General features: G+C 43.9%; 193 protein-coding genes and 2 pseudogenes (1 of these 195 running past the window's edge). 110 read left to right on the top strand and 85 right to left on the bottom strand.

Features of this window, described 5'->3' with window-relative positions; all coding sequences use genetic code 11:
* Positions 1-429: 429 nt before the first annotated feature.
* The 6 genes from SNE26_RS16665 to SNE26_RS16640 form a co-directional block, all read right to left on the bottom strand.
* Positions 430-1,086, bottom strand: coding sequence for a DNA alkylation repair protein (locus SNE26_RS16665; protein WP_321555061.1), 657 nt, complete (start codon positions 1,084-1,086; stop codon positions 430-432).
* Positions 1,087-1,557: a YciI family protein gene (locus SNE26_RS16660; protein ID WP_321555060.1), complete on the bottom strand. Its 471-nt coding sequence runs from the start codon at positions 1,555-1,557 to the stop codon at positions 1,087-1,089.
* Between the two features lie 37 nt (positions 1,558-1,594).
* Positions 1,595-1,891 (bottom strand): type II toxin-antitoxin system RelE/ParE family toxin, encoded by a 297-nt coding sequence (locus SNE26_RS16655; RefSeq protein WP_321555059.1) that lies wholly within the window; start codon positions 1,889-1,891, stop codon positions 1,595-1,597.
* Complete coding sequence (locus tag SNE26_RS16650; RefSeq protein WP_321555058.1) at positions 1,876-2,124, bottom strand: hypothetical protein; 249 nt, start codon at positions 2,122-2,124, stop codon at positions 1,876-1,878. The genes SNE26_RS16655 and SNE26_RS16650 overlap by 16 nt, the downstream gene beginning before the upstream one ends.
* Before the next feature lie 116 nt (positions 2,125-2,240).
* On the bottom strand, positions 2,241-3,389 hold the full coding sequence (hppD, locus tag SNE26_RS16645) for a 4-hydroxyphenylpyruvate dioxygenase (protein ID WP_321555057.1): 1,149 nt from the start codon (positions 3,387-3,389) through the stop codon (positions 2,241-2,243).
* 110 nt (positions 3,390-3,499) lie between these two features.
* Entirely contained in the window at positions 3,500-4,660 is a 1,161-nt protein-coding gene (locus SNE26_RS16640) for a homogentisate 1,2-dioxygenase (protein ID WP_321555056.1), read from the bottom strand.
* Positions 4,661-5,307: 647 nt separating this feature from the next.
* Here SNE26_RS16640 and SNE26_RS29560 point away from each other — a divergent pair.
* The 3 genes and pseudogenes from SNE26_RS29560 (at position 5,308) to SNE26_RS16620 (ending at position 8,689) form a co-directional block, all read left to right on the top strand.
* Positions 5,308-6,401 (top strand): annotated as a pseudogene (locus SNE26_RS29560) (ISAs1 family transposase).
* Between the two features lie 204 nt (positions 6,402-6,605).
* Entirely contained in the window at positions 6,606-7,601 is a 996-nt protein-coding gene (locus tag SNE26_RS16625) for a fumarylacetoacetate hydrolase family protein (protein WP_321555055.1), read from the top strand.
* 197 nt (positions 7,602-7,798) lie between these two features.
* On the top strand, positions 7,799-8,689 hold the full coding sequence (locus tag SNE26_RS16620) for a flavin reductase family protein (RefSeq protein WP_321555054.1): 891 nt from the start codon (positions 7,799-7,801) through the stop codon (positions 8,687-8,689).
* A 141-nt stretch (positions 8,690-8,830) separates the two neighbouring features.
* Here the strand turns inward: SNE26_RS16620 and SNE26_RS16615 are convergent, their stop codons facing one another.
* The 8 genes from SNE26_RS16615 to SNE26_RS16580 form a co-directional block, all read right to left on the bottom strand.
* Entirely contained in the window at positions 8,831-9,874 is a 1,044-nt protein-coding gene (locus tag SNE26_RS16615) for a two-component regulator propeller domain-containing protein (RefSeq protein WP_321555053.1), read from the bottom strand.
* A gap of 991 nt (positions 9,875-10,865) precedes the next feature.
* The gene (locus SNE26_RS16610; protein WP_321555052.1) at positions 10,866-11,564 is read right to left on the bottom strand and encodes a L,D-transpeptidase family protein; all 699 of its coding nucleotides are present in this window, start codon (positions 11,562-11,564) and stop codon (positions 10,866-10,868) included.
* A 297-nt stretch (positions 11,565-11,861) separates the two neighbouring features.
* Positions 11,862-12,797 carry an IS3 family transposase gene (locus SNE26_RS16605; protein WP_321554647.1) on the bottom strand — a complete coding sequence of 312 codons (936 nt, stop codon included), beginning with the start codon at positions 12,795-12,797 and terminating at the stop codon, positions 11,862-11,864.
* Between the two features lie 8 nt (positions 12,798-12,805).
* On the bottom strand, positions 12,806-13,207 hold the full coding sequence (locus SNE26_RS16600; protein ID WP_321555051.1) for a hypothetical protein: 402 nt from the start codon (positions 13,205-13,207) through the stop codon (positions 12,806-12,808).
* A 747-nt stretch (positions 13,208-13,954) separates the two neighbouring features.
* Complete coding sequence (locus SNE26_RS16595; protein ID WP_321555050.1) at positions 13,955-14,701, bottom strand: LytTR family transcriptional regulator DNA-binding domain-containing protein; 747 nt, start codon at positions 14,699-14,701, stop codon at positions 13,955-13,957.
* Positions 14,698-15,732, bottom strand: coding sequence for a histidine kinase (locus SNE26_RS16590; RefSeq protein WP_321555049.1), 1,035 nt, complete (start codon positions 15,730-15,732; stop codon positions 14,698-14,700). Before SNE26_RS16590 ends, SNE26_RS16595 begins: the two co-directional genes overlap by 4 nt.
* Positions 15,733-15,760: 28 nt before the next feature.
* A complete protein-coding gene (locus SNE26_RS16585; protein WP_110583047.1) occupies positions 15,761-16,096 on the bottom strand; it encodes a DUF4288 domain-containing protein in 336 nt (111 codons plus the stop codon).
* A 36-nt stretch (positions 16,097-16,132) separates the two neighbouring features.
* Positions 16,133-16,990 (bottom strand): LiaF domain-containing protein, encoded by an 858-nt coding sequence (locus SNE26_RS16580; RefSeq protein ID WP_321555048.1) that lies wholly within the window; start codon positions 16,988-16,990, stop codon positions 16,133-16,135.
* A gap of 50 nt (positions 16,991-17,040) precedes the next feature.
* On the opposite strand from SNE26_RS16580, the gene SNE26_RS16575 reads away from it, so the two are divergent.
* Entirely contained in the window at positions 17,041-17,178 is a 138-nt protein-coding gene (locus SNE26_RS16575; protein ID WP_321555047.1) for a hypothetical protein, read from the top strand.
* A gap of 415 nt (positions 17,179-17,593) precedes the next feature.
* On the opposite strand, the gene SNE26_RS16570 is transcribed toward SNE26_RS16575, so the two are convergent.
* The 3 genes from SNE26_RS16570 to SNE26_RS16560 form a co-directional block, all read right to left on the bottom strand.
* A complete protein-coding gene (locus SNE26_RS16570) occupies positions 17,594-18,001 on the bottom strand; it encodes a LiaI-LiaF-like domain-containing protein (RefSeq protein WP_321555046.1) in 408 nt (135 codons plus the stop codon).
* A 434-nt stretch (positions 18,002-18,435) separates the two neighbouring features.
* On the bottom strand, positions 18,436-19,491 hold the full coding sequence (locus SNE26_RS16565) for an agmatine deiminase family protein (RefSeq protein ID WP_321555045.1): 1,056 nt from the start codon (positions 19,489-19,491) through the stop codon (positions 18,436-18,438).
* A gap of 148 nt (positions 19,492-19,639) precedes the next feature.
* Positions 19,640-20,509: a carbon-nitrogen hydrolase gene (locus SNE26_RS16560; protein WP_321555044.1), complete on the bottom strand. Its 870-nt coding sequence runs from the start codon at positions 20,507-20,509 to the stop codon at positions 19,640-19,642.
* A 257-nt stretch (positions 20,510-20,766) separates the two neighbouring features.
* Here SNE26_RS16560 and SNE26_RS16555 point away from each other — a divergent pair, with 257 nt between their 5' ends.
* The 4 genes from SNE26_RS16555 (at position 20,767) to SNE26_RS16540 (ending at position 26,043) form a co-directional block, all read left to right on the top strand.
* A complete protein-coding gene (locus SNE26_RS16555; RefSeq protein WP_321555043.1) occupies positions 20,767-21,726 on the top strand; it encodes a lysylphosphatidylglycerol synthase transmembrane domain-containing protein in 960 nt (319 codons plus the stop codon).
* A gap of 100 nt (positions 21,727-21,826) precedes the next feature.
* Positions 21,827-23,608: an aromatic amino acid hydroxylase gene (locus SNE26_RS16550; RefSeq protein WP_321555042.1), complete on the top strand. Its 1,782-nt coding sequence runs from the start codon at positions 21,827-21,829 to the stop codon at positions 23,606-23,608.
* Positions 23,609-23,838: 230 nt separating this feature from the next.
* Positions 23,839-24,543, top strand: a complete 705-nt coding sequence (locus SNE26_RS16545) for an SDR family oxidoreductase (RefSeq protein ID WP_321555041.1) — start codon at positions 23,839-23,841, stop codon at positions 24,541-24,543.
* A 48-nt stretch (positions 24,544-24,591) separates the two neighbouring features.
* Positions 24,592-26,043: a PAS domain S-box protein gene (locus SNE26_RS16540; protein WP_321555040.1), complete on the top strand. Its 1,452-nt coding sequence runs from the start codon at positions 24,592-24,594 to the stop codon at positions 26,041-26,043.
* 43 nt (positions 26,044-26,086) lie between these two features.
* On the opposite strand, the gene SNE26_RS16535 is transcribed toward SNE26_RS16540, so the two are convergent.
* Both SNE26_RS16535 and SNE26_RS16530 read right to left on the bottom strand, forming a co-directional pair.
* A complete protein-coding gene (locus SNE26_RS16535) occupies positions 26,087-26,566 on the bottom strand; it encodes a hypothetical protein (protein WP_321555039.1) in 480 nt (159 codons plus the stop codon).
* A 273-nt stretch (positions 26,567-26,839) separates the two neighbouring features.
* Entirely contained in the window at positions 26,840-27,178 is a 339-nt protein-coding gene (locus SNE26_RS16530; protein ID WP_321555038.1) for a single-stranded DNA-binding protein, read from the bottom strand.
* 149 nt (positions 27,179-27,327) lie between these two features.
* On the opposite strand from SNE26_RS16530, the gene SNE26_RS16525 reads away from it, so the two are divergent.
* The 5 genes from SNE26_RS16525 (at position 27,328) to SNE26_RS16505 (ending at position 31,780) form a co-directional block, all read left to right on the top strand.
* Positions 27,328-27,687: a hypothetical protein gene (locus SNE26_RS16525; protein WP_321555037.1), complete on the top strand. Its 360-nt coding sequence runs from the start codon at positions 27,328-27,330 to the stop codon at positions 27,685-27,687.
* Positions 27,688-28,015: 328 nt separating this feature from the next.
* Positions 28,016-29,572, top strand: a complete 1,557-nt coding sequence (locus SNE26_RS16520; RefSeq protein ID WP_321555036.1) for an amino acid permease — start codon at positions 28,016-28,018, stop codon at positions 29,570-29,572.
* Positions 29,573-29,669: 97 nt separating this feature from the next.
* On the top strand, positions 29,670-30,833 hold the full coding sequence (locus SNE26_RS16515; RefSeq protein ID WP_321555035.1) for an MFS transporter: 1,164 nt from the start codon (positions 29,670-29,672) through the stop codon (positions 30,831-30,833).
* Between the two features lie 12 nt (positions 30,834-30,845).
* A complete protein-coding gene (locus SNE26_RS16510; protein WP_321555034.1) occupies positions 30,846-31,418 on the top strand; it encodes a MarC family protein in 573 nt (190 codons plus the stop codon).
* 35 nt (positions 31,419-31,453) lie between these two features.
* Positions 31,454-31,780 (top strand): hypothetical protein, encoded by a 327-nt coding sequence (locus SNE26_RS16505; protein WP_321555033.1) that lies wholly within the window; start codon positions 31,454-31,456, stop codon positions 31,778-31,780.
* A 286-nt stretch (positions 31,781-32,066) separates the two neighbouring features.
* On the opposite strand, the gene SNE26_RS16500 is transcribed toward SNE26_RS16505, so the two are convergent.
* The 9 genes from SNE26_RS16500 to SNE26_RS16460 all read right to left on the bottom strand — a co-directional run bounded on the left by SNE26_RS16500 (position 32,067) and on the right by SNE26_RS16460 (position 39,641).
* Positions 32,067-33,236 (bottom strand): RsmB/NOP family class I SAM-dependent RNA methyltransferase, encoded by a 1,170-nt coding sequence (locus tag SNE26_RS16500; protein WP_321555032.1) that lies wholly within the window; start codon positions 33,234-33,236, stop codon positions 32,067-32,069.
* Positions 33,233-34,489 carry a hypothetical protein gene (locus SNE26_RS16495; protein ID WP_321555031.1) on the bottom strand — a complete coding sequence of 419 codons (1,257 nt, stop codon included), beginning with the start codon at positions 34,487-34,489 and terminating at the stop codon, positions 33,233-33,235. The genes SNE26_RS16500 and SNE26_RS16495 overlap by 4 nt, the downstream gene beginning before the upstream one ends.
* The gene (gene guaA, locus SNE26_RS16490) at positions 34,446-35,975 is read right to left on the bottom strand and encodes a glutamine-hydrolyzing GMP synthase (RefSeq protein WP_321555030.1); all 1,530 of its coding nucleotides are present in this window, start codon (positions 35,973-35,975) and stop codon (positions 34,446-34,448) included. Before guaA ends, SNE26_RS16495 begins: the two co-directional genes overlap by 44 nt.
* Positions 35,976-36,250: 275 nt before the next feature.
* Positions 36,251-37,219, bottom strand: a complete 969-nt coding sequence (locus SNE26_RS16485) for an SRPBCC domain-containing protein (protein WP_321555029.1) — start codon at positions 37,217-37,219, stop codon at positions 36,251-36,253.
* A complete protein-coding gene (locus tag SNE26_RS16480; RefSeq protein ID WP_091217982.1) occupies positions 37,216-37,536 on the bottom strand; it encodes a helix-turn-helix transcriptional regulator in 321 nt (106 codons plus the stop codon). The genes SNE26_RS16485 and SNE26_RS16480 overlap by 4 nt, the downstream gene beginning before the upstream one ends.
* A gap of 141 nt (positions 37,537-37,677) precedes the next feature.
* On the bottom strand, positions 37,678-38,001 hold the full coding sequence (locus tag SNE26_RS16475; protein WP_321555028.1) for a hypothetical protein: 324 nt from the start codon (positions 37,999-38,001) through the stop codon (positions 37,678-37,680).
* Between the two features lie 31 nt (positions 38,002-38,032).
* Positions 38,033-38,587, bottom strand: coding sequence for a DUF1572 family protein (locus SNE26_RS16470; protein WP_321555027.1), 555 nt, complete (start codon positions 38,585-38,587; stop codon positions 38,033-38,035).
* 111 nt (positions 38,588-38,698) lie between these two features.
* On the bottom strand, positions 38,699-39,193 hold the full coding sequence (locus tag SNE26_RS16465) for a hypothetical protein (protein WP_321555026.1): 495 nt from the start codon (positions 39,191-39,193) through the stop codon (positions 38,699-38,701).
* A complete protein-coding gene (locus SNE26_RS16460) occupies positions 39,177-39,641 on the bottom strand; it encodes a hypothetical protein (protein ID WP_321555025.1) in 465 nt (154 codons plus the stop codon). Before SNE26_RS16460 ends, SNE26_RS16465 begins: the two co-directional genes overlap by 17 nt.
* Before the next feature lie 253 nt (positions 39,642-39,894).
* Here SNE26_RS16460 and SNE26_RS16455 point away from each other — a divergent pair, with 253 nt between their 5' ends.
* Positions 39,895-41,061 carry an acyltransferase gene (locus SNE26_RS16455; protein ID WP_321555024.1) on the top strand — a complete coding sequence of 389 codons (1,167 nt, stop codon included), beginning with the start codon at positions 39,895-39,897 and terminating at the stop codon, positions 41,059-41,061.
* A gap of 306 nt (positions 41,062-41,367) precedes the next feature.
* Here SNE26_RS16455 and SNE26_RS16450 read toward each other — a convergent pair whose 3' ends face one another.
* The 4 genes from SNE26_RS16450 to SNE26_RS16435 are packed head-to-tail and all read right to left on the bottom strand — an operon-like array spanning position 41,368 to position 44,106.
* A complete protein-coding gene (locus SNE26_RS16450; protein WP_321555023.1) occupies positions 41,368-42,357 on the bottom strand; it encodes an MlaD family protein in 990 nt (329 codons plus the stop codon).
* Positions 42,358-42,385: 28 nt separating this feature from the next.
* Positions 42,386-43,159 carry an ATP-binding cassette domain-containing protein gene (locus SNE26_RS16445; protein WP_321555022.1) on the bottom strand — a complete coding sequence of 258 codons (774 nt, stop codon included), beginning with the start codon at positions 43,157-43,159 and terminating at the stop codon, positions 42,386-42,388.
* Positions 43,160-43,170: 11 nt separating this feature from the next.
* Positions 43,171-43,977, bottom strand: coding sequence for an ABC transporter permease (locus SNE26_RS16440; RefSeq protein WP_321555021.1), 807 nt, complete (start codon positions 43,975-43,977; stop codon positions 43,171-43,173).
* On the bottom strand, positions 43,978-44,106 hold the full coding sequence (locus SNE26_RS16435; protein ID WP_321555020.1) for a hypothetical protein: 129 nt from the start codon (positions 44,104-44,106) through the stop codon (positions 43,978-43,980). It lies immediately after the preceding gene.
* A 340-nt stretch (positions 44,107-44,446) separates the two neighbouring features.
* On the opposite strand from SNE26_RS16435, the gene SNE26_RS16430 reads away from it, so the two are divergent.
* The 12 genes and pseudogenes from SNE26_RS16430 (at position 44,447) to SNE26_RS16370 (ending at position 66,122) form a co-directional block, all read left to right on the top strand.
* Positions 44,447-48,598, top strand: a complete 4,152-nt coding sequence (locus tag SNE26_RS16430) for a two-component regulator propeller domain-containing protein (RefSeq protein WP_321555019.1) — start codon at positions 44,447-44,449, stop codon at positions 48,596-48,598.
* 816 nt (positions 48,599-49,414) lie between these two features.
* Positions 49,415-52,579, top strand: coding sequence for a TonB-dependent receptor (locus SNE26_RS16425; RefSeq protein ID WP_321555018.1), 3,165 nt, complete (start codon positions 49,415-49,417; stop codon positions 52,577-52,579).
* Positions 52,580-52,599: 20 nt separating this feature from the next.
* Positions 52,600-54,237, top strand: coding sequence for a RagB/SusD family nutrient uptake outer membrane protein (locus tag SNE26_RS16420; protein ID WP_321555017.1), 1,638 nt, complete (start codon positions 52,600-52,602; stop codon positions 54,235-54,237).
* An 18-nt stretch (positions 54,238-54,255) separates the two neighbouring features.
* On the top strand, positions 54,256-55,458 hold the full coding sequence (locus tag SNE26_RS16415; RefSeq protein ID WP_321555016.1) for an IPT/TIG domain-containing protein: 1,203 nt from the start codon (positions 54,256-54,258) through the stop codon (positions 55,456-55,458).
* Between the two features lie 76 nt (positions 55,459-55,534).
* Positions 55,535-56,077: a hypothetical protein gene (locus SNE26_RS16410; RefSeq protein WP_321555015.1), complete on the top strand. Its 543-nt coding sequence runs from the start codon at positions 55,535-55,537 to the stop codon at positions 56,075-56,077.
* A 101-nt stretch (positions 56,078-56,178) separates the two neighbouring features.
* Positions 56,179-57,039 (top strand): AraC family transcriptional regulator, encoded by an 861-nt coding sequence (locus tag SNE26_RS16405; RefSeq protein ID WP_321555014.1) that lies wholly within the window; start codon positions 56,179-56,181, stop codon positions 57,037-57,039.
* A gap of 247 nt (positions 57,040-57,286) precedes the next feature.
* Complete coding sequence (locus SNE26_RS16400; protein WP_321555013.1) at positions 57,287-59,119, top strand: sodium:solute symporter family protein; 1,833 nt, start codon at positions 57,287-57,289, stop codon at positions 59,117-59,119.
* An 11-nt stretch (positions 59,120-59,130) separates the two neighbouring features.
* Entirely contained in the window at positions 59,131-60,327 is a 1,197-nt protein-coding gene (locus tag SNE26_RS16395; RefSeq protein ID WP_321555012.1) for a glycosidase, read from the top strand.
* Between the two features lie 340 nt (positions 60,328-60,667).
* A pseudogene (locus SNE26_RS29555) lies at positions 60,668-61,761 on the top strand (ISAs1 family transposase).
* Positions 61,762-61,918: 157 nt separating this feature from the next.
* A complete protein-coding gene (locus tag SNE26_RS16380; protein ID WP_321555010.1) occupies positions 61,919-63,154 on the top strand; it encodes an AGE family epimerase/isomerase in 1,236 nt (411 codons plus the stop codon).
* Entirely contained in the window at positions 63,151-64,911 is a 1,761-nt protein-coding gene (locus tag SNE26_RS16375) for an alpha-L-arabinofuranosidase (protein ID WP_321555009.1), read from the top strand. The genes SNE26_RS16380 and SNE26_RS16375 overlap by 4 nt, the downstream gene beginning before the upstream one ends.
* 83 nt (positions 64,912-64,994) lie before the next feature.
* Complete coding sequence (locus SNE26_RS16370; protein WP_321555008.1) at positions 64,995-66,122, top strand: glycosyl hydrolase; 1,128 nt, start codon at positions 64,995-64,997, stop codon at positions 66,120-66,122.
* A gap of 78 nt (positions 66,123-66,200) precedes the next feature.
* Here the strand turns inward: SNE26_RS16370 and nhaA are convergent, their stop codons facing one another.
* Positions 66,201-67,529, bottom strand: coding sequence for a Na+/H+ antiporter NhaA (gene nhaA, locus SNE26_RS16365; protein WP_321555007.1), 1,329 nt, complete (start codon positions 67,527-67,529; stop codon positions 66,201-66,203).
* Between the two features lie 95 nt (positions 67,530-67,624).
* Here nhaA and SNE26_RS16360 point away from each other — a divergent pair, with 95 nt between their 5' ends.
* Entirely contained in the window at positions 67,625-67,912 is a 288-nt protein-coding gene (locus SNE26_RS16360) for a hypothetical protein (RefSeq protein WP_090528351.1), read from the top strand.
* On the opposite strand, the gene SNE26_RS16355 is transcribed toward SNE26_RS16360, so the two are convergent.
* From SNE26_RS16355 to SNE26_RS16345, 3 genes are all read right to left on the bottom strand, one after another.
* Positions 67,875-69,113 carry an MFS transporter gene (locus SNE26_RS16355; protein ID WP_321555006.1) on the bottom strand — a complete coding sequence of 413 codons (1,239 nt, stop codon included), beginning with the start codon at positions 69,111-69,113 and terminating at the stop codon, positions 67,875-67,877. The genes SNE26_RS16360 and SNE26_RS16355 overlap by 38 nt on opposite strands.
* A 189-nt stretch (positions 69,114-69,302) precedes the next feature.
* Positions 69,303-70,028 carry a hypothetical protein gene (locus tag SNE26_RS16350; protein ID WP_321555005.1) on the bottom strand — a complete coding sequence of 242 codons (726 nt, stop codon included), beginning with the start codon at positions 70,026-70,028 and terminating at the stop codon, positions 69,303-69,305.
* A gap of 121 nt (positions 70,029-70,149) precedes the next feature.
* Positions 70,150-70,860: a DsbA family oxidoreductase gene (locus tag SNE26_RS16345; RefSeq protein ID WP_321555004.1), complete on the bottom strand. Its 711-nt coding sequence runs from the start codon at positions 70,858-70,860 to the stop codon at positions 70,150-70,152.
* A gap of 136 nt (positions 70,861-70,996) precedes the next feature.
* Here SNE26_RS16345 and budA point away from each other — a divergent pair, with 136 nt between their 5' ends.
* Both budA and SNE26_RS16335 read left to right on the top strand, forming a co-directional pair.
* On the top strand, positions 70,997-71,791 hold the full coding sequence (budA, locus tag SNE26_RS16340; protein WP_321555003.1) for an acetolactate decarboxylase: 795 nt from the start codon (positions 70,997-70,999) through the stop codon (positions 71,789-71,791).
* Between the two features lie 126 nt (positions 71,792-71,917).
* The gene (locus SNE26_RS16335; protein ID WP_321555002.1) at positions 71,918-73,156 is read left to right on the top strand and encodes a DUF3179 domain-containing (seleno)protein; all 1,239 of its coding nucleotides are present in this window, start codon (positions 71,918-71,920) and stop codon (positions 73,154-73,156) included.
* Between the two features lie 12 nt (positions 73,157-73,168).
* On the opposite strand, the gene SNE26_RS16330 is transcribed toward SNE26_RS16335, so the two are convergent.
* The 8 genes from SNE26_RS16330 to SNE26_RS16295 form a co-directional block, all read right to left on the bottom strand.
* Positions 73,169-73,462 (bottom strand): hypothetical protein, encoded by a 294-nt coding sequence (locus tag SNE26_RS16330; RefSeq protein WP_321555001.1) that lies wholly within the window; start codon positions 73,460-73,462, stop codon positions 73,169-73,171.
* Between the two features lie 266 nt (positions 73,463-73,728).
* Positions 73,729-73,950, bottom strand: a complete 222-nt coding sequence (locus tag SNE26_RS16325) for a heavy metal-binding domain-containing protein (protein WP_321555000.1) — start codon at positions 73,948-73,950, stop codon at positions 73,729-73,731.
* Between the two features lie 3 nt (positions 73,951-73,953).
* Positions 73,954-75,402 (bottom strand): hypothetical protein, encoded by a 1,449-nt coding sequence (locus SNE26_RS16320; RefSeq protein WP_321554999.1) that lies wholly within the window; start codon positions 75,400-75,402, stop codon positions 73,954-73,956.
* A gap of 3 nt (positions 75,403-75,405) precedes the next feature.
* Entirely contained in the window at positions 75,406-77,763 is a 2,358-nt protein-coding gene (locus SNE26_RS16315; protein ID WP_321554998.1) for a TonB-dependent receptor, read from the bottom strand.
* Between the two features lie 335 nt (positions 77,764-78,098).
* Positions 78,099-78,470 (bottom strand): hypothetical protein, encoded by a 372-nt coding sequence (locus tag SNE26_RS16310; protein WP_090528324.1) that lies wholly within the window; start codon positions 78,468-78,470, stop codon positions 78,099-78,101.
* A 173-nt stretch (positions 78,471-78,643) separates the two neighbouring features.
* Positions 78,644-79,003 (bottom strand): hypothetical protein, encoded by a 360-nt coding sequence (locus SNE26_RS16305; protein ID WP_321554997.1) that lies wholly within the window; start codon positions 79,001-79,003, stop codon positions 78,644-78,646.
* A gap of 229 nt (positions 79,004-79,232) precedes the next feature.
* Positions 79,233-79,598, bottom strand: coding sequence for a hypothetical protein (locus tag SNE26_RS16300; RefSeq protein ID WP_321554996.1), 366 nt, complete (start codon positions 79,596-79,598; stop codon positions 79,233-79,235).
* Between the two features lie 115 nt (positions 79,599-79,713).
* Positions 79,714-80,070 (bottom strand): hypothetical protein, encoded by a 357-nt coding sequence (locus tag SNE26_RS16295; RefSeq protein WP_321554995.1) that lies wholly within the window; start codon positions 80,068-80,070, stop codon positions 79,714-79,716.
* Positions 80,071-80,363: 293 nt separating this feature from the next.
* On the opposite strand from SNE26_RS16295, the gene SNE26_RS16290 reads away from it, so the two are divergent.
* Entirely contained in the window at positions 80,364-82,580 is a 2,217-nt protein-coding gene (locus tag SNE26_RS16290) for a putative Ig domain-containing protein (RefSeq protein ID WP_321554994.1), read from the top strand.
* Positions 82,581-82,762: 182 nt separating this feature from the next.
* Here SNE26_RS16290 and SNE26_RS16285 read toward each other — a convergent pair whose 3' ends face one another.
* From SNE26_RS16285 to SNE26_RS16245, 9 genes are all read right to left on the bottom strand, one after another.
* Complete coding sequence (locus SNE26_RS16285) at positions 82,763-83,671, bottom strand: hypothetical protein (RefSeq protein ID WP_321554993.1); 909 nt, start codon at positions 83,669-83,671, stop codon at positions 82,763-82,765.
* Between the two features lie 137 nt (positions 83,672-83,808).
* Positions 83,809-84,252, bottom strand: a complete 444-nt coding sequence (locus SNE26_RS16280; protein WP_321554992.1) for a hypothetical protein — start codon at positions 84,250-84,252, stop codon at positions 83,809-83,811.
* Positions 84,253-84,881: 629 nt separating this feature from the next.
* Positions 84,882-85,919 carry a fatty acid desaturase gene (locus SNE26_RS16275; RefSeq protein WP_321554991.1) on the bottom strand — a complete coding sequence of 346 codons (1,038 nt, stop codon included), beginning with the start codon at positions 85,917-85,919 and terminating at the stop codon, positions 84,882-84,884.
* Positions 85,920-86,050: 131 nt separating this feature from the next.
* Entirely contained in the window at positions 86,051-87,052 is a 1,002-nt protein-coding gene (locus SNE26_RS16270; protein ID WP_321554990.1) for a YncE family protein, read from the bottom strand.
* A gap of 56 nt (positions 87,053-87,108) precedes the next feature.
* Entirely contained in the window at positions 87,109-90,201 is a 3,093-nt protein-coding gene (locus SNE26_RS16265) for an efflux RND transporter permease subunit (RefSeq protein WP_321554989.1), read from the bottom strand.
* Between the two features lie 143 nt (positions 90,202-90,344).
* Positions 90,345-91,280, bottom strand: coding sequence for an efflux RND transporter periplasmic adaptor subunit (locus tag SNE26_RS16260; protein ID WP_321554988.1), 936 nt, complete (start codon positions 91,278-91,280; stop codon positions 90,345-90,347).
* Between the two features lies 1 nt (position 91,281).
* A complete protein-coding gene (locus SNE26_RS16255) occupies positions 91,282-92,529 on the bottom strand; it encodes a TolC family protein (RefSeq protein ID WP_321554987.1) in 1,248 nt (415 codons plus the stop codon).
* Positions 92,530-92,607: 78 nt separating this feature from the next.
* Entirely contained in the window at positions 92,608-93,855 is a 1,248-nt protein-coding gene (locus SNE26_RS16250; protein ID WP_321554986.1) for a HAMP domain-containing sensor histidine kinase, read from the bottom strand.
* Entirely contained in the window at positions 93,855-94,532 is a 678-nt protein-coding gene (locus tag SNE26_RS16245; RefSeq protein WP_321554985.1) for a response regulator transcription factor, read from the bottom strand. The genes SNE26_RS16250 and SNE26_RS16245 overlap by 1 nt, the downstream gene beginning before the upstream one ends.
* 157 nt (positions 94,533-94,689) lie before the next feature.
* Between SNE26_RS16245 and SNE26_RS16240 the strand changes: the two genes are divergently transcribed.
* Positions 94,690-95,103 carry an EamA family transporter gene (locus SNE26_RS16240; protein WP_321554984.1) on the top strand — a complete coding sequence of 138 codons (414 nt, stop codon included), beginning with the start codon at positions 94,690-94,692 and terminating at the stop codon, positions 95,101-95,103.
* 147 nt (positions 95,104-95,250) lie between these two features.
* Complete coding sequence (locus SNE26_RS16235) at positions 95,251-97,737, top strand: TonB-dependent receptor domain-containing protein (RefSeq protein ID WP_321554983.1); 2,487 nt, start codon at positions 95,251-95,253, stop codon at positions 97,735-97,737.
* A 122-nt stretch (positions 97,738-97,859) separates the two neighbouring features.
* Here SNE26_RS16235 and SNE26_RS16230 read toward each other — a convergent pair whose 3' ends face one another.
* The gene (locus SNE26_RS16230) at positions 97,860-98,507 is read right to left on the bottom strand and encodes a DUF47 family protein (protein ID WP_321554982.1); all 648 of its coding nucleotides are present in this window, start codon (positions 98,505-98,507) and stop codon (positions 97,860-97,862) included.
* 291 nt (positions 98,508-98,798) lie between these two features.
* On the opposite strand from SNE26_RS16230, the gene SNE26_RS16225 reads away from it, so the two are divergent.
* From SNE26_RS16225 to SNE26_RS16210, 4 genes are all read left to right on the top strand, one after another.
* A complete protein-coding gene (locus tag SNE26_RS16225; RefSeq protein ID WP_090528273.1) occupies positions 98,799-99,005 on the top strand; it encodes a hypothetical protein in 207 nt (68 codons plus the stop codon).
* Between the two features lie 116 nt (positions 99,006-99,121).
* Positions 99,122-101,527, top strand: a complete 2,406-nt coding sequence (locus tag SNE26_RS16220) for a TonB-dependent receptor (RefSeq protein ID WP_321554981.1) — start codon at positions 99,122-99,124, stop codon at positions 101,525-101,527.
* 272 nt (positions 101,528-101,799) lie between these two features.
* Complete coding sequence (locus SNE26_RS16215; protein ID WP_321554980.1) at positions 101,800-102,318, top strand: DUF2911 domain-containing protein; 519 nt, start codon at positions 101,800-101,802, stop codon at positions 102,316-102,318.
* A gap of 128 nt (positions 102,319-102,446) precedes the next feature.
* Positions 102,447-103,538, top strand: coding sequence for a DUF3810 domain-containing protein (locus SNE26_RS16210; RefSeq protein WP_321554979.1), 1,092 nt, complete (start codon positions 102,447-102,449; stop codon positions 103,536-103,538).
* 98 nt (positions 103,539-103,636) lie between these two features.
* Here SNE26_RS16210 and SNE26_RS16205 read toward each other — a convergent pair whose 3' ends face one another.
* Positions 103,637-104,155 carry an IS630 family transposase gene (locus tag SNE26_RS16205; RefSeq protein ID WP_321560036.1) on the bottom strand — a complete coding sequence of 173 codons (519 nt, stop codon included), beginning with the start codon at positions 104,153-104,155 and terminating at the stop codon, positions 103,637-103,639.
* 7 nt (positions 104,156-104,162) lie between these two features.
* Positions 104,163-104,687, bottom strand: coding sequence for a helix-turn-helix domain-containing protein (locus tag SNE26_RS16200; RefSeq protein WP_321554978.1), 525 nt, complete (start codon positions 104,685-104,687; stop codon positions 104,163-104,165).
* Between the two features lie 425 nt (positions 104,688-105,112).
* Here SNE26_RS16200 and SNE26_RS16195 point away from each other — a divergent pair, with 425 nt between their 5' ends.
* The 10 genes from SNE26_RS16195 (at position 105,113) to SNE26_RS16150 (ending at position 116,520) form a co-directional block, all read left to right on the top strand.
* On the top strand, positions 105,113-107,317 hold the full coding sequence (locus SNE26_RS16195; RefSeq protein WP_321554977.1) for a penicillin acylase family protein: 2,205 nt from the start codon (positions 105,113-105,115) through the stop codon (positions 107,315-107,317).
* Positions 107,318-107,342: 25 nt separating this feature from the next.
* The gene (locus SNE26_RS16190) at positions 107,343-107,831 is read left to right on the top strand and encodes a hypothetical protein (protein WP_321554976.1); all 489 of its coding nucleotides are present in this window, start codon (positions 107,343-107,345) and stop codon (positions 107,829-107,831) included.
* A gap of 272 nt (positions 107,832-108,103) precedes the next feature.
* Complete coding sequence (locus SNE26_RS16185) at positions 108,104-108,436, top strand: L-rhamnose mutarotase (protein ID WP_321554975.1); 333 nt, start codon at positions 108,104-108,106, stop codon at positions 108,434-108,436.
* A gap of 11 nt (positions 108,437-108,447) precedes the next feature.
* Positions 108,448-109,800, top strand: a complete 1,353-nt coding sequence (locus tag SNE26_RS16180) for an alpha-L-fucosidase (RefSeq protein ID WP_321554974.1) — start codon at positions 108,448-108,450, stop codon at positions 109,798-109,800.
* A gap of 47 nt (positions 109,801-109,847) precedes the next feature.
* Positions 109,848-111,509, top strand: a complete 1,662-nt coding sequence (locus SNE26_RS16175) for a UxaA family hydrolase (RefSeq protein WP_321554973.1) — start codon at positions 109,848-109,850, stop codon at positions 111,507-111,509.
* A 302-nt stretch (positions 111,510-111,811) separates the two neighbouring features.
* A complete protein-coding gene (locus SNE26_RS16170; RefSeq protein ID WP_321554972.1) occupies positions 111,812-112,576 on the top strand; it encodes an SDR family oxidoreductase in 765 nt (254 codons plus the stop codon).
* A gap of 14 nt (positions 112,577-112,590) precedes the next feature.
* Entirely contained in the window at positions 112,591-113,880 is a 1,290-nt protein-coding gene (locus SNE26_RS16165) for an alpha-L-fucosidase (protein ID WP_321554971.1), read from the top strand.
* An 8-nt stretch (positions 113,881-113,888) separates the two neighbouring features.
* Positions 113,889-114,740 (top strand): fumarylacetoacetate hydrolase family protein, encoded by an 852-nt coding sequence (locus tag SNE26_RS16160; RefSeq protein ID WP_321554970.1) that lies wholly within the window; start codon positions 113,889-113,891, stop codon positions 114,738-114,740.
* On the top strand, positions 114,727-115,557 hold the full coding sequence (locus SNE26_RS16155) for an amidohydrolase family protein (protein ID WP_321554969.1): 831 nt from the start codon (positions 114,727-114,729) through the stop codon (positions 115,555-115,557). Before SNE26_RS16160 ends, SNE26_RS16155 begins: the two co-directional genes overlap by 14 nt.
* Positions 115,558-116,313: 756 nt before the next feature.
* On the top strand, positions 116,314-116,520 hold the full coding sequence (locus tag SNE26_RS16150; protein ID WP_090528232.1) for a hypothetical protein: 207 nt from the start codon (positions 116,314-116,316) through the stop codon (positions 116,518-116,520).
* An 83-nt stretch (positions 116,521-116,603) separates the two neighbouring features.
* On the opposite strand, the gene SNE26_RS16145 is transcribed toward SNE26_RS16150, so the two are convergent.
* Complete coding sequence (locus SNE26_RS16145; protein WP_321554968.1) at positions 116,604-117,101, bottom strand: DinB family protein; 498 nt, start codon at positions 117,099-117,101, stop codon at positions 116,604-116,606.
* Between the two features lie 637 nt (positions 117,102-117,738).
* Between SNE26_RS16145 and SNE26_RS16140 the strand changes: the two genes are divergently transcribed.
* The 7 genes from SNE26_RS16140 to SNE26_RS16110 all read left to right on the top strand — a co-directional run bounded on the left by SNE26_RS16140 (position 117,739) and on the right by SNE26_RS16110 (position 123,253).
* A complete protein-coding gene (locus SNE26_RS16140; protein ID WP_321554967.1) occupies positions 117,739-118,536 on the top strand; it encodes a HipA family kinase in 798 nt (265 codons plus the stop codon).
* Positions 118,523-118,897, top strand: a complete 375-nt coding sequence (locus SNE26_RS16135; protein WP_090528220.1) for a DUF3037 domain-containing protein — start codon at positions 118,523-118,525, stop codon at positions 118,895-118,897. Before SNE26_RS16140 ends, SNE26_RS16135 begins: the two co-directional genes overlap by 14 nt.
* Before the next feature lie 110 nt (positions 118,898-119,007).
* Positions 119,008-119,589 carry a hypothetical protein gene (locus tag SNE26_RS16130; protein ID WP_321554966.1) on the top strand — a complete coding sequence of 194 codons (582 nt, stop codon included), beginning with the start codon at positions 119,008-119,010 and terminating at the stop codon, positions 119,587-119,589.
* Between the two features lie 77 nt (positions 119,590-119,666).
* Complete coding sequence (locus SNE26_RS16125) at positions 119,667-120,272, top strand: hypothetical protein (protein WP_321554965.1); 606 nt, start codon at positions 119,667-119,669, stop codon at positions 120,270-120,272.
* 234 nt (positions 120,273-120,506) lie between these two features.
* Positions 120,507-120,962 (top strand): hypothetical protein, encoded by a 456-nt coding sequence (locus SNE26_RS16120; protein WP_321554964.1) that lies wholly within the window; start codon positions 120,507-120,509, stop codon positions 120,960-120,962.
* A gap of 388 nt (positions 120,963-121,350) precedes the next feature.
* Positions 121,351-122,196 carry a ThuA domain-containing protein gene (locus SNE26_RS16115; RefSeq protein WP_321554963.1) on the top strand — a complete coding sequence of 282 codons (846 nt, stop codon included), beginning with the start codon at positions 121,351-121,353 and terminating at the stop codon, positions 122,194-122,196.
* Between the two features lie 205 nt (positions 122,197-122,401).
* Positions 122,402-123,253: an alpha/beta hydrolase gene (locus SNE26_RS16110; protein ID WP_321554962.1), complete on the top strand. Its 852-nt coding sequence runs from the start codon at positions 122,402-122,404 to the stop codon at positions 123,251-123,253.
* On the opposite strand, the gene SNE26_RS16105 is transcribed toward SNE26_RS16110, so the two are convergent.
* The 7 genes from SNE26_RS16105 to rhaT all read right to left on the bottom strand — a co-directional run bounded on the left by SNE26_RS16105 (position 123,254) and on the right by rhaT (position 131,849).
* Positions 123,254-124,033 (bottom strand): polysaccharide deacetylase family protein, encoded by a 780-nt coding sequence (locus SNE26_RS16105; RefSeq protein WP_321554961.1) that lies wholly within the window; start codon positions 124,031-124,033, stop codon positions 123,254-123,256.
* 220 nt (positions 124,034-124,253) lie between these two features.
* Positions 124,254-125,189: an IS3 family transposase gene (locus tag SNE26_RS16100; RefSeq protein ID WP_321554647.1), complete on the bottom strand. Its 936-nt coding sequence runs from the start codon at positions 125,187-125,189 to the stop codon at positions 124,254-124,256.
* Between the two features lie 8 nt (positions 125,190-125,197).
* Positions 125,198-125,599, bottom strand: coding sequence for a hypothetical protein (locus SNE26_RS16095; RefSeq protein WP_321554648.1), 402 nt, complete (start codon positions 125,597-125,599; stop codon positions 125,198-125,200).
* A gap of 99 nt (positions 125,600-125,698) precedes the next feature.
* Positions 125,699-127,087 carry an FGGY family carbohydrate kinase gene (locus SNE26_RS16090; protein WP_321554960.1) on the bottom strand — a complete coding sequence of 463 codons (1,389 nt, stop codon included), beginning with the start codon at positions 127,085-127,087 and terminating at the stop codon, positions 125,699-125,701.
* Between the two features lie 4 nt (positions 127,088-127,091).
* The gene (locus SNE26_RS16085; RefSeq protein WP_321554959.1) at positions 127,092-128,366 is read right to left on the bottom strand and encodes a sugar isomerase; all 1,275 of its coding nucleotides are present in this window, start codon (positions 128,364-128,366) and stop codon (positions 127,092-127,094) included.
* Between the two features lie 192 nt (positions 128,367-128,558).
* Positions 128,559-130,679, bottom strand: coding sequence for a bifunctional aldolase/short-chain dehydrogenase (locus tag SNE26_RS16080; protein WP_321554958.1), 2,121 nt, complete (start codon positions 130,677-130,679; stop codon positions 128,559-128,561).
* A 33-nt stretch (positions 130,680-130,712) separates the two neighbouring features.
* Complete coding sequence (gene rhaT / locus SNE26_RS16075; protein ID WP_321554957.1) at positions 130,713-131,849, bottom strand: L-rhamnose/proton symporter RhaT; 1,137 nt, start codon at positions 131,847-131,849, stop codon at positions 130,713-130,715.
* A 306-nt stretch (positions 131,850-132,155) separates the two neighbouring features.
* On the opposite strand from rhaT, the gene SNE26_RS16070 reads away from it, so the two are divergent.
* On the top strand, positions 132,156-133,649 hold the full coding sequence (locus tag SNE26_RS16070; RefSeq protein WP_321554956.1) for a gluconokinase: 1,494 nt from the start codon (positions 132,156-132,158) through the stop codon (positions 133,647-133,649).
* A gap of 119 nt (positions 133,650-133,768) precedes the next feature.
* Here SNE26_RS16070 and SNE26_RS16065 read toward each other — a convergent pair whose 3' ends face one another.
* Positions 133,769-134,407, bottom strand: a complete 639-nt coding sequence (locus SNE26_RS16065; RefSeq protein WP_321554955.1) for a phosphatase PAP2-related protein — start codon at positions 134,405-134,407, stop codon at positions 133,769-133,771.
* Between the two features lie 144 nt (positions 134,408-134,551).
* On the opposite strand from SNE26_RS16065, the gene SNE26_RS16060 reads away from it, so the two are divergent.
* The 4 genes from SNE26_RS16060 to SNE26_RS16045 all read left to right on the top strand — a co-directional run bounded on the left by SNE26_RS16060 (position 134,552) and on the right by SNE26_RS16045 (position 137,252).
* On the top strand, positions 134,552-134,971 hold the full coding sequence (locus SNE26_RS16060; RefSeq protein WP_321554954.1) for a MerC domain-containing protein: 420 nt from the start codon (positions 134,552-134,554) through the stop codon (positions 134,969-134,971).
* Positions 134,972-135,358: 387 nt separating this feature from the next.
* On the top strand, positions 135,359-135,805 hold the full coding sequence (locus SNE26_RS16055; protein ID WP_321554953.1) for a transcriptional repressor: 447 nt from the start codon (positions 135,359-135,361) through the stop codon (positions 135,803-135,805).
* A complete protein-coding gene (locus SNE26_RS16050; RefSeq protein ID WP_321554952.1) occupies positions 135,802-136,611 on the top strand; it encodes an N-acetylmuramoyl-L-alanine amidase in 810 nt (269 codons plus the stop codon). The genes SNE26_RS16055 and SNE26_RS16050 overlap by 4 nt, the downstream gene beginning before the upstream one ends.
* 398 nt (positions 136,612-137,009) lie before the next feature.
* Positions 137,010-137,252, top strand: coding sequence for a GIY-YIG nuclease family protein (locus SNE26_RS16045; RefSeq protein ID WP_321560035.1), 243 nt, complete (start codon positions 137,010-137,012; stop codon positions 137,250-137,252).
* Positions 137,253-137,543: 291 nt separating this feature from the next.
* Here the strand turns inward: SNE26_RS16045 and SNE26_RS16040 are convergent, their stop codons facing one another.
* The 6 genes from SNE26_RS16040 to SNE26_RS16015 all read right to left on the bottom strand — a co-directional run bounded on the left by SNE26_RS16040 (position 137,544) and on the right by SNE26_RS16015 (position 148,855).
* Positions 137,544-138,338, bottom strand: coding sequence for an FHA domain-containing protein (locus tag SNE26_RS16040; RefSeq protein WP_321554951.1), 795 nt, complete (start codon positions 138,336-138,338; stop codon positions 137,544-137,546).
* Positions 138,339-138,363: 25 nt separating this feature from the next.
* Positions 138,364-142,440, bottom strand: a complete 4,077-nt coding sequence (locus SNE26_RS16035; protein ID WP_321554950.1) for an FtsW/RodA/SpoVE family cell cycle protein — start codon at positions 142,438-142,440, stop codon at positions 138,364-138,366.
* A gap of 3 nt (positions 142,441-142,443) precedes the next feature.
* Positions 142,444-143,871: a protein phosphatase 2C domain-containing protein gene (locus tag SNE26_RS16030; RefSeq protein ID WP_321554949.1), complete on the bottom strand. Its 1,428-nt coding sequence runs from the start codon at positions 143,869-143,871 to the stop codon at positions 142,444-142,446.
* A 90-nt stretch (positions 143,872-143,961) separates the two neighbouring features.
* Positions 143,962-144,927 (bottom strand): hypothetical protein, encoded by a 966-nt coding sequence (locus SNE26_RS16025; RefSeq protein ID WP_090531839.1) that lies wholly within the window; start codon positions 144,925-144,927, stop codon positions 143,962-143,964.
* Between the two features lie 18 nt (positions 144,928-144,945).
* The gene (locus tag SNE26_RS16020) at positions 144,946-146,373 is read right to left on the bottom strand and encodes a serine/threonine-protein kinase (protein WP_321554948.1); all 1,428 of its coding nucleotides are present in this window, start codon (positions 146,371-146,373) and stop codon (positions 144,946-144,948) included.
* Positions 146,374-146,605: 232 nt separating this feature from the next.
* Complete coding sequence (locus tag SNE26_RS16015) at positions 146,606-148,855, bottom strand: family 20 glycosylhydrolase (RefSeq protein WP_321554947.1); 2,250 nt, start codon at positions 148,853-148,855, stop codon at positions 146,606-146,608.
* Positions 148,856-149,509: 654 nt separating this feature from the next.
* On the opposite strand from SNE26_RS16015, the gene SNE26_RS16010 reads away from it, so the two are divergent.
* The 12 genes from SNE26_RS16010 to SNE26_RS15955 all read left to right on the top strand — a co-directional run bounded on the left by SNE26_RS16010 (position 149,510) and on the right by SNE26_RS15955 (position 168,947).
* On the top strand, positions 149,510-150,445 hold the full coding sequence (locus SNE26_RS16010) for a ring-cleaving dioxygenase (RefSeq protein WP_321554946.1): 936 nt from the start codon (positions 149,510-149,512) through the stop codon (positions 150,443-150,445).
* Positions 150,446-150,454: 9 nt separating this feature from the next.
* The gene (locus tag SNE26_RS16005) at positions 150,455-151,078 is read left to right on the top strand and encodes a dienelactone hydrolase family protein (RefSeq protein ID WP_321554945.1); all 624 of its coding nucleotides are present in this window, start codon (positions 150,455-150,457) and stop codon (positions 151,076-151,078) included.
* Between the two features lie 277 nt (positions 151,079-151,355).
* Positions 151,356-151,940, top strand: coding sequence for an RNA polymerase sigma-70 factor (locus SNE26_RS16000; RefSeq protein ID WP_321554944.1), 585 nt, complete (start codon positions 151,356-151,358; stop codon positions 151,938-151,940).
* A gap of 136 nt (positions 151,941-152,076) precedes the next feature.
* Entirely contained in the window at positions 152,077-153,120 is a 1,044-nt protein-coding gene (locus tag SNE26_RS15995; RefSeq protein WP_321554943.1) for a PDDEXK nuclease domain-containing protein, read from the top strand.
* Positions 153,121-153,249: 129 nt separating this feature from the next.
* Positions 153,250-154,410 (top strand): FecR family protein, encoded by a 1,161-nt coding sequence (locus tag SNE26_RS15990; RefSeq protein ID WP_321554942.1) that lies wholly within the window; start codon positions 153,250-153,252, stop codon positions 154,408-154,410.
* A 270-nt stretch (positions 154,411-154,680) separates the two neighbouring features.
* The gene (locus SNE26_RS15985; protein WP_321554941.1) at positions 154,681-158,004 is read left to right on the top strand and encodes a TonB-dependent receptor; all 3,324 of its coding nucleotides are present in this window, start codon (positions 154,681-154,683) and stop codon (positions 158,002-158,004) included.
* Between the two features lie 57 nt (positions 158,005-158,061).
* The gene (locus SNE26_RS15980) at positions 158,062-159,555 is read left to right on the top strand and encodes a RagB/SusD family nutrient uptake outer membrane protein (RefSeq protein WP_321554940.1); all 1,494 of its coding nucleotides are present in this window, start codon (positions 158,062-158,064) and stop codon (positions 159,553-159,555) included.
* Positions 159,556-159,731: 176 nt separating this feature from the next.
* Positions 159,732-162,503 carry a family 78 glycoside hydrolase catalytic domain gene (locus tag SNE26_RS15975; RefSeq protein WP_321554939.1) on the top strand — a complete coding sequence of 924 codons (2,772 nt, stop codon included), beginning with the start codon at positions 159,732-159,734 and terminating at the stop codon, positions 162,501-162,503.
* Positions 162,504-162,526: 23 nt separating this feature from the next.
* Entirely contained in the window at positions 162,527-163,678 is a 1,152-nt protein-coding gene (locus SNE26_RS15970) for a heparan-alpha-glucosaminide N-acetyltransferase domain-containing protein (protein ID WP_321554938.1), read from the top strand.
* Positions 163,679-163,700: 22 nt separating this feature from the next.
* Positions 163,701-165,971: a beta-N-acetylhexosaminidase gene (locus tag SNE26_RS15965; protein ID WP_321554937.1), complete on the top strand. Its 2,271-nt coding sequence runs from the start codon at positions 163,701-163,703 to the stop codon at positions 165,969-165,971.
* Between the two features lie 115 nt (positions 165,972-166,086).
* Positions 166,087-166,278, top strand: a complete 192-nt coding sequence (locus tag SNE26_RS15960; RefSeq protein WP_321554936.1) for a hypothetical protein — start codon at positions 166,087-166,089, stop codon at positions 166,276-166,278.
* A 362-nt stretch (positions 166,279-166,640) separates the two neighbouring features.
* On the top strand, positions 166,641-168,947 hold the full coding sequence (locus tag SNE26_RS15955; protein ID WP_321554935.1) for a glycoside hydrolase family 3 N-terminal domain-containing protein: 2,307 nt from the start codon (positions 166,641-166,643) through the stop codon (positions 168,945-168,947).
* A gap of 23 nt (positions 168,948-168,970) precedes the next feature.
* Here the strand turns inward: SNE26_RS15955 and SNE26_RS15950 are convergent, their stop codons facing one another.
* On the bottom strand, positions 168,971-169,771 hold the full coding sequence (locus SNE26_RS15950; protein WP_321554934.1) for an SDR family oxidoreductase: 801 nt from the start codon (positions 169,769-169,771) through the stop codon (positions 168,971-168,973).
* A 110-nt stretch (positions 169,772-169,881) separates the two neighbouring features.
* Here SNE26_RS15950 and SNE26_RS15945 point away from each other — a divergent pair, with 110 nt between their 5' ends.
* Positions 169,882-170,400: a lipocalin family protein gene (locus SNE26_RS15945; protein ID WP_321554933.1), complete on the top strand. Its 519-nt coding sequence runs from the start codon at positions 169,882-169,884 to the stop codon at positions 170,398-170,400.
* Between the two features lie 114 nt (positions 170,401-170,514).
* Here the strand turns inward: SNE26_RS15945 and SNE26_RS15940 are convergent, their stop codons facing one another.
* Positions 170,515-171,129, bottom strand: a complete 615-nt coding sequence (locus SNE26_RS15940) for a YhcH/YjgK/YiaL family protein (protein WP_321554932.1) — start codon at positions 171,127-171,129, stop codon at positions 170,515-170,517.
* Between the two features lie 268 nt (positions 171,130-171,397).
* On the opposite strand from SNE26_RS15940, the gene kduI reads away from it, so the two are divergent.
* From kduI to SNE26_RS15925, 3 genes are all read left to right on the top strand, one after another.
* Positions 171,398-172,228 carry a 5-dehydro-4-deoxy-D-glucuronate isomerase gene (kduI, locus tag SNE26_RS15935; RefSeq protein WP_321554931.1) on the top strand — a complete coding sequence of 277 codons (831 nt, stop codon included), beginning with the start codon at positions 171,398-171,400 and terminating at the stop codon, positions 172,226-172,228.
* 30 nt (positions 172,229-172,258) lie between these two features.
* Positions 172,259-173,074 (top strand): SDR family oxidoreductase, encoded by an 816-nt coding sequence (locus SNE26_RS15930; protein WP_321554930.1) that lies wholly within the window; start codon positions 172,259-172,261, stop codon positions 173,072-173,074.
* A 615-nt stretch (positions 173,075-173,689) separates the two neighbouring features.
* Positions 173,690-174,469: a DUF4350 domain-containing protein gene (locus SNE26_RS15925; protein ID WP_321554929.1), complete on the top strand. Its 780-nt coding sequence runs from the start codon at positions 173,690-173,692 to the stop codon at positions 174,467-174,469.
* A gap of 260 nt (positions 174,470-174,729) precedes the next feature.
* Here the strand turns inward: SNE26_RS15925 and SNE26_RS15920 are convergent, their stop codons facing one another.
* From SNE26_RS15920 to SNE26_RS15910, 3 genes are all read right to left on the bottom strand, one after another.
* Positions 174,730-175,605: an IS3 family transposase gene (locus SNE26_RS15920; protein WP_321554928.1), complete on the bottom strand. Its 876-nt coding sequence runs from the start codon at positions 175,603-175,605 to the stop codon at positions 174,730-174,732.
* A gap of 29 nt (positions 175,606-175,634) precedes the next feature.
* On the bottom strand, positions 175,635-176,015 hold the full coding sequence (locus tag SNE26_RS15915) for a hypothetical protein (RefSeq protein WP_321554927.1): 381 nt from the start codon (positions 176,013-176,015) through the stop codon (positions 175,635-175,637).
* Between the two features lie 256 nt (positions 176,016-176,271).
* The gene (locus tag SNE26_RS15910) at positions 176,272-178,056 is read right to left on the bottom strand and encodes a DUF885 domain-containing protein (RefSeq protein ID WP_321554926.1); all 1,785 of its coding nucleotides are present in this window, start codon (positions 178,054-178,056) and stop codon (positions 176,272-176,274) included.
* Between the two features lie 14 nt (positions 178,057-178,070).
* Between SNE26_RS15910 and SNE26_RS15905 the strand changes: the two genes are divergently transcribed.
* Positions 178,071-178,253 (top strand): hypothetical protein, encoded by a 183-nt coding sequence (locus SNE26_RS15905; protein ID WP_321554925.1) that lies wholly within the window; start codon positions 178,071-178,073, stop codon positions 178,251-178,253.
* Here the strand turns inward: SNE26_RS15905 and SNE26_RS15900 are convergent, their stop codons facing one another.
* Both SNE26_RS15900 and SNE26_RS15895 read right to left on the bottom strand, forming a co-directional pair.
* On the bottom strand, positions 178,254-179,735 hold the full coding sequence (locus SNE26_RS15900; RefSeq protein WP_321554924.1) for a hypothetical protein: 1,482 nt from the start codon (positions 179,733-179,735) through the stop codon (positions 178,254-178,256).
* Positions 179,736-179,768: 33 nt separating this feature from the next.
* Positions 179,769-180,707 carry a hypothetical protein gene (locus SNE26_RS15895; RefSeq protein WP_321554923.1) on the bottom strand — a complete coding sequence of 313 codons (939 nt, stop codon included), beginning with the start codon at positions 180,705-180,707 and terminating at the stop codon, positions 179,769-179,771.
* A 100-nt stretch (positions 180,708-180,807) separates the two neighbouring features.
* Between SNE26_RS15895 and proS the strand changes: the two genes are divergently transcribed.
* The 4 genes from proS (at position 180,808) to SNE26_RS15875 (ending at position 184,958) form a co-directional block, all read left to right on the top strand.
* A complete protein-coding gene (proS, locus tag SNE26_RS15890; RefSeq protein ID WP_321554922.1) occupies positions 180,808-182,280 on the top strand; it encodes a proline--tRNA ligase in 1,473 nt (490 codons plus the stop codon).
* Positions 182,281-182,454: 174 nt separating this feature from the next.
* A complete protein-coding gene (locus SNE26_RS15885) occupies positions 182,455-182,826 on the top strand; it encodes a four helix bundle protein (RefSeq protein WP_321554921.1) in 372 nt (123 codons plus the stop codon).
* 130 nt (positions 182,827-182,956) lie between these two features.
* Positions 182,957-184,096: a cystathionine gamma-synthase gene (locus tag SNE26_RS15880; RefSeq protein ID WP_321554920.1), complete on the top strand. Its 1,140-nt coding sequence runs from the start codon at positions 182,957-182,959 to the stop codon at positions 184,094-184,096.
* A gap of 85 nt (positions 184,097-184,181) precedes the next feature.
* A complete protein-coding gene (locus tag SNE26_RS15875) occupies positions 184,182-184,958 on the top strand; it encodes a TIGR02757 family protein (RefSeq protein WP_321554919.1) in 777 nt (258 codons plus the stop codon).
* Positions 184,959-184,993: 35 nt separating this feature from the next.
* On the opposite strand, the gene SNE26_RS15870 is transcribed toward SNE26_RS15875, so the two are convergent.
* Both SNE26_RS15870 and SNE26_RS15865 read right to left on the bottom strand, forming a co-directional pair.
* Positions 184,994-185,191 carry a hypothetical protein gene (locus tag SNE26_RS15870; protein ID WP_321554918.1) on the bottom strand — a complete coding sequence of 66 codons (198 nt, stop codon included), beginning with the start codon at positions 185,189-185,191 and terminating at the stop codon, positions 184,994-184,996.
* Between the two features lie 232 nt (positions 185,192-185,423).
* Positions 185,424-186,482, bottom strand: a complete 1,059-nt coding sequence (locus SNE26_RS15865; protein ID WP_321554917.1) for a nucleoid-associated protein — start codon at positions 186,480-186,482, stop codon at positions 185,424-185,426.
* A 203-nt stretch (positions 186,483-186,685) separates the two neighbouring features.
* On the opposite strand from SNE26_RS15865, the gene mnmE reads away from it, so the two are divergent.
* Positions 186,686-188,146, top strand: coding sequence for a tRNA uridine-5-carboxymethylaminomethyl(34) synthesis GTPase MnmE (mnmE, locus tag SNE26_RS15860; RefSeq protein ID WP_321554916.1), 1,461 nt, complete (start codon positions 186,686-186,688; stop codon positions 188,144-188,146).
* 571 nt (positions 188,147-188,717) lie between these two features.
* Positions 188,718-190,721 (top strand): alpha-L-arabinofuranosidase C-terminal domain-containing protein, encoded by a 2,004-nt coding sequence (locus SNE26_RS15855; protein ID WP_321554915.1) that lies wholly within the window; start codon positions 188,718-188,720, stop codon positions 190,719-190,721.
* Between the two features lie 258 nt (positions 190,722-190,979).
* Here the strand turns inward: SNE26_RS15855 and SNE26_RS15850 are convergent, their stop codons facing one another.
* Positions 190,980-192,971, bottom strand: a complete 1,992-nt coding sequence (locus tag SNE26_RS15850; RefSeq protein ID WP_321554914.1) for a LuxR C-terminal-related transcriptional regulator — start codon at positions 192,969-192,971, stop codon at positions 190,980-190,982.
* A gap of 159 nt (positions 192,972-193,130) precedes the next feature.
* On the opposite strand from SNE26_RS15850, the gene SNE26_RS15845 reads away from it, so the two are divergent.
* The 4 genes from SNE26_RS15845 to SNE26_RS15830 all read left to right on the top strand — a co-directional run bounded on the left by SNE26_RS15845 (position 193,131) and on the right by SNE26_RS15830 (position 196,532).
* Positions 193,131-193,463: a DUF4870 domain-containing protein gene (locus tag SNE26_RS15845; protein WP_321554913.1), complete on the top strand. Its 333-nt coding sequence runs from the start codon at positions 193,131-193,133 to the stop codon at positions 193,461-193,463.
* 138 nt (positions 193,464-193,601) lie between these two features.
* Positions 193,602-194,093 (top strand): hypothetical protein, encoded by a 492-nt coding sequence (locus SNE26_RS15840; protein WP_321554912.1) that lies wholly within the window; start codon positions 193,602-193,604, stop codon positions 194,091-194,093.
* A gap of 2 nt (positions 194,094-194,095) precedes the next feature.
* Positions 194,096-195,532, top strand: a complete 1,437-nt coding sequence (locus SNE26_RS15835; RefSeq protein WP_321554911.1) for an ankyrin repeat domain-containing protein — start codon at positions 194,096-194,098, stop codon at positions 195,530-195,532.
* A 22-nt stretch (positions 195,533-195,554) separates the two neighbouring features.
* Positions 195,555-196,532 carry an ankyrin repeat domain-containing protein gene (locus tag SNE26_RS15830; RefSeq protein WP_321554910.1) on the top strand — a complete coding sequence of 326 codons (978 nt, stop codon included), beginning with the start codon at positions 195,555-195,557 and terminating at the stop codon, positions 196,530-196,532.
* 83 nt (positions 196,533-196,615) lie between these two features.
* On the opposite strand, the gene SNE26_RS15825 is transcribed toward SNE26_RS15830, so the two are convergent.
* Both SNE26_RS15825 and SNE26_RS15820 read right to left on the bottom strand, forming a co-directional pair.
* Positions 196,616-197,755, bottom strand: a complete 1,140-nt coding sequence (locus tag SNE26_RS15825; RefSeq protein ID WP_321554909.1) for a hypothetical protein — start codon at positions 197,753-197,755, stop codon at positions 196,616-196,618.
* A 121-nt stretch (positions 197,756-197,876) separates the two neighbouring features.
* Entirely contained in the window at positions 197,877-198,770 is an 894-nt protein-coding gene (locus SNE26_RS15820; RefSeq protein WP_321554908.1) for a TssN family type VI secretion system protein, read from the bottom strand.
* A gap of 114 nt (positions 198,771-198,884) precedes the next feature.
* Here SNE26_RS15820 and SNE26_RS15815 point away from each other — a divergent pair, with 114 nt between their 5' ends.
* Entirely contained in the window at positions 198,885-199,823 is a 939-nt protein-coding gene (locus SNE26_RS15815; RefSeq protein ID WP_321554907.1) for a type VI secretion system baseplate subunit TssG, read from the top strand.
* A 570-nt stretch (positions 199,824-200,393) separates the two neighbouring features.
* Here the strand turns inward: SNE26_RS15815 and SNE26_RS15810 are convergent.
* The gene (locus SNE26_RS15810; protein WP_321554906.1) at positions 200,394-202,241 is read right to left on the bottom strand and encodes a hypothetical protein; all 1,848 of its coding nucleotides are present in this window, start codon (positions 202,239-202,241) and stop codon (positions 200,394-200,396) included.
* Between the two features lie 4 nt (positions 202,242-202,245).
* Positions 202,246-202,680, bottom strand: coding sequence for a GPW/gp25 family protein (locus SNE26_RS15805; protein ID WP_321554905.1), 435 nt, complete (start codon positions 202,678-202,680; stop codon positions 202,246-202,248).
* A gap of 221 nt (positions 202,681-202,901) precedes the next feature.
* On the opposite strand from SNE26_RS15805, the gene SNE26_RS15800 reads away from it, so the two are divergent.
* The 24 genes from SNE26_RS15800 to SNE26_RS15685 all read left to right on the top strand — a co-directional run.
* The gene (locus tag SNE26_RS15800; protein WP_321554904.1) at positions 202,902-203,420 is read left to right on the top strand and encodes a hypothetical protein; all 519 of its coding nucleotides are present in this window, start codon (positions 202,902-202,904) and stop codon (positions 203,418-203,420) included.
* A gap of 8 nt (positions 203,421-203,428) precedes the next feature.
* Positions 203,429-203,917 (top strand): type VI secretion system transmembrane protein TssO, encoded by a 489-nt coding sequence (locus SNE26_RS15795; protein ID WP_321554903.1) that lies wholly within the window; start codon positions 203,429-203,431, stop codon positions 203,915-203,917.
* A 37-nt stretch (positions 203,918-203,954) separates the two neighbouring features.
* Complete coding sequence (locus SNE26_RS15790; protein ID WP_321554902.1) at positions 203,955-204,917, top strand: PKD domain-containing protein; 963 nt, start codon at positions 203,955-203,957, stop codon at positions 204,915-204,917.
* A gap of 31 nt (positions 204,918-204,948) precedes the next feature.
* The gene (gene tssR / locus SNE26_RS15785) at positions 204,949-207,312 is read left to right on the top strand and encodes a type VI secretion system protein TssR domain-containing protein (RefSeq protein WP_321554901.1); all 2,364 of its coding nucleotides are present in this window, start codon (positions 204,949-204,951) and stop codon (positions 207,310-207,312) included.
* Between the two features lie 3 nt (positions 207,313-207,315).
* On the top strand, positions 207,316-209,793 hold the full coding sequence (locus SNE26_RS15780) for an ATP-dependent Clp protease ATP-binding subunit (RefSeq protein WP_321554900.1): 2,478 nt from the start codon (positions 207,316-207,318) through the stop codon (positions 209,791-209,793).
* 88 nt (positions 209,794-209,881) lie between these two features.
* Entirely contained in the window at positions 209,882-210,322 is a 441-nt protein-coding gene (locus tag SNE26_RS15775; RefSeq protein WP_321554899.1) for a type VI secretion system contractile sheath small subunit, read from the top strand.
* Positions 210,323-210,354: 32 nt separating this feature from the next.
* Positions 210,355-211,737, top strand: coding sequence for a DUF5458 family protein (locus SNE26_RS15770; RefSeq protein ID WP_321554898.1), 1,383 nt, complete (start codon positions 210,355-210,357; stop codon positions 211,735-211,737).
* Between the two features lie 211 nt (positions 211,738-211,948).
* Positions 211,949-212,521 (top strand): NAD(P)H-dependent oxidoreductase, encoded by a 573-nt coding sequence (locus tag SNE26_RS15765; RefSeq protein ID WP_321554897.1) that lies wholly within the window; start codon positions 211,949-211,951, stop codon positions 212,519-212,521.
* 107 nt (positions 212,522-212,628) lie between these two features.
* The gene (gene tssD / locus SNE26_RS15760; RefSeq protein ID WP_090531688.1) at positions 212,629-213,027 is read left to right on the top strand and encodes a type VI secretion system tube protein TssD; all 399 of its coding nucleotides are present in this window, start codon (positions 212,629-212,631) and stop codon (positions 213,025-213,027) included.
* A gap of 73 nt (positions 213,028-213,100) precedes the next feature.
* Complete coding sequence (gene tssD / locus SNE26_RS15755; RefSeq protein WP_090531686.1) at positions 213,101-213,493, top strand: type VI secretion system tube protein TssD; 393 nt, start codon at positions 213,101-213,103, stop codon at positions 213,491-213,493.
* Positions 213,494-213,605: 112 nt separating this feature from the next.
* Complete coding sequence (locus SNE26_RS15750) at positions 213,606-214,505, top strand: hypothetical protein (RefSeq protein WP_321554896.1); 900 nt, start codon at positions 213,606-213,608, stop codon at positions 214,503-214,505.
* Between the two features lie 9 nt (positions 214,506-214,514).
* Positions 214,515-215,120 carry a hypothetical protein gene (locus tag SNE26_RS15745; protein ID WP_321554895.1) on the top strand — a complete coding sequence of 202 codons (606 nt, stop codon included), beginning with the start codon at positions 214,515-214,517 and terminating at the stop codon, positions 215,118-215,120.
* Between the two features lie 19 nt (positions 215,121-215,139).
* Positions 215,140-216,903 carry a phage baseplate assembly protein V gene (locus SNE26_RS15740; protein ID WP_321554894.1) on the top strand — a complete coding sequence of 588 codons (1,764 nt, stop codon included), beginning with the start codon at positions 215,140-215,142 and terminating at the stop codon, positions 216,901-216,903.
* Between the two features lie 16 nt (positions 216,904-216,919).
* Positions 216,920-217,918: a hypothetical protein gene (locus SNE26_RS15735; RefSeq protein ID WP_321554893.1), complete on the top strand. Its 999-nt coding sequence runs from the start codon at positions 216,920-216,922 to the stop codon at positions 217,916-217,918.
* Entirely contained in the window at positions 217,903-219,450 is a 1,548-nt protein-coding gene (locus SNE26_RS15730) for a hypothetical protein (RefSeq protein WP_321554892.1), read from the top strand. The genes SNE26_RS15735 and SNE26_RS15730 overlap by 16 nt, the downstream gene beginning before the upstream one ends.
* A gap of 21 nt (positions 219,451-219,471) precedes the next feature.
* Positions 219,472-220,173 (top strand): hypothetical protein, encoded by a 702-nt coding sequence (locus SNE26_RS15725; protein ID WP_321554891.1) that lies wholly within the window; start codon positions 219,472-219,474, stop codon positions 220,171-220,173.
* Positions 220,174-220,274: 101 nt separating this feature from the next.
* Positions 220,275-221,051: a PoNe immunity protein domain-containing protein gene (locus tag SNE26_RS15720; RefSeq protein WP_321554890.1), complete on the top strand. Its 777-nt coding sequence runs from the start codon at positions 220,275-220,277 to the stop codon at positions 221,049-221,051.
* 233 nt (positions 221,052-221,284) lie between these two features.
* Positions 221,285-222,940: a glycoside hydrolase family 28 protein gene (locus SNE26_RS15715; protein WP_321554889.1), complete on the top strand. Its 1,656-nt coding sequence runs from the start codon at positions 221,285-221,287 to the stop codon at positions 222,938-222,940.
* Entirely contained in the window at positions 222,940-223,932 is a 993-nt protein-coding gene (locus SNE26_RS15710) for a pectinesterase family protein (protein ID WP_321554888.1), read from the top strand. The genes SNE26_RS15715 and SNE26_RS15710 overlap by 1 nt, the downstream gene beginning before the upstream one ends.
* 8 nt (positions 223,933-223,940) lie before the next feature.
* On the top strand, positions 223,941-225,842 hold the full coding sequence (locus tag SNE26_RS15705) for a glycoside hydrolase family 88 protein (RefSeq protein WP_321554887.1): 1,902 nt from the start codon (positions 223,941-223,943) through the stop codon (positions 225,840-225,842).
* A 24-nt stretch (positions 225,843-225,866) separates the two neighbouring features.
* Positions 225,867-227,360 (top strand): tagaturonate reductase, encoded by a 1,494-nt coding sequence (locus SNE26_RS15700; protein WP_321554886.1) that lies wholly within the window; start codon positions 225,867-225,869, stop codon positions 227,358-227,360.
* A gap of 12 nt (positions 227,361-227,372) precedes the next feature.
* Positions 227,373-229,025, top strand: coding sequence for an altronate dehydratase family protein (locus tag SNE26_RS15695; protein WP_321554885.1), 1,653 nt, complete (start codon positions 227,373-227,375; stop codon positions 229,023-229,025).
* 221 nt (positions 229,026-229,246) lie between these two features.
* The gene (locus SNE26_RS15690) at positions 229,247-230,260 is read left to right on the top strand and encodes a zinc-binding alcohol dehydrogenase family protein (RefSeq protein WP_321554884.1); all 1,014 of its coding nucleotides are present in this window, start codon (positions 229,247-229,249) and stop codon (positions 230,258-230,260) included.
* Between the two features lie 3 nt (positions 230,261-230,263).
* Positions 230,264-230,686 carry the 5' portion of a glycosyl hydrolase family 65 protein gene (locus tag SNE26_RS15685; protein ID WP_321554883.1) on the top strand. It continues 1,125 nt past the right edge of the window, so only the first 423 of its 1,548 coding nucleotides appear in the window; the start codon lies at positions 230,264-230,266; the stop codon falls past the right edge of the window.

Genomic DNA, 230,686 nt, shown 5'->3' with positions numbered 1-230,686 from the left:
TTTGTTTTTTGACACATGCTTATGATTAAAACATGTGCCATGATTTGAAGTTTTTAAATTTATAACCATCAGTTGTGTGGCCGTGGGTTTCTTCTCAATCATTATTCCACATTTGCCCGGCTTCAAATATAATATTTTTGATACTTTATAATGTATTCTTTTACTGGTATTTACGGTTTTAAGAATATCTGGCTATATATACTCCTAATTGAAGTAATATTTTACAAAATATGCATCAAATATACCCGGGTTTCAATTTTTTATATTAAAAAATGAAGATATCCTCAATAAAATATTTTGACGTAATTTAATTGTAAAAAATAGCGCACACTAAGTTAGTGAACATGGATGAACTATGATTGGTTATTATAATGTCCTATTTTACAGGCAATTTAGCTGTGTTTAACTTTATGGAAAAATATTAAATCTCTATTTTCTTATTAGTTCATTAAGCGCTTTTTTTGCAATCCATTTGGCTGATTTGGCGGGTTGGTTATATAAATATCGTGCAGTGTTAATAGCTTTAACTTTTAATATATTATTTCGTTTGCCTATTTGCCGTAAAGCCCAGTTAATAGCTTTTTTAACAAAGTTCCGGTTATCCCAGGCTTCCCGCTCCATAATGGGCAACAGGTTTATAAATACCTCGTCGGGCGCAGTTTTGTTATGAACTGCATATTCGGCCATTAAAACAAAACCGGCACGTTTTACAAACTCCTGCTCATGACTGCTATATTCAACAGCTTTATCAATGGCGAATGGGGTACGGTCAAAAAGATTACCGCAAACCTGGTCGCAAATGTCCCACGAATTAAAGTCGCTCGTCCAACTGTCCATTAGTTCCGGGGTAATCAGTTTGGGATCTGCTATCATGGAGGCCAATATCCGGGCCTCGTGTATTTGGGTATCCCAAAATGCTAAGGCCAGCTCATGATCTTTCTTGATGATTTTAGCCAGCTTACGGATCTCGGGTAGTTTTACGCCCAATGCCTTCGAGCTATCAATACCAAAACGGGCCATTCCTTTTAAATAATTGGCATCAGCTTTTTCTTTAAGCTCATCAATTACAAATTGTATGGCATCCATTTAATTGGTCATGCTTTTCTTTTGAAGGGTATTATGAATAGGCACAACCTGCATCAGCGCTGCGCTGCAATAAAAAGGGTGCAGTTCCATAACTAAAGCCCCTGCCTTGATAGCTGGGTCGGTTTCAGTAAGTTTTTGAGCTTCCTCTATGGTTTCAACATTAAAAATAAAAATTCCCCTTAATGGCTGATTATCCAGAAACGGGCCTGCAACAACCAGCTTACCTTCGGCGGCAAGGCGGCCAATATTTTTAAGGTGCGCCATTTGCAGCTGCATGTTAGCAGCCGAATCTTTAAGTTGTGTTGGCCCTTCTTTTAAAAAGGCCAGCACATACTTTTTCATACTATAGTCATCGGCGCCAAGCTTTTTGGCCAATGCTGCATCATACACGGGTTTGGCGGCCGGTGCATTTTGGGCTAAGCAGCCAAGGCTTAAAGCAAAGGATGCGATAATAAGTAAAGCTTTTTTCATCGATTTAAAACTTATGGTAATTGAATTTACTAACTGACTAATTTTTAGTTTTCCCGGGGCTTTGCCTGGTGTCAAAAAATGTTAACAGGATGATTTTATCTTCTTCAACCCTATAGAATAAGGTATTGTGTTTGGTTATAACAAAGCCCCTTATTTGCTTTTCTTTGTTTTCTAAAGTACCCATTTCGGGATAATTAGCTATAAGTTCAATTATTTTGTAGGTATTTATAACAAAGTTCCTTGTTACGTTTTCACCCCATTCCTGTTCTAAATATGCGATAATAGCATTGAACTTATTGCTGGCCAAACGATTCCAGATTATTGCTTTAGCCATTTTTTATGCATCTGCTTAACCTGGTCATGAGCTAAAAGGTTTGTATCATCAAAGCTTTCATCATAAGCTATTAGTAGCTCTTGTTTTTCAGTTTCGTTCAGGTTATTCCAAAGATGGCCAGTTTGATTAGCATTTAATTGCTGAATTAACTGATAGTAACTTTTTAATAGTTGCTCATCATCAATAGTATCTATCAAATGATGAAAATCCTCCTTAATGTTCATCGTATTCATTTTACAATGTCAAATTACTAATTTAATCAATAACAACAAAGCCGGGCATTCGCCCGGCTCCAAATCGTAAATTCAATATTAAAATCCGAAATCGAAATTCTCAAATCCGAAATCAATTAAAGGTTTCCCCTTGCTTCCTGCTCGCGTTCAATGGCTTCAAACAGGGCTTTAAAATTACCAGCGCCAAATGATTTTGCGCCTTTACGCTGGATGATCTCAAAGAACAGCGTAGGCCGGTCTTCAACCGGTTTGGTGAAGATCTGCAGCAGGTACCCTTCGTCGTCACGGTCTACCAGGATGCCTAAGCGTTTCAGCGGCTCAAGGTCTTCATCAATATGGCCAACGCGGTCAATCAGGTCGTCATAATAGGTTGAAGGAACCGTTAAAAATTCAACCCCACGGTTTTTTAGCTCGGTTACTGTAGCTACAATATCATGGGTAGCAAGGGCCATGTGCTGTACACCTTCGTCCTCGTAAAATTCAAGGTATTCTTCAATCTGCGACTTCTTTTTACCCTCGGCAGGCTCATTGATCGGGAATTTCACATAGCCGTTCCCGTTGCTCATCACCTTGCTCATCAAAGCCGAATACTCTGTCGAGATCATTTTATCATCAAAGGTGAGGATGTTGCGGAAACCTAAAACCTCTTCATAAAAGTTAACCCATTCGTTCATTTTATGCCAGCCTACATTGCCCACGCAATGGTCAACATACAGCAGGCCGGTATCTGCCGGATTGTAGTTATTTTCCAGCTTTTGATATCCCGGTAAAAACAGGCCCTTGTAGTTTTTACGTTCAATGAACATATGCACGGTTTCGCCATACAGCTTAATGCCGCTGGTGCGTACTTCGCCATTTTCATCGGTAAGGGTTTGAGGTTGTTGGTATGCTTCGGCGCCGCGTTTAGTGGTTTGTTCAAAAGCATCGTACGCATCATCAACCCAAAGGGCCAATACTTTTACGCCGTCGCCATGTTTTTTAACATGCTCAGCAATAGGGTGATCAGAGTGCAGGGGAGTGGTAAGCACAATCCTGATCTTGCCCTGTTGTAATACGTATGATGCCCTGTCGCGCACTCCGGTTTCGGGCCCGGCATAAGCCAGGTTTTGAAAGCCGAAGGCAGTTTTATAATAATGCGCCGCCTGTTTGGCATTGCCAACATAAAATTCAACGTAATCGGTTCCATTAAGGGGCAGGAAATCGGTAGCCCCCTCTAAATCTCCCCCGGTAGGGGAGACTTTTTTATCTAAAGTTTGTGTGTTCATTTTTAATTAGTGATTTAGCCTCACCCCGGCCCTCTCCAAAGGAGAGGGAGTTATAGGATAAGGGTGGATTGTTTTAATATTTATTCAAAGTCCTCTCCCCTGGAGAGGATTTAGGTGAGGCTCCAGCTCTTATAATAATTCTCGTCCTCAATCTTAATCGCATCCTCCGTAAGCATCAGCGGGCGAAAAGGATCGATCATTACCGCCAGTTCGTCTGTTGATTCTTTGCCTATTGATTTTTCAACCGAGCCCGGGTGCGGACCGTGCGGGATGCCACCGGGGTGTAGGGTGATCTGCCCTTTCACCACGCTTTTGCGGCTCATGAAATCGCCATCGACATAATATAAAACCTCGTCGCTGTCCACATTGCTGTGGTTGTAAGGAGCGGGGATGGATAGCGGATGATAATCAAACTTGCGGGGAACAAATGAGCAGATCACAAAGTTGTTGCCCTCGAAGGTTTGATGTACCGGAGGAGGCTGATGTAAGCGGCCGGTTATCGGTTCAAAATCATGGATGGACAGCGCCCAGGGGTAATGAAAACCGTCCCAGCCTATAAAATCAAAAGGATGAGTGCCATAGATATAAGGATAAATGAGGCCTTGCTTTTTAATCAGGATCTTAAAATCGCCATGCTCATCATAAGTTTTCAGATCGGCCGGTAGTTTGATATCACGCTCACAATAAGGCGAATGCTCCATCAATTGCCCATATTGGTTGCGGTAACGCTTTGGCGGACGGATAGGGCTAAAGCTTTCTACAATAAAAAGCCTGTTAGCCGTGCTGTCAAACTCCATTTGATAAATGGTACCGCGGGGGATCACCAAATAATCGCCATATTGAAATTTGATATTGCCGAAACCTGTTTTTAAAGTACCTGTGCCTTCGTGAATAAAAACTACCTCGTCGGCCTGGCTGTTCTTATAAAAATAATCAGTCATACTTTGGCGCGGTGCTGCCAGCGAAATATGCAGATCGCTGTTCACCAGCACTGGTTTGCGGCTTTGCAGGTAATCATCCTCCGGCTGTACGTTGAAACCTATCAGACTGGTATGCTTCAGGTGTTTTTCGCGCGCTATTTTAGGTTCCACGCTGTAGGGCTCGCCAAGGGTTTTTACAATGGTGGGCGGGTAGGCGTGGTACACCAGCGAATAAAGGCTCGAAAAACCTTCGGTTGATACCAGCTCTTCGGCATATAAACTACCATCGGGCTTACGGAATTGCGTATGCCGCTTAGGCGGAATTGATCCTAAACTATGATATAGAGGCATGAATTGGTTTAATTGGTTAACAATAAAACGTATAAAATGCTGATTTGTGTTCGGGCTTAAAAAGTCCGTAACGCATAGCCCTGACCATTAAATAAATAATGGTTAAAAAATAATAGAGGAAAGAGGAGGGGGAAATTAGTATTGCGCCAGCACGATCTTCGCGAGCATAGCATCCCTGAACGATGATGCATCACTCATAGAAGTGAGGCCGAGCGAAAACAGGAAATGCATTTGTACGCGTAGCATGATACTAAGTTAGGATGATTATGTTTAGAATGCAAATTTGGTGAGTGGTTGATTAAGTTGATTAGGTGAGTGGTTGACTATTTTTTACTCTACGCCGCCGCTCGGCTCCAGCCGAGTGGCATTTATTTCACGGCCTCTGGCCGCCGGGAAGTTGTATATACAGGCCAAAGGCCTGGCGATAATTGCCACTCGGCAGGAGCCCATAGCCGTTAACTTAAGGAAGAAAAAGCGCGGAATTGTGCGATTCCCCTCTTGAGAGGGGTGGAGGGGTGTGTTTCTGCTTTGATAAGCTTGTAGCAGAGACACCCCCCTGCCACCACTCGCTCCTCCGCGCCCCCTCTTGAGAGCAGGGCTGTTGCATTCTAAATATTATAAGTTAACTTGAGGTCAAAAAAGTTAGGATGGATAAGAGCATATTAGCGTATTTATCAGAGTTACCGGATATAAGGCGAAAGGCAGGCCAGCGCCATGACCAGACTTTCATTCTGTTGCTTGTGTTAATGAGTACAATGAGCGGTTATCATGGCTATCGTTCGATGGGTGATTTTATAAAGCGGAATGAAGTCGATCTTTTGGCCTTCTTTCAGCCTAATAAAGCCCGCCTTCCAAGCTTTTATACTATAAGACGTGTAATACAAGATTTAGACTTTAACAGCTTAAATGAGAGTTTCCATAAATGGGCCAGTCAGCATATTGATTTGTCTAAAAATGAATGGCTACATATAGATGGTAAGGCAATGAAAGGGACGATGAGCGATTATTCTCTTGACAAACAACGATTTGTAAGCCTGGTAAGCTTGTATAGTAGCAGGAGTAATCAAGTCGTTGGCCATGGTTTAGTTGACAACTCAAAACAAAGTGAAATCTCTGTAGTTCAGCAGCTTATTTCCAGTTTAGGATTACAGGGGGTAACGTTTACACTTGACGCATTACATTGTCAAAAAAAACGGTAGAGGCTATTATTGATACAGATAACAATTATATAATAGGCGTGAAGAAGAATCAAAAGAACCTTTACAAAAAGATCGAAACCATTACATCGGACGAGGCAATGGTTTGTAGTAAGTTTGTTGAGTTGTTGAAAAACAAAGGGCGAATAGAACGTAGAACAGTTTGGGTGTACCCGGGAACAGAGGAAATCAGTAACACATGGGCTGGGGTAAGCCAACTTATTAAAGTGCATCGCTGGGTAAAAGAAAAAGGACGTATCCGGGAAGAATACGCCTTTTTCATCAGTAGCTTAATCGGTAATGCGCAAATATTCTGCCATGGTATTAAAAGCCATTGGAGTATAGAAAACAGTCTTCATTGGGTAAAGGACGTGACATTTAACGAAGACGCTTCACGAATTAGAACATCCAATGCGCCTGAAAATACTTCTGTGTTCAGAAACATAGTTATTAATGTATTTAGAATAAATGATTACCCAAACCTCGCACAAGCGCAAAGGCTTGTTTGCAACGATATCAACAGGTTAAAACAACTATTAAATTAGAATGCAACAGCCCTGCTCTTGAGAGGGGATTTTTAAAACCCTTTGTTCAATTAATTGCTTAAGTTAACGGCTATGGGCAGGAGCCGAGCGGCGGCAGATATTTTATTTTTACACCCGCATAAGAAACCACTCACCTAATCAACTTAATCAACCATTCACCTAACAAAAAATCATTAGCTTTGGTTATACCAATTAAGCTACTCTATGAAATTAGTATCCTATAAAACCGAAGACCGCGAACATCTTGGCGTTTTTGTTAATGGCCACATCTACAATTTAAACTCCTGCGATAAGCTGATCCCTGATAACATGAATGAGTTTTTGTGGGGTGGGCCCGAATTGATGGAACATGCCGCGCGGGTTAACGAAGAGATCCGGTCGGGGAAGATAGAGGCTAAAGAGGAATTGTTTTTTGAACTGATGGCCCCGGTACCGCACCCAACATCATGCCGTGACGGTTATGCGTTCCGTCAGCATGTAGCTTCGGCCAGGCGTAACCGTAAGTTGGATATGATACCGGAGTTTGATCAGTACCCTATATTTTATTTCACTAATCATAATGCCATACAAGGCGCGGGCGAAATTGAATGTATGCCCGATCATTTTCAAAAGCTCGATTTTGAACTGGAAGTGGCAGTAGTGCTTAATAAAAAGGGGTGCAACATCACAGCCGCCGAAGCGGATAGCTTTATTGCCGGCTATATGATTATGAATGATATGAGTGCCCGCACCCTGCAAATGGAAGAAATGCTGCTGAACCTTGGGCCGGCAAAAGGTAAAGATTTTTCGACAGTGATTGGTCCGTGGCTGGTGACGCCTGATGAGCTGGAGCAATACAAAGCGCCTGCAAAACCCGGCCATACCGGCAACGCCTATAACCTGGAGATGAAATGCGTGGTGAACGGCAAACAGGTATCGGCAGGTAATATGGCCGACATGGACTGGACCTTCGCCGAGATCATTGAGCGTGCCGCCTACGGTTGCGATGTATTACCGGGCGATGTAATAGGCTCGGGTACTGTTGGCACGGGCTGTTTTCTTGAACTGAATGGCACCGGTGTACTTAATAATGCCGACTATGAACCGCAATGGCTACAGCCGGGAGATTTGGTTGAAATGGAGATCACCGGCTTAGGTATGCTTGGCAATATTATTAAAAAGGCCGATAGTGATTTTTCGATATTGAAGTTGAAGAAATAGAGACCGATACACATAAGATAAACATAAAAACGCGTCATTGCGAGGTACGAAGCAATCCCAAACTATGCAGAGGGACTTGCAGAGGTTCTCTACCAATCGGGGATTATTAATATTTATAATTTGATTTTATAGGTATTAATGAGCTCGCTTTGGTCGGTTGTCTTCGTACCTCGCAATGACGGCTGTGAAGAAAAGCAATGCCCACCATCAATATATCCGATCTTTCGCCAATCCAGATACAAAGTTACCTGAACTTTGCGATAGCACCGCGACCGATTTGCCTGGCCTCTACAGTTGATGCTGCGGGGAATGTAAACCTGAGCCCATTCAGTTATTTTAACATTTTCAGCGTTAATCCGCCGGTATGTATATTCTCGCCATCGCGCAGGGTGAGGGATAATACTACCAAACATACGCTCGAAAATATAAGGGAAGTGCCCGAATGTGTGATCAATATTGTTAATTATGATATGGTGCAACAAACCTCGCTGTCAAGTGTAGAGTATCCGCAGGGTGTTAACGAATTTATTAAATCAGGATTAACACCAGTGCCATCACAATTAGTAAAGCCTCCGTGCGTAGCCGAATCATATGTGCAATTAGAGTGTGTGGTGAACGAGGTGATTAGCTTAGGACAGGGGGCAGGTGCCGGTAACCTTGTGTTAGCAGAAATTAAACGGATGCATATTAACGATGCTGTTTTAGATAACGATGGCAAAATTGACCAGGCAAAAATGGATCTGGTTGCCCGGCTCGGCGGTGACTGGTATTGCCGTGTAACCAAAGAAAACCTGTTTAAGGTAGCCAAGCCAAACACTAAAATGGGTATCGGCGTTGATGCGCTACCTTATGCTATCCGCAACTCAAGGATCCTCACAGGTAACAACCTCGGGCAATTAGGCAACCTGGAAGCCATACCCGGCGATGATGCTATCGAAGCCTTTGCACTAACCCCGGAGATAAAAGAAGTACTTGATGCCACCATCGGCGACAGCCAAACCCGTGAGTTGCAATTACATCTGAAAGCGAAACAATTGCTTGAAGAAGAGAGGGTTGTAGAGGCTTTGATGGTGTTGCTGATGGAATGATAGTTGAATATGTTATTAAGCATACGGTGATAACAACAATGGCCTGCTGAATCTTCGATTGGAGGCACTGTTGTTTTTCAACCAATCGATGCGAATTAAAAGCCTCAAGTATTCTTCTACCAGCGTGGGACGGATCATCAGCTACATCCCTTTAAAGTCTTTAATGGTGTTTCCATCGTACCGATACACTCCATCCACAGCACCAAACCAAATATTTCTTTTATCATCTTCTAAAATCCCAAAAACCATTGGCTTATTAGTTATTTCGGTTACTGATGGCTTTTTATCAGACAAGGATTTCTCATCGTAACGGGAAAGCGCCCAGGCTGCGGTATTAGCGCTAAAACCAGAAAGTACCTTGTTGGGGTTATCAGCGCTTTCTGAACTTGTCCAAATGTTTCCTTTTTTATCCTCGTAGATATAACCTGTAAATTTCCGGATAAAATTGGTAAATGAGCTACCATTGCAGCGCCACAGTCCATCACTGCCTGCGAGCCAGATATTGCCCTTTTTATCTTCCATTACAGAACGAACATTGGTAAAAGGTTTACCATTACGGCTGAAAATCTTAAATATTTTTCCGTCATACACAAAGGTGTTGCCTCTTGTGGCAAACCAAAGCTTTCCCGTTCTGTCTTCAATAATTGAATTAACTTCATAAGGTGCCCTATCCGGAAATGTTTTCCCCGTTGGGTCTTCGTTCATCCCATATCCGTTTATGATATAATTCCGAAATGATATTCCATCATACCGGCTTGTTCCACCCGAAACGCCGAACCAGATGTTACCTTTTTTATCTTCATAAATACTTACAACATCATTATTGAGAAGGCCGTCCTTAATTGTAAAATTACGAAAGGATTTCCCATCGTAACGGTAAACACCTGAACCGATAGAGCCAAACCACAAGTTGCCTTTCTTATCTTCTAAAACAGAAAAAAAGCGGGCCGAACTCACTTTACTTGTGATATTGATAAAAGATTTTCCATCGTATCGAAAAATACCATCAAATGCAGCGATCCAAATGTTTCCTTTTTTATCCTGAATGAGGTTGCGGCTAATTCGGTTAGGTCCGGCGAAAGGGATTACGTTTTCAGCATGTTTTTGCTGAGCCTGTACAGGGAAATAAATTACTCCTGCCAGCAGAATGATCAGGCAGGACAAAACGTTTCTTTTATCTTTCATATCATATCAAAGTTGATTCAGCGAAATTACTTTGATACCTTTCCGTCAGAGCAATCAGGATTGTAAATAAAAATGTAAACTTTGTAAATAAAACCTCCATATTATCCCTATAGCCGAAATCTCCTCTCCGGAAAGCGCAAATACTTGTTTGGATTGACATTAAGCATGTATTATAGCCAGAAGTGTTCGGAAGAATAAAAAAAGCGAGGGATTGTGCGATTCCTTCCCCTCTCGAGCTACAGTGTGTACACATCTTTTAAATAAAAAAAAATGTCATTTCGATTGAGCAGGGGCGGGCTAAGAAGTGGGGCGAAAGAGAAATCTTCTACATCAGGCTCTACAATCATACTTATAAAAGCAGGGCGTAGAAGATTTCTCCTCACCCCCTGCGTGCGAATTCTCCCACCAGGTTCGTTCGAAATGACATTTTTTTCAATTATTGATAGAATTTAAAAGATGTGTACACACAGTAGCCCTGAGAGGGTGTAGGGAGGGGGGCATTCACAGACTTATTCGCCTGAAATGACGTATAAACCCCTCCCTGCCACCACAAAATTCAGCCGCACCCCTCCCAGGGGCTACAGTGTGTACACATCTTTTAAATAAAAGAAAATGTCATTTCGATTGAGCAGGGGCGGGCTAAGAAGTGGGGCGAAAGAGAAATCTTCTACATCAGGCTCTACAATCATACTTATAAAAGCAGGGCGTAGAAGATTTCTCCTCACCCCCTGCGCGCGAATTCTCTCACCAGGTTTGTTCGAAATGACATTTTTTTCAATTATTGATAGAATTTAAAAGATGTGTACGCACAGTAGCCCTGAGAGGGTGTAGGGAGGGGGTTCATTCACAGACTTATTCGCCTGAAATGACGTATAAACCCCTCCTCCCAGGGGAGGGAATTAAAAATCTTCCGAACACTTCTGGTGATAACCCGGCCACAAGCAAATATTTAGCTCCATCTGCGTAATCAACGTAATCAAAAAATCAACGGTCAGTAAGCGTATTCCTTCCCCTTAAGATGATAATCAACTGGCACCTGTCGTTTTTCAAATAATTCGTAAGCAGGTTTAAGGGAACGCCAAAAGGTATCTTGTTTGTAAGCCGCATAACGCTTTAAGTTTGCATCATCCATCCGGAAAGGGAAAATATCAACACGGACTTGCTTTTGGCCGGCTGCAAACGCTTCGTAAACAAGGGTATAAATTTCTTCGATCCGGGCATCGGTCATGGCATAGCAACCTATAGAAGCACAGTGCCCATGAACCATAATGGCGCTGCCGGTGTAGCCTTTAGCTTTTTCAATGGCATTGGGATATCCTACATTAATAGCCAGGTAATAGTTGCTTACCGGGTTAAGTTGTTTGGGCTCTATGGTATATAACCCTTCCGGACTTTTTCCATCGCCATTGCGGGTTTTAGTACCCAGTCCACCCGAGTAGGTACATACGTCATAAGTTTTAAAAAGCTGGTATTTATTGGCAGATTTTACCCATACTTCAAGCACGCTGATATCTTTGATAATACGTAGGTATACGGAGCCATAGGGTGCAAAGCCTTTGTCTTTAAGCTCTTTCTGAAGTTTAGGCCATACATTAAGGCGCACATCGCTGGCACGTTTGCTATCGGGGATTTCGGTTTTGTGAAGTGCTATCAATATAATTAATAGTAGCAATGTAATTGGTTTAGGCATTGGTCAGGTTGTTAACTATGATTATAGTTAACGTGGATATATGCATTAAATTATTGCGATTAAGCGAAAAATATAAGTCATCTTCATTGCGAGTATCCATTATGTCTCCTCAGGGTCTCTCGCAGATTTAGGTTTACCCATAAAATTTCTCGGCCTGAATTTCAACACGAGGCACCTACCGGAGCCGAAAAGACATTCCTTTAATTGCTATAAACACGTTGCCCCGATGGGACCGGCAGTGTTTTATAATATAATGTCTCGTCCTAAAAAAAGTTTACATTTTATGAGATAGTCCTGTTATGTATTTACAAGTGTAGTGATGTCCTGTGATACGTTTACAATGTTAGTGTTTTTGCGATAATAGTTCTTCCACAATTTTTGAGGTAGCAAGCTTTTATCATGCACATGTTGGGGCGTTAGCAGACCGATACTGAAGTGTGGCCGGTGTTTGTTATACAACTCGATAGCTCTATCCAGTAATTGTTTTGCTTGTTGCTTATTCTCAGGCCGGTGATGCTTAAGATATTCTTCTTTAAGAATGCCGTTCATTCGTTCAGCAACGGCATTCTCTAATGGGTCACCGTTCTCGGTCATACTGATCTTGATGTATCTGTCCTGTAATAGCTTTACATAGCTTTCTGTGCAATATTGCACTCCCCGGTCCGAGTGATGTATAAGTGCCTCCGGCAATTGTTCAGGCAGGTCTTTTAAAGCCATTTTCAAGGCCTGTATCGTTTCGATCGTTTCTAAGGTATCAGCCAAATGATAGCCAACTACTTTGTGCGAATAAGCGTCCGTTATCAAACTGATGTACAAATGTTCTTCTTTTACTTTCCAGTAGGTGATATCGCTTACCCACAGTTGGTTAGGCCTGACGACCTCCAGGCTGCGTATGATATTCGGCCATCTGTTGAACCGGTGACCCGACCAGGTCGTCACATGCCGCCTGCGGCGTTTCTTTACTAACAGTCCATTAGCTGACAACAGGTCGAACAGTGCATCCCGTCCCATTTTAATGCCATGATCAAGCAAAAAAGGGTGCAGCTTTTCATAAAGCTTCCTGCCACCCATTGCCCGGTGGTCTTGGCGAATGCTGACAACCTCCTGCAATATAAGTGTATCCTCTATTCCAGATGCTTCTTGTTGCCAAAAGTGCTGATAATAGGCCTGACGGGTAATACCAAGTAACCGACATAATCGTACAAGGCTGATCCTTGTATACATGTCTTTCATCTCATGGATCACTTGGTATCCGACTTTTTTCGGATAGGAATATTAAGATCACGTTCAGCAATCTCGATCATACGCTTGTACATTTCACTGCGAAGCTGCTCATCTTCAAGCTGACGTTCGAGTTCTTTGATGCGTTGTTGTTCTTGCGACAAGGCACCTGTAGGCGGATCTTTATGGGGCTTCTTTGCGGGCAAGGATAGTGGTTTTACTGATGACAAATATCTGTCTTTTTCCGAAACTTCTGCATAACCTAACTTCTGCATCCAACGCGTTATGCCACTATGTATCTTGATATCATATTTCCTCAACAACGCCTTTTGACTAACACTGCCAGCCAAATACTCTTTGATAACTGAATGCTTAAATTCAAGTGAATAATGTCCTTTTCCATCAATAATGATCTTTTCCATGTAGTTTATTTTTGTGTAAACTCATTTCAGGACAAGACATTTAAAAATATATTGGACTCCAGCGGAGTCTCGTAATCGTAAACTTGCTTTCCGGGATGTTTAGATTTTGCGGGTTAACTTAAACCATAGTGGGCCCTGAGGTTCACAGCATTCTAAACATCTATCAGGATATTCAGAACAGCGAATGTGCATGGCGTGTACATCGGGGTCCTCTACGAGAGACCCTGATGGGGCGTTAAAATATATTTTGGGGATGGTGCGCAGGCTGCGTTAGGGATTGCAGTGTAAAGCCCGGAGCGTGCATCGGGTTTGTGTGTGGGCAAAGCGAGGACTTGTAACGGAAAGCCCGGCCCGTTAGCTAACGGGAACGCCCATGTTATAAAACCGCCAAAAAAATACTTAACAATCAACAACTTACGATCACGTCATTATAAGGTACGAAGCAATCGCGAACTGTACAGAATAGCTATGCAAGCCCCTCTGTATTTAAGGGATTGCTTCGTTCCTCGCAATGACGGGTGTATATTGTATTATATATGCTGATTTTTAAGTCTATACAAATTCTATATCCCCAACACCTGTTTCAACTTCACGTAAAATATTAACCACGTCATTGCGAGGTACGAAGCAATCGCGAACTGTACAGGGCGGCTATGCAAGTTCCTCTGTATTTAGGGGATTGCTTCGTGCCTCGCAATGACGGGTAGAGAAATAATATCGTGTAGCTTGGTTTTTAAACTCTTACGGTTAAATCCCCAACACCTGTTTCAACTTCACATACCCCGTTTTACTTACCGGGATTTTGGCGCCTGATTTCAGGATAGCCAGGTGAGCGTCTTTTTCGTATGGATCTATACGGGTGATCTGTTGTATGGCTACGATGTATGAACGATGAACACGGACGAAATGATTGGGATCAAGCGTTTGTTCAAAAAAGCTCATGGTTTTGTTTTTGAGGTATGAGCCTTCTTTGGTGATCACGCTTACGTAATCATCATCGGCTTGTAGGTACTCAACATCGGCAACAGGGATGATCTTTACCTTGGTGCCGGTTTTTACCACAATGCGTTCGTGTTGGGCGGGCGACTGGGTAGCGGCGGTTTCCAGTAATTCTTCCGTTTGTTTAACAGCAGGTTTTGGCGTAGCCGAAGCCAGGAATTTTTCAACAGCTTTATTAAAACGTTCTTTACTGAATGGTTTTAACAAATAGTCAACCGCATGGGCTTCAAAAGCTTTAATGGCGTATTCATCAAATGCGGTGGCAAATATTACGGCAGGGGGCTGCTCAACCAGTTCAAGCATTTCAAAGCCGGTAATTTTAGGCATCTGGATATCTAAAAAAACCAGGTCGGGCTGGTACTGCTGAATGGCTTTGAGGCCTTCAAAGCCATCGTTGCATTCCTGTATCAGTTCAATGTCTTTAAAATCAAGCAGGTATTCCCTTACAACCATGCGGGCTAAAGGTTCGTCATCAATAATTAAAGCTCGCTTCATAGTTGCGGTATTTTTATAATGGTTGTGTACAGATCATCGCTCGCGTGGGTTTCCATCAAATCATTGCGGGCATACAGCAAATATAATCGACGTTGCACTCCCCGCAAACCAAAACCCGTACCTTTTTTTGGTTTGGATGTTTGCGGATCGTACGGGTTCTGTACCATTAAGTTCAGGTAGCCATCTTCAATTTCACCGCGAATGCTCACCGTAACTTCACCAATGGTATCGTACAGGCCAAATTTAATGGCATTTTCAACCAAAGGCTGTAATAGCATAGATGGCAGTATGGCGGTTCCGCATTTGGGGTCGCAGCTTATTTCGGTTTGTAAACGGTGCCCAAAGCGTACTTTTTCTATATCGAGGTATAAGTTAAGATGTGCCAGTTCTTCTGTTAAGCTAACCTGCAGCTGATCGTCCTTCTTAAGCGTTCCGCGCAAGAAGTCAGATAGCTGGTGGATCATCCTGCGGGCCTCATCGGGCTTAAAACCAATAAGGGCATTGATGGAGTTTAGGCTGTTAAACAAAAAGTGCGGCTGTAGCTGCTGACGCAGATTGTATAGCTCGGCTTCGCGGGCCAGCTGCTCGGCTTCGGTTTTGCGTTTCAGGGTTTCTTTCTGGTCGAGCTGTGAAAACCATAACAAACTGATCATCGCCATCCATCCGATAGCTAAAAAGTCGGTAAAAAAGCGGATGGTTAACGACTGGGCCAGGAACCCGGTGTAGATCTGGTCGCTGTTAATGAGCGGTAAAAGGTAACGGCAACCAGCTGTACAGATGCCTGCAAGCGCCACGCACCAGATAAACAGGTTAATATAGCTGCCCTTACCTGGCTGGTAGTAGCGTAAGTTATTGTTGATAAGCCAGCAGGCGCATGAAAGCAGTATGGCGCTCAACAGGCCATCGGTAGCGGCGGTGAACCATAAAAAACCAAAACTATGAATGATATAAGTTTGTAATGCAGCCCAAACCAGGCCGCATATTACAAATGCCGCGTATAGTTTTGATGTTTGTATTGATGGAACTTCCAAAACGGGTTACTTTCTGTGGTTTTAAGGTTTAATTTCTGATGCCCAATAAGGCCGACTTATGATGCGCCCAGGCAATGTACAGGTCGGCATCGGGTGTTTCGTGTATGTTATAATACAATTCGGTGCCGTCGGTAAGTTCGCCAAGCTGGTTAAGTTCGGCCACATCAATAAATTGCCATTTAACGGTTTGCTTTTCAATATTCTTGAAGCTATCCTGGTTGGCGTGACCTATCCGGTTAGCTTTTTCATAAGCCACCAGTTCGTTATCTGCACTGATCAATCTTAATTGCTCATCAAATTGCGCCTGATGGTCGCCATCCCCGCTTATCACCCTGAAAACTAATTTTGCTACGTACCAGTTCATGTTTTTATGCTTTTCGTAATTAGCTGCCTTGATTAATTAATAACTGCGGATATCAACACCCGCAAATATGGATACGCCTTTAAGTACCAGCACCTTCTCGCTGCCTACACTTGCGGTGCTCCTGATGCGTTTATCATCAACACTGGCAAAAACCGCCGCCAGGTCAGATACTACCTGCCAGTTTGATGGCACAATAATTTTAGTTCCGCCGAAGATCTGGGTAATATCAATGATGATACGGCCGTTAATATCAGCCTGGGTAAAATCAAGTTCGGCGCCGCCAAATATGTTCACGATATCGCCACCGCGGAATTGTTTGGAAAGGATGGTTTTGTTAACCCCGCCAAAAATAGATACGGTATCTATATAATCGTCGCCTGAATATTTGGAGTTGTATTGTTGCTGTTTCTGGGCATAAGGATCAACGGGAGGGATCGGGTCGCCCTCATCTTTTATTGTATAGTCAACAACAGGCTCAGTTTTTTCAAACTGGAAAGGTTCTTTTTTGTCCCAGCTGCCCCATTTATCACCTTTGAACTCGTTTTTCCATTGTTGAGGATCAAAGTGTTTGTTGCGCCTTAATATCAGCCACATACCAAAGCCAATTACGGCCAGTGGCCACAGGATACGATCTGAGTTATCAATGTTTTTGCTAAGCAGCAGCAGTACACCTATGCCCACCAGCATGATCCATGAAGCTTTTTTATATTGATGTTTTGAACCAATATAAAGTCCCCAGAAAACAAGCCATAGCGGCCATAACACTATAGCGTGAGGTATAAAGAAGAGGTTGAATTGCTGAAGCAGCAATATGCCGCCTACAGCAAGTAAAATGATCCCGGCAACAGATTTGCCTTTGTTAGGATCTTTTGGATGTTCTATATCGTTGTTCATTGTATTATCTGCAAATTAAAATCATATCCAAAACTAAGGTAACATTATAGTTGAGCCAAACAAAAACTGGCGATGTATTTAAAGAAATCGGTGAAGGGGGATGTTTTGGCGGTGAAAAAGTTGCGATTGATATTTTGTCATTCGGCAAAAATAAAAAATTGTGTGTTGCGACGGTTTTTTATCAATAAAATAAGCCGGGTTTTACATTAGTAAATAAATCTTAAGGGTGGATATGCTGATGGCAGAATATCCCTCAAAATTAAAAAGCATATAATTAACGTTCAAATTCAGCTTTATCGCAGGTGTTCAATTTTTTAAAAACGGGTGTTCAGCTTTTTATTTCCTGAATATCTATGTTATTGATTCTCAGTAGGTATCTGTTCAGGTATAGCGAATTGGCGATAATTATTAAAAGTTAAATTTCTGATTATTAGTTATTTGTATTTTAGAAAAATAACAAGGTGTTCACACCTAAAAAAGTTGAACACCCAGCTAACATTGGTTAAGAGGTTGGATTTTAGATTAAAGCTATCATTAGTATAACAAAAAGCCGCGGCTTTTTAAAAATGCCCCGGCTTTGATATATATGATAGATGATTGAGTTTATGCTTCGGTTTTAGGCTGCTCAAAGTCGAAATGCTGTTTGGCTTTTTCGTTCTTTTCCCAAAAGTCACGGTCGGTTTGTTTGGCGGGCCTTACAGCTATCCAGGTGCCAAGTAGCATAAGGGCAATTGGCCAGGTAATGCGGTCGGCATTGTTAACGTTGTCATTTACCAGGAATATCACGCCTAACAATATCATAAAGATCCATGATGGTTTTTTGAAGTCATGTTTGGCACCCATGTAAGCGCCCCAGGCTATGAACCACATTGGCCAGCTAAAAAGCCAATCGGGAATAAGTAAGGCATCGAGCTGATCTATCAGAAATAAACCACCGGCTGCCAGTAAAATTATTCCTAACATGATTTTGCCATTTCTTTTGTTTTCGGTGTTTATTATATCGTTGTTCATTGCTTTAAGTTTTAATGTTACCCAAAACTACAGCAACAGGGCAGGCTGGTCAATCAATACTTGGCGATGTAAGGGGAGATGTCGGTGAAGTGAGGGATAAAGGCGGTGAAAAAAGTTAAGAGAAGCAAGAAGTCAAGATGCAGGAAGCAAGATGGGAATTGAGAGGCAAGAAGTCAAGGTGAAAGAAAGAAGATTAGAAGGAAAAGCTTCATTTAAAAAAACGAATTGTAATTTCGACGAACGGGTAGGGTAAAGCGCGATTGGGTGAGGAGAAATTTTATACGCCCTGCTTTAAGCCATGCATCGTTGCTTTACAAGCGTAGAAGACTTCTCTTTCGCCCCGATGCTCAATTCCACCGCTGCTCTGTCGAAATGACAACGCTTTTAATCAAACGCCCTCCCCATCAGTTGGCGGGGGAGGGCGTTCTGTACTCTTATTCCGGTTCCTGTTGGCTGAGGCAGTGGAAACTGCCAAGGCCCCAGATAATGTCGGTGCTGTCTATGCCCACAACCTTACGGTCGGGGAAGCATTGGGTCAATATGTCAAGCGCTTTATCGTCGTTCTTTGAACGGTACGTAGGCACTATCACAGCCGAATTAGCAATGTAAAAGTTGGCGTATGAGGCAGGTAAGCGGGTATCTTCGTAAATTACTGCATCGGGCATAGGCAGCTCAATGATGTTAAGCTGTTTGCCATTGAGCAGGCGCATGGTTTTCAGGGTTTCGAGGTTTTCCTGGAGGATGTGGTAGTTCTCATCGTTCTTATCTTCCTCCACAACGGTAACAACGGTGTCCTCGTTCACAAAGCGGGTAATATCGTCGATATGTCCATCGGTATCATCGCCTACAATGCCATCACCCAGCCAAAGGATTTGCTCTGCACCATAATAGTTTTGCAGGTAAGTTTCAATCTGCTGCTGGTTAAGCTGTGGGTTGCGATTTTTGTTGAGCAGGCAGGCAGTAGTGGTTAAAATGGTGCCTTTACCGTTAAAGTCGACCGAGCCGCCTTCCATAACAATGCCCGGGTTAAATACAGGTAAGCCAAAGTGGTTGCCTATTTTGGTAGGGATCACATCATCCAAATCAAATGGAGGGTACTTATCGCCCCAGGCGTTATAGCCCCAGTCGACAATGGCCTTTTGTTTGGTAGCAGGGTTTATCAAAAACGCCGGACCATGATCACGGCACCAGGCATCATTGGTAGGGAACTCAAAGATCTCTATTTTGCTTAAATCTACCCCTGCATTCTGCAGCTGGAAAATCACCGAGGCTTTCATGTCTTCGTTGACCACGTTAATGCGTACCAGTTCGCCTTCGGTAACTACTTTGATAAACTCGATGTAGGGTGCGTAAATGGTATCGATTTTGCCCGGCCATGAAGCCTCTTTATGGGGCCAGCTAAGCCAGGTAGCGGTATGTTTGGCCCATTCGGCGGGAAAATGGAAGCCCTGCGAAGCGGGGGTAAGTATGGTTGATATTTGTTGGCTCATAATTTGGTGATGCAAATGTAAGGGTATTACCTGATATCAAAAACGTCATTGCGAGGTACGAAGCAATCCCCGATATGCAGAGCGACCTTGCATTGCCGACATGCCAATTGGGGATTGCTTCGTACCTCGCAATGACGCTTGTATTATTTTAGTCCTCGTCTAACAACCTTTTAGTTATCGGCTGATAGCTGTCTATCCTCCTGTCACGTAAAAACGGCCAGTGACTTCTGTAGTAATCAGACTTATCCAGATCCAATTCCTGTACTACAACCTCCTCATCATCATGTGATGTTTGATGAATGATTGCACCAAATGGACTGGCAAAGAATGATCCTCCCCAAAATTTTACGCCGGCTTCTTCACCTACACGGTTTACACTTACTACGTGCACGCCATTAGCTACCGCGTGCGAACGCTGGATGGTTTGCCATGCGTTGTATTGCTCAACGTTGGTAGCTTCGTCTTGTGTGGTAGCCCAGCCAATAGCGGTTGGGTAAAATAATATATCGGCACCCATTAAAGCGGTGATACGCGCTGCCTCAGGATACCATTGGTCCCAGCAGATCAATACACCTACCCGGGCAAATTTGGTATTAAATACTTTGTAGCCTAAATCACCAGGGGTGAAGTAAAATTTTTCGTAAAAGCCCGGATCATCAGGGATATGCATTTTGCGGTATTTGCCAAGATAGCTTCCGTCGGCATCCAAAACAGCGGTTGTATTGTGATAAACACCCTGGGCACGTTTCTCAAACAATGAAGCAATGATCACCACATTAAGTTCGGCAGCAACTTTTGAAAGCTCATCAGTTGATGGGCCGGGGATAGCTTCGGCCAGCTTAAAATTGTCGTAATCCTCAACATCGCAAAAGTAAAGCGAGGTAAAAAGTTCCTGTAAACAAACTATTTGCGCGCCTTTAGCCGCAGCTTCCCTTACTTTAACAATTGCCTTTTGCAGGTTCTGCTGTTTATCAGCAGTACAGGTCATTTGTACTAAACCAACGTTTACTTTACTCATGTCGATAAATTTGCCGCAAAAGTAATACTTTGTTATCAGGATTTCACCGATTTGATATTATCATTACACAGAGTTGAATATTTGATTACAATGGCATTGGTTTAATTATTTGAACCACGAATTTACCGGGAAAAAAATAACCCTGTAATAATTAACTGATTTACTGGTTTTAATGTTTGTGAAAACAAAATGAAGAAAAATTGTTAATTGACTATCCCGTACATCCAAATAAAAAAATAACATAGCTTTGCAGCCGAATGACACAAACAGAAGACATCATTGACGAAGGTGCCGAACATAAAACCTGGAAAGGTAAGCTTTGGGGCGTTATAAAAGTAATCCTTATCATAGTAGTAACCGGTGGTTTACTTTATTATGTATTCAGTAAGGTTCCGTTTGCGAAAATTAAATATCGCTTAGTTCATGCCGACCGCGCCTGGTTAACCGCCGCTATAGCCTGTTATGTTGGGTCGATGCTTTTTTCGTCATGGCGGCTATTAAGCTATTTTAAATCTATCGGTTTGCGGTTAGACTGGCGCTTTAACCTACGCCTGTATTTTCTTGGCTTGTGCTATAATGTGTTATTACCCGGCGGCATCGGCGGCGATGGTTACAAAATTTACCTGTTACATAAACGCTATCATTTACCTACAAAAAAAGTATTCTGGGCTATCCTGTTTGATAGGCTCAGTGGTTTTTGGGCCATAGGCGCCATTGTAGTGGGACTGATTATTTTAATCCCGAGTTTTCCCTATCACCTGGCCTGGCCGCTTGGTATAGTATCGGTTGGTTCTGTGATCTATTATTTTGTAGCCCGAAAGTTTTTTAAAGAATACACCCACAATTTTGTACAGGCACATTTAAAAGCCATAGGCGTACAAAGCATGCAATTGCTTACCATTGTTTGTTTATTGCTTGCACAGGATTTCAACGGTAAATTTGCTCCATATCTGCTGTCATTTCTTTTCTCATCCTTAGCGGCAGTTATTCCGTTTAGTTTGGGTGGTGGCGGTATTCGTGATGCGCTGTTCCTTACACTGGCCCGTCAGTTTAGTCTTGCTGAAGATATGGCGGTTTATCTAAGCTTTGGGTTCTACCTCATTTCAATTATTGTGGCGTTATTCGGTGTCTATTATGTATTGGCTCCAAAGCGGCTGGATGGCGGCCTTAAAAAAGGTGAAGAACCAAAATTGGAAAATCACCCAATAGAAGAATAATATTTCGTGTATGTTTTAGTTTCAGAATAATGAACTGAAATTTGTTTTCATGACAACCATCTGCTAAACTTGGCGTTATAATATAAACCGCCAGTTATTAATGAGCCATTTTAATGATTTTAATAATCCGCAGGTTGCGGCATTGCCCGGTCATTTAAAACAATTTATAGTCGACCAGCATTACGAACACTATACGCCTATCGACCATGCAGTGTGGCGCTACGTTATGCGTCAGAATTACAGCTACCTTAAGGATGTAGCCTATTACCCGTACATCCCCGGTTTGCAAAAAGCAGGTTTAACTATTGAACATATTCCCAATTTACAGGAGATGAACAACGCCCTCGGCAAAATTGGCTGGGGAGCGGTTACGGTTGATGGCTTTATTCCGCCGGCTGCCTTTATGGAGTACCAGGCTTACCGGGTACTGGTTATAGCGGCCGACATTCGCCAGTTAAAACATATTGAATATACCCCGGCGCCCGATATCATTCATGAATCGGCGGGGCACGCGCCAATTATTGCCGATAAGGATTATCATGAGTATCTGAGTTATTTTGGGTCGATAGGAGCTAAAGCCATGTTTTCGGCGCAGGATTTTGAGCTTTATGAGGCTATCCGGGCTTTATCTATATTAAAGGAAATGCCTGATGCCGATGAACAGGAAATTGTCAAAGCAGAAGAGCTGGTAACTTATTGCCAGGAAAACATGGGGGAACCTTCGGAAATGGCCCTGCTGAGCCGCCTGCACTGGTGGACAGTAGAGTATGGCCTGATCGGAACACTGGAGCAACCAAAGATTTACGGTGCAGGCCTGCTTTCGTCAATCGGCGAAAGTTCAACCTGTATGAATAAAGATGTTCAAAAGCTATGGTATACTATTGATGCGGTTAAATACCCCTATGATATTACCAAACCGCAACCGCAACTTTTTGTAACCCCGGATTTTCAAAACCTGATCAACGTGCTTGAAGAGTTTGCCAATACCATGGCTTTCAGAAAAGGTAGTGCTTATGGATTGAAAAAGGCTGTTGAAAGTAGAAATACCTGTACCGCTGTTTACAGTTCGGGCTTGCAGGTTTCGGGTAACATTACCGATTTTAAGACAGATGCAGGCGGCAAACCTTATTTTATTAAAACCACCGGCCCCACCGCGCTGGCCCTGAACAATAAACAGTTAAAAGGCCATAGTAAAGATTATCATAAAGATGGTTTCAGCTCGCCGGTTGGTAAATTGAAGGGCCATCACGATACAGCTTTGGAGGATTTTTCGGATGATGATCTGAAAGCAGCGGGTATAATAAAAGGGCACGGAACCGAACTACATTTTGAAAGCGGGGTCATCGTAAAAGGTATTGTTAAAAATGTTCTTTCGGAGGATGGTAAAATCTGCCTGATCACTTTTGATAACGTAACCGTTACAGATGAAAATGGAACGGTGTTGTTTGATCCGGCCTGGGGCGTTTATGACATGGCTGTTGGCGAAGAGATCATTTCGGTATTTTGCGGCGCGGCCGACAGGGAAGCTTATGAAACCATTGTTTATAAATCCAAAACAGAAACGCACCACGCCCGGCATGATCATAAAACCAAAGAACTGCATAAGCTTTACCAGCAGGTACGCAATTGCCGCATAAACCATGGTGATTATGGCTTTTTAGGCAATGTATGGCAGCAACTGCAAAAAGACCATCATGACGACTGGCTTTGTGCCCTGGAGATACTGGAAATGCTTGACCACGAAAGTGTAGAGCCTGCGTTAGCCGCCGAGATCAAACACTTTCTTGAGCAAAAGGGCCGCAACGAGCCGGAATATGGTAAGCTCATCAGCGATGGTTTTTACCTGATCAAGCACCCGGTTGAGCAAAAATTGGTAGTTTAGCGTTTATTGAGTAATTTCTGCAATAAGCTTTTTATCGAAAATTGTTAGTTTAGCAATTGGTTTATCATCTCAAGGATGCTAAAATTACTCGTCATTGCGAGGCACGGAGCAATCCCAAACTTTACAGGGCCGCTCTGCTAATCGGGATTGCTTCGTACCTCGCAATGACGCTGGAGAAAATGGAATCAATTAAACAACAATTATTCCCCCTTTAGGGGGATAGGGGGCATATGAACATCATAATAACCGGCGCCAGTAGCGGCGTAGGCTTCGAAGCCGTAATTGAACTGATACTTTCGGGCAGCCATAAGGTGATAGCACTGGCCCGCTCACAGGAGAAACTGGAACGTTTGCTGGAGATAGCTCACGGGTTAAATCCCGACTGCCAGTTGTTTGCCTTAAAATTTGACATTGTGCATGACGATTATGAAGGCCTGCAGCAGTTTATAGCATCGCATTTTGATAACCGGGTTGATGTTTTGATCAATAATGCGGGGGTACTTATCAATAAACCTTTTATGGAGTTGCTCGAATCGGATTTTGTGGAAATGCTGCAAAGCAATTTTATTGGCCATGTGCGCGCTATCCGGGCCCTGGTACCTTTGATGCCTGCCGGTTCGCATATTCTTAATATTGGCAGCATGGGTGGTTTCCAGGGCAGTGCCAAGTTTCCGGGATTGTCGGCCTATTCGTCAAGTAAAGCGGCTTTGCATACTTTAACCGAATGCATGGCCCAGGAATTGACCGAACAAGGCGTAAAAGTAAACTGCCTGGCTTTAGGATCGGCACAAACTGAGATGCTGGAGCAGGCTTTTCCGGGTTACCAATCGCCGGTAATGGCGTTTGAAATGGGTAAGTACATCGCCGACTTTGCTTTAACCGGGAGTAAATTTTTTAATGGGAAAATAATACCCGTGGCTGCAAGTACTCCCTGAAATATTAGATAATATTGCAAACATTTTTATAACTTAGTTATTATAAATATGTTATGCCTGTTGCGTATGGACACAAGGTTTACGTCACTCTTTACTCATTCAAAAGATATTTTTTTTGTCATGGATATGAATGGCGTGATCCTGCATACTAACCACGCTTTTCGTAATACCCTTAACTATAGCGAGGAGGAATTAACGGGTATAAATATTGCAGCTATATGCCATCCGGCAGATAAAGAACGCCAGGCAGAATCACAGGGCAGCCTTTTGCTTAATAAAAAATTAGTTGGCTATCAAAGCCGTATTAAAGCAAAAGACGGGTGTTACTTTAGCATTATCTGGTCGGTGATATTGAATGAGGATGATGGCCTGATTTATTCGAGCGGTAATACACTGGCCGGTATGATTGGCCAATCGGGAGATGATATTGTTCAGCATACCATTCAAAGCCTTAATGAAGGTTTTATTGTACTTGATGCCAACTGGAATATAATTTCCTTTAACCCGGCCTTCCAGGCTATGACTAACCTTAGCTTAACCGAACTTGATCAGGCCAATTTTATGGAGATTAAAAGCCTTGGTTTAACTGAAAGGGTAGAGAACGAGTTTCAACTTTCGTTAACCTGCAAAAAGTCAACACAAGTACAATATTTAAATGCATATTCAAACAGCTGGCTTCGTATTAATATATACCCATATCAGGACCATCTGGCTGTTTTTGTACGTGATATAACGGAAATAAAAATGCAGGAATGGGTACTGGAGCTTGAAAAGAGGGTGCTGGAGTTAAATGCCGCATCGCAATATACACTGGCACAATCTGCAGGCGAACTGCTTATGGGAATTGAAAGGATCTTCCCGGATATGATCTGTTCTGTTTTGGAAGTTGATGATGCGCAGGAAAAATTGCATACGCTTGCCAGTCCGCGACTACCGCAGGCGTACAGCGATCAGTTGGAAGGCTTATCAATAGGGCCAAATGTAGGATCGTGTGGAACGTCGGCATTTCACCGTAGGCAGGTCATTGTAAGTGATATTGAAAATGATCTCCTTTGGAGTGATTATGTGGGGCTTGTTAAACCCTACGGCCTTAAGGCTTGCTGGTCATCGCCGGTAATGAGTTCAAAAAACACCAAAGTTTTGGCCGTGTTTGGTATTTATTATCATACAGTACGTGAGCCAAATGAGGATGAGCTGAGTATTATTGAGCGTACTGTGAACATTCTGAGGGTACTGATAGAAAGTAAAAAGACCGAAGATAATATACGTGAACAAAACCACAGGCTGCAAACCATAGCCAATATCAGCTCGCACGAATTGCGCAAACCTGTTGCTACTATCCTGGGTTTGGTTAATTTGTTTGATAACGAAGATCTTCAAAACCCGCTCAATAAAGAGATCATCGGCCATATTGATACAACATCGCAGCAACTTGACGGGGTTATTCATTCCATTGTTGAAAGAACCGCATATATCAGGGCTTTTGGGCCTGATGCGTAGGCTGACAGCCGAGAGAAATACCCCAATACTCCCTTAATTGCCATCATTCGTTTTCATCGTAAATACGCATGTAGTTTGCAAATTCTGTATCTTGTAAAGATCTTTCAATTACAGTTTTAGCTAAATTGAAATCTATTACGAAACAACAGACTTCCATTGTACCACTACCAATACTACCACCATCGCAATGCCCGAGGCCTGTCCATCCTAAAATCTCATCCATTTTATTTTGAAGCCTTGTCCTTTTTTCCACATCCAGAGGCGTTCCCATACCCTCAATCACGTATTCGATCAAAAGAGTATAGTGATCATCTATATTGATTTGTTTGTACCCTTCTTCTATTTTTTTATTTATGATCGTTTGAATTTTTCTGCGAAAGTTTGATAATAGGCTTGACCGGACTTCTCCGCTTTGCCCTTTCTCGCCTGCGATTCCCCAATGAATCAAACCTGTTTTATCATCTTTGTCCCAGGTTTCCCAATAGTTTATAATTCCGGCATCTTTTCTATATAACTTTAACATGTACTCAAGCTTTAAATGTTTAAGGGGACCATTACTAAGATACTTTTTCTCCGGTTATTCGCAGCTATCAAAAATATATGATGATAAATCAAGATGATTATATAAAATTTAGATATAAAATCGCCATCTATCGTTGTTTTGATTTATCATTAATATTTTGACTAACTGCTATTTGGTCATTTGTTGTTCCTCCCTCGGCGATACCTGAGCTCTTGTATCCACTGACCTTACCCGCCAATTACCAACAGCTTTAGGACTGTCACCATCTGCTCTTCAGCCTTTAGCACCAACCTTCAAAAACTCGTTAACCACTATTTCAGATACGTAGCGTTTAATACCATCCTTGTCGGTATAGTTGCGATTAGATAATTTACCTTCAACTGCTACTTCATCGCCTTTTTTTAGCAGATCTTCGGCAAGTTTGGCTTGTGTGCCCCAGAAAATTAGGTTATGCCATTGGGTATCGGTTATTTTTTCGCCTTTGTCGTTTTTATAGCTTTCGTTAGTGGCAATGGAGAGGCGTACCATTTTTTTATTACTCTCGAATACTTTTACTTCAGGATCCATACCTAAGTTGCCTACCAGGCGCACACTGTTTCTTAATGAGTTCATCGTTTTAATATTTACTGTTTTATGTTGTTTGAATTAACGATACAAAGGTGGGGGAGGGCGAAACGATTACCCGGATATTAATCGTTTATAGTCGATAGTATCCGCTTGTAAGCGTTTGCAAACGGATAAATTATCGCTATCTTTATACAATGAGCGAGGAAAGACTATGTTTAGATTGTGGTACGCCATTACAGGGGCGTGCCGATAAAAAGTTTTGTAACGACCTGTGCCGTAATAATTACAATAATCAGCTCAATAGTAACAGTTACAACCTGGTGCGCAATATCAACAATATCCTGCGCCGCAACCGCCGTGTATTAGAAGAGTTGAACCCGACCGGCAAAACCAAAACAACCCGTAAAAAACTTACTGCAAAAGGTTTTGATTTCGATTATATCACCAGCATTTATCAAACCAAAACCGGGTCGACCTATTTTTTTAATTATGAGTACGGCTACCTGTTATTAGATAATGATGAAGTACTGCTGGTAAAGCGGGAAGGGGAGTAACGGTTGGCAATTTTTAGTAGCAGCAGGCAGTGGCAGTTTGTTGTGGACAGTTACAAAAGCCGTTTTGAGCAGAGTAAAGAGCCAACTTTGGCAGGGATTTGCGGCAGAAATAAAAAATCATCCATGAACTCTGCATCATGAAATCTTTTAATCCTCTGAATCACGGTTCAAGTCTGAATCTCTATAGATTTAATAGCATTTAACAGTTTAATATTTTGATAATTAATACTTAACTGTTGTTTCATTCGGCTCTTTATGTTTTCAATAAATTTAAGTACGTTTGGGGAAATGTAAATTTTTAATTTTTGACTGATCTTACTAATTTAAAATGAAATTATTTATTAAGAAACCGATTGCTCAACTAATGGCTGCTTCGGCAGAGACGGAGAAATCGCTCAAGAGAACCTTAGGCGTTGGCTCACTTATAGCACTCGGTATCGGCGCTATTATCGGTGCCGGTATTTTTGTTCGTACGGCAGCTGCGGCAGGTGAACATGCCGGTCCTGCGGTTACCATCTCATTCCTTATAGCTGCCGCCGGTTGCGCCCTGGCTGGCTTATGTTATGCAGAATTTGCCAGTATGATCCCTATCGCAGGATCTGCTTACACCTACTCTTACGCTACCATGGGCGAGTTTATTGCGTGGATCATTGGCTGGGATTTAGTACTTGAATATGCACTTGGCGCCGCTACGGTTGCTATTGGCTGGTCGCAGTATTTTAACGAGTTTTTAACCACTTTCTTTAATGTGCATATACCATACGCGTGGTCGCACTCGTTTATGGAAGTTTCAAATACCAGCGCAGGCATGTACGCAGCGGAATTTGGGACAAGAGGTATCGTTAACCTTCCGGCTATCCTGATCCTGTTCCTGTTAACCCTGTTGTTGATCCGTGGTACAGCCGAATCGGCAGTTGTAAACAACATCATTGTGGTTGTAAAAGTTGCCATTGTATTAATGATCATTGGTTTAGGCTGGCACTTTATTAACCCCGCTTTCCACACACCTTATACCATCCCCGCCGATGCCGGTAAAATTAAAGTTAGTGCAGGCGTAGTTGATTATGCCGACACCTTTAACCACGGCTGGCTCGGGGTATTACGCGGCGCAAGTGTTGTGTTTTTTGCTTTTATTGGTTTTGATGCTGTTTCAACAGCTGCGCAGGAAGCTAAAAATCCACAGAGAGATATGCCAAAAGGTATTTTGATATCATTGGTTTTTTGTACAGCACTTTATATCCTGTTTTCGCACGTGTTAACAGGTTTGGTATCATATAAAGATTTCCTTATCCAGGGTAAAGAGGCTTCGGTAAGCTATGCTATCAAAACCGCTATGCCTGGTTATGGTTGGTTGGCTTCATTTGTTACTGTATCGATACTTGCAGGCTTCTCTTCGGTGATCCTGGTGATGCTGATGGGCCAAACCCGTGTGTTTTATACCATGAGTACCGACGGTTTGATCCCTAAAGTATTCTCAAAGCTGCACCCTAAGTTCCGTACCCCTTACAAATCGCAATGGTTATTCTTTGTATTTGTATCGTTGTTTGCAGGTTTTATTCCTGATAAATATGTAGGCGATATGGTGAGTATAGGTACGCTGTTTGCTTTTGTGCTTGTATGTATTGGTATCTTTATCCTAAGGAAAACCGATCCGAACATTGAACGTCCGTTCAAAACTCCGGCTTATATGATAGTTTGCCCTCTTGGAGCCATCATTTGCCTGTGTATGATCGCCAGCGAAGGCTGGGAAAACTGGGCAAGGCTTATTGTTTGGTTATTGGTAGGTTTTGCAGTTTACTTTGGCTATAGTATCAAACGTTCGCACGTAAGGCATGGTAAGGTTGAAGGAGCCGTTAATCCTATCAATCCTAAATTTGTTGAATAGTAAAACAATGTTATCATAAACAAAAAAGGTTCTGAATTTTCAGAACCTTTTTTGTTACATTCCCTTTTTTATACTATCAAACCAATAAAACCGCTTCATGAAGGGCGATAAAAACCTGTGGGTATTAGTATTTGTGTGTATCATTAACTCCCTGGGGTTTGGCATTATTGTACCAATACTTTACTCATACGGTAGAACCTTTGGCGTTACCGGCGAAACGCTGGGGATCCTTACTGCCTCATTTTCAGTAGCCCAGTTTTTTGCCACACCGGTGCTGGGTTCCCTGTCTGATAAATGGGGGCGGAAGCCTTTGCTGGTGATCAGCCTGGCGGGTACCTGTATCTCCTTTATCCTTTTCGCCGAAGCCCGCAGCATGATCATGCTTTTTGCCGCGCGTATTTTGGATGGCCTTACAGGAGGCAATGTATCCGTGGCGCAGGCTATGGTATCAGATACAGCAAGGCAGGATAACAGGGCCAGGAGATTTGGTATATTAAGTTCGGCATTTGGGTTTGGCTTTGTGATTGGGCCGGCCATTGGAGGTTGCCTGAACAGGTATGGCATGCAGGTGCCTTTCTATTTTGCAGCGGGTATCTCGCTGATCGGTACGCTTTGCAGCTTGTTCTTCCTGAAGGAAACCAATCCGCCCGATAAAACAAAGAAAGATTCAGAAAAAACTAAATTTTCGTTTATCGCATTGGTTACCACGCTCAAACGACCGGTTATCGGCACAGCTGTGTTCACCGGTTTCATGCTTACTATGGCACAGTTTACCATGATCATCGGTTTTCAAACCTTTACTGTTGATATATTGAAGATCAATCCTACACAGATCGGTATTCTGTATGCAGGTTTTGGTGTAAGCGGCATCATTATGCAGCTTTGTGTTCCACTGTTCACCAGGTGGTTTTCATCCAAATCAATGATCCTGCTGCTTTCAACATTTCTTTGCCTGGCAGCAATGTTTATAACGGGGCTTACCAATCATTTTATTCCTTTTGTTGCCGGCATCTGCAGTTATGGTTTATTTAACGGCTTGCGTAACCCAATGCTTAATGCGATAATTGCCGATCAGATTGATCATAAAGAGCAGGGCAAAATATTGGGGATCAACCAGTCGTACGCGTCGATTGGGCAAACCCTCGGGCCTGTTACGGCCGGCTTTGCAGCTTTGCTATCGGTACATGCTATTTTCTTCTTATCTTCATGCTATATTTTTGCAGCCTTTTTGCTAAGTTTCCGTTTAAAGAAAAAAGAATAAATCCTACGCACCATGCCGCACCCGTTTATAATTAAAGAGATCATTTCGGTTACGATGATCCTTTTTGCTATTATTGATATTTTGGGCGCCATACCGGTAATTATTCAGCTCAGGCAGCGTGTAGGCCATATTGAATCGGAAAAGGCAAGTATAGCCGTGCTTGTGCTTATGGTGACGTTCCTTTTTATCGGGGATGAGTTGCTGGCGGTAATTGGGTTGGATATTTCTTCATTTGCCATTGCAGGCTCCCTGGTAATTTTCATCATAGCCATGGAAATGATATTGGGCGTCGATTTTTTTAAAGAAGAATTGCCGCAGGCAGCGTCCATTGTGCCGCTGGCTTTTCCGCTTATAGCGGGGGCCGGAACCATGACCACGCTGCTCTCCCTTAAATCGCAATATCAAACCCAAAATATCCTTGTGGGCATTGTTTTAAATACCCTCGTGGTATATCTCGTACTTAAAAATGTAAAGTGGCTGGAAAGGCTGCTTGGGCCGATAGGGTTGAGCGTGCTTCGTAAAGCATTCGGGATTATTTTGCTTGCAATTGCGATAAAGCTGTTCAGGAGTAATACACATTTGTAGCCCCCTGATTTGTTTGAATATTTTAACCTAAACCAATGGACGAAGAACTAAAAAGGAAAGCTTACCTGCAAGCTTCAAGATTAAAAAACGAAGGACTTGATAATGAGATCATTTATGCCCGGCTCGAAAAGCAGGGCATTCCTGCTGATTTGATAAAGCAAGTATTAACGAATTTGACTGTTCAAAAAATAATTGATGTTAATGACGCGCAAAAACCATTCTTTAATTTAGCGTTATTAAAAATAGGAATCGGTGTTTTTTTAGCTATTGTTTCAATGGTTATTTTACCGGGACAAGTTATTTTACCTATTGGCTTAATTGCAGGAGGAATTATTACAGCGGTGGTAAAAAGACCAAGATAAGATTCTATGAGAGGAGCTTGCGGAGGCACAAGTCAACCTCCACGATATCCTCTACTCAAGACTTGCGCCAAAGGGGGGAAGGGGGAGCTTGTCGGGTGGAAATTATTACCCCACTTGGGCAGTCGCTTGGCTCCAGCCGAGTGACTATTATTCCCAGGCCTCTGGCCTGTGCACTTAAAATGACTTAGCAAACCGGCGGCGGGACGCCGCGTAATAGTGGTCACCCGGCTGGAGCCGAGCGACGGCGTCGGAATATAATTTGTAGTATCTACTGCAAACTCCCCCTTCAGAGGGCCGGGGGGCTCAACCTCGCCACAAACATAGTATCCGCCTTACGCTCATAGCCTTTTAAAACCGCTTTTTCTTCAAGCTTTAAACCGAGGTCGTTTACCAAATAGTCAACTACATCTTCATTCTCGCCTTTAAAGGCAGAGCAGGTAATATAGATGAGTGGCTTACCGGGTTTAAGATATTTTACCACGTTTTGGGCAATGCTTTTTTGAAGCTTCTGAAAAAACTCAATTTTGTGCACATCAAACTGGGCTATCATTTCGGGAGTGCGGCCCCAAGTACCTGAGCCGCTGCAGGGGGCATCAAGGATGATCCCGTCGAAAGCATAATCATGCATCACCGAATCGATGTTTTGGGTAAGATCCAGGGCTTTTTTCTGATATTTAGTCAATCCGGCTAATTGAAAGCGCTCATCAAGGTTGGCGAGGATGGATTCGCGGATATCGGATACTACCAGTTTAATATTGGGTTCATCTTCATGCAGCAATAACGATTTACCTCCCGATGCCGCGCAGGCATCCCACCAGTTATCCCAGCGCTGGGGCTTAAAATAATTGCCGGTTTGCTGTGATGAATAATCCTGCACCTCGAACCAATGTTGTTTAGGGAATATAGTTTCGAGACGTGTACCGTTAGGAAGAGAATAACAGCCGTTGCCCTCATCCTTAAAAACAACCTGAGCCTTGGTTAGTTCGGCTTTCACCAAATGGTCGTAACCGTTGCGCACCCGGATAAACAGATCGGGCTGGCAGAAAAAAGATTTCAGAAAAGCTTCCTTATTAATCCCTTCTGAAAGCTGGCTGCTCCATGGAAAAACATCTTCCAGTTTAAAATCAGGATAGGTAGTTTTTACGAGCGCGAGTTTATCATCATCATTAAAACCTACACATACAGCCCACTCGGGTTTGAAGTGTTGCAGGTAGGAGTTGGTTTGGGTATTACATAGAAATTCGGCAACCAGCAACCGCTCATCTTCAGGTAAGTTTGGCAGTGCCCTGCCCAGGCGAAAATAATTGTACACCAGTCGGTTGGCCACCCGCCTGTCGGTTGAGCCCATTTGTTTGTTTTGCCGGTAAAAGCCGGGTAAAAATTTACTTAGTGGCGTATCGGCAGGGTATTCATCCAAAATTCGCTGAAACGTTTTAAGCTGATTTATAGCCTTCATTCTACCTGTTTTAGCTCAAAGTTAGTGTACATTAATATATTTACGTGGGTATTTATCCAGCCCTGTCCCGGCTTTTTTATAAAATGAAAGCTGTTATGCAGGCCGGTAAAATCGGTTTCGTTAAGTAAGGATAAACCTTTGTCGGCAAAAAGCTGCCTGCCAAAATATAACCCTTCATCAAAACCTTTAATGGCGTATTCGGTCGGTTCAACGTGATATGCCCGCCTATAGTTACGTAAAAATGTTATTGTTGCCCCTGCTTTGTAATTTATTTTTTCGGTGGAGGTGATATGCGTGTTCAGGCGCTGTAAAAGTTGTGGTTTCAGGAAGCTGAATTTGTCCCAGCTTGGGTGCCCAAACACCATAACCGGGTAATGTTTGTTCAGCGTATCTAACGATCGGAGGGTTACACCCAAAAAGGCCTGATCGGTAGCGGGGATCACAAACACATTTTTTTCTGTTTTTGACAGTTGCGGAAGCAAGCTGCTGAGTTTTCCGCGTATCACATATACATTGGTAACCTTTACCTTTTTTTTGCTTAAGCTATCTATGGCTTTTTTAAAATTAACGGCGTAATCGTTTTCCTGGTTAAAGCCGGAGCGCAAAATGAAGATCTTTTTGGGCTTAACGGTTCTGTTAATGTATTCGGCAGCACCCCAGGCATGATATTCCAACGGCGGGATAACAGTAATTAAATTTTTGCTATTGATGGTAGCTGGATTAGCCGGCGACAAAGGCGACAAAATTGGCCCCTTTGAATAGGATAGCGCACCGGAAAACGCCTTCACCCCATCCGGAAAAACAGGGCCGACTATCAAATCGCTTGAACGGACAAACGCATTTAAAGCCAGGTCATGTGCCTGCATAGCCTCATCTCTTGAGTCAAAGATCTGCAGCTTATAATTATTTCCGTAAGCGGTAAGCGAATCAAGGGCAAGCTTAAATCCCTGGTAATATTCAACAGCGATATTAGCCTGGCTCAATTGTATAGGGCTATATTTTTGAGCCGGATTTAAATGTTCAAGATTCAAAGGCAGGATCATGGCTATATTAGCCACCTTTTGTTCCGAGGCCTTTTCTGATGGTTTTTCGTTTGTATTGCCGGGCTTTTTTTCGGTATCAGTCGGTTTTTTTACGGTAGTTGCTACCGGCCGCGTTTTTGGTGAACACGCGGCCAGCAGCAAGGCTATGCAAAAAAACGGTAACCACTTATTCCCACTCAATGGTGGCCGGTGGTTTTGAACTGATATCATATACTACCCGGTTAATTCCTTTTACGTTGTTGATGATCTCGTTGCTGATCTTAGCCAGCAAATCGTACGGTAAATGGCACCAGTCGGCGGTCATCCCGTCAACCGATTCAACGGCACGGAGGCAGATCACGTTTTCGTAAGTACGTTCATCGCCCATTACACCTACCGATTGTACCGGTAAAAATATGGAACCGGCCTGCCAAACTTTATCGTAAACCCCGGCGGCACGTAAATTGTTTATATAAATTGCATCGGCTTCCTGTAATATCGCCACTTTTTCAGGTGTGATGTCGCCCAGGATCCTGATAGCCAGGCCTGGGCCCGGGAATGGGTGGCGACCTAAAATATTAGGATCGATACCTAAAGCTTTACCTACTTTCCTTACCTCGTCTTTAAACAAAGTGTTAAGCGGCTCCACAACTTTAAGTTTCATAAAATCGGGCAAACCGCCTACGTTATGGTGCGATTTGATGGTGGCTGAAGGGCCTTTAACTGATACCGATTCGATAACATCCGGATAGATTGTGCCCTGGCCCAACCATTTCACATCCTGTACCTCATGGGCGGCATCGTCAAATACTTCGATGAACACACGGCCGATAGCCTTACGTTTCTTTTCAGGATCGGTTAAGCCGGCAAGTGCGTCATAAAAACGTTGTTTGGCGTCGATGCCTTTTATGTTTAAGCCCATGTGTTGATATGAATCAAGCACCTGCTCAAACTCATCTTTACGCAAAAGGCCGTTATCAACAAATATACAGTGCAGGTTTTTGCCGATAGCATGATGCAGCAATACCGCGGCAACCGACGAATCAACGCCGCCTGATAAGCCAAGCACTACTTTATCATCGCCCAGCTTCTCGCGAAGAGCGGCAACTGTGGTTTCGATGAATGAATCTGGTGTCCAGTCTTGTCTACATCCGCAGATATCAACCAAAAAGTTTTGCAGCAATTGCTTGCCGTCAATACTATGGGTAACCTCGGGGTGGAACTGGATGCCGTAAGTTTGGGTGCCGGTTACCTGGTAAGCAGCAACTTTAACGCTGTCGGTACTGGCTATTACCTCAAAGTTATCGCCGATGGTTGCAATGGTATCGCCGTGCGACATCCACACCTGTGATCCACCGGGAACGTCCTTAAACAGTGGATTATCTTTTTTGATATATTCCAAATTGGCGCGACCGTATTCGCGTGTGCTTGATGGCAATACTTCGCCGCCATGAAAATGGGCAACGTATTGAGCTCCATAGCAAACACCTAAAATAGGGCGGGTGGTGTGAAATTTTTCAAACTCGAAATGAGGCGCGTCTTCCTGCCTTACAGAATAAGGGCTGCCGGAAAGGATGATACCTTTTACAGTGCTGTCAATTTCGGGATAATGATTGAAGGGGTGGATCTCACAATAAATATTGAGCTCCCTGACGCGGCGCGCTATAAGTTGGGTGAATTGCGAGCCAAAGTCAAGAATGAGGATTTTTTCTTGCATGGGCAAAGATAGGATTTTGATATGAGATGTGAGATATGAGATTTGAGAAATTGTCTGAACCCGAATTTATTGAATTAAGTAATTGACAGAATGCCATGCAAATTCAATAAATATAACTTGCGCTCATCTGTGATGGGTGTTTAATATGGTTTAGCATTTGTAATGCGAGTCGCGATGCAATCGCTAAGTCACGTTAAGTGCTCGTTGCAAACGAGCGCAAGGTTAAATCCGTAAATTAAATCCTATTAATCCAAAAAATCCCCCCAAATCCTGGTTCAGACATTCTGATAATTCAGCATCCAGTTAATTCCATACTTATCAGTAAGCTCTGCGAAATAGGCTCCAAAAAACATATCGCTCAAGGGCATACTCACCTTACCTCCGGCCGAAAGTTCATTGAATAAACGTTCAGTTTCTTCACGGCTTTCGGGCTCAACGTTAATGTGCATATTGTTACCAGTTAGTAATTTGAAACCCATGCTTTCCGGCGCATCGGTAGCCATCAGCACGTGGCCTCCCATAATGGTGAGCTCGGCATGGATGATCAGCTTTTTATCTGCCTTGCTCATTGGTGGCATTTCGGCAGGCAATTCTATGTCTTCAAAACGTGTAAGTTTTTTACCGGTAAACTCGCCTTTAAAAACATCCTTATAAAAGTTGAAAGCTTCTTCGGTATTGCCCGGGAAATTTAAGTAAGTGGTAACCCTTGCCGCGTTGTTGGGCTTCAGGTCTTTCCTGATCTTGAAAGCGGTACTCAGGTAATGATCGAGGTTGCTTAAGCCGGCATTGAAGCCTTCCTGGAAGCCCATGCCAACAATGGTTTGCATGTCTTCCAGTTTATCAAAATATATATCGATATTAACGGTAGTATGCTCGCCCTCGCCGGTAAAGTTCTTCTCCCAGTTCATGACGGGGAAATTTGTATTTGTTACAGCATTTTCATCACAAAAGGAAACCGCATTGGCAATTTTTTGCGGAACTACAATTGTTTTGTACTCTTCCTTGCACCATGTGGGATGTTCAGTATGCTCCGGGCCAACCATCTGGTACAGCCAGTAACCGCCCTCCCTGAAATCCATGGTTTTGGTTTCGGCGCGATATGGTTTTGGTGCCCACCACTGGTCAAGGATCTCGCTTTCGGTCCATGCCTGCCATACTAAATTGAGTGGCGCGTCAAAAGTTCTTATCACATTAAGCTTTTTGTTTTGTAGGTCTTTGGTAAATACGGCTTCGTTGTTTGTCATGACTGTTTGTTTTTTAGGTTTTGTAATACGTTATCTAACTGGCTAAAACGGGTTTCCCACAAGGCGCGGAACTGGTCCATCCAAACATCCACTTCTTTCATTTTTTGAGCGTTAAAATGATAATAAATTTCGCGGCCGGTTTGTTTCTGGCTAACCAGCTGGCATTCGCTCAGGATCTGGATATGTTTGGATACAGCTTGCCTGCTGCTTTGAAAATGTTCGGCAATGGCATTGGGTGTCATGGCCTGCAAAGCCAGCAGACTGATAATAGCCCTGCGGGTAGGATCGGCAATGGCCTGAAATACATCTCTTCTCATAAAATCTTTTTTGCAACCGTTTAATTGCAAATATAAATGCAATTAAACGGTTGCAAAAATTTATTCGAAAAAAATTTTTAAAATTGGAATTTCAGGGCTTGAAACGTTGGGATCGATTTCCCTGGAAAACTAATTTGTATTTTAACTTTTGTCCCCGTGAAAATACTCATATGCAAATCCCTCAATTTGTCCCGAGCCGGTTAATTCGTTCTTGTTCTGATCGAAAAGCTTATACAGTTGTTGAACGCCGCCAATATTTGCTGCTCCGTCAATACCTAATAAAAAAGTGTAATATGTATCGGTGAGGACTGTATCTATAATTTCCCGAAGTATGGTGATTCCTTTTTCATCCGGGTCGAGCTGGTTTATAAGGCTTGAGACGTAGGTGTCTTGGTTATTCAAGTAATTGGCAAATTGATCTTGCTTATTAGTATGGAATATTTTAACAAATTCTTCTGGAGTCATAAGTAAGTTTGGTTAATTCTGAAGGGTCGGATTATTCCTCATCCGTAAAATGCGCTTTCCGTTTCTCTTTGGCAAACTTATCAGCATTGTAATTTTCAGATTGCCCCCTGGGGATAGATAATGAATGCCAGTTTTCATTGCAAAGCATCTTGCCTAAAAAAACGATCTGGCCAACGTGATAGGGATAATGGGCCAGCTGCCGGTTAATGGCTTCCATAACGGTATGGCCCTGGTTGCGGATATAGATGATCTTGTCAAGGTCATCGGCAGTTAGTTTATCAAGCGTATCAAAAAGGCACTTCCATCCCTGCTCCCAGGTTTCTGTAATTGTTTGGCGGGTAGGGGTAAAAGGGGTAAATTCAGCTTCCCGGTTACGGGTGGGTTTTTCACCATCGGTAGTAAAAATATCAGTCCACCTGGAAATCATGTTGCCTGCCATGTGGTTCACAATCATAACTACACTGTTTGATTCGGGGTTATATTGCCAATGTAATTGCTGGTCGGTAAGCTGTTCAAACGTTTTTTCGCCAAGGGATTTGTAATAAGCAAACTGCTTTTTTACGCTGGTTAAATAGTCGTTTTCCATAAGTTAAAGTTAGGGGCCAAAGATTTAATAAACAACAAAAAAGGCATCCTGATGGATGCCTCAAATATTTTAAACGAACAAAAGACCTAATCTCCGATCTCCAACCTCTAATCACTTTTTCCTCAATTCCCTTATCTCGGTCTTTAACTCCTGCAATTGTTGATTGGTTTGGCGGTTTTCGAGGTAAAAATATATCGCGAAGCCTAAAAAGATCTTCCCTAATACAAACACGGCGGCAAATACCCAGCGCCATGATTTATGCAGGCGCATATGGTTTGATTCCGATTCAATCGGGATGAACTGATCTTCGGGAGATGTTTTTTTATACTTGTGGCCATCACCTGAAGTGCGGAATTTAACCGGTTGTGCCGGATTTTCCCGGCGGATGAGCCCGTCTATCTCACCTTCTATCTTTTCCCACATATCCGGAGGCGGTGAAATAGCCATTTCACCTGCAAGCTTTTCCATGTCTGTTTCCAGTTGCTTTAAAGCCTCGTCCACTTCCGGGTATTTAGCCTTCATGTACATCAGCTCCTTTACTTCCTCGTCGGTAGCTGCACCCATTACAAAAACTTCAAGGATACCGCTATCAATGTATTTTTTCATCGTTCCTCCCGTTCCTGATAATGGTAAAGCACTCCTTTAATGTTTTCCTTATTTCCTCTTCTGTTTTGTTCAGTTCTGTTGCAATATGCGATGTTGTTTTACATTGGTAATAAATGCCGCAAAAAACCTGTTGCTGTAATGGCGTCATCAGGGCAACGTGTTTATTATTTAACCACGGCATAATTTTTTCTGTTTTCCTGCCGGTATCATTACCAGGTGTTTCAAAAAAAACGGCCAGTTTTTGGCGTGCCATTATCTGCAGGCGGCAAAGCACGTTTACACCCGCTTTTGAAAGCTCTTCTGTTTCGTTAGGTACATCGTTAAAAACAGCAATAAGATACTGCTCAGCTACCAACTGGTTTTGCACCACCTCAAAAATATAGCCCAAAAGCGTTGCAGCGTAGTTGTTATACAGGTTTTGTATAACTGCCAACTTGCTTTGGCTCAAGTGTGCAGACGTTTGTAACTGCGGGTTCAAATTAGGAGTCAATTAAGGAATAGTACAAGTTCAGTATTCAATCAAATATATAAAAATTATATTTTAAGTTAATGAATGATTTGTGCCGAAATGTGAAGAGTGACTGTGATTTTTCACGTCAGGGTGTAGCCAGGTAGTTACGTTAATAATTTTTTAAAGTACCTTCGGCTGCAACATCGAAATATTTGCGATGTCTTATTTATAAAAATACATAAACCTGCCTATGCAATTAACAGATACTCCCCCCGCTGAAAATGATGTTAAATATTCAGCTCCATCAAAACTGCTTTATATTGATAATTTAAAAATTGCGCTCACGATTTTGGTGGTATTGCACCATGCTTTTATCACTTACGGAGCACCTGGCGGCTGGTATTTTACCGATAAAACTACTCACGGGGGTGCGGTTATCCCCATGACCATATTCGTAGCTGTAAACCAGTCGTTTTTTATGGGCTTCTTCTTTTTTATTTCGGCCTATTTTACAGCACCGTCATTGCAAAAGAAAGGTGCGGCACGTTTTGTCGCCGATAGGTTAAAGCGTTTGGGGATCCCATTGTTGTTTTATTCATTTATCCTGTCGCCGGCTTTAAGTTATATCGTTTACCGTTTTGCGAAAGGGCATCAAATTACCTACCTCCAATACCTGGGCGGTTTTGACGGATGGATAGATTTTGGAGTGCTTTGGTTTGTGGCTGCATTGTTATTATTCAGTTTGGTTTTTGTGCTGATAAGTTTAACAAGTAAAACAAAAGCGCCACAGTCGGGAAAAGCACCGTCGGCTTGGGGTATTATATTATTTGCCGCAGGGTTGGGGATGGCCTCCTACATCGTACGGATAGTTTTCCCGGTGGGATGGGTGCTTAAGCCGGTTGGTTTTCAGTTAGGGCATTTTCTGCAATACATCGCCATGTTTGGGATGGGGATATTGGCATCGCGAAGCAATTGGCTTAACGGTTTTGAGCTCAAAACTGGTCGGCTTTTTGCCTGGCTGGCAGTTTTTATGATATTGGTTGTATTTCCGGTAATGTTCCTCGTAAAGGAAAGTACGCATAGTGATATCGAAACTTTTAGCGGACAAGGGCGTTGGCAATCGTTAATGTATGCATGCTGGGAGCAGTTTACGGGTATTTTTATCATGGCAGCCTTACTGATTATTGCCAGACACAGGTTGACAAGGCAATCAACAATTGGGAAAAGTATGTCGCGGGCTGCATTTGGGGTGTATATTTTCCACCCGCTGGTGCTGATCTCGCTTTCGGTAATAGCAATAAATTGGCCAATTGATCCGGGCTATAAATTGTTAATTGTCGGTCCGCTGGCCGTAGCATGCAGTTTTCTTTTATCATTTATCCTGGTAAAAATACCGGGTGTAAATAAAATTATCTGATACGAAAGAGGACATCATATGTACACAATCAGACACCTAAAAAAGTAAGTAATTGTATAAGTATTTGATTGTTAATTATTTAAAACAATGGCACGATATGCGTGTATAATAAAATACAGGCTGAGATTTAACCTGGTTTAGTTGATCGATATCAATGAGATGTTGTCGAGATTGCGTTCCGGGGTGAGATACGGAACGCATTTTTTAGCAGCCTCACCCTAAATCCCTCTCCGGGGGAGAGGGACTTGAAAAGAACTTGTAGTTTACAGGTCTCTCCGCCAGCCGGCGGAGGAGATTTAGAGGGGGCTACTGCTTCCCCTTCAAACTATCAGCCTTAGCTTTTTCTTTCTTCTTGAAAAATCCTCTCAGGAAAAAGTTATGCTGAACAGCTTCCAGATCATCATTTAATTTGATAGATGCTGCCTGGAGGTTGTTAATAGCCGATTGTGTTTGCACTGCCGCTTTGGGGTCGTTTAATAATACGCCCAGGGCATTGTCTGTAGTGTTGAGCTTGTTACTTGCTTTGGTAAGGTTGTTAGTGAGTGTTGACGCGTTGGCAGCCGTTTGCTGCAATTGGCCTACCGCCTGTTTAATTTGGGCAAAGGTTGCCGTATCGGTAAGCATTTTATCGGCAAGGCCACCTTTGGTATTCATTTTACGGGTAAACTGATTGAGCTGAACCGCCATTAATGCGGCACTTTGAGTGGTAGTCTGCAGGTTACGCATAGCGCCGCGCAGTTGTATGGCCATGGTGCTATCGGCTAATAAAGCACCCACGGTACCTTTGCCCTGCAGTATGTTGTGACTTAATGATTTAAAATCGTTAGTAATAGCCAGCAGGTTTTGGTTATTGTCCTGCAGGGTTTTAAGCATATCGTCCGTCGAAAGCATTTTTTCTGATTGCAGAACATCCCCATCATCTACTACCGGGGCTTGTGCGGTACCACCTTCTATTACGATAAGCTTATTGCCTATTAACCCGTCCGACCCGATTTTGGCCTTCGCATTGCGGCGGATGTACTGCTGGGCAGCTTCATCAACATTCATGTACACCTGAACCTCTGATGGGCCAATGAATTTGATATTGCTGATAGTCCCCACCTTTACACCCGAAAACCAAATGGCGTTGCCTTTCTTTAAACCGGCAACATCGGTAAATACCGCGCTAAGCTTTATATTTTTAACAAAGGCTTTTTGCTGACCGCCCAGAGTAAATACCCCCAATATAAATAATACCAGGCCAAGTGCCAGGAATATGCCTACTATGATCGATTTTCTTTTTTCCGCTGGATCCATGATAATGGTATATCTTATCTAAGTGTTGTTATTCAATAAAATTGTAATCGTAAAAAGGTTTCACCCGGCTGTCGTTGGTATTAAATACCTCTTCGAAAGTGCCGGTGCGCTGAAACTGTCCGTCTAAGAGCATAGCAATCCTGTCGCCGGTTTGTTTGGCGCAGGTAAGGTCGTGCGTTATGATGATGGATGATGTATTATAGCGCTGCTGTACTTCATTAATCAGGTCATTGATCTCGATACAGGTGATCGGGTCGAGGCCGGCTGTAGGTTCATCATACAGCATAACCTCGGGGTTCAGGATCAGCGTGCGGGCAATGCCGATACGCTTGCGCTGTCCACCAGAAAGCTCAGATGGCATCTGGTTAATGGTTTGTGAAAGACCAACTGCGTCAAGCACGGTTTCAACCGCAGTGTTGATCTCTCCGCGGGTTAGGTTACGTTTGTTGCGCACCAATGGGAACTCCAGGTTTTTGCGCACGGTCATACTATCGTACAATGCGCTGTTCTGAAATGAAAAGCCTATACGGATGCGTAATTTCTGCAATTCATCTTCAGTAATGTGAGCGATATCCTGGTCAAATACTTTTACCATGCCCTCATCGGGTTTAAGCAGGCCCGATATGATCTTGATCAGTACCGATTTACCCGTACCCGAACGCCCGAGTACAACAAGGTTCTCGCCCTGGTAAAGGTCAAGATCGATACCGCGGAGCACAGCATAATCCTGGAAAGCCTTTTTTAAGCCCCTGATGCTGATAACCGGGTTATTATGATCTGCCTGTACTGTTGCCTTTTTCATATCTCCATAAATTAGCGGAACCAGCCGGTTATCTGTACAATAATAACTTCTTCAATAAATACCAGGAACATGGCGGTAATTACTGCGCCGTTTGCAGCTTTACCCACGCCTTCGGTCCCTTTATTTGAATTGTAGCCCTGGTAACAACCAACAATACCAATGGTAAAACCAAATACAATTGATTTGATGAGCGATGCCACAAAATCGGTAAAGGTTAATGGCTCAAAAACTTCCTGTATAAAGGTTGTCCAGGTAGTGCCTTCGTTTTGAGTAACGTTCAAATAACCGCCAAACAAGGCCACAAAGCCTGTATAGGTTGATAAAATAGGAATAGTAAGCGTGGTAGCCAGTACGCGGGTGCATACCAGGTATTTAAATGGTTTGGTACCTGATACCTCCATAGCATCTATCTGTTCGGTAACACGCATGGAGCCCAGTTCGGCGCCAATACTTGAGCCTACTTTTCCTGAGGCTATCAGTGCGGTAACCAATGGGGCCAGTGCGCGCATAATAGCTATGGATACCAGCGAAGGCAGCCATGATTCGGCACCAAACTGCGATAATGACGGCCTTGATTGCTTGGTAAATATCACCCCCACAATAAAACCGGTAACTGATATCAGTGTAAATGAACGTACGCCTACTTCATAACACTGGCGTATAACTTCCTTAAGTTCAAAAGGCGGTACAAAGGCCTCTTTAAAAAAACGGAGGATAAACTGGTTTATCTTATAAAGCGTCAAAAAAAAGTCGCTCAGGCTTTGTTTAAACTTGGCGAGCCTTTTGGGATGCTTTGGTATGCTTTGCGTATTGTCCATTCAATAGGTACTTGTATTATGTACGGTTACTTCTACAAAATGCGCCGGGGTTTGTTTGCTGTAATCGTTTATTTCACTAAGATCCTTTTTAGCCTGCTTTTTGAAATAGTTTAAAAATATTTTACTCAATTAATAAAATGAAATAAAAGTATTACATATCAACGCTTTATACGACTGATTGGATGCTAAATTTGTTAATTTAAAACTAAATAATGTCAAAAAAGTATTATATCTTACCTCTGCATTAAAAGTACATTTGATAATAACCAATTATAAGTGCTGTAGCAAAACACCGGCCAAAATCCGCACCGGTAATAAGCGGGCAAATTATCAAATACAGTGTTAATGGCAGATTAAATTACAGCTAAAATAAACCTTTGACCATTTCGGTTAAATGTTTAAACCGATTTGTCTGCAAACCTAAAAGTTAAAATTTATATAGCGTAACACAGCCCCTAAAATATAGTTAATGAAGTGTAAAATTTTGATATGTTGCCTTATTATGCTGTATTTGCCGGCATTTTTAAGTGCGCAATCAAACCCATTTCAGTTTTCAAGGCTTGATATTAACAGCGGATTATCACATAACCAGGTAAACTGCGTATATAAAGATAATAAAGGCTTTATGTGGTTTGGTACGCTATCAGGGCTTAACAAGTATGATGGTTACAAGATCAAAACTTTTAAACATGCCAGTAATGATACTACCACTTTAGATGATGATTATATTGTTAGTATAACCCCCGGGCCGGAAAATAAGCTGTGGATTGAAACCCGGATGGGATTTAATATTTATGATCCTGCCACCGAAAAATTTACCCGCAATTATAAAGATTTCCTGTACAGGATAAAGCTATATGACCCCTACATAGCTGCTATTAAGAATGACAGGTTGGGTAATTTTTGGTTTTTGCACCGCAACAAAAATCAGGGCATATATAAATACGATCCTAAAACAACCCGGCTTACCAATCTGATACACAAGGATAATGATAGCAGTTCCATTTTCTCCAATATGGTTACCGATCTTTCTGTCGATTCAAAAAAAGGGATTTGGCTGGTGTCCAGTACCGGGGTTTTGGAACGACTTGACCCGGTTACTTACAAAGTAAATTATCGTAAAGTGCTGGGTGAACTGCCTTTCGGCCTAAGCTCGTCGTATAAAATATATATCGACAGGCAGGACGATATCTGGGTGTTTGTACCCAGCTACTCATCAGGTGTGTTTTACCTCAACATGCAAAAAGGCATTTTTAAACATATCGGAAAAGGGCCGGCCGGTACCGGGCTGAATACCGATGTTGTATCAGACCTGGTGCAGGATGATCAAAACAGGATGTGGATAGCAACGGATCATGGCGGCATAAACCTGCTTGATAAGCAGAATTTTAAATTCAGTTACCTGCTTAACCGCGAGGATGATAATAAAACCGTTGGGCAAAACAGCGTGACCTGTGTTTACAGTGATTACTCGGGCATTGTATGGTGCGGGACATACAAAAAAGGGCTTAGCTATTATCACCCAAGTATTATCAAATTTGCGGGATATACGCACCATCTCAGCGATGCAAACAGTCTGCCTTTTAGCGATGTAAATACTTTTACCGAAGATAAGCAGGGCAATATATGGATAGGTACAAACGGCGGAGGGCTTATTTACTGGAACCGTAAAGCCGGCAGCTTTAAGCAATACCTGCACAATGCCAATGATAAAAACAGCCTCACCAATAATGTGGTGGTTTACCTGTTTATTGATCATGAGCAAAAGCTATGGATAGGCACCTATTATGGCGGTTTGGATTGTTACGACGGCAAAACATTTAAGCATTACAAGCATAAAGATGGTGAGGTAAACAGCATTTCTGAAGACAGGGTTTGTTCAATCATGGAAGACAGTGACCAGAACCTTTGGGTTGGTACCTTATCGGCCGGTTTAAATAAGCTGGATAAAAACCGGCAGGTAGTGGCAAGCTATAAATTTGACGGCGACATCAGCAAAAATACTATCCATTCAAATTATATAAGCGCCTTGCTTGAAGACAAGCGTAAAAACATATGGGTAGTAACGGCCTACGGTGTTGACGTATTGATGCGGAAGGATAATAAGTTTATCCATTACCTGCATGATGATAAAGACCCTAATAGCCTGGTAAATAATAATACCAATAACATTTTGGAGGATAGCCGGGGATTAATTTGGATCAGTACACGCGAAGGGCTTAATATTTTCAACCCGGATACTAAAAAATTTACCGCCCTAACCAAACAGGATGGCCTGCCAGATAATACTACAATAGACATCAGGGAAGATGAAAGCCGCAATATTTGGGTTAGCACACCAAACGGGCTGTCAAATATCATTGTAGACAGGAGTACGTCCCAGCCTCAATTCCATTTCATAAACTATAACGAGGCCGATGGCTTACAGGGGCGCGAGTTTGCCGAAAACTCATCGGTAAAAACACGCGAAGGAGAATTGATTTTTGGCGGGGGCAACGGGTTTAATATTTTTAAGCCATCGTCCCTGCATTTTAATAAAAGCAGTTCGGCCTTACTGTTTACCGATTTTCAATTGTTTGATAAAAGCCTTGGTGTAGGCGAAAAGGTTAACGGCAGGGTAATATTGCCCGAGTCCATTTCGCAGCTTAAGGAAATTGTGCTTAACTATGATCAAAACGTGTTCTCGATTGAATTTGCGGCGCCTACCTTCTTTAACCCCGATAAGGTAAAGCTGCAATATGCCATGGAGGGTTTTTATGATGGCTGGATCTCTGTTGATAACAAACTCCGTAAAGCTACCTACAACCTTGAACCGGGCGATTATACCTTTAAAGTGCGGGCAACCAATAATGAGTTTTGGAACGGAAAGGAGATAGCCCTGCGCATCAGGATCCTGCCTCCGTTCTGGAAAACCACCTGGGCCTACGTAGTTTATGCATTGCTTTTTATTGGCGGGTTGTTTTATTTCAGGCAAAAGGGTATTAAAAAACTAAGGGTGCAGTTTGCTATTGAAAAAGAACGAGAAGAAGCCCAGCGCATGCATGAGCTTGATTTGATGAAGATCAAATTCTTCACTAATGTAAGTCATGAGTTCCGTACGCCGCTATCGCTGATCATGGCCCCGGTTGATAAGATCCTGAAGCAGGTGAGCGAACCCGAAACGCGGCGCCAGCTTACCATGATTACCCGTAATGCCAAACGCCTGCTGAATTTGGTTAACCAGCTGATGGATTTCAGAAAGATGGAATACCAGGAGCTTAAATTGTATAAACGATCAGGAAACATCATTGCTTTTATCAAAGATCTGTCATGGTCGTTCACTGATATTGCCGACCAAAAGCACATCAGGTTTGTTTTTGATACTGATGCGGAAGAGTTTATTACCAGTTTTGATCATGATAAAATTGAGCGCATCCTGTTTAACCTGCTTTCAAACGCTTACAAGTTTACGCACGAGGGAGGCCAGGTAAGTGTGCTCATTAACCTGAAACACAACCATGAAGATGATGATTACCTGCTGGAGATTAGGGTGGTGGATACCGGTATTGGGATTCCTGCTGATAAAAGGGAGCGGATCTTTGAACCTTTCTTTCAGCATGACATTCCCGGTTCTATGTTAAACCAGGGTAGCGGGATAGGGCTTTCCATTACCAGGGAGTTTGTGAAGCTGCACCAGGGCGAGATCTTTGTGGAGAGCGACCATAACCAGGGGAGTTGTTTTACCGTGATATTGCCATTGCAAAAGGTTGATGAAACGCTGTTGACGGATACAGAAAATCATCTGCAGCATAACATAGGATATATGGCGGATATCGATTTGATAAAACCTAATCAGCCTAAAGAAACCCGCGATATCAAAAAGCCGACGGTATTATTAGTGGAAGACAACGAGGACTTCAGGTTTTATATTAAAGATAACCTGAAAGATGCCTTTAATATCATTGAAGCCGAAAATGGTAAAAAAGGCTGGCAGAAAGCTTTGGCCCAGCACCCTAACCTGGTGGTAAGCGATATCAGCATGCCCGAAATGAATGGGATCGATCTGTGCCGTAAAATCAAAGGCGATTCACGTACATCGCATATCCCGGTAATATTGCTTACTGCCCAAACAGGGGAGGAGCAGCAGATAAAAGGCCTGGAAACCGGTGCTGCCGATTACATGACCAAGCCTTTTAATTTCGGGATCCTGCATTCTAAAATAAAGAACATCCTTAGTCAGCAGGAAAAGATGCGTAAAACCTACCAAAAGCAGGTGGATGTTACACCTACCGAATTGCAGGTTGATTCGCCGGAGGAATTGTTTATCAAAAAGGTGCTGATACTGATTGATGCCAATATCTCCAATCCTAATTTCTCTGTCGAAGAGTTGAGCAGCGAGATGTTTGTGAGCCGTTACACGCTCTATAAAAAGATCCTTCAAATGACCGGTAAAACACCTAACGAGCTTGTGCGCTCTATGCGCCTGAAACGCGCGGCACAACTACTTGAAACCGGCCATCTTACCATATCCCAGATCTGCCATAAGATAGGTTTCAAGAGCCAGAAATACTTTGTGCGCACCTTTAAGGCCGAATTTAACAGCATCCCTTCAAAGTATCAGGAAGCCATGAACCAGGAGTGATCTGAACCTGGATTAAGCGGGTTTTTCGGATTAATGGATTTTGCTGCCGCGGGTTTAGCGATAGCGTAACCCGTGGTGTGGCATCACTAAAGCTTCCAGCTTTAGTAGTAATTCGTTTGCGTTTTTTACTGGTCGAAGTTTAGCGATAGCGTAACTTCGTCCTAAAATAAGGCAAGCATCCTGCTTGCGAAGGCTGCAATGCTCGTTTGTGGAAATAAGTAAGATCAAATTTTCATTGTAGTTAAGCTGAAAGCTTAACACATTTTAGGACGAAGTTACGCTTTCGCTAAACTTCGACCAGTGGCGGCAGGCACGATGGTTGGGAAATGTAATACTGTCCATTCTAAATCCATTCTCTTTATATTCCAATAAACCACTTTTGGTGATACTATTATCGCATCAAAATTCAGTCACGCGGTATGCTAATGGGTACACATTTGTAATCTTTATACCACTTTTATGGCAATTTTATATATTAATTAATTGATAATCAAATATTTAAATGTAGTTGACATTTGTGCCCCTATTTATCCACAACCGGGCTGTTTCTTGCATATAATTTTACCATTGTTATAATCAATATTAAACGTAATCATTTGCTGCGGCAAGGGTTGGTATAAACCTAATAAATAACAAAACCAATTTATTAACAGGATAATCCGTCAATATTAATTGATGAAACGGAGATGTCATCGCGGGGATAGATAAATTATTTCCGGCAGATCATGCATCGGGCAAGGGAAGGAGCGGTATTATCCAGTCTGTATAATCAGGAGCTTAAAAACTAAATAAATCAATATTAACTAACAATCAATTATGGGAAAAATTCTACGAATAGCCTTCCTGTTCTCCTTAATGTTTATGTGCGTCCGGGGGATGGCACAAAGCCAGGGAACGGTGGTGCAGGGAACGGTTTCAGACGAAAAAGGCGTTACCCTGCCAGGCGTTACAGTTGCCGTTAAGGACAGCAAAACTGCTGTTATTACTGCTGTTGACGGTAAATTCAGGCTAACCTTACCGGCCAACGCCAAAACACTTGTTTTTACCTTTATAGGTGCCGAAAAACAAGAAGCAGCCATAGGCAACAAAACAACATTCACTATCACCCTTAAATCAACAACTACCGCGCTCACCGATGTTAATGTGGTAGCTATCGGGTACGGGTCGCAAAAGAGACAGGATGTTAACGGTGCCATATCATCAGTAAAAGCTGCCGATATAGCCAATGTGCCACAGGCCAGCCTTGACCAAATGCTGCAAGGGCGTGTTTCGGGTGTAACCATAACTCAAAACTCTGGTGCGCCGGGCAGCCAAACCTCCGTGCATATCAGGGGTATCACTTCACTATCCGGATCAAACGAGCCTTTATATGTTATTGATGGGGTAGCGATATCCGGCGATGCTTTGAACCGCAGTACAAGCGGCAAGTCAGTTGCGCTGGGTAATAACGATGAGGTTGGGGTGAGCCCCTTGTCGCTGATCAACCCGAGCGATATTGAATCAATTGATGTATTGAAAGATGCATCGGCCACGGCCATTTATGGTTCAAGGGCATCAAATGGTGTAATTATAGTTACCACCAAACGTGGTAAAAATGGCAGCGCACGTATAGGGTATGATGGTTACTATGGTATACAGCAGCAGGGCAAGTTTTTGAAAATGATGAACCTACCGCAGTATGCTAAATTACAAAATGAGCTGGCTGATAACGTACAGGTTACCCGGCGCCCTGATTTTGCTAACCCCGATTTGCTCGGAAAAGGGACCAACTGGCAGGATGAGGTTTTCAGAACTGCTCCCATGCAAAGCCATCAGCTTTCCATATCGGGCGGTAAAGAAGGTACCGACTATTATATTTCAAATGGCTACTATAAACAGGATGGTACCATTATCGGAAGCCGTTTTAAACGCTACTCCATCAGGTCGAATGTTAACTCGCAGGTAAAAAGCTTCTTAAAGTACGGTATGTCTATCGGCGGTACCCGTAATGAAGAAGACCGTGGTTTAAGCGATAATAACGGTATTATTTATACTGCGCTGTTAAGTGCCCCCGATATTGCAGTAAGAAACCCAGATGGCTCGTTTGCCGGGGCGGTAAGTACTGGCCCTAATGCCAATGGCTATAGTGGCACACCAAATGCTGTTGCCCAGGCTTCTTTACTTACCAACAACCTGGTGCGGAGCAATGTAAACGGAAGTATTTATGCCGATTTGCGGATCACCCGTGATATTACCTTTCGTTCGGAGCTTAACGGTGGTTTTGACTGGTCAAAAGCGTTGCAATTTAATCCAACTTTTAAATACGGTGATTACGAAAACAAAACGGCTAATTTGACCGAATACTGGAGTAACTCGCACTACTGGACATGGAAAGAGGTGGCGTCTTTTAATCGTACCATTGCCCAAAAACATGTTATCAATGCAACTTTAGGTTATGAGTTAAACTACGCAATGTGGAACGGTATTACCGATTATGTGCAGAACTTTTACAGTAATGATCTGAAAACACTTAACCTGGGCGATGCCAAATCGGCCCGTGTTGACGAGTACCTGGGCAGCCAGGCCCTGCAATCGTTTATTTCACGTGTTAACTACACTTACAATAACAGGTATAGTTTAACGGCAACATTCCGTTCCGATCAGTCATCAAAGTTCGTGTCGGGTAAACAAACCGGTTATTTTCCTTCGGTAGCCTTGTCATGGCGTTTATCTGAAGAGCCGTTTATGGCCGGCGTAAAAACATTTGCCGATAATATCAAGATCCGGCTTGGCTATGGACAGGTTGGTAACCAGGGAATCCCCAATTATTTATATGGCTCGGCATTAAAGCCTTCAGTTACAGGCTTTGGCACGGGGTTTTTGCTTGATAAAATAGCCAATCCTAACCTTACCTGGGAAACCGCCATACAAAGCAATGCAGGAGTTGATTTTACCCTGTTTGGCAACCGGATAGATGCCACTTTTGATTATTTTAATAAAACATCCGAAAAATTCCTGTTCCAGGCAGCACTGCCGGCCTTCCTGGTTGGCGAAGGCGCAGCCGGTTCATACCTTGGCGGTGTTAATCCTCCTTATATTAATGGTGGTAAGTTAAGTAATAAAGGATTTGAGTTTACCATTAACAGCCGTAACATAACCGGCACTAATTTCAGATGGAATACCACGCTCATCTTTTCGCACTATAAAAACAAGGTGCTGTCATTGGCTAACGGAACGCCATTTATATCCGGCAACATTACCAACGGCTTTTTAACAAGAGGTATTACCCGTACCGAAGTCGGGCACTCGGTAGGTGAGTTTTATGGTTATGTTACCGATGGATTGTTCACCACCGAGGCAGAGTTACGTAACTCAAAGCCACAATTTGGTAACGCGGTAGCAAAATCAGGTACATGGTATGGCGATATCAGGTATAAGGATCTGAACAACGATGGGGTGATCGATCAAAAAGATCAAACTTATCTTGGTAATCCTAACCCTAAGTTTACCTACGGTATCACAAACAGTTTTTCTTACAAATCTATCGATCTGAATATTTTTCTGAATGGTTCGTACGGCGCTAAGATCATGAACGCGCTTAATTATACCATTTCAGGTTTGTCGGGCTTATACGTAAACCAGTTGGCTTCGGCAGCAAACTACTGGACTCCGGCCAACCCAACATCCAAAATACCGGCACCAAGGGGCGGGTTGGATAATCCTAACCTGTTCACATCCGACAGGTTTTTGGAAAGCGGGTCATACCTGCGCGTTCAAAATGTGATCCTTGGCTGGAACCTGCCTCCAGGATGGCTGCATAAAGTTAAGCTAACCAGGCTTAAGGTATACGCAAGCGGTCAAAACCTGTACACGTTTACCAAATACAAAGGACTTGACCCTGAAATAGGTTCCATGAATCAGAATGTGTTTTTAACCAATATTGATTTTGGCAGGTACCCTTCGCCACGAACAATAACCTTTGGTTTGAACGCCGAATTTTAACTGATATAAAGAGATTTATTATGAAAAAATATATAAAATATTTAGTGTGTGTTATGGCAGTCAGCCTGGTTGCAACAACCGGCTGCAAAAAAGATTTCTTTAACCGGCCACCCGAAGATGCGATCACGGTTGATAACTTTTACCAAACTAATGACCAGGTAACAGCGAGTACAAACGCGCTGTATAACTCGCCATGGTTTAACTGGGTTGCCAAATCGGGCTGGGCTATAACAGAACTGGCCGGCGGTAACGGGCGCACCTACTCTGATGATGTGATCAGTTTGTTCAACTTTTCGCTTACGGATATTAACCCCCGTATTGCCGATGCCTGGAATTCACTGTTCACGGTTGTGGCGCAGTCAAACGCGTTAATTAACAACCTGCCTGTAAAAGCTTCGTCATCGGTTGATAAGGCGGTGCTTAACAATGCACTGGGCGAAGCACACCTGATGCGTGCTTTGGCTTATTTCCACATTGTGCGTATCTGGGGCAATGTGCCCATTATTGAAAATAGTGTCGATTTTGTAAATAACTTCCAGGTAAATACCAATCCGGTTACTGATATCTATAAGTTTATCATTAACGATCTGAAATTTGCCGAAGCTAACTGTACGCCCAAAATCAGGGCCGGTGCCTCAATTGCACAGGGACATGTTTCAAGCGGCTCGGCATCGGCCTTGCTGGCAAAGGTTTACCTGTACATGGACGATTATACCAATGCCCGCGCCGAAGCCGAGAAGGTGATCAACAGTGGCGAGTTTAAGCTTTATCGTGGTAACATCACTAATGATCAAATAGCTAAATATGGCTACACGGGCCTTATTGATGGTAAAAATTATAATGACCTGTTTAAAACAGTAAATAACAACAATGAAGAATCGGTGATTGCTTTGCAATGGGCCGGTGGTGCAGCTTACGGGCATGGCAACCCGCAACAGGCTTCGTTTGCTATTGCAGGTGTTACTGGTACCGGTGATGGTTATTCTGTTTTAGGCCCCACAATTGATCTGCAAAATGCCTATGAGCCCGGTGATACCCGTTTGCATGGCACTATTATGAAAGCCGGTGATTTTTATCCCGAAATAAACCAGGCCGGTGGTGGCTTTACTGTACCTGCCAATGTTAACTCGCAGGGCACAAAAGCAGGCATCAAAAAATATGTGGTTGGTACCCCTGCTGATAACGGCGGTATAGGCGCGGCGCAATCAGCAGCTAACTGTACTTATATGATGCGTTACGCCGAGGTATTGCTTATAGCTGCCGAAGCCATTTTGGGCGCCAATAATAGTACAACCGATGTTTCGGCTTTAAAGTATTACAACATGGTGCGTAACCGTGCCGGTTTGGCGCCTGTAACGTCTTTTACTAAAACCGATATGTTTCATGAACGCCGTATTGAGCTGGCCATTGAAGGCGATTATTGGTTTGATTTGGAGCGTATGGATGGCTGGCAGGGCATTCTGAATGTTAAGCACCCTAAAGCCCTGGCTGTTATAGCTAACCAGGAAAGAGGTACTTACAGCAATGATACCCCTCCACAGGTATATAGCGATAAAAAAACGGCTAAAGATGCCTTTTTTAATTTCCCTATTCCACAGGTTGAAACCGCTACCGATCCTAAATTATTAGATCCGCCGGTTCCTTATGTTTTCAAATAATTTAAACCGATCAGAAAAATGAAAAAGATATTTAAACCTTTAAGTCTTTGGTTCACCTTATCAATATTGGTGATGGTGGGTTTCAATGCCTGTAAAAAGGATAAGAACAATTATGGAACCGGCGCTCCGGTGATAACCAAGGTGCGTACGCTTACCAAGAATGATAGTGTATTAATTAATCACCCTATTAATCTCGATTCGTCAATAACCTATCCGGAAGTGAGGCCGATGCCGTTCGACTCGACCACAAATTCAGGGAAGATTTATACCTTGTATGCTATCATCGGCAAAAACCTCGGTACCACAAAGCACATTTATATTAACGATACCGAGATATATTTCAACATAGCGCTGGCTACCGATAACAGCATTATTTTCAGTATTCCTGAAACGGTGCCGTTCAGCGGATCAACAACAAGCAATAAGCTGAAACTGGTAACCAGCTACGGGCAGATAAGCTACGATTTTGTTATTGAGCAGCCGTTCCCGGGTATTACGGATGTTGATCACATGGCCGGCAACGCTGGTGACCTGATCACCATAACAGGTACTACCTTTGATGGCTTAAGCAGCGTAAAAATTGGTACAACCAGCGCCGAAATTGTTTCTAAAACATCAACCAAAATAGTTGCCAAAGTACCGGCCGGCCTAACAGGTCCGGGCGACCTTTCAATAACCACAACTGCAACGCTGGGTGGTGGTACGGCCAAAGGCCCAATTGCATCAAACGGTATCAACCTGAGTATCCCTAATAATAACAGCGCCACGTTTGGGCTTTATCCTTTTGGGTTTTCGCAGGCTATTTATGAAGATGGCTTTAAAAATGGATGGTCAAACTACGGCTGGAGTAACTCGCCCGATAATGGCAATACCTCGCCGGTGGTAAGGGGAACGTCATCAATAAAGGTGCAGTATGCCGGTGGTTATGACGGGTATGTTTTCCAGGCTCCGGGCAATATTGCTGCAAAAAGCTTTAAGATGTCGGTTTATGGAGGTAAGGGCTCTGATAATAAAGTGATCCACATTGTGCTTGATTATAACTTTAACAATGCAGTAGCAATTGTATTGAAAGAAGGAGCGTGGACAAACTTCAATATCCCGCTAACTGCTTTTGTTAACACAGGGGCAACTGCGCCAAAAACTATCAACTCCATTATTTTCCAGGAGTTTAGCGGCACCGCTACATTGTTTTATTTAGATGATGTTGGCCTGATACAATAGATATTAAATACCCCGTCACCGGTAACCGGTAAAATGGGCCGGTGGCGGTATTTTTTGATTACTTATTTGTGTTGATATGAAAATGTTCAAAACATTATTAACCGTAGTTTTTGCGCTCTCGATGCTTCATGCCCGGGCACAAAAAAATCTTGTTGAAAATGGCGGATTTGAAGATGATACCTATGGCTGGAATGCCGGTGCGGCCAAACTTACCCCCTGGGATGTAAAAACGGGTAAAAGCAGTTGTGCTATTATCTCTGCCGATGCTTCTGCCTGGCTGGGCATCGATCAGTTGGTTTCCATCCCAAAAAAAGCAGGCAAGCTTGAGTTTAGCGCATGGCTTAAAACTATTAACGTAGTAAAAGGCAAAGATGAATGGAACGGCGCGGTTTTCAGTGTCGAGTTTTTAGATAAAGCGGATAAGAAGGCGGGCGAAGGCTTGAACATAATTACACTAACCGGCGATCATTCCTGGGAGCTGGCTTCAAAAGAGGTTTTGATACCTGCCGGCGCCGTACGCTTTAAATTGCTTTTGGCAATGGCCAACGCTACAGGCACATTCCTAATTGACGATGTTGCCGTGAAGGTGATAATGAACGATGGGGTAACAAAAAATTAATATTTAATTGTGTGATTGACATTTTGTAAGTATAAAAAAGTTAAATTAGTATCATCAATTAGCAAATTTTTTAGTGGGATTTTATGATGACAAGTAATGTAATGCGAGAGATAACTCCGCTAACGCCAAGTGATTGTTTTACTATTTTTTCGAGGGTTAAAAAGAAATTTGACTTTCCGCTTCATTATCATGATGAATATGAGCTTAATTTAATTATCAATGCCAAAGGGGCCAAAAGGGTAGTGGGTGGCCATATTGAGGTTATTGAAGAAGTGGAGCTTGCGCTTATTGGGCCAAACTTATACCATGCCTGGTTTACGCACCAATGCCAGAGCGAGGATATAACCGAGGTTACTATTCAGTTTCATAAGGACCTGTTTGATGAAAAATTTCTGAAGCGCAATCAGTTAAGTTTTGTGAAAAGCATGCTTGAGCGTTCGCAGAGAGGGATCTCCTTTTCGCCGGAAACGATTTATGCACTTAAGGACAGGATTGTACAACTGGATAAAAAGAGTGGTTTTGACTCTGTATTGGAGCTTTTATCTATCCTTCATGACCTGTCAATTTCCCGCAATATGAAAATGCTGTCGGACCCGAGCTTTACAAACGAGAAGTTTTATTACAACAGCCGCCGCATTGAGAAAGTATTTGAGCACATGAATATTAACTATAACAAGCAAATTACCCTTGCCGAAGTAGCTAAAATTGCCAATATGCCCGAAGCCTCATTTAGCAGGTTTATCAAAAAGCGCACGGGTAAAACCTTTATTGATAGTTTAAATGAGATCAGGCTTGGCCATGCTTCCAGGATGCTTATTGACTCCACAACTACCGTGGCCGAAATTGCTTATAAATGCGGGTTTAATAATATCTCCAACTTCAACAGGATCTTTAAACGTAAAAAGATGTGTATCCCCAAGGAGTTCAGGGAAACCTATACCGGAAACCGCGTGTTTATTTAACTGGTATTTATTTGGCTTTGTGGCTGGTTAAAAATGTATTAGCCTGTTGATAAAGTTAAATAGAAGGTTAAAAAAGTATTATAAAATTGCTGATAATAAATTCATTTTTGAGTAATGCCAATTAGGATCAGAATTTTCAAAATTTAAGAATTTTCAGAATGCTTAAGCACATCCCTGTCAGCCTTTATGTACTGAAATATTTTAATTCTGTTAATTCAAAAATTCTATAAATTCTGATTCAGACAAGATGAAGTTACACTTACTTGATGTTGCCATAATAATTTTATACCTGTTGAGCACCATTTTTATTGGGTTATGGTACCGTAAAAAGGCCCGCGAAAACAAGGAAAGCTATATGCTTGGCGGCAAATCTTTACCCTGGTATAAGCTGGGTTTAAGCGATGCCTCCGATATGTTCGACATCAGCGGCACCATGTGGATGGTGAGCTTGTGCTTTGTTTATGGCATGAAAAGTATCTGGATCCCCTGGCTTTGGCCGGTATTTAACCAGGTGTTTTTAATGATGTACCTGTCGCGCTGGCTGCGCCGCTCAAACGCTGCAACAGGTGCCGAGTGGCTGGCAACCCGTTTTGGTAAAGCAGGGCCGGGGGTAACCGGCTCAAATGTGGTGGTTATCGCTTTCGCGCTGTTGAGTTGTTTTGGCTTTTTGGCCTACGGGTTTATTGGTTTAGGCAAGTTCATTGAAATATTTATCCCCTGGGATTTGGTTAAAGCGTATGTGCCTTTCAATGTAGCACCTCAGTATGTGCCGCATGTATATGGGATCATATTTACGCTTTTCGCTATGTTTTATTCCATTATAGGCGGCATGCACAGTATTGTACTGGGCGATATGATTAAATACGGTATCATGACGGTGGCCTGTGTATGGATCAGTTTTATTGCTGCCGGAAAATTGCATGGAAACCATCTTAACGTACCCGATGGCTGGTACAGTCCGTTCTTTGGTAAAAATCTTGGTTTGAGCTGGACGGGGATCATCAACGAGGTAAATAATAAGATCAAAGAAGATGGTTATTCGCTGTTCGGCCTGTTTTTTATGATGATGACCTTTAAAGGCTTTTTCGCGGCGGTTGCCGGGCCTGCACCTAATTATGATATGCAGAAGATCCTCTCCACCCGCTCGCCCGAAGAGGCCAGCAAAATGAGTGGCTTTGTAAATATCATCCTGCTGCCTATCCGCTATTCGCTTATCGTGAGTTTAACCATACTGGGCGTGCTTTTTTATCACCAAATGGATTTGAAAGATGCCAGAGGGGCTATCGATTTTGAACGGATCCTGCCGGCGGTGATCAACAACTTTTTGCCGGTTGGTTTGGTGGGTTTGCTATTGGCCGGTTTGTTAGGCGCTTTCATGAGCACATTTAGCGGTACTATGAATGCGGCGCAGGCTTACATTGTGAATGATATCTACCTCAAATACATCAACCCAAAGGCATCTACCAAAAAAATAATTACAGCCAATTACCTGGTAGGGGTTTTTGTGGTAGCCGTAGGTGTGGTTTTAGGCTTTTTTGTAAAAGATGTGAACAGTGTGCTGCAATGGATAGTATCGGCGCTTTATGGTGGTTACATAGCCAGTAACGTGCTTAAATGGCATTGGTGGCGCTTTAATGCCAATGGCTTTTTTTACGGCATGCTTTCGGGGATCTTATCAGCTATGATATTCTCGCTAATTATCCCTTCGGTCGAGCTGTTGTACTGGTTTCCGGTGTTGTTCATTATTTCGCTCGCAGGTTCTGTTATCGGTTCGTACGCTACGGCACCAACGGATATGACCGTGTTGCGGTCGTTTTATACAACCGTGAGGCCATGGGGCTTTTGGGGCCCTGTTAAGGCAATTGTAATGGAGGGCGATCCCTCATTTGTGCCTAACAAAAACTTTAAGCTTAATATGTTCAATGTGGTTATCGGCACCATAACACAATGCAGCCTTACCATACTGCCCATGTACCTTATACTGGCACAAAAAACATCCCTTATAATTACCATAGCTATACTGGTGGTCACCATCACCATACTGAAAAAAACATGGTGGAATAAATTAAAGGACTATTGATAAAAAACTATATGACGCAGGAATTTAACCAAAGGCTCATTCAACTACAGGCCGAACAAGCGCAATTAATTAACTGGCAAAATCAGGTTGAGGAAACAGGCAACGGTATTTTTTGCCGGTTTAAATATCCTGTGCTCACTGCGGCCCACACCCCTCTTGAATGGCGGTATGATCTTGATGCTAAAACCAACCCGCATTTAATGGAGCGGTTTGGTATCAATGCGGTTTTTAACGCCGGCGCCATAAAATTTAACGGTAAATACCTCATGGTAGCCCGCGTTGAAGGGGCCGATCGTAAATCGTTTTTCGCCGTAGCCGAGAGTATTGATGGTATCAATGGTTTTAAATTCTGGGATTATCCCGTTGAGCTACCACAAACCGAAGAGCCTGATACCAATGTATACGATATGCGCTTAACGCAGCATGAAGACGGCTGGATCTATGGCCTGTTTTGTACCGAGCGCCGTGATCCGGAAGCTCCGTCGTATGATCAGTCGATGGCGATAGCAGCCTGCGGTATTGCGCGTACTAAGGACCTGGTGAAATGGGAGCGCCTGCCCGATCTGAAAACCAATTCGCCCCAGCAGCGTAACGTGGTATTACATCCCGAGTTTGTTAATGGCAAGTATGCCTTGTATACCCGCCCGCAGGATGGTTTTATCAGCGCAGGTACCGGTGGCGGTATAGGGTTTGGTTTGTGCGATACCATGGAGAACGCGGTTGTTGACCAGGAAACCATTATTCATAATAAAAACTACCATACTGTTTATGAGGCCAAGAATGGCCAGGGCCCGACACCAATCAAAACGAAAAAAGGCTGGCTTCACCTTGCACATGGCGTACGCAATACCGCTGCAGGCTTACGCTATGTACTGTACATGTTCATGACCGACCTTCATGATCTTACCAAAGTGCTTTACCAGCCTGCCGGTTACTTTTTAGCCCCGGTAGGCGAGGAGCGTATCGGCGATGTATCAAATGTAGTGTTTTGTAACGGCTGGATAGCTGATGATAACGGATCGGTTTATGTTTATTACGCATCCTCTGACACCCGGATGCATGTAGCCACCACCACAGTTGATAAACTGATAGACTATGCCATGAACACACCTGCCGATGGTTTGCGTTCGGCCTCGTCGGTACAGGCGGTTTACAATATCATCGATAAAAATAAAGGTTTAGGTCAGTTACAGGAAGCCGGCGCCTGACCACTTAACCTCTGACCATATATATTCTTTATCTTTCAAAGCAGGGGCGGTGCGATTCCCCTCTTGAGAGGGGCGGAGGTGTGTTACTTGTCGCGCGACGAGACACACCCCCTGCCACCACGCCGCCCAACGCGCTCTCAAGAGGGGATTTAAAAGGCGGTTATAAATAAACTTTTCAAGCAGGGGCGGTGCGGTTCCCTCTTGAGAGGGGCGGAGGTGTGTTACTTGTCGCGTGACGAGACACACCCCCTGCCACCACGCCGCCCAACGCGCCCCCTCTTGAGAGCAGGGCTGTTGCATTCTAAATATTATAAGTTAACTTGAGGTCAAAAAAGTTAGGATGGATAAGAGCATATTAGCGTATTTATCAGAGTTACCGGATATAAGGCGAAAGGCAGGCCAGCGCCATGACCAGACTTTCATTCTGTTGCTTGTGTTAATGAGTACAATGAGCGGTTATCATGGCTATCGTTCGATGGGTGATTTTATAAAGCGGAATGAAGTCGATCTTTTGGCCTTCTTTCAGCCTAATAAAGCCCGCCTTCCAAGCTTTTATACTATAAGACGTGTAATACAAGATTTAGACTTTAACAGCTTAAATGAGAGTTTCCATAAATGGGCCAGTCAGCATATTGATTTGTCTAAAAATGAATGGCTACATATAGATGGTAAGGCAATGAAAGGGACGATGAGCGATTATTCTCTTGACAAACAACGATTTGTAAGCCTGGTAAGCTTGTATAGTAGCAGGAGTAATCAAGTCGTTGGCCATGGTTTAGTTGACAACTCAAAACAAAGTGAAATCTCTGTAGTTCAACAGCTTATTTCCAGTTTAGGATTACAGGGGGTAACGTTTACACTTGACGCATTACATTGTCAAAAAAAACGGTAGATGCTATTATTGATACAGATAACAATTATATAATAGGCGTGAAGAAGAATCAAAAGAACCTTTACAAAAAGATCGAAACCATTACATCGGACGAGGCAATGGTTTGTAGTAAGTTTGTTGAGTTGTTGAAAAACAAAGGGCGAATAGAACGTAGAACAGTTTGGGTGTACCCGGGAACAGAGGAAATCAGTAACACATGGGCTGGGGTAAGCCAACTTATTAAAGTGCATCGCTGGGTAAAAGAAAAAGGAGGTATCCGGGAAGAATACGCCTTTTTCATCAGTAGCTTAATCGGTAATGCGCAAACATTCTGCCATGGTATTAAAAGCCATTGGAGTATAGAAAACAGTCTTCATTGGGTAAAGGACGTGACATTTAACGAAGACGCTTCACGAATTAGAACATCCAATGCGCCTGAAAATACTTCTGTGTTCAGAAACATAGTTATTAATGTATTTAGAATAAATGATTACCCAAACCTCGCACAAGCGCAAAGGCTTGTTTGCAACGATATCAACAGGTTAAAACAACTATTAAATTAGAATGCAACAGCCCTGCTCTTGAGAGGGGCGGAGGGGTGTGTTCCTTTCAAACAGCGAAACACTTGCTTACTAAGGCCAACTATTTACTAAACATCTAAAACCATTCCTCCCCAACAGTGTGATAAAAGCTGTTATGGGAGAGGTATGCCTGTAAACTATGACAAATAATACATCCCAATCATCAAACGCTATGTTAAAAGATCAGCTTGTCATCTTCAGTAACGAATTAACAGATGAGTTAAAAAACATACTCAACTATTGGCTTAACTATACTGTAGATGAAGTAAACGGTGGTTTTTGGGGCAAGATCAACAATGATAACCAAATTACCCCCGATGCTCCAAAAGGTTCGGTGTTAAACGCGCGCATCCTGTGGAGCTTCTCGGCTGCTTATAATCAAAACGCCGATGACGCTTATTTACAGGCGGCTAAGCGGGCGTATGATTATATCAAAGCTCATTTTGTTGATGATGAATTTGGCGGTGTGTATTGGTCGGTTGATTATAAAGGCGATAAGTTGGATACCAAGAAGCAGGTATATGCCAACGCCTTTACCATTTATGCACTAAGCGAGTACTATATAGCTTCAAAACAGGAAACGGTAAAGCAGGAAGCCATCGGCCTGTATCATCTTTTAGTTGATAAAAGCTACGACAAGGATCAAACAGGCTATCTCGAAGCTTTTACCCGTAATTGGCAGCAGTTGGGTGATCTGCGTTTGAGCGCAAAAGATGCCAATGAAAAAAAGACCATGAACACCCATCTGCATGTACTGGAAGCTTATACCAACCTGTACCGCATCTGGCCCGATGATGGGCTTAAACAGCAGCTCGAAAGCCTGATCAATAACTTTTTTGATCATTTTATTGATGCAGAAGCTAATCACCTTGTGCTGTTTTTTGATGAGGATTGGAACCGCAGATCGGATACCGTTTCATATGGCCACGATATCGAGGCTACCTGGCTTTTGCTTGAAGCGGCGGAAGTTATCGGTAACCATGAAATGACGGGAAAGATCAAGGATATTTGTATCGCGATAGCAAATGCAACATTACAAGGCCTGGATACTGATGGCGGCTTATGGTACGAATATGAACCGGCAGATGATCATCTCATTAAAGAAAAACACTGGTGGGTGCAGGCCGAAGCGATGGTAGGCTTTTACAATACCTGGCAGATAAGCGAGGATGATAAATATCTTCAACTGGTACTTAGCAACTGGGCTTTTGTAAAAGATAAAATATTAGATAAACAAAATGGTGAGTGGTTTTGGGGCATTAAGGCCGATGGCAGTATTATGCCCGGCGAAGACAAAGCAGGGCTTTGGAAATGCCCTTACCACAACAGTCGTGCATGTATTGAAATCATTAAACGGATAAAAATATTGACATGAAATTATTAAAAACATTTATAGCGGTTTTGCCGCTGGCCCTCTTGATCATGGGGGCATGTAAAAAGGGCAGCAAACCCGCGCCCGATCCAACACCTGTTGTTGTTGACCCCGGTAACGGCGGCGCGACAGGCCCTGTTACGGCGCCAACTGATCCTTCGGTAGCGGCAACTCAGGGCTTTTTCCTTGACGACTGGCAGGGCAAAACTTTCACTAAACCTGCCACCGTTGATGCAGCCAAACCAACAGCCAGCACATCCATAACCGTTACTGCCGATTTTAGCCAGGTGGTATCAAAAGTATCCAAATACCTGTTTGGTAATAACATCAACCCGTTTACAGGCCAGTACACAGATGGCGGTACGGTGACTAATATTACTAACCTGTCGCCCAATATCATCCGCGCACCCGGGGGAAGTATCTCTGATATTTATTTCTGGGATTTAGCTGCCGGCGGTAAACCTGCCGATGTGCCCGATCATCCCCTGAAAGCGGATGGCTCGGTTGATACGAATACTGGTTACTGGAGTGGTAATGTAAACGATAGCTGGTCATTAAGTTTAAGCAACTATTACAGCCTTTTGCAAAAAACAAATACTACCGGTATTATCACTGTAAATTATGCCTATGCCCGTTACGGTACCAGCGCCGATCCGGTAGCTACTGCTGCGCACCTGGCCGCGCAATGGGTAAGGTATGATAAAGGCAAAACAAAATATTGGGAAGTTGGCAACGAATGTTATGGCAATTGGGAGGCCTGTTACCGCATTGATGTAAGCAAAAATAAAGACGGTCAGCCTGCCATACTCACCGGCGATTTGTATGGCAAACATTTTAAGGTTTTTGCCGATTCGATGCGTAAAGCTGCCGCAGATATTGGTGTGACTATAAAAATTGGCGCTGTACTGCATGAAAGTGCCGATAATTCAAATCCTACCATAGTAACCAACTGGAACCCTGGAGTTTTGGGTCAGATAGGTGACAAGGCCGACTTTTTTATAGTGCATAACTACTATACTAATTATAACGAAAATTCAAACGCGATAACCATCCTCAACACCGCTCCCGTTTCCTCAAAAACGATGATGGATTATGTTAAAGGAGCTATACAAACTGCTGGTGTGGCCCAAAAACCTATTGCGCTTACCGAATGGAATATATTTTCATCAGGTTCCAGGCAGCAGATCTCTAACATTGCCGGGGTGCATGCTGTAATGGTTTTGGGCGAAACTATTAAAGATCAGTACGGCCAGGCCAGCAGATGGGACCTTGCAAACAGCTGGGACACTAACCATCCGGGCGATGACCATGGTTTGTTCAGCATTGGTCAGCCAGATGCTCCTGATTTTACACCTCGTCCTGCATTTTATTATATGTATTACTTTCAGAAATATTTTGGCGATAGGATGATCAGTTCGTTTGTTAGTGGCAGCTCGGATATTGTGAGTTATGCTTCATCCTTTAACTCGGGCGAGGCCGGTGTAATACTGGTTAATAAAAGCACAACCGACCAGGTGGTGAACATCAACTTTAAAAACTATTATACCGGCAGCAATTATTATTACTATACGCTTAAAGGCGGTACCGACAACGGCGAGTTTTCGACCAAAGTGCTGGTGAACGGTAATGGTCCGGCGATAGCTTATGGTGGCCCGTCGAATTATAAAACCATAGCAGCCAGCTCAACTGCTACCAGCGGCGGGATCAAAGTGAGCGTACCGGCAAGGGGAGTGGTATTTTTGGTGACTGATAAAAAATAACACATCTGCCTGTAGGGATTGTATTTGAATGCGTTAATTTGGGCGTTAGGTAAAATGAACGTAAGAAATAAAGGGAAACGTTAATGAGCAAAGCTTTTAAAGGGATTATTATTTTATGCCTGCTGATCCATAGCTCAACCGCTATGGCGCAACTGTTTGACCCTGCCGATAAACGAGCCACAGCCGAAACCCGGCAGCTTTTTTACAGTATGCAGCGCCTGCTCAACGTGGGTGTAATATTTGGTCATCATGATGACCTGGCTTATGGTGTGGGATGGCGTAATGAACCCGGCCGTTCAGACGTTAAAAGTGTCACCGGATCATACCCTGCCCTGTATGGCTGGGATCTGGCCAGGATTGAGCATGACAGCATTCATGATATTAACGGTATTGCCTTTGAGCAGCAAAAGCAGTTTGTTAAGGATGTTTATGCGCTGGGCGGTATCAATACTTTTTGCTGGCATATGGATAACCCGGCCAATGGTAAAACCGCCTGGGATACCACGCAGCGTACCATAAAAGATCTTATCCCGGGTGGTGCGTTTCATGAGGTATATGTTGGATATCTTGATCGTGCCGCCAATTATTTAGCTGATCTGAAAGGGCCGGAGGGCGAGGCTATCCCGATATTGTTCCGGCCCTTCCATGAGCTTACAGGTAACTGGTTTTGGTGGTGCAAAAACACCTGTACGCCCGATGAATTCAAAACCCTGTGGCGCTTTACTATCGATTACCTGCGGGATAAAAAGAAGCTGCATAACCTGCTCATCGTATATTCGGCAGCCGATTTTGAATCGGAAGATGAGTTTTTGGAACGCTATCCCGGCGATGCTTATGCCGATTTTATAGGCTTTGATAATTACTGTACCAACAGCGTAGAAAGCTATCAAACTAAACTGGATAAGCGCCTTGCCATTGTTGATGTCATCGCCGCGAAACACCATAAAATGTCATGCCTGCCCGAAACCGGCTATGAAGGTATCCCCATGCAAAACTGGTGGACGGAGGTATTGCTGCAAACCCTTGCTAAGCACAAAGTATCATACGTAATGGCCTGGCGCAACGGAAACGATCATCACTATTATGTTCCGTACCCCGGCCAAACCAGCGCCGATGATTTTATAAAGTTTTACAACAACCCGCAAACCATTTTCCAAAACCGCATAACGCCATTGGGGATTTATGGTAAGCCGAATTGGAGCCCCCTCTAAACGGCGTAGCCCTCATGAGCGCTAAAAACAAATTAATTGCGAATAATCTCCCCGGTAGGGGAGACTTTTTGAAAATCTTTATAAGCCCTCCCCTTTGGGGAGGGTTTGGGTGGGGTTCTTTAAAACAACCACTCCTGATATCCCCGCCAACAACGAAGCCAATAAAATCCCATACTTTGCCTGGTCAATCATTTCGGCATGATCAAAGGCTAACGCCGATATAAAAAGGGACATGGTGAAGCCTACGCCTGCAAGTAAGGCTACGCCGGTCATTTGTTTCCATGATGAACCAGCCGGTAACTGTGCACCAAATTTTACCATAAGCCAGGTGAACAGCAATACCCCTGTAAATTTCCCGGCAAGCAAGCCTACAGCTACACCCATACTAACAGGGTTAGCCAACGATGAGAAAAAGTCATGACCGACAACAATCCCGGCATTGGCTAAAGCAAAAAGCGGCATGATGATGAAGGCTACCCAGGGGTGCAGGATGTGTTCAATTTTCTGCAGCGGTGTTTCTGCATCAAGGCTCAGCTTTTTTATTTTATCAATAATGTGGTGCTGTTCGGGCGTTATAAGCGTGCTGTTGTTGGGTTGCTCGTTTTCAAAATCGGTAAGGTATTGCTTTACAGATTGGGTGTAACTGATTTCGCTGATGCGGGTACGGGCAGGAATGGTAAAAGCCACCAATACACCCGCAATAGTTGCATGGACTCCCGAAAGTAAAAAAGCTATCCAAACAGCGAAGCCTATGATCAAATAAAAAGCTGTGCTCCTGATCCCCATTTTATTGCCGATAAGCAGCATCACCAGCAGCCAAACTCCAATAGTAAGCGGCACAAGCGCTATATGGCTGCTATAAAACAGGGCAATTACCAATACCGCGCCAAGGTCATCAGCTACAGCCAATGCCGACAGGAAAACTTTTACAGAAGATGGAATATGTTTGCCCGCCATAGATAGTAAAGCCAGCGCAAAGGCTATATCTGTAGCCATCGGGATCCCCCAGCCATGAGCTGACGGCTTACCTGTATTAAAAAGGAAAAAGATGAAAGCAGGCACCAGCATTCCGCCCAATGCAGCAAACATAGGCAATGAGGCTTTTTTTACGGATGATAATTCGCCGGCCATAAACTCGCGTTTTAACTCGAGGCCTATCACAAAGAAAAATAAAGCCATAAGGCCGTCATTGATCCAGAGGTGCAGGGGATGGTTTAAAACATATTTATCAAAACCGAGCGATAGTTTGAGTTCCCAAAGCTGGTGGTAGCTGTGCTGAAAAGGCGAGTTTACCCATATGATAGCAACAATCACGCTGATAAAAAGCACTATGCCGCCGGTATGTTCCTGGTTTATGAATTTGCTTACCGGCTGCGTGATTTTATCAATAGGGTAGCTTTGTTTCATAGATGCCTAAATTAAGGAATTAAGTTGATTTTTGGACGGGATGATCTGCCGATTACATCGGATTAAAACAAAACCCGGCCATAAAACATTTATCAATGAAACCGGATATTATGAATAACTATCAGCAAAAATGGATAAGTACATTGAAAAACGCTCATTTAAATGGTTGGGAGATCAAGCCGCAGGGTGATGATATTTTTGTGGAGATGCCGCATGTTACAGACCTTAAACTGATAAGGGATAATCTGCCTGAAACACTTGCGCTGATGGCTTTGGATATTAATTTACCGAAGGAAAGGCTGAAATTTATTTTTCACAATGGCTATGAGCAGTTTGAATACCTGCTTAATCCTGCTGCTGCGGATTTGGAACAGGAGGGCTAAAATCAACGGTTGCTGCGTCGGCCGGTAATTCTTCTTTGGTATCGTCCGAATCAATTTTAGCTTTGGTTGATACCACTACTACCGAGATACCCATGCAGGCTATCAATATAAACGAAGCCCTGAGTGTAGCAATACCTGCTATAAAACCGATAACCGGCGGGCCTATCAAAAAGCCCATAAAACCAATGGTTGATACTGCTGCCAGTGCAACTCCCGGCGACATGGTTTTTGATTTGCCGGCCACACTGTAAACCATTGGCACTACAGATGATACACCGGCGCCTACCAGTAAAAAGCCTGCCATGGCTGTATAAACATAAGGGAAAGCTACCGCTATTAACAGTCCTGTAGCGGTCAGTGATCCACTAACCTGCAACGTGCGTTTTAAACCAAATTTGTGTGCAAACCAATCGGCAATAAACCTGCCGCCTGCCATGGTGAACATGAAAGTAGTAAAACCTATGCCAACCATCGCTTCGGGGGCAAGTACCACTTTTTTAAAGTAGATCACGCTCCAGTCGAACATGGCACCTTCACAAATCATCGAACAAAAAGCAATGATGCCTAATTTGATCAGCGATTTATCGGGCATGACAAATACAGGTCCTGTATCGGTAACTTTATCGTCTTTCAGGTAACGGGCAGCTACGGCCACGCCAATTGCTATCACAATCAGCATTAACGAAAAATGATGAAAAGGGATAACGCCGTTGGCTATCATGAACGTGCCTACCCCTGCCCCGGTAAAACCGGCCAGGCTCCACAAACCATGAAAAAATGCCATAATAGGCCTTTGATAAAGCTGCTCGGTAGCCACTGCCTGCGTGTTTACTGCAATGTTTACAGAATTACTTGCAAAGCCGAAACAAAGCAGGCATATGATAAGCTGAAAAGTGTTTTGAGCGAGGCCTAAACTAACCAATGCGGCAGCATAAACCAATAGCGCGGTGATAACGAGTTTTTTACTGCCTATTTTGGTGATGATCCAGCCCGAAAAAGGCAGGGAACACATAAGGCCGACAGGCAGGGCGAATAATACTGCCCCTAAACCGGCATCTGATAAACCTAAATTTTGCTGAACAGTAGCAATACGCGATGCCCAGCTGGAGAAACTTAACCCCGCCATAAAAAACATAGCACCCACGGCAATGCGGAGCGTTAGTTTGTTAATGGTATCTTTTGAATCGGGTAAGTTGATCATGTTAAAATATTATCATAGTGTCAATTTGACACTATGTGTTTGTGAGCGCAAATATAAGGCAATTAATTGTAATTTTAATAGCTAAATCGTTTTTTACTTTCAGGTGAATTAAAGCTGTTTAAAATGAAAAAGCGATCATTTTCACCAGTTTACAGGTAAATGACCGCTTTCTGAAATATACTGTTCTTTTTATCCTTTTACGTTAAATGAGCCAACTACTGTATATGTTGTGCCTGTGCTTAAATCTTTAAATTCAGCTTTAAATGTGCCCACTGCATTTCCTTTGCTTGTACTTGAATGATTTAATGTTGTAAACTTAACTTTCCCGCCAAAAAAAGTAGCATTTATATTGGTACCTAAATTAACATTCAAATCTATTAGATCATAAGTGCCGGCGACCACCGTATTGGCTCCTAACTGAAATATATCCGAACCATTGCCACTGATGTACGAAATCATAGTAGTTCCGGTAGTAGATATCGGACTTTGATCGATAGATGTAAGCATAGGGCTGCTTTTAACAATAGTTGTCCCACCATCAACCCGATATGAAATGGTTCCCTGTGCAGCGGCCGGGTAATCAGAACCATCGTCAGCCGTGCCTGTACCCGTTCCGGTTCCTGTACCTGTTCCAGTTCCAGTGCCTGTACCCGTCCCCGTCCCAGTTCCAGTTCCGGTTCCAGTACCTGTTCCAGTGCCTGTACCCGTCCCCGTCCCCGTCCCAGTTCCAGTTCCGGTTCCAGTACCTGTTCCAGTGCCTGTACCAGTACCAGTCCCAGTACCTGTATTTGTGGTGGGGACTACAGCAACTGCTTTTATTTCCTTATCCGGGCCGAGAGGTGGGTCAAGTTTGCAGCTACTTACAGAAGCTGCTATTAAAAGAAGGGTAATTACTTTACAGTAAATTTTTTTCATATATACAAAGAGTGATAGTTTATGGTTTTAACGGGTTAAAGATAAGTATTTTAGCTCTTTGTACGTATTGGAAAAACTATTTGATACAAATAATGTTAAGAAAAGTTTACAATTTTTTCAATTATTTACAATCGCCATCGGGGCTGCATGATTCACCTTCAATTGTATCAAATGCAGGTTTGGGGTTTTCTTCCTGCCAGCCGGTAAACGCTTTTGCAATGGTATCTTTAAATACAGCCACGTCCTGTGCTCCTGATACGGCATATTTGCGGTTCATTACAAAAAACGGAACGCCGCGTACACCTAAATACTGAGCTTCGGCAATGTCGTGTTTTACATCGTCGGCGTAGGTGTTGCTTTCAAGCGTTTGTTTAATTTCTTCAGCGTTCAGGCCAATCGCCGTACCCATTTCAATAAGGGTTTCGGTATCATCAATATTGCGGCCTTCGGTAAAATATGCCCTGAACAAAGCTTCTTCGGCGGCATCTCCCAAACCATGTTTTTTTGCCAGATGAGCTAACCTGTGCGCATTAAAACTATTAGCCACAACAGATTTGCTGAAATTATAAGTAAGGCCGGCCTGTGCTGCCATTTGGGTAACATGATCGTTCATCTGTTCGGCATGGTCAAGCGTCCATCCTTTTATATCGGCCAGGTACTGGTTAATGCTGATATTGGGGTTGGTTTTAAGATCGGGGTTTAGCTGAAAGCTTTTCCATTCTATCTCAATTTGTTCTTTGCCTTCAAAGCCGGCCAGTGCTTCCTCGAACCTGCGTTTGCCTATATAACAAAACGGGCACATTACATCCGACCATATTTCTACTTTCATCATTTCTATTTTAAATGTTTAAACAAATTTAAGACCTGTAATTCTTATGCCCGTAAGGGCAAAGTAAAATTTAACAGGCTTTGTTAGATGCCAGAGTAATTTTTGAACTACTTTTATCACTTTAAAAACACGTTCCCCTATGAAGAATTTATACCTGACATGCTTTTCGCTCTTAATTATCTTTACAAGCCTTAAAGCATCGGCGCAACAAAAAACAACCGATAAAAATTTATTCAGCGCAGGTTATGCCGCGGGTTTTATTGGCGGCTTGTATGATTCTTATTATCCGTATAAACAACTAAAACAACATGGCGATTTTGGTTTGGGTGCCCCGGGCAAGCTTGATGGCGAGCTCATGGTGCTTGACGGTAAACTTTATCAAACCCAGGCAACAGGTAAAACCACCCTGCTTGCAGATACAGGCAAAACTCCTTATGCCGTGGTTTGCTTTTTTCATGCCGAAAAAACATATAAGTGTAATAAGCCCTTATCTAAATCAGCACTTTTTAGCTACCTGGACAGTATCTTAACCAACCAGAACGGGATCTACGCTATCCACATCAAAGGAAGTTTTAGTATGGTTAAAACAAGGGCTTTCCCTCCGGTTGATAAGCCTTATTTGCCCTTAGCGGCGATGCTTGACAGGCAGCACTTTTTTGATTTTAAGAACATCAAAGGCGATCTTATTGGTTTTAAAATCCCTGCGCTGATGGAAGGAGCTCATATCAGCGGTTACCACTTTCATTTTTTATCTGATGATAAAACCGGTGGCGGCCATATCATTGATTTGCTTGCAGATGATATCACCATTGAAGTTGAAACGCTGACAAGTTATACCATTGACCTGCCGCAAACGCCGGAATTTAACAGCTTTGACTTTAAGAAAGACCGTAAGGAAGAGATCAAAAGCGTTGAGAATGGAAAAAAGCAATAATTGCTGACCGTTTTTATTTGGGCGATAATTTTTTGTAATATGTAAATTTTTATAAATTAGGAAATTATAAACCAATTATAAACTTATTGAGGTAACAGCCCAATGCTGAGGATTTATTGAATAAGCATGAGATGGAACAGTGCTAAAATATTTTGGATAGGTATCATTTTACTGGTGGTGCCCGGCCTTGTTCATGCTTACCTGCTCATGCCATTTCCCGGCAGCCAGGATCTGAATGCCATAACCCTGTGTTACTATCTCGAAAAGGTGATCATGCCACTGCGCCTGATAGGGCTGCTATTCATTGTTTGGTACTTATTTAAATTCTACGCTAAAAATACCTTTAAACAAAAGGCCGTTAAAGCCGCTGTTTTTATGCTTTGTATAGGCAGCTTTTACATAACCGATTATATGTACAAAGCCGAAACCATGTTTAAAGAAACCACAAAAGCTGTTTTTGAAAATGGATTGAAAAACAGGGTGCCGCTAAGCTACCTGGTAGTAGGTGTTGTAAATAACGGTGTAGCCAAGGCTTATCCGCTCATATACCTGGGCTATCATCATAAATTGCAGGACAATGTAGGCAATAAACCTGTTTTGGTTACCTATTGCACCATGTGCCGTACAGGCAGGGTTTACAGTCCGGTTATTAACGGTGTAAGGCAAAACTTCAGGCTGGTGGGGGCAAGGCACTATAATGCTATAATTGAAGATGAAAACACTAAAACCTGGTGGTACCAGGCTACCGGTAACGCGGCTGTCGGGGAGTTGAAAGGAAAACAATTAACCGAGCTGCCTTATGAACAATTAACCCTTGCCGCCTGGTTGCAGAAACATCCCGAAACGCTCATTTTACAACCAGACAGGCTATACACCACCGATTATGCCGACCTGAAAAACTACGACCGTGTGCAGGCTATCGACCGTGACAGCACTATAAAAAATAAAGATTCCCTGATGCGCAAAAGCTGGGTAATTGGTGTGATCATAAACGGAAAAGCCAAAGCTTACGACTGGCGCCACATGTACGCCAAGCGCCTGCTGAATGATGAGTTGAACAAAAGTTCACTGCTCATTGGCATTGAAAAAGACAGTCTCAGTTATCATGCCTGGAATACATCAGTAAGTGGTAAAACCCTTCATTTTAAACTGGATGATAAAGGCATGCTTACCGACGAGGAAACAGCTTCGGTTTGGGATTGGGACGGCTTATGCCTGGCTGGTTTGCAAAAAGGGCAGCGCCTGGCTAAAATTCAGGCCTACCAGGAGTACTGGCACTCATGGAAACATTTTCATCCCGGCACTGTGTTTTGGAAAGGCGATGAATCGCTGGAGCAAACGGCATCCATTTACCCGCCTTTTTAACAACAGCTTTAATTAAATAGCGGTTGCTATTTTGCTGATATCATCATCGTTAAGCGGGGCGTCTTCAGAAATATTGGGGTAATATTTATTCAGTACCTTTTGTATAAGCTGGTAGCTTTCGATGGATTGAATGGGAGCGGAGGCCAGTTCAGTGATGATGGAACCGATGAGTTTAAGCTTTTTTGCCTCGTACTGGTTGATCACAAAGTCAGAAGTTTTTTTCTTACGGCTTTGTTGTATGAGGTCATCAAGTTTCTTGATCTCTTCAACCAAGTCAATAAGTTTTAATACTTCCACCTTTTTCATCAGCGCCAAAATTAGTGATTTATTTGTAACAAGGGTTATAAGTTGTATTGTTTGTAAGTATGAGACGGGTGGAAGAGGTAATTGTTACGGATAGAAATCGAGCACCTGTTCAACGTGTGCAAGCTGAAAAATTTAAAATATGTCATTGCGAGCGAAGCGTGGCAATCTCGTAGCTAATGCATAGCCGCCCTGTGTAGCTACAAGATTGCCGCGTCGCCCCATTGCATTGGCCTGTGCTGCTCCTCGCAATGACACTGTTTCTTTTACTATTTCTTATCCTCAGTAGTATCCCTTTCAACCAGGGCCATGCCGCATTTAGGACAGGTGCCGGGTTTATCGAAGGTAAGGTCGGGGTGCATGGTACAGGTGTATTTGCCTTTTTTCTTTATGGTTGAGGTGCTGTCGGTTTTGCCGGTGCTTTTAACCGCACTGTTGCAGGCGCCAAGGACAAGGCTTGCCAAGGCTAAAATGATAAAGCTTTTTTTCATTGATTATTTGTTTTTGATGAATGAGGTCAACCCGAACAATGATACTACCAGCACACCTAAGGCGGCCAGCATACTCACTATATCGCGGATATCCTTACCCGCCCAGGTCATGCCGAAATACTTGTGTAAAAATATAAAAGAAAGCCCTTCGGCCCTGTCAATTCCTGCAACTTTTGTAGCCAGTTTTGATGAGGTAGTTTCAATATACCAATTGCTGCCGTCAGCGTAGCTTACCCGTTCAACCGGCAGGCGTTTGTTGATGAAACCGTACTCGTTATCAAACTGCCTTACCTGGTTAACTTTTACCCTGCCATAAAACTTGTCAGGATCCTGGTGGGTATGGTAATAGGTACTTAAAAAACGGGCATAATCCTCATCTCCACTAATTTGTTCTTTGCCGGTTAAGGTGTTGAAGTAGGAGATCTGCTTTTTATTATCAGTTACCTGGTAATAGCTGTTGCCATTAAAGCTGACTACGGCTATCCTCTTGATGACACTATCGGCAACAGGAAGCCGAAGATTGGAGATACCCAACTGTTTCCTGTTGATCACCTGCCCATAATCAGGTTTTGGTGTTTCGGTATTGTGCAGTTTTACGGCAAGGTGAAAAGCCCCGCTGATTACGAAAGTAAACATCACAAGGGAAACAATAAGCCCTATCTGCCGGTGATAACGATGAACGATGCGCGTGTCCTCACCGCCATTTTCTTTTCGCTTTTGAGTTACGGATTTAAACTTATTCCACATTAAACCATAAACAGTTAAGCCGCTGATGAGGGCGAACAGCATTACCACCATGATGATGAGTAATACTACATTGCGGAAAGTATCGCCGCCAATATCAGCCAAAAACTGCCAGGTATGGAACTGTTCAAACAGCCAAAGGAAAGCCTTGCGGGTATTGTTGTTAAATGTACCCATGCGGCTCTGACTGGTTTCAATATAAATGTCCATGCCATCGGGACGGTCAAAGCTGATCTTCCAAACGGGCAGAAGGTGATTGATGGGCTGATATTGCCCGTCAAAGGTTGTTTGCAGATCGAACTTTTTAATGTTAGATGTTGAATCCTGCGTAAAATAGCGGGCAAGATAAGTGGCATATAGCTTATCACCATCTTTTAACAATGCCCCATCATTGGCCGAGTAGTAATTGTACACACTATCTTTATCCAGCACCTGGTAATAAGTGTTGTGATTAAAATTAACCAGTCCGAAGTTGCGGATAATGGAGATCTTATTTTTATCCAACACCTGTTGAATGCTGAGCTCCGGTTTCATCTGGCTTTGAGCTAAGGGTTTGAATACCTCCCAGGCTATTGAGGGCCTGAACCAGTTTGACATGAACGGGTGTGAAAGCCCGCTCAATGTCCAGAATATTACCGGGATGAGGGCCGTTAAGCCCAGCACACGGTGCCATTTATAAAAGTTACTTTTTACTGTTGCAGATGCCATTGATCAATATTTTGAAAATGAATAACTGATACCCAGCGTACAGGTGCGCGGCGGCGCGGCGTTATAAGTGTCGCCGTACTGACTGCTGGTTACCGTAGTTGCATAAAGCTTGTTGGTTAAGTTAAGCACATTGAACCAGATGCCTGCGCCTTTCAATACACTGCTTTTTACATCATAACCTAAACGCAGGTTGTAGATATCATAACCAGAATAGGTTTTGGTATTGGCGGGGTTGGTGAAATAATGATTAATGTGCTGCCATTCGGTCGCTATCCTGAAGCCGGGAAGGTATTGCGGCTTGTAGGTAAGCTCGGAGTTGGCAATCCAGGCCGGTGCGTTGTTCATGCGTTTGCCGTCATAGTTGGTTACGGTGTTAGTACCGGTGGTGTAATTGGTGGTTACCTCGCTGTATTCAACATAAGTATGTTTGGCATTGGTACCACTAAACCGGAAGGTAAGCTCTTTAACCGGGGCCACAGTAAGCGAGTATTCAACGCCGCGATGACGTGTTGCGCCAGCGTTTTGGTTTTGCGTAGTGTTATCCGGCAGTAATTGGTTAATGATTTCGTTGTGGCCTTCCAGATCGAATATGCTTAATTCAAAGTAGAGTTTTTTGTTAAAGGCCGAGAACCAGCCGCCGGCTTCGTAATTATCAAAAGTGGCCTGTTTAAGCTGGGTAAGCTGACGCGAGCTGTATAAATCGCCGGTTTCGGGTGGTTGAAAACCTACGCTGTAGTTGGCATAAAAACCTTTGTTGTTTCCCAGATTATAGGTGATGCCCAGTTTGGGTGCAACAATGTTGAAATTGTTGGTTTCCTGTTGTTTGTATTTGGTTTGCCCGGCGGGGATCTCATTATCAAAGTTGTAATGAACCCTGTCATAACGTAAACCGCCAACTATTCTTAATGCTTCCGTAGGTTTTATCTCGTACTGAACATAAGCCGCTGTATTAAACAACTTGATCTTGTAATTATCAATATACCTGCCGGTATTGCTGAAGCCGGTGTAGTAGTTGTTGGCTACATCCTTGGTGATATCGAGGTATTGAGCGTAGTATGAGCTTGGACTATTGTCTATATAAACACCGCCAATCAGCCTCGAATGCAGGAAATCAAAATCAACCCGGTGCTGCGCCAATAAACCGTAGCTGTTAAATTTTTGATCGTTCACCTGTCCGTTGCTGCTCTGGTAAACGCCGTTGGCGTCGCGAACATCGGATATAAAATAGCTTGGCAGCTGTGCAGTTGAGTTATTGCGGAAGAAGAGCGTTACAAATGTACTGTTCTTATCATCCCACTGATGGTCCAACCGGGTGCCTGCGCGGAAGGATTTTACCTTGCGATAGGTGAAACGCTGGTTGGAGCCGTAGCTGCGATCGTAAAAATGGGCGCTGTCCAAACTGCCGGGCGTTTGGGTGTTGAGGTAGTTGTAAGCTGCCGAAGTAGTAAGCTTGGTTTTGGCGCTGAAATCATAGGTGGTTTTGAAATTTGCCGAATATTTATCAAAATCAGAATAGTCCTGCCAGCTATCGGTTTGGTGGGCTACATATCCGCCTAAATACAAACCAAATTTGCCCTGGGTGAAACCACCATCAGCATCAACGCGGCGGTAATGGTAATTATCGCCCTGAGCAGAAACATTGCCTGCATAGCCTGTAGGTGGCCCCTGCGTAATGAAGTTAACCGCGCCGCCGATTGAATTGCTGCCGTAAAGCGATGATGCCGGTCCTTTGATCACTTCGATATCCTTAACGCCCGACATGTTAATTTCATATAGTGAGTTATGATTAAAGATCCCTGTAGGGCGAATAGGCACGCCATCTTCCATATACAAATAAAGCGCGTTATAGGTAATAGGCTGGCGGATAGCCATGGTATGTTGCTCATTACCCAGGTTTACCATGTAAACGCCTGCCACTTTGTTAAGTAATTGATAAAGGGCCGTAGCTTTGGTATCTTTTATTTGGGTGGAATTGATCTTGCTGATGGCGATAGGAGCGTCCTGCCTGGCCTGGCTTTCACGACTGGCGGTTACCACTACGGGCTGCAAATCGACAGGTGAGGGCTCTAACGCTACATCAAGCTTTTGGCCTTTTATGGCAGATACTTCAATGATATGTGCACTATAGCCCACCATGGCAAATTTAAGCCGGGTAATGCCCTGTGCATTGATGCTGAAGTGGCCTTTAGCATTGGTCATGCCCAGTTTTGCACCTGTAGCAGCATCGGCATTGCAGATTGATGCGCCCGCTATAGCCTCATGTGTAATGGCATCAGTAATTGTGCCTTGTATGGTAGTTTGGCTATAAGCCAGTGTTTTAATAAGTATAAAAGTTATAAATAGGATTAGATATCGTTTCATTATATAGTATTACGGAAGTTGCCTCCCCGTGTAAAAAAGGGTAGAGTAGGGTGTGGATTGATTGACAGGAGAGTGTAAAGGTGTCTTCTACCCGTCATTGCGAGGTACGAAGCAATCCCCGATTAGCAAGGGTGGCTATGCAAGGCTCTCTAAACAGTTTGGGATTGCTTAGTACCTCGAAATGACGGAATGTTTAAATCCGATCATATGTAGTAAATACGATCCTATCGCAAAAGATAAAAAAGCTTACTCTGTAAAGCGTGCGATTGCTCTGCTCGCAATGACATAGTTTTTATCCTATACCATCAATCAAAAACCAATAAAAAATGAAATGATTATCCTAACTGCGGAGGCTGGAATATCGTAGCCGGGCGATCGGCCGGTACGGTTGGGGTGTAAGGGGTTGAAATAACCTGCAACAGGCTGGAGTGGAACTTTACATCAGTTGAGCTGATGACATAAACCTCCTGGAAGAGGCTCTTTTGCGACTGCCTTTCGTCGCTGGCCTGCTTGTCCTCTGCCTGTTTGATCTTTTTCGCGAAGTAGCATTTGCCATCGCAATGCAGCCAGGGTCTGTTCCTGTTTTCGCAAAGTTTGGTGGCAATGTAATTCCTGTTCAGCTCAAAACCCGCGAAAATGAAAAAGCGCGAGAAGTTGACCGTGATCAGCGAAAAGATGAGTAAATAGGCTGTAATACGTTGCAGCATGGCGCAAAGGTACACCCTATGCGTTTAATAAGCAACTTTAGTTAAAAGTCCGCACTCTTAAGTTCTAAATCTTAAGTCGAAAGTTCTAAGTAGGAAGTCTCAGTCTTTAAGTCGAAAGTTAAAAAATCTAAAAGCATAATCCGACTAAAGACTTTTGACTTAGAACTTTCGACTTAAGGCTTGTCTCTTTTCAACGTAGCATGCAGGTGCTGGCCCTTGTAAACCAGGTTCATGCCAATGGAATCTGCATAAACTTTACCCGTATGGGGCGAACTGCCTCCCGGTACCGGTATACTGAATGAAAAATTGTCGCCGTTGATCATGCCGTCGGTAATAGCAACATCCCCCTGCGGAGCGTGGGCTGTACCTGTAAGTTTGCCGCTATCTACCTTAAAAGTGTAGCTTAAGGGAAAATGATCATCGCCCGGAAGCTTTAACGAACCTATCCATTTGCCGTTAATATCGGCCATCGAAATAAAACTGAAAGCGGTAATAATGATGAACGCACTAATCACCAGGAACTCTTTTTTCATTGTTGATATAGTTTAAGCAGATATCTATATGCTGTAATTTAAACTATATACAATTTTATTGCCTTTAAGTTTAATAAAAAAGAAAAACCTTACTGATGGGTAAGGTTTTTTATCGGGAGCGTCATCCTGAACTTGTTTCAGGACCCCACTGGCAGGTGAACCATGCAAGCTTGCTTAGCAGGTGGGTTGCCGAAACAAGTTCGGCCTGACTATTATGTTAGTAGGGAACTTATTTCTTCTCAACCGGTCTTTTCAATACCGAGCTGCTTTTGGAGCCATTGATATCCAGTTCAACGCTAACCGAATCGCCCAGGAATTTACCTGTATGCGGGATCACGATACCGCTGGTGGCTACTGTAAATGAAAAGTCGGTGCCGTTGGTTTTGCCTTCTTTAATATCAACATCACCTTCGGGGGTTAATGCTGTACCGGTCAGTTTATCGCCATCAATCTTAAAATTATATAGCAATGGGTATTCCTGTCCGTCGCCTGTAATTAGTTTGCCAGCCCATTTGCCGTTAAGGTCAGCTATTGCTGCAAGACATATCATAAAACAGCTTACCAATAGTGTAGTAGTAAAAATCTTTTTTTTCATAAACTTGAATTTTGGTTGAGATAAATATAAGAAGCTTGATTTATTGGATGAAACGATTACATGATATTTTATGCAATTTAAATATCATGTAATCCTGCTATCAGGAAAATCAAGGTTATTGCGCCCTTTTTAAAGTGCTATGTACTTTTGAACCGTTCGCTTCAATATCAACACCTACCGAATCGCCATAGAATTTACCTGTATGGGAAATATGGATATCTTCGATGCTTACAGTAAATTTGAAACTGTCGCCCGTTATTTTGCCGTCTTCAATCGGCATATCGCCTTTAGGGGTTTTGGCTGTGCCGGTTAGTTTATCCCCATCAATCTGAAAATTATAAAGCAATGGGTAAACTTCACCGGTTTCAGTTTCAAGCTTGCCTTCCCACTTTCCGGCAATTCCGGCAATGGCTGCAAAGCAAGCCGCAACACAAACTATTACAAGGGCTAAGGTTAAAAAAGTCTTTTTCATACCTGTTGTTTTCACCAGTAAATGTATAATCGATATTAAACCAAAACGTAAACTGTACATTAAATTTATCGTCGGTGGTGTTATCGATTTATAAACAAAAACTGTACTGCAACAGCCTGATAGTTATTCATAGCTTACTTTTTTACTTTTAGTTGTATTTACGGGTGTTTTATGTGTATTTATATAAATGTTAACAATACATTTCTAATTATTCAAAATCATTGTACCTTTAAATCTGCATACTAACCGGGCGAAATCCTGTTTCGCTTTTCACTTTTAAACAACCTATAATAATGAAGAAAATTTTTACCGCATTGCTATTGTTGGGTGGTACATACCTGGGCGCTTCCGCACAGGACGTTCAGCTTAACAAAGGCTGGAAATTTGCCGTGGGCGATTCTGCCCAGTGGTCGTCCCCAACTTTTAACGATCAAAACTGGCAAAACATTGATGTTGCCCGCTCCTGGGAACCGCAGGGGCATCCAAATTACGATGGCTTCGGCTGGTACCGCATCCACGTGGTGATCCCTTCATCGCTTAAGGAAAAAGCCTATTTAAAGGATAGTCTCCGGTTAAGCCTGGCCAGTGTTGATGATAACGATGAAATATACCTGAACGGAAAGCTGATTGCTAAATATGGCGGCCACAGCGGAACTATTAAGGATGGCAACTACGGACCGCGTACTTATAGTATCCCGGCTTCTGACCCGGCTATTTTGTGGGATAAGGAAAATGTACTGGCCATCCGCATTTACGATACCGGTGGCGACGGCGGTATTTACGGTGATAATTTTAGCATTGCCATGGCCGATGTAATGGATCATGTTACGGTAAATACCGATGGCGATTACAGTTTCCAGGAAAATAACAGCCTGGCCAAATCAATTAAACTGATCACTACCAATAAATACCAGTATCAGGGTACTTTGGCCTTTAAGGTTACCGACCCCGAAACAGGCGCGGTCATCTACGAAAAAACAAATCCCGCAAACTTCACTGCCGGCAAGCCTTTCACTTATTCGTTCGTGATAGCCCGGTTAGCTAAAAAATCTTACACTATCGCTTACACTTTCAGCGATCAGAAATCGGGGAAGGAGATTGTTAAAACAGAAACTACACCTTATATTCTTACGCCTTATCCATCGGCCAAGCCAAAGATTAATGGAACTGACGTTTACGGTGCAAGGCCGGGCAATCCTTTCCTTTATTTGATTCCGGCAACCGGTAAAAAGCCGCTTACCTATAAAGCTGCAGGATTACCTGCCGGGTTAACGCTTGATGCTAAAACAGGGATCATTACAGGCGTGGTAAGCCAAAAGGGAGATTATCCTGTAACGCTTACGGTTACCAATAGCTTAGGCAATAAAACTAAAACGCTTACCATTAGCATTGGTGATAAAATCGGCCTCACACCAGCCCTCGGCTGGAACAGCTGGAACGCCTGGGGATTGAGCGTGAACGATGAAAAAGTAAAGATCTCGGCTAAAGAAATGTCGGAGAAATTGAGTGCTTATGGCTGGAACTATATCAATATCGACGATGGCTGGGAAGCTGAAAGCCGTGCTGCCGATGGCGCCATTGTTGCTAACAGCAAGTTTCCGGATATGAAAGGCTTAACTGATTATGTGCATAGCCTCGGCTTGCATACCGGGATTTATTCATCGCCCGGCCCGCGTACCTGTGGCGGCTTTTTGGGCAGCTGGCAGCATGAAGACCAGGACGCCAAAACTTATGCCGACTGGGGTTTCGATTATTTAAAATACGACTGGTGCTCTTACTCGGAAGTTACCCCACCGCATCCCGACCTGCCTGCGCTTAAGAAACCATATGAAGTAATGCGCGCATCTTTAAATAAAGTGAACCGTGATATTATGTTTAGTTTTTGCCAGTACGGCTGGGGCGATGTTTGGAAATGGGGTGCCGAAACAGGCGGTAACAGCTGGCGTACCACCGGCGATATCCAGGATACCTGGAGAAGCATGAGCGATATTGGCTTTAGTCAGGACCCTGCTTCGCCTTATGCCGGTCCGGGCCATTTTAATGATCCGGATATGTTGGTTGTGGGTAAAGTGGGCTGGGGGCCAAGTCTGCACAATAGCCGTTTAACCTATGACGAGCAATATACACACATCAGTTTATGGAGCCTGCTGTCTGCGCCATTATTAATTGGTTGCGATATGGGGCACCTGGACAGGTTTACACTTAGTCTGCTAACCAATGATGAAGTATTGGCTATTGACCAGGATGCCTTAGGCAAAGGTGCAAGACAAGCTTCTAAAACAGATGAACAGCAAATTTGGGTAAAAGAGCTTACCAAAGGCGAAAAAGCAATAGGTTTCTTTAACACATCTGATAAATACCAAACCGTTAACCTGGATGCTACTGACAAGCTGTTAAAAGGCTTTACCAAAGCCCGTGATGTTTGGGAGCAAAAATACCTGATAGCGGTTAATCACAAATATACTTTCAAAATACCACCGCATGGCGTAAAGCTTATCCGGGTGATGTAGAGAGTTCTAAAGAAAGCAATAGAAAACACGCGTCATTGCGAGGTACGAAGCAATCCCCTATTAGCAGAGTAACTAAGCAAGTTTCATGTCCCCCTCAGGGTCTCTCGCAGAGGACCCTGAGGGATACGTTTTAAGATATAGAAAAGGCCTTTGTTTACCCGAAGGCCTTTTCTATTTAAAAATCAATTTGGAACATCATAATGATATATCGGCGAAAAAACACCTTCACTTGTAGTGTAGTAGCCTTTGCCATCCGGTTGAAATCCTATTGCTTCACCCTGTTTTTCAACTTTATAGTTAAGCTCTTGTGGTTTGCGTACCATAGTTTCCCATATGGGTTCGTTATGCTGGCGGCGCCAGTAGTAAACTTTGTCGTAGCTTTTCAGCAGGATCTGCTGCCCGTCTTTAGAGATATCGCCGGCTGTGATCCATTTAAAAGGTTTAAAACCCGCGAAGAACAATTTGCAGCGTTTGGTTAATACAGTTGTTGTATTGGCCTGGTATTTTAACGGACTGGTGTAAACCGCAACGGTATCACTCCTTTTGCTTACTACGATCAATTGTTTGCCTATCGGATCAATCATCAACGTTTCGGCATCTTTAGGGCCATCCGGATATTTAAAGTCTGCCCGCACAGCTTGTGTGTTTGTAAATGCCTTATCGCCTGTAGCCCATGATTTTTTTTCGGCCATGCGGTAAACTGTAATATATGGCCTGCTTTGATTATTATCGCCTATATCGCCAAGGTAAACGTAACTTTTGCCTTTTTCCGGCCCGGGGCCAACATCTATATCTTCACAATCCTGTACGCCCAATTTATGAACGCTGTCTCCCTTAAAATAAATGGTTGATTTGAGCTTGCCATCGGCTGTTATAGCAAAAAAACGGCTCGTATCGCCACTGTCGTTATGTACATAGTAAGTATCGGGACTAATGGATGATGCCGCAATGCCCGACGTTTCATCCATCTCTTTATCATTCAGGGTGCCTGTAATATCCTGCCTGTCGAGCAGCCTGTGCTTGGCAAAGGCCCCCATGAAAAGCAGGGATACAAGGGGGAGTAGGATATTTAATTTTTTTGATCGACTCATTCTGTTTCTTGCAAACAATAACGCAAATAAAGCGCATTAGTATGAAGTTGACATTAATTATTTGATTTTGTTACGACTATATGAAAATTGTATAACAAATAGGGCATATGGTACACAATATTCGTACCATGAAACATTTATGCCGATTCAAAAGCATGTAATAAAGTATTTTGCCGGAATATTTCTGCAGGGGTGCGGTAGTCGGCCAGTTCAAGTTCCTGAACATATTTACAATTGCAGGGGTGACCGGGTTTAATAAAAACAGGCATGTCATAGCCCAGTTGCTGATAGTATGGGGTGATGAACGCTTTTACAGGCAGGTCATTTGCTGCAGCAATAACTTCGGGCGTAAGTTTTTTTAAGGGCTTTAAAAGCAACTTGATTTCATAAAGTTTAAAATTATCATATAGCGGGATCCAGCGTGTTATATCATCAATACTAACAGCTAAGGCGCTGTGCTTTACACCTTCAAGTGTGCCAATATTGATCTCCCTGGTATTTAAAAGACTGGTGATCACAACCTGTTGGCCGATGTAACGGCTAAAAATTATAAGTTGATCGGCTTTGCTTAAGGAAATCATGTTACTAATATTTTTAGCAAAATACGAAAATTAGTTGATGAGATGCAAGCGGGAAATGAAAGTGTGTTTTCTATATGTCAGGAGTGACCTCCCGCTGGTGCGCGCGTGCCGCGCGTATCCTAATTAGCAGGGAGATGGTGACTATGCGGGATTGCCCTAGTATAGTTCGCGATTGCTTTGTACCTCGCAATGACGGGGTGGGGAGGGGGCGCTGCTCTACAGGCAACTACTATCACACCCCGTTCATCACCCGTCCATAAACATACCGACACACGTATATGGAGGGACGGAAAGCCTTTTATGTTTATCGAGATTGTGTGCATGTCGCGTTAGGGATTACAGTGAAAAGCCCACAGCGAGCGCAGGGATTGTCGGGATGGAAAGGCGAGAACTTGTAACGGAAAGCCCGGGGCCGCGGGCAACGCTATTGTTATAAAATTTGATTAAGAAACACAATAATAATCAATAACTTACAATCACGTCATTATAAGGAAGACCGACGAAGCAATCTCGTGGCAATGCAGACTGAAGATACATAGCTACGAGATTGCCACATTATCAGGCGCAATGACAATTAGCATGCTGTCCAACAAAAAAAGGGCCTTTTTTCAAGGCCCTTTCTCAATTTCTTATTTTTCAACATCCACAAGCTCCGGCTTTGCTGTTTCGGACTTGGTGAGATCGATATCTGGTTTTGAAATATCTGTCAGCGCTACACGGCCGCGGTCTTTACGCAGAATGCGGTTGAACAGCGAGATCTCCCTATCGAACAAAAACTGGAAAAATAATTTTGTCCATGAGGTATGATAGTATAAAGTATCGTAGTATTCAGGGGCAGTCTTCCTGATCTCCGGAAGTTTATTCCATGGGATAGAAGGGAAATCATGGTGCTCATTGTGGAAGCCTACGTTAAAGGCTACGGCGTTAAAATTACCATAGTAGCTGTAAGTTTCCTGTTCTTCGGTAACGGTAAGGTAGTGTTCCTGGATCCAGCGGGCGCCCAGCGGGTGCAGGCCAACCGAAAACGAGAAGCTTAGCAGCAGGAATGCTACGGCATGCCAGCCCATAAAGTAAGCGATAGCAGTAGTAAATGCTGCCTGCAATAACCAGTTTGTCAGGATCCAGCCATCAAAGGGATGGATTTCCCTTAAACGTGAAAGGCGGAACAATTGGAATACCGGGAAAAACAGCAGCCAGATTGCTTTACCAAAAAATGAATTACTGATCAGTTTTGCTTCCCAGCGGTTCGGTAAATCGGCATCAAGCTCATGTACACCCTGAAAAGAGTGATGTTTGATATGATATTTCTCGAACGAAATGGCACTTGGCAATATTTGCGGTAAATTGGCAAACATAGATGCCCAGCGGTTGGCATTACGGTTTTTAAACAGCAACTGGTGTGTACATTCGTGGATCATCACAAACAGCGCATGATCGGCAAAAGCCCCAAGCAAATAGGCTGCGCCAAAAACTATCCACCATGACTGGTCACGTACAAACCAGGCTAAAACAACTTGGAAAGCTACTAACCCAACAATGGCCCATATCGTTTTAGGATTTTTACCTATAAGTTTACGCAGTTGCGGAAACTCTTTCAAGATTTTTTTTGTGCGGATGCGATGAGGTTCAGACTCCTGGGAATAAACAAAATCAGTCTTTTTTATCATATAATGTTAAAACGTTAAATATAACGATAACGTGCATAAAAAGTTCATTTTTTTGTAAAAATTAATTAGTAATACCAGGAATAAACCAAATCTTCATGATCATTTCATATAAATTTTATATACAATTTACTTTAGTTTTGCTTAAAAACAAGCACTTTAAAAGTATTGGGAATGGTTTTGCGGGTTCCTGGTTCAAACTGGGCAACACTTAAATAAATCTTGTGGGTTTTGGCGTCCAGCGCCATTGTCCTGGCCCTTTCGGCAGTTTTAAGCGATTGGATCACCTCATATTCATCGGCCGATTTTTGTTTGATGATGGTAGTAACGCCATCGCCGCATGAGCAGAAGATCAGTTTGGTTTCGGGGTCATAAACTACGGCATCAACACCTGCGCCAATTGGCAGGGTAGCAGTAACTTTTCCTGTTTTGATATCAACAACACTCACCCCCTTATTTTCGCGGCAAACGGTAAATAATTTCTGATCAACGGCATCAAGCGCTAAACCTGTTGGGCCACCGCAGGGAGCAAGGGGATAGTTTTTGATCACTTTAAGGCTTTTGCTATCAATAACATTCAGGCTGCTTTTGTCTTCAAGGTTATTGTAGATCTTTCCTTTTCCATCAGATACTGCAAACTCGGGGCCACCGCCAAGTGCCACTGTGCCAACCTGTTTAAGTGTGGCCGGGTTAATTACTGATGAGTTATTGCTTTCGCCGTTGAAGGTAAACACACGATCTGAGTAAGGGTCATACATAATGGCATCCGGGCCATCGGCACCCGTAAGGGCAATAGTAGTAATGGTTTTAAAAGTTTTCAGATCGAAAACCACTACGGCATTTGCCTTGCCATCACTGATGAAGCCGCGATTAAGTTTATTTACTATGGCTATACCGTGAACGCCTTTCATGTTATCAATAACACCAACCGGCTTTTCGGTATCCAGGTTAATAACGTTTACAGATGTGCTATGCGATACGTACAGGTTACGGTTTACTTTATCAATCGCCAGGTAATCGTAACCGCCATCGCCCGGAAGCGCGATGGTTTTATCGGCCACATAGGTTTGCGCATTCAGTTTAAACGGAGCTATACCTGCTATGAGCAAGGCTACGGCCAAAATTTGCTTTTTCATTTTTCGGGAGTGTTTATTGCCATGAAATTAAGTCCCGAATCTGTAAAAATGCTGTGTTAACCGTGGTGGCTTTCATTAATTTCATTTAAGTGGGTGCTGAACCCTTTGCGGTACAATATACGGAGCATTGCCGGTAAAACAATAAGTAACAATGGCAATGCCGCTAAAAAACCACCAATAACTGCAATAGCCAGTGGCTGATGTAATTGTGCGCCAGCACCTATGCCCAAAGCAAGCGGCATCAGCGCTATAATTGCACCTAAAGCGGTCATTAGCTTGGGTCTTAAACGGGTGCTGATGGCAAAAGTTATAGCAGCGTCAATGTTTTTATTTCCATTTTCGATAGCGCTTTCCTTAAACTGCAGGAAGGTGAAAATAGCGTTTTCGCCAATGATTCCTACAATCATGATGAGTCCTGTGTAGCTGCCCACATTGAGCGGTGTGCCGGTTATAAATAAGGCCAGGAAGCTGCCGGCGATACCTAAAATGCCAATCACCAAAATAAGCAGCGCTATCCTGAATTGCCTGAACAGGAACAAGATCACTCCAAAAACAAGCAAACAAGCTGTTACCAGGATGATAAGCAATTCTTTAAATGATTGCTGTTGCTGGGCATAAGCGCCACCATATTCTACATGGTAGCCGGTAGGCAGGTTTACGTTATCATGGATAGTTTTTTGAATGGCCGCTATTACGGTACCCAGATCGCTGCCTTCCAGCCTTGCACTCACTACGTTCATGCTTTGCAGGTTTTCGCGGTTGATCTCGGCATCGCCGGGCCTTAATTCAACCGAAGCAAGTTCGGTTATCGGAATAAGCTTGCCGTTTGGTAAAAAGATATGCAGGTTATGAATATCATTAACATTAAGTGAGCGGTTACCGGGGTAAACCATGCGAATAGGGGACAGCTGTTCTTTCTCCAGTAAGCTGCCTATCACGTTACCTTCCAATGCGGTTTGTACCTGCATTTGCAGATCGGCGGCGGTGATTCCATACTGTGCAATCTTACTGTAATGTGGCTGGATACTGACCGTAGGGCCTGCAATGATAATACCCGGCAGCACATCGGCAGTGCCTTTTACTTTTTCAACGAGCCCTGCTATTTGCCTCGACAGATTTTGCAAAGTTTGCTGCTTATCGCCAAAAACTTTAATCTCGATAGGCTCGGCCGACGTGGTCAAATCACCCAGCATATCAGATATTACCTGGCCAAATTCAACCTCCAGCGCCGGCTGGGTTTCTTCAACAATTTTGCGCAGATCGCTGATTACCTCTTCGGTGCTTTTAGTACGGTCTTTTTTAAGCTGGATGAGGTAATCGCCGCTGTTGGGCTCGGTAATAAAAAAGCCCATTTGAGTGCCCGTACGGCGCGAATACGCCGTTACATCGGGATGTTTTACAATCTGTTTCTCTATCTGTTTTAACATCCGGTCGGTTTCTTCCAGGGAAGTCCCGGGAGGGGATTTATAATCGAGCACAATGGCACCTTCGTCCATATCGGGCAGGAAGCCTGTTTCAAGCAAAGGTGGTACTATCACAATTACGGCTGCTAATGCGGCAATGATAATGAGGCTTACATAAGGGCGCAGGATGAAAAAACTCACCCATTTTTGTTGTTTAACCGTATGTACCTCTTCTTTTTTAGCCTTTGCCGCCGCGTTTAATTTAGGCTTAGGGGTTACAAGCAGGTAAATTACCGGCAAGCCTATCCAGGTTACAAAGAACGAGGACAAGAGGGTAATGATCATGGTATCGGTAAGTACCTTAAAATACGCTCCTGCAACCCCCGTCATCAGTACAAACGGAATAAAGATTACGATGGTGCTGATAGATGAACCAACCATGGCCGGGAAAAGGTAATCGATGGCTTTGCGGACCAGATGGCTGCTCAGCTCATCCGGGTGTTCTTCGTGTACACGGTGTATCTGCTCGACAACCACAATGGCATCGTCAATAATTAAACCGATAGAAGCTGCTATAGCACCCAGTGTCATGATATTGAAAGTGTAACCAAGCCAGTACAATATGAGCAATGTAAGCCCAAGTGTAACCGGGATAGTAATCAATATGGTGATGCTTGCCTTGAACGATCTTAAAAAGATCACCGCCACAATAATGGCCAGTAGTAAACCAATCCAAAGGCTGTCACTTACACTTTTTAAAGAATCGTTCACAAAATCAGCCTGAACATAATATGGCCTGATACTTACCCCTTTGGGAAGCAATTTTTTTAGTGCCTCAATCTTATCTGCCATGTCATTGCTCACCGATATCAGGTTGGCGTTAGGCTGTTTTATTACAGCTATCAGTACGCCATCACGCCCGTTGGCATTGATGCGGGTGTACTCGATCCCTTCGTTTACCTGAATGCTTGCAAAATCCTTGAGCCGTACTATCCTTTTACGGTTGTTACTGATCACCAGGTCTTCCAACTGATCTTTGGCGTTGATGGTAGCATCGGTAACAGTGAGGTACATGCGCTTATAATCAGACAGGTAGCCCTCTGATTTTACAAAATTGGTAGTGGCAAGCGTATTGCTGATAATATCAGGCGTAAGGCCCAACGAAGTCATTTTTTGCTGATCGAGCGTGAGCCAGTATTCTTTCAATTTACCGCCGATCACCCTGATCTCCGATACCCCGTCAACCTGCGAAAGGAACGGTTTTACAGTGTAAGTAGCTAATTGCCTTAATTCAATAGGGGACAGGTTATGGCTTTCCAGTGTATAACCGCTTACCGGCAAAATAGAAGGGTTCATTTTAGCTACGCTGATATTTACATCGGCGGGCAGGTCGTTCTTGATCTGGTCGATACTTGACTGGATGCGCTGCTGGCTGAGGTCGATATCGGCATTCCAGTTGAGCAGGGCCGAAATTTCACAGCTTCCCCTGCTGGTGGTGCTGCGTACCAGTTGCAGGTCGGGTACCTGCTTAATGGCATTTTCCAGCGGTTTGGTAACCGTTACCATCATTTTATTTACCGGCTGGAGGCCTTCGTCGGCAATGATCTTTATTTTTGGAAAGGTGATCTCGGGGAAAAGTGAGGTTTGCAGTTTTGAATAGGCAAACAGCCCGCCCATAATAAGCAGGGCCAGCACCAGGCCTAAAGGCTTGCGGTGGGTTATAAAATAGTTTTTGCGCTGGTTCATAAATAAGCCCCACCCAAACCCTCCCCGGAAGGGAGGGCTTAATTATCTCTCTGATTGGTGGGATTTATCAGAGAGGAATTGAATGTTCCACCCAAACCCTCCCTGGAAAGGAGGGCTTTAAAGTCTCCCCTTCCGGGGGAGATTTAGAGGGGGCTTGTTATTTTCACTTTAGCTGTATCTGCCAGCCCATAATTACCTGTGATCACTATTTTATCATTTGCCGAAAACTTTGGCGCTAAGATCTCCACCCTGTCACCGGTTTCAATGCCTTTGGTTATGGCGGTTTTTACGGCAGTAGTAGGATTGATAAGCTTCATTACCCAGAATTCGGTTTGGGTTTCATTACTCAGTATAGCTGATTTTGGCAGCGACACCGTATGGGGCCTTATCGCTTTAATGATCCGTGCTTTAGCAACTAAATTTTCGGGAATTGGATTAGCGCTGTTTACCCTAAGTACAATGCCCTGGGTTTGCGATAGTGAATCAACAGCGGGCATTGATGAGCTTACCCGTGCTGTAAGTTTTTCGCCTCCGGGCAGTACAAGTTGTACGTCCTGATTATTTTTCACATACGCACGCAGTTCATAAGGCAATTGCATCACAAATACAAAGCTTGAGCGGTCGCTGATCACGGCAAGTTGTTCGCCATCCTGTACATAATCGCCCTGCTGGTGGTTGAGTTGGGTAACGTAGCCATTGCCGGCCGCTTTTATTTTATTTACACCCGAAAATTTGAAAGTGGTATCCAGCACATTGATGCTGTTGCCAATACTCTGCGCTTCTTTGGTTTTTATGCTGAAGATGAACTCTCCTTTGTTTACATAATGCCCGGGCAGGATGTTTACCTTTTGGATATAACCGTTGGCATTGGCCTTAACAATATTTTTTTGCTGAAAAACGGATGTTGCGCTCAGGTCAATATAATCAACCATGGCGCTGTCGGCAACTGTGGTTACGGTTACAGGCGTTTGAGCGGCTGTTTCTGCATCGCCGGCATCATCCGCCGGTTGGGTGTTGCCTTTGCAGCTATACAGCAGTATTAGGAGGCCGACAGCCAGGTATATATGTTTAAATTTCATATTATTTGTTCCAGTAATTTAGCTGATTAATAAGTTGCAGCTTATTAATATTGGTTTGTGTTTTAAGGTTTTTTATAGCCAGGTAATTGTTAATGGCCAATACCAGGTCGGCCACGCGCACATCGCCGGTTTGCAGTAGTTGCGTATCAACCTTTACCAGGCTCTCGGTATATTTCATTTGTTCGTCTATCTGATTTAGCAGTTTTTCGGAGCCATCAATCTGCTGGTTTAGCTGGGCAATCTGCTGGCGGTATTGGGTGTCAAAAAAAGCTTTGTAGCTGCGGCGGGTATCTTCTTCTAACGAAAGCTTTCGGTACTGGATCTTACGCTGACCGCCATCATATAATGGCAGCGTAAAACTGAACCCGACACTGGCGCCGAAATTTTTATAGGCCGGACCGCTCAGGAAATCAGAATTATAGCCGCCATCGGCCAGCAGGTTGATCTTTGGTTTGTAACTGAAATCAATCAGTGCCAGGCTGTTCACCAGCTTAAGGCTATCGGTTTTATACTGGCTGAAAAAGATGCTGTTACTGATATCGGCACGGATGTTTTTTTGAATACCGGGATCCTGCAGTTCTATATAGCTGGTATCGGCAATGCCGGTTAGGTAGTTGAGTGTAGTATAATCGTTTTTATACTGCAATCTCGCCTGCGATAGCGTTAGTTCCTGTTGCTTAAGGGTAACCAAAAAAGTAAGGTAATCGCTTTGGCGATAAACATTGGTGCGGGTTAGTTTCTTCAGCAGTTCTTCTTCTCGGTTAAGGAGGGTGATCACCTCCTGGTTAAATTTTACCTGTTGCAGGCTGCCGTAGGCAGCTATATATTGCGCGGTGACTGCCTTTTTTAAGTCCTGCTCGGAGATTTTAGCGGTATTGAGTACCGACTGCGATTGAAGTTTCACGGCGTCGATCTGCGCAGCGATATTTTTTTTGCTATCCAGCGATTGATTGACACCCAATAGCGCGTTGAGGGTGTGCTCATTAGTAATAGCGGCAGCATAACCATAGCCACCGGCAACCGGAGCATAAAGCCCGCCGCTGTTGGCGCTTACCTGGGGTTTGTAACCAGCCCTGATCCGGAGGCTATCCAACCGGCCCGAAGCAACCTGGTTTTGCAGGTCCTTTAACAGCGGACTGTTGCTTTTAGCAAGCTCCAAATAATGTTCAAGATTGTAGGTTTGTGCCTGTGTAACAGCACTAAGCAGGCAAAATAAAAAGCCGAAAACCCATTTTATCCGGATGGTCAAAATAATGTGTATTGTGTTAAATAATAGCTAAGCTACAGGATAATTCTGGAAAAAATTGGTAGGGGCAGTGTAACAAATTTAAAAGTTAACGGTGAAAATATGATAAGGCTCTTCATAATTATAAACCAACTGATAATCCAAACTTTCGCAGATCTGTTTGGAGATGGTAAGCCCCAGTCCGCTGCCTTCGGATGTGGATGCTTTATGAAAGCGGGTAAAGATATTTTCGGGGTTAAGGGCTATCTGCTCGCCGGTGTTTTTGATGGTTAAATTTTCGGCTGTGAGGCTGATGATGATCTCGCCGCCAGTGCGGTTATGCCTAACTGCGTTGATGATGAGGTTATTTAATAATATCTCAATAAGGTAATTGCTGGCCTCAATTTCCTTTTCGCCAATTGTTGAAATAACTGTTATTTCTTTGTCGCTGAAAATATCCTCCAATTGATACAGCAGTTCCTCTATCAGTTCCTGCAAATCCAGGTGCTGTCGGTCGTTCAGTAGTTTGTTCTCAATCTTCACCAGTAGTAACAGCGACTGGTTAAGCCTGCTCAGGCGCGATACGGCGCTGTAAAGATCATTCAGCAATTTGCTTTGGTGTTCGCTGAAATTTTCTGTCTGGATCAGGGTGTCCAGTTTGGAGTTGATGACAGCAATAGGGGTAAGCAGCTCATGCGAGGCATTTTCGGTAAAGGTTTTAAGGTCTTTGTAGTCTTTTTTTACCCTTTCAGCCATGGCGGTAACTTCGGCCTGGAGCTCTTTAAATTCGTCGATAGTAGTATTGGGAGATGGCATTTCACGACTGTCGGTAACGTTAAAGAGTTTTAACTCGCTCAGGATACTATAAAAAGGCTGCCAAAGCCTGCCTAATATGAGGCGGTTAGTGATTACCAGCACCAGCAGCAGTAATAAGATAACGCCAATGGTAATGCCGAAGATGATCTGGATCAGGTCTTCAGTTTCTACTTTCGATTCAACTATCAGGATCTTATAGTACCTGCCGCCAACTGTTACCGAGCTGATTAACCCGCGACCGGATTCCGGTTCGTCTTTTTCGCGGTAATAAGTAGTGTTAAAAAATTCGCGTTTAACTGAGTTAGGGTCGGCCGAAATAAAGGTGATCTGCTGGTCTTTCGAGTCAAAAACCTGGGGCAGGTGGTGATTGAGCTTTACGTAATCAAAAACTTCCTGCTCCTCAACCTTAAGTGAATTGTCTTTTTGATTAGTGAGGATGAGGCTGATGGCCTGGTAATAAATGGCACCGGTTATCAGCATGATAACAATAGTAGCGATTAAATTTACCCGGTTATACCTTTCCGAAAGCTTCATTACTGATCGGCAAATTTGTAGCCCATGCCATAGGCGGCATAAATATAATCCTTACCGCCGGCTTCCATTATTTTTTTACGGATGTTTTTAATGTGCGAGTAAATGAAGTCAAAATTATTGGCCAGGTCGATGCCATCGCCCCATAAATGTTCGGCAATGGCATTTTTTGAAATTACCTTGCCTTTGTTGGATATGAAATAGATGAGCAGGGCGAACTCTTTACGGGTAAACTTTACGGGGATGCCGTTTACAGCTACCGTTTTAGCCATCAGGTCGATGCTGAGCTCGTTAAAGTTAAGCACGTTGCTGCCATTGAACATTTTACGCCTGATGATGGCCGATACCCTTGCTTTCAATTCCGAAAGGTGAAAGGGCTTTACCAGGTAATCATCAGCACCCAGGTCAAGGCCTTGCAGGCGGTCATCGAGCGAGTTTTTGGCTGATATAATGAGCACCCCGTCGGTATAGTTATTGGCTTTAAGCGTTTTTAATATATCAATACCATTGCCGCCGGGCAGGGTGATATCCAGCAGGATACAATCGTAACGGTAAAGTTCAACCTTGGCAAGGGCTGCTGCATAGCTGGCCGCGGTTTCGCAAATGTTGCCGGCTTCGGTAAAATATTCTTCAATACTTTCGCGCAGGCCTTCTTCGTCTTCGATGATGAGTATTTTCAAAACTTTTTTCAGGTAAAATTAGATAGTGAATTTGTACGGATTCTGGATTTTTTGGTTAGTGGGTAGAGCCATGCAAAACTGCTCACAGATTTTATACAGAATACCTAATCAAATTTGTACTTAGCTTGTTGCAAGTTAAATACAAAATCTGATCATTATGTGGTGGATCTACGCATTACTTTCGGCGCTGTTTGCTGCGCTAACGGCCATTTTTGCCAAAATAGGAATTAAAGGGGTTGATACCGATCTGGCCACTGCCATTCGTACGGTAATAATCCTGATCCTGGCCTGGGCCATCGCACTTTTTAAAGGGAGCCATGGTGGTATAGCCAGTCTCAGCAAAACCAACTGGGTTTTTCTCATCCTTTCGGGATGTGCAACCGGGCTTTCGTGGATCTGTTATTTCCGAGCCCTGCAATTGGGCAAGGTAAGCCAGGTTGCCCCGGTTGATAAATTGAGCGTTGCCTTAGCCATTGCGCTCTCTGTTTTGTTCCTGGGCGAACCGCTAACCCTGAAGAACGCCATTGGCGCGCTGCTTATTATCGGGGGCACAATTGTATTGATTTTCTAATCTTTTTGTAACATGCTCATATACAATGTAACAAGCATGCATACATTGTAAAATCATATTGTAACAAATACACTTCAAAACCATTTAATTCAGATTTAATCCAATCTTTCTTATAAAATTTGTGGTTCCAAACACCCGTATTATATAATGAAGTCCGTTTTTTTGATATTATTTTCTTTTATTTTTATAACCACCTTACACGCCCAAACTGCCCCAGGAGCCAAGGGGAAAATCACAGGTAAAGTTACCGATGCCACCACGAAACAACCGGTTGACTATGCCACCGTATCTGTATTTAAACAAGGTGCTGCTTCGCCCTTCAATGGCATCAGCACCGATCCCAAGGGAAATTTCAGCATAAATAACATCCCTGCCGGGGAGTATAAAATAACCGCCGAATTTTTAGGTTACCAAAAAGCAACTCTCGAACATGTAATAGTTAAAGATGGTGCAGTATCACTGGGCGAGATCAAACTGACGCCTGTTGCCAATGAGTTAAAAGGGGTAACTATAACCGCCAAAGTACCTACTGTTGAAAACCGGATTGATAAAATGGTTTACAACCCGCAGAACGATTTAAGTGCACAGGGCGGCGTAGCTATTGACGTATTGAAAAAAGTGCCGCAGATCACTGTTGATATTGATGGCAATGTGGAACTTCAGGGCAATGCCAATATCCGCTTTTTGATCAATGGCAAGCCATCGAGCATTTTTGGGGCCAGCCTTGCCGATGCTTTGGCCAGTATCCCGGCCAGCCAGATCAAAAGTATCGAGGTGATTACCAGCCCGGGCGCAAAGTATGACGCTGCCGGCACGGGAGGTATCGTAAACATTATATTGAAAGACAGTAAAGTAGAGGGCGTTAACGGCAGCGTTAACCTATCGGCAGGTACCCGCCGCGAAAACGGTTCATTTAACCTCAATGCCCGTAAAGGCAATTTTGGGGTGAATGCTTTTTTTAGCGGCAACGCACAGATCAACAGTAATGCACCTAATACCCGTAACCGCGTATCAACCGATTCGGCAGGTAACAGAACCACCCTTTTTCAGCAGGGCAGCAACAATTTTAAACGCAGCGGTTATGAATCGGGTATTAATTTTAATTGGGATATCACCCCTAAAGATCAGCTGACCGCCGGTGTGGGCTTTAACCATTTTGGTAACCATGGCAACGGCATTACCAACCAGGATCAGAGCGTTGTTGACGCGGCCGGCAACCCGATATCTGATATCAGGAGCATCCGTAACTCAAGCAGTAAATTCAGTGGCTACTCAACCGATGTAAGTTTGAATTACAAAAAAACTTTCGCCAAAGAAGGGCAGGAGCTTGATGTATTATATTCATCAAGTTTTGGCCGTAACTCGTTCAGCTCATTTCAGCGGCAGGATTATGATTCGGGTATAACCTCATCCGGCATCTCCAACAATAACCCGGGTAAGGACAGGGAAACCGATATTTCTGTCGACTATACCCAACCGGTAAGCAAAAACTTCACGCTTGAAACAGGTGGCAAGCTTGTATTTAATCACATCAATAATAATGTGGTAACAGATACCCTTTTTGGCGGTAATACCTTTGTACCTAACCCAAGCCAAACTTATGGCTTTACTTATGATCGTAAAGTGTATGCCTATTACCTGTCGGCATCAACATCGGTATTTAATAAATTTTTGGATGTGAAAGCCGGTTTAAGAGATGAATATACTACTACCAAAGCCGATTTTCAGGGTGTGAACATCCCATCTTATAATATCCTTGCGCCGTCACTGGTGTTTTCGCATAAGTTTGGCAATGGCGCCGAATCCGTTAAATTAAGCTACACCCGCCGCATCCAGCGCCCTGATTATGGCGATCTGAACCCCTTCCTCAACATCAGCGATCCGCATAACATCAGCACAGGTAACCCCAATCTGAAACCTGAAAAAGGCGACCTTTTTGAGTTAGGCTATAACAAATCATATGATAAAGGAGCCAATATTAACATAGCAGCTTTCTATCGCCGTAACACCGATGATATTCAGCAGTTCACTACCTTTTATTCTACGTTTGATGTAAACGGCACTACCTATACCGATGTGTCACTGAACCAGCGTTATAATATAGGTTCGGAAGAGCGGATCGGTATCAATATTTATGCTTCGGTACCGGTAACCAGCAAACTGAGCCTTCGTACCAATATGATTTTCAGCGACAGGCGCAGCACCAACCCGGGTTTTGCCAATGTAAGTGCTTTTGCATACCGTCTTAACCTCAATGCACAATATAACTTTGGGCATGATTTGAGCGCCGAGTTTTTTGGCAACTACAACTCATCGCAAAAGGGCATCCAGGGCACCAATCCCAAATTTGTGTTTTACAACTTTGCCATGCGCAAAATGTTCATGAACAAAAAAGCCAGCATCGGGCTTACTGCCACCAATCCGTTTGCCAAATATGTGAGTCAAAGTTCATCAACCTTTGGCAGCAACTTTTATCAAACCAACGTAAGGCTGGTGCCGGTACAATCGTTCGGCATAAGCCTGAGCTATAAATTTGGCAAGCTTGAGTTTAAAAAGGAGAGGGAGAAAGAAAGGAATAATGACCAGGATAATAATGGCGGCGACAATGGCCCGCAACCTGATAAGGGGAAGTAACCTCACCCAACCCTCTCCAAAGGAGAGGGCTTTATAATAAACGGTACTAAACTAAAAAAGCGATGATAATTCATCGCTTTTTTAGTTTTTTAGCCCTCTCCTTTGGAGGGGGTTGGGTGAGGTTATCCGTTCTTGATCAAAATACTTTCAATGATCAGGGTTGTATCTTCACAACTGTCGGTAGCGGTTTCCATGGCCGCAAAAACATCGGTGTATTTAATTAGTTCAATAGGATCTTTTTCATTATTGAGCAGGTCGGCAAACGCTTTATTGTGAACTGAATCGGCCTGGGCTTCCAGTTTTTTGATGTTACTGCAAAGCTCAAAAATTTCGGGCGATTTGCTCAGGTTATTCATTGCATTCACCGCTTTTTCAAGCTCGGTGCTGGTTTTAAGGATCAGGGCAGCCAAATCTATCATCGGCTGGGTAATAGCAGGTACGTTGTAAAGGTTTATCCTGCGGGCGGCCATGGTAATCCTGTCAGCAACATCATCAATGGCCGATGCCAGGTCGCACATATCCTTGCGGTTAAACGGTGAGATCAACATCCGGCCTGATTCGGAAAATACCCTGTGTGTTATCTCGTAACTTTTAAATTTCAGCTTATCAATATGGGCAAAATTAAACTTTTGCTCGTATGATGTCGGGGCGTTAACGGCTTCGTCAAGCAGCCGGGCCATTTCGGTAACATTGGCTACAGCAGAGTTGAACAAATCGTAAAAAACCTGGTTTGAGTTTGGAAATATCGATTTTGAGTTAGTGCTCTTCATTGATCTGTTTTATCAGTCGTGAATTTACAGTAGTTATATTAAGTGGATTTTAAAATATGTCACTATAAATTATTCAGCGGATAAAAGTAACCATTAATACAATGCCAAATGTTAAGTTAATGTTAAGAATGGTTAAGCCAATGTAATAAAACGAAATTGATGAGGTTGTAAGTGGCTGATTTGAAGTGAGAAGAAAGCTGTTTGTTGAATAAAGAAAATTGTGTAACATTTAAGTTTAATTAAAACAATCCGGGGCCTTACTATATTATAATTGTATTAGTTAATCCGATTATGAAAGCCGGGGAAAAGCATTATAAATGCGTAAACAGCAAAACAGGTTACGCCATTTATTACCATTCGCTGGGCAGGGAGCTCAGCAATGAAGAAGTGAAGGCCGAATTAGAAAAAATACGTGCGCGTGTAGCTATTCAAAACGGTATTTACCTTGAAACACTTTACTGGGAAGAAATGAAGCAGGATGCCGAGCTGACGCAATAACAGGCGCGGTTTTACAAGGTTGTGTATAACTAATTTAAAATGAGTGTTTTTGTAAATAAATACTTATATTTAATTGCCTTTATATAACCAGTTTTAACCTGTTATCATTCCTGCTTATGAAAAAGATATTTTTATCGCTGTTAGCGACGTTGTGTTGCTCTGCGCCTGTTTTTTCGCAAAATGATAAACCGGTTTCTCCTTCCATTTCTTTAGATGCTGTGGTATCGCGCCTGCAGGCTTTATCGGCCGATAAAGCTATTGAAAAAGTGTACCTGCATTTAGATAAACCCTATTACAATGCGGGCGATACCATTTACTTTAAAGCATACGTAACCCTCGGCGAACGACATGAGCCTTCAAAGTTAAGCGGTATGTTACATGTCGACCTGGTTAACCCGGCCGATTCTCTGCTGCAAACGATATCGCTGCAAGTGGTGAATGGTTTGGCCGCAGGCGATTTTAGTCTTCCCGGTATATTGCCGGGAGGTGCGTATCGTATCAGGGCTTATACCAAATGGATGCTCAATAACGGGCAGAATTTATTTGACCGCCAGGTAAACGTCAATGGGAAGGCATATACAGGCAATAAAGTTTTAGTGGTTAAAGCAAGTAAACCTAACATCACTTTTTTTCCGGAAGGCGGTAGTTTTGTAAACGGTATACTAACCAAGCTGGCCTTTAAAACTGCCGGCGCAAACGGGCTGGGGCTTGATGTTAAAGGTGTTGTGGTTGATAACGCCAATACCGAAGTAACCAGATTTGAATCGACCCACCTGGGCATGGGCCTTATATTTATTACTGCCGAAGCAGGTAAAACTTATAAAGCTAATTTAACCTATGCCGATGGTACCAAAGCGATAGTTGATTTACCGAAAGCCGATAACGAGGGGATTACGTTGATGGTTAACAATGATAACCCCGATAAACTCACCGTTGAAATAAATGCCAATAAAGCTTATTATCTTAAAAATAAGAACAAAGAGATAGGGCTAATTATTTATTCGGCTGGCGCTATCCGGTCGGTAAAAGCAGTGCTTGATAACCAGGTACTTGACTTAAACCTCAATAAAAAGGATTTTAAAACAGGGATAACCCGGGTAACGCTTTTTTCGGAGCAGGGCGAACCGCTTAATGAACGCCTGGTATTTATCCAAAATCCCGACCTGTTAACAATTACGCCTGCCGGTGATAAACCTTTATACCCGGTAAGGGGAAAGGTGCATATTGCTATCAATACTAAAAATAAAAATGGTGAGGCAGTAAAGAGCTATTTATCAGCAGCAGTTATTGATGCAGGTAAAGTCCCCATTGCCGGGGATGATGAAAATAGCATATTATCAAGCCTGTTGCTAACCTCAGATTTGAAAGGGACAATTGAGCAACCCAATTATTATTTTGCTGATGTTACCAATGATACCCGCTCCAACCTGGATGTATTGATGCTAACGCAGGGGTACCGTCAGTTTGAGTGGAAGCAATTGCTAAGTGACAGCAATACTGCTGCGGCGTATACTGCCGAAAATGGGTTCGATGTGTCGGGCCAGGTAAAAACAATTTCGGGGAAGCCGGTTGATGGCGGTACGGTAACGCTGATGCCGCAGGCGGGCGGGGCTTTATTAACACAAACTACCGACCATGATGGTAATTTTACTTTCAAAAACCTGGTTTATGATGATAAAACCCCGTTCATGATCCAGGCTAAAACGGCCGAAGGGAAAAGCAATACCAAAATATCCATTTATCCGGCAAAGGCATTAACAAATATTAAAACCGGAGATTTGATTAGCACGGTACAGAGGGTAAATGGTGCAGGCTATGATAAAACAGCGGAACAGCCGGTTTATATAGCTGATGCAAATAGCAGGGCACTCAATGCGGTTACAATTAATGAAAGAGGCATTAATGCCGGTAAACTTACTACAGAGGTTTTGGGGAAAAATAACCTGAGAGACCAAAGTACCTTGTCAAACGGGTTACAGGGGCGTTTAAATGGCGTTGTTTTGAGACAAGGCGTACCTTACCTGGCTGATAAGGTGAATCCCGCAATGCAGGGAGGGCCAATGCTGATCATAGTTGATGATACCGTATTGCCGGCCGGAACAAGTATTGATAATTACAATGCTGCTGATGTTGAAAGTGTAAATGTGTTAAAAAATAACGATGCTACTATATATGGTGTAAGGGGCGCAAATGGGGTATTGGTGCTCAAAATGCGGAAAACTCAGGCTCCGGTTGCTTCAAATAACGTGATTTCGCCGGGCTTGCTGTATTTTACGGCAAAAGGTTTTTACAAAGCCCGTACCTTTTATTCACCGGTTTATGAAGCATCAACAGTTACTGATAAGAAACCCGATGCCAGAACTGCTATCTACTGGAACCCCGATATTGTAACTGACAAAGATGGCAATGCCTCGTTTGATTTTTTTAATGCAGATAGCAAAGGTAATTACCGTTTGGTGATAGAAGGTATTGATGAAGCAGGCAATATAGGACGGAGCATATTAACTTATAAGGTACAATGATGCCGGCGCATAAAAAACCCTGCCATGGTAGGCAGGGTAAAAAAACCACAACAATTGTTTAACCTTTGGGCTATGAATCCCTCCGGTCGATTCCTAACTGCAATATGATCTTTCAATTATTAAACAATATAAAATCAAAATAGTTTAACCATCAGTTGTTTATTTTCAGTGTTTTATGTGTTAAAATCACCTCTTGAAGGTATTTAAACGAATAGTTGTTTTTAAACCAAATTTCAATCTATCTTTATATTAAATAAATTATGAGAAATCTTATGAAAAAATCATTTCAGCTTAAGGCGGCATTCCTGTTTGCCTTTGCCTTATTGGTATCAGCGGTAACTTTTGCCCAGGACAAACCAGCAAGCCCGCGCGATAGCGTTAGCGGTACAGCTGCCGGTTCAACTATTACTATTAACTATGGCAGCCCATCGGTTAAAGGCCGTAAAATTTGGGGCGGTCTTGAAGCTTATGGTAAAGTATGGCGTGCAGGTGCTAACGAAGCCACAACTTTTACGACAACAAAAGATATTAAAGTTGAGGGTAAACCACTGGCAGCGGGTACTTACGGCTTTTTCCTGGTCCCTGCCGAAAACGGTACCTGGACAGTTATTTTTAACAAAGTGGCCAAACAATGGGGTGCATTTAAATACGATGAGTCAAAAGATGCCCTGCGTGTAAACGTAAAAACCAAAGCCGCGCCAATGCACGAAAGATTAGTTTATACAGTTGATGCAAAAAGCTTTTGCATGTTCTGGGATAAGATCGTAGTGCCGGTGTCTGTAAGTAAATAATATTCAGTAACCTTATTTTTCACAATTTTGAGGCCCCACCAGGGGCCTTTTCTATTACCCTGGTTTTTAGCGCGCAAAAGCATTCTTTTTTTAACCTGAACCCTAAAGCGCTATATTTACCTTAGATAATGCGCTACCCAACCAACAAAAAACCTGTACTAAAAAGGATCATCGCAATAATATTATTAGCATTGGCTGTTTTTTTGCTGATGCTGTTTGCTGATCATCCGGCCGCTGTTGAGCGTTATTATGCCAATGGTTTTTACATTATCATTTGCCGGGTTTTTCACTCCGTTTTAAACGTATTTCCGTTTAGTGTTGGCGACATTGTATATATAGCCGTGGTAATTTATTTGATTTATACAGTGATCAGGTTAATTGTCCTGCTGTTTAAAAAACGGTTTCAAATGGCAGGAAGGCTTTTTTTAGGATTGGTTATAGGGATCCAGGCAGGCATTGTGGCTTTTTATCTTTTGTGGGGAATGAATTATTTCAGGCTGCCGGCTTCCGAGCGGCTTGGGCTCAGGGATACGGCTTTTACCACAGCCGATCTTAAAGCTGTAACCCGGATCCTGATTGACAGCGCCAACGTTACCCGTGCACGCCTCAGGCCTGCAGATTGGGCTCAAAGTAATACCCATATTTACAATACAGCACGTCATGCCATCGGCGTGCTCAGTAAAGATTCTGTTAATTTCAGGGCTTATAATCCCGATATAAAGCCATCCATATTAACGCCATTATTAAATTATATTGGCACGTCTGGCTATTATAACCCTTTCACCTCCGAAGCTCAGGTAAATTACCAGATGCCCATTTTTAACCGGCCTTTTGTGGTTTGTCATGAAATGTCGCACCAGATGGGATATGGTGCCGAAGATGAAGCTGATTTTGCCGGTTTTGTTATCGCCGTAAAATCACACGACAGGTTATTGCGTTATTCGGCCTATCACTTGGCTGTGCAGGAGTTCATGCATTCGCTCGGCGCGCGTGATACCCTTGCTCATAAAGAGCTCAAAGCGCTCATCAGCAAAGATGTACGCAGCGATTATATCACTGAGCGTAATTACTGGCTGGCTTACGAAAACAAGCTGGGGGCCATAAGCAGTATTTTTTACGATAATTTCCTGAAAGCCAACAACCAGCCCCAGGGCCTCGAAACCTACAACCGCATGGTGTTGTTAGCTATGGCGTGGTACCGAAACCAGTGGGTTCATTAGTAGTTCATAGTTAATGGTTCATAGATCATAGATCATAGCCGAATTTGAATCTCGTTAGTGATTACCACTAATTGCCATGAACCATTATATAAAGTACATTAAATATTTACAATTAATTTAGCTAATTTCTTTCCGATATCATTTTCAACTTTGAAATCCTGCATAAAGACATCAAAGCTATTGATCCTATCTTCCAGGTTCTGAACATACCGATTATGAGTAATCTTCTTTCTCATATACCACCAGACCCGCTCAATGGGATTCAGGTCGGGAGAATACGCTGGAAGGTATAGTAATTCTATCCTGTGCCTGTACCGCTCCAATATCGGTTTCAGTCTTTTGGCGTGATGGTAGGGCACATTGTCCAGAACCATTATCACCTTACGGTTCCGGTACATTTTCGCCACCAATAGCAGGAAACTAAAAAAGCTGACAGTATTGCCTTTGTCGGCTTTACCGGTGATTACAATCCCGGTTTCAGGTTCAATACAACCAAACAAAGTTTTCCTTTCTCTTTTTCGTTGCTTTTGATTTATTTTCGGCTGCTTACCTTTTTCTGCCCACATATACGAAACTGTAGCTGTGTTTGACAAACTTGCTTCATCCTCAAATACGATTACCGCATCAGCTTGCCGAAACTCCCGGAGTTTTTTTTAAAACATTTACCTTTTCTTCCCTGTCCTGTGCTTCGGGATACAGGCCTTTACCCTTTTGAAATGTCAAACCTAACTTCTTTAATATATTGTATATCTGCGCTTTTTTATATTCAACCTGATATTCCTTCCTGATCAGTTCAATCAATAACGGCCCTGTCCAGGTGGCGCTGTTAAATCCATAATCATCGGGCTGCTTATTTAACAATACAGCTTTTATCGATTGTAGCTCATCATTCGTAAGCCGGTTATTTCTTCCCGGTTTTACCTTATCTATTAATGCCTCTATCCCGCCTTCATTTAAACGGTTTACCCAATTGCAAATCGACTTAAAAGACGTTTCGTAAATCGATTCCAACTCCTGTGGCCGCTTACCTAAAGAAACCTGGTAACAGGCGTATAATCTTATCGCCTGTTGATACTTCTCGTCTTTCCTCAATAGGGATCGTAACTCTTCTGAAGTATAATGTTCTATTTTTAATGCTACTTTGCTCATGTAAGCAAGTTACATTTTTTTTCTTTAATTGTAAAAATATATTAGACTTTATATAACTATGAACCATGATCTCTTCATAAACAAAAAATGCGTTCCGTATCTCACCCCGGAACGCACACAATATCACGTCTCAAATGATATTGAATCAACTAAATCTCAGATATCATATTAAATGCGTACCCAAGTCCTTTATATTCGGATACCGGAGCGGAAACCGGTACAGAAATTCCACAAATTGTTAACTATACAGCTTTACAGTACAGCAAATAATCACCTCAAAAAAGCCGATTTGTAAATATTTGAATAAAAACGGCGGTGCGATGTAATTATTATGAATTAATCTCCAAATTTACCTCAAAATCTTTAAAAAGCCTCGTTTACTTCACATTTATATGGATAAATTGTTTGGTAAAATTACTGTTACTATGAAAGCTAATTTTATTATTGTTTCAATGTTTCTTCCTGTTTTGGTTTTTGCTCAAAAAATTAATCAAAAGGAAATAAAACTGGAAGAAACATTAGCAAAGTCGGTAACCATTATCAGGGATAATTGGGGAGTTCCTCACATTTATGGAAAAACAGATGCCGCGGTTGTTTTTGGATTGATGTATGCCCAGTGCGAAGATAACTTTAAAGGTATTGAACGCAATTACCTTTACCAGTTAGGTAAACAGGCTGAGGTTGACGGCGAAACTAATTTATATACCGACGTGCAGCTGCAACTGATTGCCGATAGTGCCGATGCTATTAAAGATTATAAAACAAGCGCCCCCTGGTTCCGGAAACTATTGGATGCCTTTGCCGATGGCATTAATTATTACCTGTACAAACATCCCGAAGTAAAACCCAAAGTATTTAAACATTTTGAACCCTGGTATGCGTTGATGTTTACCGATGGCAGCGTTGCAGCTACCGAAACCGGGGGCATTAAACTAAGCGAAACCAAAGCCTTTTACAGTGCCGCCCCTGAAAAGCTTGGCGCGGTAACCGGCCAGCCTGCAAAAAATATTTATGATATGGTGAACGAGCGCGAAACCGGCTCAAATGGCTTTGCTATAGCACCATCCAAATCGGCATCGGGCCATGCTTTGCTGTATATCAATCCGCACGTGCCGTTCTATTTCCGCAGCGAAGTTGAGCTGGTAAGCGATGAAGGCCTTAACGCTTATGGAGCCGTTACGTGGGGCCAGTTTTTTATTTACCAGGGCTTTAACCAGCATTGCGGCTGGATGCATACCAGTGCCTACGCCGATGTGGCCGACCTATACGCCGAAAAGGTGAGTAAAAAGGATGGTAAATGGTATTATGAATATGATGGTAAGCTAAGGCCCGTTATCACCCGCAAACTATCTTTCAAAATAAAGAATAGCGATGAGACTGAACAGCGTTCCATAACAGGTTATTATACCCACCACGGCCCGGTGCTGGGCGTCAGGGATGGTAAATGGCTGGCTCTTAAAGCCAACAACCGTTCATATAATGCCCTGGTTGAGTCATGGCTAATAACGAAGGCCAATAACCTGGCCGAATATAAAAGGGCCATGAATATGGTATCAAACGCTACAAACAGTACTGTTTATGCCGATGATAAGGGGAACACCATTTTTTGGTACGGAAACTATATTCCTAAACGCAACCCCAAATATGACTGGAGTTTGCCGGTTGATGGCAGCACATCAGCCACCGAATGGCAGGGTGTTCACAAACTGAGCGAGATCATCACCAATACAAACCCCGCTACCGGCTGGATCCAGAATTGTAACTCAACACCCTATACCGCATCGGGCACGTCAAGTCCGGATAAAAGTAAATACCCGGTTTACATGGCTCCTGACGGTGAAAACTACCGGGCAATAACTGCTATCAGGATTTTAAAAGATGCGAAAAATCTTACGCTTGATAGCCTGGTAGCCAAAGGTTATGACCATTACCTTGCCGCTTTTGACGATTTGTTGCCCTCTTTGTTCAAAGCCTATGACGCTGCTCCCGATTCAGTTAAGCAAGCATTGGCCGAACCAATAAAGATCCTGCAGCAGTGGGACAGGAATACCGCCATCCATTCTGTAGCCAGTTCGCTTGCCATTGAATGGGGCACATTGATGATGAAAGCCCTGCCGCCGCCTCAAACCGATCAGGAAAGCACTTTCATTACCCGGCGCTTTCAAACACTGGTTAAAACCATAAGCCAGGGGCAGCAGTTGGCCTGGTTAAATGACGTGCTTAAAAATTTGCAAAGCCGTTTTGGCACCTGGAAAGTAGAGTGGGGCGATATGAACCGCTACCAGCGCCCGGATGATGGCATTACCTTTGATGATAACAAATCCAGCATCCCGGTTGGTTTAACAGGATCGGGCTTCGGACAGCTGCCGTCGTTCCAAAGCCGCACCATGAACACCAACAAGCGGTATGGATATTCGGGCAATAGTTTTATCGCTGTTGTGGAATTTGGTACACGGTTGAGGGCTAAAAGCATTGTAAACGGTGGCAGCTCTTTTAACCCGGCATCAAAAAATTTCACCGATCAGGAGCAGGGCATTATTGATGGTAAATTTAAGGACGTGCTGTTTTATAAAAAAGATGTTTTAAAGCATGCGCAGCGCACCTATCATCCCGGCGATTATTTAAAATAGTAAAAGTATATTTGGTAAGTTAAAAATGAAGAGAACCCTGTTAATTGCCTTATTATTGTTTTGCGGTGCAACGCTGTTTGCCCAAAGCATAACCATTAATGATCTGGCAAATATCTCCAACCTTTCAAACGCCGAAGCACACAACTATCTTACCCTTGGTAAAAAATTTAAGCGCCAGTATCTCCAGGATGTTAATGGCAACAGCATTGAGCACCTGAACAGGGTAGGGCCGGATAATAAGGAAGAAACCATTGTAATAGGCGTTAGCAGCAAGCTTAGCAGCGGGGCTATATTGCGTACTGTTACCTACGCCACTTCTACATCGCAACACATCATTAATTTAATAGGCCAGGCAAAGCATATGGGCCTGATCATGAAACTCCACGGCTCCGATGCTAAAAACGATATCTACCTGTTTGATAACGATTTTTTCCATATCGTAATATTCCTCAACCACGATAACATCTCCGGCTCGGTAGAGGTGCATCAGAAGGAATACTTAGGGTTTGATTGACGATAAGGTGCCCATTCTGAACCGTGATTTATGGGATTTCAGGATTGCCGGGATGACAGTCGAAATATCCCTGGCTATTTAAAATTCTGCCCATTCAATAAATCCCCTAAAAATCCCGGTTCAGAAAAAATCCTGACAATCCTGAAATTCCATAAATCATGGTTCAGGTCTATGCCAAAATAGTTGAACGTTTTGTTTAATTTCCGATAACTATTTACCTGCAAACCTTATTTCTTTGTACTACCGATATAAACTTTTTTGAGAGCTATTCTATGAGCCAGCGATACTGTTTAACCCTCGATCTGAAAGACGATGCGGCACTCATTGCCGAATACGAAAAATATCATCAGGCTATTTGGCCCGAAATTCATGACAGCATTATCGCCAAGGGAATCACTAAAATGGAGATCTACCGTTTTGATACCCGCATGTTTATGATCATGGAAGTGGATGGTAGTTTCAGCTTTGAGAAATCAGCAGCTATTGATGCTGCAAACCCCAAAGTACAGGAGTGGGAAGATTTGATGTGGGGCTACCAGGCGCCGGTAAAAAATGCGCCCGCAGGGGCAAAATGGGTTTTAATGGACAAAATTTTTTCCTTATAAACAGAATAGCCATGCTAAAGAAACTACAATTACTGTTAATGTTTGTGTTGCTGATGGCCCCATCGGTATTTGCACAAAAAATGATAGGCACCGAAACTGATGCCCAGAAAGATAAACGCATGGAATGGTGGAAGGACGACCGCTTTGGCATGTTCATTCACTGGGGGTTATACTCGCAGGCTGCCCGCCACGAATGGGTAAAGCATAACGAAAAAATTGATAACGCCGGTTATCAGAAATATTTCGATCAGTTTAACCCCGATCTTTTTGATCCGCAAAAATGGGCTAAGCAAGCGAAGGCAGCCGGTATGAAATATGCCGTGCTAACCACCAAGCACCATGAAGGTTTTTGCCTGTTCGATTCAAAATTCACCGATTATAAAGCGCCAAATACCAAAGCCAAACGCGACCTGGTACGCGAGTATGTGAACGCCTTCAGGGCTCAGGGTTTAAAAGTTGGCTTTTATTATTCGCTGTTAGACTGGCACCATCCTCAATATACTATCGATGAGATCCATCCGCAGTCGCCCGCCGATAAAAGTGACGCGTCATACGCTAAACTGAACAAGGGGAGAGATATGGCCAAATACCGCCAGTATATGCGCGACCAGATCACCGAACTGCTAACCAAATATGGCAAAATCGATATCCTTTGGCTTGATTTTTCATTCCCGCGTAAGGATGGACACGGCAAAGGTAAAGACGAGTGGGGATCTGTTGAATTGCTTAAATTGATCAGAAAGTTACAGCCGGGCATTATTGTAGATAACCGCCTTAACCTGGAAGAATATAAAGACGGCGCTGATTTTGAAACCCCTGAACAGGTAAGCACCGCCGAACTGGCCAAATACCGCGGCAAAACCTGGGAAACCTGTCAAACTTTTTCGGGTTCATGGGGATACTATCGCGATGAAAATACCTGGAAAACCCATCGTCAGCTGCTCGACCTGTTAATCACTTCGGTAAGCAATGGCGGCAACCTGATCCTGAATGTGGGGCCAACCGCCCGCGGCGAGTTTGACTATCGTGCTACCCGCGCGCTGGATAGCCTGGCTTACTGGATGCACGCCAACAGCAAATCGGTATACAATTGTACGTTTGCTCCTGATACTTATAAAGTACCTGAAGGAACCAAGCTTACTTATAACAAAGCCGCCGGTAAACTGTATATACATTTGTTTAACTATCCGCAAGGCAAGCTGGTTTTGCCAGGTTACAAAGGCAAAATCAAATACGCACAATTTTTAAATGACAGCTCGGAGCTTTTATATAAGGATGGCAGTGGTGATGACCTGGAGCTCACGCTCCCCGCACAAAAACCACCGTATGAAATTCCGGTAATTGAACTTACGCTTCAGCAATAAGCAAAAAAATATAGTCCTTGCTAAAAAGGACCGATCATATACAAATAATGTCAACACAAAAAGAAACATATTTAAGGATCCATCCGCATGATAACGTACTGGTAGCTTTACAAGACCTGCCGCAGGGTACCGTTATTACATTTGATGGACAAACGTTTACACTGGCAGATAAAGTAGCAGCCAAGCATAAATTTGCCATTAACGAACTACCGGCCGACAAGGAAATTTACATGTACGGCGTACTGGTAGGCAAAGCTTCGGCAACTATACCGCAGGGTGGTTTGTTAACCACCGAAAATGTGCATCATGCAGCCGAAGGCTTCCATTTGGGCGAACGCAAGCTTCAATGGCACCAGCCCGACACGGCTAACTTTGAAGGCAAAACCTTTATGGGCTACCACCGTGCCGATGGTTCGGTAGGTACGGGTAACTACTGGATAGTGGTACCGATGGTTTTTTGCGAGAACAGGAATATCAACGTATTAAAGGAAGCACTGGTTGATAAGCTGGGCTATAAAAAAGCCAAAAGCTACGAGGGCGACGTGGAACAGCTGATGGAACTTTACCAGGCCGGTAAATCGGTAGAGGAAATTTTGAATGCCGATATCCAGGCATCCGAAGATAAGCCAAACTCCAAACGCCTGTTCAAAAACATTGATGGTATCAAATTTCTGAGTCACAGCATGGGTTGCGGCGGTACACGCGAAGATTCGGATACGCTTTGCGGATTAATAGCAGGATATATCACACACCCCAACGTGGCCGGAGCAACCATATTAAGCTTAGGCTGTCAGCATGCGCAGGTAAGTATTTTACAAAATGAAATTGCCAAACGCGATGCTAATTTCAATAAGCCGCTGGTGGTATTGGAACAGCAAAAAGTAGGTACCGAAAGCGAATTGTTAAAACAAGCTTTGAAGCAAACTTTCGCCGGTTTGGTAAAAGCCAATGAAACTACCCGTCAACCTGCGCCATTGTCAAAACTGTGTGTTGGTTTGGAATGCGGCGGCTCGGATGGTTTTTCGGGCATCTCGGCTAACCCGGCATTGGGTTACCTGTCTGATCTGCTGGTTACCATGGGCGGCTCGGTGATCTTGTCGGAATTCCCCGAGCTTTGCGGCGTGGAGCAGGAGCTGAGCGACCGTTGTATCGATGTAGAAACTGCAAATCGCTTCATGCACCTGATGACTACTTATAATGCGCGTGCAGAGGCTGATGGGTCAGGTTTTTACGCCAACCCATCGCCGGGCAATATCCGCGATGGATTGATCACAGATGCTATCAAATCGGCAGGTGCAGCAAAAAAAGGCGGTACATCGCCGGTAACCGCGGTATTGGATTATCCTGAAAAAGTAACCAAGCCCGGTTTGAACCTTCTTTGTACCCCCGGCAGCGATGTGGAAAGCACCACTGCCGAAGTAGGTGCAGGTGCCAATATCGTATTGTTTACCACAGGTTTGGGCACACCTACGGGCAACCCTGTTACGCCGGTGATCAAACTATCAACCAATACGGCCATGTTTGAGCGTATGCCCGATATTATCGATATTAACTGCGGTACTATTATTGAAGGTTCCGAAACCATTCACCAGGCCGGCGAGCGGATCCTGGATTACGTAATAAAAGTAGCCAGCGGCGAAGTCGAACCAAAATCGGTAAAACTTGGCCAGGATGATTTTATTCCGTGGAAGAGAGGGGTATCGTTGTAAGCAGCCCCACCAAATCCTCCCCGGAGAGGGAGGATTTTTGATTTGCGTGGAGGCATAAAGTTGTCGGTGACAATACCAACAAAAACGAAAATAAAAACTCCCCTCTTGAGAGGGGGCGCGATGGAAAAGAGCGGTAGCAGGGGTGTGTTTTTGCGCATTGACTTTCAACGCAAAAACACACCCCTACACCCCTCTCAAGAGGAGAATCGCGCATTCCCAGATTTGGGAAGTAAAGAAGAAATATTAATAAACCATAAAAACAAAAAAGTCTCCCCTTCCGAGGGAGATTTAGAGGGGGGCTTATGTTCAAACTAACCAATAAATCAGTAATTGTAACAGGCGGCGGCAGCGGCATAGGTAAAGCCATGTCCGTATTATTTGCACAGCAAGGTGCCGAAGTTCATATCATAGAACTGAACGATCAGGCAGCGGCCGATACCGTAACCGAAATAGCTACCGCAGGTGGCAAAGCAACAGGCTACGCCTGCGATGTGAGCAGCCAGCAGCAGGTAGTGGACACTTTTACCAAAATAGGTAAGATAGATATCCTGATCAATAACGCAGGCATAGCGCATATAGGCAGAGCAGATAACACCAGTACCGAGGATTTTGAGCGTGTGTTTAACGTGAATGTTAAAGGCGCTTACAATTGTCTTTACGCAGCCCTCCCGGTATTGAAAGCCAATGGCGGTGGTGTGATCCTGAATACGGCTTCTATAGCGGCCAGTGTGGGTATTACCGACAGGTTTGCCTACTCCATGAGCAAAGGCGCTATCCATGCGATGACTTTATCCGTAGCGCGTGATTTTCTGCATGATAACATCCGTTGTAATTGTATTTCGCCGGCAAGGGTGCATACGCCGTTTGTGGATGGCTTTATTGCCAAAAATTACGCCGGTAAGGAGGATGAGATCTTTGAAAAGCTATCAAAAAGCCAGCCGATAGGCAGGATGGGCAAGCCCGAAGAAGTGGCTGCATTGGCGCTTTACCTTTGCTCGGATGAGGCCGGTTTCATTACCGGTACCGATTATCCTATCGATGGCGGCTTTATCACTCTGAACAATTAAAAACCTGATTAAATATGATTAAAAAGCTATTATTAATGGGGATGCTGCTTGGCGTTGTACGTGCAGGCGCTCAAACCTACACACCAACGGCCGACAATCTTGCCGCAAGGCAAAACTTCCAGGATATGAAGTTTGGTCTGTTCATTCACTGGGGAATTTACAGTGAGCTTGGCGCGGGCGAGTGGGTGATGAATGAAAAACATATCCCCTATGATAGCTATAAACGCCTGGCCGATTTTTTCAATCCGCAGGCTTTTAACGCTCATGAATGGGTGATGTTTGCCAAAAAAGCGGGTATGAAATATATCACCATTACTTCGCGCCACCATGATGGGTTCAGCATGTTTGGTACCAAGGCATCGCCATATAACATTGTTGATGCCACGCCTTACCATAAAGATCCGTTGATGGAGCTGGCGCAGGAGTGCGTTAAGGAAGGTATTGAGCTGCATTTTTACTATTCACTGTTGGATTGGGGCCGCAAAGATTACGCCTACGGCAGCCCGATAGTTAACGGCAAACCCGCAAATGGCGACTGGGACAGCTATATCAGTTTCATGAAAGCCCAGCTTACCGAACTCATCACCAAATACCCAGGTGTTAAAGGCATTTGGTTTGATGGCCACTGGGAGCGTGATGTTAACTGGCATTATGACGAGATCTACGGATTGATCCATAAACTGAACCCGGCCATATTGGTAGGTAACAACCACCACCTCGAGCCTAAAGAGGGTGAAGATTTTCAGATGTTTGAAAAGGATTTGCCCGGAGCCAATACCACCGGTTTCAGCGGTAAATCAAAAATAGGTGCCCTGCCTTTGGAAACCTGCGAAACCATCAACAACAGCTGGGGCTTTAACATTACCGACAGGAGCTTTAAATCATCCAAACGCATTATCCATTACCTGGTGAATGCAGCAGGCCTAAACGCCAACTTTTTATTGAACATAGGCCCAATGCCAAACGGAAAGATCCAGCCTGAATTTACCGATACACTGGCTATTGTGGGCGCCTGGGTACAAAAAAATGGTGAAGCAATTTACGGTACCCGCGGCAGTGGTATCCCGGCACAGCCATGGGGAGTTGTCACCCAAAAAGATAAAAACCTGTATGTACATGTGATGACGCCGCCGCAACAACCCTACGTTTTCATTCCGCAATTAAAAGGTAAGGTAACTAAAGCGGCTTTACTGGCCGATGGCAGCCCGGTGAAATTTAAACAACAAACTGAGGGACTGTTTGTATATCTTAACGGTGTGGCAACCGACCCTAACGATACTATTATTAAACTGACAACTAACTAAACATACAAATGAAGCTTATACGATTTGGCGAAAGCGGTAAAGAGAAACCGGGAGTTATCCTGAACGATAAAAAATATGATGTATCGGCCTTTGGCGAAGACTATACCGAACAGTTTTTTGAAACTGATGGTGTTAACCGCCTTGCCGCTTTTATAAAAGATAAACAACTGCCTGAAGTTGCTGAAGATGTACGCTTAGGCAGTCCTATCGTGCGCCCTTCAAAACTGGTTTGTATTGGCCTTAACTATGCCGATCACGCTAAAGAAACCAATGCTCCCCTGCCACCTGAGCCGGTGATCTTTATGAAAGCAACCACAGCTATTGTTGGTCCGTTTGATGATATCATGATCCCTAAAAACTCGGTAAAAACTGATTGGGAAGTGGAACTTGCTGTGGTTATTGGCAAAAAAGCATCGTATGTGGAAGAAGCGGAGGCTATGGATTATGTAGCCGGTTATGTACTGCACAATGACGTAAGCGAGCGTGAATTTCAATTAGAGCGCAATGGTACCTGGGATAAAGGTAAAGGCTGTGATACCTTTGCACCGCTTGGCCCGTTTTTAGCTACACCAGATGAAATTGCTGATCCGCATAACCTGCGCCTGTGGCTTAAAGTTAATGGCGAAACTATGCAGGACGGTACTACCTCAAACTTTATATTTAACCTGCCGCACCTGATCTCATACACCAGTCAGTTCATGACCCTGCTGCCGGGCGATATCATCTCGACAGGTACACCTGCAGGTGTTGGATTAGGAATGAAACCACCGATCTACTTAAAAGCAGGCGACGTGGTAGAATTAGGCATAGAAGGCCTGGGCGAATCGAAACAAAACCTCGTAGCTTATGCTAAAAATTGATGCACATCAGCATTTCTGGCAGTACAACCCGGTAAGGGACGGCTGGATCACTGAAGACATGCAGGTAATAGGCCGGGATTTTTATCCCGAAGACCTGTTACCTGTACTGCAAAAACACGGCATGGATGGCAGTGTGGCCGTTCAGGCCGATCAGTCGGAAAAGGAGACGGAATTTCTGTTAGATTTGGCATCAGTTAACCCCTTCATCAAAGGGATAGTAGGCTGGATAGATTTGAAAGCCGGTGACCTGGAAGACCGCCTGGATCATTTTAAGAAATACGAAAAGCTTAAAGGCTTCCGGCATATCCTGCAATCGGAGCCCGATGAGCAATACATGCTTGATCCTGCATTTAAAAAGGGCATCGTTGCTTTGGGCAAACATGGTTATACCTATGATATCCTGATCTTCCCTAACCATTTGCCTTATGCAGCGCAATTAGTGGCAGAGTTTCCTGATCAAAAGTTTGTGCTCGACCACATGGCCAAGCCCTACATCAAAGCCGGGAAAATAGATGGCTGGAAACAGGATATCGAAAAGCTGGCAAGCTGTCCAAATGTATATTGCAAGGTATCGGCCCTGCTCACAGAAGCGGATTGGGACAACACTCCGGCAACTGATTTTATCCCATATATTGATATTGTATTCAACGCTTTCGGCATCAACCGGGTAATGTTCGGCTCCGACTGGCCGGTATGCCTCCTGGCCGGAGGCTATGAAAAAACAATGGAGGTGATGGACCTTTATGCTGAACGACTTTCTGGTACGGAAAAGGGGTTGTTTTTTGGTGGGAACGCGGCTGCGTTTTACGGTTTATAGCTGGTGTTACCATTGATGCAAATGACAGCGATCCGTGGGGACACGGATCGTAAGATACAATTGATTCATTACCCGGCGTTCGTGTCCTCACGAACGCTTTTGCAATTTATGTCATTTGCGAGGCGCCACCGGGCCCCCGGGAAAATCGTAATGACGTTTAAGGTATATTTTTGGATGGTGCAGGGGCCGCGTTAGGGATTGCAGTGTAAAGCCCGGAGCGTGCATCGGGTTTGTGTGTGGACAAAGCGAGGACTTGCAACGGAAAGCCCGGCCCGTTAGCTAACGGGAACGCCCATGTTCTGAACCGGGATTAAAGGGATTTTCCTGATTTCAGGATTTTTTTCAAATATCTCCGGCTATTTAAAATCCTGCCTATTTAAGGGGCTGTTTAAAAACAATAAAAAGCGCCATTGATATGACATGGTTTGATACTTCCAAAATCATCAAATTTCGCCTTTTAACGATACCCCGCCACTGTACTAAAATTACTAAGCTATACTGTATATTATTTATTTCAAAACGATAGGCTCTATTATCAATATGATAGCGCTGTGTTTGGTTCATTTAATTATAAATCAATTAAATATCAGCATAAATGTAATATTAAGGTAACACAGAGCGTCAGATATAAGTATGGCACACATTTAGCTATATGTACACATGATGGGTATAAAATAACATTAAAAAGGCGAACCATTTCTCGCCGGATAACGTTATATGGGTACCAATCAGACTTAAATTTTTATGTTAGACGTTATGTACACAACCCTGTTACAAGTTGTAGTCCTGCTTGCGGTTTTCATTTTGCCGATGTTCATATTTGGTAAAAGGATCAGGAACAAAAAAGTAAAGACCGTTAATTACAAGATAGATACCGATACCTCTGAGGCCCGATATGCTATTAATGAAAATGGCTTCCTTGAAGAAATAAATACAGGCAAGCTGTCAAAGCACCGTAGTTGAGTGCAAAAACATACAAAAGCAAAGCACGCTTTTGCCTGCTTTGCTTTTGTATTTAAAAACTGATCTTATTACTCCTGCTTTTTTCAGAAACCCTGCTCATCCGCACTTGGGCCGTAGCTGCCCGGTATCGGGATATCCAGCAAACGTAAATAAACTCCCAACTGTGCCCTGTGGTGCACAATCTGGCAATAGGTCATCCTGATCACTTCTGCTTTTGTACGTTGATTAAGGATCTGCTCCCCGTTACGCAGCGTCCATGTTTTATCAAACGTGCTGATATCAGCTTTTTGCAGGCTCGAATAGCCATCGGCCAGTGAATCTTCAAATAGTTTCAACAAATCAGCTGTGCCGCTTACTTTTTTGGGTTCATAGGGTGCGGTGGCAAAATCAAGTCCATCGGTATGTAGGGTAAGGCTTACCCAGGTAGGCAGTTCGGCAATGTGGGTAGAGAGTTGTTCAATGGTCATGCTTTTTGCGTGCGGCTTCCACTGGTATTTATCGTCGGGGATGCGACTCAGCATTTTTTCGGTGGTTTGAGCTTCCTGCTCCATCTCTTCCAATAACGATTTCAAAGTGTCCATAAGTGTTGTTGTTTGTTTTATGATGTAAAGTAACGGAGGGGTAATGACAGCCCTATGTCAGCAGGGACCGTTGATTTGATTTTATTTTTTGGGATTACACCGATTGATTTTTGATTTCACCGATTACACTGATTTTTTTCTGAACCGGGATTTTTGGGATTAAGGATTACGGGATATATTGTTTTTAATTCTTATTATCTTAATGAGTTAATATTTCTCCGTCAGCAGATAAGTTTCGGGTGAAAGCAGGCAGAACAATGGTGGGTTTGTGTGGCTGCAAAGGCATTAGCGAATTTTGCCAGGGGGGAACGCGTAAGGCCGGGCAAAATTTAGCAGCCGTGGTTCTGGCTGTTTTGCAGGGCAAAGGCATGGCGAGGGCATGGAGGGCAGATTGCGGGCAAAGAAACCTCTCTGCTGACTTGATTTTTTGGTTACTTTTGTATCAAGACAAAAGTAACAGCCACCGCGGCAATTGAGCGGCGAATGTAAGTTGGTTAAAGCTAAACTCATTAGTAGTGTGGGCGTTCCCGTTAGCTAACGGGCGGGCTTTCCGCTCATACGCCTGCAGGCATTTCCGTTGGCTAACGGACGGTATCCGCTGCAATCCCTAACGCGGGGCTTTTGTTCAATTTAAACTATGAACTACACACCACCACAGCTCCGCACCGTAAACGTGACCCGTTACGTAACGCCATTACGCGAGGGCGGGTCATTGCCGGCGATTGCCGAGGCCGATGACGAGTTTTTATATGTACTAAAATTCCGCGGAGCAGGGCAAGGGGTAAAAGCCCTCATTGCCGAACTGATTGGCGGCGAAATTGCCCGTTTGCTGGGTTTTAAAGTACCAGAACTGGTTTTTGCCAACCTTGATGAAGCCTTTGGTCGCTCGGAAGCTGATGAAGAAATCCAGGACCTGTTGAAATTTAGTGTTGGGCTTAACCTGGCTTTGCATTATTTGTCGGGCGCTATTACTTTTGATCCGGCGGTAACTGTAGTGGATAGTAAGCTTGCCTCGCAAATAGTTTGGTTTGATTGTTTGCTTACCAATGTTGACCGTACCGCCCGTAATACCAATATGCTCATTTGGCATAAAGAGTTGTGGATGATTGATAACGGCGCCGCGCTGTATTTTCATCACTCATGGAACAACTGGCAGGAAATGGCCACGCGCCCGTTTTTACAGGTGAAAGATCATGTGCTTTTGCCCCGTGCTAATCAGCTGGATGCTGTAGACGCTGAGTTTAAAGCGATGCTGACACCCGAAAGAATCCGTGATATAGTAGCGTTGATCCCCGATGAATGGATCACCTACCGCGATTTTGAAGAAACGCCTGATGAGGTACGAAATATATATGCCGAGTTTTTGATAACCCGGCTGGCCGCGTCAGAAGTATTTGTTAACGCCGCAAAACAAGCCCTATATGCAGGTATTTGAGTACGCCATAATCCGCGTTGTACCAAGGGTGGAGCGCGAAGAGTTTATCAATATAGGAGTGATCCTGTTTTGCCCTAAACAAAAGTTTTTAAAAGTATTATTCAAAGCTGATGATGCAAGGTTAGCTGCCTTTTGCGGTGATTTGGATCTGGATTGCCTGAAGGAAAATATAAATTCGCTTGAGCGCATCTGTAATGGTGAAAAGGATGCAGGGCCAATAGCACAGCTGGATCAGCCCTCGCGCTTTCGCTGGCTTACCGCTACACGTAGTACGGTGGTACAAGCATCCAAAGTGCACCCTGGCATGACTGCTGATGCGGAAGCTACGCTGAATAGGTTGTTTGAGCAGATGGTGTTGTGAGCTTGCTTGACATGTTAAAGACCGGAACGCGGGCCACAAGCGAGGAGGCTTATGGCAGCGGGGATGTTATAAAATAGTAAAGGATTGCCAAATAAAATCAACTCAAAGAAATGAGTTCAATACTTGATGATAAATTGGAAAGTTATGTTTGGTTACTGGCAAAACAAGCACCGGACGAATCAGAGATATTTCCGGTTGACAGAAACTTTCTCGAAAAACGGTTAGATGAAATAAAATCGTTTAATGCCGTCTCTTTTTTGTACTATAATTTCGAAATGGTTAATGATCTCTACGTAACTCAATTATTAGCTTGCCTGCCCGAAATATGGACGGATATCAAATTGGATGATTTAATAACGCTCAGCGAAAACTTTACCAATGTGTTTTCATATTGCACCTTAATCAAATACACTTACAAGTATATTGAAATAGATATTATAGAAATTGTTTTAAATATCGTTGCTAAAAAGAACCGTGATGATTTTAAAAGTGTTATCGAGTACTTACATAAGCAATGGAATGTTTTAATAAAATCGGCCGAAACCATGATGGATTTCGAAGACGGTTTTATAGATGTCGATTACCACCAATGGATGAATATAAAGCAAAGTTTTTTAATGGATAAAAGGGTAAAACCTGCTTTGCTAACCTATACTGAGGTGGAAGAGTATGTTCGCAGATTTGTAATATAGGTTAAGCCGATGCTGTTTGCGTCGATGTTGGTGCATGCATATTAGCGTACACCACTCCCACTGTCAACAATAGTCATATGAAAAAAGTGCCAATACATGTTTTTACAATATTCATAGTTGTGTCGATGCTTATCTTTTCGTGTGCCAATTTGAATGACACCGTGGTGGATTTGGGAGATGGCTACACTTATTGCACTGATAGTAAGTGGCGAAAGATTATACCTGCTTCGACGGATTGTAACACGGAGATATACTCCGAAGTGACGGACTACGCTTATAACGAAAATTTCATTGTTGCAAAACAGAATCCAGATTATGAGCACTATAAACTATTTGTTGGTAGTGATTTGGGAAGCCGGTACAGTGTTTACACCGATTATCTTAAAGACACGGCAGCCAAAGACTTTGATGGTATGCATACTATTATCAAGGCGGACAGTGCTTTATATAAACGTTTCAAATCGGATGGAGTTACAGATTCGAACTCCGCCCGAGATCAAAAAATAATTGCTCTTGTAGTAGATACTATTTTCTGTAATGATCCATTTTATGTGCGTTTGTTGGCTGCCAAAGAAAACTATTGGATTATCGAAAAGAAAAAGAACAAGCGTATAGGACCATTAAATAAGTTGGAGTTTGAAAAAAGTTGCAGCACACTTGGTATTAACTTGCAACTTAGGTAAAAAAATTGAATTGAATGAAATCCATAACCTTATTAAACTCGCGCACGTTTGCAACGAGTGCGTAGCTGGATTTGCGTTCAACGCAAAGGCGATACAATCGCCAAACCATATTAAGCACTCGTTGCAAACGAGCGCAAGAAGGATGCACGCGTGTCGCGTGTATCCAATATGACAGTTACGATTGTTAAGCTTTTAAAAGCAAGGATACTCACCTGTGCCAACGATAGTGGTAAAATGAAAGAAATTGAAAGTTTTATAGACCATTTAGAATGTCCATTGATAAATGGAATTGTTTTTCCTGATAGGACAATACAACTTTTTGAAATAGAAGTGTCTTGGGAAAACCCAGTTGAATTTAAATTACAAGCGTCGTCTGTTACTTCTATTGATAACTTTGAAAAAGAAGGGGAATTATCGTGGTGCAGCTGTGCAATTCTAAATCAGTATGTTGATAAAACAGGTTCCATAAAAGCTTTTTGTGGAGAGGGGAGCTATGGTAGCGACGGGTTTGTCTGCGTTATGAATTTGGAAAGAGAAAAAGTAATTTGGATAGCTTATTTTACATCTTCAAATCCATTCCATAAGGTGACAATAAAAGAAGGGCAGGTGATTGCAATTAGCACCCTTGATTGTATCTGGAAATTTAATTTAGATATGCCGTCTGTGATTGAAGTAATGTCACACCTTTAGGTGGTGCATACGTGGTACATATGCCAGTTATAAATTACTAACTATACAATCATCAGACTACATTAAGCGATACAATCGCTAAACCATATTAAGCACTCGTTGCAAACGAGCGCAAGAAAACAAGGGGTAAAAATATGTCATTGCGAGCGCAGGCGCGGCAATCTCGTAGCCAATACATGTCCACCCTGTATAGTTAGAGATTGCCACTTCGCCCCAGCGCTTTTGCCATTTCCGCTCCTCGCAATGACATAGTTTATTTAGCTTGTGGTCGGTGTTTTCACGATCAACATCTAATTGCCCCTACATCACCTCTCATTACTTCGTTTTGTTAACATCATAAAACCAAATCCCTTAGTTTTATAACCACAATTATAAACTCACGATTATTATGATCAACCGAACTATGATTAACAGGGTAGTGCTATTTGTGGCTCTCATTGTTATGGCTGTTTTTACAGCGGTAAATGCTAACGCCCAAAGCAACAAAAATTTCAAAGTAATAGCCTTTTACACCGGCCGGAGCGACCTGGCGCATATCAGCTTTGTGCACGAGGCCAATCGCTGGTTTCCTAAAATGGCCAAAAAGTACAATTTTACCTACGACAGTACCAACAACTGGGCAAATATGAACCCTGAGTTTTTGGCCAAATACCAGGTAGTAATATTTTTAGATACCCGTATTGATAACCCCGAACAGCGTGCAGCTTTTGAACAGTATATGAAAAAGGGCGGCGCGTGGATGGGTTTCCACTTTTCGGCTTTCGCGCTTACTCCGTCTGATTTTCCTCAAAACTGGGACTGGTACCACAACGAATTTTTAGGCTCGGGCCAGTATGTAAGCAATACCTGGCACCCGACGCCTGCTATTTTACATGTGGAAGATCCCAATCACCCGGTAACCAAAGGTTTGCCGGCTACTTTTAAAACAAACCCTAACGAATGGTATCGTTGGGAGCATGACCTTCGCAAAAATCCGGATATCGATATCCTGCTGGCGGTTGATTCAACAAGTTTTCCCTTGGGTACAGGCCCAAAACAACACGAGATCTGGCATAGCGGTTACTACCCTGTAGCCTGGACTAATAAAAAATATAAAATGGTTTATTTCAACATTGGCCATAATGATATGGACTACGATGGCGGTACTAACAAAGAGCTTTCTCAAACCTTTGAAAATGCCGATGTTGATAAGCTGATCATTAATTCGCTGCTTTGGCTGGGTAGAGGGAAGTAGTGCCCCTGGGCCCTGAAGGGGAAGCTTCATGCCCGTAGCTATTAGTTATTTCTCGCAAAGGCGCTAAGACGCAAAGTTTTTCTTAACGCCTTTGTGTGCCTATATAATTGCCAGAGGTTTTTCGTCGGGATAATGTAAATAAAATACCTTTCGGTATATTTTAAGGTGCTTTTGTTTATTTTGCCGGCGAAATTCTGCCTCTCCTATGAAAAAGTTGAAAACGGTATTTAACCAGGTAAAATCTCTTAATGGTGCCGAAGCGCCTGATATGCTCAGCCTGCTGTGGCAATTGATCTGTTATTCGCCTAAAATGCCGGTGCGCTTGCAGCAACAGCAATTGCTTGAGGAAGCCAAACTTTTTACCCTTGAAGTTGAAGATTCGCATTTCAGTAAATCGACCTTAAAATTCAATGGTTTTATCTGGGGAGATGGAAAACGCAAGATCATGATCACTCACGGCTGGGGCTCAAAAGCTGCCGACTTTGCCGAACTCATTACCGCTTTAAAAAAAATTGATAATACACAGGTAATAGCTTTCGACGCGCCGGGCAACGGCAGCTCGGAAGGGGAGTTGTCAAACCTGATGCTCTTCGCCAAAGCAGCGGAAGCAGTGATCACAACTTTTGGTGCACCTGATGTAGTTATCGGTCATTCATTAGGAGCCATGGCCAATGCCATCGCCATAAAGGAAACCGGTATTAAACCAGCCTTGCTCGTCAGTATTGCCCCGCTAATCAATCTGAAAGAGAATTTCATAGCCAGCCTGAACGCAGCAGATGTAGCCCAGGGTTTGCAGGATAAATTCTTTACTGATTTTGAGGCGCTGTTTGATATGAAGGCGTCGGAGTTTACACTTCATAATTTATATCCCACCCATGCCATTACCCGGCATTGGTTAGCCTATGATCCGGAGGATAAAATTGCACCTTTCGCGTTCCTGGCGAGTTTTCTTACCGCTCATCCTGAAATTGAAACCAAAGTATACGAAGGCCGTGGCCATGAGCGCATTATCAAAGATGATCTTGTTATAGCAGATCTCGTTAGCCTGATAGGCTAATTATTTAGCCGCTATCACCTCATCCATGGCTTTCATAAACGTAGTTACCTCAATTTCGTTTCGGTGCTGGCTTAAATACTTAAGCAGTTGCCGGTGGGCATCGGCAGGGGTAACCAGATAATCGCCGCCTACACCGTGAAACATGAAGATGCCCAGTCCGCCGCTTTGCTGTACTTTCTTCACAAAATCTATCAATGCATCGCCGGTAACCGGGTTGCCTGTAACACCCCATGAGGGTACTTTTAAAGGGTCGAGGTTTTTGAAATCAGTGATCACAGCATCCGGTCCGCCACCTATGCGGGCATATTTTGCCAGCCCGGCTTTACGCAGGGTATCTACATAATTGATCCCGCCAACTTCAACTTCGGTACAAGGGTAAGCATAGGTACGGCCGCCGGTTTTACCATCGAGCGCGAAAAGCAGGGTATTCATTTCATTAATCTCACGCAGCATCATGTATGGTGTATAAATAGCCGAATTATTGGCCGGATTGGCTTTTACGTTGGTTAGCAAACAAGGGTGGTACAGCGTATGATTGGCAAGCTCATACCCCTTTTTACCCACTTCGCGCCAGCGGGGCAAAGTAGCGTCGTTCATGTTACCCATTAAAAAGAACGTAGCCGTAAGGTGTGCCGAATCAAGCTGAGGGATGGCAATGTTTAATTGCGAGTTGATACCATCGTCATAAGTAAGTACAATGATGGCTTTCTTGCGCTTGGTTTGCTGTGCATTGGCCGTAATCGATATGATGAGTAATAAAAAGAAAATCAATCTTTTCATAAAAGGCTGTTTGGTTGATGCTAATATAGAATTTAGATTTGATAGATGCTTAAGAAGAGGAGGCACCTATGGAGCCGGGTATTTTCTTTTGAGGTATGTCTATAAACATGATACTCCTACGGAGTTGACAAAAAGATATTAATTGGAGGTGATTTTTTGGCTCCATAGGAGCGACGTTGTCTCGTCCTAAAAAAAGTTTACATTTTATGAGATAGTCCTGTTATGTATTTACAAGTGTAGTGATGTCCTGTGATACGTTTACAATGTTAGTGTTTTTGCGATAATAGTTCTTCCACAATTTTTGAGGTAGCAAGCTTTTATCATGCACATGTTGGGGCGTTAGCAGACCGATACTGAAGTGTGGCCGGTGTTTGTTATACAACTCGATAGCTCTATCCAGTAATTGTTTTGCTTGTTGCTTATTCTCAGGCCGGTGATGCTTAAGATATTCTTCTTTAAGAATGCCGTTCATTCGTTCAGCAACGGCATTCTCTAATGGGTCACCGTTCTCGGTCATACTGATCTTGATGTATCTGTCCTGTAATAGCTTTACATAGCTTTCTGTGCAATATTGCACTCCCCGGTCCGAGTGATGTATAAGTGCCTCCGGCAATTGTTCAGGCAGGTCTTTTAAAGCCATTTTCAAGGCCTGTATCGTTTCGATCGTTTCTAAGGTATCAGCCAAATGATAGCCAACTACTTTGTGCGAATAAGCGTCCGTTATCAAACTGATGTACAAATGTTCTTCTTTTACTTTCCAGTAGGTGATATCGCTTACCCACAGTTGGTTAGGCCTGACGACCTCCAGGCTGCGTATGATATTCGGCCATCTGTTGAACCGGTGACCCGACCAGGTCGTCACATGCCGCCTGCGGCGTTTCTTTACTAACAGTCCATTAGCTGACAACAGGTCGAACAGTGCATCCCGTCCCATTTTAATGCCATGATCAAGCAAAAAAGGGTGCAGCTTTTCATAAAGCTTCCTGCCACCCATTGCCCGGTGGTCTTGGCGAATGCTGACAACCTCCTGCAATATAAGTGTATCCTCTATTCCAGATGCTTCTTGTTGCCAAAAGTGCTGATAATAGGCCTGGCGGGTAATACCAAGTAACCGACATAATCGTACAAGGCTGATCCTTGTATACATGTCTTTCATCTCATGGATCACTTGGTATCCGACTTTTTTCGGATAGGAATATTAAGATCACGTTCAGCAATCTCGATCATACGCTTGTACATTTCACTGCGAAGCTGCTCATCTTCAAGCTGACGTTCGAGTTCTTTGATGCGTTGTTGTTCTTGCGACAAGGCACCTGTAGGCGGATCTTTATGGGGCTTCTTTGCGGGCAAGGATAGTGGTTTTACTGATGACAAATATCTGTCTTTTTCCGGAACTTCTGCATAACCTAACTTCTGCATCCAACGCGTTATGCCACTATGTATCTTGATATCATATTTCCTCAACAACGCCTTTTGACTAACACTGCCAGCCAAATACTCTTTGATAACTGAATGCTTAAATTCAAGTGAATAATGTCCTTTTCCATCAATAATGATCTTTTCCATGTAGTTTATTTTTGTGTAAACTCATTTCAGGACAAGACAGTGTTTGTAGCAAATTAGGGAAAAATAAAAAGGCTCCATAGGAGCCTCCTGTTATGCGCTTTATACAACCTCGCTTTGCACCCCCGAATAATATTTTAATTCGATGAGGTCATGAGGCAGTGTTTTGGTATTCCAGGCATGATGAATAGCCAGCGCTGTACCTACAGCAGTGGCCTGTGCCATTGATGCGGCGTAAACTTCCAGATGAGGGAAGGCCAGCGCCAGCAAGTGCATGAAAACACTGTTTTTGCTAAAGCCACCGTCCACAAAAATGCGCTTTACCGTGCAGCCATTTAAAACATAATTGGTTGATATGGTTTGTTGGGCAATAATATCTATCATGAGTTGGTGGTACGCTTCAACATCGTTGGCAAAGCTGTTTAAATCGCGTTGTTCAAATGCCGATTTCTGTAACTGTCCGTTATTTTCAGTTGCCTGTAATGCGGGCTGATTATTTAGCCGGGCTGCAATTGCAGGATCATAATTTATGGTACGGTACCTGATCTCGTCGTGGTTAAAATGAGCGGCTATCCTTTTTACCTGCTGCTCATATTCGTAGCCGGTGAACAACCGCGATGCTTTTACCGGGCTGCCTTTATATTGCAGGTAATTAAGACAATCGTGCTTCAACTCATCAGCGGTAAGCGGCGTTTGGTTAAAAGGGTTCAGACTGATAGACCATGTACCGGTAGAAATCAGCACAAAAGGCATATTAAAGCTTACCAGGTAAGGGATCAGCGCTGCCGAACTATCATGCAGCCCAATGCCAACCTTGTAAGTACTGCCCGGAAACTCGGCGGGAAGCACACTGTCTGCAGGATGTAGCGGGGCCATTTTAGGCAGGATCCCTTCGTCATTGAGCCAGTTATGATAGCTGTTTTTAGCAAAATCCCATAGAGCGGTATGGCAGCCAATACTGGTTAGGTCGCTCACCATTTGCCCGCTGATAAGGTAGCTCATATACTGAGGCAAATGCAGGGCATATTTAATCCGCTTAAACACTTCGGGCTGTTGATATTTAAGCCTGTACAACTGCAGTCCCGAATTAAGGTTGCCCAAAACGGGCGAGGCGGTTTCTAAAGCAAACCTGGCTTCATCGCCATAGTTTTCATAAAACTGCCTGCCCAGTTCCGGCGGATATGGTTTGAGGTAATTATACAGTGGAGTAAGCGGCTTGCCGTGTTCATCAACGTAGACAAAGCTGGCGCCGTAAGTGGAGAAGTTGACCGCCTTAAGATCGAACTCTTTATGCTTAAAAATTTCGCGCAATGAGTCAAACACCGACAACCTTAAGCTGTCGAGGTTTTCACATGCGTCGCCATCCTCGTCGTGGGTTTCCATGAAGCGGGCCGTCCGTTCAAAAACTATCTTATAGTTCTCATCAAACAGGAACAGCTTCTTGTTGGTTTTACCCACATCAAAAACGGCTATAACAGGTATCGGCTCCATAGGCTTACAATCCGGTTGATACTGCTTTTGCACCCCTTTCGTTTATCAGTTGCTGCCTGATAGTTTGCTGCCTGTAAACTGCCAGCGGGTCCAGCGCACCGCCTGCCCTTAAGCGAGCTTCGGCCAATAGCGGACGAACGTCTGTACGGTAAGCATGTTGTAATATTTCCTGTGCCTGTACAACGTCGTTATCCTGTTGTGCCTGTACCAGTGCAGGGGTATCTACTAAAAGGGCTTGCGCATATGCTATTTTAATGGCTTCTACTGATTGTAATAGGTCCTCAATCGGATCTTTTACATTGTGCGAAGCATCGATCATCCATCCTATTGAAGTGGCATGTGTCATACCGCGGGCATCCATGCCTTCAACCAGTTCGTTAAAGATCAGGAACAGCTGGTATGGGTTGATGCTGCCTACAGTAAGGTCGTCATCACCATATTTTGAATCGTTAAAGTGGAAACCGGCCAGTTTGCCTTCCATCAGCAGTAATGAAACTATCTGCTCAATGTTTACACCCTGTAAGTGATGACCAAGATCAACTAATGTTTGTGCTTTTTGGCCCAGTTTTGATGATAACAGGTATGATTGCCCCCAATCGCCTATTGTGGTTGAATAAAAGTTAGGCTCGTAAGGCTTGTATTCTACCCAAACTTTCCAGTCATCGGGCAGGGCATCATAAATCTCCTGTAAGCTTTCCAATGTGCGTTCAAATGCACCGCGCATATTCAATTGACCAGGGAAGTTTGAACCGTCAGACAGCCAAACCGATAATGCTTTTGAATCGAGCTCAACCCCGTATTTGATTACCTCAATGTTGTGGGCAACAGCTTGTTTGCGTACCGCTTTATCCACATGGTGCAATGAGCCAAATTTATAGCTCAGCTTCTGTGACGGCTGATCCTGGAAGGTATTGGAGTTAACCGCATCAAAATGCAAACCTAACTGTGCTGCATGCGCTTTTACAGCCGATGCGTTGGATGGGATATCCCAGGGAATATGCAGCGAAATAGAGTTGCTGCTACGGTTAAGCGCATGGATTAAACCTACATCTTCTATCTTTTCTTCCAGGCTGCGCGGCTCGCCGCCACCCGAAAACCTGCCGAAACGTGTACCGCCGGTACCTAAAGCCCAGCTTGGTATAGCAATGTTAAAATCAATCAGTTTTTGCAGGATAGTATCCAATCCCTTTATATCACCGGCAATAAAATCAAATTTGCGCTGGTGATCTTTTAGCTGTTGATGATTGGCTTCATCAATTTTATATTTTTCTAACTGCATAATTGGTAGCCCCTCCCAACCCTCCCCGGAAGGGAGGGCTTTTAAAATTTAAAAGTTTCCGGATGTTCAAGCGTCCACGCTTGAATGTTTTTAAATGCGAGCGTTTACGCTCATGTGTATAGTAAGCGTGGACGCTTACATCTGCAATGATTTTTGAAGTCTCCCCTCCCGGGGGAGATTTAGAGAGGGCTACTACCTCACAAACGCCATCGCCACACCGCCATCAACATTCAACACGTTGCCGGTTGATTTGTTGAGCAGGCCGCCGGTAAAGGCGAAACAGGCATTAGCGATATCGGCAGGTAGTATTACCTCGTTCAATAATGTACGTTTTGCATAGTAAGCAGGCAGTTCGTCCACAGTAACGCCGTAAGCTTTAGCACGGCCTTCTGCCCATCCGCCGGCCCAGATGTTGCTGTCGCTGATCACGGCATCGGGGTTAACTACGTTTACGCGGATCTTATCGGTACCCAATTCGGCAGCGTTCAACCTGCTCAGATGCAGCTGTGCAGATTTTGCCGAGCCGTAGCCGGCGTTGTTTGGTCCGCTCACTAAGGCGTTTTTGCTTACTATGTTGATAATGTCGCCGCCGATGTCTTGTTTTTTCATAACAGCTACTGCAGCCTGGGTAATGAAGAACTGGCCTTTAACCAATACATCATATAACAAATCCCAATCTTTTTCGGTATGGTCTGCAATTGATTTGGAGATGGATAGACCGGCATTGTTTACCACGATATCCACGCCGCCAAATGCTAAAGCAGCAATTTCAAGTGCCTCGTTTATCTGGTCGGCTTTGGTAACGTCAAGTACCGCTGTGGTGTATGAATCTTTACCGTATTGTTTTTTGAATTCGTCGCCGGCACCTTCCAAACGTTCAGCGTTCATATCATTTAAAATAACTACCGCGCCCTCGTCCACAAATTTTTTGGCGATAGCTTTACCGATGCCGCCTGCGCTGCCGGTGATCAGGGCAATTTTGCCAGACAAGGCTTTTGGCTTAGGCATCCGTTGTAATTTAGCCTCTTCCAATAACCAGTACTCAATATCAAATGCTTCCTGGCGCGGCAGCGAAGTATATTCAGAAATCGCCTCAGCACCTTTCATTACGTTAATGGCGTTGGTATAAAACTCGGCAGCAACACGGGCGGTTTGTTTATCTTTTGAAAAAGAGAACAAGCCTACACCCGGGTAAAGGATAATTACCGGGTTGGTATCCCTGATGGCCGGGCTGTTATCATGCTTGCAGGTATTGTAATAGTCGGTATACATTTGGCGGTAGGCCTCAAAAGCAGGGGCCAAACGTGCTTTTAACGCGGTTACATCGCCAAGGTCTTCACCCGGTGCAAGGTCAAGTACCAGCGGACTGATCTTAGTCCGCAAAAAGTGGTCAGGACAGCTGGTACCCAATGGAGCCAAACGGTCAAGGTCATTGGAGTTAATAAATTCCAGCACGCGGGCATCATCAGTAAAATGACCTACCATGTGCCTGTAGCTTGAGCAAAAACCACGTAATACAGGTGCAAGTGCAGCAGCCTGTTTTTTACGGCCGGTTTCGTCAAGGCTTTCAACTTTTTGGCCACCGAAAACAGGGCCTTTTTTACCATAGTTTTCTTCCAGGTATTCGGCGCAGCGCTCAATAACTTCAAGCGTGTTCATGTAGCTTTCGTAAGCGGTATCTCCCCAGGTAAATAAACCGTGCGAGCCCAGCATAATACCGCGGATCCCCGGATTTTCATCCAGGCATTGTTTCAATTGCAGGCCAAGTTCAAAGCCGGGTTTTTTCCATTCAACCCAGCCAATGGTGCCGTTAAAAAGCTCCTGGGTTATTTTTTTACCGTCTTTTGCGGCAGCAATAGCGATGGCAGCATCAGGGTGAAGGTGATCAATGTGTTTGAATGGCAGAAAGCCATGAAGCGGCGTATCAATAGATGGCGCTTTCGAGTTAAGATCGTAGATGCAATGATTAAATAACTCAACCATTTCATCTTCAAACTCAACCCCACGGTAAATGTTTTTTAGGCTGCGAAGGCGATCAACATACAGGGCAGCTAAACCGCTTTTTTTCAACGTGCCAATATCACCGCCCGAGCCTTTGATCCACATTACCTCAACATCGTTGCCGGTAAGCGGGTCTTTACTCATCAGCTTGCATGATGTGTTACCGCCGCCATAGTTGGTAAGGCGCAGGTCGGCACCTAAAAGGTTGGAGCGGTATATGAGCAGGGCTACTTCGTCGCCTTCCAGTTCGGCGGCTTTTGCTTCATCCCACAAATAGCTTACGTGTTTAAATTCAGTTGTTTTCGATGACATATATTTTAATTGTTGAATTATTGAGTTAATGAATTATTGATTTGTTTTTATTGTTGGCTTATTTAGTTCGGCTTTTACCGTTGGTTTTTCGGGTTTTATCTTATTCCCATATCCCACAACCAGTACCGATATTACAATTACTGCTATACCGGCTATTACCGTTGCGAATGCTTTTTTACTTACACCTTTCCACTCTTTAAGTACCAGGCCCCATGTATTAGCTATCAGGATAATGAAAGCCATGTGGAGGATCCAGGAGCTGGCGCCGTTACCCATTTTACTTTCGCCCATACCGTAAAAAAAGAACTGTAAAAACCAGGTTGTACCGGCCAGTGCCGCAAACAGGTAGTTTTTAAGCAGGGGTGTTTTTTTATCGGTATAATTATCAAACGTTTTATTGCGGGCGTTTAGCACCATACACCATATAAAGTTAGTGGTTAAGCCGCCCCACAGTATAATAATGTAGGTTACATTGTTTGAAAACAGGAAGTTACCTTGACCCGGATGCGCCGCCTGCCAGATTTGGTTAGCTGTATCGGCCATTGGCTTCCCGGCTTCAATACCGAAGTTGAAACAAGCACTCAGTATCCCCGATACTACTGCCACCAGTATACCTAAGCCAAAGCGGTAGTCCTTATTTTCCTGTGCTATGGTTTTATCGGCCGAGAGTTCTTGCTCTTTCATCATACCTGCTTTACCGCATATAATGATACCCACCACGCAAAGTACAATGCCTAACAAAACCATCTGTCCCCATTGGGTGTGCAGCATCAGTGTAAAAGTGTCTTTCCCCTCTTTCGGGAAAATATCATAATACACCGACGGGATTATCGACCCGAAAACCGAGCATAAGCCCAGTATAATGGTACTCCCCAGCGATACTCCCAAGTAGCGTACGCCTAATCCGTATGTTAAACCACCAATGCCCCATAACAAGCCCATGATATATGTCCAGCCAAGGGTAGCAGTATCTGTATGACTTATAATATCGGCAAAGCCCGGAATTGTAAGCCATGCTGCCAGCGGCGGTACAATGAGCCATGAAAAAATGCCGCCTACTATCCAGTAGCTTTCCCAGGCCCAGCCTTTTATTTTTTTGTAGGGGATGTAAAAGCTCCCCGAAGCAAAGCCACCGATAAAATGGAAGATGACCCCTAAAATTACTTGCATATTCTCTAATTGGTTTATATTGGTATGGCTAATGTAGATAATATATATTCTTGAACTGTCCCCTGCTGTCGGCCTTAACCGTTGATTTTTCTGATTTTCTTGATTTCGCTGAAGTCTGAACCGGGATTTTCAGGATTTGCTGGATAGACAGGGTTTTGTCTGAACTGGGATTTTTAGGATTTGCAGGATTGACAGGTTTTTTTACCTTGTCTTGTTTTATATTAAACTGTTAAAGAAATCCCATAATCCTAAAAATCCCCCCAAATCCCGGTTCGGTTTATTATTTTGGCAATCAAATACATCTCCATGCAGGCATATATTTTAGGCATTGACATTGGCACCGGCAGTACAAAGGCCGTAGCCGTAAGTTTAACGGGCGAACCACTGGGTACAGTATCCAATCATTACCCCATTAACAGTCCCGGGCCCGGTTACAGCGAACAGGACCCGCTGCTGATCTGGGATGCTTTTGTTAAATGCCTTGCCGGTATTACCGCCAAATTGGGAGCCGCTCCGCAGGCCGTGAGCCTGAGCAGCGCCATGCATAGTATTATTCCGGTTGATCAGCATGGCGAAGCGCTGCTGCCTATGATGACCTGGGCAGATGCGCGGAGCGAGAACATCGCGCAGGCATTGCGTGCAACGGAAAAAGGTGAACGCCTTTATCATAACTGCGGCACCGCTATCCATGCCATGTCGCCCCTGAATAAGTTGCTGTGGCTGCGTGATAATCAAAGTAAGATCTTTGAAGCCGCCCATAAATTCATCTCCATAAAGGAGTTTATCTGGTTCAGGCTTTTTGGTGTATTTGAGGTTGATTATTCCATTGCGTCGGCAACAGGATTGTTTGATATTGTAAAGAAGGAATGGAACGGGGAAGCCCTTACATTAACCGGTATTACAGCTTCAAGATTATCTGTTCCGGTTAATACCACTTATTACCGGAATGGTATCAGGCCCAAAGTAGCTGCATCGACCGGGATAAATGCCGATACTCCCTTTGTTATAGGGGCCAGTGACGGAGCATGTGCCAACCTGGGCAGCCATACTACCGGCCCGGATGTGGCCGCGCTTACCATTGGCACAAGTGGTGCTGTGCGGATCACCAGCCCGAAACAGGTGTATAACTACGAAGCTATGGTTTTTAATTACCTGCTTGATGAGCAAACTTATGTTTGCGGAGGTGCCGTAAATAACGGAGGCATAGCGGTAAACTGGCTGCTTAAAAACTTTTTGCAAAAGGAAAACATTACCTCGGCCGATTATGACGCTTTATTTAATGAGATAGCAACTGTACCTGCCGGCAGCAATGGCCTGGTATTTTTACCCTACCTGTACGGTGAACGTGCCCCGCTCTGGGATACCAAAACCAGTGGCACATTTTTTAATATAAAGCCGGCGCACACCCGCTCGCATTTTTTACGCGCTGGGCTTGAGGGGATCTGCTTTGCACTGAATGACGTGCTTAAAACACTGGAAGAGGCATCGGGTGAGATTACACAAGTTAATATCAGTGGTGGTTTTACCAGCTCGGCAGTATGGACACATATCCTGGCCGATATCACCGGAAAAAAACTCGCAGTGCTTCAGTCAGAAGATTCATCGGCATTAGGCGCTATATATCTTGCAGCGCGGGTATTAAACCCTGAAAGTTATGACGCACTCACCAGGATTGAGCAACAGGACTTTATCCAACCAAATACTAAAAATCATGAATTATACAGCAAAATGTTCCCGGTATTTAAAAAGCTGTATCTCGATTTAAAGGATAGCATGCATTTGGTGGATGGATGGGAGTGAAATTCAAAATCCCGTCATGCCGAATTTATTTCGGCACCCCACTCGCTAAGCCGGGTTGCACGGAGTAAACTTGTCCTTTGGGATCCTGAAACAAGTTCAGGATGACGGTTATCATATAATTATTCCAGCCCCAGCCATTTAACCAATCTCCAGCAGCCATACACAAAAAATGGTGCGGCAACAACGTCAATAGTATAATGAATATGCTGTATCAGCAGTAATACCACCAATACTATAGCGCAAATTAATGCGATCAGCTTATCTGTCCGTTTTTGCAGGTGCAGATACACAAGCACCATAGTTGCCGTATGGCCCGAAAAAAACAGGTCTTTGGTAATAAATGTGTGCCCGTAAAAAACACTCGTGCTTGGGTCAATAAGCGGAACAAGGCCCATTGGCGGATTGAGCTTGACCAGGCTGATGGTAACAAAACGGGCAATACATACAAAATTCAGTGTCCAGATATAAGTGATACATACCCTTGGATTATAAAGCGCCCGCCACATCATGAGCAGGCCCATGCTCCAGATGAGTATAAAAATAGGAACTGAAAGGTCGTAAGATGGTAAACGGGCCAGGATCCAATCATTAAGTACAACCCCGTCCTGCCTTTTTTCAATGTACTTAAAAAAAGATGGTAACAGGTTAATGATGATGACTATGACGATAGTTGCACTCAATAACTTAAGCCTGCTGCCCCGTGTATTGTAGGCGCTTTGCCAAAGTTGTTTTATATGATAAATGGGAGCTAAATTCAATCTTTGTTTTTTATAAAGCCTGCAAAAATACGGTTTGCTGATTAATATTAAGTAATTGTCAGGCATTTGTTAATTTAATAAGTGCAAATATGTATAATAAAAACAAATGCAATTATGTTGCATTAACTTATTTATATTTGCGTCATGGATTTTCAAAAGCTTTCGCCCCGGTTAGATAATATTGGTATCACCGCATCAGCGCTTTGTGCTATCCATTGCGCGGTAGTGCCTTTGCTGTTTACGAGTTTGCCGTTGGTGGGCCTTGGTTTTTTGGCTAATGCCTGGGTAGAGTGGGGAATGATCATTTTTGCTTTGGCCATAGGAGTGTATTCTATAGGCTTATCCTACTGGCGTACACATCGTCGTTCAGTTCCACTATTAATGCTTGCATTCGGTTTTGCCATTATAATGGGTGGGCATGCGTTTGCAACAACAGGAAAATCCGAGGCTATGATAGTTCCTTTAGGAGGTTTGCTGATAGCTGCCGCACATTATGTAAACTATAGGTATACCGGCGCCTGTAATCATGATCATAAAACAGATAAACTTAAAAAGGTTGAATAATGGATAAGCGCCACAGGAAATTCTTTTATGCGTTTTTGCTGTTTAATTGCTTTTTGAGCCCGGCTTGTAATCATGAAAAGCATAATTATGTTCACAATATGCGGCATAATATTGTCAAAGCGCATAAGTGACTCACCCGGTCTGCGCTATGCTGGACCACCCTCTCTCCGGCTTCGCCGTAAAGAGGGTAAGGAAAATAGTAAAATAAAAATCCCCTCTCTGCTTCGCAAAGAGGGATGACGAGTGTAGCGAAGTCGGGGTGAGTCGATACATTGTACTTATAATAACGATATAAAACATTCCGTTATAAAAGCCGGCAACTAATGGCGCATATTATACGTACCATTATTAAATTAGCAGCCTTATAACTATCACCCTGATTAATATATGACACAAACCCGCGATATACATCATTTTGAGCACCTGCTTGACAGGCATCACCTGAAAAAAACTGCACCGAGGCTGCGGGTTTTATCTATGATGTCGTCAAGGCATTCGGCTACTTCACAGCCCGACCTGGAGGGCCTGATGCATGATATCGACAGAGTTACGCTTTATCGCATCCTTAACGCATTTGAAGAAAAAGGGATCATTCACAAAGTATTTGATTTAAATGGTACAGCTAATTATGCCCTTTGCTCATCAAGTTGTAACGAGCACGATCACCATGACGAACACCTGCACTTTAACTGTACCCAGTGCAAAAATGTATATTGCCTTAATGATATGAACCTGCCTGCTATTGATCTTCCTGCGGGTTTTGAACCGCATGGCTTTACCTTGTATGCACAGGGCTTATGCCCTAAATGCAGTAAAAAGGCGGTAAAAAAATGAAATACATCGCTTTCTTCGGGATGATCATCCTGTTGTTCCTGTTTCAAAATTCATTCGCGCAGCAAAAAGACACCATTCCGGCAGTTACAACCTTTAGGTTTAAAACGGTTATTATTGATGCCGGGCATGGCGGTAAAGATGCCGGGGCGCGTGGTTCGCATTCGTTTGAGAAAAATGTAACGCTGTCTATAGCCCTAAAGCTTAAAGCTGCATTGGATACTGCAATTACCGATGTTAGTGCTATCCTTACCCGTACGGATGATACCTTTATCCCGCTAAACCAGCGTTCGGCTATAGCCAATCAAAACCATGGCAACCTGTTTGTCTCTATTCACTGTAACTCGTCGCCCGAAGGGACGGCCGCGCGTGCACACAAGCAAAAAGGTGTGCTGATGCTGGTATACGGTTTCCACCGCCTTAAGGAGCAGGAAGAGGCCGTACGTGAAAATGCTTCCATTTTCCAGGAAAAGGACTACAAGCAAAATTACGAGAGCTATGATGAAAGCGATCCTTCCAACCTGATCGTCCTGAACGCTTATATTCAGAAATACCGTAAGCAAAGTATCCGTTTTGGCGACCTGCTTGACGATGAATTCACCGGAGTAGACGGTCGGGAAAGTAACGGTGTGAAAGAACAGGGCGTGCTGGTACTGGCCCATAGCGCTATGCCGGCTGTATTGATTGAAACCGGCTTTATCAATAACCCGGAAGAGGAGGAGTATCTCAACTCGGATGAAGGACAGCATGAAATTGTAATGACGATCATCAGGGCGCTCCGGAATTACAGGAAGGCTATAGGATCATAAAAGAGCTTAATCATCCGATATTTTACCTCCTATTGTCATACGAAGGAGCAGGGTATAGCCAAGAGCGTGCGGGCGAAAGAGAAATCTTATACGCCTTGCAAATTCGATCTGCATAGTTCACTTGCGTGCTGTATAAGATTTCTCCCTCCGGTCGAAATGACAAAATAAAAAAGATGTCATTTCCTTTGAGCAAAGGGAAGGAAGGTGCGTTGGTGCGAAAGAAAAACCTTATACGCCCTGCGTCAAATTGCATGATTCGCCTGGCATATCGTATAAGATTTCTCCTCGTTCCTCGTTCGAAATGACAATTTTCTTTTGATTAAAAATATCTACATTTAAAGCATGTGGAATCACAATTACTACGTTTATATCACCACCAATCCTGGTAAAACTGTACTATAGGAGTCACAAACGACATAAGTGTTCGTCTTCTGCAACATCTCGAAAATAAGGGTACTAACAAATCATTCACAGGTAAATACTACTGTTATCATTTAGTTTATTACGAGCATTTAACCCACATTGAACATGCTATTGCCAGAGAGAAGGAAATTAAAAAATGGCGCAGAGAAAAGAAAAACGCATTAATAGAGTCAACTAATCCTGACTGGAACTTTCTAAATGATAGTGTAATTGAATAATAAAATTAAAAAGATTGTCATTTCGACCGTAGGGAGAAATCTTATACAATATTTAAGCGAACTGTGCAGGTCGAATTTACGTGGCGTATAAGATTTCTCTTTCGCTCCGCCGCTTATTTCCCCCTTCCGCTCAATCGAAATGACACCTTTTTCTTTTTGTCATACGAACCAGGGAAATCTTATACGATATGCCAGGCGAGTCATGCAATTTTAATTTGCAGGGCGTAGGAGATTTCTCTTTCTCTTCCTAATGCTAATTCCTTTCCCTGCTCAGTCGGAAATGATAACGCGTTATGGGTTTGCTACCGTACTGTACAAAAATACCGCCGATTCCCCCAATATTACCTGGTCCCCTTCACTTAGGGGGTGGCCAATTTGGGTGGAATTGAGCTTGATCATTTTACCATCGGCAGCGATATGGATCTTGGTTTTATTGCGTGGTGGAACGCCGCCTTCATCGGCAAAGATCATGAAGCGCTCGCTTTCGGCGTCCCATTCAATATGGGCATGCTGCCTGCTGATATATTTATTGCTTTCGTCCCTGCTCTCCCCCGGAAAAACAAATTGGTTAAGCCTGAACGATCCATTTTCGGTGACGGACTTTTTATCCCGCCCAATGTAGAGTTTGGGGTCGGTAGCTTTGATCTTGTATTCCTCTTTTTCGGCCTCACCGCTAAGAATCCGTAGATAGGCTGTAAAGGAGGCCGCATTGTGTGCAACCTGCTTGCGGGTATTCATGATAAAGGCAGCATCCAGGTCAGGGATCCTTTTCGCTTCTGCCGGGAGCTCTTCGGTGAACTCAACATCCAGCGTCCAGTCAGGGGGTAAATTGATGTCAAAATCGTCGGCTATTTTTTGAACCTCGTTTTTGAACAGCGCTTTATCATGTACGTAAACCGCACCTTCGTAAATAGGCTTATCCTCGGCATCGGCAACTATAAAAAGCTTCAGTTCTTTGATATGGCCACCTTCTCCGCCCTCTATCTTTTGCAGCGATTCTTTAATGAAACGTAATATAGCCTCGCGTAAGCTTTTTACATCCCAGGGTTGTTTTTCGCCGCTTCTTTTAAATAAACTAAATGCCATTTGCTCTTTCCTTTCTGCTTAAACACTATTCTTCGGTAGTGGTTTCCGTTTCCATACTTTTTATATAACCTTTTTTCAGCAGGAAAGGGATCACATGGTTGCCGGCCAGGTGTACCGCATCTGACGATCCCCTGGTTGATTCAACCCGGATACATGTCACTATATAACCGCTGCCCTTTTCTTTTGGTGCAAAGAAAACATACCAGCCGTCATTAACGCTCTGGTTCCTGACAATACGTTCCGGCGTACCGGTTTTACCCGCTACCTTGATGCCTAATATAGGTGTTTTAGGAGCGCTTTGCTCAATCATATATTGTTTTAACAGGGCTGCATAACGGGGATCTTCGGCCAGCTTGATACCGCTTTTTACAGCCACTGTGGAGTCGGCAATTTTCAGCGCGTACCTGTTAGGCAGTAACACACCGTCATTAGCCACGCCTGATACCAGCCTTGCTACGGCTGCAGGAGTAGCAATCAGTTCGCCCTGTCCCCAGGCCATGCCCGAAATACCTTTGGCCCTTGTTTTATGGATATTGTTAGGATCGTACCTCGGCTTGGTATTAAATTCGGTTTTACGCCACAAGGCGCGCCATTTATCTTCCTGGGTGGCATTCAATACCGGTTTATTATAATAGTAACCACCTACGCCATGCAAAAACATCCCTGTTTTAAGGTACAGCGTTGCCATGTACTCTTCCAGGTGTTCCTGGTTGGCCAGCTTAATAAAATATACGTTGTTTGATTTGGCAATGGCCCGCTCCATAGTGATCATCCCAGTCTCGTCGGGTTCGATGCCCTTGGTACGGATCCGCTCTCCAATACTTACATGATATTGTATTTCAGATGCAGCAATGCCTAATTTATTAAATGCCGACATCGCCGTTAAAACTTTGGCCGTTGAACCCGGCTGACTGGCATAGGTAAAGCCCAGATCGGTAGTGGTCAACCAGGTAGCCAGTTTATTCTGATCGGCCAGTGGCATAGTCAGCTGGTCCCAGTTATGCACAGGGGGCAGCGGGTATTGTGCCGATGTAAGTACATCACCCGTATTGGATTCAACTATCACTACCGAAACCCTGTTATCATACAGCGAAGTATCCGATGCGATTGATTGCTGGATACTTGTTTGAAGATCGGCATCCATGGTAAGTTTTACATCGCGGTTTTTGTTTTTGAAAGCCTCAACTTCCGGGCCGTTGATATCACTGATGAGGAGATTGGCCAAAGCGCTGTAATCCTTTTTAGCTACGGTCATTTCCTTCATTCCTCGGGGTAGAAACCGGTCTTCCTGGTAACGTGATGCTTTTACGTTGTAATTGGTGATAGGCATATGAAACCCGCGAAGCTCGGCGGCGTGCTCATACTCGGCAAAATAACCGTTGGTGCTGCCGTTAAAGACCCCGGTGTTTTGATCGCCCGTCCAAAAAAACATTTGTTCTTCAAAGGGGTAAAACCTGTCCAAACGCTTGTGCATAGCCGAATCCAAATCGTAATGCAGCATGCCCGACGCGCTTAATTTGTTTTTTTGTTTTTCGATAAGCTCGGGTTTGCTTGTGGCCAGGATAAGGCCGTTACGGTCATAGATAGTACCAGCCTGCAACCTGTTCATCAATATGGCAATGCGGGGGTTATAGCTAAACATTCGCAAGCCGCTTCTATCGGCAACCAAAGCAGGTTTTACTACCCACTGCTTATTATCTGTTGTGTAGCGCGATACATTCACCACTAATAATACCACCCCGGCAAGCGCGGCTGCCAATGCAGGCACCAGGTTTTTATCCTGCTGTTTGGTGATATAATCCATTTGTACCGCTGTGCCCCGTACCGTTGAAACCGACAACAGGAAACCTGCCGCCAACAGATTTATTACCAACGATGAACCACCGTAACTTTCAAACGGGAGGGAAACGCCGGATAAGGGCAACGCCCCGATAGAGCCCCCCGCAATCAGTAAAAACTGCACGAAAGTACATACCCCGATACCTGCACTGAGGTAAAACAGCAGGGGCATCCCCGTTTGCCTGCCTATGATAATGGATCGATGTAAATACAGCAAAAACAGAATGAACACTGCGGCCATACCCGCCCAGCCAAATTCTTCACCGATGGATGGCAATATCATATCGGTATGTGCCTCGGGAATAGTTTTGGCAAAGCCCTGCCCAACGCCCTGTCCGCTTATGCCACCACTGGCCATAGCCCAAAGGCCGTTAGCCACCTGGTCGCCGCCATATACTTCATTGTTCCAGGCATCCTGCCAGATCGCCTTACGCTCAACCAAACGCTCCACCGGACCGGGGATAATTTTATCAAGGCCCGGAATTTTATCGATGGTTAAAAAAGCGGTGATCACCACCAAAGCCATAATAGCCGATTCACTCAATCGTCTCCGCCTGAAAAACACTACGCTCCCAAGGGAAAAAAATGTGATGCCTGTGCTAAGTAATACATTATCAAAAAACCAGGTGGTAAGTACAAACAACACCACAAAGCCGGCCATATACAGGAAATCGCCCCGCGAAAAAGAGAACAGGATGATGAACGTAAAGCAGATCACCATGGCCGGGCCCAGATCGCCCAAAACCAAAAACAGCAGCAGGGTGATTATAGTGGCTATAAGCGCAAATGAAAAGAACGACCAGCGCTTGCTCCAGCTGGCGTATTGACTGATGAATTTTTCGTTAGTGGCAAAAAATCCCGCAAGGAAAATTACGATAAGGTATTTTACAATTTCGCTTGGCTGAAAACCCAGCAGGTTAACTTTTACACCACTACCTTCCGGACCTGTACCAAACAAGATGGTGGAAAACAGGATGCCCATGGCAACAATAGCCCAGGGCCAGCCGTTGGCAGCGCTCCTGCTCCATTTAAAAACAAGCAACCGATAAAAGCCAGAGTCGGGGTTAAGGCGGCGAAGGTTAAATAGTTGAATGATACAGATCCCGGCCATACCGATGCCTAAATAAACCAGCGTGTCCTTAGCCAGGAACCTATCGCGCAGCGGGTCCTGCAAGCTTAAAAGCGTAAGGAATGAGATACCGGTAAGCATCATGATCAGCGGTAAAATGATCTGATCCGCATTGGGGTACCGGGCGCTGAGTAACAAATGGATAATGATAAAACCGGCAAAAAAGCAAACAGCTATGATCCCATACCACATATTAAACTCATCCTGGTAGCGCACAATAAAAGCGCCCTCTTTTTTCAGGATGTTAAAGTCGCGGGTGGAGAGCAGCTTAATGCTATGGGGGGCCTGGTTAAATTTAAAGCTTACGTCTTTATCCAGTTCGTCAACCCCTTGCGAACGGCCAAACTCAAAGCCGGGCTGCATGGGCAATACCGAAAACGCTTTACCCGTAGGCAATTTGGCAAATACAAACCGCCCCTGTTCATCGGTGCGGGTAAAAGCGGTGAGCGATTGCAGTACCTTCTTTTTCTGATCGTTAAGCACGAACAGCTTTTTGTATGATGAACCATTTTCTGAATAGGAGGTTTTAGCCCCGGTTTCCTCATCGCTGAAAATGCTGTCGCGGGGCAATATCATGGTTAGTTTTACCAGTACACCAGGCACAGGTTCGCCTTTGTGTGCTATTGTACCTTTAATGCTGTATTCGCCAAGGTTAAGATCGGTTTGAGCGCCTAAAGCGGGCGGGTTTTTCAATTCCTGTTCAAAGCGGATGGAATCATCGCCGGTATAACCTAACAATGTGCGGGAGGTAAGCACCCGCTTTTTAAAAGTTTCGCCGCCTTTTTCAAAGGCCTCGTCGGCATTTACATAGTATTTACGTTTGTTAAGCTCCCCGGTATTATCAACCAGGTCGCCGGTTGTTTTACGCGATGCAATTACAGATTCAATGTAATCCACATCCTTCGGGTCATCAAAATAATAACCCTTTTTAAGCAGCGCCTTTACGTTTTGAGCGGTATTAGGCGAGTTAAGGTTTACGATGGTACCGTCTTTCAGGCGCTTATCAACGTCAACAAACTTAAGTTGCAGTACACTGTACAGCCTTACAAATAAAACGGCCAGCAATATGCCTGTAAGTAACAGGAACAGCCGTTCCATTCTCCTGCCGGGTACTTTGGGGTTTTCCTGGGCCATTTATTAGTGGGTAGCTTTAGTTGGGACAGAATCAGTTTTGAACATACTGCCAAACAACCTGCCCGAGATATATTTTTTATTAGGGAACATGTACGATGCCTGAACCGGCGTTAAGCAGTTATTGAACTGCACGTTTTTTAAAACAAGGGCATCGTTATGTGTTACGATAGCCGTGCCAAACCCATCAAAAGCAACACTATCTAATACCACATATTTACAGTTAGCAGCCAGCGCAATAGCCGGGCCCGCATAGGTGGAATCTTTCTTAAATACGATTGCGCCCTTTGTTTTAATATACAAGCTGTCCTTGTTGATATGCAGCGTATCGCTCAGCACAATAGGTTGTTGAAAATCAGCCGCCGAAAGTAACAGTGTATGGCCTTTTAATTTATTTATGGTATCCTGGAGCTTGAGTTCTGCCGCATTTTTTATATGCTGAACCACCAGCGTATCTGTTTTTTTAGGAATAGCAGCCTGATCGGCGTTCTTTTTAAACTGCCAGATAAATCCGCCCAAAAAAATAAAGCAAAGCAGGGTAAGTACAGCCACTGTGCCACCATTGCCCTTGGTTTTAACCACAGGCTCAGGCTCTTCCTGTATTTTTACCGGGGCAGGCGTAATTTCCGGTTGTTCGGCAGTTTTTACAGCAGCTATAGGTTTGGTTGCACTATGTTGTTTGCGCTCCTTATCGTTATGAACCAATACCACGGTCACATTATCTTTTCCGCCGCGGCTGTTGGCCGCATCAATCAGTTTTTTTCCTTTTTCGGGCAGGTTATCACTGCTGGTAAGGATACTGGTGATCTTGCTTTTGTCAACCAGGTCGGTTAAGCCGTCGCTGCAAATGAGCAGGATATCGCCCGGCAAAAAAGGCGAATTCCCGGTTTCCACAAAATCGGGATCCTGGCCTATTTGCCCTGCAAAGCCAAGGGCTTTGTTAATTTCGTTGCGTTTGGGGTGATCCATGGCCGCTTCCTCGGTCAGCCTGCCCGAATCTTCCAGGAAACCAACAAAAGAATGATCTTTCGAGATCTTGATCAGCGAATAATCGCGCAGCAGGTACAGGCGGGTGTCCCCAACGTGGGCATAATAAAATTTATTGTTGATCATATCAACCACGGCCAGCGTAAGTACACAGGCCATGTTTTCCAGATCTTTGTCCTGTACTTTTTGGTCGTAAATGCGCTGGTTGGCAATGGTGAACGTATTTACAAGCAGCGGCACAATATCGCCGGCTATATATTGCAATTGCTCCAGGATGGTGGCGCGGGCAATTTCGGCTGCTATTTCGCCGCCGGCATAACCGCCAACTCCATCAACCACACAGGCGATAATAAAATTACCATCACCAGATTTTTCGGCAATAAAAACGTCCTCGTTGTTTTGCCTTTGCCTACCGGTATCTGTTATCCCGAAAAAATTATTTGCCATGGTTTTAACTGGATTTTTTTATGTCGATAAAATGAGCTACCAATAACAGCACACATATTGCCAGCAGCCCTATTGATAATATCTGTGACATTATGGTTCGGGTTTAAATATGTTAATACCTACTATGCCATTGAGCAGGATCCTGGAGTTAAACGGCAACTCAACCCATTGCGGCGAGTTGACATCGCTCCCGGCTACTTCCAGTTCGTTGATCAGGGTACGTTCGCCAAAAGATGCCATGTAAAACTTACCATCGGCTTTGTTCAGCCTGATGCGCAGGTGAGGGGTGTTCACCCATTCAGACGGTACTTTAAACACAGCCTGCTCGTCCCTTTCCTCATCACTGCCTGATACAACAATATCATCATCCTTAATCAGGTACTCCACCTTGCGGCCAACAAACTGCTTATCGGGCATAATGGTTTCCAGTCGGGCCAGTACCTTTGTACCGGGTTTAACTACATCCTTTTCGTTATGCTGCAGGTCGTTAGCATAAGGCAATTCATAATAGCCCTCGCTGTAATAAGTAAAGCCTTTTAAAACTTCGTTACTGATATCAAGCGTTTGGGCGACACCCGTTTGGCGCGGAATGAAGGTAACCCGAAGGTTCTCTTCTTTTTTAGCGCTTGTGCCGGGCAGCAGTTTGCCTATAAAACCCTTATCGCCGCGTTTATAATCCGGGTGCGATACCAGCCTGAATACCCACTTTGAGCTTGAAGGCTCCACCTTTTTGCCTACTTCCTGGTGTTCGCGCAGCAGCTCATAGAATTTTTTTACCGATTCGTTAACGATAATGCCGAATAACCCGGAACGGTTGTTTACAAAGTCCTGGTAATCTTCCTCGTTAAAGCTGATGATGAATTCGTGATAAAAAACTATCCTGTCGGCAAATGAAAGCTGCTTGATCGACTCTTTGAATTTTTCGATGATATATAAATACACGTCATCAGGCGTGAGCGCTTTTATTTTTACGGCTTCCTCGTTTACTGGTTTCCCGTTTGGCAAAAACCAGTCCTGAAGGCCTATCCGTTTCCAAAATGTTGATTTAGGTTCCATTTCGTATTTGCTAAATCATTAAAAGTTTAAGTTAGAAGTATCCGCTTTTTTCACACTATCGCGATAAAATTGGGTATCTTCCTTTTGTTGTTTTGCACGTTGTATGTTACGCAATATCGAATCGGCAGTTGAGTCAACTTCCGGAGGGATATTGCTTTCGTCTTTGTAATCATTAGCCTTTGGCTGCTGTACAGAGTCTTTTTTTGCGGGCAGGATAACTTTATTACTTGCGGCTGAATCGGCCGGCTTTTTTGAGGGCTTAAACAACCTGTTAACCACGCCGTGATAAATACGTCCGCCAAACTTATCCATCACCACTGCCGAAAACACCGTAAAGCCACAAAGCAATATCATGAACAAAACAAATATTGGTTTTGACATACGTACGGCCTTGCTGTCAACAGGCTCGCTGCTAACTGCCTGTGCCGGTTGTTTGTTTTCGTTTTCCTGGTAATATAATACCAGTCCCTGCAGGCGTTCGTTTTCTTTTAGTAAAACATCGGTGTTCCATGATTCATCGGGATGTGTTGGGCTGATAGCGCCAATGCTGCCCTGCATCAAAGCTTCCTGCAATTCAATGCCGTTGGCATACCGGTTATTGATATCTTTTTGCAGGCATTTAGCTACAATCTGCAGCAGCCAGGCCGGAACCTGCATCTGCATTTCCTTTTTCTCGTCCGACCAGCTTTCGGGCAGGTTTTTACGGCGCAGCTCCATTACATCCGGAATTTCCGACTCCATATGGGCCAGCATCACAGCGTTGCGGGCCGTTTCGCCATTATCTTTTAGCGGGAAGGGCACTTGTCCGGCTATCAGTTCATACAGGATGATGCCATAGCTGTACACATCCGTTTGGAAATACATTAAGCCTTCATTTTGCTCGGGTGCCATAAATTCAATAGCACCTGCATGACGGATACTGGTACGGCGCTGATCATCAGACATTGCCGAAAGACCAAAATCGAGCAGCACGTAGTTTCCTGTATGTACATTGAATTTTACGTTGTTGCTCTTGATATCGCCATGCTTTACCGAAACCTTGTGGCAGTGCGATAAAGCGTTTGCCAGCTGATCGGCCAGTTTGATGATCTCTTTAATATTGAAGATAGCCTCATGGGGTGGTTTCAGCAGGTCTTCCAGATCGGGGCCATCAATATATTCCATTTCGATAAAAGGGAACGAACCGCTTTCGGTGATGCCCGAATTAAGGATCTTAACCACATTGGGGTTAGGCTCTTCGTTTACTTTTTTTAGTTTTTCAACCTCGTTTTGGAAGTTACGAAAATTTTTATCGTCGGTGCTTTCGGTGTGAATAGGAGTGGGCAGGAGTTTTACCGCTGTGATAATAGGCCCATAGCGGCGACCTTTATAAACAGAGCCCTGACCGCCCGTTCGTAAAGCCCCCATGTTTTCCAAACCTTCGGTAATAGTAAATACTTTGCTCATTGAGTTATACTTGGGGAATCAGTATTAGTGACAAATATTAAAAACTTTTTACTCAACATAACGCAGGCATTAGTGTTTGGTATAAAAATATAAAATTAAACCATGATTTGCCCGATTAAAGGATTGATAGGATGATCGGGCTATAACAATCAGAACAGAGATGCGCTTGATTAAAAGATTTTTGATGCCCTAATTATCCTAACAATCCTTAAATCAAGACAATCATGGTTCATCATTGTACCACTATCTCATCCACCATTAACCATGCCTTTGCTCCCGGAATATACTCGCCCGGAGGGATAATACCCTTGTTGGTTGCTTTTACCCTGATATATCTTGCCTGTTGTGTTTTGATGCTTGCCCTTACAGCGTTGATGCCGTTATCCGGGAAATCAGTTTGGCGGTAAACTTCGGTATAATTGCTTCCATCTGTTGATACCTCAAAGGTAAGCAATGTTGGTTCCCACATTTTTTGCCAGTGGTATTTTAGGATATTGATACCCAGTTTTGATATGTTTTGCACGCTTCCAAGGTCAACTACCGCTTCCAGATCATTTCCGGCGAAGCCGTACCATTGCCCATCATTATAAAGCTTGCTGCCGAAAACGCCGTTAACCAAACTAAAGGTATTGCCAGGATTGAAGCCGCCCTGGGGTTGGTTTTTAAGTGTTACCGTTTTGCCGATACCTTTATGTATGGTGAATGATTTTTCATAAACGCGGCCCTGCTGCTTGCCATTATTAAAAACAGCAGCTTTAACAACGCCTGATGACGTTACGGTGATTGCACCCGTATAAACGTTACTATTTAAACCCGGTGTACTGCCGTTATTTGTATAATGAATTTTACTGCCGGGTAATGTTGTTTGCAGACTTAACGCAACCTGGTGATCAGTTGTTTCTGTTACCGAATCAGTGATCTCATCAAATACATCGGCTGCATTTATATTTAGTTTTTTGAGCAAGGGCTGCTGGTACCGAAGACGTTTTAAAAAGTCAGGATAGCTTTTATTTTCCTTTGAACTCCAGGCAACTTCGGCCAAAGCCAGCATGCGCGGGAACAGTTGCCGCTCGGCCTCCGCCGGGTTGGCCATATATTCGCTCCATGCATTGGCTTGTACACCTTTAATATACTTTGCTTCCTCTCCACTCAATTCAGTGGTTATCGGCTCATAATTATAAACTTTACTTAATGGCGTGTAACCGCCGCCCGCTAATGGTTCGGCAGGGGAAAGGGATTGATAGTAATCGAGGTATACATACTTTTCGGGCGTCATGATGGCGTCATGGTGTTGTTTAGCGGCAGCTATACCACCTTCTTCCCCTGTCCAGCTCATTACAGTGGCACCGGGAGTTAAGCCGCCTTCCAGGATCTCATCCCAGCCTATGATCTGGCGGCCTTTACTGTTCAGGTATTTTTCCATGCGGCCGATGAAATAGCTTTGCAATTCCTTTTCATCCTTCAAATGCTCGTCCTTAATGCGCTGCTGGCATTTAGGGCAGGTTTTCCATTTGGTTTTAGGGCATTCGTCGCCACCAATGTGGATGTATTTTGAAGGGAACAGCGGCAACACCTCGTCCATCACATTTTGTAAAAAGGTAAAAGTTTCGTCGTTACCGGCACAATACACATCGTCAAAAATACCCCAATAGGTAGCTGTTTTATATGGCCCCCCGGTGCAACCCAGTTGAGGGTAAGCCGCCAGCGCCGCCAGCGCATGGCCCGGCATTTCAATTTCAGGGATTACTGTGATATGCCTTTGAGTGGCGTATTTTACGATATCTTTTACTTCATCCTGAGTGTAATAGCCACCATAGCGTATACCATCAAACCTGTGCGGACTATCTTTTTTGTGGCCGATGATCGTTTCATCGCGGTAAGCCGAGATGCTTTGCAGTAAAGGGTATTTTTTGATCTCGATGCGCCAGCCCTGGTCGTCGGTAAGGTGCCAGTGAAAGGTGTTGACTTTATAAAGCGCCAGCAGATCGATCCATTTTTTTATCGCTTCCGGCTTGAAAAAATGACGGCTTACATCTAAATGCATCCCGCGGTAAGCGAAGCGGGGGTAGTCGGTAATAGTGCAGAAAGGTACTGTGGCTTTTCCATTTTTAATTTTAAGCAATTGCAGCAATGATTGCAGCCCGTAAAACACACCAGCCTCATCATGTGCCTTGATTGTTATTCCCTTATTGGTAGCAGCTAATTGATATCCTTCAGATTCGCGGATACCTTTGGCATCAAGCAATAACCTGATATCATACAATGGGAGTGCCGATGTGCCTATTTTCAAATCCCGGCCAGTTAAAGAGCGGAAATAGCTTTTAAAAAATATAAGGTTATCTGTACTAATACCGTCGCCTACGCCTACGCTATATTCAAAAAAAACATAAGTTCCCGCGCCGTACTTAGCGTCTACCGGTTGCGGTATAACGCCAGTAGTTGTAATCTGCGCTCTGCCCGAAAAAGCAAAAACAACGCACATTAAAATTAATACTGCAATTTTTATGGATTTAGCCGGGAGTGGGAAATGACTGATCATCAAAGTAAATGTAAAGCCGAATATACTTTTTTTAGAGAAAGGCGAATAAAGAAATTGTTGTCTTCTCCGACAAACATGGACGCTATGAAAAATGAAGCGGATGCTTAGTTCTATCATGACAAGTAAAAAGTAGGGCGTACTGAGTAGGTAAAATTCAGGGACTTTTGAATGGGGAAAATGACATTTGCCCCTTTGTCATGCTGAGGTACGAAGCATCTTCTTCGCCCTGTATAGCTGCCATGCTTGTTGAAGAAGATCGTTCGTGCCTACCCATTACATGATTAAAATAGGGTCATGCTGAACTTGTTTCAGCACCCCACTCGCTAAGCCGCGTGCTAAGCAAAGCGGCTACTTGTCCTGTGAGATGCCGAAATAAATTCGGCATGACGACGTGGAGATGTCATTTTTACCTTCAGAATTCGCCGGATTTATACACTCAGACTGACAGGCCTTCTTAAATGAAAACCTTTGCCTTCTTAATAAAAAAATACCACCCCCGTTTTTCTTATCCTACATCAAGTGCCGCCGGCGATTTTGACCGTAATTTTGAATCATAATAACACAGCAAGTATTAAAATATTTAAAACAAGGAAAACAATGGAAAACACTATAAACGGTATTCACCACATCACTGCAATTGCAGGTAATGCCAAAAAAAACTATGATTTTTATACCCGTGTATTGGGCTTGAGGTTAGTTAAAAAAACTGTAAATTTTGATGATCCCGGTACCTATCATTTATATTATGGCGATGGAAATGGTACTCCCGGCTCCATCCTTACTTTCTTCCCCTGGGAAGGCATCACAGCAGGTCGCCGTGGCGCAAGGCAGGTAACCGAAATTGGTTATTCGGTACCTGAAGGCAGTTTGGATTTCTGGTTGAAAAGGTTTGAGGATAACAACGTGATCTACAACAAACCGGCCGAAAAATTTGGTGAGCAGTATCTTACTTTCCTTGATCCTGATGGATTGAAATTTGAGCTTATCGTTCCCAAAAAAGCCGATAACCGCACGCCATGGGAAACTGCCGAAGTAACCGCTGCCAATGCTACCAAAGGTTTTCACAGCATTACCATTACATCAAACAAAATTGAGGCTACTGCCAAAATATTAACCGGTGTATTAGGTTACCGCTTACTGGAGCAGCATGTTAACCGCTACAGGTTTATTACCGATGCTGTTGAAAATGCAGCTATAGTTGACCTGGTTGAAGTTCCCGGAGAAGTTGCCGGTCATGTGGCAGGTGGTTCTGTTCACCACGTTGCATTCCGTGTACCTAACGAAAAAGTATTGATGGAATACCGTGAAAAGATAGCCAGCCTTGGTTTGCATATCACCGATAAAATAGACAGGAACTATTTCTACTCGTTATACTTCCGCGAACCGGGTGGTGTTTTGTTTGAGATAGCAACTGATAACCCGGGCTTCGCGGTTGATGAGCCGGCCGAATTATTGGGCACTGGTTTAAAATTGCCTGCACAGTATGAAAACCTGCGCAGCGAGTTGGAAAAAACATTACCATCATTAGTTTAATCAAAATAGATGTACAGGCACACAAAACAGGTTGTTTCGGCGGGTGTTCCCGCCGAACAGGCCAAAAAAGCTATTATTATGCTGCATGGCCGCGGGGCATCGGCAAGTAGCATCATCTCGCTTAAAGATCATCTCGAATTAGATGGGTTCGCTATTGTTGCTCCACAAGCCAGTGAGCATAGCTGGTACCCATACAGTTTTATGGCACCGGTTGAGAATAACCAACCGGCACTTGGTTCGGCCCTTGAAGTAATTGGCGAACTGGTTGAGGACCTCAAACAAAAAGGATTAGCACAGGAAAATATTTATTTCCTCGGTTTTTCGCAGGGGGCATGTTTAACGCTTGAATATACAGGCCGCAATGCCGGCAGGTATGGAGGTATTATCGCTTTTACCGGCGGATTGATAGGAGAGGAATTGGTTAAAGAAAACTATAAAGGCGATTTTAATAATACCCCGGTACTGGTCACCACCGGCGATCCTGACCCGCACGTTCCGGTTAGCAGGGTTAATGACAGTGTTGAAATATTAAAAGAATTAAATGCGGGTGTAACCCTCAAAATATATAAAGGCCGCCAGCATACTATTTCCCATGAAGAAATTGTGTTGGCAAACGAGATACTGAAGAATTGATTGTTTTCAAAGTTGAGTGTTTAAGAGTGGAGAGCTGCCCGGAGGGGCGGCTCTTTTTTGTTGAATAGTATTTGATTAACCTGGTTGCATAAAAAATAAGTTATGACTATGTTCTTTGATAACCTCTGGGTTATTTTATATTAATATCCGGCAGGTTAAAATGATGGTTAAGTAATTCATAATTAGCAGATAAGCTTATTTTTACTTTTTAAATATATTAAATTAATATTTAAGTAATTTTAGCCTTTGTTTTCCCGACGAACTTAATTGGTAAACTATGCCCGATAAAATTGTGATGAGCGATATGCAGCTCATTGGCCGGTTAAAGGCTGATGATGAAGCGGCGCTTACCATGATTTACAGGAGATACTGGGCTTCGCTTTTTAAAGCGGCTTATAATATTTTAAAAGACAGGCAGGCATGCGAGGATATTATCCAGGAACTGTTTATCAAGCTTTGGGATTGCCGGGCCGAAGTGGAGATCACCATTTCGCTTAAAGCCTATCTGTATGCATCGGTACGTTACGGGGTTTACAGGCAAATCCGAACAGGTACCCCCGTAAGAAGCGAGATCTTTGACGATTTGATAGAGCGCCTGCACACTCCCGCTACCCATAACAGCATTGAGCATAAAGAGCTTTTGCTGCAAATAAACCAGGTAATTGATACCCTGCCCGAAAAATGCCGGGAGGTTTACAAGCTCAGCCGCGAAGAATGCCTTAGCCATAAGGAAATAGCGCTGCAATTAAATATCTCCACTAAAACTGTCGAAAATCATTTAACCAAAGCGCTCCGCCAGTTGCGCGGCTCGTTAGGCTCTGCTTTTATCCTGGAAGCGTTAATGTTTCTTTTAGATAAATAATCCCTTAATGATATTTTTGTCTGTTTGCTGTATAATTTGATGGAATTGCGAGATAAACAGCATCCAGTGTCAACATTTTTTTGCAAAATCATTTTATTGTGATCTTTCGTAATTTGGTAGCGCCAAATATAAAATAATGGAGCTGAGCAAATCTTTCCCTCTTTTTGAGAATATTAAAAGTGTGATCGCTGATACACAGCTTGCAGTAGTGCGCAATATTAACCAAGCTATGGTTATTGCTTATTTTCAAATAGGTAGGATGATTGTAGAGGATGAGCAACAAGGAAAGCAACGCGCCGATTATGCTAAAGAAACCCTTTTGCGTTTAAGCATAGCTTTAAATGATGAGTTCGGCAGAGGCTATTCAGTGTCTAATCTGGAATATATGCGAAGTTTTTACGTAACTTATAGAAACCGGATTTCCCAATCGGCGACTGGGGAAAATAACAGTGATGAGAATTCCCAATCACCGATTGGGAATTTAGAAAAATCGTTTCGTTTAAGCTGGACACATTATATCCAGTTACTAAAAATCAAAAATGAAAGTGAACGTAGTTTTTATGAGATCGAAGCTGCTGTAAACAACTGGTCTGTAAAAGAGCTGCAACGCCAGTATGGTTCAGCCTTATTCGAAAGGCTGGCCTTAAGCAGAGATAAACAAGGGGTGAAAGAATTAGCTGAAAAAGGCCAACTAATTGAAAGGCCCGCCGATGCGCTAAAAAGTCATTACGTTTTAGAATTTTTAGGCCTGAAGGAAGATAGTCAATATTCTGAAAGTGATCTGGAAACTGCTATCATCGATAAGCTGGAACATTTTATGCTGGAACTGGGCAAAGGTTTTCTGTTTGAAGGAAGACAACGACGGTTTACCTTCGAGGGAGATAGCTTCTTTGTGGATCTTGTATTTTACAATAGATTGCTTCGTTGTTTTGTGCTTTTAGACCTGAAAATAGGGAAATTAACACACCAAGATATTGGACAAATGCAAATGTATGTTAATTATTACGACAGGAAAATAAAGACAAAGGAAGAAAATCCTACCATAGGAGTCATTCTTTGCAAGGAAGGTAACCAGACCGTTGTGGAATTTACTTTGCCTGAAGATAATCAACAAATATTTTCTAAAGAGTATAAAGCTGTTTTGCCAAGTAAAGAGGCGCTGAAAAAGCAACTTGAATAATGTCTTAGTCGACAGAAAAAAAAGCACCTTTAACAGCCTCTTCTCTTCTCGAAAAAAATATTTTAATTTTTTTCATTTCGGCGTAGGGGATACCCCTGTTTTTTTACTCTCCCTCACAAAACCACATTTGTGCAAACGCAGGAATTTTTACAACTGATAGATAAATACCTGGCCGGGCAGGCAACTGCCGCGGACAAGGAGCAGTTGTTGAATTTTTTTGAAAGTTTTCAGGGTGATACCGACGAATGGGACGAAAAAGTGCTTGGTGTAAAGCAGGAACTTGAAGACCGTATGTTAAATAATATCAGGCAGGCGATAGCCGAACCTGCATTTAACACACAGTCCCAGGTTATAAAGCTGCACTTTTTCAGAAATGTGGCCGCGGCAGCTATTGTATTGCTGTTATCAGGTACTGCTGTTTATCATTGGTATAATAAACACGGGCAGCAAAAACTGTCGGCTCAAAACAAAGCAATTGTAAAACATGATGTTGAGCCCGGCGATAACAGGGCTGTTTTAACCCTTGCCAATGGCTCCAAACTGATACTGGACTCGGCTAAGATCGGCTTGCTGAATCAATCGGGTAACATCAGCATTAATAAAACGCAGGATGGACAGGTGGTTTACACCGCAGATAACGACCAACAGCAAAATGACCCTGCAGTCTATAATATCATTAGCACGCCCAGGGGCGGTCAGTACCAGGTAGTGCTTCCGGATGGTTCAAAAGTTTGGCTTAATTCTGCCTCGTCCCTGAAATTTCCTACGGTATTTACGGGTACCGAACGTAATGTTGAACTCACCGGCGAAGGATATTTTGAGGTAGCTAAAAATAAGGCGAAGCCTTTTAATGTGAAGGTTAAAGATATTGAAATAGCTGTACTGGGTACACATTTTAATATTATGGCCTATAATGATGAGGCCACTGTTAAAACCACCCTTCTTGAAGGATCGGTGAAATTAACACAGGGTAATACAAGCAATTTACTAAAGCCCGGTCAGCAGGGTATTATAAATAATAAAAGCATTAAAATTATTGATGTTGATACCGACGAAGCGGTAGCCTGGAAAAATGGCTTCTTTGACTTTGAGCGGGCAAACATACAGGATATTATGAAGCAGCTTTCGAGATGGTATGGTACCGAAGTAATATACGAAGGTAAAATACCTGATGATGAGTTTGTAGGTAAGATCAGCAGGGATGTAAAACTATCGCAGGTGTTGCACATCCTTGAATTAAGCCACGTGCGTTTTAGGATTGAGAACAAAAAAATAATTGTTACGCCTTAAATACCGGCAACTGATTTTTAACCGCTAACCCCAAACTATGAAGAAACACTGACGATAATAATCTCAAAATATTCCAACCTAAGCTCCCCTTATCTAAAATGAAAGAAAAGCCGGAAGCGCTGCAACGCTTCCGGCATAATGAATTGGATCAAGCTTTCCTGAGTTTTCAATAACAGATTTTTTTAACCCAAACATCACGAAGTTATGCATTTAAACTTTACTGGTAAAGTATTTAGTGCCTTTGGTACACATTCAAAACTGTTTTTGACGATGAGATTAACCGTCTTATTACTAACTATCGGCTGCCTGCAGCTCAGTGCTAAAAGTTTTTCACAATCCATAACCCTGAATGCGAGGGGGATAGCACTTGATAAAGCTTTTAAAGCAATTGAAAAACAAAGCGGCTATTATTTTTTTTACAGGTATAAGGATATTTCAAAAACCAAACCGGTTAATCTTTCATTAACTAACGCTTCATTACAGGAAGCGTTGCAGCAATGCTTTAAGGATGAGGCTTTAACATATGTTATTGATGATAAAAATATCATTGTAAATAAAAAGAAAACTCCCGATGCAAGCACTGCCCAGGCACCCATAACTATAAGCGGTATTGTGGTAGATGATAAAAATCAACCGTTACCCGGTGTTAATGTTAAAGTAAAAGGTACCAACGTTGGTGCCATAACCGGGGTAGACGGCAAGTATACCCTGAGTGCCGAAGAGAATGCAGTGTTAGTATTTACATTCATAGGTTTCCAAACCAAAGAAGAGCCGGTAAATAAGCGGACAACTATTAATGTTGTTTTGACTGAGGATAACAAGGAATTAAAAGAGGTAGTTGTTGTAGGTTACGGCAACCAGGAGCGTAAGGATGTAACGGGCGCTGTGGGTTCGGTAAAAATGGGCAACATCAAAGAGATCAAGACGGCAAGTCTTGATTTGAAACTGGCCGGCCAGCTTGCGGGCGTAACTGTAAACCAGGTAACCGGTACTCCGGGCGGGGGCGTTTCTGTAAACATACGCGGTGCCGGTTCGGTGGGTGCCGGTGATGATCCGCTATATGTAATTGATGGATTTCCCATTTCTCCGGGATTTGATCAATATCAAAACCCTTTAAGCACGATCAATCCGGATGACATAGAAAATATAAGTGTATTGAAGGACGCTGCATCTACAGCTATTTACGGGTCCCGCGGGTCAAACGGCGTAATCCTCATTACTACAAGAAGAGCAAAAAAAGGAGAATCATCGGTTACGGTAAATACATCTACCGGGGTTCAGAGCATACTGTCACAAAGTAAGCTTAAAATGATGACAGCTGCGCAATTTGCGCAGTGGCGTAAGGAAGCTATCCAGGATGCCAATGCTGTTAACGGAACAAACAACCCGATCCCCGTTGAGTATCAAAATCCGGCAGCTTTAGGCAAGGGAACGGATTGGTTTGACGCAGTAACAAGGGTAGCGCCGATACAGAATTATGACGTAACGGTTTCTAACGGTACTGAAAAAGCGCGCTCCTTGTTTTCGATGGGGTATTTTGACCAACGCGGAACCGTGCTTAACACCGGGTTTCAGCGCTATTCTTTAAAGGGAACAATGGATGCTGATGTGGCGAAAAATGTTACAGTTGGTTTAAGTATAGCACCTACGTACAGCTTGCGTAACCTGCAGCAAACAGACGGGCATTTTCTTTCGGCAGCATTAAGCCAGGCTTATCTTGAAAGCCCGCTTACCCCCGTAAAGCAACCCGATGGCTCGTACACCAATGTGGTAGGATCGCCCGGTACCTTCCAGAATGTGAACCCGGTAAGCGCGCTGGTAAACACTACTAATAAGTATAAACAATTTCGCACACTGGCTAATGCTTATGCAGAGTGGAAAGTGATTGACGGCCTTACTTTGAAATCGACCTTCGGTATTGATTATCAAAGTGGTAACGGCGATTATTTTCGTCCATCGTTCCTTGGAGGGTTTAACGCACCTAACCGGGACGGAAAACAGGTAAAGGCAGTTGGGTCGTTTAATTCATCAAACACTTTTAACTGGCTTAGTGAAAATTCGGCCACCTATAAAAAAACGTGGGGCAATCATACATTGACTGTTTTAGGTGATTATTCGATCCAGCAGGAAACAAACCGGTACCGCTTAACATATGGTACCGATTTTCCTGACGACGCAATCCAATCCTTAAGTTCGGCAACAACTATAACAACAAACGCTATTGATGAAGAATGGAGATTACTATCCGTAATAGGAAGGGTCAATTACGCTTATAAAGATAAATACCTGCTGAGTGCCTCTATCAGGCGCGATGGTTCATCAAGATTTGCACCCGGGCACAGATGGGGTACATTTCCTTCGGTGTCGGGCGGATGGCGTATCTCGGATGAGGCGTTTTTTCCTAAAACATCGTTTATCGACCAGGTTAAGTTTTCGGGCAGTTACGGCCATGCCGGTAATAACAACGTAGCAAGTTATATGTGGGTATCGCAGGTTGACGATACTAACTATACATTTGGCGGCGCACTCTCGCCGGGCAAATCGCTAACAGATCTTGGCAACCAGGAACTTGGCTGGGAAACCACTAAACAGTTTGATCTGGGTATCGATATTTCATTGTTAAAAGGCCGTGTTTATTTAATTGCCGAGTATTATAACCGGTTTACCGAAAGAATGCTGCAATATATTCAGGTACCGATTGTTTCCGGTTATAGCGGCGCTTTAACAAACGTAGGTAATGTGCGTAACAGGGGCTGGGAGTTTACCTTAACCACAAAAAATATAGTTAGCAAGGATTTTAAATGGAGCACCGATATGAATATCTCGTTCAATCGTAACAAAGTAATTAGTTTGGGCTCAACACCTCAAATATATGATGCGCCGGTTAACGATAACCCAACCAGCATTACCAAAGCAGGCTTGCCATTAGGTCAGTTTTACGGTTATATATTTGAAGGTATATTTCAAAGCCAGGCCGAACTTGACAAGTACCCGCATTTTGATGGAGAACAGGTGGGTAATATCAGGTACAAAGATGTTAACAATGATGGCGTAATTGACGGGCAGGACCAGGTACCTGTCGGTAACCCATGGCCTAAGTTTACTTTCGGTTTTAACAACCATTTATCGTACAAAGGTTTTGATATGAACATCATCTCGGCCGGCTCGGTTGGGGGGCATGTGTTTGATATGTATAAGCAATTTACTACCAACCTCGACGGGGTATTTAATGTTGAGCAATCGGTAATGCAACGCTGGCGTTCGCCTCAGCAGCCTGGAGCGGGCATATTGCCAACAACGGTGTCAAATACTAACCTTGCCCGTGATTATTACCCTTCATACTGGGTTGAAAGTAACTCATATCTGATGGTTAAGAACATCGATCTTGGGTATAATTTCAAAACAAAGTTCAGTAAAAATTTCAGGGTTTATTTCAGTGCACAAAATGCTATCCTGATAACAGGATACAGGGGAGGAAGTCCGGAAGTAGGCATTGAGGGGCAGGACGGCAACCGGTCGCTTTCGCCAAATGTAAACTTTACAGGTTACCCGGTTTCGGCTGTTTATACATTGGGTTGTAACGTGACATTTTAATGTATAAGAGCTTTAAACGGATCAATTGATAAGTTCAAACTTTAACAACTGAAAAGCATGAAAAAAAATATATACCTTTTTATTTTCCTTGGCATGGCTGTATTAAACAGCTGCAAAAAGGATTACCTGAGCCTGCAGCCCACCGGTACTCAAAATGGTATCAACTTTTTTAAAACCAAAGCCCAGTTCATTCAGGCTACTAATGGTGCTTATGCTCCGCTCCAGGGCATGTACAATGGCTCATTTTGGGCCATGGCCGAAATGAGGTCTGATAATACATCATATGAATATGACCCTTATGATCGTTCCGGTACGGGTAAAGAAGAAATAGATGAATTCAGGGAGTTAAATAACAACGATATTGTAGAGTCTTATTTTAATGCTTGCTATATAGGTATCGGCCGCTGTAATGTTATTCTTGAGCGTTTACCCGCAGCTAAGCTTGATGCCGGCGTTGCCGATACTATTGCCGGGCAGGCATCGTTTTTACGTGCCTTTAATTATTTTAATATCGTGCGCATGTTTGGCGATGCCCCTTTGGTACTTACAGAAGCGCAATCTGTAGGTGATGCTTTTAAAGTTGCTACTAAAAGTCCGGTTGCCAATATCTACACCCAGATAATAGCCGATGCGCAAACCGCCATTGCCAAGCTGCCGGTTAAATATACAGCAGGTGCCGATAAGGGACGTGTAACCAAAGGCACGGCCGAAACTCTGCTGGCCGAGGTGTATATGACCCAAAAGAAATTTGACCTGGCCATCCCGCTGTTGCGTACAATTATCGCGTCGGGTGTTTATAGCCTGAATGCCGATTATGCCGATAACTTCGATATCCATAAAGAAAATGGTCCCGAGTCTATTTTTGAGATCCAATACATAGAAGGCCCTAATGGTTTAGGCAGCGATTTCGTAGATACCTTTATCCCCTGGGATTATTACGATACCGATATAACCGGACATGAAATAAATAACGGTGCACAAAACGGTTGGAATATCCCTACCCAGGACCTTGTAAATGCGTACGAAGAAGGCGATAAAAGGAAGGATGCTTCGTTAACCGATTTTACATCAGATGAGTACGGCATCGATCTGCCTTTCATCAAAAAGTACCAGAGTATAGGTGCAGTGCAGGGAATTACCGGCAACAACTTTCCGGTGTACCGTTATGCAGATGTTTACCTGATGCTTGCCGAATGTTTAAACGAACAAGGTTTTGCAGGCGGTGGCGATGCCTTTAAATACCTTAACCTGGTTAGGCAGCGCGCCGGGCTTGAGCCTAAATCAATGGGAAATGCTAATTCCGATTTAAATGTTACCAGCCAGGAAGGGTTTCGCGCCGCTGTAGCCCATGAACGCCAGGTTGAATTTGCCTTTGAAAACCACCGCTGGTTTGACCTCTTGCGTACGGGCAAGGCAGCAGAGGTGATGAAAGCCCATGCGGCCAGCGAAAGGGCTTATAAAAATGATTCATGGCAAATTAGCCCGGCAGCATACAGCAATATCCGCCTGCTGTTCCAGTATCCTTTAAGTGAAGGAAACCTCGAACATTAATAATGTTACATGGCCCGCGTGAAACTTTTACCGGGCCATATTACGTTTATAGGTGTATATTGCAATGAACGCACATTTTTCGGCCGGCTCAATGAAAAATTTCAGGTGCATATCAAAACAATATTGCTGTTAAAGTATATTTAATAGCATGAACTATTAAAACCCAAAAATAAGGTATGTGTAAAAAGGTATGCACACGCATCGTTATATTGTTTTTTTCTTATCTGCCAATAATTGTACAAGCGCAAAAAGCGCCGCCGGTTCCTCCGCCGTTCCGGGTTGATAACCTGGTTTGTGAGTACAAAATAAACCCTGTCTCTATCGATGAAGCTACCCCCCGCCTTGGCTGGAAACTAATAACCCGCGACCGCAACATTCAGCAAATTGCCTATGAAATACGGGTGGGCAGCAATGCGGTATCGTTACTGAAAGGTAAAGACCTCATCTGGACATCGGGGAAAGTTAACTCCAACGAATCGCTGCATGTTTACTATGGCGGCCCCGCACTCGCTTCACGTCAGAAAGTTTACTGGCAGGTACGCGTCTGGAATAACAGGCAGCAGGTAACCCCATGGAGCATGGTTAACTCATGGAAAATGGCCCTGCTTAAACCCGCCGACTGGAGCGCCAAATGGATAGAAGATAATTACCTGTCGGATACCACCGGCGGCCCCAGCCCCATGTTCAGGAAAACATTTAAGCTTGACCATAAAGTGCGCGCAGCGCATTTATACATTACTGCCCATGGCTTATATGAAGCACAATTTAATGGTAAACGGATCAGCAGCGACTACTTTGCCCCCGGATGGACGAGTTATAACAAGCGCCTGCAATACCAGGTTTATGATGTTACTGCCGATTTATTGAAAGGCGATAATACTGTTGGCGTAACCCTTGGCGATGGCTGGTACCGCGGCTATACTTATAACCGTAAAAAGAACGTGTACGGCACTAAGCTTGGTTTGCTTTTTCAGTTGGAAGTAGTTTATACCAACGGCAAACGGGTGCTCATTAATTCCGACAAGACCTGGAAGGTAGCCTATGGGCCAATCCGTTCATCATCTTTTTTTGATGGCGAGGTTTATGACGCCCGCAAGGAGAAGAAAGGCTGGTCGACCATTGCTTACAAAGATTTAAACTGGGATTCGGTACGCACCATCGATACCGTTAAAGATAATTTGGTGGCCACTTTTGGCCCGCCGGTGCGCAAGCACGAAATGTTTAAGCCGCTTAAAGTGTTTACCACTCCTGCGGGTGAGCATGTAGTTGATTTTGGGCAAAACCTGGTTGGCTGGGTGCAGTTTAAATTAAAGGCAAAAGCGGGCGATACGGTAAAGCTGTTCCACGCCGAGGTTTTGGATCAGAAAGGAAACTTCTACACCAAAAACCTGCGTACAGCCAAGCAGGAAAACGTATATGTTTTTAAGGGCGATAGTATTGAAACGTTCGAACCTCATTTTACCTTCCAGGGGTTCAGGTACCTGAAGGTTGAAGGATATGACGGCCAGTTAGATTCTACCAATGTGGCTGCCTTTGCCGTGTACTCGGATATGGCACAAACAGGGATGTTCTCTACCTCCAATCCGCTCATTAACCAGTTACAGCACAATATTCAATGGGGACAAAAGGGCAATTTTATTGATGTACCTACCGACTGTCCTCAACGCGATGAGCGCATGGGCTGGACAGGTGATGCCCAGGCCTTTTGCCGCACCGCTACCTTCAATATGGATGTGGCCGGATTTTTTACCAAATGGCTAAAAGACCTCTCGGCCGATCAGCATAAAAACGGTGCGGTGCCTTACGTGATCCCTAACATGCTGGATAGTGCTTCGGCGGCTGCCTCCGGCTGGAGTGATGTGGCAACCATTGTCCCCTGGAATATTTACCTGGCTTACGGCGATAAAAAAGTATTGGAAAACCAGTACCCAAGCATGACCGCCTGGGTAGGTTACATTACCCGGCATACCCGAAACGGCCTCTGGGATACCGGTAACCACTTTGGCGACTGGCTGTTTTATGCCGGTACCGACTATGAAGACGGTGCTGCCCTTACCGATAAAAACCTGATAGCCCAGGCGTTTTATGCGTACTCAACTCAACTGGTTATCAATGCCGCTACCATATTGGGTAAGCAGGATGATGTTAAAAAATACACTGATTTGCTGGCGGATATCAAAAAAGCTTTCCAGGCAGAATATGTTACACCTAACGGACGTATGATTTCGGGCACGCAAACATCATATGTGCTGGCCCTGAACTTTGACCTGCTGCCTGAAAACCTGCGCGAATCTGCCGCCAAAAGGCTGGTAAGCAATATTGAGGATTATGATGAACACATTACAACAGGCTTTTTAGGCACGCCTTACATCTGTCATGTGCTAAGTCGTTTCGGTCATACCGATATTGCCTATGACCTGTTAATGAAGGAGTCGTACCCCTCATGGCTTTACCCCGTAAAAAACGGGGCTACTACCATATGGGAACGCTGGGATGGTATAAAACCCAATGGCACTTTTGAAGATCCGGAGATGAACTCCTTTAACCATTATGCTTACGGCGCCATTGGCGATTGGATGTACCGGGTTATTGCAGGGATCAACACTGATGAGGGAGGGCCCGGTTTTCATAAAATAAATATCTTCCCGCATCCGGGCGGTAAATTGACCAATGCCAATGCCGAGCTTGAAACACTTTACGGTAAAGTAAAATCGGCCTGGAGTATTGATAACGGTATTTTTACCCTTGATGTTATTGTGCCGCCAAATACTACAGCCACGGTCACCCTACCGGCGGTTGATGGTCCGGTGACAGAAAGTAATACCGACATTAACGCTAACAAAGATATCGCCAACATCAAACCGGCCGGTGGCGATATGCAGATGGATGTTGGCTCGGGCACTTACCAGTTTAAATACATTTTAAAAACCCATAAAAAAAATAGCTAATGGTATTATAATACATAGCAACTATGGTAGTCAATCAGCAGGAACAGCTTAAAAATACAGGCACAACAAAGGCAAGCCGCCCAAGATTGCTGTCGCTTGATTTTTTCAGGGGATTTACCGTAGCAGCCATGATCCTGGTAAATGACCCCGGTGACTGGGGGCATATTTACTGGCCGCTTGAACACTCCAAATGGAACGGCTGTACCCCAACCGACCTGGTGTTTCCCTTCTTCCTGTTTATGGTAGGCGTATCTATCGTTTATGCCATGGAAAGCAAGAAAGCGGATACAGCCAGCCATAGCAAATTGCTGTTATCCATCCTGCGCCGTACGCTCATCATCATAGCCCTTGGTGTTTGTTTACCTTTGATCAACGATTTTCAATTCGCGCATCTGCGTTTTCCCGGTGTGTTGCAGCGCATCGGGCTTGTATTTGGCATAACGGCCTTGCTGTACGTTAAAACCGGCATCCGTACACAGGTAATTATTGCTGTAAGCTGTTTAATTGGTTATTATTTATTGATGACGCTGGTACCTGTACCGGGTTTCGGTACACCTAACCTTGAACCGGCTACCAATTTAGGCGCCTGGATCGACAGGTCGGTATTTACCGAAAACCACCTCTGGGGCTCATCCAAAACCTGGGACCCGGAAGGTTTACTGGGAACCATTCCCGCTGTAGCCACTTGCCTGTTAGGCGTATTCACCGGTACCTGGCTTAAAACCGGCAAACTTAAAACCCGTGCCGATCTGTTTAAAATGATGGTTGCAGGTTTGGTATTGATTGTATTGGCCTTGATCTGGAATCCATTTTTCCCAATCAATAAACAATTATGGACAAGCTCATTCGTGCTGCTTACTGCTGGGTTGGCCATCAATATCCTGGCGCTTTCTTATTGGTTTATCGACATACGAGGAAATAAGGCATTGCTGCCGCCATTTTTGGCTTTTGGCCGTAATGCCATTGCTGCTTATGTTTTGGCCGATATTATCCCGGCTATCCTATCCATCATCCCGGTACAAAAAACTAATTTATGGTCGTTCACTTACAGTCATTTGTTTGTGCCATACCTCTCGCCCGAAAACGCTTCATTGGCCGGGGCTATCCTGACTGTGCTGATCATTTTTATTCCGGTCTGGATCCTTTACAAAAGGAATATTACCATCAAGGTATAATCTTTACCCATCATCTACCGAAATGAAGAAAACGCTATCTTTTAAACATATTTTACTATTCACCTCACTGCTTTTATCGGTAATAACGGTAAAAGCACAGTTTCATATCATCCCGCAGCCGGTAAGTTTAAAAGCAGGTAAAGGCAGCTTTACTTTGAGTAAGAATGCTGTGATCGGGGTTAATAAAGAAACTGAACCGATAGGCAAATACCTGCAGGATTATCTTAATCAAAACTACGGCCTGCAAACAACAGTGAAAGTATTTGAAAAGATTCCTGCCAAAACAGCCATCCGGTTAAACAATGTTTGGTCAAACGCGGAGAGCGCCTATACTATGAATGTAAGTCCGGCATCGGTAAGCATCAGCGGCAGCGGAGCTGGTGTATTTTACGCGGTACAATCACTAATTCAGTTGTTGCCGACAGATAAAGCAGCACTGCTAAAAGTTACTGCCTGTACCATAGCCGATCAACCGCGTTTTGGCTGGCGTGGCCTGAGCCTTGATGTAAGCCGCCATTTTTTTACGGTTGATGAAGTGAAAAAATACATCGACGTTATGGCGCATTACAAGCTCAATACATTTCACTGGCACTTAACCGACGATGAAGGCTGGCGCATCCAGATTGATAAATATCCCCGCCTTACCGAAGTAGGTTCAAAAATCAGTTACTATGCCAAACGGGGCGAGTTCCGTAAGCTGGATAACCTGATAGATGACGGTCGCGACGGTTTTTATACCAAAGATGAGATCCGCGAGGTGATCAAATACGCGCAGGACAGGTTTGTAACCATCCTGCCCGAAATTGAAATGCCGGGGCATAGCGAGGCTGCTATTTTTGCCTACCCGCAACTGGGCTGCCAGGATTCGACAGGGGCCAAACACCGCGTACGGATGCTCGACCCAGGTGAGTACACTTTCAGGTTTATGGAGGATGTACTGACCGAAGTGATTGCCCTGTTCCCAAATCAATACATTCACATTGGAGGTGATGAGGCCGAGATGGTGGACTGGCTGAAAAGCCCCACGGCTGTAGCCCTCATGAAGCGCGAGCACCTGAAAAACGAAAAAGAAGTACAGAGCTATTTTATTAAACGGATAGAAAAGTTCCTGATATCAAAAAATAGGAAGCTGGTTGGTTGGGATGAAATTTTACAGGGTGGCCTTGCCGAATCGGCCACGGTAATGAGCTGGCAGGGCGAAGCTGGAGGGATAGCCGCTGCTAAAATGCATCACCATGTAGTAATGACCCCGCTGCCTTACATGTATTTTGATGCCCCGCAGGCCAATGAGGATTTAGAGCCTGTTGGCTGGAACCCGCCCGTTACCTGGCAAATGGTTTATAACTATGAGCCGCAGTCGAAAGAGCTGACCAATGCCGAAGCCGAATATATTTTAGGTGCCCAGGGCAATATCTGGAACGAAAAGGTGCCCAATGTGCAGCACCTGCAATACATGGTTTACCCCCGTGCCCTCGCCGTAGCCGAACTCACCTGGAGCCCGAAAAATGAAAAGAACCTGGAACGTTTTGGCTGGAAAATGAAAAACCAGTACGGCCTGTTTAAGTTGTGGGATTTCAATGCCCGCCTGCCCGATATTGACGGCGTAGACAATGTAATTACCAATAAACACAGGTTTAAATTAAGGCTGAACTACCCGCTGAAAGGAGCTAAAGTGCGGTACGCGTTAAACGGTAAAATGCCGGATGTTAATAGTGCGGCCGTGTCATTCCCCGTAAATATCAATGCCCCGTTAAAAGATAGCATCGGTTTAAGGACTTTCACCACCTGGACGTTGAATGATCAGCACATCCGCCAAATGGCCAATATTAAGCGGGTGAATATCAAGCCGGCACACGAAAAAGCAGCCAACCTGAAACCCGGTATGGCTTACGAGGTTTTTAAAACGAGGGAACGCGATATAGATAAACTGGAGAATGAAAGACCGGCTGAAACGGGTGAAACAAGCCTGATTGTACCTGTGAGGCCCGTTGCCGAAGGCTTTATTAACTGGGTGAAAATTAAAGGTTTTATTAAGATAGATAAAGAAGCGGATTATGAATTAACTACGGGCTTTGAGGTTAGTCCTGCTTTGTTTTTGGATGAAGTGCCGGTAATTAAAATGGGGATGAATATTTACGTTGAGCCACAGAAAGCCTTATTACATTTAAAAAAAGGCGTATACGCTTTAAGCGGGCATTACATGGCTGATAAAGCCAACGAAAATCAAACCCTGATAGAATTGAAGGTTGCAGGAGGCGCAAAGCTTTATCCGAAGTTTTATTTGATGCATTGAAAATAAAAAAACGTCATTGCGAGGAACGAAGCAATCGCGAACTATACAGAGTACGCGTTGTCTCTATTGGTTTTTGAAAGATGAAGATCGGTTGGAAATGTTGATAAAAAAAATCATGTCATTGCGAGTAACCATCAGGAAAATCCTGAAAAAAAATGTAATGACGTACAAGCTATACTTTATGGATGTTGCGCGGGGGCGCGTTAGGGATAGTAGCGTAAAGCCCACAGCGCGGGTTGGGTTTGCGGGCAGGCAAGGCGAGGACTTGCAGCGGATAGCCCGGCCGCAGGCAACGCCCATATCATAAAACGCATCGAAAAAATATCTTAATAATCAGCAATTTACGATCACGTCATTATAAGGAGGAACGACGAAGCAATCTCGTAGCTATGCAGATCGAATATGCATTGGCTACGAGATTGCCGCGCTACGCTCGCAATGACATAGTTTTTTAAGAGATAATTTCTTCTTTCAAGTATCAGAAATGGCGAAGAGAATCAGGTTTTTAAATTCCCCTCTTGAGAGGGGGCGCGGAAGACAGGAGCGGTAGCAGGGGTGTGTTTCTGCTTTGACAAATAAATCGTATAAACACACCCCTACACCCCTCTCAAGAGGGGAATCGCACAATCCTGCCCTTTTTGTGGTTAACGCATTACTAAAATTATACCTATGCAAAAGAAATTATGCCTCTTCATCGCGTTTGCTTTTGTAATTAACATTGCAGCCGCACAGGTTTATAAAGACCCCAAAGCACCCGTGCCCGCACGCGTGAAAGACCTGCTAAGCCGCATGACACCGGAAGAGAAGATAGGCCAGATGAGCATGAGTTCATTAACGGGTTCCATGCAAAACCCAATTGCTTATGGTGTTTGTGAAAGCCCTTTTACCAATATCAATGACATAGCATCTCGCTCAATAGCAGCAAAAAAATATGCTAAAGAAAAAACAAGACTTGGTATCCCGCCCATACAAATAGGCGAATGCCTGCATGGGCAACTGGCGGCAGGCGCTACCATTTTTCCACAGGCTATAGCGCAGGGCAGCACCTGGAATCCGGCGCTGATTGAAAAAATGGGTTCGGTGATAGCTTATGAAGCTTACTCATCAGGAGTTGACCAGGCGCTTTCACCTTTGTTCGATCTCATCCGCGACCCTCGATATGGCCGTAATGAGGAATGTTATGCCGAGGACCCATATCTGGTGAGCAGGATGGGTTCCTCGTTTGTAATTGGGATGCAGGGCAGTCCTTTACAAACAATAAACGGCATTGGTAAAGATAAATTGATGTGCACAGCCAAGCATTTCGCAGCCTACAGTATCCCTGTGGCGGGTATCAATTTAGCCCCGGCAGCGATAGGGGAGCGCGAATTACGGTCGATGTTTTTACCGCCTTTTAAAGATGTCGTACAAAAGGCAAATATTTACGCCGTAATGCCGGCTTATAATGAGATTGACGGCGTACCGGCACATGCCAGCCATTTCCTGCTGCAAGCCATATTACGGCAGGAATGGGGTTTTAAAGGCTACGTGTTTTCGGACTATGAAGGGCTTAAACATTTATACACCTTTCATCATATTGCTAAAGATGCCGAAGGTGCTGCTCCTATAGGCCTGAGCGCCGGGGTTGACCTGGAAGCGCCAAGCCCCGATGTATATAATAAACTGCCCGGCCTGGTGAAAAGCGGAAAAGTAAAAGAAGCCCTGATTGATAGCGCTGTTGCCCGCATCCTTACTATAAAGTTTAAAGCAGGCTTGTTTGAAAAGGCATTGCCCGATACATCGGCACTAAAAAAACGGGTACATACGCCGGATCATATCGCCCTGTCGCAGCAGATTGCCGAGGAATCCATTATCCTGCTCAAAAACGATAAACAGCTTTTACCGCTCAATATGACCAGCCTGAAATCGCTGGCGGTAATCGGCCCCAATGCCAACCAGGTTCAGTATGGCGATTACAGTTCAACCCGCGACAGCCGATCGGGTACAACAGTGCTTAACGGTATCAGGCAATTAGCCGGCAATAAAATAAAGATCAATTACGCCAAAGGCTGTGCCCTGTCGGGCTCGGACAAAAGCGGTTTTGCCGAAGCCATCACAGCAGCAAAAAACAGCGATGCTGTGGTTGTAGTTTTGGGAACCACCAGCGTGGTATTTGCCGGTGTAGGCTGGAACGGGCATGCACCCGAAAGCGAGCCTAAAGACCCGTTCACCTGCGGCGAGGGCTATGATGTTACTGATATTAACCCCGATGGCGTACAACGGGAATTGTTACAGGCCGTTTATAAAACCGGTAAGCCTGTAGTGTTGGTACTGGTACACGGCCGGCCGCAAAGTATCAGCTGGGAAAAAGAAAATATCCCGGCTATTGTGGAGGCCTGGTATCCCGGCGAAAGGGGAGGTAATGCCATTGCCAATATCCTGTTCGGCAAGGTAAACCCATCAGGCAGGCTTACGGTATCTATCCCGCAGTCAACCGGGCATATCCCGGTTTTTTATAATCATGTGGCATCCAATAAAGGTTTCTATCATAATCCGGGTTCACCCGAAAAACCGGGGCAGGACTATGTTTTTTCCTCGACCGGGGTGCTGTTCCCCTTTGGTTATGGCTTAAGTTACACTTCATTTAAATACAGCAATATGCAGGTATCGGCAGCATCGTTCGGAGAAAATGAAGCAGTTACTGTTTCGGTAGATGTAACCAACAGCGGCAGTATGGCGGGTAAGGAAGTGGTGCAAATGTATCTCGGCAATAAAGTAAATTCGGTAACTACACCGGTAATGGCGCTCAAAGGTTTTGACAAGATCAGCCTCAGACCCGGCGAAACCAAAACAGTAAAGTTTACCGTAAAACCAGAAGATATTGCCGTTTGGAACAACAACATGAAACTGGTAACCGAACCGGGTACATTTGATGTTATGATAGCCCGCTCAGCCGAAGATGTGGTGCTCAAAAAAACGTTGGAATATAAAGAATAGCTGCTGCGCTTTTTTGATAGCAGCTACAACAAAGTCTTATATTCATAATCCAGCACAGCCCTTACATGCACACTGTCCACAATCTTCCATTCCTTCAATTCACGAACAAACTCCGGCTTTTCAAAGCCCGAACCAAGAGCAGCCTGTGTATAAAAATCGGCCTTAGCAGGATGATTGGGGGAACAGCCGTTAAAAAGATGTCCAAAAGCCTCTTTCGCCAGTATCGCTCTGCTAATGCCGATACAATCATCAAGATGAATGAGGTTCACCGGCGCATTTCCATTGGGGACCTCCTTTTTACCGGCAAAAAACCTGCCGGGGTTGCGCCCGGGGCCAATCAACCCTGCAAAACGGATAATGGTTGTTTTAAAACTATCTTCAGCACGGAAAAGGTTTTCGGCCTCAAATAATATCCTGCCGGCTTCGGTATTGGGCTGGGGGGCGGTTTCTTCATTTACCTGCCTGTTATTATCGGCATAAACCGCCGTGGAGCTGATAAATATCACATGCTGTATGGCAAACTGTTTTATGGCACGGATAATCCCTTTAACCTTCTCTAAAAAAACAGCGCCCTCACCACTGCGGCTTTTCGGTGGAATGGCTATCCACAAAACATCGCAGTCAAAAAAACCGGCATCATATATTTCCCCGTCCGGCGAAAAATTAACCACATAGGGCCGGATGCCCAACGCGGCCAGCTCCTCCGTTTTTGCAGCAGAAGTGGTTGAGCCTTTTACCTGTATACCATCAGCAATTAATGCTTTACCTAATGCGCTGCCATACCAGCCGCAGCCTAAAATACTGATGTTCGTTTTACCCGGCATGTTATAAAATAATGCTTTGGCGCAAAGGTAATTAAATAATGATATGGCATTTGGCTACGGTAATGTGCTTTTGTTTTAAACTTTTTAGGCATACCGGGCGTTATTGGTTTATGAAGAAAGAGATCATTGCAACCTCTGTAGCGTTAGGTTTAACCGCTTTGGCCTTACAAGCCGCCCGCTGTAAGCCGCTTGAAACCGTTCCTTATGTAGATTTGAAAAAATATGTTGGTTCGTGGTTTGAAATAGCCGCGTTACCGCAATGTTTTGAATCAGGATGCACCTTCACATCAGCCGCTTACGGCTTGGCCCCTGATGGAAATATCATTGTTAAAAACCGTTGTATAAAAGAGAATAAGATAAAAATTGCCGAAGGCCGCGCTGTTGTAGCCGACAAAACGAGTAATGCCAAACTTGATATTCAATTTCAATGGCCCTTTAAAGGTAAATACTGGATCATAGCGCTGGCCAATGATTATAGCTATGCCATGGTAGGGCACCCAAACCGGAATTATTTATGGATCCTGAGCCGCCGCTCAACGCTTGATGAACAGATCTACAATCAGCTGGTGGTGCAGGCCGCAGGGCAGGGATTTGATGTACGGAAGCTGGTAAAGACGGTGCAGGTCTGAATCAGAATTTTCAGAATTAAAGGATTTTTAGAATAAATCAAAGGCCTGCTAAATATTGATTGCAGGCCTTTTCAATTCTGTTAATTAAATAATTTCTGGAAATTTTGATTCAGACTATTTCACTTCCTTTATCTTAATTACCAGTTTCTTCACTTTATCATAACCATCAACCTTCATATTAGGCCTGTGGCCATCGCTGGGGAAAAACAGGAAAAATTCGTCGGGTGTTGCGGTAAAGTACTTACCGTCTCCGCTGTAGTTGGCAAAGTCTTTAGCCGGGTCATATGGCTTTGTAACAGTAAGGCTTTCAATAGGGGCAACGCCTATCTTCTCCTTGCCTTTAATCACATATTGCAGGTCGATATAGTTTTGGTGCGATTCCCAAGCTGCCTGTTCCGGTTCTTTTGACGGGCCCTCGGTAATGGATGCATAAACATTATCGCCATCTATAGGGTACTTGCCCGGCTCTATAGTTTCGAGGTTACGTTCGCGAAGAAACTCAAACGCTTTATCCCATGCAGCCTTATTTGCAGCATATTGTTTGGCAAATTCAACATCATTTGTTGATGAGTTTAACTTTAGTTTCAAACCATTGGCCCAAACACGGCCTTTAACCCAGGATTTAGCACTTTTAGCTGTGATCTCCTGCTGTTGGGCCGAAGCACCCGCAGCTGTAAGCGAAAAAAGAATTAGCAACATGATGTTTTTATAAGTTGTTAAGTGTTTCATAGTTTAGTTATTCATCGGATTATTGAATTGGTAGTGCAGCCATTAGGCTGTTGTTAAGGTATTCAATTATACAAGCTTAAATAAATAAAACAATATACTAACCGTTAAATATTTACTTTAACGTTATAGTTTGATTTTTATTTGTACTAATGTACGGCAGATAAACTATAACGTTGAAGTGAAAATAAGGATTAAATGGTTTTTGAAATCGTTTTTAAGGTTGTAGAATTGTAATTATTAACCAGTATATTATAAAACAACATTTGCTTTGAAAACAATACACAGCGTCCACCCAACGGATTTTAAAAGCTACGATACCACCACCATACGCGAACGATTTTTGATTGACAAACAGGTTGAGCCCGACCAGATCAATTGTACCTATACCCATTATGACAGGATGATTGTTGGTATGGCTAACCCGGTAGGCAAAACACTTGAGCTGCCAAATTACCCGAACCTGCGTGCCGAATATTTTTTAGAACGCCGCGAGATCGGGATCATCAGTGTAGCCGGCCCCGGTATAGTAAAAGCCGACGGGCAAGCCTTTGAAGTGAACAAGCTTGATTGCCTGTACATTGGTAAAGGGACAAAAAGCGTAACTTTTGAAAGTGCCGACCCGGCAGTACCGGCTGTATTTTACCTGCTATCATCACCGGCGCATGCGGTATACCCAACAACCCTGCTTACCCATGCCGATGCGGTTAAGGTTGAGCTGGGTTCGGCAGCAACGGCAAACAAACGCACTATCAATAAATATATCCACCTGGAAGGTGTACGGAGCTGCCAGCTGGTAATGGGCCTTACCATATTACATGAAGGCAGCGTTTGGAACACCATGCCGGCCCACGTACATGACAGGCGTATGGAAGCATACTTTTATTTCGATGTTCCTGCGGGCCAAAAGATTTTTCATTACATGGGCGAAGGACAGGAAACAAGGCATATCACCATGGATAATTACGATGCTGTGGTATCGCCGCCATGGAGCATCCATTCGGGCAACGGTACATCAAATTATAGCTTCATTTGGGGCATGGCCGGGGAAAACCTGGATTATACCGATATGGATGCCATAGCCATAACAGATCTGAAATAATCATACATCAACCTTAAAAATATAATTTAAGTGGATAATCAATTTTCATTAGCCGGAAAAGTAATTGTAGTAACCGGCGGAACAGGCATATTAGGGAAAGCATTTATTGACGGCATTGTTGAGGCGGGTGGTGCAGTGGGCATCCTTGGCCGTAATGCCCAGGTTGCCGAAGAGCGTGCCAATGCTATTAACGCAGCTGGCGGTAAAGCTATTGCGCTGGTGGCCGATGTAATGAACGAGGCTGAACTGGTAGCAGCTAAAGATAAATTGCTGGAAGCTTTTGGCAGGATAGATGGCCTGGTGAACGGTGCAGGCGGCAATATGCCCGAGGGCGTTTTACAACCCGATGAGGACATTTTTAAAATGAACATCGGGGGCATGAAAAAAGTAATGGAGCTGAACCTTTGGGGTACACTGATCCCTACGCAGGTTTTCGGCGAAGCCATTGCCAAAACAGGTAAAGGCAGCATTGTTAATATATCGTCAATGAACTCAAAACGTGCCATAACCAAGGTATTAGGCTATAATATAGGCAAGGCCGCTGTCGACTGCTATAACCAGTGGTTTGCGGTTGAGCTGGCTAACCGTTATGGTGACGCAATACGGATGAATGCATTGGCACCGGGTTTTTTTCTTACTGAGCAAAACCGTTACCTGCTTACCAAACCCGAAGGCGGGTATACCCAAAGGGGCGAACTGGTGATTAAACAAACGCCGTTTAAGCGCTTTGGCCATGCCGATGAACTTAAAGGGGCATTGGTGTGGTTGCTGAGCGATGCCTCCGTATTTGTAACCGGTTCGATGATCTGCGTTGACGGCGGGTTTTCGATTTTTGGAGGGGTGTAAAGAAGGATGTTCCCGTCGGCAGGTAAGCTTCGGGTGAAAGCGGGAACGATGGTGGCCTTGAGCGCAGGAAAAGGCATAGCAAGTAGCCCCACCCAACCCTCCCCGGAAGGGAGGGCTTTAAAATGACCGATGAGGTTCAAAAAGTCTCCCCTACCGGGGGAGATTTAGAGGGGGCTTCTCGTGCGCAATGAAGCCATCGTCCCATCAGGGTCTCTCGCAGAGGACCCTGATGTATACGCCAAGCTGATTCGCTGTTCTGAGTATCCTGGTAGATATTTAGAACACAGTGAACCTCAGTGCCCTCTGCGAGAGGTCCTGAGGGAGCGTGAACAAGCTGCGAAACTGAATCCAGATAGAAGTGTTCAATTTTTGAAAACGGGGTGTTCAGCGTTTGATCTTGTGAAAACTCAACTTATTGATTATCAATGACTATGTGTTCATTTTTGCTGAATAGATAATTTTTACTAAAGTTAACTTATTGATTATCAGTGTTATTTTTTTTGAAAATAAGTGAAAGTGTTTACACCTAAAAAAATTGAACACGCGGAAAATAGATAGAAAAGTTAAGTCTGCGGTGATAACTTGACCAGAAGCAAACCCAATAATAAACCTACTATGAAACTAAGATCATCACTTATAGCCCTGTTTGCGCTTGCCGGTTGTGCCGCAAACGCTCAAACCGTAACGCTCGATTATTATTTCAATCACGAAGTACATAAAGGGGCAAACGGGCAACAAGAGCGGTTCCATTACCTGTGGGATGAAACGGATAACAACGGTTTCAAGATCTTTGGCGGGGCTTTTACAAGCCGCGGCGCTAAGCTGGATACGCTTGGCACAGCACCAACTTTGGATAACCTGAAAGGATCATCTGTTTATATCATAGTTGACCCGGATACCAAAAAGGAAAGCCCGAACCCCAATTATATCCAGGAAGATGATATTGAGCAGATAAGTGCGTGGGTAAAAAAAGGCGGTGTTTTACTGATGATGGCGAATGACAGTGCGAACGTGGAGCTGCCGCATTTCAATAATCTTGCTGCCAAATTCGGGATGCATTTCAATAACGATCTGCAAAATCACGTAATTGATGATGCTCATTTTGAGGATGGTGCAATCTACGTGAAAAACAACCCGGTATTTAAAACAGCCTCAAAGGTTTTTATGAAGGATGCATGTTCGATAGGTTTAACGGGGACTGCCGTACCTGTGCTTAAAAACAAAGATGGGGCTACTATTATAGCATCTGCCAGATACGGCAAAGGGACAGTAATAGCAGTTGGAGACCCATGGCTTTACAATGAGTATGTAAATGGCAGGCTACCTGCGGGGTATGAAAATGATAAGGCGGTGAATGATGTAGCGCAATGGCTTTTAAAGCAGGCGAAGAAGTAACGTAGCGCTTATTAATAACCGTCATTGCGAGGTACGAAGCAATCGCGAACTATACAGGGCTGACCTGCAAATAGGGGATTGCTTCGTACCTCGCAATGACGATGGGAATCAAAAATTCCTTTACTGGCGCAAGTCTTGTGTTTGGGACGATGAGCGTGGCTGACTTGTGCATCCCGTTTTGTATCGTCCTAAAATAAGTTTACAGTTTAATTGATTAATCCTGCTATAGGTTTACATTATTGATTAGTCCTAAAATAGGTTTACAGATTGACATTTTTTGAATTATAATAACTTTTCCAATTTCGCTGTACAGATAGGTTATTTTGATGTACGATCTCAGGTGTAAGCATATTGCAACTCATGTGAGGCCTTAGCTTATTATAAGTGTTTACAGACTTAGCTAAAAGTTCCATAACCTGGTTTTTATCATTAAGTATATGATGTTCCAGGTACTCCTGTTTCATTATTCCATTTATCCGTTCCGCTACTGCGTTCTCTAAAGGGTCTCCGTTTTCGGTCATGCTGATGATTATTTCATTGTCCTGTAATAGCTTTACATAATCATAGCTACAGTACTGAACACCTCTGTCTGAATGATGTATTAAGCCAGTCAAAGGCTGGTCACTTTCTTTAATGGCCATTTGTAAAGCACTAAGTGTGTGAACTGCATCCAGTGTATCAGCGGCATGATAGCCGACGATCTTTTTACTATAGGCATCCGTTATAAAACTGATATAAACGAATCCCTTCTTTGTCCTGTAGTAAGTGATATCTGACACCCATATTTCGTTCACTTTAGTCGGAATAATTTCTCTTATGCAATTAGGATATTTTCTTAGCCAATGAAAAGATTGAGTAGTATGTATGCGCCGCCTTTTCTTTCTAACTAACAAGTAGTGAGCAGCAAGCAGATCAAAAAGCGCATCCCTGCCCATTTTTATCCGGTGCTCAAGCAAAAAAGGCTGCAGCAAAACATAGAGTTTTTTACCGCCAATAATCGGATGTATGGCCCTTATTGCCCGGACCTCATTTAATAATATTTCCTGCTCAAAGCTTATCGCTTCTGTCTCCCAAAAATGCTGGTAATAGGCCTGCCGGGTAACTCCAAGTAAACAACAGCACTTCACCAGGCTCATCCCAGGGTAGCTGTCTTTAATCTCACGGATTACTTGGTATCGGACTTTTTTCGGATATTGATCTTAAGATCTCTTTCGGCCACTTCTATCATTTTACGATAAAGCTCCTTCTCCAGCAATGCATCTTCAAGTTGCTTTTTTAATAACTTAATTGATGCGCTGTTTTCGGCCGGGACATCCTGATCTTTCTTGGTTGGCATATCATTCGAAGATACATAAATTGTTTTCTTCATCTCCAATCCGAATGATTTGAGCCAAAACGCAATACGGCTATTGCCTAATTTGTATTTCCTTTCAATCGTTGTTCGGCTTTCCTGACCTTCTAAATATTCTTGACAAACTTTACGCTTAAACTCCTCGCTGTACTGGCTTTGCCATTTGCTGCCATACACTTTTGAATATCTTTCCATTTTTGTTTACTGTTGTGTAAACCTATTTTAGGACAAGACATTTTGTAAGGCACAAGTGAGCGTCCCTCCATCCAACCACACAACACTTGCGCCATTGGGAGAATCAAAAATTCCACCTTTACTGGCGCAAGTCTTGTGTTTGGGACGATGAGCGTGGCTGACTTGTGCATCCCGTTTTGTAAGGCACAAGTGAGCATCCCTCCATCCAACCACACAACACTTGCGCCATTGGGGTTTTATACTCCTGGAAATAAGCTTACAAAGCCTTTTCCTTCGGCACAAAATCATTCATAACGGCTTCGCGGATCAATGCCGGCGGCAGGATCCCTTGCGACAGGATAAAATCATGAAAATGCAGCGCGTTGAATTTGCTGCCTAATGCGGCTTCGGTATCCTTACGCAGGGCAATCATTTTGGTAAAACCATAAAAATAGCTGTTGGCCTGGCCGGGTGCGTTAATGGTATAACGCTCAACCTCCTGGCGGGCAAATGCGCGTGATTGTACTACATCGTTCATCAATACGTCAAGTGCTTGCTGCTGGGTTATCTTGCCGGCCTGTAACTCGGGGTCGAGGAAGGCGCGGGCTGCCCTGAGCAGGCGGTAATCTAATGATACCAGCTGTCCTTCCAATGGCATGTAAGGGCGGGTGATGTATTCAGAATATAGGCCCCAGCCTTCCACATTGGTTGAGTTAAAGGCATAAAGGGCACGCGCCTGGGATACGCCTTCTTCAACCATTTTATCAAACTGTAATTCATGGCCTGGCCTGGCTTCGTGGGCTATGATTGTCCATGAGGCGGCATCGAAAGTGAAGTCGTCATACTTATCTGTAGCTTTTTCGCCGGGAGATGCGGGCATATTTAAAGGCAGCACAAACACACCTCGTTGCCCGGTATTGTTCAGGAATGGTGGTGGTACCATGTGCGGGGCAGGGCTTTGCGCAGTTTCGGCAGCAGATGCTAAACGGATAATAGCCGGGCGGTTTGGCAGTGTTACCAGTTGATGCTGGCGAATGATGCCTTCAATATCTTTTAAATGCTGTTCGTACAGTGGAATAATAGAATCACCATGGATCTGCTCTTTTTTAAGCTCGCGGATCACAGCGCGGTAATCGCCCGATGGCAGGTTACGTTTCTTCGCTATCTGCTCTGCAATGGGTTTCATTTCATCCTGGATCTGGTTGAAAAGGGCATGTGCCATTTCAGCTACTTTAGCAGGGGGAATATCTATACCATAAGCTTCGAGGTTCATAGCATACTCCTCCGGAGGCAGGCGGAAATCGGTACGGGCTTTTACCAGTACGTTTGCTTTTATCCATTTGTCATAATCTTCCAGTTGTTTTTTCAGGGTGGCATAAGGTTGTTCCCAGCCGGTCACCTTGTATTTGGTGCAAAGCTCGGCAATACCGCTTACGATGCTGGCATTGCGCGACAGATCGGTTTCCATACGCTGCTTTGACGGATAGATCATGTTTTTACCTTCCATCTGGTGCTGTACGCGTTCCCTGTAAATGGTTGTCAATGGTTTATAACCTTTTTCCAGCCCTGCATACTTACGGATGCGCATTACAGCTGCCTGGCGACGGGCTTCGGGGGTCTGATCGTCAAGCAGCGTTTCCAGTCCGCTGTAAATGGTTGAAGAAGCATTTAAAAAGGGCACCTGGCGGCTCAGCTCAAAGTCCTGCTGGCGGAAGCCCAGTTTGAGGTGGGTTATGATGATATTGATATCCTGCTGAATAAAAGTATTTTTTTCAGTCTTAAGCGCTTCGGTAAGTTTAGCGACAACCGTTTCTTCATCCTTGCGTTCGGCCATGATGTTTTGCAGGGTTGGTACGGCTATATCGCTGTCATATTCTGCAAGGCCTTGTGACGATCCGTACTCAGGCGAGTATTTTTTATCCAGATCGATAATGATTTTGGTATACTCATTTGATTTGGCTACCCAGGCTTTTGTTTCGGCCGATTGCTGGGCACCCGCGCTAAAGCAGATACCTGTAAGCAGCATTAGCACGCTTGTGCTTTTAAGTAGGTTTTTGTTCATAGTCAATTTAAATTATGAAGGGCAAGTTACTTAATTTGACCGTTGATTTTGACCGTCGATTTGTTTTGATTGCGTTGATTTCGCTGATGAAGTTTGGGGGGATGATTTCTTTTGATAAAAAACAGCCTCTCTTTCATCTTGAAAGAGAGGCTGAACTGATCAACGCAATCAGCGTAATCAATCAAAAAAATCAATAGTTAAAAGCGGTATCCTAAAGTAAGGAATGCGTTATTATTAGTTTTCTTCAGATCAGCAAAAGGACTGGTTGCACCTACCTCATAAGGGAAAATGGTTTGCTTGCCGGTTACCCTCGCGTAGGTGGCGTCAACAAAATAAGCACCAAAATGGAAGCCTATGCCGCCGCTAACTGTTTTAATATCGCTGCCAAGATCTTTCATTGGGTTGCCCTGCTGGCTGTACCCGCCACGAAGATAAACGAGGCTGTTCACGTTTACTTCGGCGCCCACATGAAGGTTCACTGTTGAGCGGTAAAGTGATTTGATATCGCTGTTATCGCCATCAGCAGTATAGCTGTCGTTACTGCTTAAATGTGTAGTGGTGTAATCAATATATTCAACATCGCCGCTTATGAAACCGTATTTGCCTATGAAAACAGATGCACCACCTGCTAATTTTAACGGTGTACGCAGATTGTAGCTCAGCTGATATGGCTCGGATACGTTTTGATAACTCTTGCCACCTGTATATTGCGTGGCAAGCCCTTCGGCATATGAATCATCGATATTATAAAACGTCGGCGAGGTAAACACAAAGCCCAGTCGTAAAGCCTGTATGGGTTTGTAAATAACACCTAATTTGGCGTTAAAGCCCGAACCTTTGGTGCTTTGGTCCTGCGCAAAAGTTGATGAAAAGTCGGTAGGGTTGCCGCCGTTGGTTATAATAGCGTTGCCGTTTTCGGTAAACCTGGCATGCGAATTATACCTGATATCGGTAATAGCCAGTCCCAAACCTATATAAAGCTTATTGCTGTAATTGGCACCGAATGAAAGGTTAAACTCCGACTGGCCACCGGTACGGGTAATGCCCGCCAGCTGCCTTACAGGAACATTCACCGTGCTCGAATAAGAGTTTGGATCGGAAGCAGGGCCGAAGTTATCGATCAGGATATGATCATACGCCCAGCCATCGAGCCCGTTGGGGTTAACGCTGCCGTATTGGGATACTTCGCGTTTGGCAATACCGGCATAATAATCGGAAATGGAACTTGTTTGGTTTGTACCGCCGTAGGCAACGTTTTCATAAAAATTATTGGTACGGCTGTAGCCCGCGCCATAATTGATACTTAACCAGCCTTTGCTTTTGTCGCGCCGTGCGTTGCTAAGCTGCTGATAAAAAACGATGGCAGCGTTACTCATATTCACGTCGTTGCGGTTTGCGCTGCCTGCCTGCCCAAAAAAACTTGAATTGATTTTTGAGTTATCATACTCGGGGGTAATACTAACCTCCGAGTGGGTAAAAAAGCCCAGGCCGGCGGGGTTTCCGCTAACTGAGCTCAAATCGCCGCCTACAGCGGTGCCCGCGTTGCCAATAGCTTTGATCCGTGAGGTTGACCCAGTTTGAAAAGTTGAAAACCGGATGGCATCCTGTGAATATTGCGCAAAGCTATCTTTAGTAATTGCTACTATAGCAATTACGCTTAGTAAATACTTGATTTTCATAAAATTCAGGTAAATAAAATATAAGATTTAGGTTTAAGGTCTTGATGGTCTGCCGCCACCGCCGCCGCTGCTGCTGCCGGTACTGCGTGAACTGCCGCCCGAGCTTGATGCCGGAGAAGGTGATGGCTGCGTGGATGTACGTTCAATTTGCGGTTGCCTGTAAACAGGCTGTGCATCACGCGTAGGCGCCGCATCCGTGCGGGCCGGGCGTGCATAACGGGTGCCATTGTTATTATTATAGCTGTTATTTCCGCTATTGCTGGTACCGTTACTATAGGTGTTTGTTCTGCTGCCCAATGGTCTGTTACGGCCTCCGGGAACGTAGCCTATGCCCGAAACAGCGCTGCTAACAGGCCTGCGGCCCCCGCTGCCCGCGAAAGGATTGCCATTGCCACGGTAAGGACGTGCTGTACCCGATGAAGCATAGCCACCACCATAGTAACCGCCATAACCACCGTATCCGTAACCGCCGCCATAATAGCCGCCGTAGCCGCCATATCCGTAGCCGCCGCCATAATAACCGCCGTAGCCATAACCTAATCCTAAGCCAAGGCCGCCGTAATAACCACCGTAGCCCAATCCCCAGCCACCATAGCCATATCCGAGGCCGCCGTAATAGCCGCCTAAGCCGCCATATCCGTAGCCAAGGCCATAGTTGTAATAAGGATAGCTATTGTATGCCGAATAAAAGTCATCGTAATAGCCAAATGGTGACAGGTAACTGAAACGGTTTATACGTGCAGAATAATCGTCGTAATAAAAGTAATCATCATCGTCGTCGCTGTAGCCATCCTGTGCAACCGGGGTTTGGTTGTAGGCTGGCTGCTGGGCATAAACCGGTTCATCGGCCGCTCGTGCATCAGAAAAATAAACATTATCATTACTTTGGTTTGATGCAAGCTTGGTTGTGGAGCAGGAACTCAATGCCATGGCACCGATAATAAACATTCCTATCGCGATGTTCCGTTTCATATGCAGGTAAGTAAAAAGTGCAAGGTCAAATAAGTTTTAAATTTATAAATTTGGCAGCAATATACAACAATTACACAAGTCCAAATTCTATCCAATCAATATGAGCAAAGGTGTTATTAGTAAAGACGAAGATTATTCGCAATGGTTTAACGACTTAGTAATTAAATCTGACATGGCCGAGTACTCGCCGGTTAGGGGCTGTATGATCATTAAACCGTACGGCTATTCGATATGGGAAAAGATCCAGGCGGTGCTTGACGGGATGTTTAAAGATACCGGGCACAGCAATGCTTATTTCCCGCTTTTAATACCCAAATCTTTTTTTAGTAAAGAAGCCAGCCATGTTGACGGTTTTGCAAAAGAATGTGCAGTGGTAACCCACTATCGCCTCAAAAATGATGGCGAAGGAAATATAATTGTGGATGAGGAGGCCAAACTTGAAGAAGAGCTGATTATCCGCCCTACATCCGAAACCATTATCTGGAACACTTACAAAGGCTGGATCCAATCATACCGCGACCTGCCTATCCTGGTTAACCAATGGGCCAACGTAATGCGCTGGGAAATGCGCACGCGTTTGTTTTTACGTACCAGTGAATTTTTATGGCAGGAAGGCCACACTGCCCACGCAACAGCCGATGAGGCTATAGCCGAGACTGAGCAAATGCTGAACGTGTATGCCGATTTTGCCGAAAACTGGATGGCTTTACCTGTAGTAAAAGGCCGTAAGACAGCTAATGAGCGCTTTGCCGGTGCTTTGGATACTTATTGTATAGAGGCGCTGATGCAGGATGGTAAAGCTTTGCAAGCCGGCACATCGCACTTTTTGGGGCAGAATTTTGCTAAGGCGTTTGATGTGAAGTTCACCAATAAGGAAAATAAAATTGAACACGTTTGGGCAACCTCATGGGGGGTATCAACCCGTTTGATAGGTGCGCTGATCATGGCCCATAGTGATGATGCCGGCCTTGTATTGCCTCCAAAACTGGCGCCAATACAGGTGGTAGTAGTGCCAATTTATAAACATCAGGAAGAGCTGGATAATATAAGCGCTTACGTTGATTCGTTAAAAAAAGAGCTTAAGGGCAAAGGCATTTCGGTAAAATTTGATAACCGCGATACCCATCGCCCGGGAGCTAAATTTGCCGAGTACGAGCTGAAAGGTGTGCCATTGCGTGTAGCCATTGGCAGCCGTGATATGCAGAGCGGAACTGTTGAGCTGGCCCGCCGTGATACTAAAACCAAGGAGACTACCACGCAGGAAGGCCTTGCCGGCAAAATAGAAAACCTGCTGGAAGAGATCCAGAACAACATCTACAAAAAAGCATTCGATTTTCGCGCCGAAAATATGACCGAGGTTGATACCTGGGATGAGTTTAAACGCATGCTTGACGAGCAACCAGGCTTTATCAGCGCCCATTGGGATGGCACATCCGAAACCGAACAAAAAATAAAAGAGGAAACTAAGGCGACAATCCGTTGCATACCTTTGGATAACAAACAGGAAGAAGGTAAATGTATTTTTACCGGTAAACCGTCTGCACAGCGGGTTTTATTTGCAAGGGCGTATTAAGCTTTAGGTGGGTGGTTGATTGGGTTGATTAGGTGAGTGGTTTATTTTGGGTGAATGATTGATTGAGTTGATTAGGTGAGTGGTTGGTTTTAAGCTCCATTTGCAGTAGTCTGTGTTTCTTAATAATTTTATAATCTGTTTAACCTAAGTAACCAATCACTAAATTAATATTCGATGGCCTCATTCACTGATCTTGAAACATGGAAGCAAGCAAGAAAGATTAGAAATATGATATCCGGGCTTGTAAAAGAGTTTCCTGTTGAAGAAAAGTACAGACTGACAGATCAAATTGTTCGTTCATCACGCTCCATTGGTAATAATTTAGCAGAGGGACACGGTAGATTTCATTACCAGGACAATATTCGCTTTTGTATAATGGCACGAGGTTCGTTAACTGAAACACTCGACCATTTGATCATAGCGTTGGATGAAGAGATTATAACAAACGAAACACTACAGCAGTTTCAGGCAGAATACGATAGTTGCCTGAGATTAATAAACGGTTACATTCAATATTTAAAAAGTAAGAAAGTTGATGGGGCGTGAATGGTGAGTGGTTGATTTGGAGAATGGTTAATTTAAAAAATGCTAACAACCACTCACTTAATCAACCAATCAACCACTCACTAAAAAAGACAACCACTCACTCAATCAACCAATCAACCAATCACCAAATATGAAATTCGCAACTAAAGCAATACACGCAGGGCAGGAGCCCGATCCAACTACAGGCGCTATCATGACGCCGATATATCAGACATCTACCTACTGGCAAAAATCGCCGGGGGATAATAAGGGTTATGAGTACTCGCGTGGTACTAACCCTACCCGTAAGGCGCTTGAAGATTGTTTGGCGGCTTTGGAAAATGCAAAGTTTGGCCTTGCCTTTTCAAGCGGTATGGGTGCTACCGATGCAGTAATGAAACTGCTTGCGCCAGGCGATGAAGTAATTACAGGTAACGACCTTTATGGTGGTTCATACCGGATCTTTACCAAGATCTTTGCTAACTATGGTATTAAGTTTCATTTTTTGGATCTGTCTGATCCGGAGCTTGTGCGTGCCCACGTTAATGATAAAACCAAATTGGTTTGGATAGAAACGCCAACTAACCCAACCATGCGCATTGTGGATGTAGAAGCTATTGGTAAGATTACCAAAGAAAAGAACCTGCTTTTTGTGGTGGATAATACCTTTGCATCGCCTTACCTGCAAAACCCGATTGATCTGGGTGCTGATATTGTGATGCACTCGGTAACCAAATACATAGGCGGCCATAGCGATGTGGTAATGGGTGCACTGATGCTGAATGATGAAGAGCTTTATAAAAAGCTTTGGTTCATTTATAATGCCTGTGGCGCTACGCCGGGTCCAATGGATAGCTTCCTGGTGTTGCGTGGTATCAAAACCCTGCACCTGCGCATGAAAGCGCATTGCGAGAACGGCCGCCAGATAGCTGAATTTTTGAAAGATCACCCTAAAGTTGAAAAGATCTACTGGCCTGGTTTTACCGATCATCCAAATCATGACATCGCAAAAAAACAAATGCGCGATTTTGGGGGCATGATCAGTATCGTACTGAAAGGTGCCGATTTGCAGGAAACGTTCCGCATTGCATCGTCATTCAAAGTATTTTCATTAGCCGAATCATTAGGCGGTGTGGAATCGCTAATCAATCACCCGGTAAGCATGACCCACGGTTCAATCCCCAAAGCCGAACGTGAAAAAGCTGGTGTGGTTGATAATCTTTTGCGTTTAAGTGTAGGAGTAGAAGATATCGAGGATTTGCTGGAGGATATTAAGCAAGCTCTTGCTTAGTTGATTAAGTGAATGGTTGATTAGGTGAGTAGTTGGTTTTAACCACTCACTTAATCAACCTAATCAACCACTCACCATTTAAATCATGACCGAAAACCTCAAAGCTTTCCTCGATGCTAAAGTAGCCCAATATAACCGCCCCGAATTTATTGAGAATGATCCGGTAACCATCCCGCATATGTTTAGCCAAAAGCAAGATATCGAGATCATGGGCTTTTGGGCTGCTACTTTAGCCTGGGGGCAACGGGTTACCATCATCAAAAAATGTAAAGAACTGATAGTCCTGATGGATGGTGCGCCTTATGATTTTATCATCAATCACGAAGAGCCTGACCTGAAAAAGCTGTTGCAATTTAAGCACCGCACTTTTAATGATGTGGATACATTGTACTTCATCGCATTTTTCAGGCAGCATTATGAACGGTTTGAATCGTTAGAAGACGCATTTATTCCCGAAGACGGTGCTTACTCCCCCTTTAGGGGGCTGGGGGGCTTTCGCTCATACTTCTTTTCTTTACCTGATTTTCCTCATCGTACCAAAAAGCATGTATCGTCGCCTTCGCAAAAATCAACCTGTAAACGCCTGAACATGTTTTTACGATGGATGGTACGCAAAGATGATAATGGCGTTGATTTCGGTATCTGGAACCGCATAAAACCTGACGACCTGATCTGCCCGCTTGATCTGCATGTTGACAGAGTTTCCCGCAAACTCAACCTCATTACCCGCAAACAAACCGACTGGCAAACAGCAGTTGAACTAACCGAAAGGCTCCGTGAGCTTGACCCGAATGATCCGGTTAAATATGATTTTGCTTTATTTGGATTGGGGATTGAAGAGAGGTGGGGTGTACAGTTTTAAACTTTCTTTCTTCCCAAAGTTACTGAGTTTGTTTATCATCGCCCCGGATCGATGACCACTACCGAGTTTGGACTGTCTGCACGACGCATTTTCACCAATTTATCGTTTTCAAAATAATAATACATACGTTCACCATTATTTCCTATTACTCTTCTATAAACAGTATGGCCTTTGGTTGCTTCCATAATAGTCAGGTTATTTTTATGCGACGCGGTAAAGTCTTGTTCGCTCATACCGATTTGATAATCAGGGATACCATGATTTTTTTTAAGGACGTCGCAGCCTGTGATAATAGACAGTACGGAGAAAATAAATAATAGTTTTTCATTGTGATTAATTTAGTAGTACGATATATAGCTGTACGACTTATCACAACTGCAAAGGTTTATTATAATACATACTGAAAATATAACGCCTTGCTATACTGGAAGATTAGTTTATAGCGGCATGTCAATAAGTGCCGGGTTATGCTTCTTCCTTAAAATAAACCTTATAATAATTCATCGCCCGGCCATCATCAAAGCCTTTCTCAATTAACTCCTTATCGCCATGAATATAGATGTGGAAGTTTTTATCAAGTTTAAGGACGCTTTTGTAAACACGAGCCTGTTTTTTTACAGCATTTTCTGATATCACAAAATTATCGGCAATAGGGCTGTCAAACTCCTGCTCGTACTGGTTTTTGAAAGTTTTGAACGATTCAATGGCCTGTTCGTTACCAATCACTTCATTCGAAAACTCTTCCATATCAAAGGTTTCTTTTTCCTTGAAATATTTCATGGAGCGGTTCAGCAGGTCGATCTTATCGGCTTTGCTCATCTCAAATTCTTCGTCAATTTTTTCGGTGATGAAGTTTTTGTAAATGCCAAGGGTATTGTTGGTTTGGTTGAAGCTGTCATTACGGATCTTCAGTTGTAAAAACTGATCTTTCCAGTACATGGCCGCTTCCTGGCCGCTGTTGGTTTTATCAACCACCACTACCTTATATCCGTTTTCTTTTTCGATGTTGAAGATCAGCACACCTTTGTCCAGCTTGTTGATGTTGATGGCATCCTGTTCGTAATCAACCTGGAAACCGCCTTTGTCCGGGTACACTTTGAGGTAGGTTTCCTTATTTTCTGATTTGAAGATACCAATGGCATCCAGCGGGTTGCCTTCTATTTGAACTTTGTTAAAATACACCACATAAAGCTCACCGCCTTTGATGTTGGGGTGAACGGTAACCTTGTACAAATGTCTCGCTATTTGCTCAGATGCCTCGTGGAATTTGGTGTTATCGTCAAACACCTGCGTAGCAAAGTGGTGCAACTCGTTCAGTCCCAAATCACCACTGCTGTGCGTTAGGTGATAAACCTCGTTAGCCTTTTCAAAAGGTTTCAGAAAATACTGCATAAGCAGGTTGGGGATGATCTCATCCTTTAATTCCAACGGTTGTTCAGAAAGGGCGTACATCTCTTCCTGCGATTGGTTACCGACATGATGCACCGAAATGGTTTCGAGCGAAGCTTCAAAAAAAGTTACCATAATTGCCTGCGAAGGTAAAGATTTTAGTTAATGGTTCATGGATCATAGTTCATGGTGCGCCTGCGTTTTTCATGTTCAAGTCATATGGAGATGGATTAGAATGAGTCGGTGAGAAAAATCACCACGAAATAACGACCTTTGCACTTTGGTAAATTAGACAGGCGTTAGCCATGATCTATGAACCATTAACTATCAGCAAAAAAATGACAGATAATACCGATACTATAGTTGCCCTTGCCACACCGAACGGGGTGGGCGCCATAGCAGTGATCCGCCTTTCAGGCGCTAATGCCATAAACATAGCAAATAGCGTATTTAAAGGCAAAGACCTGAGCAAACAGGCATCACACACTATTCATTTCGGCAGTATTGCCGATGGCGACTTGACTTTGGACGAGGTGCTGGTATCGGTGTTTGTTGGTCCGCGGTCATATACCCGCGAAAATGTGGTTGAGATTTCGTGCCATGCTTCAGGTTATATTATTGAAAGTATTATCAAATTGTTTATCAAAAAAGGCGCACGCTCAGCCAAACCCGGCGAATTTACTTTAAGGGCCTTCCTGAACGGCCAGCTTGATCTGAGCCAGGCCGAAGCTGTTGCCGATCTGATCGCTTCCAACTCTAAAGCATCGCAGCAGGTGGCCCTGCAGCAGCTCCGTGGCGGCTTCAGTACACAGTTGCAGGCCCTGCGTGAGCAACTGGTAAACTTTGCCTCGCTCATTGAGCTGGAACTTGATTTTGCTGAAGAAGATGTGGAGTTTGCCAATCGTGCCCAGTTGAAACAATTGATCCATGAAATTGCCAAAATCGTAGGCCGGCTTATCCAATCTTTCGAGTTAGGAAATGCTATTAAAAACGGTGTAAATACAGTAATAGCAGGCAGACCTAATGCCGGTAAATCAACCCTGCTTAACGCCCTGCTTAATGAAGAGCGTGCCATAGTGAGCCACATCCCTGGTACCACAAGAGATACGATTGAGGAGGTACTGAATATCCAGGGCATTAATTTCAGGCTTATTGATACCGCCGGGATCCGCGAAGCTACCGATGCCATTGAACAGATAGGGGTACAACGTACTATGGAAAAGATCAGCCAGTCGGCCTTGTTGGTTTATGTTTTTGATGCTGCGGAGATTACTATCGAAGACCTGAACAATGATATTGCCAGCCTGCAAAAGCCCGGAGTTACCATGCTGGTGGTAGCCAATAAAGCCGATCTGCTGAATAAGCCGGAAAGTCAGAAAGTCGGAAAGTCTGAAAGAAGCTTCGCTGACTTATTTGCTAATTACGGTTTTGATGAGCACGATTTATCCACTTCTGCAATCCCCGACTTCCGGACTTTCGGACTTCCGGACATTATTTTTATTTCGGCCAAAGAAAAAAGCCATATTGATGAGCTAAAGCACAAAATTTATTCATCGGCAGTAAAAGACCAGCTTAGCGGCGATGAAACGCTGGTGACCAATATTCGCCACCTGGAAGCCCTGCAAAAAACTGAAGAAGCACTTGTAAGGGTGTTGGGCGGTATAGATGGCAGTATCACTTCAGATTTCCTGTCGATGGATATTAAGCAGGGACTTCACTATTTGGGTGAGATCACGGGAGTGGTTACTACTGATGATTTGCTGGAGAATATATTTAGTAAGTTTTGTATCGGAAAATAGGCCGTCAAAATCAAACAAACTCAAACTTCTTTTAATTAAAGTAAGCCGCTTAATTACAGAGTTATGCGATTTTTTATTTGCGCTCAGTTTTTTCAAATTGTTCCCGATTTGATTGTTCCTGACCCTCAAATGTTCCTCAAGACCCAATTTGTTCCTCAAGCAAAAATCAAGGGTGAAATCATTGCGCTTATTTACACTTAATGTCATTTAATGGCACTTAATGAAACGTATTCTATCTTACCATGAGTTCCAATATCAGAATAACCAAAATATGCCAGCATTGCCGTTAACGTTCTCATAATTTTTAATTTCCAGGGGCCCGGAACAGCCCTACATTGTTTTGAAACATAACTGTAAAATATGGTAATGATTTTTAATTGTTGTTTTAACAATCTATTGATTACATTTGATCAGCCAATAATTAACCTGCTTTCTGTAGTTATTTTAATTTTTTACAGTTAGATATATAATGTTTACCTGTCGGTAGCCGGTTGAAAGTAAATGTAATATCAGTGTTTTTAATTGTTATTAAAACAATTAAAATAAAAGCAACCAAATACAATTTATGATTATGTTTAAGAACCAGAAGATCCTTTCCTATGTAGCCCTGATACTGGGCTCCTTCGCCCCGGCGGCCTTACTTCACGCCCAAACCACCACTAAGCTTACCCTTCAGTTTGATCAGCCCGGGGCCAGCGTGAGCCCCAGGTTGTACGGACTGATGACAGAAGAGATCAATTATTCTTATGACGGCGGTATTTATGGAGAACTGCTCAGGAACAGGAGTTTTAAAGACAACCAGAAAGCGCCTGATCACTGGCGCTTGTTAAAAGAAAAGGGTGATACATCTGCCATTATGCTCGATTATAAAAACCCGGTGAATGACGCGCTTACAACCAGTTTGCACTTACAGGTAGCTGCCGGGGATAAAAAAACGGGGATTGCCAATGATGGTTTCTGGGGAATACCGGTTAAACCATCAACCACTTATAAAGGCAGCTTTTTCGCCCGGGCCGGCCAGGTTAACAACAGCACTTTAACTGTAAGCATCGAGGATACGGTAACCAACGTTGCTTATGCATCGGCAATAGTTACCGGCATTGATAATGGTTGGAAAAAATTCAGCGTCAGTTTAACTGTACCGGCAACTGTCAAACCTACATCGGCCACTCGTTTCGTTATTCGCCCGAATGCTGCTGGCAGTTACTGGTTTAGCCTGGTATCGTTGTTCCCACCAACGTTTAATAATCGCCCGAATGGCAACAGGGCGGATATTATGCAGCTGCTGGCCTCCATGAACCCAGCCTTTTTGCGGTTACCCGGCGGCAATTACCTGGAAGGTGAAATGTTTTCGACCCGGTTTGACTGGAAAAAGACGCTGGGCCCGGTTGAAGGCCGGCCAGGCCACAAAGGAACCTGGGGGTATCGTTCGTCAGATGGAATGGGCCTATTGGAATACCTGTTATGGTGCGAGGATCTGCATATGGAGCCGGTGCTTGCCCTGTTTGCCGGGTATACGCTGAACACAGATCATATTGAGGCAGGGCCGCTGCTGAAGCCATTTGTGGACGATGCGCTGGAAGAAATAGAATATGTAACAGGCGATACCACCACCGTATGGGGTAAGCGCCGTGCCCTTGACGGACATCCCGCACCATTTAAGCTTAACTTTGTTGAAGTAGGTAACGAGGATGGTTTTGACCTTTCGGGCAGTTATGATGGCCGCTTTGCGCAGTTTTTTGACGCCATCAGGGCAAAATATCCCGAATTGCAGGTGATCTCGACCGTAGGCGGAAAAGACTGGCTGGGGCAAAGGGTACCACTGACTAAACGCCGTCCTGATGTGTATGACGAGCATTATTACAGGAGTGCATTTGATATGGAAAGCGATGCCGACCATTATGATAAATACGACAGAAAAGGCCCGAAGATATTTGTAGGAGAATGGGCTACACGTGAAGGTAAACCTACACCTAATTTTAATGCCGCCCTCGGAGACGCCGCCTGGATGACTGGGATGGAGCGTAATTCGGATATTGTGGTGATGTCATGCTATGCGCCGCTGTTTGTAAATGTTAATCCGGGGGGAATGCAATGGTCGTCAGATCTGATAGGCTATAATACACTTAACAGCTATGGTTCGCCATCATTTTATGCGCAGCAAATGTTTAACAATTACAAAGGTGACAAGGTGGTGAACATTACGGGCGAAGGTATCCCTACCCAATTGCAGCGGCTCTCACATAAAGACTCCGTTAGTAATGTGAAGCCCAAAACCTATCCATCCCTGTTTTACGTAGGCACGCGCGATTCCAGAACAGGGACGCTTTACTTAAAAGTTGTCAATGCCGCGGGCAGCGCGGCGCCGGTTTCTTTTAATTTTAACGGTGCGGGCACGTTAAAATCCAATGGCAAAATTGTGGTGCTTAAAGCCGAAAAGCCAGAGGATACCAATTCGATCACCGAGCCTAAAAAGATCGTTCCGGTAACATCTGTGCTCAAGGGGATTAAAAAGGACTTTAATTATACGTTTCCCGCATACTCTATCAGCGTATTGCAGATCGAAGCAAAATAATAAACAAGTTGTTGCAATCGCAGCAATCGTGGGCTTTACAGTGTCAATCTGGTAGCTTGCGATTGCTGCGTTTACACGCTTATACCCCCCCCGCTGAAAACTGTTAATGTTTGATGAACCGCAGTATGCCGAACGACACGTACGGTGGATGTGAGAGGACAGTAAGGCGAAATTAAGGTGTTTTTTTTTGTTAATATCGGAGGGTGTTTACCTGCTTTTGTACCTGAATTAAATCCAAAAGGCTATTTGCATCTTACACTAACCAACCTTGCCAATAAACTGGTCAAGATCGTCGTCTTTAGCTAATTTAAGTTTTTGTTTAAGCCTGTACCTGGCCATGCGGATACTTTTTGGCTCAACGCCGAGGCGGTTAGCTATTTCCTTGGTATCAAGTCCCATTAAAATATATGAGCAATATTTTAGGTCGAGGCGGGTAAGGCTGTTTTCGGCTTGTTGTTGCAGGGCATTGAAAAAACCGGGACGACTTTGGCTTATGACCTGCTGCTCATCAATGTTTTTATCCATCCGCAGGTTTTGGTTGATGATGCGGCCCATCTGCCTGGCCACAGCCGGCGAACCGGCTTTGCGCGATTTCTCTTTTAACAACTCGAGGATAGCGTTCTTCTCTTCAATTTTCAGTGAGCCGGCCAGCAACTCTTTTTCCAGCCATTCGGTGCGGTCCTGTAACAACTCCTGCCGGGCCTTTGCATGGGCATGTTCTTTTTCGCGCAGGGAGCTCTGCAGTTCCGCCTCCTGTTTCTCCAGCATCAGGCGCTGGGCTTCGGCTTGTTGTAATTGTGCCAAAAGTTTTATTTCTTCTTTCTCCTGTTCGGTAAGCTGTTTTTGCTGCTGCGATGCTTTTAGCTTGTAATGGTAAGAGCTTAACAGCAGCCCGAGTAAAATGATACTTGCCGACCCGATAGCTACATAAAGCCAGTTGAGTTGTTTATTAAAATCGGCGCGTTCGCGCAGGCGGGCTATCTCGTTTTCTTTAAGTACAGATTGATATTCCTCTTCAAGTTGTTGCACGGTAGCCAGTTTCTGGCTGTCAAATACCTTGCTGTAGTAGTCGATATATTTTTTGTAATAATCAAGCGCTTTGCCCTTGTCGCTGCTTTTTTCGGCTACGTTTGCCAATCCCAGCATTAACCGCGACCGTGTGATATCGACACCGGGGGCAGAATCCTTTAATTCGGATATGCCGGTGAGCAGGTATTGTTCTGCCTTTTCGGGCGATCCGTCGCGAAGCGCATATTCGCTCAATATGCCGTAGCAATTGGCAATTATTTCCTTACCGTTGGTGCGCCTGGCAATATCAAGTGCTATGTTAACATAATTATAAGCGCTGTCTTTATAAGCGGGAGGATAGTATTTGAAATAACTGTTTGCCATATTGAGGGCCGTTGCCGAAGCGTTACTTTGTAAAAGTATTTTTTCTGTATTATGCCGGTAAGTGGCTAAAGCAGCCCGGTAATATACCATTGACGAATCAAGCAGCGCACGCCTGGTCCTATTCTTTTCAAACGCCGAAAAAAAACTATGGCCCAGGGTCATGTAACCTAACAATAAATCATCCGGATATAGGCTTCGCTTTGCTGCCGCGAGGCAATCGGACGCGTATTTCCGCTGTTTAAGGGTATCACTGCCGTAAGCGTAAATGCTTGCTATGTAATGGTTGATGAGTGTTTTATAGCTGTAGGCGCGCCGATTGTCAGTGTATTGTATCAGCTGTTCTGCTTTCAGCAAACCCGACATGGCCTTTTCATTATTGCCTTTTACCAGTTCCAGCCAGCCTTTGCGTAGCCAGGCAAAAGAAACCAGCACGTTATTTTTTGATTTTGCTGCAATCTGAACTGCGCTGTCGATAAAGAGGGCAGCCCGGTGTTGCTGGTTTTTCTGCATTAGTAAATACCCCATTGTAGCATAGCAAAAGGCGGTTGCGCCGACATCTGCGTTCTCTTTTGCCATGGTTATAGCCTTGCCAGCGTTTGCTATGGACGCGTCAATGTTTTTCTCAACAGTAGCCCGGGCAAGTTCGGCCATCACAATAGGTTTTTCGTGGTTACCGGCAGTTTTTAAAACTTGCTTCAGTGAGTCGGTTACGAGTGATTGGGCCTGGGTTATGGTTGTGTATGAGGTTAAAAAAAGGCAGGTTATTGTGGCGGCTATATTCTTCAAAGACATATAAGAGATATTATTTCTTGCTTTAGGTATTACCCGGGTAATAAACTGATAACGAAATATCTTCATTATAACACAGAAGTTTAAGTAATTGTTGTAGATGATTTGTAGACACTGTTAATCAGGATTGTAGACGCCTTGTAGTCGTCGTTTTTTTTGAATCGGGGTATCTGGGCGACTAATTTTGGGCCACATCATTTATCGTTTAACCTTAAAAAACAAAAAGTTATGACAAACAAAAGCATGGCCATTGTGGCTTACATCACTATTATTGGTTGGATCGTATCTTATCTTGAATATAAAAAGCGCGCCGATAAAAGCCCTTTGGTTAATTACCACCTCGGCCAGTCGCTTGGCCTCATTATTTTATCAGTTATCCTGGGAGTTGCTCTTGCAGTATTGGCGGCAATTGTCCCGGTCCTTTCAGTTGTATCGATGGTTATCAGCATCCTTACGTTTGTATTGCTGCTGCTGGGTATTATAACCGCCAATAATGAGGCCATCAAACCGTTGCCTGTAGTGGGTAAATTGTTTGAAGGCAAATTTGATTTCTCCAAATAATTCCCATCCAAAGGCGGGCAAACGGCGATGTACTGAAAGCCATTTTTACCTTTTTACCTATCACTATATTTTAATTAACGAACCTGGATCGTCAACAAATGTCGGCTTTCCGGGTTTTATATCAATTCAACAGGCTGTATGCTGTTACAATCATCGCAGGTGCCTCCAGATGGTACCGAAGAGCTTTTAATTATTGACCTGATTGGCCAGGGCCGTTACGCCGAAGCATACCTGCTTTTAAAAACGGAAACGCCTCAGCGGCCGGCCGGCATGTTTAACCTCGCTTTATGTTTTTACTGGCTTGGCAGCTATCGCGAAACACTGGTATGCCTTGATAAAGCGCAGATGTTGCTGCCAATTGATCGGGGCATATTAAGCCTTAGCAGCGATAATTTTTATAAAGCCATCAGGGAGAAGCAGAACCTGACCGATGAATATAAACTGCCTTTCACGTCAAAATATATTGCCTTGTTTGGTGAGTTGGCGAAGGACAATATCACGCGGCTTAAAACAGATTGCTGGCTGCAGCTTGAAGTATATCAAAAGGTTATTGAGATTGCTACCCCCATTGCGCATAAAAATTATAAAAACATTGCCAATGCGTTGCAGATAGCCAAAGAACGAATTTAGTTATGACAAACGAATTTAACCAGATCAGGGATGCTTATCATCGCAACATGTTTAATCCGGCGCCCAACGCCGTTGATGTTATAGGCATGTATAAGGATTTAGCTGATATTCATATTGTAAATGAGCAGGAAGAAAACCTCTTTCACCTCGCAGCCCGTTTTACCCATCCGGAAGCCATTCGGTTTTTGGCGGAAGCAGGTTTGAAACCCGCGGCCGACAAATACGGCAACACGGCTTTGCACGCGCTTATTACCACCAGGTTTGATCTGCAGGGCAACTCACCCGAAGATAAGGCAAAAAAAATATTTGATACCGCCACTGCGCTGCTGGAACTCGGTATCAATCCTAAAAAGAAAAACGACTCGGGCAAGTTAGCCTATTTTGAGGCTGGTCAATTATACATGTACCCTTTTATCGAAGCTATGGGCATTGCCGGCGTAAAGATGGATGCAACGGAATCGGAAGGAAAAAATCTTTTACATGTTATCTGTGATAAACTGGTACACCGCAAAACCATCCCCGGAGCCATAGATGCCGCAACGAAGACTGTAAAGGTATTGAGGGAAAAAAGCGGTATTGATACAGAGGATAAAGACATATTTGATACAACACCCCTTACTTATGCACAGCGCAGCGGGGTAAAGGAAATAGCCACACTGTTATCGGGCGATGAAACCGACATAGCTACCGGAGGAATGAGCATTCATGAGGCAGTATTGAACCGTGATGTTACAGCCGTAGAGGCACTCATTAAAGCCGGGGCAGATCTGAACGATTTTTCTGATCAGTACAAGCGCACTCCTTTAATGCTGGCCTGTGAGTACCCTTCAGAACCAATGGTTCAGTTACTGGCCGAAGGTGGCGGAGATGTGAATTTCAAGACAGGTAATGGCGATACCGCTGTTTTTATACTGCTTACCAGGGCTGTGAGTAATTTTGGCAGGGGCATAAGCCGCGACCTGAAAGATATTGTGAAAATGCTGCGTATATTGATCAAGCACGGGCTTGATCTTGACGCCGCGGTGAATAATGATGGAGATACTGCTTTAAACATAGTATGCCAGGCGGGTTATCTGGCCGATTTGAATATTGTACTGGCAGAAGAATTGGTTGAAGCCGGCTGCGACATTAATAAACCTAATGTTTGGGGCAAAACACCGCTGATGAGTTTTGCACAAAAAGGTAACGAAATTAAATACAGTATTGCCGAACTGCTGCTGGATAATAACGCCGACACCACCTACGCCGATAAAACCGGCAACACTGCATTGATGTACGCTGCTGCAAATGGTGATAAAATGTCGGGCAAAAAGATAGTTTCGTTGTTATTGGACAAAGACAGTTCGACAGTTGAAAATGTAAATAATGCCGGTCAAACAGCTGTGGATGTAGCCGTTCAGCATAATAACGAGGCTGTTGTTAAACTGATGCTTGCATAGCCGGTGATAAAAATAAATACCTATGGATAACATGTTTTTAAACGCGTGTAAAAACGCACAAAAAGGGATAGTGCAAACATTCCTGAAAAAAGGGGGGATTAGTGTTGATAAACGCGATACCCTGGGCAATACGCCCTTATATTATGTATGCTTAAAAAGTGCAAAGGATATTGCCAAAATGTTGATAGATGCCGGCGCTGATGTTAACCTGGGCAATAACCTAAGCGAAACACCCCTGCATTGTGCATCGCGCAGCGGCAGCAAAGACCTGATCAAGCTATTAACTGATGCCGGTGCTAATGTGAATGCCTGCAATAACCATGGGCAAACACCTCTTTTTTATGCTGTACTTGCAGGTAAAACAGAAACATCGCTCTACCTGATCTCATTAGGAGCCGATACCACCGTTAAAGACAATGCCGGTTACAGTTTGCTTGATCACGCTACGGCCAACGGTATGCGCGACCTGGTTGCAAAATTGTCGGCCGGTGAAACCGCGCAAAAGGATGACAATGGGAACACACCGCTTCACCAGGCGGTTTATAATAACCATAGCGAAACGATAAACGCTTTGCTCAAATCGGGTGTATGGGATGTAAATGGCTTAAATAACGATGGCGTTAGTCCGCTGATATTTGCAGTTAATAACTCCAATATACACGTGGCCGGGCTTTTAATTAAAAATGGCGCCGATGTTAACCTGCATGTACAGAATGGTAATTCGGCATTGCACTTCGCGGCAGGTATGGGCAACTATCATCTTGGCAAAATGCTGCTTGAGGCAGGTGCGGAGGTCGATTCGCGCAACAGCTTTAGTGAAACCCCGCTTATTGTGGCAGCGCAATGCGGATTTAATGATTTTACCGCTTTTTTAATCGAAAATAATGCTGATGTAAACGCCGTGGACAATAACGGCCGGCACGCTATGGATTTTGCCAGCGAGCGCGGTTATACCGAGATACTGGAACAGCTGTTAATGGCAGGTGCCGAAAGCCGGTAACAAAACAGCCCTGTTTATGATGAGCGCCTGCCGCGATATATTAAACGGCAGGCATTTTATTTTACCGGAACCCTGAGCTGCTTTTAATCAAGCAATGTCCAGGTACGTTTAGTTTGTATGGTTTGTATGGCTTGCTGCTCGGCAACTACAATGTTCTCTTTACGCTGGCCTATGTATTCCAGGGTGCTGAGCTTATTCCACAGGGCAACAATTACCCGCATAAATTCATCAATCGCTGTCATTGACGAGTTTATTTCATGATGGTTGTAAACTATTTCGATCAAACGGGCTAAAAGCTCTTCAAAATTACCGGGTGTTACATCTTTCCATTCATAAAAATATTTAAGTAATTCTTCCCGTTCTGCTCCCGGCATACTTTTAACCGTACTGAAAAACAGGTGTGCCATTTCTGAAAAACAGGAAACCAGCTGGATAGGCGGCTGAAGATAGATCAGGTTCCGGTATGAAAAGTAGATCCCCGCGATATAATCAAGCATTTTATCGCATAGCAGCTTTACATTTTTGCCAATGGTAGATACCGAATCTTTCGAGGTGATCTTATCAATAATACGGAACGAAAGCAACTGAAGGTTATTGATCTGTGTCCCAAAGTTTTCATAATAGGTCATAAGGCCGGTATGGCTTATCAGCGCAGTACAGGGCGGGATATAGCTTACATTGGCCTGAAACGTGCTCCCGCTCCGTACAAACTTACCAACCTCCATAAAGTGTGCTCCCATGCTGTTCATTTGTGATGCCGGCAAAATAGTGATACCGTAATGTTTGCTGATATCGGGATAGCGGATGGGCTGTTCTTCCGGGTCGGGCGTGCCTGAGGGTACACGCTCAAAGGGATTTACGGTAAGCAGCACATAATAAGTTTCTGATGCTTCATTAAGGGTTTCCTGCCCAAAGTAATGGCTAAATGTTAACGGCTGTTCGGCACGGGTAATATCAATCCTGAAACCTTCGGCTGTGATGGCGTTACACTGGTTTAAAGTTACCTGCACCTGGCCTGATGCACGTTCGGTGATCTGGATATCCAGTGATGAGTTTTGCCCCTGTGCGGGCGGAAGCAATCCAAAATTATTATTGTTGAGCGGCAGCGAATTGGCATCGCGTACTATATCATGAATAAAATTATCAGTATTAACAAAATGTGCGCTGGAAATTTTCATTCCATCTATCCAGTTCACAGGTTTATGTTTTAATGGGCTGATCATGTTATTTGTTTTATATCGAGTTTGTTAATAAATTTCATATAAGATTGATAAAATGCATTGGTCGTCAAATCGTTAGCTTTAGTCTTTGCGCATTCTGCTTTTAGCTTTTATATGATAAAGTTTACAGGTAAATGGCCTGATCGTCGGTGCGGGCGGGTTCACTTACCACTTCCGATACACGTTTGGCAAATATCGTTACCGACTCGGTTATCCGGTTTTCTGTAATATTAAGGTCCGGGTCGATAAAGTGACGTTGCTTAAAAAACGATGGTTTAATATAAAAGATCCACTTATAGCTTTCATTATTATTAAGCTTATACTGCACTGTTGATTTTGGAAACTTAAGATTATAATCATCAATAAACTTTTGAAACCACTGGCCAAAATTCATGTTTGGCGGCGCTTTAGCCTTTACTTTAAGCGGTTCGGGATCGTTGGTGTTTTTATACAGATCGAGTTCGAGTACCATCAGCCTGTCAAAATCCAGGTGCTCCATGCTGATATCTTCGGGAGCACTGGGATATTGCCAAACCTTGTAAATTTCGAGCGGGATGCTTAAAAAGGCGATGTACCCCCACCAAAAAACAGGCGGTAATAAAAATATCAGGATACTGGTTGAGGCCCACAGGCCATATTGCATATCATTAAGCCAGTTAAATGCCAGCTTGAAAAGGAACATTCCCAACAAACATGATATTAAAGAAGCCACGAGGAAAAACCATTTTTTATCGAGAAACTGCTCTTCATGATATTTGCCGGCAAGCCAGGTGTAAAATACCCCCAACCCTAAATATATAAGCTGGCAAAACAGGTACCCCCATGGCATAAATTGCATACCTAAAAAGCCCAAAAAGCCCGGAACTCCCAATATAACAGCCGTTAAAAGTAAAGTGATGATGAGGCGCCTGTTGCTTAGGTATTTGTTTTTCTTGTTCACCACCGACATGATCAGGGCGGCAATGAAGAACAGGATAGGGGCTATCAGATAACTTATAAAAAACGATTTAAGGTTCATGAGTATTAAATATATAGGCCGGGGCAGCTATCTTATATAAATTTCAAATTAGTATAATCAATTACCGATAATATTGGTTATTGTTTTGGATAGCATCAATTATTTAAATCACAAATGAGAATAAAAAAGCCTAATCAAATTGATACCGACTATAAAGCGACAACCATAGCGGCCGAAATTATTGAAAATGAAATGGTTAGTGCCGGTGATGTGATGATACTGCCCAAAGGTCCTAAAAAGCGTGCCTATGATAAGGAGATAGCTGGTATAACAGTTGATAAAAAAAATGAAGGTAAAAAACCGGTAACCACCATTTTGGTTAACCGCGATGGCTTTTATGATATGCTGCCTGAGGGATTGTTTCACCGGCCCCCTGCTTCGAGTGTGATGATCACAGAGGAGGATATGATCAAAGATATTAAAGCCCGCCGAGAAGAAGAAAAACAAACCCGCCGCTTTTTTGCTCCATTTGAAGCCGAGCTTAACTATTTCAGGACAATGGTTGAGCTTTATGAAAACCGGCTCGACAAAAAAAATGAGTACGATGAGCTGATCAATATATTTTTAAAGGAATGGCAGGAGTTTGAGTGTTTTACAAAAAAGCAGATGCTTATTTTAATACATGTTTTACCTGTAATACATGAGCAGCGCAATAATATCGGTTTTGTGAGCAGCATTATTAACATGATGTTCAGTGTACCCTTATCATTGCATTACAAAACGGTATATCCGAAGCAAAAAAACGGTGCCGCTATAAATGGAGGCGGAACAGCCCTTGGAGCCGGTGCTTTGGGTGTAAACTTTATTGCAGGGCAGATTATTGAGGCAGGGCAAAAATTAGTAATGAACATAGGCCCGGTGAGCGCCGCCCGGATGCTGGAGTTTTTACCCGGCACATCTGCTGCAAAAGCTATTGACGTATTGTTATCCTACTTTATACCTTTAGGGGCCGGCGTGCAATTTAACCTCGTAGCCGACCAGGCTTCGCAAAGATTGGTTATCGGCGGGGCAGGGGCTAATGCTACTTTGGGTTATACTACTTATTTGGGGTGATGATTATACGAATCCCATTTTTACGTTCCTGGAGTGTGTACTTATCTTTTTTCATAAATAAAAATTGTCGATAGAGCAGGGTGGGATTGTGAGTAGGGGCGAAAGAGAAATCTTGTAAGCAACGCAAATCCGGTAAGCATGGCTGTACCGATAACCAGTTCAAAAGAAGATGTTTTTCCGCAGCAGAACAGCTTCGGGTGAAAGCGGGCAGCACAATGGTGGCCATGCGGGCTGTAGGGGCATAGCAAGTTTTTGCAGAAGCCTGGGAAAGAGCGGGCGAAGCAGGGCAAAATAATTGCAGCCCATGGTTCTGGCCGATTTGCAGGGCAAGGCCTCTGCGCAAAGAAGCCTTTCGGGGTACTTTTGTGGCTGCAAAAGTAACTGGCCTCCGCGCGGCCAGGAGCGCGACAAGGTAAGTTCAATCCAACAAAAGCCCGTTATCTGCTTTAGCATAGCGTACAAGATTTTCTCACTCGTTCCTCGTTTCGGAAATGACATTCTATTTCTGTTATTAACAAAAGAACCCAAGATAAAGGCAGCGGTATGGATATTTATTAAGCAACCCAAACCTTACTCCGCAAACACTCTATAATTAACATCGATAACGCTCCGGCTTTGCAGTTTTGATTTTAGCAGATCAAGCAGAGTGTCCCATTCCTGTGCCGAAAGCTCATAGTCGGCCGGTGTTATATAAATATCGGTTGTTTTAATAAAACCTTCTTTGGGGTTGGCTGATATGCTTACGCCTTTGCTTACGCGGATGTTTTTGATTTTTGCTCCAAGCTCATATCTGCAAAAGCTTGTTAAATCGGCAAGGGTAACTATGCGGTCTTTAGTGGTGAGGCCATATTTATAGGCCTGGATCCGCTCGGAGGCGCCAAGGCTGTTCCGGCCGCCGGTGGTCGTGGTAAGGAGCCTTAAGCTATCCGGCTTAAGTTTAACGGCTTCGGCCTGCTGTAACTTTGACCCTTTGCGGATGTTGTTGGCATTATCGGCAAGGGTTGTCCAAAAGCTGAGGTATAGCATGGCCGCTTTATTTGCCGGTTTCAATACCAGGTAGTTTACCAGTTCATGATTATCTTTTGATGTTTTTGATTTTTTTTCGATAACAGAGATATTCTGCTCCAGCGTTTTTAAGGCAGTTGTTAAAAAGTCGCTTCCATATGCAGCAAAGGCCGCTTTTTCATCGCGAAGCAGCTCAAACAAATATTCGATAGTTTGCCTGGCGTTACGCGCGTCAAAACGCTCGGCGCCGCCATTCCTGATGGAGTAACTGCCCTCATAATTAATACCGGCCTGGCTATAAGGGATCTCGTTATACTGAACATTATTATCGTCATGCAGCTCATGGATCGATAAAAAGTGATCATAAGCGCCTGGTTTTATGGGGATAATATCGCTGATCTCCTTGATCCTGAATTTTTGTTGGTGCAACCGCCTGCTCATCACCGGGAAACAGTTTAAATGTAACTGCAGTTCATCAATGGCATTTGCCGGGATGGCTGCCGGGAATACGACCTTGAACCACAGGCAGGGTTTAAGCGTTTTCAGATCCTGATCGTTAAAAAACAACAACAATTCCTCCGGATAGTTTGCTTTGAAGGCAGCAATATTGGTTAGCCGCTCGTCGGTAAGGGAAATAAAATGATTGTTGTAATAGGTCCTGATGTCGCGGGTTATGAGGTTAATGATATGCTGATCATAAAAAACAGGTTTCTGATCGTCGGCTTGTTCACCAGCATAAATGAGGCCCGGTTCAATATTCAGCTGTGAGCCATCGAGGTAAAATTTAGTTACCTGCAGCAGGCTGTAAAAATCGGTATTGCTGATATAAGCAGGCCAGTCGAAATAGATCCCCGCGTTTTTAAAAGTATTTAATGACGCTGCTGTTTCAATGCCAATCCAAAGGGTGTTCGGTTCGCCAAAAACACCGGGCCGGGCGTTCAGCAGGGCATTTTTCTGCCCGTTTTCAACATGTTCCTGTAGCCCGGCCCCGTTAAAGCTATATTTTATTTCGGCGTTAAATACGGGGTTTGCACCTGCCGGGGTAAAATAAATATCCAGTTGTTCCGGGCTGGTTTTGCCAACCTCTGCTGCCAGTTGTTTCCGGAAATAAAAATGATTGCCGATGTTCAGTATTTCTGAAGCTTCAACGGGTTTACCTTTTAATATGGCATGGGCGGGCAGGGGGGCCGTTAAATAGTCGGATGCCAGGATCCTGGATATTTTGTTCAGGATGCGATGTTCCAGGTTTTTAACATCGTTGTTTAAGTTAAACAACTCGGTGCTCAGGGCTTCAATCAAAAGCTTTACCAGCGGATCAACGTCATTTACGTTTTGAACACCCCAAAACTCGGTAGCGTTCTTCAGCATGCGGTTCCTGATCTCTTCTTTCGAGGTATAAAATATAGTGCTCATAGGTTTATGCTGATAGCGGGCTTAGGAATAAAGCAGTTTTGAACAAATATGTTTCGCCGGTTTTGTTCAGTTTGCCCTTAATGCTTATCTCTACCTTCTTTTTTATCTCGCTCACATTACGCAACGGGTAAAATTTATTGATCTCGGTAATGTTAACACTGATATCAATATCATAGATCCTGTTTTCAAATCTGGTGATAGAGCGTAATAACGATTGTCTCAGTTTTTCTTCCCAAATGGTCTCGCTCATAATAAGTTCAAAGTCCATATCCCAGATCTCGCAACCAAACTCAGGGTTATATCGATGCTCGCCAAAACGGGTAAAAATAATGAGTTCGATGTATTGCGATATAGATGCGCCAAGGTCTTGTTTATCAAGGTCCTGCCCGTTATTGATATGGCTAAAACGGAGTGGTTTTGAATAAAGCGGGTTCAGCATAAATGATATTATTGGATTGCGCCTGTGTTAAATTTTAACTTTTTATAAACATTTATTTTCAAAAATAGTTGTAGATATGTTTTATTGGTTATAAATAGTTGATAAAGTATTGGTTTTTTGATAATTATTACACTATTGGTTAATTAATAAGCGTGTGCTAAATATTATAAAATGCAGCTTTTTAGCTGTAAATAAACCGAACCGATACTATAATATATTAGATGAAACCTGTAAACAATAGCGACCTAAACCGGGCTTATCGCAAATTCATGATGTACCTTATTACATTACTGGGTTTTGCTATCATTATCGTTTACTTCTTTTTTGCAACCTCGGGCCGTGAGCTTGAATTATTAAATGCCCGCGTTAAAAAAACAGATCAGCTGATAGCACTCCGTGCCGATATCAATAACAGTTTTGAATTGATCCTGCTGCGCATGCAGCAACTTGCGCAGTATGCAAAAATGAACTCGCAGGAGCTTAATAACCAAACTTTGCTGCTTAATGATATCCAGGAAAGCAATCAGCATATCCAGGAGCGGCTGCAAAGCAATCCTTACCCGCTTAAAAGTTTTGAGCTGTATAAAAAGCTCAGCAACGATATTGAAACTATTGCCAGTATCAAAGATTCGCTTTTTACTACACGTTTCCAGATCGAAAGCCTTCGCTCACAGTTAGAGTCGTGCAGCCAGGTAAATAAAACCGCCATTAACCAGTTAAACCATCACTATCCGCATTAATAAGCCATATGTTAAAATTCAGTTTAAAAGAACGGAGAGAAAAATTCCTGTTTTTCACAGGGATGTTTTTAGTAACATCGGTGATATTGTGCGTGGCTATATTTTATAATTATGGCAGCGAAGGGTTAGTATCAAAAAGCGAGTTTGCTAAAAAAGTAACTGAAGAAGAGCAGTTTGAAAGCCTTGTTACCGAAGCCTTACCAACAGTTGATACCACTTACCATAAAATAGTAAAGTTTAACCCCAACGTACAGGCCGTTTTTTTGGAAAATGATATCAGCGGTTCAATAGGCGCTGTAAAGTCATATTACAACCGCCGCCCTTATGATGCGCGGTATAAATGCTTTATCCATGCTTCAAAATTGTTGCAGGCACTTTTTTATGATAAGCGCGAACTAACGGGCAATTATAATGATATCAGGAACATAAAAGGATCGGTTGATGACTGCCACATTGCACAGCGGCAATTGCAGCAAAACATGAGCTTGGCCCGGTAAGCATCATCCTACATCTACCATATATAACCTAAGCAAAATGAAAAACGAATACAACGACGGGAGGCCCGTCGATACAAACCGGAACACCTACACCTTTTTATACATTTTTACGGGCGTGGTTGTTATTGCCGGTATCATTTTCCTGTTGCGGAGCTCATTGTTTGAAAAGAGAGTGATCAACGCCCGCATCCTGAAGGATGAGATAGCCCTGAACGAGCACCTGGTTTACTCGGATAATACCGCCAATGCCAAAAGCTGGCTTTGGGAGTTTGGCAACGGCGATAAATCAACCCGGCAAAACGGAAGCTACCACTTTAAAAAAACAGGCGACTATATCATACGGCTTACCGTTGATGGTAATTTAACGCAGCAATTCCCGGTTAGCGTAAAGGATAGTACCCCAACCATGGCTGCAGATACCCTGATTACTATTAACGGGCCTACACAGGGTATCGTAAATGAACAGGTAAGGCTTGAGGCACAGGGTAACGCCCGGATTTATGAATGGTCGTTTGGAGAAACCGGCAGGGTGGATGTTAAAGGGCCAACGGCGCTCTACACCTTTCACAACCCCGGTACCTATTTCATCAAACTGAGCACGGATAAAAACAGGCGCCCAGTCTATCACCGCATGCGTATTACCAATCCCGATTCGACATTTGCTAACCAGATCGTAAACCCTGGCGAAAGCGAACGCCGCGTAATTGACGATATCAGGGCACACCTGCAGGCTATAGCCAACGGTGGTGATTTTAACCGCCATTACTATTACCTCGTCAGGAGGTATTTCTGCGGAGATGAGAAAGTTACCGTAAACCTCGAGGATAACGGCGAGAGCAAACGGACTGATTTTTACTCTTACTGTATGCGGTTAACTTTTGGAGGCGGTATCAGTGTTGACGAAGCACAGGTTACTCTAAAGCCAAAATCAAATTGCTCAAGTATGCTTTCGGTAAGGCAGCATGCAACCACTGCTGCCCCCGAAAAGAGGCCCAGATAATCCATTTTAAAACCTATTTGCATCAACCAGCATGAAAAACATATTAAGCTCCATTTTTTTAACCTGTATACTAATTGCGGCCAGGGCGCAATCGCCGGTATCGCTTGGCAAAACGGTAGTAACATTGCCCAAAGCGTTTGAAAAACCTGATGAGCGCACCAGCATTTACAACACCGACGACCGTACCTCCCTGCCCTGGATCGTATTTTCAGACAGGGCTGAAAATTATACGTATACCTCGCCGGGCGGAACACTGGTAATGAAAAAAATAAGTTTCATGGAACCCTTTTATGTTAGCGAACAAAAAAACGGTTTCATAAAACTGATTAAGTACCAGGCAGGCATGGTACAGGGTAAAAAGCTTACCAATAAAAAAAGCTCGCAAAGTTACGGATGGATCAGCATTTCAAAGGTGTTGCCCTGGCAATCGGCTTTTACCAGCAGGAATGGTTATCCCGAAAAATATATCACCATCATAAGTGGTGCAGGTCCGCTCACTATGCCCGATTATTATTATGACAAAACCGATTCGGCATACATTTTTGCCGGGCCCGATCAAAGCCAGAAAAAAACCAAAGTGGCGTTGCACAATGTGGTTTATGTATACAAAAAATCCGACGACGGAAAAAAAGTACTGGTAGGCTCTGATCCGCAGCTGATTGCTGATAATGCCGCCGGCAGTGTTTATGGCTGGATAGCCGCCGACGCCGTTCACAGCTGGGGCGATAGGCTATATATCGGGTCGGCAAGGGAAAACCAGCCGTTGATCAATGATTCCATTGCAGGGTATATCAACCGTTCATTAAAAACCAATAATAGCAACGGAGGTACAGGTTACTTTGCTTTTGATCCTTTACTGGCCGATAATGCTCCCTTATTATTGAGCATGCCCGTAAGCTCATCTGCTTCGGGTAATCTTAGCCTCGGCTTCGCAACCGATGTTTATGATAAAAGCCATAACAGTGTGCTTAATATTAAAGGCGGGCATTTAGCATATAAGGATTACCTTAAAATTCGCAACAATGTTCACCACGTTAACATTGTGTTTGTGGTGGATGGCGGCAGCCCTATGCGCAATTATTTTTCGGGTATTACCAGCACTATTCAATCATTTGAAGATATTTTTGACGCGCATGCCAGGGGTAACCAGGTTAGATATGGGGCTGTAGTTTACCGTAACGCAGCCGGCTGTCAAACCGGGGGCATCCAGTCAACCCCGCTTAGTGCCGATTATCGCAACCTGGTAAAATACCTCGAATCGCAGTCAACTACAACAGGCAATTGTGCCCCGGTTATAAGTTCCCAACCTGTTTTTGACGGTATTCGCACGGGGCTAAACCTGTTTGGCAATCATCCCGATGAAACCAACCTGGTCATCCTGATTGGTGCCACCGGTGCTTTAGATCGAAATTCGTTAGGCGTTAATACGGTGGCCAATCAAATAGCAGCAGCTAACGCCCGTTTGTTAGCTATCCAGGTATTTAGCGATTATAACCCTATCTACAATGATTTCGTGATCCAGGCAAGGCAAATTGTATCACAATCTGCGGTAAAGCTGGCCGATTATAAAAAACAGCGCATGGTTAACGGCGAAGGCCTTACCAACGTGCAGCAATTCAATACATCGCTTTCCGATTCGGTTTCTTTTTACCTCGATTATCCCAAAAAGAGCCTGATCCAGGGCGCTGTGGTGTTTCCGCCCAAGAGAGTGGTAAAATCAAACCAGGCTATGAGTTTAGCAGTTGAACGCCTGATGCGCGAAACGGATTATGATATCCATAACCAGATTCATACGCTTGACAGTGCTTTCAGGCTTACCGGGCGCGAAAACCGCTATGTGCAGCCGCTGGTTATGCAGCAGCAGGGGCAGCCATCAACCAACCTGGGCAACAATATGCCGCATAACGCTTTCAAATATTACCTCAGTGCCGAAGCGCCCGGAAACCTGGTGAATGAAAGTAAGGGCCAGCTGCAATATTTGCTGATATTGAACGAGCAGGATTATAAACAGCTAACGGATCTGTTATCGCTCATGATAGGTGAAAACCTGCAGCGGGACGCATCTGATTATCGCTCAAAACTGGTTGATAACTATGTTGATATCGCGGCCAAACATTTAGGGCTTAACATATCAGGCAGTGATGTTAAGGACATGACCCTGGCCGATTATTTTCTGCGCGTTACCAGTTTGCCCTTGCCCGGCAAAAAAGATTTTTATAACAAGAAGGTGAATGATCTTAAACATACCGATGATATGCCGCAGGCGCAGTTTGAGGCATATATTCATTATTTGATCCATAGCAGTGATGTTATTAAACAGGCTGCTATAACCAGTCAGCATTTTACATCAAACGGCAAAACCTATTATTATATAACCCAGGCTAACCTGCAATAGCATATGAACATAGTTAATTTAGGCGAGTCGGTGAAAACGGCGGTGCGGGTAGCGCAGTCATTAGCCAAAGAATATCACCACAAGGAGTTTGGTCCGGCGCATCTTTTAAAAGGCTTGATGCACCAGGAAGTGGGGTTGAAGAACCTGCTTCAGTCCATCGGGAAAGATACTGCTTATATAAGCGATTGGGCCGAAGTACGCATTGAAGATTATTCGGCTGCTTTAACTGTGCCCGACGAAATGTTAGGTAATACCCAGGTGAAACAGGTGTTTGAAGAAGCCGATAATGTGCGCATAAAATTGGGCCAGGATTTGATTACGCCCGTTTGTGTGTTGATTGCATTAATAAAGCCAAATGTGGGTTTTGACGCTAACCAGCTAAAATCTTTCCCGGTAAAAGAACGCGAGTTGCTGGATATTTATTTGAGTAATGAGGAGGTTAACCATGCGGTAAACCCCTCCGCGGGTACAGGGGATAACGACAATGCGCCCAAACAAACAACAGCGTTGCTCAAATACTGTGTAGACCGCACAAGCCTGGCCAAACAGGGTAAGGTAGATCCTATCATAGGCCGGGAGCGTGAAACACGGATGGTGATGGAGATCCTGAGCCGGCGTACCAAGCCCAATGTAATGATCACCGGCGATGCGGGCGTTGGAAAAACGGCCCTGGTTGATGGGTTCGCGCTTAATATTGTAAATGGGCAGGTGCCGGCATCGCTAAAAAATGTACAGCTTTTTGAGCTCGATTTAGGATCGCTGATTGCGGGTGCATCTTATAAAGGAGAGATAGAAGACAGGTTAAAAAATATCCTGCGCGAGATAAAGCAGTTTGAAAAGGCCATCCTGTTTATTGACGAGGTACACACCCTGCTTGACAATAAAGGGCCGATAGGCGGTGGCGTCGGCAACTTGCTGAAACCTGAGCTTGCCCGCGGCGAAATAACAGTAATTGGTGCTACGACTATTGACGAATACCGCAAAGTGATTGAACCCGAACAGGCATTCAGCCGACGGTTTGAGGTACTGCAGGTAAATGAGCCTGATACGCCTACGGCTATAAAAATGCTTAAAAAGCTGGTGCCCCGGTATGAGGGGCATCACAACTTGAAAATAGATGATAACACTGCCGAAGAATGCGTAAGACTGGCGCAGCGGTACATGAAAGACCGCCGCCTGCCCGATTCTGCCTTCGACCTGCTTGACCGTACCATGGCTGCTATCCGCTTAATGAACGATACTACTGATACGGCCCTTTCCGAACTCCGCACCGAACTGGACGAATTGAAAGCGCAGGATGATGCGGGCGATTTGATCGGAGCATACCAATGGCTTTACACCCTGTATCGCAATAAAATAAGCGCAGTGTTGTTAGGTCAACTGGAAGATGAAACCCAGGTTGATACTTTTGAAACGCCCGATGAATACATCGCTTACTTTGAGCGCAACCTGGGCCGGCTTGAAGAATTGGCTCAAAATAAAACGGAGGTAGTTGATAAATATGATATTGCCGCTGTTATCTCTTACAAAACAGGCATCCCCTTAGGTAAGATCCAGGCACAGGAAAAAGAGCGGCTTTTGGGGATGGAAGGCTTCCTGAAAAAACGGGTTGTGGGGCAGGACCAGGCGTTGAAGGCGGTATCTGATGCTGTACTCGAATCGCGCAGCGGACTGAACAAAAAAGGTCAGCCCATCGGCTCATTTTTTTTGCTTGGCCCAACGGGTACCGGTAAAACGGAGCTGGCCAAATCAATAGCCGAGTTTTTGTTTAATGACGAAAAGGCGATGATCCGCTTTGATATGTCGGAGTTTAAGGAGGAGCATTCGGCCGCCTTGCTGTATGGCGCGCCGCCCGGCTATGTAGGTTATGAAGAGGGCGGCTTGCTCGTAAACAAAATAAGGCAGCAACCTTACTCGGTTGTACTGTTTGATGAAATTGAAAAGGCACACCCATCGGTATTTGATATCTTTTTACAGATCCTGGACGAAGGCCAAATGCACGACAGGTTGGGCAAGCAAGGCGATTTTTCAAATGCCCTGGTGCTGTTTACCTCAAACATAGGCAGCGAGTGGGTGGCCGAACAAATTAGCCGGGGCCATATGCCTACATCAAATCAATTGATGGAGGTGATGGCCAATAAGTTCAGGCCGGAGTTTTTGGCGCGGTTATCAGAGATAGTACCCTTTGCGCCTATACATGAAGAAAACGTGGTACGCATTTTTGAGATCCAGCTTAAAAGCCTCATACAGGCGCTTGATAAAATGGGCATAAATATGCTGTTAAGCGCTGAAGCTAAAAGTATGTTGGCCTTAAGCGGTTTTACACCCAAATATGGTGCCCGGCAGCTCTCGGCAGTGATCCGTAACCAGTTGCGCAGGCCAATATCACGCTACATTATTTCGGGCGAACTAAAAAAAGGAAATACTATCGCCATAGATAAAAAAAACGACGATAACGAATTATTGTGGAGCATTAATTAAGTAATTTAACTGAAATACATACTGTTAAAAACAATTTTATAGTTATTGCATTATAACATAAACACTTTCATACTTATCATTTAAAGCTATGTTTAATTACGAAATAGGGGGAAACGAAACAAAAGTTGATACCTCGGAAGCATTTGGTGAGATAGCTCCCAATAAAACTTTGTTTATTCAAAAATTAACTGATAATGAGCCGCTGAGACCGGAGAAGGTTGAAGGACTTAAAAATGTAGAAGAGGTTTTTGCCCATTACAAGCCCAAAGTAAACGTTGAACTGGAAAAAGAAGATGGCTCGAACGTTACCGAAACCCTGCACTTTCAACATCTTGGTGATTTTAACGCTAAGAACCTGGTACAACAAAGTAAATACCTGCATAAACTTAATATCCAGCGCGAGATGTACCTCAATATCATGAAGCAGCTGAAAACCAATAAAACGCTTAAGTCAACCCTTGATAATGCCGAAACCAAACAGGCCTTTATTGAGGCGTTAAAAAATATAGTAACCGAGCTTGACCAATAATTAGCTAATCCTAAACATTTAACAACACGATCATGGCAACACCAAACGAGCAGATCCTGAATGAAAATTCAACAGACCAGGCTCTTAAAATAAAAGAAAGAAGCGGCGCGGCACCTTTATCAACCAGTTTGGATAAACTATCAAAAGTTGGTGGTTTTGATTTGCTGGAAGCTACTATTGATGGCCTTCAGAACCTGAACCCCGAACGCAAAGCCCGTAAACAGATTTTTTTAACTGATGATGAGAAGAAGGGGGAGCGCGAAGAGCTTAAGCTGAAACTTAATCAATGGATAGAAGCTTTGGAAAGCGGCGAATCGGTTAGCGATACGATTGAGAAAAGCGCACAGAAGCTGCAAAGCGTTGAAGAAAACCTGAACAAAAATTTACTCAATGTATTGGAAAGCACCCGCGAACTGGAGCAGGCTTACCGTACAGTACATTTGTTTTATAAAAATACCGAACAGGATAAGCTGAAGAACGTGGTGTTAATGAATGCCACGATAGATCAGTTGAAAGAGCTTGATAACCCGCGCTTTATTGAATATGCTGCAAATGAGCTTAAGCAAAATTACGACAGGCTTGACCTTCGTCAAAATTATTCGATACTGGTTGTGCCGGGATATCTTGGCTCAAACAAAGTAGTTGAACGCTGGTCAAAAATAGCATATGATAATAAAGTAATGCTGGTGACCGATTTTGCGGACCTTGAACAACCGGATGATGTGATAGACCTGTTTACATCAGCCAATTTAACCGGCGGCGATGCCTTTAAATCAAATACCATCATGACCTGTAACTGGCTGGTAGGCCGCGGCAAAGTTGCCGAAGCAGGCGAAGATGACGACCTGTATATTCCGGGCTCGGCGGCATTGGCAGGCAAAATGTATTATACGCTGATGTCGCAGGTTACTGCCGGTAAAAAACATGGCGCGGTTAACGAGGTGGATGGTGTACGCTTTGACCTTAAAAAGAGCGAGATCTCGCACCTGGAACGTATTGGCCTGGTGCCCATGGTTAATGAGTACGGCAAGGTAATGGCGTTTTCGGCTAAAACTTTGTTTAATGGCGATAACATCGGTTTGCAAACCTATTCGGTAGTGCGCGTATTTGACTATATCACCAAGGTATTGTTCGACTTTTTGAACCGCCGTGCTTTTGAAAACTGGACTTCAAAAACAGAGCAGGACCTGCGCTCACAAATCGTGAAGTTTTTAGATAATATCCAGGGGCCCGACAGGCTTATCGAACGCTTTAAAATAATAAGGTTTGAGCGCGATGAGCAGCAGAAGGACCGTATTCACCTCGATATCAATATCACGCCATATTTCCCGGCTAAAAGCTTTGTAGTAAAGCTCGACGGGCAAAAAGGTGAGGATGCAAGCCCAACCTGGAACAGCGAATATAAGCAGCAGTAATATTGCGGTACACAGCGCTGTCAAAACAGCGATGAAACCGCTTTTAAAACAGGAGGCGCCTATGGAGCCGGTATATAGGTGATTTAATAATATCTGTTTTTTAGCTCGGCAGGTGCCTCCTGTAAGCGGTTTCAATATTTAAACCAACATTGTGTGCATTTTAGGTTAATTTAAGCCGGGGCTTAACTTTATTTATTGTTAAATATGGTTTATGTTTGCATTGATGAGGCAGCTATTGATCATTAATGCAGATATAGATAAAACACAAACTACAGCAGCATTGATCAATGCCTATAAAGACGGGGCCCAGGCCGCCGAAGCTGTAGTAAAAGAGATAGCCATTGCCGACCTTAAGTTTAACCCCAACAAGCAATTTACATTAAGCAATAACGAGCCGGAACCTGACCTGGTGCAGGCTGTAAATGCTATAAAATGGGCATCGCACATAGTAATATTTTGCCCGGTTTATAAAGATTCGATCAACTCGAAAATTAAAGGCTTTTTTGATCGCGTTTTTATGCCCGACCAGGTTTTTATCAGCGGCTCATCAGTTAATTTCAATGGCCGGTCCGGGCGTGTAGTTTCTATATTGGATGAAGCAGCCTGGCAGGATTGGCAGGTTGATATGAAGCCAACCTACCTGGCCGTAAAAAAACTAACCCTCGAAAAGCGTGGCATCAAGCCCGTACACACCAGTACCATCGGGCACCTCTACACGCTCGATAACGAATACAGCAAAAAGTGGCTTCAAAAATTATATTCTTTTGGGTTAAAATTTATTTAAATAAATATTTAATATTTTCTCAAAACAATAAATTAATTACATTGTAGTTATTGAAGTAATGCGCAAAGCATCTGCTTTAAATTATTAACCTCTTAAAATTTATCATTATGGCTTTCAAAGCAAGATTAAATTTTTCGGGCAAGGACTACGATGTGCTCACTTGCTCCTATGCATTAAACCGCGATGTAGACTCAAAAGGACGCCCGTCCTCAGGTATTTACGGCGGTACTATCGATATCGAGATCGAGTCGACTGAAGACACCTCCATTATCGAATCAATGGTTAACAACCAGTACAAACCGATTGCCGGAACTTTGCTGATCAAAAAATCTGAGGAAGACGCTAAGATGAAAGAGCTGTCTTTTGAAGATGGTTACATCGTGAAGTATTCTGAAGGTATCGACATTACAGGCGCAACTCCCATGAGTTTGAAGTTTGTGATCTCGGCCCGCAAGTTGAAACTGGGAAGTGCCGAGCATGTGAACGACTGGCCAGGTAAAAACTAAGCCCGGCCGATTTTGTTATCTGTTGTGCCGAAGGGGCACTTAATTTATTTATCTACTTAAAACTTTATTGATCATGGCTTTCAAAGCAAGAATTAGTTTAGGATCGAAAGAATTCGACGTGCTGCAATGCAGCTATTCATTAAACAGAGACGTTGACTCAAAAGGCCGTCCGTCATCAGGTGTATATGGTGGTACTATCCAGGTTGAGGTTGAATCAACCGAAGATACATCGGTTATCGAATCGATGGTGAACAGCCAGTACAAGCCAATTCATGGTACTATCACCTTCAAAAAATCTGAAGAAGATGCCAAAATGAAGGAGCTTAATTTTGAGGATGGTTACATCATTCAATATAACGAGGGGATATCGATTATCGGTAACAACCCAATGTCGTTAAGCTTTGTGATATCGGCGCGTAAGCTGAAAATAGGCAACGCCGAGCACGAAAACGACTGGCCTAAATAATATATCAGTACAATTGATTTGTACTGTCTTTTAAAAAGATACGGAGGAGATAGTAACATATTTTCCTCCGTGTTCTTTTTACAGGTTTTGTTTCGGTTCAGTTATAAACCTTATGAAAAGAAAGAAGAGAATAATAAACCCAGCCTTACCCACTACAAAGAAAAAGGTGAAAAAATCGTCGATTCCAACCCCCATGGAATACGTGCAGCTTTTTAATACCTGCGTTATTAAAAAGGAAAAAATTGCTGCTGTCGATAAGATCATTGATGAAAAGGTAACTGTGAACCGCGCCCGTTACGAAAGTATTTCAAACCTGGTGCGCCTTGGTACTAATGCGCCGTCGGCTGCCGGAAATAAAAATCTTTTCGCATCGGCATACACTCCTTTTTTTGATCGTTATAACACCACACCGCTGTCATTAAACCCAACGGCGGCCAATGCCAAACCCGAAAGTGTTTTGGATATTATGACCAAACCGCAAATGACAACCAGCCTTTTGGGAAGTAACTTTTTTGACACCGGGAGGTTTACCCCAAACGATCCGTTTTCGTTTATGAACCTTTTTGGCGGCGGCGGAGCTATCCCCTGGTATTTTATTGCCTGTGTGCATTACATGGAGTGCTCGTTCAGTTTCAAAAAACACCTGCACAACGGCGATCCGCTTACTGGTTATACAGTACAGGTGCCGGCCAACCGGCCAAAGGTAGGTCACGGCCCTCCCTTTACTTTTGAGGAGAGCGCTGTTGACGCCATTAAACTGATGAAGTATGATAAAGTAACCAATTGGAGCCTGCCGTTCATTTTGCAAAAGCTGGAGGGGTATAATGGTTTCGGTTATAACAAAAAGGGCATTCACACACCTTACCTCTGGAGTTTTTCGAACCAGTATGTTAAAGGCAAATATGTCAAAGACGGTGTTTTTGATGCCGAAGCTGTATCCCTGCAAATGGGCGCGGCAGTTATTCTTAAACGCATGGAAGACAGGGCATTGATCAGCATCCCCAGAAATTAACCAATGAACATGATCATTAAATATATGGTATTGTTACTGCTTGCTACCGGGTTAGCAGGTTCGGCCACTGGTTGCAGCAGTAACCCTAAGGCCCCGGTTTCTGATACTGTTAAAACCGTAGCTAAGTCGGCATCCCGAACCGTGCATAAGTCGGCCCTTACCGATGAGCAGTTGTTCAGGGCCTGCCTGAAGCAGTTTAAAACCGCCGCCCTGCAAAAAAACAAAAAGCAACTGGCTGCCATGTTTTACTTCCCGCTGCAAACAACGCCCCAATGGTCAAACGAAGATTTACGATCTGCTACCATCGACCCCGCCGGTGGGCTGGTGAGCGCCACTGAGTATCCGCAATACGAACCAGCCATATTAACTGCCGGTGCACTTCGCCTTATACCCAAAAGTACTGAAGACGATCTGTCGGAAATTGACGCTGCCACCGACGAAAATTATTATAAAGTTATAGCAAAAGTTACGGATAAAGGCAGCAGGCTATATGAGCTGCAGCAGCAATACACGCAAAAAAACGGCAAGGAAACATCGTACGGGTTTGTTTTTGGCAAGGTTAACGGACAATATAAAATTATAAGTTACTACAGCCCATGGCCTGTTAAAGGTTAGTGGATTTTATAGCCGAATTATGGAAAAGAAACTAAAAGTAGATATCAATATTGAAGGTACCCAGATCACCCATTTCTCTACCTTTAACCTTGACCAGCGTTTTAATGAGCACCATACTTTTCAGCTCAGGTTTAACCACGATATGGTTGAAGAGTACAACGCTGTTACGCTCGAAAACTCAAAGGATTTTATAGGTAAAAACATTACCGTGCAATTTGGCACTGCCGACAGCGGAGAAAATAAATTCAGCGGTATTGTTACCAGGGTAGAGCTTTCGCAAAGCCATGGGTTTCACGGCGATATCCTGGTAAGCGGTTTTAGTCCGACTATCCTGATTGACCGGGGCCCCGATCTCGGCTCGTATCTTAACAAAAGCCTGAGCAGCATTATTCAGTTAGCCACGCAGGATGCGCCGGCAAATGATCTGAACCTCAATATCAAACCAACCAATACTTCGCCTATTGATTATATTATTCAATATCGTGAAAGCGATTTTGAGTTTATCAACCGTCTTTCGGCCGAATATTATGAATGGTTTTATTACGATGGGGCTAAACTGAATTTCGGTAAGCCCGATAAGCTGGAGGAGGTAGCCCTTATTTATGGGCGCGATTTGCACAGCCTGCAGTATGCAATGCAGATTGCTCCTTTAAAACATAACAAATTTGCATACAACTCTAAACAGGATGAATTGCTTTCGTCCGGGCCGCAGGGAGCATCTGGCGCCACGCCCGATCTTTCGCATGCTATCAGTGCATCAAACAAAGTTTTCAGCAAAGTATACAATGAGCCTGTAAATGTTAGGGTGAACGATAAAAAGGAGATAGATGATTTTGTTAATAACCAGCAAAAAGCGCTGATCTCCGAGCTGGTTACTATTGTAGGTAATGGCGATAATCCTATGGTTGGCCTCGGCAAAATACTTAATGTAAGTATGAGCGTACGCGGTACCGGTGCGTTTGAGCTGCAGGATTTTGGTAAATTCCTGGTAACTGCCGTTTACCACCAGGTTGACGGTGTTGGCCATTATCAAAATACCTTTGAGGGCGTTACTGCCGATACCGAGCGTATTGCTGTTGAAGAGGCTGAAAAGCCAAACCCCGATATGCAGCTGGCCATCGTAACCGATAACGACGATCCGCAAAAACAGGGGCGCATTAAAGTGCAGTTTAAATGGCAGTGCACAGCAAACGATACTACGGAATGGCTAAGGGTAGTAAGCCCTAACGCGGGCCATGGCGACACCGGCAAAAACCGGGGCTTTTTGGTTGTGCCCGAAAAAGGCGACCAGGTGCTTGTTGGTTTTGAAGAGGGTAATATAGCCCGGCCGGTTATTATGGGCAGCGTTTATCACAGTAATAATGTCGACAGCGGCGGTTTCACCAACAGTAATATAAAAGGTATGACATCGCGAAGGGGAAGCAACCTTACGTTTGACGACGGTGCCCATGCCCTTACGCTGGCTACATCTGCAGCCAATATCATGAATGTGCAGGAACAGCAGGGAGCGGTGCAAACCACTGCGGCAAAGGTTATCAGCCATAAAACGGGCAATAACCTCATCGAAGTAAAAAACGACGATGGGTCAATAACCCTGATGTCTGACCAAACCATCACTTTAAAAAGCGGTAAAAGCTCCATTACCCTGCATACCGATGGTACTATAAGCATTGCGGGCAAAACTTTTAACCTCAGTGCGCAGGATAATAACATAACGGGTACTAATAATCACATACAAGGTTCGCAAACCAAAATAGATGGTGGTAAAACATTCATTGCATAAATAAACCCAACACATCATGGCCTGGACAAATTTTAATTCGCCCGCAAAAAGCGTAATCACTATCAGGGAACCCTTTATTGAAAAATACACGCTCACTATAATTACCGATATCATGGCGGGCAACCTGCCTGTTAAATCAAAAACCGAAATGCGGTGGCAGGTTAAGGTTGAGAACGTAAATGATGTTTTTGCCGATATGGAGATCATTACGTTGGATAACCAGCTGCTTGAAAGCAATAACCCCATGGTAAAGGATATTGCCGGCATGAGCCAGGCGTTTGCAAAAATGTATAATGAGCTCAGGGTACGTATAGATACCGGGGGTAGGGTATTGCAAATATTAAATATAGATCAGATCCGCAAAAAGTGGGGGCATATTAAGGCTGAGATCGAAGTGCTACAGGAGGCAAATGAGTCAATAAAACACATCATCAGTTTAAATGATGAGCTGTTTGTAACGCCCGATAAAATGAAAACAGCCGTTGAGGGCAACGAGTTTTTTATGATGTTTTTCCATCATTTTTTTGGCCTTCAGCTTCCGGCTACCACATCAACATATGTTAAACGGAGCTTATTGAATACTGCCGATTTGAAATGGCGCTATAGTATTAAAGCAGAGGCAGGCAATAGTAATGATGTAAATGTGCATATCGGGGGTTTGATGGACACCAATACCGGCAGCGGCTGGGTTAAAGAAGCATACAAACATTTCAGTCATCTCGATCTGGCAAACCTGAAACCCGTTTTTGAAGAGAACGGTACTTATCGGGTAGATAAAAATTCGGGCATGCTGATCAGTGCCGTACTGGTTAAAACTGAGATCGTACATCCGCAATTGCTGAAAGCTAAAATAAGCTATCATATCATTGCCGATTCGGCCTTAGCGCCAGATTCAAGGCAGCAGGCATCACAGGAAACATCCCGTCAGCCGGTGGCTTCGGCAGCGGGCCACACAAGTGGGTTCAGTTTTTTAATGGATGATAATAAGGATAAAGACTTATGGGGAATAAAATAATAACGGAAAAAGATTTTTTCCAATGTTCGGGAGGCATGATGCCTTCGCCCTTCCAGTCAACCCAATTGATTGTTAAGAAAAAAACAGGTGATAAGTACATTACCTTAAATGATACCAGCACCGTAAGCTGGGTTGACTTCGGCTGCAAAAAACTGATGCTTTTATATGCCGTAATAGCCGCCATAGCAGTGGTAGCGGTTGCGCTGATTGTAGGTACCGGCGGCCTGGCTTTGGTTGCGGTAGGCGCGGCTGCAGGAGCTATTGGTGCGGTTATGGGCGCTATTGATGGCTCGGCGATATGCGGGCAAAAGGTGTCGCCCGTGCGCAAATGGCTGGGGAGTAATGCTAATTTTCAAATCCTCGGCATAAACACCATTACCGGCGATCATAAAATGCAGTGTAATGCATTTAATATGCTCGGCATGTCATCGGAGTTTATAACATTTAACCCGGATATCAAAAACTGGTCGCAGGCTATAGCTATGGGATCGGCAAGTTTTGCCGCCAATGTATTGCAGGGGGCCATGACCGGTATGATGATTGGCGGCGCCGCGGTAGCTATCCCTGCCATGGCCACCGGTGGAACGGCTGCATTAGCCGAAGGCGGAGGTATGGGGCTTGCCCGTTATCTTGGTGGTAACGTTGCCAAAAACTACCTTGCATCGTGGTTTACAGCCGAGGGTTTAGGTTTAAGGGGAATAATGGGTGTGCAATCGGGCCTGGATGCCTACGGGCAAACCGGATCGGTTTCAAGTGACGATGTCGGGCACGGCATTACCGGTATGGAAACGGGTACAGTAGCGTCAGCTAAAAATGTCGCCACCGGGCAGGGAAACATATTAGATGTTTTGGGCTTAGCTTTATGGTTTACACCTGCCGGCGAACTTATAAAAGGACGAGAAGCTAAAACCGAAAAAGCTCCTAATGAAAACCGGGGCGGAAACGGTGAAAAGGAAAAAAACGGATCAAAAGAAGAAGAAACTGCAAGGCCGGCAAATCACGAAGAGGTTAATGAACCACAACAACCCACAGGCCCCGAGGAAGCTTACCAGGCAGATGGCGGCGGCCCGAGGTATGGCGAACGGCGCATAACTGATGAACGGTATAAGAAGCTAAGGCGCCAAACCCCGTCGCAGGAGATAAGGGATATGGTAAATGAAGAGGTACAGCTGCCTATGCCTGATTTTGCCTTGCCAGGGCTTGAAATTACCAAGTCTTTACATGCCGATCACATTGTGTCTATGGATAATATTACCTCGATGGAAGGTTTTGATAAACTTACCGACCCGCAACAGCTTGCTGTTTTAAATAATAAGGATAATTTTATCGGGCTTAGTGAAACGGCCAATACTTCAAAAGGTAGTAAATCATATGAAGAGTGGACCAGGTATAAAAAAGGTGATATAGATGTCGACCCTGATTTTAGAAATGAAATGATGCAGCGTGAACAGGAAACCGCTCCTAAGCTGCAAAAGCAGATAGATGACTTTGTAAGTGAAAATGAGCGTAATAGTGCCGGAGGCGGACAATAAGCTTAATAAAAATTAATGAACATGAATGCTGAAACAGTAAAATATTTGGAACGTTTTCCGCCGGTAGCACAAATTGTTGAGTTTGCCGCACTTGAACAGGATGTGGTGGCTACTTTACCACAATATTGGATAGACATTTTTAGCGTCCCCGAATTTGAGGCCCGTAAGGCTATATTATTAAATGAATGGGCCAGGTATCCGTACCAGCTGGAGTCGACCACTAAATTTCTGAAAGATAATTTGTTTGATCTCGATCTCATTAGCAGGGACGGCGAGATATCGATGCTGTATTCCATTAAAAACCTTGCAGGCAAACCCGTGTACTACAATGGCCTAAATCCTAAAAGCCGGGTGCTTACGCCAAAATTACAAGCGGTATGGGATTTACTGCCCGAGGCGGTTACAACATTATATGAAAACCTGCATAACGGCTGGTTTCATTATTCATCGCACGCTACGGGGTATTCAAGCACTCAGGATATGATTTTCCTGGCCGACTTGGAATGGGGCATCCTTGATGAAATTGATGAGGAAGCGTTACCGTTTAAGCTGGAAGATTGTGTGTCATTATTCCAGAACGGCGGTGGCGGTTACGTGTGCTTCAATCTGAAGGAGAAAGACAAAAAGAAAGGTTTCATTTGGTGGAAAGGGGAAGCGCCTGAACTGGATGAAGAGTTATGCCCCTTAATTGATGAGTGGACAGTGATAGGCCTTGAGGCATAATGAAAAGGTGGTGAATGCTTTGCCTTTGAACCGGTTTTGGCCGCAGGCAGTTAAAAGGTTTCAACACCTGGCAATCGTGAAATTAGGTTTTAGATAGATTAATGGGATTTTTAACTAAAATATTCGGCGACAGTCAGGCAGAGGCAGCAGTTCCCGGTACTAAACAGAGGGCCGGGTTTAAAGATGCTGCTTTCTTTAAAAAAATGTTTGATAAGAAGCAGTCGATAATAAAAATGTACCGGGAACAAAATGTTACCCTGAAACAGCAGGGAAAGTTTCGCCCGGTAAACAGCTGGATGCTTGCTATGGAACATCTTGACCTGGTTTATTTAAACTATTCTGTCGGGAATGATATCAGCCTGTGTTATAAAGAATATATAACAGCTGCCGGGTATTATGGCGAAGGCTGGGATGCCGATGCGTTTTATGCTGATATGATTGATATGGTGGCCTTAGGCAGTTTGCTCAATGTGCCTGATGACGTATACGGGCCGGTTATTAGTTACATCCGGCAGTCGGATAGTGGTTCCAGTTACCCCACCTGGGCACCAGATCCCCTATTATGTTATATCATCAACACCAAAAAGCCCGGGAGCAGCCCGCAGCCGGATACCCTTATTACCGAAGCTTACAGGGATATTTATGATCTGACAAAAATACCTAAAGCCGATGCGGAGCGCGAAATGAAACTTTACCTCGACAAATGGTACCGCCTGCACAAAGACGATTCCTGGTATGAAAATCACAAAAAAGAGAGCTCATATAAGGGCTACTGGAGCTGGGAGGCCGGCGCGGTAAGCAAGATTTTGGGACTTGATGATAGCGGTTATGCCAATCATCCAAATTATCCTTATGATATGGTGCACTGGTCGGCTTAGTATTTCGCGTCATCAAATAAAATCATCATAAACCGGAGTTGGTTGTAGTTTAACTGAAGAAATCCGGTCCCACTTTTAAGCTGCTCAAATTTACGCAAACGTTTCTGGGAACGTTTGCGCTGTTTTAGTTGGGCAAATCCTTTTTTTTATTGCCGTCAGCCTTTAATCTTGTTTAGGATTTAATGGTCCTTCACCAATTATAAGGCGATAAATAGCTGTTTTAAAATAAAAACATGTCGGTAATAAAAACAAGGATAGGGATAGCGGTTTTGCTTTTGGCGGGTTGCGTCACATCGCAGGCACAGGGTCAACAGTATTCCTGGCAGCATTTGCCACAGGTAAATAAGCCTGTATTTAAAAAGGATACCATCAACATTTTAAAATATGGCGCCAAAGCCGATGGCATTACGTTAAATACAACCAGTATCAATAAAGCAATAAGCGCTTGCAGCGCCAAAGGCGGCGGGGTAGTACTTATTCCGCAGGGCTTGTGGCTAACCGGGCCGCTGGTGATGAAGAGTAATGTAAACCTGCATGTAAGCAGGGCGGCGCTGCTCCAGTTTACCGATGATAAAACTCAATATAAACTGGTTGAAGGTAATTATGAAGGCCATGCCGCTGTGCGCAATGAATCGCCTATATCGGGCACCAACCTTACCAATATCGCCATTACCGGCGAGGGGATCATTGATGGGCACGGTGAAGTTTGGCGGGCCATCAGCAAAGACAGGCTTACCGAAGCCGAATGGAAAAAACTGGTAGCATCGGGGGGCGAAGTAAGCGAAAATGGGAGGTCATGGTATCCTTCTGAAAGCTATGTTAAGGGACTCAAAGCCCCCGGGGCAGGCGTGATTGGCAATGGAAAAACTATAAAGGATAACGAACCTTTTAAAGATTTTTTCAGGCCTAATATGCTGGTGCTTACCAATTGTAAAAAAGTATTGCTGCAGGGTGTTACGCTTCAAAATTCGCCGGCATGGGATATCCACACTTTACTATGCGAAGACCTTACCGTACAGAACGCAAGGGTCAGGAATCCCTGGAACGCCCAAAACGGTGACGGTATCGATGTAGAATCGTGCCGGAATGTGTTGATTGAAGGCAGCACTTTTGATGCCGGCGATGACGGCATCTGTATCAAATCGGGCCGGGACGAAGAAGGCCGTAAGCGTGGAAAGCCAACCGAAAATGTAATAGTGCGGAATAACGTGGTTTATCGTGCCCATGGCGGTTTTGTGATAGGCAGTGAAATGTCTGGCGGGGCGCGTAATATTTTTGTATCAAACTGTACATTCATTGGTACGGATATCGGCCTGCGTTTTAAAACTACGCGCGGCAGGGGCGGTGTAGTTGAAAATATCTTCATCAAAAATATCAGCATGAAAGAGATCCTCCATGAAGCTATCCTTTTTGATATGTACTACGGAGGCAAATCGCCCGGCGAAGCGGATGATGTAAATGACCAGGCTGTTGTGCCGGTAACTGAGGCTACACCGTCGTTCCGTAAGTTTTATGTTGATAACGTAGTATGTAACGGTGCTGAAAAGGCGCTCATGATCCGGGGGCTTCCCGAGATGGGGATTAAAGACATTCATATCGAAAACAGCACTTTCAAAACTGTTAAAGGCGCGGATGTAATAGAGGCACAGAACATCTCCCTGAAAAATATCCACCTCGAAAGCAAAGACACCAACCCGCTCATCAATATTCAAAATAGCAGCAACCTTACGTTTGATCATATTACCTATGGCAATACAGAGCAGTTGTTGAAGATCAGCGGGAAGAAATCGCAGCAAATAAAATTGCTGAATACGGATGCCGCTAAGGCCAGGAAAAAAGTTGAGTATGCTTCAGGAGCAACCGAAAATGCATTAACCGGTTTAAAATAATGAAGAGAGCGGCGTTATTGATATGGATTGTTTTTGCCCCTGCAGTATTGCTGGCACAGGCTGTCGTTTATCCAAAGCGCTTTACTGTTGCACAGGATGGCAGCGGCGATTTCAAAACCATCCAACAGGCTGTAAATGCCGTTCGTGACCTGTCGCAGCAAAGGGTTAGCATTTACATAAAAGCCGGTGTATACCAGGAAAAACTGGTGATCCCCTCATGGAAATGTAATATCGAATTGATAGGCGATGGTCAAAATAACACCATCATCACCAACAGCGATTTCTCGGGCAAGGCAAACCCGCAAGGGAAAGATGCCTTCGGAAAAACTGAATTTACCACTTACACTTCCTACACTGTTTTGGTACAGGGCAATGATTTTATCGCCAGGAATTTAACCATAACAAATGCTGCAGGGCCGGTAGGGCAGGCGGTAGCTTTACATGTTGAGGGCGACAGGTGTGCCGTGATCAATTGCCGGCTGCTTGGCAACCAGGATACGCTTTATGCAGGGACGGAAAACAGCCGCCAGTTTTATAAAGACTGTTATATGGAAGGTACAACCGATTTTATTTTCGGCGAGGCCACCGTGGTTTTCCAAAACTGTATGATCAAAAGCCTCCGAAACTCTTTTATAACGGCTCCTGCAACTACACCGCAGCAACAATTTGGTTTTGTGTTTTTGAACTGCCGGCTTGAAGCTGCTGATACTTCTGTTAAAAAAGTTTACCTGGGCAGGCCGTGGCGGCCATATGCCCAATCGGTTTTTATCAATACAACAATGGGGGGCCACATCTGCGCCCAGGGCTGGGATAACTGGCGTAACCCTGACAATGAAAAGACCGCCTTTTTTGCCGAATACAAATGCATCGGTACCGATATCAGCAAACGTGTGCCATGGTCGCACCAATTAACTGAGGCCGAAATAAAAAAATATACTTTGAATAACATTCTTGCCGGGAATGATAACTGGGATGTAACGTTAATAAAATGAGCTGTATAATGAAGAAGATATTATTGTTAGGTACTTTCCTGTTCGCGGGCCTGGGGCTCAGGGCACAAACGCTGCCATGGTCACAGCGGATGGCTAACACTGCTATGCATATCTGGGCAGATTCGTTACCGGGCGCCAACTGGTCGTACGATCAGGGGGTAGTTTTGCAGGGGCTGCAAAGCGTTTGGCAGCAATCGGCCAAAGCCGAATATTTTACTTATATCCAAAAAGCGATGGACAGGTATGTGGGCACGGATGGAGTTATCCGAACCTATAAAGCCAATGATTATACGCTGGATAATATCCTACCGGGCCGGAGCCTGTTACTGCTGCATCAGGTATTAAATACCCCAAAATACCATAAAGCAGCAGCTCTGCTTCGTAAGCAGATAAGTGAGCAACCCAAAACGCCTGAAGGAGGTTTTTGGCATAAAAAGCGATATCCCAACCAGATGTGGCTTGATGGTTTGTACATGGCCGAACCCTTTTATGCCCAATACGCTTCAGTTTACCACGAAGATGCTGACTTTGACCAGATAGCAGATCAGTTTATTTTAATGGAGCAACATTCGCGGGATAATAAAACGGGCTTATTGTACCATGCCTGGGATCAAAGCAAAAAAGAACGCTGGGCTAACCCTCAAACGGGTTTGTCGGCCAGTTTATGGGCCCGTGCCGATGGCTGGTATGCCATGGGGCTGGTTGATGTGTTACCCTATTTCCCGGCCAATCATCCTAAACGTGCAGCGTTGATCGCTATTTTGAACCGCCTTGCTATGGCTATACAGGGTAGTCAGGACCCGGGTTCTGGCTTGTGGTACCAGGTGCTTGATAAGGGCAGCAAAAAGGGTAATTATTTGGAAGCATCAGCATCGTGCATGTTTGTTTATGCGTTTGCTAAAGGCGTAAGGGAAGGGTATCTTCCTCAAAAATATTTGCCGGTAGCTCAAAAGGCCTATGAAGGTATTATCAAAAATTTCATCGAAACAGATGCTAACGGGCAGGTAAATTTGAAAGGTACCGCAGGTGCCGTAGGTGTTGGCGGCGAGCCTTACCGCGACGGTAGCTATGAATACTACATCGGCGTAAAAACCGTCACCAACGAAACTAAAGGCGTTGGCGCATTTATGCTGGCCAGTGTGGAGATGGAACGCCTGGCTAACCTGAACGCGGGCAAAGGAAAAACGGTACTTTTGGATAGCTATTTTAATAACGAACACCACGCAGATGTTAGCGGCAAAAGCATCCCCTTCCATTATAAATGGGATGAACTGGATAACAATGGTTTTTCGTTTTTTGGGCAGATCTTCAACAATTACGGTTTGCACACCAAAACATTAAACGAAGCACCTGATGATATAAATCTGAAAAAAGCGGCCGCTTATATTATTGTTGATCCCGATATCCCAAAGGAAAACCCGGATGCTAAATATATCGAAGAACCACATATTAAAAACATCAGTAATTGGGTAAAAAATGGCGGTGTATTGGTTGTTTTAAACAACGATACCGGCAATGCCGAGTTTACACACCTGAACAAACTGATGGCCAAATTTGGCATCAGCTTTAACTTAAATAGCGTTAACCGGGTAGTTGGGCGCAACTTTGAACAGGGCGCTATCAACATACCATCAGATAATTCTATCTTTAAAACAGCGCGTAAGGTTTACATCAAGGAGTTGAGCACCCTGCAGCTGACTAAACCTGCTGTACCGCAGTTAACTAACGGTAAGGATATCATTGTTGCCACTGCTAAATACGGTAAGGGTACTGTGTTTGCAGTTGGCGACCCCTGGTTTTATAACGAATATACAGATGGCCGGAAACTGCCCCCCGATTATGATAATTTAAAAGCAGCCAACGATTTAGTCAACTGGCTGGTTAAACAAATTCCTCAAACAAAAAAATAGTAACCTATTACAATTAATAAGCACATGATATTATCACGATATAACCTGAACAAAACAACGGTACCGGCAAATGAGTTGCCTCCTGCTAACGTGTTCGATCTGCCCGAAAAGGTGCTGCAATTCGGAACGGGCGTATTGTTACGTGGTTTGCCCGATTACTTTATCGATAAAGCTAACCGCGCCGGGACCTTCAACGGAAGGGTTGCGGTTGTTAAATCGACCGACAAAGGCTCGACAACGGATTTTGATATGCAGGATGGTTTGTACACCATCTATTCAAAAGGCATTGAAAACGGCGAAGAAGTTAATGAGCAGGTGATCTGTTCGGCAATTAGCAGGGTGCTTTCAGCTTCAAGCGAGTGGGAAGAGATCCTGGAGATAGCGCGGAGCAAGGATTTACAGGTAGTGATTTCCAACACAACCGAAGTCGGGATCCAATTGGTGAAAGAGGATGTACGTAAACATCCGCCGGTATCATTTCCCGGCAAATTACTGGCTATTTTATATGAGCGTTACAGGGCTTTTAACGGAAGGCCTGATACCGGCCTGGTGATCATCCCAACCGAACTGATCATCGATAACGGCAAAAAGCTGGAGTCTATTGTATTAGAGCTTGCTCACCTGAATAAACTGGAACCCGCCTTTATGGACTGGCTGGAGAGCAGTAATAGTTTCTGCAATTCACTGGTAGACAGGATTGTCCCCGGCAGGCCGGATCAGCAGTTAAATGACGCCATGGAAACCGAGCGCGGTTATACCGATAACCTCAGCATCATGTCCGAAACCTACAGTCTTTGGGCTATCCAGGGCGATGAAAAAATAGCTGAAGTTTTATCTTTTGCGCAGGCTGATAAGGGTGTTGTGATCACTCCTGACATTGAGCTGTTCAGGGAGTTGAAACTGAGGCTGCTTAACGGTACGCATACCTTAAGTTGCGCCGTAGCCTATCTTTCCGGCTTTAAAACGGTTAAGGAAGCAATGGACGATGCGCATTTTACCAAATTCATCACCCAACTGATGTTTACGGAGATCATGCCATCTATCCCATACCAGATTGATGAAGATGTAGCCCGGGATTTTGGCAATAAAGTACTTGATAGGTTTCGCAATCCAAATATCAGGCACGAGTGGCTGAGTATTTCGGTGCAGTATGCCACTAAAATTAAAATGAGGGTTATTCCGTTATTATTGAACTATTATAAACAAAACAATAAGGCACCGCAATTGATGGCCCTGGGTTTTGCAGCTTTTATCCGCTTTATGCAGATCACCGAAACCGCTGACGGCAAATATACCGGAGTGGCGTATTCGGATAATTATACGGTAACGGATGACCAGGCACCGGCTTTAAGCAAAGCATGGAACGGGGCTGATGCTGAAATTGCGATAGCGGGTATCCTTAAAAATAAAAGCCTTTGGGATGTAGATTTGACAACGTTGCCAGGCTTTACTGAAGCAGTGACAGCGCAGTTTAAGCTTATTAACGAACAGGGAAAACTGGAAATAAGCGCTATTTAAATAGGAGGACAGATGAAACAGAATATATTAAAAGTACACCCGGCCGATAATGTGCTTGTAGCACTTACCGATCTGCAGGCTAATGAGCAGGTTACTTACAAAGGCGAAACTTATACAGTAAAAGAGCTGATTCCGGCAAAGCATAAATTTGCTATTGTCGAAATTCCGGAAGGTGGCGAAATCATCATGTATGGCGTACTGGTGGGCAAAGCCCAGAGCCTGATCCCGGTAGGAGGGTTGCTTAGTACCGCCAATGTAAAACATGCGGCAAATAGCTTTTTAACGGGCCAAAGCCATACTGATTGGCACAGGCCTGATATCAGCAAGTGGGAGGGTAAAACATTTAACGGCTATCACCGCGGAGATGGCAGTGTGGGCACCGCAAATTACTGGCTGGTTGTACCGATGGTATTTTGCGAAAACCGCAATATTGAAGTATTACAGGAGGCATTGGTAAAGCCTTTGGGTTACGGCCGCAAAAAAACATACGAGATCAAAGCCCAGGAGCTTATCGGTAAAATAAAAGCAGGCGCGGAGATAGATGAGGTTTTATATACCGAAATAGGCAGCGATACCACTCAAAGTGCCGGCAATAAAGTTTTTCCTAATGTTGATGGGATTAAGTTTTTAACGCATACAGGTGGTTGCGGTGGTACCCGCCAGGATTCAACGGCGCTTTGTGGTTTGCTGGCCGGTTATATTACCCATCCTAACGTTGCAGGGGCAACAGTATTAAGCCTTGGCTGTCAGAATGCCGAAGTGAAGACCTTGCAGGAGGAGATCAGTAAACGTTCACCGGAATTTAATAAACCGTTATACATTTTAGATCAGCAGAAAACAGGTAAAGAAGCCGATTTGTTGGAACAGGCTATCAGGCAAACACTTGCAGGCTTGATGCAGGCTAACCAGTTTGCCCGTAAACCAGCCCCTTTAAGTAAGTTGACTATTGGGTTGGAGTGTGGCGGTTCGGATGGATTTTCGGGCATTTCAGCAAACCCCGCCATAGGTTACACCTCCGATCTGCTGGTGGCTATGGGTGGTTCGGTTATTTTAGCCGAGTTTCCTGAGCTTTGCGGCGTTGAGCAAAACCTGATTGACCGCTGCTTAGATAAATCTAAAGCAGATCGCTTTGCCGATTTGGTGCGTACTTATAGCCAAAGGGCAGAAGAAGCTGGTTCTGGTTTTTACATGAACCCCTCGCCGGGCAATATTAAAGATGGTTTGATCACCGATGCTATTAAATCTGCGGGAGCTGCCAAAAAAGGCGGTACATCACCTGTGGCCGATGTGTTGGATTATCCCGAAAAGGTAACACAACCTGGACTTAACCTGCTTTGTACGCCGGGTAACGATGTGGAATCAACCACGGCCGAAGTTGGCTCGGGAGCGAATATAGTATTGTTTACCACCGGCTTAGGTACGCCTACGGGTAACCCGATAGCCCCGGTTGTGAAAATTGCTACTAACACCGCATTATTTAACCGCATGAGCGATATTATCGATATCAATACCGGTACTATTGTGGAGGGCGATGAAACCATTGAACAGGCAGGTGAACGCATCCTGGATTATGTGATAAAAGTAGCCAGCGGCGAAATTGAAGTTCACGCTGTGCGCCACGGTCAGGATGATTTTATCCCATGGAAAAGAGGGGTTTCGCTTTAATTGCACGTTTCCCGTTTTCGTGTCCTCACGAACGCCCGTAGACAGGTATTGAAGGATATATGGAATGAAAAGAGATACAAAGGAAAAATAGCTATAATAAAAAGCACCAGGTTTCCGTGAGGACACGGAAACGGGAGAAAAATATCCTTAGTCTAAAGTCGTAAGCTCTAAGTATAAAAAACCTGACTTTTGGCTTAGTACTTTTAACTTAATACTAACTAATGAAAATACTAACGTGCATCACACCCGGCCAACTGGAATACGGCATTGCCGAAACTCCGCAACTGAAACCGGGTAATGCGCTGCTTAAAATAAAACGAATAGGTATTTGCGGTACCGATCTGCATGCCTTTGAAGGTACGCAACCTTTTTTTAGCTATCCGAGGATTTTAGGCCATGAACTTGCAGCCGAACTGGTTGAAGCCGGCGATGCCGAAGGTTTTGAAAAGGGTGAATCCGTTACTTTTATCCCATATTTCAATTGCGGCCATTGTATTGCCTGTCGCTCAGGCAAACCAAATTGTTGTGTCAATATCCAGGTTTGCGGTGTACATACCGATGGCGGAATGGCCGAATACCTGCAGGTGCCATCGCATTTATTGGTACATGGCGAAGGACTAAGCTTTGACGAACTGGCATTAGTTGAGCCCCTGGCTATTGGCGCCCATGGGGTAAGGCGTGCCGATGTTAAACCGGGCGAATTTGTGCTGGTTATTGGCGCAGGTCCTATTGGCTTAGGCATCATGGAATTTGCCCGCATTGCCGGCGCAAAGGTTATAGCCGCCGACGTAAACGAACAACGTCTTAACTTTTGCCGTGAAAATTTGAAGGTTGATTATACCATCAACGTAAAAAATGAAGATGTGACTGAGCGCCTAAGGGAAATCACGAATGGCTATATGCCTACCGTAGTGATTGATGCTACAGGCAATCAGAAAGCCATAAACGGCGCGTTCCTGTACCTGGCGCATGGCGGCAGGTATGTGCTGGTGGGTTTACAGCGTGATGAAATTATTGTAAGCCACCCAGAGTTTCATAAACGCGAAACTACCCTCATGAGCAGTCGCAATGCTACCCGCGAGGATTTTGAGCACGTGAGCCGCTCGATGAAAAACGGCCTGGTAAATCCGCAAACTTATATTACCCACCGGGTACAATTTGATGAGGTGAAAGATCAGTTTGAAAGTTGGCTTAACCCGGCAAATGGTGTGATAAAAGCTATTGTGGAGGTATAGGTCATGATAAAAAGGGCATTTTTTACAGGTTTGTTTTTGGGTATGGTATGCAATGTTTTTGCGCAGCAAAAGCACTTATTGGGGTTCGATAAGCTAAAGACTTATGTTGAGAGCTTTAATAAGGTCGATACCGAAACGGTTAAGAATTACGTAACCAATGATCATGCTTACGAATGGCTCGCCAAAAATGTACCCTTATTTGATTGCCCGGACTCGGCTATTCAAAAGATCTATTATTACCGCTGGTGGACATTCAGGAAACACCTGAAACAAACGCCCGATGGTTTCATTTTTACCGAATTTATAACCCCGGTTAGCTTCACCGGTGTTTACAACAGTTCGAGTAGTGCACTCGGTCACCAGGTTTATGAGGGGCGTTGGCTGCATGATCCGCAATATATTAACCAGTACATCAATTTTTGGCTT

This window comes from Mucilaginibacter sp. cycad4 (assembly GCF_034263275.1).
Classification (GTDB): domain Bacteria; phylum Bacteroidota; class Bacteroidia; order Sphingobacteriales; family Sphingobacteriaceae; genus Mucilaginibacter.
The sequence above is the reverse complement of the archived record's forward strand: the minus strand, read 5'-3'. Positions and strand labels throughout refer to the sequence as shown.

Excerpts from the sequence above, each read along its gene's own strand:
- SNE26_RS16665 (WP_321555061.1), bottom strand. The coding sequence starts at position 1,086 with ATGGATGCCATACAATTTGTAATTGATGAGCTTAAAGAAAAAGCTGAT.
- SNE26_RS16660 (WP_321555060.1), bottom strand. The coding sequence starts at position 1,557 with ATGAAAAAAGCTTTACTTATTATCGCATCCTTTGCTTTAAGCCTTGGC.
- SNE26_RS16655 (WP_321555059.1), bottom strand. The coding sequence starts at position 1,891 with ATGGCTAAAGCAATAATCTGGAATCGTTTGGCCAGCAATAAGTTCAAT.
- SNE26_RS16650 (WP_321555058.1), bottom strand. The coding sequence starts at position 2,124 with ATGAATACGATGAACATTAAGGAGGATTTTCATCATTTGATAGATACT.
- hppD (WP_321555057.1), bottom strand. The coding sequence starts at position 3,389 with ATGAACACACAAACTTTAGATAAAAAAGTCTCCCCTACCGGGGGAGAT.
- SNE26_RS16640 (WP_321555056.1), bottom strand. The coding sequence starts at position 4,660 with ATGCCTCTATATCATAGTTTAGGATCAATTCCGCCTAAGCGGCATACG.
- SNE26_RS16625 (WP_321555055.1), top strand. The coding sequence starts at position 6,606 with ATGAAATTAGTATCCTATAAAACCGAAGACCGCGAACATCTTGGCGTT.
- SNE26_RS16620 (WP_321555054.1), top strand. The coding sequence starts at position 7,799 with ATGCCCACCATCAATATATCCGATCTTTCGCCAATCCAGATACAAAGT.
- SNE26_RS16615 (WP_321555053.1), bottom strand. The coding sequence starts at position 9,874 with ATGAAAGATAAAAGAAACGTTTTGTCCTGCCTGATCATTCTGCTGGCA.
- SNE26_RS16610 (WP_321555052.1), bottom strand. The coding sequence starts at position 11,564 with ATGCCTAAACCAATTACATTGCTACTATTAATTATATTGATAGCACTT.
- SNE26_RS16605 (WP_321554647.1), bottom strand. The coding sequence starts at position 12,797 with ATGAAAGACATGTATACAAGGATCAGCCTTGTACGATTATGTCGGTTA.
- SNE26_RS16600 (WP_321555051.1), bottom strand. The coding sequence starts at position 13,207 with ATGGAAAAGATCATTATTGATGGAAAAGGACATTATTCACTTGAATTT.
- SNE26_RS16595 (WP_321555050.1), bottom strand. The coding sequence starts at position 14,701 with ATGAAGCGAGCTTTAATTATTGATGACGAACCTTTAGCCCGCATGGTT.
- SNE26_RS16585 (WP_110583047.1), bottom strand. The coding sequence starts at position 16,096 with ATGAACTGGTACGTAGCAAAATTAGTTTTCAGGGTGATAAGCGGGGAT.
- SNE26_RS16580 (WP_321555048.1), bottom strand. The coding sequence starts at position 16,990 with ATGAACAACGATATAGAACATCCAAAAGATCCTAACAAAGGCAAATCT.
- SNE26_RS16570 (WP_321555046.1), bottom strand. The coding sequence starts at position 18,001 with ATGAACAACGATATAATAAACACCGAAAACAAAAGAAATGGCAAAATC.
- SNE26_RS16565 (WP_321555045.1), bottom strand. The coding sequence starts at position 19,491 with ATGAGCCAACAAATATCAACCATACTTACCCCCGCTTCGCAGGGCTTC.
- SNE26_RS16560 (WP_321555044.1), bottom strand. The coding sequence starts at position 20,509 with ATGAGTAAAGTAAACGTTGGTTTAGTACAAATGACCTGTACTGCTGAT.
- SNE26_RS16555 (WP_321555043.1), top strand. The coding sequence starts at position 20,767 with ATGACACAAACAGAAGACATCATTGACGAAGGTGCCGAACATAAAACC.
- SNE26_RS16550 (WP_321555042.1), top strand. The coding sequence starts at position 21,827 with ATGAGCCATTTTAATGATTTTAATAATCCGCAGGTTGCGGCATTGCCC.
- SNE26_RS16545 (WP_321555041.1), top strand. The coding sequence starts at position 23,839 with ATGAACATCATAATAACCGGCGCCAGTAGCGGCGTAGGCTTCGAAGCC.
- SNE26_RS16540 (WP_321555040.1), top strand. The coding sequence starts at position 24,592 with ATGTTATGCCTGTTGCGTATGGACACAAGGTTTACGTCACTCTTTACT.
- SNE26_RS16535 (WP_321555039.1), bottom strand. The coding sequence starts at position 26,566 with ATGTTAAAGTTATATAGAAAAGATGCCGGAATTATAAACTATTGGGAA.
- SNE26_RS16530 (WP_321555038.1), bottom strand. The coding sequence starts at position 27,178 with ATGAACTCATTAAGAAACAGTGTGCGCCTGGTAGGCAACTTAGGTATG.
- SNE26_RS16525 (WP_321555037.1), top strand. The coding sequence starts at position 27,328 with ATGAGCGAGGAAAGACTATGTTTAGATTGTGGTACGCCATTACAGGGG.
- SNE26_RS16520 (WP_321555036.1), top strand. The coding sequence starts at position 28,016 with ATGAAATTATTTATTAAGAAACCGATTGCTCAACTAATGGCTGCTTCG.
- SNE26_RS16515 (WP_321555035.1), top strand. The coding sequence starts at position 29,670 with ATGAAGGGCGATAAAAACCTGTGGGTATTAGTATTTGTGTGTATCATT.
- SNE26_RS16510 (WP_321555034.1), top strand. The coding sequence starts at position 30,846 with ATGCCGCACCCGTTTATAATTAAAGAGATCATTTCGGTTACGATGATC.
- SNE26_RS16505 (WP_321555033.1), top strand. The coding sequence starts at position 31,454 with ATGGACGAAGAACTAAAAAGGAAAGCTTACCTGCAAGCTTCAAGATTA.
- SNE26_RS16500 (WP_321555032.1), bottom strand. The coding sequence starts at position 33,236 with ATGAAGGCTATAAATCAGCTTAAAACGTTTCAGCGAATTTTGGATGAA.
- SNE26_RS16495 (WP_321555031.1), bottom strand. The coding sequence starts at position 34,489 with ATGATATCAGTTCAAAACCACCGGCCACCATTGAGTGGGAATAAGTGG.
- guaA (WP_321555030.1), bottom strand. The coding sequence starts at position 35,975 with ATGCAAGAAAAAATCCTCATTCTTGACTTTGGCTCGCAATTCACCCAA.
- SNE26_RS16485 (WP_321555029.1), bottom strand. The coding sequence starts at position 37,219 with ATGACAAACAACGAAGCCGTATTTACCAAAGACCTACAAAACAAAAAG.
- SNE26_RS16480 (WP_091217982.1), bottom strand. The coding sequence starts at position 37,536 with ATGAGAAGAGATGTATTTCAGGCCATTGCCGATCCTACCCGCAGGGCT.
- SNE26_RS16475 (WP_321555028.1), bottom strand. The coding sequence starts at position 38,001 with ATGACTCCAGAAGAATTTGTTAAAATATTCCATACTAATAAGCAAGAT.
- SNE26_RS16470 (WP_321555027.1), bottom strand. The coding sequence starts at position 38,587 with ATGGAAAACGACTATTTAACCAGCGTAAAAAAGCAGTTTGCTTATTAC.
- SNE26_RS16465 (WP_321555026.1), bottom strand. The coding sequence starts at position 39,193 with ATGAAAAAATACATTGATAGCGGTATCCTTGAAGTTTTTGTAATGGGT.
- SNE26_RS16455 (WP_321555024.1), top strand. The coding sequence starts at position 39,895 with ATGCAATTAACAGATACTCCCCCCGCTGAAAATGATGTTAAATATTCA.
- SNE26_RS16450 (WP_321555023.1), bottom strand. The coding sequence starts at position 42,357 with ATGGATCCAGCGGAAAAAAGAAAATCGATCATAGTAGGCATATTCCTG.
- SNE26_RS16445 (WP_321555022.1), bottom strand. The coding sequence starts at position 43,159 with ATGAAAAAGGCAACAGTACAGGCAGATCATAATAACCCGGTTATCAGC.
- SNE26_RS16440 (WP_321555021.1), bottom strand. The coding sequence starts at position 43,977 with ATGGACAATACGCAAAGCATACCAAAGCATCCCAAAAGGCTCGCCAAG.
- SNE26_RS16430 (WP_321555019.1), top strand. The coding sequence starts at position 44,447 with ATGAAGTGTAAAATTTTGATATGTTGCCTTATTATGCTGTATTTGCCG.
- SNE26_RS16425 (WP_321555018.1), top strand. The coding sequence starts at position 49,415 with ATGGGAAAAATTCTACGAATAGCCTTCCTGTTCTCCTTAATGTTTATG.
- SNE26_RS16420 (WP_321555017.1), top strand. The coding sequence starts at position 52,600 with ATGAAAAAATATATAAAATATTTAGTGTGTGTTATGGCAGTCAGCCTG.
- SNE26_RS16415 (WP_321555016.1), top strand. The coding sequence starts at position 54,256 with ATGAAAAAGATATTTAAACCTTTAAGTCTTTGGTTCACCTTATCAATA.
- SNE26_RS16410 (WP_321555015.1), top strand. The coding sequence starts at position 55,535 with ATGAAAATGTTCAAAACATTATTAACCGTAGTTTTTGCGCTCTCGATG.
- SNE26_RS16405 (WP_321555014.1), top strand. The coding sequence starts at position 56,179 with ATGCGAGAGATAACTCCGCTAACGCCAAGTGATTGTTTTACTATTTTT.
- SNE26_RS16400 (WP_321555013.1), top strand. The coding sequence starts at position 57,287 with ATGAAGTTACACTTACTTGATGTTGCCATAATAATTTTATACCTGTTG.
- SNE26_RS16395 (WP_321555012.1), top strand. The coding sequence starts at position 59,131 with ATGACGCAGGAATTTAACCAAAGGCTCATTCAACTACAGGCCGAACAA.
- SNE26_RS16380 (WP_321555010.1), top strand. The coding sequence starts at position 61,919 with ATGACAAATAATACATCCCAATCATCAAACGCTATGTTAAAAGATCAG.
- SNE26_RS16375 (WP_321555009.1), top strand. The coding sequence starts at position 63,151 with ATGAAATTATTAAAAACATTTATAGCGGTTTTGCCGCTGGCCCTCTTG.
- SNE26_RS16370 (WP_321555008.1), top strand. The coding sequence starts at position 64,995 with ATGAGCAAAGCTTTTAAAGGGATTATTATTTTATGCCTGCTGATCCAT.
- nhaA (WP_321555007.1), bottom strand. The coding sequence starts at position 67,529 with ATGAAACAAAGCTACCCTATTGATAAAATCACGCAGCCGGTAAGCAAA.
- SNE26_RS16360 (WP_090528351.1), top strand. The coding sequence starts at position 67,625 with ATGAAACCGGATATTATGAATAACTATCAGCAAAAATGGATAAGTACA.
- SNE26_RS16355 (WP_321555006.1), bottom strand. The coding sequence starts at position 69,113 with ATGATCAACTTACCCGATTCAAAAGATACCATTAACAAACTAACGCTC.
- SNE26_RS16350 (WP_321555005.1), bottom strand. The coding sequence starts at position 70,028 with ATGAAAAAAATTTACTGTAAAGTAATTACCCTTCTTTTAATAGCAGCT.
- SNE26_RS16345 (WP_321555004.1), bottom strand. The coding sequence starts at position 70,860 with ATGATGAAAGTAGAAATATGGTCGGATGTAATGTGCCCGTTTTGTTAT.
- budA (WP_321555003.1), top strand. The coding sequence starts at position 70,997 with ATGAAGAATTTATACCTGACATGCTTTTCGCTCTTAATTATCTTTACA.
- SNE26_RS16335 (WP_321555002.1), top strand. The coding sequence starts at position 71,918 with ATGAGATGGAACAGTGCTAAAATATTTTGGATAGGTATCATTTTACTG.
- SNE26_RS16330 (WP_321555001.1), bottom strand. The coding sequence starts at position 73,462 with ATGAAAAAGGTGGAAGTATTAAAACTTATTGACTTGGTTGAAGAGATC.
- SNE26_RS16325 (WP_321555000.1), bottom strand. The coding sequence starts at position 73,950 with ATGAAAAAAAGCTTTATCATTTTAGCCTTGGCAAGCCTTGTCCTTGGC.
- SNE26_RS16320 (WP_321554999.1), bottom strand. The coding sequence starts at position 75,402 with ATGGCATCTGCAACAGTAAAAAGTAACTTTTATAAATGGCACCGTGTG.
- SNE26_RS16315 (WP_321554998.1), bottom strand. The coding sequence starts at position 77,763 with ATGAAACGATATCTAATCCTATTTATAACTTTTATACTTATTAAAACA.
- SNE26_RS16310 (WP_090528324.1), bottom strand. The coding sequence starts at position 78,470 with ATGCTGCAACGTATTACAGCCTATTTACTCATCTTTTCGCTGATCACG.
- SNE26_RS16305 (WP_321554997.1), bottom strand. The coding sequence starts at position 79,003 with ATGAAAAAAGAGTTCCTGGTGATTAGTGCGTTCATCATTATTACCGCT.
- SNE26_RS16300 (WP_321554996.1), bottom strand. The coding sequence starts at position 79,598 with ATGAAAAAAAAGATTTTTACTACTACACTATTGGTAAGCTGTTTTATG.
- SNE26_RS16295 (WP_321554995.1), bottom strand. The coding sequence starts at position 80,070 with ATGAAAAAGACTTTTTTAACCTTAGCCCTTGTAATAGTTTGTGTTGCG.
- SNE26_RS16290 (WP_321554994.1), top strand. The coding sequence starts at position 80,364 with ATGAAGAAAATTTTTACCGCATTGCTATTGTTGGGTGGTACATACCTG.
- SNE26_RS16285 (WP_321554993.1), bottom strand. The coding sequence starts at position 83,671 with ATGAGTCGATCAAAAAAATTAAATATCCTACTCCCCCTTGTATCCCTG.
- SNE26_RS16280 (WP_321554992.1), bottom strand. The coding sequence starts at position 84,252 with ATGATTTCCTTAAGCAAAGCCGATCAACTTATAATTTTTAGCCGTTAC.
- SNE26_RS16275 (WP_321554991.1), bottom strand. The coding sequence starts at position 85,919 with ATGATAAAAAAGACTGATTTTGTTTATTCCCAGGAGTCTGAACCTCAT.
- SNE26_RS16270 (WP_321554990.1), bottom strand. The coding sequence starts at position 87,052 with ATGAAAAAGCAAATTTTGGCCGTAGCCTTGCTCATAGCAGGTATAGCT.
- SNE26_RS16265 (WP_321554989.1), bottom strand. The coding sequence starts at position 90,201 with ATGAACCAGCGCAAAAACTATTTTATAACCCACCGCAAGCCTTTAGGC.
- SNE26_RS16260 (WP_321554988.1), bottom strand. The coding sequence starts at position 91,280 with ATGAAATTTAAACATATATACCTGGCTGTCGGCCTCCTAATACTGCTG.
- SNE26_RS16250 (WP_321554986.1), bottom strand. The coding sequence starts at position 93,855 with ATGAAGCTTTCGGAAAGGTATAACCGGGTAAATTTAATCGCTACTATT.
- SNE26_RS16240 (WP_321554984.1), top strand. The coding sequence starts at position 94,690 with ATGTGGTGGATCTACGCATTACTTTCGGCGCTGTTTGCTGCGCTAACG.
- SNE26_RS16235 (WP_321554983.1), top strand. The coding sequence starts at position 95,251 with ATGAAGTCCGTTTTTTTGATATTATTTTCTTTTATTTTTATAACCACC.
- SNE26_RS16230 (WP_321554982.1), bottom strand. The coding sequence starts at position 98,507 with ATGAAGAGCACTAACTCAAAATCGATATTTCCAAACTCAAACCAGGTT.
- SNE26_RS16225 (WP_090528273.1), top strand. The coding sequence starts at position 98,799 with ATGAAAGCCGGGGAAAAGCATTATAAATGCGTAAACAGCAAAACAGGT.
- SNE26_RS16220 (WP_321554981.1), top strand. The coding sequence starts at position 99,122 with ATGAAAAAGATATTTTTATCGCTGTTAGCGACGTTGTGTTGCTCTGCG.
- SNE26_RS16215 (WP_321554980.1), top strand. The coding sequence starts at position 101,800 with ATGAAAAAATCATTTCAGCTTAAGGCGGCATTCCTGTTTGCCTTTGCC.
- SNE26_RS16210 (WP_321554979.1), top strand. The coding sequence starts at position 102,447 with ATGCGCTACCCAACCAACAAAAAACCTGTACTAAAAAGGATCATCGCA.
- SNE26_RS16200 (WP_321554978.1), bottom strand. The coding sequence starts at position 104,687 with ATGAGCAAAGTAGCATTAAAAATAGAACATTATACTTCAGAAGAGTTA.
- SNE26_RS16195 (WP_321554977.1), top strand. The coding sequence starts at position 105,113 with ATGAAAGCTAATTTTATTATTGTTTCAATGTTTCTTCCTGTTTTGGTT.
- SNE26_RS16190 (WP_321554976.1), top strand. The coding sequence starts at position 107,343 with ATGAAGAGAACCCTGTTAATTGCCTTATTATTGTTTTGCGGTGCAACG.
- SNE26_RS16185 (WP_321554975.1), top strand. The coding sequence starts at position 108,104 with ATGAGCCAGCGATACTGTTTAACCCTCGATCTGAAAGACGATGCGGCA.
- SNE26_RS16180 (WP_321554974.1), top strand. The coding sequence starts at position 108,448 with ATGCTAAAGAAACTACAATTACTGTTAATGTTTGTGTTGCTGATGGCC.
- SNE26_RS16175 (WP_321554973.1), top strand. The coding sequence starts at position 109,848 with ATGTCAACACAAAAAGAAACATATTTAAGGATCCATCCGCATGATAAC.
- SNE26_RS16170 (WP_321554972.1), top strand. The coding sequence starts at position 111,812 with ATGTTCAAACTAACCAATAAATCAGTAATTGTAACAGGCGGCGGCAGC.
- SNE26_RS16165 (WP_321554971.1), top strand. The coding sequence starts at position 112,591 with ATGATTAAAAAGCTATTATTAATGGGGATGCTGCTTGGCGTTGTACGT.
- SNE26_RS16160 (WP_321554970.1), top strand. The coding sequence starts at position 113,889 with ATGAAGCTTATACGATTTGGCGAAAGCGGTAAAGAGAAACCGGGAGTT.
- SNE26_RS16155 (WP_321554969.1), top strand. The coding sequence starts at position 114,727 with ATGCTAAAAATTGATGCACATCAGCATTTCTGGCAGTACAACCCGGTA.
- SNE26_RS16150 (WP_090528232.1), top strand. The coding sequence starts at position 116,314 with ATGTACACAACCCTGTTACAAGTTGTAGTCCTGCTTGCGGTTTTCATT.
- SNE26_RS16145 (WP_321554968.1), bottom strand. The coding sequence starts at position 117,101 with ATGGACACTTTGAAATCGTTATTGGAAGAGATGGAGCAGGAAGCTCAA.
- SNE26_RS16140 (WP_321554967.1), top strand. The coding sequence starts at position 117,739 with ATGAACTACACACCACCACAGCTCCGCACCGTAAACGTGACCCGTTAC.
- SNE26_RS16135 (WP_090528220.1), top strand. The coding sequence starts at position 118,523 with ATGCAGGTATTTGAGTACGCCATAATCCGCGTTGTACCAAGGGTGGAG.
- SNE26_RS16130 (WP_321554966.1), top strand. The coding sequence starts at position 119,008 with ATGAGTTCAATACTTGATGATAAATTGGAAAGTTATGTTTGGTTACTG.
- SNE26_RS16125 (WP_321554965.1), top strand. The coding sequence starts at position 119,667 with ATGAAAAAAGTGCCAATACATGTTTTTACAATATTCATAGTTGTGTCG.
- SNE26_RS16120 (WP_321554964.1), top strand. The coding sequence starts at position 120,507 with ATGAAAGAAATTGAAAGTTTTATAGACCATTTAGAATGTCCATTGATA.
- SNE26_RS16115 (WP_321554963.1), top strand. The coding sequence starts at position 121,351 with ATGATCAACCGAACTATGATTAACAGGGTAGTGCTATTTGTGGCTCTC.
- SNE26_RS16110 (WP_321554962.1), top strand. The coding sequence starts at position 122,402 with ATGAAAAAGTTGAAAACGGTATTTAACCAGGTAAAATCTCTTAATGGT.
- SNE26_RS16105 (WP_321554961.1), bottom strand. The coding sequence starts at position 124,033 with ATGAAAAGATTGATTTTCTTTTTATTACTCATCATATCGATTACGGCC.
- SNE26_RS16100 (WP_321554647.1), bottom strand. The coding sequence starts at position 125,189 with ATGAAAGACATGTATACAAGGATCAGCCTTGTACGATTATGTCGGTTA.
- SNE26_RS16095 (WP_321554648.1), bottom strand. The coding sequence starts at position 125,599 with ATGGAAAAGATCATTATTGATGGAAAAGGACATTATTCACTTGAATTT.
- SNE26_RS16090 (WP_321554960.1), bottom strand. The coding sequence starts at position 127,087 with ATGGAGCCGATACCTGTTATAGCCGTTTTTGATGTGGGTAAAACCAAC.
- SNE26_RS16085 (WP_321554959.1), bottom strand. The coding sequence starts at position 128,366 with ATGCAGTTAGAAAAATATAAAATTGATGAAGCCAATCATCAACAGCTA.
- SNE26_RS16080 (WP_321554958.1), bottom strand. The coding sequence starts at position 130,679 with ATGTCATCGAAAACAACTGAATTTAAACACGTAAGCTATTTGTGGGAT.
- rhaT (WP_321554957.1), bottom strand. The coding sequence starts at position 131,849 with ATGCAAGTAATTTTAGGGGTCATCTTCCATTTTATCGGTGGCTTTGCT.
- SNE26_RS16070 (WP_321554956.1), top strand. The coding sequence starts at position 132,156 with ATGCAGGCATATATTTTAGGCATTGACATTGGCACCGGCAGTACAAAG.
- SNE26_RS16060 (WP_321554954.1), top strand. The coding sequence starts at position 134,552 with ATGGATTTTCAAAAGCTTTCGCCCCGGTTAGATAATATTGGTATCACC.
- SNE26_RS16055 (WP_321554953.1), top strand. The coding sequence starts at position 135,359 with ATGACACAAACCCGCGATATACATCATTTTGAGCACCTGCTTGACAGG.
- SNE26_RS16050 (WP_321554952.1), top strand. The coding sequence starts at position 135,802 with ATGAAATACATCGCTTTCTTCGGGATGATCATCCTGTTGTTCCTGTTT.
- SNE26_RS16040 (WP_321554951.1), bottom strand. The coding sequence starts at position 138,338 with ATGGCATTTAGTTTATTTAAAAGAAGCGGCGAAAAACAACCCTGGGAT.
- SNE26_RS16035 (WP_321554950.1), bottom strand. The coding sequence starts at position 142,440 with ATGGCCCAGGAAAACCCCAAAGTACCCGGCAGGAGAATGGAACGGCTG.
- SNE26_RS16030 (WP_321554949.1), bottom strand. The coding sequence starts at position 143,871 with ATGGCAAATAATTTTTTCGGGATAACAGATACCGGTAGGCAAAGGCAA.
- SNE26_RS16025 (WP_090531839.1), bottom strand. The coding sequence starts at position 144,927 with ATGGAACCTAAATCAACATTTTGGAAACGGATAGGCCTTCAGGACTGG.
- SNE26_RS16020 (WP_321554948.1), bottom strand. The coding sequence starts at position 146,373 with ATGAGCAAAGTATTTACTATTACCGAAGGTTTGGAAAACATGGGGGCT.
- SNE26_RS16015 (WP_321554947.1), bottom strand. The coding sequence starts at position 148,855 with ATGTGCGTTGTTTTTGCTTTTTCGGGCAGAGCGCAGATTACAACTACT.
- SNE26_RS16010 (WP_321554946.1), top strand. The coding sequence starts at position 149,510 with ATGGAAAACACTATAAACGGTATTCACCACATCACTGCAATTGCAGGT.
- SNE26_RS16005 (WP_321554945.1), top strand. The coding sequence starts at position 150,455 with ATGTACAGGCACACAAAACAGGTTGTTTCGGCGGGTGTTCCCGCCGAA.
- SNE26_RS16000 (WP_321554944.1), top strand. The coding sequence starts at position 151,356 with ATGCCCGATAAAATTGTGATGAGCGATATGCAGCTCATTGGCCGGTTA.
- SNE26_RS15995 (WP_321554943.1), top strand. The coding sequence starts at position 152,077 with ATGGAGCTGAGCAAATCTTTCCCTCTTTTTGAGAATATTAAAAGTGTG.
- SNE26_RS15985 (WP_321554941.1), top strand. The coding sequence starts at position 154,681 with ATGAGATTAACCGTCTTATTACTAACTATCGGCTGCCTGCAGCTCAGT.
- SNE26_RS15980 (WP_321554940.1), top strand. The coding sequence starts at position 158,062 with ATGAAAAAAAATATATACCTTTTTATTTTCCTTGGCATGGCTGTATTA.
- SNE26_RS15975 (WP_321554939.1), top strand. The coding sequence starts at position 159,732 with ATGTGTAAAAAGGTATGCACACGCATCGTTATATTGTTTTTTTCTTAT.
- SNE26_RS15970 (WP_321554938.1), top strand. The coding sequence starts at position 162,527 with ATGGTAGTCAATCAGCAGGAACAGCTTAAAAATACAGGCACAACAAAG.
- SNE26_RS15965 (WP_321554937.1), top strand. The coding sequence starts at position 163,701 with ATGAAGAAAACGCTATCTTTTAAACATATTTTACTATTCACCTCACTG.
- SNE26_RS15960 (WP_321554936.1), top strand. The coding sequence starts at position 166,087 with ATGTCATTGCGAGTAACCATCAGGAAAATCCTGAAAAAAAATGTAATG.
- SNE26_RS15955 (WP_321554935.1), top strand. The coding sequence starts at position 166,641 with ATGCAAAAGAAATTATGCCTCTTCATCGCGTTTGCTTTTGTAATTAAC.
- SNE26_RS15950 (WP_321554934.1), bottom strand. The coding sequence starts at position 169,771 with ATGCCGGGTAAAACGAACATCAGTATTTTAGGCTGCGGCTGGTATGGC.
- SNE26_RS15945 (WP_321554933.1), top strand. The coding sequence starts at position 169,882 with ATGAAGAAAGAGATCATTGCAACCTCTGTAGCGTTAGGTTTAACCGCT.
- SNE26_RS15940 (WP_321554932.1), bottom strand. The coding sequence starts at position 171,129 with ATGAAACACTTAACAACTTATAAAAACATCATGTTGCTAATTCTTTTT.
- SNE26_RS15925 (WP_321554929.1), top strand. The coding sequence starts at position 173,690 with ATGAAACTAAGATCATCACTTATAGCCCTGTTTGCGCTTGCCGGTTGT.
- SNE26_RS15920 (WP_321554928.1), bottom strand. The coding sequence starts at position 175,605 with ATGAGCCTGGTGAAGTGCTGTTGTTTACTTGGAGTTACCCGGCAGGCC.
- SNE26_RS15915 (WP_321554927.1), bottom strand. The coding sequence starts at position 176,015 with ATGGAAAGATATTCAAAAGTGTATGGCAGCAAATGGCAAAGCCAGTAC.
- SNE26_RS15910 (WP_321554926.1), bottom strand. The coding sequence starts at position 178,056 with ATGAACAAAAACCTACTTAAAAGCACAAGCGTGCTAATGCTGCTTACA.
- SNE26_RS15905 (WP_321554925.1), top strand. The coding sequence starts at position 178,071 with ATGAAGGGCAAGTTACTTAATTTGACCGTTGATTTTGACCGTCGATTT.
- SNE26_RS15900 (WP_321554924.1), bottom strand. The coding sequence starts at position 179,735 with ATGAAAATCAAGTATTTACTAAGCGTAATTGCTATAGTAGCAATTACT.
- SNE26_RS15895 (WP_321554923.1), bottom strand. The coding sequence starts at position 180,707 with ATGAAACGGAACATCGCGATAGGAATGTTTATTATCGGTGCCATGGCA.
- proS (WP_321554922.1), top strand. The coding sequence starts at position 180,808 with ATGAGCAAAGGTGTTATTAGTAAAGACGAAGATTATTCGCAATGGTTT.
- SNE26_RS15885 (WP_321554921.1), top strand. The coding sequence starts at position 182,455 with ATGGCCTCATTCACTGATCTTGAAACATGGAAGCAAGCAAGAAAGATT.
- SNE26_RS15880 (WP_321554920.1), top strand. The coding sequence starts at position 182,957 with ATGAAATTCGCAACTAAAGCAATACACGCAGGGCAGGAGCCCGATCCA.
- SNE26_RS15875 (WP_321554919.1), top strand. The coding sequence starts at position 184,182 with ATGACCGAAAACCTCAAAGCTTTCCTCGATGCTAAAGTAGCCCAATAT.
- SNE26_RS15870 (WP_321554918.1), bottom strand. The coding sequence starts at position 185,191 with ATGAGCGAACAAGACTTTACCGCGTCGCATAAAAATAACCTGACTATT.
- SNE26_RS15865 (WP_321554917.1), bottom strand. The coding sequence starts at position 186,482 with ATGGTAACTTTTTTTGAAGCTTCGCTCGAAACCATTTCGGTGCATCAT.
- mnmE (WP_321554916.1), top strand. The coding sequence starts at position 186,686 with ATGACAGATAATACCGATACTATAGTTGCCCTTGCCACACCGAACGGG.
- SNE26_RS15855 (WP_321554915.1), top strand. The coding sequence starts at position 188,718 with ATGTTTAAGAACCAGAAGATCCTTTCCTATGTAGCCCTGATACTGGGC.
- SNE26_RS15850 (WP_321554914.1), bottom strand. The coding sequence starts at position 192,971 with ATGAAGATATTTCGTTATCAGTTTATTACCCGGGTAATACCTAAAGCA.
- SNE26_RS15845 (WP_321554913.1), top strand. The coding sequence starts at position 193,131 with ATGACAAACAAAAGCATGGCCATTGTGGCTTACATCACTATTATTGGT.
- SNE26_RS15840 (WP_321554912.1), top strand. The coding sequence starts at position 193,602 with ATGCTGTTACAATCATCGCAGGTGCCTCCAGATGGTACCGAAGAGCTT.
- SNE26_RS15835 (WP_321554911.1), top strand. The coding sequence starts at position 194,096 with ATGACAAACGAATTTAACCAGATCAGGGATGCTTATCATCGCAACATG.
- SNE26_RS15830 (WP_321554910.1), top strand. The coding sequence starts at position 195,555 with ATGGATAACATGTTTTTAAACGCGTGTAAAAACGCACAAAAAGGGATA.
- SNE26_RS15825 (WP_321554909.1), bottom strand. The coding sequence starts at position 197,755 with ATGATCAGCCCATTAAAACATAAACCTGTGAACTGGATAGATGGAATG.
- SNE26_RS15820 (WP_321554908.1), bottom strand. The coding sequence starts at position 198,770 with ATGAACCTTAAATCGTTTTTTATAAGTTATCTGATAGCCCCTATCCTG.
- SNE26_RS15815 (WP_321554907.1), top strand. The coding sequence starts at position 198,885 with ATGAGAATAAAAAAGCCTAATCAAATTGATACCGACTATAAAGCGACA.
- SNE26_RS15810 (WP_321554906.1), bottom strand. The coding sequence starts at position 202,241 with ATGAGCACTATATTTTATACCTCGAAAGAAGAGATCAGGAACCGCATG.
- SNE26_RS15805 (WP_321554905.1), bottom strand. The coding sequence starts at position 202,680 with ATGCTGAACCCGCTTTATTCAAAACCACTCCGTTTTAGCCATATCAAT.
- SNE26_RS15800 (WP_321554904.1), top strand. The coding sequence starts at position 202,902 with ATGAAACCTGTAAACAATAGCGACCTAAACCGGGCTTATCGCAAATTC.
- SNE26_RS15795 (WP_321554903.1), top strand. The coding sequence starts at position 203,429 with ATGTTAAAATTCAGTTTAAAAGAACGGAGAGAAAAATTCCTGTTTTTC.
- SNE26_RS15790 (WP_321554902.1), top strand. The coding sequence starts at position 203,955 with ATGAAAAACGAATACAACGACGGGAGGCCCGTCGATACAAACCGGAAC.
- tssR (WP_321554901.1), top strand. The coding sequence starts at position 204,949 with ATGAAAAACATATTAAGCTCCATTTTTTTAACCTGTATACTAATTGCG.
- SNE26_RS15780 (WP_321554900.1), top strand. The coding sequence starts at position 207,316 with ATGAACATAGTTAATTTAGGCGAGTCGGTGAAAACGGCGGTGCGGGTA.
- SNE26_RS15775 (WP_321554899.1), top strand. The coding sequence starts at position 209,882 with ATGTTTAATTACGAAATAGGGGGAAACGAAACAAAAGTTGATACCTCG.
- SNE26_RS15770 (WP_321554898.1), top strand. The coding sequence starts at position 210,355 with ATGGCAACACCAAACGAGCAGATCCTGAATGAAAATTCAACAGACCAG.
- SNE26_RS15765 (WP_321554897.1), top strand. The coding sequence starts at position 211,949 with ATGTTTGCATTGATGAGGCAGCTATTGATCATTAATGCAGATATAGAT.
- tssD (WP_090531688.1), top strand. The coding sequence starts at position 212,629 with ATGGCTTTCAAAGCAAGATTAAATTTTTCGGGCAAGGACTACGATGTG.
- tssD (WP_090531686.1), top strand. The coding sequence starts at position 213,101 with ATGGCTTTCAAAGCAAGAATTAGTTTAGGATCGAAAGAATTCGACGTG.
- SNE26_RS15750 (WP_321554896.1), top strand. The coding sequence starts at position 213,606 with ATGAAAAGAAAGAAGAGAATAATAAACCCAGCCTTACCCACTACAAAG.
- SNE26_RS15745 (WP_321554895.1), top strand. The coding sequence starts at position 214,515 with ATGATCATTAAATATATGGTATTGTTACTGCTTGCTACCGGGTTAGCA.
- SNE26_RS15740 (WP_321554894.1), top strand. The coding sequence starts at position 215,140 with ATGGAAAAGAAACTAAAAGTAGATATCAATATTGAAGGTACCCAGATC.
- SNE26_RS15735 (WP_321554893.1), top strand. The coding sequence starts at position 216,920 with ATGGCCTGGACAAATTTTAATTCGCCCGCAAAAAGCGTAATCACTATC.
- SNE26_RS15730 (WP_321554892.1), top strand. The coding sequence starts at position 217,903 with ATGGGGAATAAAATAATAACGGAAAAAGATTTTTTCCAATGTTCGGGA.
- SNE26_RS15725 (WP_321554891.1), top strand. The coding sequence starts at position 219,472 with ATGAATGCTGAAACAGTAAAATATTTGGAACGTTTTCCGCCGGTAGCA.
- SNE26_RS15720 (WP_321554890.1), top strand. The coding sequence starts at position 220,275 with ATGGGATTTTTAACTAAAATATTCGGCGACAGTCAGGCAGAGGCAGCA.
- SNE26_RS15715 (WP_321554889.1), top strand. The coding sequence starts at position 221,285 with ATGTCGGTAATAAAAACAAGGATAGGGATAGCGGTTTTGCTTTTGGCG.
- SNE26_RS15710 (WP_321554888.1), top strand. The coding sequence starts at position 222,940 with ATGAAGAGAGCGGCGTTATTGATATGGATTGTTTTTGCCCCTGCAGTA.
- SNE26_RS15705 (WP_321554887.1), top strand. The coding sequence starts at position 223,941 with ATGAAGAAGATATTATTGTTAGGTACTTTCCTGTTCGCGGGCCTGGGG.
- SNE26_RS15700 (WP_321554886.1), top strand. The coding sequence starts at position 225,867 with ATGATATTATCACGATATAACCTGAACAAAACAACGGTACCGGCAAAT.
- SNE26_RS15695 (WP_321554885.1), top strand. The coding sequence starts at position 227,373 with ATGAAACAGAATATATTAAAAGTACACCCGGCCGATAATGTGCTTGTA.
- SNE26_RS15690 (WP_321554884.1), top strand. The coding sequence starts at position 229,247 with ATGAAAATACTAACGTGCATCACACCCGGCCAACTGGAATACGGCATT.